146 protein-coding genes and 3 pseudogenes are annotated in these 209231 nt (G+C 73.0%); 88 read left to right on the top strand and 61 right to left on the bottom strand.

Translation table 11 applies throughout. From position 1 onward, the window contains the following. Positions 1–366: 366 nt before the first annotated feature. Positions 367–1002 carry a hypothetical protein gene (locus tag ACIO5E_RS33630; RefSeq protein WP_400675328.1) on the bottom strand — a complete coding sequence of 212 codons (636 nt, stop codon included), beginning with the start codon at positions 1000–1002 and terminating at the stop codon, positions 367–369. 443 nt (positions 1003–1445) lie between these two features. Here ACIO5E_RS33630 and ACIO5E_RS33625 point away from each other — a divergent pair, with 443 nt between their 5' ends. From ACIO5E_RS33625 to ACIO5E_RS33550, 16 genes are all read left to right on the top strand, one after another. Further along, a complete protein-coding gene (locus ACIO5E_RS33625) occupies positions 1446–2738 on the top strand; it encodes a helix-turn-helix domain-containing protein (protein WP_400675326.1) in 1293 nt (430 codons plus the stop codon). A 216-nt stretch (positions 2739–2954) separates the two neighbouring features. Continuing rightward, positions 2955–3398, top strand: coding sequence for a cobalamin B12-binding domain-containing protein (locus tag ACIO5E_RS33620; RefSeq protein WP_400675323.1), 444 nt, complete (start codon positions 2955–2957; stop codon positions 3396–3398). Further along, positions 3395–4684: a methylaspartate mutase gene (locus ACIO5E_RS33615; protein WP_400675321.1), complete on the top strand. Its 1290-nt coding sequence runs from the start codon at positions 3395–3397 to the stop codon at positions 4682–4684. Before ACIO5E_RS33620 ends, ACIO5E_RS33615 begins: the two co-directional genes overlap by 4 nt. Positions 4685–4832: 148 nt before the next feature. Next, on the top strand, positions 4833–5825 hold the full coding sequence (locus tag ACIO5E_RS33610; RefSeq protein ID WP_400675318.1) for an asparagine synthetase A: 993 nt from the start codon (positions 4833–4835) through the stop codon (positions 5823–5825). After that, positions 5822–7093 carry a glutamate synthase-related protein gene (locus tag ACIO5E_RS33605; RefSeq protein WP_400675316.1) on the top strand — a complete coding sequence of 424 codons (1272 nt, stop codon included), beginning with the start codon at positions 5822–5824 and terminating at the stop codon, positions 7091–7093. Before ACIO5E_RS33610 ends, ACIO5E_RS33605 begins: the two co-directional genes overlap by 4 nt. Before the next feature lie 126 nt (positions 7094–7219). Then, entirely contained in the window at positions 7220–11977 is a 4758-nt protein-coding gene (locus ACIO5E_RS33600; protein WP_400675313.1) for an amino acid adenylation domain-containing protein, read from the top strand. 32 nt (positions 11978–12009) lie between these two features. Continuing rightward, positions 12010–16440 carry an amino acid adenylation domain-containing protein gene (locus ACIO5E_RS33595; RefSeq protein WP_400675311.1) on the top strand — a complete coding sequence of 1477 codons (4431 nt, stop codon included), beginning with the start codon at positions 12010–12012 and terminating at the stop codon, positions 16438–16440. Positions 16441–16449: 9 nt separating this feature from the next. Next, positions 16450–18234 (top strand): non-ribosomal peptide synthetase, encoded by a 1785-nt coding sequence (locus tag ACIO5E_RS33590; protein ID WP_400675309.1) that lies wholly within the window; start codon positions 16450–16452, stop codon positions 18232–18234. Then, on the top strand, positions 18231–19016 hold the full coding sequence (locus ACIO5E_RS33585; protein WP_400675307.1) for a thioesterase II family protein: 786 nt from the start codon (positions 18231–18233) through the stop codon (positions 19014–19016). Before ACIO5E_RS33590 ends, ACIO5E_RS33585 begins: the two co-directional genes overlap by 4 nt. Further along, a complete protein-coding gene (locus tag ACIO5E_RS33580; RefSeq protein WP_400675305.1) occupies positions 19010–20194 on the top strand; it encodes a cytochrome P450 in 1185 nt (394 codons plus the stop codon). The genes ACIO5E_RS33585 and ACIO5E_RS33580 overlap by 7 nt, the downstream gene beginning before the upstream one ends. Before the next feature lie 112 nt (positions 20195–20306). Next, positions 20307–20519, top strand: coding sequence for an MbtH family protein (locus ACIO5E_RS33575; RefSeq protein ID WP_280683126.1), 213 nt, complete (start codon positions 20307–20309; stop codon positions 20517–20519). A gap of 8 nt (positions 20520–20527) precedes the next feature. After that, positions 20528–21523, top strand: coding sequence for a TauD/TfdA family dioxygenase (locus tag ACIO5E_RS33570; RefSeq protein WP_400675302.1), 996 nt, complete (start codon positions 20528–20530; stop codon positions 21521–21523). A 50-nt stretch (positions 21524–21573) separates the two neighbouring features. Beyond that, positions 21574–34917, top strand: a complete 13344-nt coding sequence (locus tag ACIO5E_RS33565; protein ID WP_400675300.1) for an amino acid adenylation domain-containing protein — start codon at positions 21574–21576, stop codon at positions 34915–34917. 5 nt (positions 34918–34922) lie between these two features. Beyond that, on the top strand, positions 34923–36245 hold the full coding sequence (locus tag ACIO5E_RS33560; RefSeq protein ID WP_400675297.1) for an MFS transporter: 1323 nt from the start codon (positions 34923–34925) through the stop codon (positions 36243–36245). 44 nt (positions 36246–36289) lie between these two features. After that, the gene (gene ddaH, locus ACIO5E_RS33555) at positions 36290–37102 is read left to right on the top strand and encodes a dimethylargininase (RefSeq protein WP_400675294.1); all 813 of its coding nucleotides are present in this window, start codon (positions 36290–36292) and stop codon (positions 37100–37102) included. Between the two features lie 123 nt (positions 37103–37225). Beyond that, the gene (locus tag ACIO5E_RS33550; protein ID WP_400675291.1) at positions 37226–37447 is read left to right on the top strand and encodes a hypothetical protein; all 222 of its coding nucleotides are present in this window, start codon (positions 37226–37228) and stop codon (positions 37445–37447) included. A gap of 86 nt (positions 37448–37533) precedes the next feature. On the opposite strand, the gene ACIO5E_RS33545 is transcribed toward ACIO5E_RS33550, so the two are convergent. Continuing rightward, entirely contained in the window at positions 37534–40716 is a 3183-nt protein-coding gene (locus tag ACIO5E_RS33545) for an AfsR/SARP family transcriptional regulator (RefSeq protein ID WP_400675289.1), read from the bottom strand. Between the two features lie 258 nt (positions 40717–40974). Between ACIO5E_RS33545 and ACIO5E_RS33540 the strand changes: the two genes are divergently transcribed. From ACIO5E_RS33540 to ACIO5E_RS33530, 3 genes are all read left to right on the top strand, one after another. Then, positions 40975–42048: a hypothetical protein gene (locus ACIO5E_RS33540; RefSeq protein ID WP_400675286.1), complete on the top strand. Its 1074-nt coding sequence runs from the start codon at positions 40975–40977 to the stop codon at positions 42046–42048. Positions 42049–42392: 344 nt separating this feature from the next. Beyond that, positions 42393–43088, top strand: a complete 696-nt coding sequence (locus ACIO5E_RS33535; RefSeq protein ID WP_400675284.1) for an LPXTG cell wall anchor domain-containing protein — start codon at positions 42393–42395, stop codon at positions 43086–43088. A gap of 115 nt (positions 43089–43203) precedes the next feature. Next, positions 43204–43734 (top strand): hypothetical protein, encoded by a 531-nt coding sequence (locus ACIO5E_RS33530; RefSeq protein WP_400675282.1) that lies wholly within the window; start codon positions 43204–43206, stop codon positions 43732–43734. 72 nt (positions 43735–43806) lie between these two features. Here ACIO5E_RS33530 and ACIO5E_RS33525 read toward each other — a convergent pair whose 3' ends face one another. The 3 genes from ACIO5E_RS33525 to eccCa all read right to left on the bottom strand — a co-directional run bounded on the left by ACIO5E_RS33525 (position 43807) and on the right by eccCa (position 51974). Continuing rightward, a complete protein-coding gene (locus ACIO5E_RS33525; protein WP_400675280.1) occupies positions 43807–44685 on the bottom strand; it encodes a chitosanase in 879 nt (292 codons plus the stop codon). Positions 44686–44783: 98 nt separating this feature from the next. Beyond that, positions 44784–47759 carry a hypothetical protein gene (locus ACIO5E_RS33520; RefSeq protein WP_400675277.1) on the bottom strand — a complete coding sequence of 992 codons (2976 nt, stop codon included), beginning with the start codon at positions 47757–47759 and terminating at the stop codon, positions 44784–44786. 198 nt (positions 47760–47957) lie between these two features. Next, positions 47958–51974, bottom strand: a complete 4017-nt coding sequence (eccCa, locus tag ACIO5E_RS33515; protein WP_400675337.1) for a type VII secretion protein EccCa — start codon at positions 51972–51974, stop codon at positions 47958–47960. A gap of 202 nt (positions 51975–52176) precedes the next feature. On the opposite strand from eccCa, the gene eccD reads away from it, so the two are divergent. The 10 genes from eccD to ACIO5E_RS33465 all read left to right on the top strand — a co-directional run bounded on the left by eccD (position 52177) and on the right by ACIO5E_RS33465 (position 76481). Beyond that, positions 52177–53544 carry a type VII secretion integral membrane protein EccD gene (eccD, locus tag ACIO5E_RS33510; protein ID WP_400675275.1) on the top strand — a complete coding sequence of 456 codons (1368 nt, stop codon included), beginning with the start codon at positions 52177–52179 and terminating at the stop codon, positions 53542–53544. 52 nt (positions 53545–53596) lie between these two features. Continuing rightward, the gene (gene eccB / locus ACIO5E_RS33505; protein WP_400675273.1) at positions 53597–55075 is read left to right on the top strand and encodes a type VII secretion protein EccB; all 1479 of its coding nucleotides are present in this window, start codon (positions 53597–53599) and stop codon (positions 55073–55075) included. Positions 55076–55179: 104 nt separating this feature from the next. Further along, on the top strand, positions 55180–55512 hold the full coding sequence (locus ACIO5E_RS33500; RefSeq protein ID WP_400675270.1) for a hypothetical protein: 333 nt from the start codon (positions 55180–55182) through the stop codon (positions 55510–55512). Between the two features lie 84 nt (positions 55513–55596). Continuing rightward, positions 55597–55896: a hypothetical protein gene (locus ACIO5E_RS33495; RefSeq protein WP_400675268.1), complete on the top strand. Its 300-nt coding sequence runs from the start codon at positions 55597–55599 to the stop codon at positions 55894–55896. 16 nt (positions 55897–55912) lie between these two features. Further along, a complete protein-coding gene (locus tag ACIO5E_RS33490; protein WP_400675266.1) occupies positions 55913–56422 on the top strand; it encodes a hypothetical protein in 510 nt (169 codons plus the stop codon). A 126-nt stretch (positions 56423–56548) separates the two neighbouring features. Continuing rightward, positions 56549–58681 (top strand): hypothetical protein, encoded by a 2133-nt coding sequence (locus ACIO5E_RS33485; RefSeq protein ID WP_400675263.1) that lies wholly within the window; start codon positions 56549–56551, stop codon positions 58679–58681. A 53-nt stretch (positions 58682–58734) separates the two neighbouring features. After that, positions 58735–59217 (top strand): YbaB/EbfC family nucleoid-associated protein, encoded by a 483-nt coding sequence (locus tag ACIO5E_RS33480; protein ID WP_400675261.1) that lies wholly within the window; start codon positions 58735–58737, stop codon positions 59215–59217. Further along, positions 59210–59527 carry a hypothetical protein gene (locus tag ACIO5E_RS33475; RefSeq protein ID WP_400675258.1) on the top strand — a complete coding sequence of 106 codons (318 nt, stop codon included), beginning with the start codon at positions 59210–59212 and terminating at the stop codon, positions 59525–59527. The genes ACIO5E_RS33480 and ACIO5E_RS33475 overlap by 8 nt, the downstream gene beginning before the upstream one ends. An 11-nt stretch (positions 59528–59538) precedes the next feature. Then, complete coding sequence (locus ACIO5E_RS33470) at positions 59539–76047, top strand: toxin glutamine deamidase domain-containing protein (RefSeq protein WP_400675255.1); 16509 nt, start codon at positions 59539–59541, stop codon at positions 76045–76047. After that, entirely contained in the window at positions 76044–76481 is a 438-nt protein-coding gene (locus tag ACIO5E_RS33465) for a hypothetical protein (RefSeq protein ID WP_280683085.1), read from the top strand. The genes ACIO5E_RS33470 and ACIO5E_RS33465 overlap by 4 nt, the downstream gene beginning before the upstream one ends. An 87-nt stretch (positions 76482–76568) precedes the next feature. Here ACIO5E_RS33465 and ACIO5E_RS33460 read toward each other — a convergent pair whose 3' ends face one another. Further along, on the bottom strand, positions 76569–78557 hold the full coding sequence (locus tag ACIO5E_RS33460; protein WP_400675251.1) for a hypothetical protein: 1989 nt from the start codon (positions 78555–78557) through the stop codon (positions 76569–76571). A 236-nt stretch (positions 78558–78793) separates the two neighbouring features. Between ACIO5E_RS33460 and ACIO5E_RS33455 the strand changes: the two genes are divergently transcribed. The 5 genes from ACIO5E_RS33455 to ACIO5E_RS33435 all read left to right on the top strand — a co-directional run bounded on the left by ACIO5E_RS33455 (position 78794) and on the right by ACIO5E_RS33435 (position 86669). Beyond that, positions 78794–80512: a hypothetical protein gene (locus ACIO5E_RS33455; protein ID WP_400675249.1), complete on the top strand. Its 1719-nt coding sequence runs from the start codon at positions 78794–78796 to the stop codon at positions 80510–80512. 61 nt (positions 80513–80573) lie between these two features. Continuing rightward, positions 80574–83930, top strand: coding sequence for a right-handed parallel beta-helix repeat-containing protein (locus ACIO5E_RS33450; RefSeq protein ID WP_400675247.1), 3357 nt, complete (start codon positions 80574–80576; stop codon positions 83928–83930). Further along, on the top strand, positions 83927–85171 hold the full coding sequence (locus tag ACIO5E_RS33445; protein ID WP_400675245.1) for a S8 family serine peptidase: 1245 nt from the start codon (positions 83927–83929) through the stop codon (positions 85169–85171). Before ACIO5E_RS33450 ends, ACIO5E_RS33445 begins: the two co-directional genes overlap by 4 nt. A 169-nt stretch (positions 85172–85340) precedes the next feature. Continuing rightward, entirely contained in the window at positions 85341–85796 is a 456-nt protein-coding gene (locus ACIO5E_RS33440) for a hypothetical protein (RefSeq protein ID WP_400675243.1), read from the top strand. A 285-nt stretch (positions 85797–86081) separates the two neighbouring features. After that, a complete protein-coding gene (locus tag ACIO5E_RS33435) occupies positions 86082–86669 on the top strand; it encodes a sigma-70 family RNA polymerase sigma factor (protein WP_400675240.1) in 588 nt (195 codons plus the stop codon). Here ACIO5E_RS33435 and ACIO5E_RS33430 read toward each other — a convergent pair. Then, complete coding sequence (locus ACIO5E_RS33430; protein ID WP_400675237.1) at positions 86609–89539, bottom strand: BTAD domain-containing putative transcriptional regulator; 2931 nt, start codon at positions 89537–89539, stop codon at positions 86609–86611. The two genes, ACIO5E_RS33435 and ACIO5E_RS33430, sit on opposite strands and share 61 nt — an antisense overlap. 369 nt (positions 89540–89908) lie before the next feature. On the opposite strand from ACIO5E_RS33430, the gene ACIO5E_RS33425 reads away from it, so the two are divergent. Together ACIO5E_RS33425 and ACIO5E_RS33420 are read left to right on the top strand one after the other, a co-directional pair. Continuing rightward, positions 89909–92233: a BTAD domain-containing putative transcriptional regulator gene (locus ACIO5E_RS33425; protein WP_400675235.1), complete on the top strand. Its 2325-nt coding sequence runs from the start codon at positions 89909–89911 to the stop codon at positions 92231–92233. A 296-nt stretch (positions 92234–92529) separates the two neighbouring features. After that, a complete protein-coding gene (locus ACIO5E_RS33420) occupies positions 92530–94479 on the top strand; it encodes a hypothetical protein (RefSeq protein ID WP_400675233.1) in 1950 nt (649 codons plus the stop codon). A gap of 280 nt (positions 94480–94759) precedes the next feature. On the opposite strand, the gene ACIO5E_RS33415 is transcribed toward ACIO5E_RS33420, so the two are convergent. Together ACIO5E_RS33415 and ACIO5E_RS33410 are read right to left on the bottom strand one after the other, a co-directional pair. After that, positions 94760–95929, bottom strand: a complete 1170-nt coding sequence (locus tag ACIO5E_RS33415; RefSeq protein WP_400675231.1) for a hypothetical protein — start codon at positions 95927–95929, stop codon at positions 94760–94762. Positions 95930–96000: 71 nt separating this feature from the next. Beyond that, positions 96001–96282, bottom strand: a complete 282-nt coding sequence (locus ACIO5E_RS33410; protein WP_400675228.1) for a hypothetical protein — start codon at positions 96280–96282, stop codon at positions 96001–96003. Between the two features lie 211 nt (positions 96283–96493). Between ACIO5E_RS33410 and ACIO5E_RS33405 the strand changes: the two genes are divergently transcribed. After that, a complete protein-coding gene (locus ACIO5E_RS33405; RefSeq protein WP_400675226.1) occupies positions 96494–97084 on the top strand; it encodes a hypothetical protein in 591 nt (196 codons plus the stop codon). A 13-nt stretch (positions 97085–97097) separates the two neighbouring features. Here the strand turns inward: ACIO5E_RS33405 and ACIO5E_RS33400 are convergent, their stop codons facing one another. Continuing rightward, positions 97098–99860, bottom strand: coding sequence for a BTAD domain-containing putative transcriptional regulator (locus ACIO5E_RS33400; protein WP_400675223.1), 2763 nt, complete (start codon positions 99858–99860; stop codon positions 97098–97100). 164 nt (positions 99861–100024) lie between these two features. Here ACIO5E_RS33400 and ACIO5E_RS33395 point away from each other — a divergent pair, with 164 nt between their 5' ends. Continuing rightward, positions 100025–100387 (top strand): DUF1304 domain-containing protein, encoded by a 363-nt coding sequence (locus tag ACIO5E_RS33395; RefSeq protein WP_400675220.1) that lies wholly within the window; start codon positions 100025–100027, stop codon positions 100385–100387. Further along, on the top strand, positions 100384–100965 hold the full coding sequence (locus tag ACIO5E_RS33390) for a TetR/AcrR family transcriptional regulator (protein ID WP_400675217.1): 582 nt from the start codon (positions 100384–100386) through the stop codon (positions 100963–100965). The genes ACIO5E_RS33395 and ACIO5E_RS33390 overlap by 4 nt, the downstream gene beginning before the upstream one ends. A gap of 45 nt (positions 100966–101010) precedes the next feature. Here the strand turns inward: ACIO5E_RS33390 and ACIO5E_RS33385 are convergent, their stop codons facing one another. After that, the gene (locus tag ACIO5E_RS33385; protein WP_400675215.1) at positions 101011–102258 is read right to left on the bottom strand and encodes an alpha/beta hydrolase family protein; all 1248 of its coding nucleotides are present in this window, start codon (positions 102256–102258) and stop codon (positions 101011–101013) included. Positions 102259–102512: 254 nt separating this feature from the next. Between ACIO5E_RS33385 and ACIO5E_RS33380 the strand changes: the two genes are divergently transcribed. The 6 genes from ACIO5E_RS33380 to ACIO5E_RS33355 all read left to right on the top strand — a co-directional run bounded on the left by ACIO5E_RS33380 (position 102513) and on the right by ACIO5E_RS33355 (position 108638). Then, a complete protein-coding gene (locus tag ACIO5E_RS33380; RefSeq protein WP_400675213.1) occupies positions 102513–102875 on the top strand; it encodes a hypothetical protein in 363 nt (120 codons plus the stop codon). 362 nt (positions 102876–103237) lie between these two features. Beyond that, on the top strand, positions 103238–103987 hold the full coding sequence (locus ACIO5E_RS33375) for a DUF4232 domain-containing protein (RefSeq protein ID WP_400675210.1): 750 nt from the start codon (positions 103238–103240) through the stop codon (positions 103985–103987). 63 nt (positions 103988–104050) lie between these two features. Then, entirely contained in the window at positions 104051–104965 is a 915-nt protein-coding gene (locus ACIO5E_RS33370) for a glutathione synthase (RefSeq protein WP_400675208.1), read from the top strand. Positions 104966–105152: 187 nt separating this feature from the next. Continuing rightward, positions 105153–107336 (top strand): NEW3 domain-containing protein, encoded by a 2184-nt coding sequence (locus ACIO5E_RS33365; RefSeq protein WP_400675206.1) that lies wholly within the window; start codon positions 105153–105155, stop codon positions 107334–107336. A gap of 170 nt (positions 107337–107506) precedes the next feature. Beyond that, positions 107507–108070, top strand: a complete 564-nt coding sequence (locus tag ACIO5E_RS33360) for an acyl-CoA dehydrogenase family protein (protein ID WP_400675204.1) — start codon at positions 107507–107509, stop codon at positions 108068–108070. Between the two features lie 121 nt (positions 108071–108191). Continuing rightward, complete coding sequence (locus ACIO5E_RS33355) at positions 108192–108638, top strand: GNAT family N-acetyltransferase (RefSeq protein WP_400675202.1); 447 nt, start codon at positions 108192–108194, stop codon at positions 108636–108638. Positions 108639–108875: 237 nt separating this feature from the next. Here ACIO5E_RS33355 and ACIO5E_RS33350 read toward each other — a convergent pair whose 3' ends face one another. From ACIO5E_RS33350 to ACIO5E_RS33340, 3 genes are all read right to left on the bottom strand, one after another. Next, complete coding sequence (locus tag ACIO5E_RS33350; protein WP_400675199.1) at positions 108876–109607, bottom strand: SDR family oxidoreductase; 732 nt, start codon at positions 109605–109607, stop codon at positions 108876–108878. Between the two features lie 120 nt (positions 109608–109727). Then, positions 109728–110606, bottom strand: a complete 879-nt coding sequence (locus ACIO5E_RS33345) for an ABC transporter substrate-binding protein (protein WP_400675196.1) — start codon at positions 110604–110606, stop codon at positions 109728–109730. A 50-nt stretch (positions 110607–110656) separates the two neighbouring features. Then, positions 110657–111382 carry an SDR family NAD(P)-dependent oxidoreductase gene (locus ACIO5E_RS33340; RefSeq protein WP_400675193.1) on the bottom strand — a complete coding sequence of 242 codons (726 nt, stop codon included), beginning with the start codon at positions 111380–111382 and terminating at the stop codon, positions 110657–110659. A 548-nt stretch (positions 111383–111930) separates the two neighbouring features. On the opposite strand from ACIO5E_RS33340, the gene ACIO5E_RS33335 reads away from it, so the two are divergent. From ACIO5E_RS33335 to ACIO5E_RS33325, 3 genes are all read left to right on the top strand, one after another. Next, entirely contained in the window at positions 111931–112650 is a 720-nt protein-coding gene (locus ACIO5E_RS33335) for a dienelactone hydrolase family protein (protein WP_400675191.1), read from the top strand. Between the two features lie 348 nt (positions 112651–112998). After that, positions 112999–113451, top strand: a complete 453-nt coding sequence (locus tag ACIO5E_RS33330; RefSeq protein ID WP_400675188.1) for a cupredoxin domain-containing protein — start codon at positions 112999–113001, stop codon at positions 113449–113451. A gap of 149 nt (positions 113452–113600) precedes the next feature. After that, positions 113601–113849 (top strand): hypothetical protein, encoded by a 249-nt coding sequence (locus tag ACIO5E_RS33325; RefSeq protein WP_400675186.1) that lies wholly within the window; start codon positions 113601–113603, stop codon positions 113847–113849. Positions 113850–113948: 99 nt separating this feature from the next. Here the strand turns inward: ACIO5E_RS33325 and ACIO5E_RS33320 are convergent, their stop codons facing one another. The 4 genes from ACIO5E_RS33320 to ACIO5E_RS33305 form a co-directional block, all read right to left on the bottom strand. After that, positions 113949–115214: a cytochrome P450 gene (locus ACIO5E_RS33320; RefSeq protein ID WP_400675183.1), complete on the bottom strand. Its 1266-nt coding sequence runs from the start codon at positions 115212–115214 to the stop codon at positions 113949–113951. Further along, positions 115204–116256 (bottom strand): cytochrome P450, encoded by a 1053-nt coding sequence (locus tag ACIO5E_RS33315; protein WP_400675180.1) that lies wholly within the window; start codon positions 116254–116256, stop codon positions 115204–115206. The genes ACIO5E_RS33320 and ACIO5E_RS33315 overlap by 11 nt, the downstream gene beginning before the upstream one ends. 132 nt (positions 116257–116388) lie before the next feature. After that, positions 116389–116469, bottom strand: coding sequence for a tryptorubin family RiPP precursor (locus tag ACIO5E_RS33310; RefSeq protein ID WP_355252482.1), 81 nt, complete (start codon positions 116467–116469; stop codon positions 116389–116391). Between the two features lie 570 nt (positions 116470–117039). Beyond that, on the bottom strand, positions 117040–117726 hold the full coding sequence (locus ACIO5E_RS33305) for a PAS domain-containing protein (protein WP_400675177.1): 687 nt from the start codon (positions 117724–117726) through the stop codon (positions 117040–117042). A gap of 197 nt (positions 117727–117923) precedes the next feature. Between ACIO5E_RS33305 and ACIO5E_RS33300 the strand changes: the two genes are divergently transcribed. From ACIO5E_RS33300 to ACIO5E_RS33290, 3 genes are all read left to right on the top strand, one after another. Continuing rightward, positions 117924–121073 carry a bifunctional cytochrome P450/NADPH--P450 reductase gene (locus ACIO5E_RS33300; protein ID WP_400675174.1) on the top strand — a complete coding sequence of 1050 codons (3150 nt, stop codon included), beginning with the start codon at positions 117924–117926 and terminating at the stop codon, positions 121071–121073. A 723-nt stretch (positions 121074–121796) separates the two neighbouring features. Beyond that, positions 121797–122465 carry a class I SAM-dependent methyltransferase gene (locus tag ACIO5E_RS33295; RefSeq protein ID WP_400675171.1) on the top strand — a complete coding sequence of 223 codons (669 nt, stop codon included), beginning with the start codon at positions 121797–121799 and terminating at the stop codon, positions 122463–122465. A 248-nt stretch (positions 122466–122713) separates the two neighbouring features. Next, entirely contained in the window at positions 122714–123232 is a 519-nt protein-coding gene (locus tag ACIO5E_RS33290; protein ID WP_400675168.1) for an NUDIX domain-containing protein, read from the top strand. Between the two features lie 71 nt (positions 123233–123303). Here ACIO5E_RS33290 and ACIO5E_RS33285 read toward each other — a convergent pair whose 3' ends face one another. The 11 genes from ACIO5E_RS33285 to ACIO5E_RS33235 all read right to left on the bottom strand — a co-directional run bounded on the left by ACIO5E_RS33285 (position 123304) and on the right by ACIO5E_RS33235 (position 133457). Continuing rightward, positions 123304–123546, bottom strand: a complete 243-nt coding sequence (locus ACIO5E_RS33285; protein ID WP_400675335.1) for a DUF6191 domain-containing protein — start codon at positions 123544–123546, stop codon at positions 123304–123306. Positions 123547–123747: 201 nt separating this feature from the next. Then, a complete protein-coding gene (locus ACIO5E_RS33280; protein ID WP_400675166.1) occupies positions 123748–125031 on the bottom strand; it encodes a DegT/DnrJ/EryC1/StrS family aminotransferase in 1284 nt (427 codons plus the stop codon). A gap of 8 nt (positions 125032–125039) precedes the next feature. Beyond that, on the bottom strand, positions 125040–125708 hold the full coding sequence (locus ACIO5E_RS33275) for an AAA family ATPase (protein WP_400675163.1): 669 nt from the start codon (positions 125706–125708) through the stop codon (positions 125040–125042). Further along, a complete protein-coding gene (locus ACIO5E_RS33270; protein ID WP_400675160.1) occupies positions 125705–126802 on the bottom strand; it encodes a hypothetical protein in 1098 nt (365 codons plus the stop codon). The genes ACIO5E_RS33275 and ACIO5E_RS33270 overlap by 4 nt, the downstream gene beginning before the upstream one ends. Continuing rightward, a complete protein-coding gene (locus tag ACIO5E_RS33265; protein ID WP_400675158.1) occupies positions 126796–128028 on the bottom strand; it encodes a methionine adenosyltransferase in 1233 nt (410 codons plus the stop codon). Before ACIO5E_RS33265 ends, ACIO5E_RS33270 begins: the two co-directional genes overlap by 7 nt. A gap of 159 nt (positions 128029–128187) precedes the next feature. Next, a complete protein-coding gene (locus ACIO5E_RS33260) occupies positions 128188–128970 on the bottom strand; it encodes a hypothetical protein (RefSeq protein WP_400675155.1) in 783 nt (260 codons plus the stop codon). 266 nt (positions 128971–129236) lie between these two features. Next, a complete protein-coding gene (locus ACIO5E_RS33255; RefSeq protein ID WP_400675153.1) occupies positions 129237–130157 on the bottom strand; it encodes a phosphotransferase in 921 nt (306 codons plus the stop codon). Between the two features lie 173 nt (positions 130158–130330). Beyond that, entirely contained in the window at positions 130331–130576 is a 246-nt protein-coding gene (locus tag ACIO5E_RS33250; RefSeq protein ID WP_400675150.1) for a phosphopantetheine-binding protein, read from the bottom strand. Position 130577: 1 nt separating this feature from the next. Further along, a complete protein-coding gene (locus ACIO5E_RS33245; RefSeq protein ID WP_400675149.1) occupies positions 130578–131732 on the bottom strand; it encodes an inositol-3-phosphate synthase in 1155 nt (384 codons plus the stop codon). A 128-nt stretch (positions 131733–131860) separates the two neighbouring features. Further along, positions 131861–132667: a histidinol-phosphatase gene (locus tag ACIO5E_RS33240; protein WP_400675146.1), complete on the bottom strand. Its 807-nt coding sequence runs from the start codon at positions 132665–132667 to the stop codon at positions 131861–131863. Positions 132668–132677: 10 nt separating this feature from the next. After that, on the bottom strand, positions 132678–133457 hold the full coding sequence (locus tag ACIO5E_RS33235) for an SDR family NAD(P)-dependent oxidoreductase (RefSeq protein WP_400675144.1): 780 nt from the start codon (positions 133455–133457) through the stop codon (positions 132678–132680). Here ACIO5E_RS33235 and ACIO5E_RS33230 point away from each other — a divergent pair. The 13 genes from ACIO5E_RS33230 (at position 133341) to ACIO5E_RS33170 (ending at position 150306) form a co-directional block, all read left to right on the top strand. Continuing rightward, on the top strand, positions 133341–134534 hold the full coding sequence (locus ACIO5E_RS33230) for a class I SAM-dependent methyltransferase (RefSeq protein ID WP_400675143.1): 1194 nt from the start codon (positions 133341–133343) through the stop codon (positions 134532–134534). The genes ACIO5E_RS33235 and ACIO5E_RS33230 overlap by 117 nt on opposite strands. A 9-nt stretch (positions 134535–134543) precedes the next feature. Next, positions 134544–135479: an HAD family hydrolase gene (locus ACIO5E_RS33225; RefSeq protein ID WP_400675141.1), complete on the top strand. Its 936-nt coding sequence runs from the start codon at positions 134544–134546 to the stop codon at positions 135477–135479. A 74-nt stretch (positions 135480–135553) separates the two neighbouring features. Then, entirely contained in the window at positions 135554–136075 is a 522-nt protein-coding gene (locus ACIO5E_RS33220) for an NUDIX hydrolase (protein ID WP_400675139.1), read from the top strand. 169 nt (positions 136076–136244) lie between these two features. Continuing rightward, entirely contained in the window at positions 136245–137024 is a 780-nt protein-coding gene (locus tag ACIO5E_RS33215; protein ID WP_400675137.1) for a transketolase, read from the top strand. Continuing rightward, a complete protein-coding gene (locus ACIO5E_RS33210; RefSeq protein ID WP_400675135.1) occupies positions 137021–138709 on the top strand; it encodes a transketolase C-terminal domain-containing protein in 1689 nt (562 codons plus the stop codon). The genes ACIO5E_RS33215 and ACIO5E_RS33210 overlap by 4 nt, the downstream gene beginning before the upstream one ends. Beyond that, the gene (locus ACIO5E_RS33205) at positions 138706–139560 is read left to right on the top strand and encodes a phytanoyl-CoA dioxygenase family protein (protein ID WP_400675133.1); all 855 of its coding nucleotides are present in this window, start codon (positions 138706–138708) and stop codon (positions 139558–139560) included. Before ACIO5E_RS33210 ends, ACIO5E_RS33205 begins: the two co-directional genes overlap by 4 nt. 391 nt (positions 139561–139951) lie before the next feature. Next, on the top strand, positions 139952–141319 hold the full coding sequence (locus tag ACIO5E_RS33200; protein WP_400675131.1) for a condensation domain-containing protein: 1368 nt from the start codon (positions 139952–139954) through the stop codon (positions 141317–141319). Beyond that, complete coding sequence (locus tag ACIO5E_RS33195; protein WP_400675129.1) at positions 141316–143685, top strand: peptidase domain-containing ABC transporter; 2370 nt, start codon at positions 141316–141318, stop codon at positions 143683–143685. The genes ACIO5E_RS33200 and ACIO5E_RS33195 overlap by 4 nt, the downstream gene beginning before the upstream one ends. Then, the gene (locus ACIO5E_RS33190; protein ID WP_400675126.1) at positions 143682–145253 is read left to right on the top strand and encodes a class I adenylate-forming enzyme family protein; all 1572 of its coding nucleotides are present in this window, start codon (positions 143682–143684) and stop codon (positions 145251–145253) included. Before ACIO5E_RS33195 ends, ACIO5E_RS33190 begins: the two co-directional genes overlap by 4 nt. After that, positions 145250–146578, top strand: a complete 1329-nt coding sequence (locus ACIO5E_RS33185) for a type III PLP-dependent enzyme (protein ID WP_400675123.1) — start codon at positions 145250–145252, stop codon at positions 146576–146578. Before ACIO5E_RS33190 ends, ACIO5E_RS33185 begins: the two co-directional genes overlap by 4 nt. Beyond that, positions 146571–147908 (top strand): acyl-CoA dehydrogenase family protein, encoded by a 1338-nt coding sequence (locus tag ACIO5E_RS33180; protein WP_400675121.1) that lies wholly within the window; start codon positions 146571–146573, stop codon positions 147906–147908. Before ACIO5E_RS33185 ends, ACIO5E_RS33180 begins: the two co-directional genes overlap by 8 nt. Beyond that, positions 147905–149230, top strand: a complete 1326-nt coding sequence (locus ACIO5E_RS33175) for a hypothetical protein (protein ID WP_400675119.1) — start codon at positions 147905–147907, stop codon at positions 149228–149230. Before ACIO5E_RS33180 ends, ACIO5E_RS33175 begins: the two co-directional genes overlap by 4 nt. Next, positions 149227–150306, top strand: coding sequence for a nucleotidyltransferase family protein (locus ACIO5E_RS33170; protein ID WP_400675116.1), 1080 nt, complete (start codon positions 149227–149229; stop codon positions 150304–150306). Before ACIO5E_RS33175 ends, ACIO5E_RS33170 begins: the two co-directional genes overlap by 4 nt. Before the next feature lie 238 nt (positions 150307–150544). Here ACIO5E_RS33170 and ACIO5E_RS33165 read toward each other — a convergent pair whose 3' ends face one another. Together ACIO5E_RS33165 and ACIO5E_RS33160 are read right to left on the bottom strand one after the other, a co-directional pair. Further along, the gene (locus tag ACIO5E_RS33165; RefSeq protein ID WP_400675114.1) at positions 150545–151033 is read right to left on the bottom strand and encodes a cytidine deaminase family protein; all 489 of its coding nucleotides are present in this window, start codon (positions 151031–151033) and stop codon (positions 150545–150547) included. A gap of 207 nt (positions 151034–151240) precedes the next feature. Continuing rightward, positions 151241–151969 (bottom strand): class I SAM-dependent methyltransferase, encoded by a 729-nt coding sequence (locus ACIO5E_RS33160; RefSeq protein WP_400675112.1) that lies wholly within the window; start codon positions 151967–151969, stop codon positions 151241–151243. Positions 151970–152470: 501 nt separating this feature from the next. Between ACIO5E_RS33160 and ACIO5E_RS33155 the strand changes: the two genes are divergently transcribed. The 3 genes and pseudogenes from ACIO5E_RS33155 to ACIO5E_RS33145 form a co-directional block, all read left to right on the top strand. Continuing rightward, positions 152471–153670: a YcaO-like family protein gene (locus ACIO5E_RS33155; RefSeq protein WP_400675110.1), complete on the top strand. Its 1200-nt coding sequence runs from the start codon at positions 152471–152473 to the stop codon at positions 153668–153670. A 42-nt stretch (positions 153671–153712) separates the two neighbouring features. After that, entirely contained in the window at positions 153713–155143 is a 1431-nt protein-coding gene (locus ACIO5E_RS33150; RefSeq protein ID WP_400675107.1) for a TfuA-like protein, read from the top strand. Between the two features lie 242 nt (positions 155144–155385). Next, a pseudogene (locus ACIO5E_RS33145) lies at positions 155386–155982 on the top strand (winged helix-turn-helix domain-containing protein); the annotation flags it as partial. A 44-nt stretch (positions 155983–156026) separates the two neighbouring features. Here the strand turns inward: ACIO5E_RS33145 and ACIO5E_RS33140 are convergent. After that, a pseudogene (locus ACIO5E_RS33140) lies at positions 156027–156643 on the bottom strand (transposase). Then, complete coding sequence (locus tag ACIO5E_RS33135; RefSeq protein ID WP_400675104.1) at positions 156640–156939, bottom strand: hypothetical protein; 300 nt, start codon at positions 156937–156939, stop codon at positions 156640–156642. The pseudogene ACIO5E_RS33140 and the gene ACIO5E_RS33135 overlap by 4 nt, the downstream one beginning before the upstream one ends. Positions 156940–157106: 167 nt before the next feature. Between ACIO5E_RS33135 and ACIO5E_RS33130 the strand changes: the two genes are divergently transcribed. From ACIO5E_RS33130 to ACIO5E_RS33120, 3 genes are all read left to right on the top strand, one after another. Beyond that, positions 157107–157421, top strand: a complete 315-nt coding sequence (locus tag ACIO5E_RS33130; protein ID WP_400675102.1) for a hypothetical protein — start codon at positions 157107–157109, stop codon at positions 157419–157421. Between the two features lie 188 nt (positions 157422–157609). After that, entirely contained in the window at positions 157610–157831 is a 222-nt protein-coding gene (locus tag ACIO5E_RS33125) for a response regulator transcription factor (protein WP_400675100.1), read from the top strand. 225 nt (positions 157832–158056) lie between these two features. After that, complete coding sequence (locus tag ACIO5E_RS33120; RefSeq protein ID WP_400675098.1) at positions 158057–159007, top strand: JmjC domain-containing protein; 951 nt, start codon at positions 158057–158059, stop codon at positions 159005–159007. Positions 159008–159519: 512 nt separating this feature from the next. Here the strand turns inward: ACIO5E_RS33120 and ACIO5E_RS33115 are convergent. Then, positions 159520–160218 (bottom strand): SDR family NAD(P)-dependent oxidoreductase, encoded by a 699-nt coding sequence (locus ACIO5E_RS33115; RefSeq protein WP_400675096.1) that lies wholly within the window; start codon positions 160216–160218, stop codon positions 159520–159522. Between the two features lie 105 nt (positions 160219–160323). Between ACIO5E_RS33115 and ACIO5E_RS33110 the strand changes: the two genes are divergently transcribed. After that, positions 160324–161202: a helix-turn-helix transcriptional regulator gene (locus ACIO5E_RS33110; RefSeq protein ID WP_400675093.1), complete on the top strand. Its 879-nt coding sequence runs from the start codon at positions 160324–160326 to the stop codon at positions 161200–161202. Positions 161203–161242: 40 nt separating this feature from the next. Continuing rightward, the gene (locus ACIO5E_RS33105) at positions 161243–161647 is read left to right on the top strand and encodes a winged helix-turn-helix transcriptional regulator (protein ID WP_400675090.1); all 405 of its coding nucleotides are present in this window, start codon (positions 161243–161245) and stop codon (positions 161645–161647) included. An 18-nt stretch (positions 161648–161665) separates the two neighbouring features. Here the strand turns inward: ACIO5E_RS33105 and ACIO5E_RS33100 are convergent, their stop codons facing one another. From ACIO5E_RS33100 to ACIO5E_RS33090, 3 genes and pseudogenes are all read right to left on the bottom strand, one after another. Continuing rightward, on the bottom strand, positions 161666–161944 hold the full coding sequence (locus tag ACIO5E_RS33100; RefSeq protein ID WP_400675087.1) for a hypothetical protein: 279 nt from the start codon (positions 161942–161944) through the stop codon (positions 161666–161668). 204 nt (positions 161945–162148) lie between these two features. Then, positions 162149–162403, bottom strand: a pseudogene (locus ACIO5E_RS33095) (transposase); the annotation flags it as partial. A 367-nt stretch (positions 162404–162770) separates the two neighbouring features. After that, a complete protein-coding gene (locus ACIO5E_RS33090; RefSeq protein WP_400675085.1) occupies positions 162771–163577 on the bottom strand; it encodes an exodeoxyribonuclease III in 807 nt (268 codons plus the stop codon). Between the two features lie 277 nt (positions 163578–163854). Here ACIO5E_RS33090 and ACIO5E_RS33085 point away from each other — a divergent pair, with 277 nt between their 5' ends. Continuing rightward, complete coding sequence (locus ACIO5E_RS33085; protein WP_400675082.1) at positions 163855–164628, top strand: GntR family transcriptional regulator; 774 nt, start codon at positions 163855–163857, stop codon at positions 164626–164628. A gap of 99 nt (positions 164629–164727) precedes the next feature. Here ACIO5E_RS33085 and ACIO5E_RS33080 read toward each other — a convergent pair whose 3' ends face one another. After that, a complete protein-coding gene (locus ACIO5E_RS33080; RefSeq protein ID WP_400675079.1) occupies positions 164728–165906 on the bottom strand; it encodes an ROK family protein in 1179 nt (392 codons plus the stop codon). A gap of 406 nt (positions 165907–166312) precedes the next feature. Then, complete coding sequence (locus tag ACIO5E_RS33075) at positions 166313–167965, bottom strand: hypothetical protein (RefSeq protein WP_400675077.1); 1653 nt, start codon at positions 167963–167965, stop codon at positions 166313–166315. A 417-nt stretch (positions 167966–168382) separates the two neighbouring features. On the opposite strand from ACIO5E_RS33075, the gene paaK reads away from it, so the two are divergent. Next, positions 168383–169639: a phenylacetate--CoA ligase PaaK gene (gene paaK, locus ACIO5E_RS33070; protein WP_400675332.1), complete on the top strand. Its 1257-nt coding sequence runs from the start codon at positions 168383–168385 to the stop codon at positions 169637–169639. A gap of 82 nt (positions 169640–169721) precedes the next feature. Here the strand turns inward: paaK and ACIO5E_RS33065 are convergent, their stop codons facing one another. Both ACIO5E_RS33065 and ACIO5E_RS33060 read right to left on the bottom strand, forming a co-directional pair. Then, the gene (locus ACIO5E_RS33065; RefSeq protein WP_400675074.1) at positions 169722–170555 is read right to left on the bottom strand and encodes a hypothetical protein; all 834 of its coding nucleotides are present in this window, start codon (positions 170553–170555) and stop codon (positions 169722–169724) included. A gap of 1 nt (position 170556) precedes the next feature. Continuing rightward, the gene (locus ACIO5E_RS33060) at positions 170557–171255 is read right to left on the bottom strand and encodes a hypothetical protein (RefSeq protein WP_400675072.1); all 699 of its coding nucleotides are present in this window, start codon (positions 171253–171255) and stop codon (positions 170557–170559) included. A gap of 135 nt (positions 171256–171390) precedes the next feature. On the opposite strand from ACIO5E_RS33060, the gene ACIO5E_RS33055 reads away from it, so the two are divergent. The 6 genes from ACIO5E_RS33055 to ACIO5E_RS33030 all read left to right on the top strand — a co-directional run bounded on the left by ACIO5E_RS33055 (position 171391) and on the right by ACIO5E_RS33030 (position 177179). Beyond that, positions 171391–172068, top strand: a complete 678-nt coding sequence (locus ACIO5E_RS33055) for a response regulator transcription factor (RefSeq protein ID WP_400675069.1) — start codon at positions 171391–171393, stop codon at positions 172066–172068. A 1-nt stretch (position 172069) separates the two neighbouring features. Beyond that, positions 172070–173461 (top strand): sensor histidine kinase, encoded by a 1392-nt coding sequence (locus ACIO5E_RS33050; RefSeq protein WP_400675067.1) that lies wholly within the window; start codon positions 172070–172072, stop codon positions 173459–173461. Between the two features lie 200 nt (positions 173462–173661). Then, on the top strand, positions 173662–174333 hold the full coding sequence (locus ACIO5E_RS33045) for a class I SAM-dependent methyltransferase (RefSeq protein WP_400675065.1): 672 nt from the start codon (positions 173662–173664) through the stop codon (positions 174331–174333). A 105-nt stretch (positions 174334–174438) separates the two neighbouring features. Next, complete coding sequence (locus ACIO5E_RS33040; protein WP_400675062.1) at positions 174439–174876, top strand: GNAT family N-acetyltransferase; 438 nt, start codon at positions 174439–174441, stop codon at positions 174874–174876. Positions 174877–175012: 136 nt separating this feature from the next. After that, entirely contained in the window at positions 175013–176425 is a 1413-nt protein-coding gene (locus ACIO5E_RS33035) for a pyridoxal phosphate-dependent aminotransferase (RefSeq protein WP_400675060.1), read from the top strand. 136 nt (positions 176426–176561) lie between these two features. Further along, on the top strand, positions 176562–177179 hold the full coding sequence (locus tag ACIO5E_RS33030; RefSeq protein WP_400675057.1) for a helix-turn-helix domain-containing protein: 618 nt from the start codon (positions 176562–176564) through the stop codon (positions 177177–177179). A gap of 145 nt (positions 177180–177324) precedes the next feature. On the opposite strand, the gene ACIO5E_RS33025 is transcribed toward ACIO5E_RS33030, so the two are convergent. The 4 genes from ACIO5E_RS33025 to bioB are packed head-to-tail and all read right to left on the bottom strand — an operon-like array spanning position 177325 to position 181140. Then, entirely contained in the window at positions 177325–177771 is a 447-nt protein-coding gene (locus ACIO5E_RS33025) for a hypothetical protein (RefSeq protein ID WP_400675055.1), read from the bottom strand. Between the two features lie 54 nt (positions 177772–177825). After that, entirely contained in the window at positions 177826–178584 is a 759-nt protein-coding gene (bioD, locus tag ACIO5E_RS33020; RefSeq protein WP_400675052.1) for a dethiobiotin synthase, read from the bottom strand. Further along, positions 178581–179885 (bottom strand): adenosylmethionine--8-amino-7-oxononanoate transaminase, encoded by a 1305-nt coding sequence (locus ACIO5E_RS33015; protein WP_400675051.1) that lies wholly within the window; start codon positions 179883–179885, stop codon positions 178581–178583. Before ACIO5E_RS33015 ends, bioD begins: the two co-directional genes overlap by 4 nt. 22 nt (positions 179886–179907) lie before the next feature. Continuing rightward, positions 179908–181140: a biotin synthase BioB gene (gene bioB / locus ACIO5E_RS33010; protein WP_400675049.1), complete on the bottom strand. Its 1233-nt coding sequence runs from the start codon at positions 181138–181140 to the stop codon at positions 179908–179910. Between the two features lie 273 nt (positions 181141–181413). On the opposite strand from bioB, the gene ACIO5E_RS33005 reads away from it, so the two are divergent. Continuing rightward, entirely contained in the window at positions 181414–182268 is an 855-nt protein-coding gene (locus ACIO5E_RS33005; protein WP_400675047.1) for a hypothetical protein, read from the top strand. A gap of 96 nt (positions 182269–182364) precedes the next feature. Here the strand turns inward: ACIO5E_RS33005 and ACIO5E_RS33000 are convergent, their stop codons facing one another. From ACIO5E_RS33000 to ACIO5E_RS32985, 4 genes are all read right to left on the bottom strand, one after another. Then, a complete protein-coding gene (locus ACIO5E_RS33000) occupies positions 182365–184857 on the bottom strand; it encodes a DEAD/DEAH box helicase (protein WP_400675329.1) in 2493 nt (830 codons plus the stop codon). A 68-nt stretch (positions 184858–184925) separates the two neighbouring features. Continuing rightward, positions 184926–185615 carry a hypothetical protein gene (locus ACIO5E_RS32995; protein ID WP_400675044.1) on the bottom strand — a complete coding sequence of 230 codons (690 nt, stop codon included), beginning with the start codon at positions 185613–185615 and terminating at the stop codon, positions 184926–184928. Next, positions 185608–187860 carry a hypothetical protein gene (locus ACIO5E_RS32990; RefSeq protein ID WP_400675041.1) on the bottom strand — a complete coding sequence of 751 codons (2253 nt, stop codon included), beginning with the start codon at positions 187858–187860 and terminating at the stop codon, positions 185608–185610. Before ACIO5E_RS32990 ends, ACIO5E_RS32995 begins: the two co-directional genes overlap by 8 nt. A gap of 31 nt (positions 187861–187891) precedes the next feature. Further along, positions 187892–188350: a hypothetical protein gene (locus ACIO5E_RS32985; protein WP_400675038.1), complete on the bottom strand. Its 459-nt coding sequence runs from the start codon at positions 188348–188350 to the stop codon at positions 187892–187894. Positions 188351–188576: 226 nt separating this feature from the next. Here ACIO5E_RS32985 and ACIO5E_RS32980 point away from each other — a divergent pair, with 226 nt between their 5' ends. Both ACIO5E_RS32980 and ACIO5E_RS32975 read left to right on the top strand, forming a co-directional pair. Then, on the top strand, positions 188577–189776 hold the full coding sequence (locus ACIO5E_RS32980) for an 8-amino-7-oxononanoate synthase (protein WP_400675035.1): 1200 nt from the start codon (positions 188577–188579) through the stop codon (positions 189774–189776). An 84-nt stretch (positions 189777–189860) separates the two neighbouring features. Then, the gene (locus tag ACIO5E_RS32975) at positions 189861–190382 is read left to right on the top strand and encodes a hypothetical protein (protein ID WP_400675033.1); all 522 of its coding nucleotides are present in this window, start codon (positions 189861–189863) and stop codon (positions 190380–190382) included. A gap of 55 nt (positions 190383–190437) precedes the next feature. Here ACIO5E_RS32975 and ACIO5E_RS32970 read toward each other — a convergent pair whose 3' ends face one another. Together ACIO5E_RS32970 and ligD are read right to left on the bottom strand one after the other, a co-directional pair. After that, entirely contained in the window at positions 190438–191088 is a 651-nt protein-coding gene (locus ACIO5E_RS32970) for a GNAT family N-acetyltransferase (protein WP_400675030.1), read from the bottom strand. A gap of 51 nt (positions 191089–191139) precedes the next feature. Further along, positions 191140–192147: a non-homologous end-joining DNA ligase gene (gene ligD, locus ACIO5E_RS32965; RefSeq protein WP_400675027.1), complete on the bottom strand. Its 1008-nt coding sequence runs from the start codon at positions 192145–192147 to the stop codon at positions 191140–191142. Between the two features lie 66 nt (positions 192148–192213). Between ligD and ACIO5E_RS32960 the strand changes: the two genes are divergently transcribed. Next, complete coding sequence (locus ACIO5E_RS32960; protein WP_400675025.1) at positions 192214–193281, top strand: ATP-dependent DNA ligase; 1068 nt, start codon at positions 192214–192216, stop codon at positions 193279–193281. Positions 193282–193344: 63 nt separating this feature from the next. Here ACIO5E_RS32960 and ACIO5E_RS32955 read toward each other — a convergent pair whose 3' ends face one another. Next, positions 193345–194862: a serine hydrolase domain-containing protein gene (locus tag ACIO5E_RS32955; RefSeq protein ID WP_400675022.1), complete on the bottom strand. Its 1518-nt coding sequence runs from the start codon at positions 194860–194862 to the stop codon at positions 193345–193347. A gap of 513 nt (positions 194863–195375) precedes the next feature. Here ACIO5E_RS32955 and tdh point away from each other — a divergent pair. Both tdh and ACIO5E_RS32945 read left to right on the top strand, forming a co-directional pair. Then, a complete protein-coding gene (tdh, locus tag ACIO5E_RS32950; protein ID WP_400675020.1) occupies positions 195376–196404 on the top strand; it encodes an L-threonine 3-dehydrogenase in 1029 nt (342 codons plus the stop codon). Positions 196405–196458: 54 nt separating this feature from the next. Beyond that, on the top strand, positions 196459–197652 hold the full coding sequence (locus ACIO5E_RS32945; protein WP_400675018.1) for a glycine C-acetyltransferase: 1194 nt from the start codon (positions 196459–196461) through the stop codon (positions 197650–197652). A 194-nt stretch (positions 197653–197846) separates the two neighbouring features. Here the strand turns inward: ACIO5E_RS32945 and ACIO5E_RS32940 are convergent, their stop codons facing one another. Both ACIO5E_RS32940 and ACIO5E_RS32935 read right to left on the bottom strand, forming a co-directional pair. Beyond that, complete coding sequence (locus tag ACIO5E_RS32940; protein WP_400675016.1) at positions 197847–199418, bottom strand: TolB family protein; 1572 nt, start codon at positions 199416–199418, stop codon at positions 197847–197849. 182 nt (positions 199419–199600) lie between these two features. After that, positions 199601–201061, bottom strand: coding sequence for a TolB family protein (locus ACIO5E_RS32935; protein ID WP_400675013.1), 1461 nt, complete (start codon positions 201059–201061; stop codon positions 199601–199603). Positions 201062–201270: 209 nt separating this feature from the next. Here ACIO5E_RS32935 and ACIO5E_RS32930 point away from each other — a divergent pair, with 209 nt between their 5' ends. Then, positions 201271–202182, top strand: a complete 912-nt coding sequence (locus tag ACIO5E_RS32930) for a LysR family transcriptional regulator (protein WP_400675010.1) — start codon at positions 201271–201273, stop codon at positions 202180–202182. Between the two features lie 32 nt (positions 202183–202214). Here the strand turns inward: ACIO5E_RS32930 and ACIO5E_RS32925 are convergent, their stop codons facing one another. Beyond that, positions 202215–202382: a hypothetical protein gene (locus ACIO5E_RS32925; RefSeq protein ID WP_400675007.1), complete on the bottom strand. Its 168-nt coding sequence runs from the start codon at positions 202380–202382 to the stop codon at positions 202215–202217. Positions 202383–202470: 88 nt separating this feature from the next. On the opposite strand from ACIO5E_RS32925, the gene ACIO5E_RS32920 reads away from it, so the two are divergent. After that, entirely contained in the window at positions 202471–203277 is an 807-nt protein-coding gene (locus tag ACIO5E_RS32920; protein WP_400675005.1) for a hypothetical protein, read from the top strand. 28 nt (positions 203278–203305) lie between these two features. Here the strand turns inward: ACIO5E_RS32920 and ACIO5E_RS32915 are convergent, their stop codons facing one another. From ACIO5E_RS32915 to ACIO5E_RS32890, 6 genes are all read right to left on the bottom strand, one after another. Further along, a complete protein-coding gene (locus ACIO5E_RS32915) occupies positions 203306–203911 on the bottom strand; it encodes a DNA-binding response regulator (protein WP_400675003.1) in 606 nt (201 codons plus the stop codon). Positions 203912–203996: 85 nt separating this feature from the next. Beyond that, positions 203997–204662 (bottom strand): SDR family oxidoreductase, encoded by a 666-nt coding sequence (locus ACIO5E_RS32910; RefSeq protein WP_400675001.1) that lies wholly within the window; start codon positions 204660–204662, stop codon positions 203997–203999. A 117-nt stretch (positions 204663–204779) separates the two neighbouring features. Further along, positions 204780–205877: a sensor histidine kinase gene (locus tag ACIO5E_RS32905; RefSeq protein ID WP_400674998.1), complete on the bottom strand. Its 1098-nt coding sequence runs from the start codon at positions 205875–205877 to the stop codon at positions 204780–204782. A 279-nt stretch (positions 205878–206156) separates the two neighbouring features. Continuing rightward, positions 206157–208430: a TOMM precursor leader peptide-binding protein gene (locus ACIO5E_RS32900; RefSeq protein WP_400674996.1), complete on the bottom strand. Its 2274-nt coding sequence runs from the start codon at positions 208428–208430 to the stop codon at positions 206157–206159. After that, a complete protein-coding gene (locus tag ACIO5E_RS32895) occupies positions 208427–208609 on the bottom strand; it encodes a hypothetical protein (RefSeq protein WP_400674994.1) in 183 nt (60 codons plus the stop codon). Before ACIO5E_RS32895 ends, ACIO5E_RS32900 begins: the two co-directional genes overlap by 4 nt. 244 nt (positions 208610–208853) lie before the next feature. Continuing rightward, complete coding sequence (locus ACIO5E_RS32890) at positions 208854–209099, bottom strand: DUF6059 family protein (protein WP_400674991.1); 246 nt, start codon at positions 209097–209099, stop codon at positions 208854–208856. Between the last annotated feature and the right edge of the window lie 132 nt (positions 209100–209231).

Here is a 209231-nt window from a genome sequence, read left to right as displayed (position 1 = left end):
GGGCCGGTCCGCCACCGCGACGAGCGCGCCCGCACCCACACCCCCCCCCCCCCCCCCGCCCCCCGCCCCCCCCCCGCCCCCCCCGCCCCCCCCCCCCCCCCCCGGCCCCCCCGCCCCCGGCCCCCCCCCCCCCCCCCCCCCCCCCCCCGGGGGGGGGGGGGGGCCCCCGCGCCCCCCCCCCCCCCCGACGGCGGACGCGAGGTCATCGACGGTGGGGTACCGGGCCTCGGGATTCGGTCGCGTGCCTCACCGTCCGGGCCGGCTGCCTCAGGTGGTCGGACCGGTGCTGCTGCACGGTGTCGATTCTTGCCGCAGGCCGTGGAGCCTGCGGCTGGAGGCGGACTGTCGACGGTTGGTGAGTGCTCGTCAGAGGCCCGGGACCGCGTCCTTCGGGAGCGTGTGCCAGTTGGTGACGATCGGCTTGTCGACCGGGGTCCTGCCGACCGGGACGCTGGCCGGGTTCGGGTCGGCGTTGCCGATGCCGACGATGGCGTCCGTGAACTCGACCGCCTGGTTGTCCTTGGTGGTCTTGGTCATGATGCCCGCGTACGCGGTCCTGGTGCCGCTCAGGGTGATCGGATCGCCGGTGGCGTGTTCGGCGCTGCCGGCCTCGATGCCGCCCGAGCCGAACGCGATGGTGGGGTGGGTTCCGGGGAGCGTGCAGGTGATGCCCGGCTTGGCCTTGGCCGTGATCAGGATGTAGCCGCCGGCCTGGGATTCGGCCTTCGCGCCGAGGACCAGGTCGTTGGCGCCGCAGGTCTGGCCGGACCCGCTCTTGTCGGCGGCGGGGGAGGAGGGCGCGGAGGGGGACTTGGGCGTGGTGGCGGCCTTCGTCGGCGCGGCCCCGGTGGGCGCCGCGGCGGTGGGCGCCGCGCCGGCGGCGGTGGCCGCGGGGCTGGCGGCGGTGGAGCCCGCGTCGCTGTTGTCCGGCCCACAGGCCGTCGCGGTGGCGGCGAGCGCCGCGACGGCGGCGGCGGTGAGGGCGAGGCGGCGCGTGCGCATGAGGCTCTCCTGCTGTCGTCGGCCGGTGCGGTTCACCGGTGTGTGATCACCGTAAGCGTGGGTCGTTCACCGTCTGGTGCGGGAAGTATCCCGATCCTGTCTCAGAACTCAGCGGGCCGTGTACGCCGAGTGGTCGCGCCCGGCGGGCCCGGCCGCGGGCGCCGCTACGAGGTCGCGGTCGCGAAGCCGGGAACCGGCTCCGACCAGGGTCGGACGGGCTGTGAGGCCGGGGTGAAGGTCGTGGGTGGGGCCGGTGATCGACCGTTGATCGGGCATAGACGGCGAGCCTGGAGCATCGGGAACCGGAGGGAACCGGTTCGGAGGCCACAGCCTGACCACCGGGGCTCGTACGGCCGGACCACGGGCCGCGCGGGTGCCCGATGCTGATGCCGCCGCCGGGCCCGACCCCAGTTGGAGTCCGGACCACGAAGGGCAGACGAGGTATGGACGGCGGGCAGTCGATGCAGGCGGTGAGGACGGCGGCGGGCTTCGGCGAGCTGCTGCGGCTACGGCGTGAGCGGATCGGGCTGACCCAGCAGTGCCTGGCCGATCACGCGACCCTGAGCGTGCGGGCGATCCGGGACATGGAGAGTGGCCGGGTGCGCCGGCCCCGCAACGAGACCGTCCGGCTGCTGGCGGACGCCCTGCGGCTGGAGGGTCGCGGCCGGACGGACTTCGAGGAGGCCGCCCGCCGGCACCCGCTCGCGGACGAGCCGGTGGCCGAGCCGGCCGCCCCGCCGGTGGCGCGCGGGGCGATCGTCGGCCGGGAGATGGAGGCCGAGGTGCTGGCCGACGCCTTCGCCGTGCACGGGGACCGGCTGGTCTCGCTGGTGGGACTCGGTGGGGTGGGCAAGACCCGGCTCGCCCTGGAGGTGGCCCGCCGACTGCACCTGAGCGCCCGTTGGTCGGTGCAGTGGGTGGACTGCGGCGGCGCTCCGCACCCCTGGCGCGGCCTGCCGGACGACATCGTCCGGGAGCTCGGCGACCGGACCGCGCTGCTGGTGCTGGACGGTGCCGACGGCGGGGTGGACGCCGGGCAGCTCGACGGGCTGTTCCGCCACTGCCCCGGGCTGCGGGTGCTGATCACCGCCCGGGAGGCCCGGCCGCTGCCCGGGGGCCAGGTCATCCCGCTCGCGCCGCTGCCCGTCCCGGCCCCCGAACTCGACGCCGAACCAGAGGCGTTGGCGCAGGTCGGCGCCGTCCGGCTGCTGCTCTCACACCTGTGCAGGCTGCGCCCCGGCTACACCCTGGAGCGCTCCGAGGCTCCCGCCGTCGCGGAGCTCTGCCGCCATCTGGACGGCCTGCCGGGAGCGTTGGAGCGCGCGGCGGGGTGGGCGCTGGTGCAGTCCACCGCCCAGCTGGTGGCCCGGCTGACGGCCGTCCCGTTCACGCTGGCGGCACCGCCGGTGGTGTTCGGCGCACGTGGTGACGTGCGGGACGAGGTGGAGCCGGCGATCCGGCGACTGACGGAGCGTCAGCGAGCCCTGCTCGACGTGCTCGTCGACGAGCCCGGGGACTGGTCGGGGGAGGACGCGGCGGTCCGCAGCGGCTGGGCGCTGCAGACCTGCCTGGCGACGGTGCACGAACTGCTGTCGCGCGGGCTGATCCGCAGCGTGCCCGCCCGCGACGGCGTGCGCTTCACGGTGCTCAACCTGTGCCGGCGCCTCGTCCGGGAGGAGCGGGGTCTCCGGCTAGCACCGGGTGGGGACGTCCCGCTGCTGGCCGTCGCGGGCTGACCATCGTGCGCCGGCCGGGCGGCAGTTCGCCGGCCGGGCGCCGATCCTGCCGATTCTGCCGCTTCTTGCCGCATGAGCTGCCGCTTGCCGGACCCGATCGTTCCTAACGTTCTCCGCGGGGCCGGGTCTTCGCGGAATACGCGCCGGAATTCCCGGGCCGCCGGCCGGGGCGTCGGCGGAATTCCATCGACGATCTCTACCGATGAGGGTTGAGTTGTGGATCACAGACAGGCCGAACAGGGCGGGCTGGACATCGTCGTGACGACGATGGCCTCGGATTCGCACACCTGGAACCTGGTGTTCCTGCAGTTCCTGCTGGAGGAACTGGGGCACCGGGTGACGAATCTGGGCGCATGCGTCCCGGACGCGCTGCTGCTCTCGGAATGCCGCCGGATCGCGCCGGACCTGATCGTGATCAGCAGTGTCAACGGGCACGGCCACCAGGAGGGCCTGCGAGTGATCCCGGTCCTGCGTGCCTGCCCGGAACTGCGCCGCACGCCGACCGTCATCGGCGGCAAGCTCGGCATCGCCGGAGCCGACGACCCCGACCGCGAGCGGACGCTGCTGGCGGCCGGTTTCGACGCCGTCTTCGAGGACGGCGCCTCGGTGGCCGGGTTCCGTGAGTTCGTCGGCGGGCTGCGTCCCCGGGTCCTGCTGTGACGGGGTTCGGCGCGTTCGTGGCGCAGGCCGCGGAGGCCGGCGCACTGGTGGTCCAGCCCCGGATGGGGATGGCGGGGGCGGACCGGATGCGGGCGGGCCTGCTCGCCACCCGGGGGGCGGCCGCGGTCACCGTCGGCACCATCACCCTGGACAGCTACACCCGCACCGGCGACCTCAGGGCCGCGCGGGACGCACTGGCCGTCGGGGCGGGTCTCAACGGCTACCCGATCGCCACCCACCCGGTCGAGGTCACCCGGGCGGTGCTGCGCGGGGTGGCGGACGCGGGCTTCCCGGTGCAGGTCCGGCACGGGTCGGCCGCGCCGGAGCGGATCTTCGAGGCGCTGCTGGCGGCAGGCCTGGACGCCACCGAGGGCGGACCGGTCTCCTACTGCCTGCCGTACGGCCGCACCCCGCTCCACGAAGCGGTGGACTGCTGGCGGCGCAGCTGCGAACGTCTCGCCTCCATCAGGGAGTTTGGAGCCGAGCCGCACCTGGAGACCTTCGGCGGCTGCATGATGGGCCAGCTCTGCCCGCCCTCGCTGCTGATCGCCATCAGCGTGCTGGAGGCGCTGTTCTTCCGCCAGCACGGGCTGCGCAGCATCTCGCTCAGCTACGCCCAGCAGGCCAACGCCCGCCAGGACGAGGAGGCGTTGGCCGCGCTCGGCCGGATCGCGGGCGAACTGCTCGCGGACGTCGACCGGCACCTCGTGGTGTACGCGTACATGGGCGTGTACCCGCGTTCGCCCGGTGGCGCGCTGCTGCTGCTGGAGGACGCGGCGCGGCTGGCCGTGCGCGGCGGCGCGGCCAGGCTGATCGTCAAGACCACGGCCGAGGCGCACCGCATCCCGACCGTCGCCGAGAACGTCCGGGCGCTGGAGACCGCCGCCGCGGCCGCCTCGGCGGAGCGCGCCCGCCCGCGGCCCGCCGCGCCGCCGGACACCGGGATCGAGGCCGAGGCCAGGGCGCTGATCGGCGCGGTGCTGGACCTGGACGCCGACCTCGGGCGGGCCCTGGTGCGGGCGTTCGCGGCCGGCTACCTGGACGTGCCGTACTGCCTGCACCCCGACAACGCGGGGCGGACGCGCAGCTCGCTGGGGCCGGACGGGCGGCTGCTGTGGTCCGCCGTCGGCTCGATGCCGATCGCCGGGCTCGTCGAGGGCGGCCGCCCGCCGATCCTCGGTTCGGCCGGGCTGCTGGCCGCCCTCTCCCACGTCCAGCGGCGCTACGACGGCCGGGACGTGCGTTCGTCCGCGCCCGCAGCCCGAGGCCTTCCCGCCGTGCGGTGATCCGCCCGGTAGCACCGCCGTTGGCGCACCGCCGTTGATGCACCGCCCGATGACGCACCTCCTGACGACGCACCCGACCGGCGCTCCACGACCGAGATCCACGGACGCTCCACGAGAACAGACACCCCGCGAGAGAAGAGGACCCGCCATGTCAGACTCCACGCCCCTTCCCCCGACCGATCCCGGCCGGCACCTGACCGCGCCGGCCACCCGCAGCGCGCTCCGGATACAGCAGCACCTGCTCACCGCAGCCCGTGAGTTCCTGCGCGGCCTGGGCTTCACCGAGCTGCTGCCGCCGATCATCGGACCGGTCACCGACCCCGGCGCGCGCGGCTCCAAGCAGGTGGACATCGACTTCTACGGCCACCGCTACAAACTGATGACCAGCGCGATCCTGTACAAGCAGGCCTCGCTGCTCGCCTTCGACAGGATCTTCTGCATCGCCCCGAACGTCCGCCTGGAGCCGCTGGAGACCGCCGGGACGAGCCGGCACCTGGCCGAGTTCCACCAGCTGGACGTGGAGGTCGCCGGCGCGAGCCGGGACGACGTGGTCCAGCTGGCCGAGGACCTGGTGGTGCACATGGTCGACAGCGCGGTACGCGAGCTGCCCAAGGAGTTCGCCGAACTCGGCCGGGAACCGCAGGCGTTCGCCGAACTCCTGAAGGGATCCTTCGGCCGCATCCGGCACGCGGAGGCGGTCGCCGAACTGCGGGGCATCGGGCACCCGCAGAGCGCCGAGGCCGAACTCGACTGGGAGGGCGAGGCGTTGCTGTCGGCCAGGCGCGACCGGCCGTTCTTCGTCACCGACTACCCGAAGGGCTCGCGCGGCTTCTACGACCGCGAGCACCCGGACGACCCGGGCCTGCTGCGGAACTTCGACCTGCTCGCGCCCGAGGGCTACGGCGAGTTGTGCAGCGGCAGCCAGCGCACCAACGACTACGCGGAGATCGTCACCCGGATGCGGGAGACCGGCGAGAACCCGCAGAAGTACCGCTGGTACCTGGACCTGGTGCGCGAGGGCGTGCCGGCCAGCGCGGGCTTCGGCATCGGGGTCGAGCGGTTCACCCGGTACGTCGCCGGGCTGGACGCCGTCTGGCAGGCCAGCGCCTTCCCCAAGCTCGCCGGGGTGGTGTCCCCGTGAGCGACCTCAGCGCACCGGGATTCCCGGAGGAGGAGGTCCGGCAGCGGGCCCGCGCCGGGGCGGCCGCCGCGTTCCCGCCCGCCGAGGAGTACGGACACGTGCTGTTCGGCGCCGGTCGACCGGAGGCGGCGGACCGGGCGACGGCGCCGGACGCACTGGACGCGCTGCGGATCGTCCCGCCGCTGTTCCTGCCGCAGCGACTCGCCAAGCTGATCGACCTCGGCCGCGAGCCCACCTACCAGGACGTCGAACTCGTCACCGCCATCGGCGGGTTCGCCTCCGCGCTGCCGGTGTACGTCTCCGCGACCGGATCCACCCGGGCCGCCGGCGGCGACCTCGGGCTGGCCCTGAGCCGGCAGGCCGGTGCGCTCGGGATCCCGATGGTGATCGGCGAGAACGTGGTGCCGGTCAACGGCTACGGCCGGCTCGGCGAAGCGGCCGACCGCACGCTGCTGGGCCGGCTGCGCGCCTACACCGAGGAACTCCCGGACGGGCTCGGCGGCGTGGCCGTGCAGCAGAGCACCGAGGACGCCGACGCCGAGGTCTGGAACCTCGTCCACAGCGATCCGGCCGCCCTGCCGCTGCTCGAATCCGGGCGCCTGGCCTTCGAGCTGAAGGTCGGCCAGGGGGCCAAGCCGGGCCTGGGCGGGATGACCGTGCTGGAGGCCGAGGCCGCCGCAGCGCTCGGCGACCGCTTCGGGCTGGACCCGTTGTTCGGTGACGGGCGGGTGCTGCGCGCCGCGACCCCGGGCACCTTCACCGCGGAGATCCTGCGCCAGCAGATCCGGCTGATGCGCAACAACTACCCGCGGGTGCGGATCTGGGTGAAGCTCTACCCCGGCCGGGACGTGGCCGAGGCCGCCCGGGTGGCGCACGAGGCCGGAGCGGACGCCGTCGTGGTGGACGGCGCGGAGGGCGGCACCGGCTGGGCGCCCGGAGTGTTCCTGCCGCACGTCGGACTGCCGCTCGCGGAGTGCCTGCGCCGACTGGCGGCCGCGCCGCCGCCGTCCCTGCTGGTCTCCGGGCGGATCTGGGAAGGCGCCCGGGCGGTCAAGAGCCTGGCGCTGGGGGCCCGTGCGGTGGGCCTCGGGCGGGCGGCGCTGCTCGCCGTCGCGGAGGACCGGGAATCCGGGCTCCGCCGTTTCGCGGAATGCCTGGAGCTGGAACTCCGGCTGCTGATCAGTGCGCTCGGGAAATACGCCCCCCAGGCCCTGGATCGGGAGGACGTCTGGTCCCCCGAGGGGTTCGGAATCACCGCGGCCCGGTAGTCGTGGCCTGCCCGGAAGGCGGCAACGGGAAACTGCCGATTTCCTTCCGCTCATTCTGCCGATAGGCCTGTCGAATTCTGCCTATCGTCGCTTTTGTCGCCGATTTCTCTCACGATCTGGGGTTGGATGATGTCCTCACGCGGTTTCCCCACTGAATTCACGGCGCCCGCATTCGCGCCGTTCGCCGCCGCCGTCGGCCGCTTCCCGGAGCGACCGGCCGTCCGGACCGGCGGCCGGACCATCGGCTACCGGGAGCTGGACGGTCTGGCCGCCGACCTCGCCGCCCGGCTCGACCCCGGGCGGACGGTCGCCGTCACCGGCCGCGACCGGCTGGACCACGTGGTCGCGCTGCTGGCGGTCCTGCGGGCCGGTGCCACCTACCTGCCGCTGGACCGTGAGGCCCCGGAGGAGCGCAACCGCTGGATCGCCGAGGATGCCGGGGCCTCCCTCGCCCTCGACGGCGAGGAGCTCACCGAGCTCACCCGACTCGGCGGCGGGACGGGCGCGGGCGCCGGCTACGTCATCTACACCTCCGGCACCACCGGCCGGCCGAAGGGCGTGCACGTTCCGCTCACCGCCCTGACCGGGCACCTGGCCGCCGTCGTCGAGACCTTCGGCCTGACCGAGCGGGACGTGGTGCTGCAGTTCGCCCGTCCGACGGTGGACGTGGCCGTGGAGCAGGTGCTCGGCACGCTGTCCGCCGGGGCCTGCCTGGTCCTCCCGGAGCAGCGGATCCTCGCGCCGGCCGCGCTGCTGGACCTGCTGGACGCCGAGGGCGTCACCGTCGCCAACCTGGCCGCAGGCTACTTCCAGGACGTGGTGGCGGTCCTGGGCGGCCGGGTGCCGCGAACCCTGCGGCTGATGATCTCGGGCAGCGACAAGCTGGAGCCCGCCACCGCGGCCGCCTGGCGGGCGGGGACCGGGGTGCCGCTGCTGAACGCGTACGGGCCGACCGAGACCGTGGTCACCGCCACCACCCACCGGCTCGCCGACGATCAGCCGGAGGCCGGCGTGCCGATCGGCACCGCGATCGGCGGGCGGCGGCTCTACGTGCTCGACGAGCGCCTGCGGCCGGTGGCGCCCGGCACGGCCGGCGAACTGTACGTCGGCGGGCCGCTGCTGGCCTCCGGCTACCTCGGCCGTCCCGGTCTCACCGCCGGCCGTTTCGTCGCGGACCCGTTCGCGGCGCTGCTCCCGGAGCCGACGACGGACCCGAAGACGGGCCCGACCGCGGCCCCCCGCGCCGACCGGCCGCAGGCCCCCGGCGCGCGGATGTACCGCACCGGCGACGTGGTGCGCCGGACGACCGAGGACGGACCGCTGGAGTTCCTCGGGCGCGGCGACCACCAGCTGAAGATCCGCGGCTTCCGGGTCGAGCCCGGCGAGATCGAGCAGGTGCTGGCCGGGTACCCCGGCGTCACCGGCTGCGTCGTGGTGGCGCACGAGGGCCGGCTGGCCGCGTACGTGACCGGCGCCGCGCCGCCGTACGCCGAGGCCCGGGCCTGGCTGGCCGAGCGGCTGCCCGAGCACATGGTCCCGGCGACGCTCACCGCGCTGGAGGCCTTCCCGCTGACCGCCGGCGGCAAGGTGGACCGTGGGGCGCTGCCCGAGCCGCAGGCGGCGCCCGGGGGCCGGCCGACGGGCCGGCCGCCGCGCACCCCCGCCGAGCAGCTGATCGCGGCGGTCTGGGCGGACGTGCTCGGGGTGCCCGAGGTCGGAGCCGACGACAACTTCTTCCACCTGGGCGGCGATTCGCTGACCGCCGTGCGGGTGGTGGGCCGGGTCTTCGACGTCTTCGGCATGGTGTCGCCGTACACCATCTTCGACGCGCCGACACTGGCCGAGTTCGCCGCCGCGGTGACCTCCGCGGCCGGTGGCCGGCGCCCGGCACCGGTCCGCTCGGGCGCCGCCGAGGCCCCGCTGTCCAAGTTCCAGCGCGGCCTCTGGTTCCTCGACCAGTGGAACCCGGACGCGCCGACCTACGTGGTGCCCTGGGTGTTCCGCTTCGCCGGGCCGGTCGACCCCGAGCTGCTGCGGCGGGCGCTGACGGGGGTGGTCGAGCGGCACGAGAGCCTGCGGACGACCTTCGAGCTCGCCGAGGACGGTCCGCGCCAGGTCGTCCACCCGGCCGTGGAGCTGCCGTTCACGCTCACCGAGACCACCGCCGACCGGGTGGACGACCTGGTCGCCGAGGCCGCGCTGGAGCCCTTCGACCTGGCGTCCGGGCCCCTGGTGCGGGCGCGGGTCCTCCGGGTCGGCGGGGCGACCACGCTGCTGCTGCTCTTCCACCACATCGTCTGGGACGAGGGCTCGCTGCCCGTGCTGGAGGCCGAACTCCAGGAGCTGTACGCCGCGCTGGCCGAGGGACGCCCCGCCGAGCTGCCCGAACTCGCCGTCCAGTACGGCGACTACGCCACCTGGCAGTACCAGGACGACACCGTCGACAGCCAACTGAACTACTGGCGCGAGCAGTTGCGCGACGCGCCGACCGCCCCGGCGCTGGCGCCGGACCGGCCCCGGCCCGAGGAGCAGGCCTTCCGCGGCGCCTTCCACCGGTTCACGATGCCGGACCCGGTGGCCGAGGCCGTCCGGGCGCTCGCCCGCAGCGAGGACGCCACCCCGTTCATGGTGCTGCTCGCCGGGTTGGCGCTGACCCTGCACCGCCGTTCCGGGCAGCGCGACCTGCTGCTCGGCTCGCCGGTGAACGTGCGCGGCCGGGCCGAACTCGACGGTCTGATCGGCTACTTCGTCAATCTGCTGCCGCTGCGGCTGCAGCTGGCGGAGGGCGCCTCCTTCCGCGAGCTGGTCCAGCACGTGCGCGAGGTGGCGATCGGCGGCTACCGGCACCAGGAGGTCCCCTTCGACGACATCGCGAACGCCGTGCTCGACGAGCGTCCCGAGGACCGCAACCCGCTCTGCCAGGTGCTGCTGGAGCTGCACCCGCTGGACACCCGGCCGTTCACGGTCGGCGGACACGAGGTCACCCGCGCACTGCACTCCAATCCGGTCTCCCGCTTCGACCTGTCCGTCTCGGTGGACGACCGCGGCACCGGCTTCACCGGCCGCTTCGAGTACGACAGCGACCTCTTCGGGCCCGCCACCATGGCCGGCCTGTGCGAGGAGTGGCTGGGTACCCTGGCCGCCGCCCTCGACGTGCCGGTGCACGCCCTGTTCGAGGCGCAGGCCGCCCGCGCCCCGCAGGCCACCGCCCTGATCTCCGGCGAACGGGCCGTCAGGTACGGCGAGTTGAACGCCGCCGCGAACCGGCTCGCGCGCCACCTGGTGGGCCTCGGCATCGGCCGCGGCGACACCGTCGCGGTGCTGGCCGACCGCGGTCCCGAGATGGTCACCGCACTGCTGGCGGCACTCAAGACCGGCGCCGCCTACACCCTGCTCGACCCGGACTTCCCGGCCGAGCGGCTGGCCGGTGCGGTCGCCGACACCGGCGCCACCACGGTGATCACCCACCGGCACGCCACCGTGCCGTTCGCCGTCCGGAGCCAGGTGGACCTGGACGCCTCGGCCGCCGAACTGGCCCGCTACGCGGCGCACGACCTCGGCCTGCCGGTCGACGGCGCCGACCTCGCCTGCGTGATGTTCACCTCCGGTTCCACCGGCCGCCCCAAGGGCGCGGCCGTCCCGCACCGCGCGCTCACCACCACCTACCTCGGCCAGGACTACGCCCGCTTCGGCCCGGACGAGGTCTGGCTGCAGTGCTCGCCGGTCTCCTGGGACGCCTTCGCCCTGGAGCTCTACGGCGCGCTCTGCTTCGGCGGCGCGTGCGTCCTGCAGCCCGGCCAGCGGCCGGACCCGCAGACCATCGCCGAGCTGACCCGCCGCCACGGCGTCACCGAACTCCAGCTCTCCGCGAGCCTGTTCAACTTCCTGCTGGAGGAGCTCCCGGAGACCTTCGACGGCCTCAAGCTGGCCATCACCGCCGGCGAGCGGGCCTCCGTCACCCACGTGGCCAAGGCCCTGGAGAACCACCCGGGCCTGGTGGTCGCCAACGGCTACGGCCCGGTCGAGAGCCTCGGCCTGACCACCTGCCACGAGGTCGGCCCCGCGGACGTCACCGGCAGCTCCGTCCCGATCGGCGTCGCGCTGAACGGCAAGGGCATCCTCGTCCTGGACGAGCGGCTGCGCCCCGTCGAGCCCGGTGTGACCGGCGAGCTGTACGCCTCCGGCGCCGGCCTCGCCTACGGCTACCTCGGCCGGCCCGGGCTGACCGCCGGGCGCTTCGTCGCCTCCCCGTTCGGCGCCCCCGGCGAACGCCTCTACCGCACCGGCGACCTCGGCTACGTCAACGCCGAGGGCCTGCTGGAGGTCACCGGCCGGATCGACGACCAGATCAAGATCCGCGGCTTCCGGGTCGAGCCCGGGGAGATCGAGGACGCGCTCACCCGCCACCCGGCCGTCCAGGAGGCCGCCGTCACCGTCCACGAGCCGGCCCCGGGCGATCACCGCCTCGCCGCCTACGTCACCGTCGGCGCCGACGCACCGGATCCGGACGCGCTGCTCGACCACCTGGCCGGCCTGCTGCCCGAGCACATGGTGCCCGCGACCGTCGACGTCCTGGACGCGCTGCCGCTCAACCACAACGGCAAGGTGGACCGGAAGGCGCTGCCCGCCCCCGCCGGGCGCCGGGCCGCCGCCTCCGAGCCGCTGACCGGGGCCGAACGGCTGGTCGCCGACGCGATGTGCGAGGTGCTCGAACTCGCCGAGGTCGGCCGCGAGGACAACTTCTTCCGGATCGGCGGCAACTCGCTGGCCGCCGTCCGGGTCGCGATGCGGCTGTCCCGGGAGACCGGCACCCGCGTCCCCCCGCAACTGGTGTTCCGGGCCAGGACCGTGAGCGCCATCGCCGAACGACTGGCCGCCCGATGACGGGCCGTACCGCATCCGAAGGGAACGAGGCCGTGAGCCCGTCCGACCACCCGGCGCGCACCGGGCCCGTCTCGGGGCTGCAGCGCGGCCTCTGGTTCCTCGACCGCCTCGATCCGCAGGCCGTCACCTACTGCACCCCCTGGACCGTCGACGTCACCGGCCCGCTCGACCTCCCGCTGCTCCAACGCGCGCTGGACGCCCTGGTGGCCCGGCACGAGGCGCTGCGCACCACCTTCGCGCTGCACCCCGACGGCCCCCACCAGCAGGTGCACCACACCCTCGCCGTGCCGCTCGCGGTGACCGACCTGCGCCCGCTCGACGACCCCGGCCGGGCCGCACGCCTCGAGGAGCTGCTCGCCGCCCGCTGCGCCGAGCCCTTCGACCTGGCCGCCGGCCCGCTGCTGCGCGCCGAGGCCTTCCGGCTCGCGGACGAGCGCACCGCGGTGCTGTTCACCGTCCACCACATCGTCTGGGACGGCTGGTCCGCCGAGGTCTTCGCGCGCGAACTCGCCGAGCTGTACGGCGCGGCGGTGCAGGGCCGCGAGGCCGCGCTGCCGGAGCTGACCGTGCAGTACGCCGACTACGCGCAGGAGGGGCTCGACACCTCGTTCGAGGAGCACCTGACCTACTGGAAGGAGCAGTTGGACGGCGCACCCGCCCTGCTGGAGCTGCCCACCGACCGGCCCCGGCCCACCGAGCGCGGCGCGGCCGGACGGACCGAGGAGTTCGGCCTCGCCCCCGGTACGGCGGCGCGGGTCCGCGCCCTGGCCGAGACGGAGGGCGTCACCCCGTTCACCGTCCAACTGGCCGCCTTCGCCCTGCTGCTGAACCGCTGGACCGGGGCCGACGACCTGGTGATCGGCACCCCGGTCACCACCCGCGACCGCCCCGAACTGGAGCACCTGCTCGGCTACTTCGTCAACCTGCTGCCGCTGCGCCTGCGGCTCGCGCCCGCACTGAGCTTCCGGGACCTGCTGGAGCACGTCCAGGACGTCGCCTTCGAGGCCTACGGCTACCTCGACGTGCCCTTCGACCAGCTGGTCGACCACCTCGGCGCCGCCCGCAGCGCGCAGCATCCGCCGCTGGTCCAGGTGGTGTTCGGTGCCCACGGCGAGGACCGCACCCCACTCGCGCTCGGCCCGGCCACCGCCGAGAGCCGGGTGCGCTCCAACGGCACCAGCAAGTTCGACCTCACCTGGTCCGTCTTCGACGGCGGCGAGCTGCGCGGCGAGGCCGAGTACCGCAGCGAGCTGTTCGACGCCGGGACGGTCCGCCGGCTGGCCGCCGAGTTCGACGCCCTGCTCACCGCGGCCCTGGACGACCCCGACGCCACCGTGCTGCGGCTGACCACCCGCACCGCCGAGGCCGTCCCGGCCACCGACACCCCCGGCCACTGCCTGCACCACCTGTTCGAGCGGGCCGTCGACGCCCACCCCGAGCGGTCCGCCGTCAGCGACCCCGACCGCACCCTGAGCTACGCCGAGCTCGACCGCCGGGCCAACCGCCTCGCGCACGCGCTGCGCGCCCGTGGGGCCGGCCCCGGCCACCGCATCGGCATGCTGCTGGACCGAACGGCCGACGTCCTGGTCACCGTCCTCGGCGTGCTCAAGACCGGCGCCGCGTACGTGCCCGTGGACCTGGCCGCCCCCGCCGACCGGGCCGCGCTCGTCTTCGGCGACACGGACGTCGCCCTCGTCGTCACCGACCGCCCGGACCGGGTGCCCGAAGGCCCCTGGCAGGTCTACGACCTGACCGCCGAGGCCGCCGACCTGGCCGTCCGGCCGGACACCCGCCCGCCGGCCGCCGGCCGCCCCGGCGACGTCGCCTACATCATCTTCACCTCCGGCTCCACCGGCCGCCCCAAGGGCGTCGCCGTCGCCCACGAGCACGTCAGCCGGCTCATGGCGGACGGCGAGGAGCACTTCGGCTTCGGCCCGCAGGAGACCTGGACGCTCTTCCACAGCTACGCCTTCGACTGGACGGTCTGGGAGATGTGGGGCGCCCTGCTGCACGGCGCCCGCCTGGTCGTCGTCCCGTACGTGACCAGCCGCTCGCCGGAGGAGTTCGCCCAGCTGCTGGAGGAGGAGCGGGTCACCTTCCTCTGCCTCACCCCCTCGGCGCTGCGCCAGCTGGAACCCGTCCTGCGCCGAAGCCCGCGCGCCCTGCCCGCACTGAAGTGGATCATGCTCGGCGGGGAGGCGCTGGACCCGGCCGTCGTCCAGCGCTGGTTCGAGCTCGACCCGCCGCCCCCGGCCCGCCTCTGCAACCTGTACGGCATCACCGAGACCACCGTCCACGTCACCACGCACGACCTGGCCGGCGGCGCCGGCTTCGAGCGCAGCCTGATCGGCGCGCCGATGCCGCACCTGAGCGCGCAGGTCCTGGACGACTGGCTGCGGCCCTGCCCGCCCGGCGTGGCCGGCGAGCTGTACATCGGCGGCGGCAGCCTCGCCCACGGCTACTGGGGCCGCCCCGGCCTCACCGCCGGCCGCTTCGTCGCCGACCCGTACGGCCCGCCCGGGGCCCGGCTCTACCGCACCGGCGACGTCGCCCGGCGACTGCCCGGCGGCGGGCTGGAGTACATCGGGCGCGCCGACTTCCAGGTCAAGCTGCGCGGCTTCCGGATCGAGCTCGGCGAGATCGAGAACGCGCTCGCCGCCCACCCGGACGTCGACGCCTGCGTGGTCACCGTGCACGAGGACCGCCTCGCCGCGTACGTCACCGGGCGCGAGCCCGCCGACGTCCGCGCCTTCCTCGGCCGCTCGCTGCCCCCGTACATGGTCCCGGCGAGCTTCACCGTGCTGGAGTCGCTGCCGCTCACCGTCAACGGCAAGGTGGACCGCGCCGCGCTGCCCGCCCCCGGCCAGCGCAGCGCGGCCACCGCGGGCCGCCACGTCGAGCCGCGCACCCCGGAGGAGGAGGCCTTCGCCGCCGTCTGGACGGAGGTCCTCGGAGTGGACGGCATCGGCGTCCACGACGACTTCTTCCACCTCGGCGGCGACTCCATCCGGGCCGTCCAGCTCGCCGGCGCGCTGCACGAGCGCGGCTGGGGGGTGAGCCTGCGGGACGTCTTCAACGCCCCCACCGTCGCCGCCCTGCTGCCGCTGGCGAAGCCCGTCGAGCAGGGCCCGGACGCCCACGAGCCCTTCGCCCTGATCACCCCGGAGGACCGCGCCGACCTGCCGCCCGGGCTCGTCGACGCCTACCCGATGGTGTCCATGCAGCTCTCCATGGTCTTCCACATGGAGATCGCCGGCGGCACCGACAGCTACCACAACGTCAACTCCTACCGGATCTCCGGCGACCTCGACGAACCGGCCTTCCGCCGCTCCGTCGCCGAGGCCATGGAGCGCCACGCGGTGCTGCGCACCGGCCTCGACCTGTCCGGCTACGGCGAACCGCTGCAACTCGTCCACGGCCGGCTGCCCGCACCCGTCGAGTTCGCCGACCTGCGCGGTGAACCGGACCAGGACGCGGCGATCCGCGAGGTGTTCGACACCCACCGGTGGACGCCCTTCGACCTCACCACGCCGCCGCTGTTCCGGATCACCGTGCAGCGCCTCGCCGAGGACGCCTTCCAGCTCACCATCTCCGAGCACCACGCGATCCTCGACGGCTGGAGCTTCACCTCGCTGTTCACCGAGATCCTGGAACGCCACACCGTCCTCGCCGCCGACCCGCTCGGCGCCCCCACCCCGCCGCCGCGCACCGCCTTCCGCGACTTCGTGGCCGTCGAACGGCAGGCCGCCCGGGACGAGCAGTCGCTCGCGTACTGGGGGAGCAGGCTGTCCGGCGTCAGCGGCCAGCTGTTCCCCGGCAGCGAGGACGTGCACGAGGCGCCGCGCACCGTCGAGCGGGTGCTGCCCGAGGCGCCCGAACAGCTGCGGCTGGTCGCCGACGCGCTGGCCGTGCCCGTCAAGTCGGTCGCGCTCGCCGCCCACCTGCACGCCCTCGCCGCCATCACCGGGCGACGGCGCGTCACCACCGGCCTGGCCGTCAACGGCCGGCTGGAACGGCTCGGCGGCACCGAGGTCTACGGGCTGTTCCTCAACACCGTCCCGCTGAGCTGCGAGCCCACCGACGACCTGCTCGCCCTGGCCCGCGAGGTCCACCGGGAGGAGCTCGACATGATGCCGCACCGCCGGGTGCCCTTCGCCCGCCTGGCCCGGCTGATGACCGACACCGCGCTGGACAGCCAGTTCGGCTACCTGCGCTTCCACGCCCTGGGCCGGCTCAGCTCGGCCCGCATCGTGGACGGCCGGATCGGCAGCGAGCCGACCCTGCGCCACGAACCCAACAGCTTCGCCTTCGGCGCCTCGGTGATCCAGGACCCGGTCTCGCAGCGGGTGCTGCTCGCCGTGGACCACCAGCGCTCGCTGGTCACCGACAGCACCGCCGAGCAGTTCATCGACACCTACACGGCCGCCCTGCACGCCATGGCCGCCGCCGTCCGAGAGTCCTGAGGAACCGTCATGACCGATCTGCTGGACCGCCTGCGCGACGCCGTCGCCGCCCACCCCGAGCGCACCGCCGTCCTCGCCGGCGCGGACCGCCTGGACTTCGCCGAACTCGACCGCCGCACCGCCGCCCTGGCCCGTGCCCTGCGCGCCCGCGGTGTCGGCCGCGGCGACCGGGTCGGCGTCCACCTGGCACGCACCGCCGACCTGCCGGTCGCCCTGCTCGCCGTCTGGCGGGCCGGCGCCGCCTACGTCCCGCTCGACCCGGCCTACCCCGCCGAGCGGCTGGCCTTCATGGCCACCGACGCCCGGCTCGCGGCCCTGATCAGCGCCGAGGGTCTGCCGGCGGCCCAGGACGTGCCGGTGCTGCGGCCGGACGCCGCCGAGGACGGGCCCGACCTGCCGCAGGAGGCCGACCCGCTCGACCCGGCCTACGTCATCTACACCTCCGGCTCCACCGGCCGCCCCAAGGGCGTCGAGGTGCCGCGCGGCGCCGTCGCCGCCCTGGTGGCGGCGCTGGAGGCCACCGGTGCCTACCGCGCCGAGCCCGGAGTGGTCGGCTGGAACGCCAGCGTCTCCTTCGACGCCTCCGTCCAGCAGTGGGCCCGGATCTGCCGCGGCGACACCGTTCTGGTGATCGGCGAGAAGCACCGCGCCGACCCGGCCCGGCTGGCCGCCCTGCTGGCCGAGCACGCCGTCACCGACCTCGACCTGACCCCGTCGCACTGGGAGCTGCTGCGCGAGCCGCTCACCGGAGCCCCGGTGCCGCGGCTGTTCATGGGCGGCGAGCCCGTCCCCGAGCGCACCTGGCGGGAACTGGCCGACACCGGCGTCGACGCCCTCAACCTGTACGGGCCCACCGAGTGCACCGTCGACGCCGTCACCGCGCCGATCAGCGGCCCCGGGCCGCACCTGGGCGAACCGCTGCCCGGTGTGCGCCTGCACCTGCTGGACGAGAAGCTCGCCCCGGTCGCCGACGGCGTCGTCGGCGAGCTGTACCTGGCCGGGCCCGGGCTCGCCCACGGCTACCTCGGCCGGCCCGGGCTGACCGCCGGGCGCTTCGTCGCCGACCCGTTCGCGGCCGATGGGCCCCTCCTGCCCGATGGCGGGCAAGGAGGGAGGCTGTACCGCACCGGCGACCAGGCCCGGCGGGGCGAGGGCGGTCGGCTGGAGTACGTCGGCCGGGTGGATCGCCAGGTCAAGCTGCGCGGCTACCGGATCGAGCTCGGCGAGGTCGAGCACGCCCTGGCCGGGCTGGAGGGCGTCCAGGCCGCCGCCGTCACCGTGTACGAGCCCGCCCCCGGCGACCGCAGGCTGGCCGGTTACGTCACCGGCGGCGTCACCGCCGTCGAGCTGACCGAGCGGCTGCGGGCCACCGTGCCCGCGCACCTGGTGCCCTCGGTGATCACCGTGCTGGACGCCATGCCGCTCACCCCGAACGGCAAGGTCGACCTGGCGGGGCTGCCCGTCCCCGGGGCCGCGGCGCCGTCCTCCGGGGCGGCGGCCGCCGAGGGTGCCGGCGGACTGGCGGACCAGGTCGCCGAGGTCTGGGGCACCGTGCTCGGCGTGACCGGCGTCGGGCCCACCGACGACTTCTTCTCGCTCGGCGGCCACTCGCTCGCCGCGCTGCGGGTCGTCCACCTGCTGCGCCGCCGGCTCGGCATCGAGCTCCAGCTGCGCCACCTGCTCGACTCGGCCGACCTGGCCGCCTTCACCGCCACCGTCGAGCGGGCCGCCGAGGCCGGCACCGCCGCCCCCCGGCCCGCCCTGACGGCCCGCGCCCGGGTGAGCGGCGCATGACCACCGCCACGCGGGTGCGACCCCGCGTCGAGGGGGACTGGCTGTTCGTCCCCGCGCCCCAACCGCACCGCCCGTTCCGGCTGTTCTGCTTCCCGCACGCCGGGGGCGACGCCACCGCCTACACCCCGCTCGCCCGCGCCCTCGCCCCGACCGCCGAGGTCTGGGCGCTGCGCCCGCCCGCCCGCGGCGGCCGGCTCGGCCACCCGATGCCCGCGAGCTTCGATCTGCTGGTCGACGCCGTCGTGGACGCCCTCGCCCCGCACCTGACCGGGCGGTTCGGCTTCTACGGGCAGAGCTTCGGCGCCCTGCTCGGTTACGAGGTCGCCCGGGCGCTGCCCGCCGAGCGGCGGCCCGAGCTGATCGTCGCCGCCTCCGCCTCACCGCCCGACGCCTGGGCCGGACCGGACCGCCCCCAGCACACCGCCGACGACCTGCTCCGCCTCGCCGGCATGGGCGAACTCGTCGAGGGCGAAGCCGAGCTGAAGGAACACGCGCTGCACGGCATCCGGACCGACCTGGCCGTGGTGGCCACCTACCGGCCCCGTCCGCACCCGCCGATCGGCTCCGACCTGCACACCGTCGTCGGCGTCGACGACCCGATGCTCGGCTCCGCCCGGCTCGACGGCTGGGCGGCCCACACCCGCGGCGGCTCCGGCCACCACGTCGTCCCCGGCGGCCACCTGCTCGCCACCGTCGACGGGCCCGGCCCGGTCGACCTGCTGACCTCCCTCATCGCGCGGCCCGGTGCCGCCCACCAGCCCACGACGGAGTACTCATGCTGACCACCACCGCGGTCGACCTCACCGACCCGGACCTGTGGGCCCGCCCCGACACCCCCGGCCTGATCGCGCAGCTGCGCCGGGAGGCCGCCGTCCACCGCACCGACACCGTCGACGACGGGCCGGTCTGGTCGGTGCTCTCCTACCGGCACTGCGCGGAGGTGCTGCGCGACCCCGCCCTCTACAGCTCCGAGCAGGGCTCGCTGCTCGGAGCCGGCGAGGGAAAGGTCCCGGTCGGCTCCGGCCGGATGATGGCCCTCACCGACCCGCCCCGGCACCGCGAACTCCGCGCTCCCGCCAACCCGTTCTTCGGCCCCGGCCCGGTCCGCGGAGCCTCCCGCGGCATCGCCGAGCTCGCCTCCTCGATCGTCGACCAGGCCGTCGAGCGGGGCGAGGTGGACCTCGTCGACGCCGTCTCCGCCCTCCCGCTGTCCGTCATGTGCGACCTCCTGGACGTCCCCGAGAGGGACCGCGAGATGGTCGAGCGGGTCTGCGACGTCGCCTTCCTCGGCCGCACCCCCGAGGAGCGCCGGGCCGGCCACCAGCAGCTCATCCCCTACCTGCTGCACCAGGTGATGCTGCGCCGCACCGACCCGCGCGACGACCTCATCAGCAGGATGGCCACCTACCGGGTCGGCGGCAAGCTGCTGCCGGTCGAGGACGTCGTCCTCAACCTGGACAACATCGTGGTCGGCGGCGTCCAGACGGTCCGCCACACCGCCGCCATGGGCCTGTACACCCTCGTCCAACACCCCGAACTGTGGCGGCAGTTGCAGCAGGGCGAGGTCGGCATGGACTCGGCACTGGACGAACTCCTGCGCTGGACCTCGGTCGGACTGCACACCCTGCGCACCGCGAGCCGGGACACCGAACTCGACGGCCGCAGCATCCGGCGCGGTGACCGGGTCGCGGTCTGGGTGTGGTCCGCCAACCGGGATCCGGAGGCCTTCGACCGGCCCGAGGAGATCCGGCTCGACCGCGCGCCCAACAAGCACCTCGCCCTCGGCCTCGGCGCCCACTACTGCATCGGCGCGCCGTTGGCCAAGGCCGAACTCGGGGCCCTGTTCACGGCGGTGCTGGAGCGCGTCGCCGTGATCGAACCGACCGGCCCGGTCACCCACAACCGCTCGATCATCAACTTCGGCCTGGACCACTTCCCGGTCCGCCTCACCCCGCGCTGACCGGGCCCGGCGGCAGGAGGCACGCGAGCCGAAGTGCCGCGTTCCTGCCTCGACTCCTGCCCTTCGGTCCCCCGGCCCGCCCCTACCTTCGAAGCAACCCAAGGAGGACACCATGAGCAACCCGTTCGAGGACGACAACGCCGGCTACCTGGTGCTGGTCAACGACGAGAACCAGCACTCGCTGTGGCCGGTCTGGATCGACGTGCCGGCCGGCTGGACCACCGTCCACGGCGAGGACACCCGCCAGGGCTGCCTCGACTACATCGAGGCCAACTGGACCGACATCAGGCCCGCCAGCCTGACCGCCTCCCTCGCCCGGCAGTGAGCGCCACCATGCCGACCTGGGAACTGAACCCCGGTCGCCCGGCCCTCGCCCACGCGCCGCGCACCGCCGACCTCGGCGAGGCCTGCGAGTGGCTGCGCGAGAACGAGACCGGGCTCACCGAAGCCCTGCACCGGCACGGCACGATCTTCCTGCGCGGACTGCCGGTCGCGAGCACCGAGGACGTCGCGGCCGTGCGCGACGTCCTCCTCCCCGAGCGCACCCCCTACCGGGAGAAGGCCACCCCGCGCAGCGACTACGGCAACGGCGTCTTCTCCTCCACCGACCTGCCGCCGGCCCAGCCGATCCGGATGCACAACGAGAACAGCTACACCCTCACCTTCCCGGGCCGGCTGCTCTTCGCCTGCCTGATCGCCCCCGAGGAGGGCGGGGCGACCCCGACCGCCGACTGCCGCCAGGTGCTCGGCCACCTGCCCGCGCACCTGGTCGAGCGGATGCGGAGCTCCGGCTGGACGCTCACCCGCAACTACTCGGACTACGTCTCCCTCGGCTGGCGCACCGCCTTCGCCACCGAGGACCGGGCCGAGGTCGAGGCCTACTGCCGGGAGAACGGCATCACCTGGGAGTGGCTGCCGGACGGCAACCTGCGCACCGGCCAGTTGCGCCCCGGCACCATCCGCCACCCGGTGACCGACGAGGAGGTCTGGTTCAACCACCTCGCCTTCTGGAACGAGTGGTCGCTCGACCCGGACATCCGCGAGGCGATGACCGACGAGTTCGGCCCGGACGGCTTCCCGTTCAACACCGGATTCGGTGACGGCGAACCACTGGAGCGCGCCGACGTCGACGCCCTCAACGAGGCCTACCACGCGGCGACCGTGCGCGAGCGCTGGCAGGCCGGCGACGTGATGCTGGTCGACAACGTGCTCTGCGCACACGGCCGGGACCCGTACCGCGGCGACCGCAGGATCGCCGTCTCGATGGGGCAGCCCCTCGACGTCCTGGACTGCCGGCCCAGTGTCCGGCCCGCCCTGGCCGACGCCTGACCGCGCAGCCCCGAACACCCCCGTGCCGTGACGTGAGTAGAGGAAGCACCGTGATCCCGGTTTCGTTCGCACAACAGCGTCTCTGGCTGATCGACCAGATCGAGGGGCCGACCGCGCTGTACAACCTGCCGTTCGCCCTCCGCCTGCGCGGCGAGCTCGACACCGCCGCGCTGCGCGCCGCGACGGCGGACGTGGTCGCCCGTCACGAGGCCCTGCGCACGGTGTTCCCGGTGGCCGGGGGAGTCCCGGTGCAGCGGATCCTGTCGGCCGAGGAGGCGCAGCCGCGCTTCCTGGTCGTGGACTGCGCACCGGCCGACCACCCCGGCCACCAGGACGCGGCCGCCGCCGAGACCTTCGACCTGAGCCGCGAACTGCCCATCCGGGTCACGGTGTTCACCCTCTCGCCGACCGAGCACGTGCTGCTCGTCGTCCTGCACCACATCGCCGGCGACGGCTGGTCGCTCGGCCCGCTGCTGCGCGACCTCGCCACCGCCTACCGGGCCCGGCTCACCGGCCGCGCCCCCGACTGGGAGCCGCTGCCCGTCCAGTACGCCGACTACGCGCTCTGGCAGCGCGAACTGCTCGGCGACGAGCACGATCCCGAGAGCCTGCTCGCCCGCCAACTCGCCCACTGGCGCACCGCCCTGGCCGGACTCCCGGAGGAACTGGAGCTGCCGACGGACCGCCCCCGACCGCCCGCCCCCACCGGCGCCGCCGACTCCGTGGACCTCGCCTGGGGCGCCGACCTGCACACCGCCCTGCTCGACCTCGCCCGCACGCACCGCACCACCCTGTTCACCGTCCTGCAGGCCGGCCTGGCCGCCCTGTTCACCCGGCTCGGCGCCGGCACCGACATCCCGCTCGGCACCGGAGTCGCCGGGCGCGCCGACGAGGCCCTGGACGAGCTGGTCGGCTTCTTCGTCAACTCGCTGGTGCTGCGCGCCGACACCTCCGGCGACCCGAGCTTCACCGAACTGCTCGGCCGGGTCCGGGAGGCCCAGCTCGACGCCTTCGCCCACCAGGACATCCCCTTCGAGCGGCTCGTCGAGGAACTCAACCCGCCCCGCACGCTCGGCCGCCACCCGCTGTTCCAGACCCTGCTGGTGCTGCAGAACCACGGGCAGGACGCCGAACTCGACCTGCCCGGGCTGGAGTCCGCCCCCGAACCGATCGGCCTGCGGGTCGCCAAGTTCGACCTCAACATCGGCATCGCCGAACAGCACGGCCCCGACGGTGCCCCCGCCGGGCTCACCGGCTCGATCGAGTACGCCGCCGACCTCTACGACCGCACCACCGTCGCCGCCCTGGCCGAGCGGCTCGGCCGGCTCCTGGCCGGCGCCGCCGCCGACCCGCACGCCCCCATCGGCACCCTCGACGTCCTCGCCCCCGAGGAGCGCACCCGCATCCTCACCGAGTGGAACGCCACCGACGCCCCGCGCCGGACCGGCACCCTGGCCGGGGCCTTCGAGCGCCAGGCCGACCTCACCCCGCACGCCACCGCCCTCGCCCACGACGGCGGCACCCTCTCCTACGCCGAACTCGACCTCCGCGCCAACCGCCTCGCCCACCACCTGATCGCCCTCGGCGTAGGCCCCGAGACCCCCGTCGCGATGCTGATGGAGCGCTCCGTCGAGGTCGTCGTCGCCACCCTGGCGGTCCTCAAGGCCGGCGGCTGCTACGTCCCCATGCACCCCGGCCTGCCGCCCGAGCGGATGACCGGCGTGCTCGCCGACACCGGCGCCCCCGTGCTGCTCACCGACCGCACCGACGCGGGCTTCCCGCACCGCGCCGTGGTCGTCCGCCCCGGCGACGAGGCCGGCGCTCCCACCCACCGCCCCGGCGTGCCCGTCCACCCGGACCAGCTCGCCTACGCGATGTACACCTCCGGCTCCACCGGCCGCCCCAAGGGCGTCGCCGTGCGCCACCGCGACGTCCTCGACCTCGCCGCCGACCGCCGCTGGCAGGACGGCCGGCACCGCCGGGTCCTGCTGCACTCCCCGCACGCCTTCGACGCCGCCACCTACGAGATCTGGACGCCCCTGCTGGCCGGCGGCACCGTCGTGGTCGCCCCGCCCGGCGCCCTCGACGCCACCGCCCTGCACGCCGTCACCACCCGCCACGAGGTCACCGCCGTCTTCCTCACCAAGGCCCTGTTCGACCTCGTCGCCGAGCAGGCCCCGGAGACCTTCGCCGCCCTGCGCGTCGTCTGCACCGGCGGCGAGGCCGCCTCCGCCACCCTGCTGCGGCGTGTCCTGGACGCCTGCCCCGACCTGCTGCTCGCCCACGTCTACGGGCCCACCGAGACCACCACCTTCGCCACCCACCACCCGCTCACCCACGCCGACCTCACGGGCCCCCGGGTGCCGATCGGCGGCCCGCTCGACAACATGCGCAGCCACGTCCTCGACGCCCGGCTGCGCCCCGTCCCGCCCGGCGTCCCGGGCGAGCTGTACATCGCCGGCGCCGGCCTGGCCCGCGGCTACCTCAACCGGCCCGGCCTGACAGCCGAACGGTTCGTCGCCTGCCCGTACGCGCCCGGGGAGCGGATGTACCGCACCGGCGACCTCGTACGGCTGCGCGCCGACGGCGCCGTGGAGTTCCTCGGCCGGATCGACGGGCAGGTCAAGCTGCGCGGCTTCCGGATCGAACTCGGCGAGATCGAGGCGGCGCTCTCCCGCCACCCCGCCGTCCGCCAGGTCATCGTGATCGCCCGCGAGGACCGCCCCGGCGACACCCGGCTGGTCGCCTACTGCACCGCCGAACCCTCGCTCACCCCGGCCGAGTTGCGCACCTTCGCCGGCACCACGCTGCCCGGCTACATGGTCCCCGCCGCCGTCGTCATCCTCGACGCCCTGCCGCTCAACGCCAACGGCAAGGTCGACCGCCGGGCCCTGCCCGCCCCCGACCTCGCCGCGGCCGACACCGGCCGCGCGCCGCGCGACGAGCGCGAACGGGCGCTGTGCGAGCTCTTCGGCGAACTGCTCGGCATCGACGACATCACCGTCGACGACGACTTCTTCGCCCTCGGCGGCCACTCGCTGCTCGCCACCCGCCTCACTGGCCGGGCCCGCACCGACCTCGGCATCGAGCTCACCATCGGCGACCTCTTCCAGGCCCCCACCGTCGCCGGGCTCGTCGACCGGCTCGCCGACCGCGCCGCCGACACCCCCGCCCCGGCCCGTCCGGCCCTGCGGCCCGCGACCCGGCCCGAGCGGGTGCCGCTCTCCTTCGCCCAGCGCCGCCTCTGGTTCCTCTCCCAGGCGGAGGGCCCCGCCGCCACCTACAACGTGACCCTCGCCCTGCGGCTGCGCGGCCCGCTCGACCCCGCCGCCCTGGCGGACGCCCTCGGCGACACCGTCCGGCGGCACGAGGCCCTGCGCACCGTCTTCGCCGAACACGACGGCACCCCCCACCAGCGCGTCCTCGACGGGCCGACGGCCCCGCTGCTCACCACCACCGACCGCCCGGTGGACGAACTCGCCCGCCACACCTTCGACCTGGCCGCCGACCTGCCCGTGCACGCCTACCTGCGGCCCGAGGGCCCGGACGAGCACGTCCTGGTCCTGGTCCTGCACCACATCGCCGGGGACGGCGCCTCGCTGGGCCCGCTCTACCGCGACCTCGCCACCGCCTACCGGGCCCGCCTCGCCGGCCGCGCCCCCGACTGGGAGCCGCTGCCCGTCCAGTACGCCGACCACGCGCTCTGGCAGCACGACCTGCTCGGCGACGAGGACGACCCCGCGAGCCTGGCCGCCCGCCAACTCGCCTACTGGCGCGACGCGCTGGCCGACCTGCCCGACGAGCTGCCACTGCCGCTGGACCGGCCCCGGCCGCCGGTCGCCACCCACCGCGGCGCCGTCGTCCCGGTGGAGCTCGACGCCGAGCTGCACGCCCGCCTCGGCGCGCTCGCCACCGAGCACGGCACGACCCTGTTCATGGTCCTCCAGGCCGCCTACGCCACCCTGCTGCACCGCTTCGGCGCCGGCACCGACCTGCCGATCGGCACCCCGGTGGCCGGCCGCCTCGACGAGGCCGTCACCGACCTGGTCGGCTACTTCGCCAACACCCTCGTGCTGCGCACCGACCTCTCCGGCCGGCCGGGTTTCGCCGAACTGCTGCGCCGCGTCCGGGACACCGACCTCGCGGCCTACGAGCACCAGGACCTGCCGTTCGAGTCGCTGGTCGAGGAGCTGAACCCGGCCCGGTCGCTGGCCCGCCACCCCCTGTTCCAGGTGATGCTGGCCTTCGCCGGCACCCCCGAGGACGGGCCGGACCTGCCCGGCATCACCGTGACCGAGGCGCCGGTCGACTTCGGCACCGCGACCTTCGACCTCACCCTCAGCCTGGTCGAGCGGCTCGCCGCCGGCGGCTCCCCGGCCGGGCTGAGCGGCGGCCTGGAGTACGCGACCGACCTGTTCGACCAGGAGACGGTCCGGCGGCTCGCCGCCGCCCTGGAGCTGATCCTGCGCCAGGCGGTCGAGGACCCCGAGCGCCCGGTCACCGCCCTGGAGGTGCGGGGCGAGGCCGAGCGGGACACCCTCGCCGGATGGAACGACACGGCGCTGCCGGACGCCGACACGCCCTACCTGACGGTGTTCGAGGAGCAGGCCGCGCGCACCCCCGGGGCCGTCGCCCTGGTCTGCGGGCCCGAGTCGCTGACCTTCGCGGAGCTGAACGCCCGGGCCAACCGGCTGGCCCGCGCCCTCCTCGACGAGGGCGCCGGACCGGACACCGTGGTCGCCCTCGCGCTGCCGCGCTCGGTGGAGTCGGTGGTCGCCGCGCTGGCGACGCTGAAGGCCGGCGCGGCCTTCCTGCCGCTGGACCCGGAGTACCCGGCGGAGCGGATCGCCTACATGCTGGCCGACTCCGCCCCGGCGGTCGTGCTCACCGACGACCGCTGGCCGCTCGCCGAGGCGCTGGACGGACGGACCGTGCTGCCCGTCGACGAGGGGCTGTGGGCCTTCCACGACGCCCACGACCTGCCCGGCACCGCCCGTCCGGGGCACGCCGCCTACGTCATCTACACCTCCGGCTCCACCGGCAGGCCCAAGGGCGTCGTGGTCTCCTGCGGCAACTTCGCCAATCTGCTGGCCTTCCACCGTGCCGAGACCGTGGCTGCCACCGAGCGTGCCCGGCCGGGCCGCCGGCTGACGGTCGCGCTCACCGCCTCGCTGTCCTTCGACACCTCCCTGGAGGGCTTCCTCTGGCTCGCGGCCGGGCACGAGCTGCACCTGGTCGGCGACGACGTGCGCCGCGACGCGGCCGCGCTGGTGCGCCACGCCGAGCGCACCGGGATCGACGTCCTCGACCTCACTCCCACCTACGCGGACCAGCTGATCGAGGAGGGACTGCTCACCCGCTGCCCGCCCGCCCTGCTGATGCTCGGCGGCGAGGCCACCGGCCAGGCCCTGTGGACCACCCTGCGGGACGCTCCGGACCTGATCGCGTACAACATCTACGGCCCGACCGAGTGCACCGTCGACGCCCTGTACCACCGCCTCGCCGACAGCGAGCGCCCGCTGATCGGCCACCCCCTCGGCAACCACCGCGCCTACGTGCTGGACGGGCAGCTGAACCCGGTGCCGGTCGGGGTGCCCGGTGAGCTGTACCTGGCGGGGGCGGGTCTGGCCCGGGGGTACCTGAACCGGCCGGGGCTGACCGCGGAGCGGTTCGTGGCCTGCCCGTTCGAGCCCGTTGGGCCCCTCCTTCCCGGTGGCGGGCAAGGAGGGCGGATGTACCGCACGGGTGACCTGGTGCGCCGCCGCCCGGACGGGGACCTGGAGTACCTGGGCCGTACCGACCAGCAGGTCAAGGTCCGCGGCTTCCGGATCGAACTCGGCGAGATCGAGACCGCGCTGACCTCGCAGCCGGGCGTGCTCCAGGCCGCGGTGCTGCCGTACGAGCAGGGCCCGGGCGGGGCGCGGCTGGTCGCCTACCTGGTCGGCCCGGCCGCGTCGGACCCGGCCGGGCTGCGGGCCGCCCTCGCGGCCGAACTGCCCGCCCACATGGTGCCGGCCGCCTTCGTGGGGCTGGCGGCGCTGCCGCTCAACGCCAACGGCAAGCTGGACCGCTCCGCGCTGCCGGCGCCGGACTTCGCGGAGTTCGCGGTGGGCGGCCGGGCGGCGCGGACGGCGCAGGAGGAGATCCTCTGCGGGTTGTTCGCGGAGGTTCTCGGTGTCGATGGGGTGGGTGTCGACGACGACTTCTTCGTGCTGGGTGGTCATTCCCTGCTGGCGACGCGGTTGTTGAGCCGGGTGCGGTCGGTGTTGGGGGTGGAGCTGGGGGTGCGGGACGTGTTCGAGGCGCCGACGGTGGCCGGGCTGGCGGCGCGTTCGGGTGCCGGGGTCGGTCGGCCGGTGTTGGCGGGGGGTGTCGGGCGTCCGGAGCGGGTGCCGTTGTCGTTCGCGCAGCAGCGGTTGTGGCTGATCGACCGGATGGAGGGCCCGAGCGCGCTCTACAACGTGCCGGTCGTGCTGCGGCTGGAGGGTGAGCTGGACGTGGCGGCGTTGGAGGCGGCGCTGGGGGACGTGGTGGTGCGGCACGAGAGCCTGCGCACGCTGGTGGCCGAGGCGGACGGTGAGCCGTACCAGCGGATCCTGCCGCCGGACGAGGCCCGGGTCGCCGTCGAATGCCGGGACTGCCCGGCCGACGCGCTGGCCGGCGCCGTGGACGAGGAGTCCCGCCGTCCCTTCGACCTGGCGGCCGAACCGCCCTTCCGCGCGACCCTGCTGAGGACGGCCGAGGAGAGCCACGTGCTGCTCCTGGTGCTGCACCACATCGTCAGTGACGGCTGGTCGATGGGTCCGTTGTTGCGGGATCTGTCGGTGGCGTACGGGGTGCGGTGTGGTGGTGGGGTGTCGGTGGGGGAGTCGTTGCCGGTGCAGTACGCGGATTACGCGGTGTGGCAGCGGGGGTTGTTGGGGGAGGAGTCGGATGCGGGGAGTGTGATCTCGCGTCAGTTGGAGTACTGGCGGGGGGTGTTGGGTGGTCTTCCGGAGGAGTTGGTGTTGCCGGTGGATCGTCCGCGTGGTGTGGTGGCGTCGCATCGGGGTGACCGGGTGGTGTTGCCGTTGGGTGTGGAGTTGCACCGTGGGTTGGTGGGGTTGTCGCGTGAGCACCGGGTGACGTTGTTCATGACGGTGCAGGCGGCGCTGGCGGCTTTGTTGACCAGGTTGGGTGCGGGTACGGATCTGCCGATCGGTACGGTGGTGGCGGGGCGTTCGGACGAGGCGCTGGACGAGTTGGTGGGGTTCTTCGTCAACACGTTGGTGTTGCGGACGGACACGTCGGGTGATCCGAGTTTCGCCGAACTGCTGGGCCGGGTGCGGGAGTCGGATCTGGGGGCGTTCGGGCACCAGGATGTGCCGTTCGAGCGGCTGGTGGAGGAGTTGAACCCGGCGCGCTCGCTGGCCCGCCACCCCCTGTTCCAGGTGATGCTCGTCCTGCAGAGCAACGAGGGCGCCGAACTGGAACTGCCCGGACTGCGTGTCGAGGCACTGCCGGCCGGGACCGGGGTCGCCAAGTTCGACCTCAACGTGATCATGGAGGAGGTCTTCGGCCCGGACGGCGAGCCCGCCGGGATCGACTGCGCGATCGACTTCGCGACGGACCTGTTCGACCGGGAGACGGTGGAGTCGCTGGCCGTGCGGTTCGGGCGGCTGCTGCGGGCCGTGGTGGAGAGCCCGGAGTTGCCGCTGGGCCGGGTGGAGCTGTTGGCGGAGGAGGAGCGGGCCGCGCTGCTCGGTGACGGGTTCATGCCGCTTCCGTCGCAGGTGCCGCTGGTGCCGGCGGTGTTCGAGGAACAGGCGGCGCGGATGCCGGGTGCGGTGGCTCTGGTGTGCGGTGCGGAGCGCCTGACGTTCGGTGAGGTGAACGTGCGGGCGAATCGGCTGGCGCACCGGCTGATCGCCGCGGGGGTGGGGCCGGAGTCGGTGGTGGCGCTGGCGCTGCCGCGTTCGGTGGAGTCGGTGGTGGGGCTGCTGGCGGTGCTGAAGGCCGGTGGGGTGTACCTGCCGCTGGACGCCGAATATCCGGCCGAGCGCACCGCACACACGCTCGCCGACGCGCAGCCCGTACTCGTCCTCACCGACGACCGCTGGCCGCACCCGGAGCTGCTGACCGGCCTGACCGTGGTCGAGGCCGGCGGCGCGGCCGGGGACGCGGCCGGTCCGGAGTCGAACCCCGCCGCGCGGGCCTCGGCCGGGGACGCGGCGTATGTGATCCACACCTCGGGTTCGACGGGTCGTCCCAAGGGGGTGGTGGTGTCGCACGGGAGCCTGGCCGCGCTGTTGGCGGCGCACCGGGCCGGTGTGATGGCGGGCCGGGAGCGGTCGCGGGTCGCGCTGACGGCGTCGTTGTGCTTCGACGCGTCGTGGGACGGCCTGTTGTGGCTGGTGGCCGGGCATGAGCTGCACCTGGTCGGTGACGAGGTGCGCCGGGACGCGACGGCGTTGGTGCGCCAGGTCGGGGAGCGCGGTATCGGGGTGCTGGAGGTGACGCCGTCCTTCGCCGAACAGCTGCTGGAGGAGGGCCTGCTGGTCGAGGCGGTGCCGGAGTTGGTGCTGCTCGGTGGTGAGGCGGTCGGGCAGGCGCTGTGGTCGCGGTTGCGGGAGGCGCCGGTGACGGAGGCGTACAACCTGTACGGGCCGACGGAGGCGACGGTGGACACGCTCGTCCAGCCGCTGGTGGCCTCGGAGCGGCCGGTGCTGGGCCGTACGGTCGCCGGGACGCGTGCCTACGTGCTGGACGAGCGGTTGAATCCGGTGCCGGTCGGGGTGGCGGGTGAGTTGTACCTGGCGGGGGCCGCGCTGGCCCGGGGCTACCTGAACCGGCCCGCCCTGACCGCGGAGCGGTTCGTGGCCTGCCCGTTCGCGCCCGGCGCGCGGATGTACCGCACCGGCGACCTGGTGCGCCGCTCGCGGGACGGGGACCTGGAGTACCTGGGCCGTACCGACCAGCAGGTCAAGATCCGCGGCTTCCGGATCGAACTCGGCGAGATCGAGCAGGTGCTGGTCCGCCACGACGCCGTGCGCCAGGCGGTCGTCACCACGCGGGAGAGCGACGGCGGCGACCGCCGGCTGGTGGCCTACTGCGCGGTGACCGAGCAGATTCCCGGGATCGCCCTCGACCTGCGGGAGTTCGTCGCCCGGGCACTGCCCGGCTACATGGTGCCGGCCGCCGTCGTCCCGCTCGAGGCCCTGCCGCTCACCGGCAGCGGGAAGGTGGACCATCGGGCCCTGCCGGCGCCGGACTTCGCGGAGTTCGCGGTGGGCGGCCGGGCGGCGCGGACGGCGCAGGAGGAGATCCTCTGCGGGCTGTTCGCCGAGGTCCTGGGGATCGCCCGGGTCGGCATCGACGACGACTTCTTCGTGCTCGGTGGTCATTCCCTGCTGGCGACGCGGTTGTTGAGCCGGGTGCGGTCGGTGTTGGGGGTGGAGCTGGGGGTGCGGGATGTGTTCGAGGCGCCGACGGTGGCCGGGCTGGCGGCGCGTTCGGGTGCCGGGGTCGGTCGGCCGGTGTTGGCGGGGGGTGTCGGGCGTCCGGAGCGGGTGCCGTTGTCGTTCGCGCAGCAGCGGTTGTGGCTGATCGACCGGATGGAGGGCCCGAGCGCGCTCTACAACGTGCCGGTCGTGCTGCGGCTGGAGGGTGAGCTGGACGTGGCGGCGTTGGAGGCGGCGCTGGGGGACGTGGTGGTGCGGCACGAGAGCCTGCGCACGCTGGTGGCCGAGGCGGACGGTGAGCCGTACCAGCGGATCCTGCCGCCGGACGAGGCCCGGATCGCCGTCGAGGTCCTGCCCGTGGGCACCGACCCCGAGAGCTGCGTCGACCGGCCGTTCGACCTGGCTGCCGACCTGCCGATGCGCGCCCAGGTGATCCCGGGCGGGTCCGACGGAGACCTCCTGGTGCTGGTGCTGCACCACATCGCCGGTGACGGCTGGTCGATGGGTCCGTTGTTGCGGGATCTGTCGGTGGCGTACGGGGTGCGGTGTGGTGGTGGGGTGTCGGTGGGGGAGTCGTTGCCGGTGCAGTACGCGGATTACGCGGTGTGGCAGCGGGGGTTGTTGGGGGAGGAGTCGGATACGGGGAGTGTGATCTCGCGTCAGTTGGAGTACTGGCGGGGGGTGTTGGGTGGTCTTCCGGAAGAGTTGGTGTTGCCGGTGGATCGTCCGCGTGGTGTGGTGGCGTCGCATCGGGGTGACCGGGTGGTGTTGCCGTTGGGTGTGGAGTTGCACCGTGGGTTGGTGGGGTTGTCGCGTGAGCACCGGGTGACGTTGTTCATGACGGTGCAGGCGGCGCTGGCGGCTTTGTTGACCCGGTTGGGTGCGGGTACGGATCTGCCGATCGGTACGGTGGTGGCGGGGCGCTCGGACGAGGCGCTGGACGAGTTGGTGGGGTTCTTCGTCAACACGTTGGTGTTGCGGACGGACACGTCGGGTGATCCGAGTTTCGCCGAACTGCTGGGCCGGGTGCGGGAGTCGGATCTGGGGGCGTTCGGGCACCAGGATGTGCCGTTCGAGCGGCTGGTGGAGGAGTTGAACCCGGCGCGCTCGCTGGCCCGCCACCCCCTGTTCCAGGTGATGCTGCTGCTGGAAGGCGACCGGACGGCCTCCGCGCCGCTCACCCTCGGCGCCCTGCCCGCCACCGTGCAGTCGACGGCCGGATCGGTGGCCAAGTTCGATCTGAGCATCGGCATGGGCGAGACCTTCGACGCGGACGGCGAGCCCGCCGGCCTGGAGTGCGCGATCGACTTCGCGACGGACCTGTTCGACCGGGAGACGGTGGAGTCGCTGGCCGTGCGGTTCGGGCGGCTGCTGCGGGCCGTGGTGGAGAGCCCGGAGTTGCCGCTGGGCCGGGTGGAGCTGTTGGCGGAGGAGGAGCGGGCCGCGCTGCTCGGTGACGGGTTCACGCCGCTTCCGTCGCAGGTGCCGCTGGTGCCGGCGGTGTTCGAGGAACAGGCGGCGCGGATGCCGGGTGCGGTGGCTCTGGTGTGCGGTGCGGAGCGCCTGACGTTCGGTGAGGTGAACGTGCGGGCGAATCGGCTGGCGCACCGGCTGATCGCCGCGGGGGTGGGGCCGGAGTCGGTGGTGGCGCTGGCGCTGCCGCGTTCGGTGGAGTCGGTGGTGGGGCTGCTGGCGGTGCTGAAGGCCGGTGGGGTGTACCTGCCGCTGGACGCCGAGTACCCCGCCGACCGCACCGCCGGTGTCCTGGCGGACTCCCGTCCGTCGCTGGTGCTGACCGACCCGAGGTGGCCGCTGCCCGAGGTCCTGGCGGGCCTGCGGACGCTGGACGTCACCGACGACGGCCCCGGCCCCGAGAGCGACCCGGCCCCCCGCGCCACCGGGCAGGACGCGGCGTATGTGATCCACACCTCGGGTTCGACGGGTCGTCCCAAGGGTGTGGTGGTGTCGCACGGGAGCCTGGCCGCGCTGTTGGCGGCCCACCGGGCCGGTGTGATGGCGGGCCGGGAGCGGTCGCGGGTCGCGCTGACGGCGTCGTTGTGCTTCGACGCGTCGTGGGACGGCCTGTTGTGGCTGGTGGCCGGGCATGAGCTGCACCTGGTCGGTGACGAGGTGCGCCGGGACGCGACGGCGTTGGTGCGCCAGGTCGGGGAGCGCGGTATCGGGGTGCTGGAGGTGACGCCGTCCTTCGCCGAACAGCTGCTGGAGGAGGGTCTGCTGGTCGAGGCGGTGCCGGAGTTGGTGCTGCTCGGTGGTGAGGCGGTCGGGCAGGCGCTGTGGTCGCGGTTGCGGGAGGCGCCGGTGACGGAGGCGTACAACCTGTACGGGCCGACGGAGGCGACGGTGGACACGCTCGTCCAGCCGCTGGTGGCCTCGGAGCGGCCGGTGCTGGGCCGTACGGTCGCCGGGACGCGTGCCTACGTGCTGGATGACCGGTTGAATCCGGTGCCGGTCGGGGTGGCGGGTGAGTTGTACCTGGCGGGGGCCGCGCTGGCCCGGGGGTACCTGAACCGGCCCGCCCTGACCGCGGAGCGGTTCGTGGCCTGCCCGTTCGCGCCCGGCGCGCGGATGTACCGCACGGGTGACCTGGTGCGCCGCTCGCGGGACGGCGAACTGGAGTACCTGGGCCGTACCGACCAGCAGGTCAAGATCCGCGGCTTCCGGATCGAACTCGGCGAGATCGAACAGGTCCTGAGGCGGCACCCCCAGGTGTCGGCGGCCGTCGTCCGCCCGGTCGAGGACCGCGCGGCGGGCACCCGTCTGGTCGCCTACGCGGTGACCGACGGCCGGCTGGACCCGGCCGGCCTGCGGGCCTTCGCGGGCGGGCTCCTGCCCGGCTACATGGTGCCGGCCGCGGTCGTTCCGCTCGACGCCCTGCCGCTCACCGGCAGCGGCAAGCTCGACCACCGGGCCCTGCCCGCGCCGGACTTCGCCGAACTCGCCCGGGGCCGCGCACCGCGCACCGAACCGGAGCGGGTCCTCTGCGAGCTGTTCGCCGAGGTCCTGGGGATCGCCGGGGTCGGCATCGACGACGACTTCTTCGTGCTCGGCGGCCACTCCCTGCTCGCGATGAAGCTGCTGGCCCGGATCCGCACCGCCCTCGGCGCCGACCTCGGGATGCGTGCACTGTTCGAGGCGCCGACCGTCGCGGGACTGGCCGACCGGCTCGGTGCCGGGCCGGCCGCCGACGCCCTGGACGTACTGCTGCCGCTGCGCACCGGTGGCGGCCTGGCCCCGCTGTTCTGCGTCCACCCGGCCGCCGGCATCAGCTGGGTCTACTCCGGCCTGCTGCCGCACCTCGGTGCCGAACGCCCGGTCTACGGTCTGCAGGCCCGCGGCCTGCGCGGGGAGGCGCCGGCGAGCGTCGCGGAGATCGCCGAGGACTACGTGCGGCAGATCCGCGCGGTGTGGCCCGCCGGCCCGTACCACCTGCTCGGCTGGTCCTTCGGAGCGGTCGTCGCCCAGGAGATGGCCGTCCGGCTCCAGGCCGAGGGCGCACCGGTCGGTGTGCTCGCCCTGCTCGACGGCGCACCGGTCACCGGTCACGGTCCGGAGGCCGCCGACGGGCCGGGGCAGGACGAACCCGTCGACACCCTGGCCGAGTTGCTGCTGTCACTGGGCTACGACCCGGAGGCCGGGCGCGGCCAGGCCGAGCTGACCGCCGTCCTGGGGGAGGCCGCCGCCGAGCTGCTCGGCGTGTTCGAGCGGCACCGCAAGCTCATGGCCGAGCACGTGCCCGGCCGGTACCGGGGCGACGCCGTCTTCTTCGGCGCGACCCTCGACAAGCCCGCCGACTGGCCCTACGAGCAGTCCTGGCGGCCGTACCTGGACGGCCGGATCGAGCCCCACCGCCTCGCCTGCGCGCACGGCGAGCTGACCCGTCCGGAACCCATCGCACGGATCGCCTCCGTGCTCGCCGAGAAGCTTGGAGAGTGACCGCGATGTCCGTCACCACCCCCGTCACGGCTCCGCCGGAGCCGTCCCGCGGCCGCTGGGGGCTGTGGGCACAGGCCGACTTCCGTCGGCTCTGGATCGGTGAGACCACCAGCGGCCTCGGTACGGCGGTCGGCAACGTGGCGCTGGCCCTGGTGGCCGTCGTCACCCTGGGCGCCAGCCCGCTCGCGGTCGGCCTGCTGACCGCCTCGGCCTGGCTGCCCTGGCTCTTCCTCGGCCTGCCGGCCGGTGCCTGGGTGGACCGCTGGCCCAGGCTGCGGGTGATGCTGGTCTGCGACCTGCTGCTGCTCGTCCTGTTCGTCAGCGTGCCGGTGGCCGGCTGGCTCGGTGTGCTGACCATGGCCCACCTGGTGCTGGTGGCCCTGCTGACCGGCGCGGTGAAGGTGTTCTTCTCCACCGCGTACGGGGCGGTGCTCCCGTCGCTGGTGGCCAAGGACGACGTGCTGGAGGCGAACGTCAAGCTGCGCTCCGGGGAGTCGGCGGTGGAGATCGCCGGTCCCGGCGCGGCCGGCCTGCTGGCACAGGTCTTCGGCGCGACCAGCGGCCTGTTCGCCGACGCGGTGAGCTACCTGGTCTCGGCGGTCTGCGTGGCCCGGATCACCGTGGTCGAGCAGCCTCCGCCGCCGTCGCAGCGGCGGGGCATCCTGAAGGAGATCGGCGAGGGTGTGGGCTTCCTGGCCCGTGACCCGTACCTGCGGACGCTGGCCTGCTTCGGGGCGGTCGGGAACCTCGGGCTGAACGGCATCCAGGCCGTCCAGACGGTGTTCCTGGTCCGCAGCGTCGGCATCGAATCCGGCGAGGTGGGCCTGGTGTTCGCGGTGGTGAGCATCGGCGGGCTGGCCGGCGCGGCGGTGGCCGGGCGGGTGGCCCGGCGGCTGGGCAGCGCCCGCGGGCTGCTGCTGTGCGAGCTGGTGGTCGCGCCCTTCATCTTCCTGCTGCCGATGGCCGGCGACCAGCTGCCGCTCGCGGTCAGCGCCTGCGCGTGGTCGGTGGCCGTCTGCGGCGTCGTGGCCGGGAACGTGTTGGCCGGCAGCTTCTACCAGTCCTACTGCCCGCCCGCGATGATCGGGCGGATCAGGGCCAGCGCCTCGACGGTCAACTACAGCGCGATCCCCCTCGGAGCGCTGCTCGGCGGCTGGCTCGGCGAGGTGCTGGGCCCGCGCACCACGATCTGGATCATGGCGGGCGTGCTGCTGTCCGCGGGCGCCGTGCTCCTGGCGAGCCCGCTGCGCGGAATGCGCGACTTCCCGGCGCGCCCCGCGCACGACGCGCACCGTGCCCACGACGCGCGGCCCGAGCCCGCCGGCTGACCCCGCACGCCCCGCCCCGCACGCCCGAACCCCTGGAGCATCCGATGACCCGCACCGCCCGCCCGCGCCACTACCTGATGTGCCGTCCGACCCACTTCGAGGTCACCTATGCGATCAACCCGTGGATGGACCCCGCCAAGCCGGTGGACACCGGCCTCGCCGTCGCCCAGTGGGAGCGGCTGTACGCCCTCTACGGCGAGCTCGGTCACCGGGTGGAGCTGATCGACCCGCTGCCCGGCCTGCCCGACATGGTCTACGCGGCCAACGGCGCCACGGTGGTGGACGGCAAGGTGCTCGGCGCGCGCTTCCGCAACGCCGAGCGGGCCGCCGAGGGCCCGGCCTACCTGGAGTGGTTCCGCGCCCGGGGCTTCGAGACGCGCGATCCGGAGCACGTCAACGAGGGCGAGGGGGACCTGCTGCTCACCGCGGGATTCGTGCTGGCCGGGCGGGGCTTTCGCAGCGTGACCGAGGGGCACGCGGAGGCCCAGGAGTTCCTCGGCCGCCCGGTGGTCGGCCTGGAGCTGGTCGACCCGCGCTTCTACCACCTGGACACCGCGCTGGCCGTGCTGGACGGCGACGAGATCATGTACCACCCGGAGGCCTTCTCGGCCGGCAGCCGTGCCGTCCTGCGCCGGCTGTTCCCGGACGCACTGCTGGTGGACGGCGCCGACGCGGCGGTGTTCGGCCTCAACGCGGTGAGCGACGGCCTGCACGTGGTGCTGCCGGAGGCGGCCGTCGGCCTGGCCGCGCGGCTGCGCGAGCGCGGCTTCCGACCGATCGGGATGGACCTCAGCGAGCTGCTCAAGGGCGGCGGCAGCGTGAAGTGCTGCACCCTGGAGATCCGCGCGGCGGCCTGAGCGGGCCGGGGTGATCACCGGTGCTCGACCGTAGATCCGCCGTTGAACGCTCCCGGCCAGACTGGTGCCACACCACGACGGAACCCCTTCCCACCAGGGAAGAGAGCCAAGGGAGCACCAGAGATGACGCAGCGTCCGGCCACCGCCCCCACCCGCCTCCGCCTGTTCACGGTCGGCCTCGGGGTGGTCGTCGCCCTGGGCGCCGGCCTCTCCGCCACGGCTGCCGTGGCGGAGCCGGCCGGCACCGGGACGGCGACGGTGGTGAGCGGCGACGCCACGCCGACGCCCACCCCCACCGGCACCGGGCACGGCAGCACCGGCGACTGGAACAGCACCGGCTCCTGAGCACACCGGGCTCCAGCGCGCGCTGGGCTTCAGCGCACACCGGAACCGGCGCAGGATCGATTCTCCAGCAGACCGTCAGCAGCCCGTCAGCGGCCCGGCCCGCAGCCCGTCACCGAAGCGCCCGCCGCCCCCCGGCCACCGCCCCGACGCCCATCCGGGATGGACGGGACGGACACGGCCGAAGTGACTGAACCGACTGAAGTGGCCGAACCCTCCTCCCAGGGCAGCAGTCCCGCCACCTCCCCCGCCTCCGGCAGCCCCAGCCGGACGAAGATCCGGTGCGCCTCCCGCAGCCGGTCCCACGCCTCGGCCTCCCGCCCGAGGTCCGCGAGCGTCCGGCCCAGCACCACCAGCGCCTGTCCCTGGTCCCGCTCGGCGCCCAGCTCCTCGCACAGCACCAGCGCCTGCCCGGCGTGCTCCAGCGCCTCGTCCGTCCGGCCCAGCGAGCGCAGACTGTCCGCCATCCGGTAGCGGGCGTGCGCGGCCCGGGCCGCCAGACCGGCCGCCGAGGCCACCGCCAGGCACTCGCCGAACCAGGTGACCGCCTCCTCGTGCCGCCCCAGCCCGTGCAGCGCCAGCCCCAGCACGTACAGCGTGTACGCCCGGCCCGGATCGTCGTGCCGGGTCCGCAACTCGGCCAGCACCTCGTGACAGATCGGCACGGCCTCGGCGGCCCGCCCGCTGCGCACCCGGGCCAGTGCGGCGTTCACCGTCGTCACCAGCGCACCGGAGCGGTGGCCGAGTTCGCGGGCCAGCAGCAGCGCCTCGTCGTAGTGCTCGACGGCCTCGTCGTAGCGGCTGAGGAACTGGCAGACCAGGCCGAGGTCGTTCAGCGCCTGGCGCAGGATCACCGTGTCGCCGGCCGAGCGGGAGGCGGCCACCGCCAGCCGGGAGGACACCTCCGCCTCCTCCAGCCGGGTGGCGGCCAGGGCGACGTTGCCGCGGAGGAAGTGCGCCCGACCAGCTGCCCGGTGGTCGGCGCGATGGACCGCGGCGGCGGCCAGCGCCTCCGCGGTGGTGGCCAGCTGGCGGCTGGGCGGGGCGAGGACGAACGGCGTGAGCGCGATCAGCAGGTCGATCGCGGCGCGCAGCGGGTCCGGTGCCGCACCGTCGGCCGGGGCCGGCGGCGCGGACGCGGTGTCGTCCGCGACGGTCCAGCCCGCCACCTGCGCGGCCAGCGCGATCGCCCCGGAGCCCTCCGCCTCGGCCCACGCCCGCGCACCGTCCGGGCCGTCCAGGCCGACGCCCGCGCCGCGGGCGGGCCCGAGCGTGCCGGCCGCCGGATCCCCGGGGACGGCGTGCTGGAAAGCCGTGCACGCGGTGGCCAGCAGGTGGTCCAGCATCCGGTCGCGGGCCGCCACGACCGCGCCGGGAGCGTCCGGACGGCGCCGGGCGAACGCGCGCAGCAGGTCGTGGAAGCGGTAGCGGCCGGGGAAGGGCGACTCCATCATCGCCACGTCCACCAGGGCCTCCAGCAGGTCCTCGGCGTCGTACTCGTCCAGGTCCAGCAGGGCGGCCGCGGCGTGCAGCCCGATGTCCGGCCCGTCCACCGAGGCGACCAGCCGGAACGCCCGGGCCTGGGCGGGCGACAACTGGCGGTAGCTCAGTTCGAAGGCGGCCTCCACCTCCAGGTCGCCGATGCGCAGCTCGTCGATCCGCCGGCGCTCGACCGCCAGCCGGCGGCCCAGCGTCTGCACCGTCCAGCTCGGCCGGGCGGCCAGCCTGGCCGCCACGATCCGTACCGCGAGCGGGAGGTGGCCGCAGACCAGCAGCAGCTCCCGGGCGGCCTCCGACTCGGCGGCCAGCCGCTCGGCGCCGATGGTGCGGCCCAGCAGTTCGAGCGCCTCCTCGGGTTCGAACACGCCGAGGTCGGCCTGGACGGTCGCGGGCACGCCGGACAGGCGGGTGCGGCTGGTGGTGAGCACGGCGCAGCCGACCGCGCCCGGCAGCAGGGGTCTGATCTGCGCGCTGTCATGGACGTTGTCGAGCACCAGCAGCAGCCGCCGGCCGTCGACCACCGAGCGGAACAGCGCCGAGCGGGCGTCCAGCCCCTCCGGCACCGCGTCGGCCGGCACGCCGAGCGCCACCAGGAAGCCGCTGAGTACCGCCTCCGGGTCGGCCGGGGTGGCGTCGGCGCCCCGCAGGTCGGCGTAGAGCTGCCCGTCCGGGTAGGCGTCGCGGACCCGGTGGGCGACGTGCAGGGCCAGCGCCGTCTTGCCGACCCCGCCCATGCCGACCACGGTCGCGATCACCAGCGCCTGCTGGCCCGGGGCGTCCAGGGCCCGGCCCAGCCGCTCGACCAGGACGGTACGACCGGTGAAGTCCGCCGCGTCGGGCGGCAACTGGGCCGGCCTGGGGGACGGTGCGGAGGCCCCGGCGGGTGCGGCGGCCCCGGCGGGCGCATCCGCCACCGTCACCGCAGGGCCGGTGGGCGGGTCCTGCGGCTCGATCCGCGGCGCGGCCGGCTCCACCGGCCCGGAGAGGAGCACCGCGGACGGCGTCGGGGCGGCGAGCGACGGGTCGCCCTCCAGGATCCGCTGGTGCAGCAGGTCCAACTCCGGCCCGGGCGCCACCCCCAGTTCGGCCAGGAACAACTGCCGCGCGCTCCGGTAGACCGCCAGCGCGTCCGCCTGTCTCCCGGCCTGGTACAGCGCACGCATCAGCAGCCCGTACGCCCGTTCGTGCAGCGGGTGCTCGGTGGTCAGCGAGGTCAGCTCCGGAATGCACCGGGAGAAGCGCCCCAGCGTCAGGTCCAGGGCGATCCGCTCCTCCAGGAGCGTCAGCCAGAGCTCCTGCAACCGCTGCCGCTGCCGCTGCGCGAACGGACCGGGGATACCGGTCAGCGGCTCGCCCTGCCACAACTCCAGCGCCTGGTTCAGCAGGTCACGGGCCTGCTGCGGCTCTCCGGCGGCCGCCGTGCGCTCGGCCTGCGCCGCCAGTTCCTCCGCCTGCGCCGCGTCCACGGCGTGCTTGGGCAGCACCAGCCGGTAGCCGTCCCCGACCGAGGTCAGCACGTTCGTCGCGTCCGGCTCCTCACTGCGGAGGATCTTGCGCCACCGCCAGGCGTACGTCCGCACCGTCGTCATCGCGGTGCCCGGCGGCTCCTCACCCCACAGGGCGTCGATCAGGTCCGTGGCGCTCGCGCCGTGCCCCGGCCGAAGCAGCAGCACCGCCAGCATCGCCTGCTGCTGGGGACTGCCGACCTTCAGCATCGTCGTGCCGCGCTGCGCCCGCATCAGTCCCAGCACGGAGAACCGGAATTCACCCATTCCTGCACCTGCCCGCTTCATGTGCTCGCCCCCGCCCGCGCACGTGCCCGCCCCCGATCGATGAGCTCCTATCAACCCACGGGCCCGGCGGGATGTCGAGAGACTGTAGAGCCGGTGGTGATCCCGTGTTGATCGTTCGTCACCACAATCACTGGTGTGGCGCCCGCAGTCGGCCCGGCGAGAACCGCCGGACCCCGCCACACCCCGGTCGTCCTGCCGCCGTCCGGGCGACCCCCACAGCCTCGGAGGCGGACGCCGATGAACACCGACCTGCTCTACCGGCTGCTCGACGTCGACCCGGCCGCCGGACCGGTCGAGCTGCTCCACCGTGCCCGCGGCGCCCGCCACCTCCCGTACCTGGTGCTCGCCGCGCTGGCCCGGGACGGCGTCCGGATGGGCGAGCACGCCCGGGCCGAACTGCAGCGCGCCCGCGACCGGGTCGACTGTTACGCCCGGATCGCCCGCGACCTCGTCGACGCCACCGGGGTCCGCCCGATCCGCGACCTCCCGCTGGCCGGCTACTACCCGCCCGACCTGCCCCGGCCGCTGGGCGAGCTCTCCCTCGTCAGCCCCACCGAGGCCACGCTCTGGCAGGCCGTCAACCGGCTGGTCACCGACCACCCGGTGGAGTCGGTCGAGGTCACCCTGCTCGGCGAGCGGCCCCGGCACACCGCCGTCACCCTGCGCTGGCCGGCCGAGGACCCGCTGCTCGACCCGTGGTACCAGGTACGGCTCGCCACCGCCGCGCTCACCGGCGACCTCGCCGCCGTCCCGGTCCGCCCCTACCTGGCCGCCGACGACCACGTCGAATGCCTGATCGCCCTCGCCGAGGAGGGGCTCGGACGCACCTTCCGCGCGGACGACGTGATCGACGTGGCTCGCCTGGCCGGGCAGCCCTTCGAACCCGTCGAGACCGCCGCGGTGGTCGCCGCCTACCGGCTCGCCCCGGAGACCGTCGCCCTCCTCGACCTCGCCGCCGAGCACGTGCCCCTGGGCTCCCTGCGGGGCGTGCGCACCGTCCTGGAGGCCGAGGTCGCCCCCGAACTCCACCGCCGCCGGACCCTCGCCCGCCCGCTCCGGCCCCGCCACGGCACCCTGCTGCGCCGCACCGTCATCCGGCACCAGTGGGACGAGGCCCTCCTGCTCCCGGCCGGAGCCGCCACCCTGCTCCTCACCCCCGTCGCCGACTACCTCCTCACCCCGGACGGCACCCGGCCGACGGAACCCGAACGCACCGCCGCCCTCGCCGCCCTCGCCGCCTGGGACGCAACGCCCCCCGGCACCCCGCACCCCGCCCCCTGCCCCGGCCTGTCGGAGCCGCGCCATCGCTGACCACGCCGCCCTCCGCCCGGGGCCCGCCGCCCACCGGTCGTCGACGACCGGCCGACGCCGCACCGGGCCCGCGCCCCCGCCCGCCGCGAGGAGCTTGTTCGAGGGGATCGCGGTCGGCCGGGACCGCGTGGATGGGGCGAGCTGGGTGGGAGCCGGGGTGGGGTGAACCGGATGTGGCACGCCATCCGTGCAGGGGGCGAGAGCCCGGGTTGTGCTGCCTTCGCTCGCTGCCGCCACGGCCTGCGACGGTGGTCCGGGCTCGCTGCCTCGTGTGCTCCCCTGCCATCCCCGAGGGGAGCGCACGAGGTTCACCGGTCGACGAATTTCCGAGGAGAAGAACACTGATGAGGCACGTACGACGGGCGGCTGCGGTCACCGGGGGCGCGGTCGCCGCCCTCGCGCTGGCCGGCACCGGGACCGCCTTCGCCTGGAATCCGAGCGACGCCTCCCTGGAGGTCGGGTGTCGGGCGGATGCCGGTCACGTCGAGCTCGTCCTCGGGAACAAGTACAAGGCCGCGGGCGACTACACGCTCAGCCTGGTCGGCGGGACCGAGCAGTACCACGGCAGGATCGAGGCGAACGGCACTGCCAAGGTGACCGTCAGCTACTCGGGCAAGGGCGACACCTGGCGCTACACCCTGGCCGACACCCACGTGGACAAGAAGGTGGCGGACGTCCCGCTCTGCCCCTCCGCCACACCGACGCCGACCGGGACCCCGACCGGCACTCCGACGCCCACCGGCACGCCGACCACCACCCCGGCCGTCCCGGTGACCCCGAGGCCGACGCCGACCACGTCGGTCCCGGCCTCGCCGAGCGCCACGCCCTCGGCGACCGTCCCGACCTCGCCCGCAGCTCCGACCTCGCCCGCCGCCAAGCCGGGCGCCACGCCCGGCTCCGGGACGAGCGCGGCGCCGGCCCTGGCGCAGACCGGTGGCGGGGACGACACCCCGCTCGCCCTGGCCGGTGGCGCGGTGCTGGCCGCCGGTGCGGGCCTGGTTCTCGCGGCCCGAAAGGTCGCCGCCAAGCGTCGCGCCTGACCGGCCGTCACATGGAGTGCCCGCGGGCACCGGTACCCGGGGCAGGTCCCGGGGCGCCGGTGTGCGCGGGCTTCGACGGTGGGGATCGCGGCCGGTGCCATCGGAAGGGAGCGAGATGTTCGTCGACGGGTCCTGGCGGATCACGGTGTCCGGCAAGGACGCCGACTTCGACCAGCGGGCGGTGGCGGTCACCCCGTACGGCACTCTGGTGCTGCCCGGCAGGGTGGGGGAGTCGCTCGTGGTCAACGCGGACTCCTGGGAGCTGCGGCTCGAACACCTCTGGCCGGGCCGCGGCTGGCGGCCGGACGTCGAGGTGGTGCCCGGTCCGGTGGTCACCGCGGGCGGCCGGCGGAGCCGGGAGGTCCGTGCCCGGGACTGCCACTGGCCGGGTGTTCCCGGCGACGACCGGCCGCGCAACCTCGTGCTGTGCCTCGACGCTCTGGACGCTCTTGACGCCGAAGTGCCGTCCGTACGGCGGCGGACGGCCGGGGCGATCGACCCGGCCTCGACGCCGCTCGTCCGGACCGGGTCCGATCCCGGGGGCGCCGTGCGGGGGGCGGCGGAGCGGCGGGAGACGCCGGTGGAGCGGACGGCTCCGGGTGGGCCGACGGGCCGGACCGCTCGGCGGGCCACCACCGGCTGGTGAGGTGCGTGGGGACGTGACGACGGAGGGGTGGCTGCCCGCGCAGCCGCCCCTCCGTCGTACCGGCGCGCCCCGTCAGCTGTCGATCTTGAAAGACTCGCCGTAGACCTTCCACGCCAGCGGGGGCTTGAGGTCGAGGTTGCCCGCGCGCAGGAAGACCAACTGCTCGGTGTCCACCCGGTCGGTCTCCTCGTGGGCGGCCTCGGTCTTCATCGCGGCCCGGCGGGCGTCGAGGAAGGCGGCCAGGTAGGTCTTCTCGTCGCCGCCCTGGGCGGGGGTCCTGGCCTTCTTCATGGCGGCGGCGCGGATGCCGCCGAAGCTGACCGGCTCGTTGCCGGGGCCGTGCATCACGATGGCGTCGTAGTAGATGAACTGGCCGAGGGCGTGCAGCCCGTCGGTCTGGGCCTGCATCACGGAGGGGCTGAAGTAGACCCGGTCCCGCTCGTCCACCTGGGCCTGCTGGAACACCGGGTCCTGGGCGGACTTCTTCCAGTCCGCCGTGAAGCTCGGGTCGAGGCCGGCGTGCGACGCGGAGCCGTCGAGCTTGCGCAGCGCCGGCAGGTACTTGCTGAGCGGGTTGCCCGGTTTGAGCTTCTCGTAGTGCTCCAGCAGGTCGAGCATGTCGCCGGTGCCGGAGCAGAATCCGACGATGCCAGCCGTGTAGCCGCGGCCGTCCTTGATGTCCTCGATGTAGGCGAACTGGGCCTTCCAGTCGAGTGAGGAGTTCTCCGCGCTGGAGACCAGCTGCTGGGCGATGTCCTTCAGGTGGGGATCGTTGAGGCCGTCCCCGGTGGCGGTGGTGGCGGTGGTGGCGGTGGCCCCCGGCTTGGGAGGCTGGGTGGTGCGGTGCGGACGGGCGTTGGCGATCGTGCCGGTGATGGCGGTGATCAGCACCGCGGCCATGGCGACGTACAGGGCCTTGGGCCGCGACGGCCGGGCGTGTGCGGACGGCATGCGTTCTCCGGATTCGGTGGGCGGTAGGGGCGGCCGGTGTCCGGAGCACTCCGGACACCCGAGAACCGCCGCCGGTCCGTTCGGCCCTGGGGGCCCGGTCAGACCTCGGCGGGCGGATCAAGGTCGGGGGCGGGGGACGGGTCGGGTGCGGGGGAGGAGGCCGGTTCCGGGAGGACGGCGCCCGGGGTGAGACGGAAGCGTTCCGGGCGGGCGACCGTCCGGCGGTCGACTGACGTCACCTTGTCCCGGCGTTCCAGCCAGGCACGCAGCCGGTCCCGCGCGCTGCGGTCCCGCTCGGCGTCCGGGCCGGCCGTGGACGGGCCGGTGGCCTCGCGCAGCAGCACCCGGGCGGGCCGGGCCCCGCCGTCCCCCGGGACGACGTCGACCACCACGAAGCCGGTACCCGGCGGGAAGGCGACCTGCGGCACCTCCCGGTCGTCCCCGAAGACGGCGGTCCGCCGTCCGGTGGTCGACCAGACGGCGAACTCCACCGGGGCACCGAGCTCGGCCGCGGGCGAGGCCAGGCCCGCGGTCGGCCCCGGTTCGACGAGCGCCAGGCCGACCGGGAAGGCGTCGAGTGCCTCCGGCGCCACGTCGGCACCCAGCAGCACCGGGCCGTGGTGGCTCGGCAGCCGGCGCAGGCCCGAGCCCAGGCAGGTGAGGTAGGGGCGCAGCGGCCCCACGGCACCGCCGCGCGCCTCGGCGAGGAGGGCGGCGCGGTCGGCGGGGACGCCGGAGTCCTCGTGGTGCAGCAGAACGGCCACCAGGTCGGCCTTGAAGTCGTCCCGGCCGGTCGACCGCAGGCCCGGCAACCGGGTGACGGCCGGCTCCACCCGCCCCGCGCAGCGGTGGTAGTGCTCGCCGAGCAGCAGCCGGAAGGCGTCCCTGTCCGCCGCGGCGCTGACCGGTGCCAGTGGCAGGACGTCCTCGGGGGTGAAGTACCGAGCGGCGAGGGCGGGGGGTACCGGCTCGGGTTCGGGCTCGGGTTGGCGGGCTGCCGGAGGCGAGGGTGCCGGCGTGGCGACGGGCTCCGCCGCCCGCGTCCCGGGCTCATCGGGGGTGTCCGCCGCCGTGACCGTCGTGGTCGGCACTGGTTCCTCGGCGGCGAACTCGCCTGCGGGGGCTGCTGGTCGGGACACTTCGCCGTTGACGCCGTTGACGCCGTTGACACCGAGACCGGTGGGCGGCTCGCCGGTGTGTCCGGCCGACGCCTGCGCCACCGGCGCCCCGGTGACGAACCCGGCCCCGCCGGAGGCGGGTTCAGGGGTTCCGCCGCTCGTGGCGGGCCGACGGGCTCCTCCCGGCTCCGGGAGCGGCTCGGCGGCGAACCGCACGGCCGTGCCGCCCGATCCGGGCGCGTCACCGCTGGTGGCCAGACCCACGGGCGCGGTCGGGACGCCGACCGCCGCACCAGCCGGCGCCGGAGCCTCGGTGGTGAACCCGGCCGTCGCACCAGCAGGCGCGGTCGTCTCCGTGGCGAACCCGGGCGGCTGCACCCGCGCCCCCGGCGCGGGAAGGGCGAACCGCTCGGCGACCGGGGCCGGGACGGTCCCCGCCCAGCCACCACCGAGCGCGTAGGAGGCGTGGGCCGCGCCGCCGGGCCCGGCCGGTCCGGCCGGATCCCCGGTGGCGGGCCGGGCCGGCGGGTTGAGCCACAACAGGCCGTGCATCCGGGCGAAGAACCGGGCGCTGCTCTCCGACGCGGAGTCGACCAGTCCGTGCAGCAGCAGCCCGAACCCGCGGGCGCCGGGGGCCGGCAGCTGGTCGAGCAGGGCCCCGAGTTCCTCCCAGACCTGGTGCGGGATCAGTCTGGCCTGCTCGCCGACGACGATCAACGGGCGGGCCGGGTCCGGGCGCAGGAACCGCGGAGCCCAGGCGTACGGCGGCTCCGGTCGGAGCCAGAGCCCGGCTGGTACGGCTTCCAGGCCCCAGAACGGAAAGGCGCGGAAGAGCCCCGGCCCGACCGTCTCCCAGCCGGCGGCGGCCCTGCGCCAGGCGGAGCTGACGGTGTCGTGGCGACCGGACGAGCTGAGGCGGAGCAGGTACGGCTCCCAGGAGGCGACGCCCCGGTGGTCGAGCACGGCGGTGGTGTAGCCGCCGCTGCCCGCGACCGGCAGCCCGACCGCGCTGTGGACGGGGCGTCCCAGCCGCTCGGCCAGGCTGCCGGACAGCAGGGCCAGTGCGCCCGGGTCGGCCCACGGCGCGCTGACCAGGAGCTGGTCGGAGCCGACCGGCAGGGACAGCGCGGCCTCGGTGAACTCCTCCGGGTCCAGCGCGGGTCGGGCGGGTGTGCCGACCAGCAGCGGGGTCGTTCCGGGGGGTGTCGCGAGCTGTTGGAGGAAGGGCATCGGCCCCTCGGGGCGGGCCGTGACGTGGTTGAGCCAGAAGCCGGTGGCCAGCCGGTGGACCGACACCGAGGCGGGCAGCGAGCCCGGCGGGGCGGGGGCGACGGCCCGTTCGGGGGTCGGTCCACCGGTCGGCGCGGGCCACGGGCCGGGAACCGGGCGGGCGGCCCCGGCCTCGACCGGGCCCGTGGCGGCGGCGGTCTCGCGCAGTCGGCGGGCTCGGCCTCCGGGCGGGCAGCTCCACCAGGTCGCGGGCTCGGTGGAGCCGTTCGGGGCGGTGACCTTGAGGGTGCCGTCGGGTTGGACGGCGACCATGCCGTCCGGGGCGACGACCGTGATGCCCGCCCTGTCGGCCACGACTTCGGCCGGGCGGCGGCCACCCGGGCCGACGGCGGCCAGACCGGAGGCGGCCAGGATCAGGCTGGAGGCGCCGCGGGCCCGGGCGATCGTCCCGAGCTCGGCCATCTGCTCGCGCAGCACCGGTGCGGCGTCCGCCGCCGCCGCCACCACGACCAGGGCGTTCGGGACCGGCCGCAGGTTGCCCAGGGCCGCCGACAGCTCGTCGTCGGTCACCTCGGGCGGGGCGATGACGAAGTGCGGCCCGAGCCCGCGCAGGATCGAGCGGCCGCCGCGTCGGGCGGGTGCGGTGGCGGGCGGGGTGCCGCGGCGGCCGAACCAGCGCCGTGGGGCCGGTGCGTTGTCGGTCGCCTCGGAGCCGGCCGCGCTCATCGCGGGCTCCGGACGGCTGCGAACGGCTCCGGCGGCTGTCCGGCGGCTGTCCGGCGAGGCTCCACCTCGGCCATTGGCGTCTGCCTCCCTGGTCGGTCATCAGGGCCCGCTCGGGCGGACCTCGCCCAGCTACACGGGATCGCCGGGCACCCGGTTCATCGGATGCCCGGCCGATCCCGCGGCCCCGCGGCGGGGATCTCAGGCGCTCTCCGCCCCCTCCGGCTCGGGAACCCGTGCGGTCTGCAGTTGGACGGTGCGCCGCCGGGTGACGTGCAGCGCCCGGCCGGGCGGCAGCACGCGGGGCTTGACGTTGCCGAACAGCACGCCCTCGCTCGGCGGGCAGGACAGCAGCACCGCAGGGGTGTTGACCTCCTGGAGGCGGCGCATCAGCGGGTCGCTCAGGGAGCGGCCGGCGCCGTTGGCGCCGCGCGCCACGATCAGGTGCAGGCCGAGCTCGGTGCCCTGGGCGAGGTGGTCGAGCAGCGGGGCGAAGGGATGGCCGGTGATCGGAGCGGTGATCAGGTCGTAGTCGTCGACCACGATGAACAGCTCCGGGCCGGTCCACCAGTCCCGCAGCTTCAGCCGGGCAGGGGTGATGTCCCCGCCGGGCACCCGTCCCTCCATGGCCCGGGCCGCGCCCTGGACGACCTGCTTGAGGACGTCCACCGCGACGGCGTAGCCGAGCCGGTACTCCTCGGGGACGGAGTCGAACAGGCCGCGCCGGAAGTCGATCAGCATGATCCGGGCCTCGGCCGGGGAGTAGCCGGAGGTGATGCCGTTGATCAGCAGGCGCAGCAGGTTGGTCTTCCCGGACTCGCTGTCGCCGATCACCGTGAGGTGCGGGGTCTCCTCGAAGTCGTGCCACAGCGGCGCGATCTGGCGGTCCTCCAGGCCGAGCGGCACCCTCAGCCGTCCTTCGGCGGCGGGTAGCGTGGCCGCCTCCAGCAGCAGCGGGAGCATCCGGACCTGCGGGGCGCGTGGGCCGGTCCAGTGGTCGTTCACGGCCTCCACCAGCCCGGCGACGCCGTCGGCGAGGTCGCTCGTGTCGCCGACGCCGTCCATGCGCGGCAGCGCGGTGAGGAAGTGCAGCTGCTCGTCGGTGAGTCCGCGGCCGGGCACCTTGGGAACGGTGGCGGCGGCCCGCATGTTGATCATGGAGTCCACGCTGTCGCCCAGCCGCAGCTCGAACTTGGTGCCCAGCTGGTCGCGCAGCGCGCTGGTCACCTCGGCCCAGCGGGTCGCGGTGACGATGAGGTGGACGCCGTAGTTGAGGCCCCGGCCGGCGATCAGGCCGAAGACCTGCACCAGCTCGCCGAACTCCTGGCGCAGCGTGTTCCAGCCGTCCACGACCAGGAACACGTCGCCGTGCGGATCGTCGGCCAGCTCCGGGTCGCCCGCCGCCCGGCGACGCCGGAAGGAGGCGGCCGAGTCGATGCCCAGCCGGGCGAAGCTCTGCTCCCGGCGGGCGATGATGCCGTTGATCTCGGCGATGGTGCGGCTGACCCGCTCCGGATCGTGCCGGCCGGTCACCCCGCCGACGTGCGGCAGGTCGCGCAGCGCCGACAGACCGCCGCCGCCGAAGTCCAGGCAGTAGAACTGCGCCTCGCGCGGGGTGTGGGTGAGCGCCAGGCCGGTGATCAGGGTGCGCAGCAGGGTGCTCTTGCCGCTCTGCGGGCCGCCGGCGATGCCGACGTGCCCGCCGGCGCCGGACAGGTCGGCGGTCAGCAGGTCGCGCAGCTGCTGGAACGGCCGGTCGACGACGCCGATCGGTACCGACAGCCCGCCGCGCTGTGGCCACCCGTCCGTGGTCAGGCCGTGCTCGGGGTGGGGGGAGAGCGGCGGCAGCAACTCGTCGAGGGTCGGCGGCACGTCCAGCGGCGGCAGCCAGACCCGGTAGGCCGGCGGGCCCGCGTCGGTCATGCGTTCGGCGGCCAGCTCCAGCAGGGTGTGGGTGGCCTCCTCCTCCAGCACCTCGGGCTCCTCGACCTCCACCACCGGCTGCTGCCGGGGCGCCACGTACTCGGTGCCGTACGGCACGATCTGCCCGGCCACCGCCGCCTGCCGGGCCGCGGTGGGCCGCTGCTGGCGGTACGGCCCGGACACGTAGGCCGCCTTGAACCGGGTCAGGGTGGCGATGTCGCTGCGCAGGATGCCGTTGCCGGGCTGCGTGGGCAGGTGGTAGGCGTCGGGGACGCCGAGCACGCCGCGGCTCTCCATCGCGGAGAAGGTGCGCAGGCCGATCCGGTAGGACAGATGCGACTCCAGGGCGTGCATCCGGCCTTCGTCCAGGCGTTGCGAGGCGAGCAGCAGATGGACGCCGAGGGAGCGGCCGAGCCGGCCGATCATGATGAACAGTTCCATGAAGTCGCGGTGGGCGGCGAGCAGTTCGGAGAACTCGTCGACCACCACGAACAGCGTGGGCAGCGGGTCCAGCTTCACGCCGGAGGCCCGGGCCGCCTCGTAGTCCAGCAGCGAGGTGTAGTTGCCGGCCGAGCGCAGCAGCTCCTGGCGGCGCATCATCTCGCCGTGCAGGGCGTCGCGCATCCGGTCGACCAGGGCGGCCTCGTCGGCCAGGTTGGTGATCACCGCCGAGGTGTGCGGCAGTTGATCCAGGCCCAGGAAGGTCGCGCCGCCCTTGAAGTCGACCAGGACGAAGTTGAGCGTCTCCGAGGAGTGGGTGAGTGCGAGGGCCAGGACGAGGGTGCGCAGCAGCTCGGACTTGCCGGAGCCGGTCGCGCCGATCAGGAGTCCGTGCGGGCCCATGCCGCCCTGCGCGGACTCCTTGATGTCCAGGTCCACCGGAGTGCCGTCCGAGCCCAGGCCCAGCGGCACCCGCAGGCGCTGCTCCTTGGACCGGCCGGACCAGGCCTGGCGGACGTCGTGCCGGTGCAGGTCCTTGATCCCCAGCAGCGAGGTCAGGTCGAAGTCGGTGGCCAGCGGCTCGGCGCCGTCGGTGGAGTCGTCGAGCCGGTAGGGCGCCAGCACGGCGGCGTAGCGTCGGGCCGCCGCCGCGGTGAACGCGTCGGGGCGGCCGAGCGCGGTGATGCTGTCCTTGCGGTCGCGGTCCGAGCCGACCAGCTCCAGCGCGCCGTCCGCGGTGATCCGCAGCCGCAGCCGGTGCTTGGCGTGCTTCCACTCCAGCGCGTCGTGCGCGTCCAGCACGGTCGCGTTGCGGTAGCCGGCGAGCGAGGCCCGGCCGGAGGTGGGCAGGCGCACTCCGTCGACCACGATCAGCGTGTACGGCTCCTCGCGGCCGGGCTGCGCGTCCGGCTCCCAGGGGCCGCGGGCGGCGAACTCGGCGCCGAGCAGCTGCTCCAGCTCCACCATCGAACCGGCCACCAGCCGGACGGGGCCGGCGCCGTCGGTCTCGTTCGGGTGCAGGGCGTGCGGCAGCCACTTCAGCCAGTCCCAGTCGGCACGCCGCTCGGGTGCCGCCACCACGCCGATCCGCAGTTCGTCGGGGGCGTGGAAGAAGGCCAGCTGCGCCACCATCGCCCGGGCCAGTGCGCGGGCGGACTCGGTGGCGTCGGCCGCCTCGGCGCCCGGAGCACCGGTCCCGGCCGCACCGCCGCCGGGAGCGCCCGCGGCCTCCTCGCCCGCGCCGACCCGCAGCAGCACGTGCGCGTAGCCGCGGACGTGTACCGCGATCGGCTGCTCGGGCAGCGTGCCGTAGGCGTGGATGAACCGCCGCAGCGCGTGCGCGCTCAGCGGCTCCAGGTCCTCGACCGGCTTGGTGGCCAGCGGGGCGAGCCGGACGGCCAGCCGCTGCGAGCCCACCGCGATCCGCACGTCGCCGAAGTCGGGGTGGGCCGCCCGGCGCTCCCACAGCCGTGAGGTGCGCACCATCGAGGCCAGCGCGGCGGGCTCCGGGTGCCGCCAGGCCAGCGCCCGCTGCTGCTTGACGGTGTGACGCCGGACCTGGCGGCGGATCTGCGACAGGTAGCGCAGGTAGTCCCGGCGTTCCCCGCGCAGCTGCCGCTTGCGGTCGCTCTCGCCCCGGATCATCTGGGTGAGCAGCATGCCGACGGCGGACAGGCCCATCATGCCGATCGCGACGTACGTCAGCGGGCCGCCCGAGGAGTTCGGGTTGAGGAAGATGAACACCATCGACAGCGAGCTCAGCGCCATCGGCGCCATGGTGAGCATGGTGGACAGCCCGCTCTGCGGCTCGGGCAGACCGGGTGGCTCCTGCAGCTGGATGTCGCCGTCCGGCATCTCCGGCCCGGAGCGCCTGGGTGGACGCTCAACCACGACCTGACTCAACGGGCCTCTCCTCACACACGCGTGGACTTCTCCGCCCCAGGGCACGGAGCGCGGTCCCGGAAGGTTCAGCGAATCGGTGCGGATTCCGGTGAACCGCCGCCGCCGGTGTTTCCGTGCAGCCGGGCGAAGGCCCGCAGACCGGAGGAGGGAACGCATGAGTGGTGGAGCCGTGGCCGGCCTGTGCAGACTGAGGTTCCGTGCGCCCGAGTCGGCGTTCGAGCTGGCCGTGCCGTCCGACGTGGTCCTGGCGGACCTCGTTCCGGCCGTGCTCGGGCACGCGGGCGCCGAGACCGAGGAGGCGGGTGCCGAGCACTCCGGCTGGGTCCTGCAGCGGATCGGCGAGGAGCCGCTCGACGAGGAGCTGACGCTGGAAGCGCTCGGGCTGCGCGACGGCCAGGAGCTCTTCCTGCGCCCGCGCACCGCCGAACTGCCTCCGGTCCACTTCGACGACCTGGTCGACGGGGTGCGCAGCGGCATGCTGGAGCGCCGCGACTCCTGGCGCCCGGCGCTCACCCACCACCTCGCGGTGGCCGTCGCGCTGGTCGCGCTGGCCGGTGGCCTGGCGCTGCTGTTCCTGCCGGGCCCCGCCCAACTGCGCTGCGCGACCGCCGCGGTGATCGCCGTACTGCTGCTGGTCGGCGCCGGCGGTGCCACCCGCACGGTGGGCGACGCCGCCGCGGGCACGGCCCTGGGCGCCGCCGCGATCGGCTACGCCGTCACCGGCGCCACCCTGGTGCCCGGCCTCGCCGGCACGGACCGGCTGCTGTCCGGCGGGTCCGCCGGCGCCGGGGCCGCCGTGCTCGCCCTCGCCGTGGCCGGCGCCTCGGCGCCGTTCTTCCTCGCCGTCCTGTTCACCGGCCTGGTCGCCCTGGGGGCCGGCGTGCTGGCCCTGCAGGACGTGCCGCCGGGGCACTCCGCGGCGATCCTGGCCTGTGCCGCGGTGCTCTCCGGGGCCTTCGCCCCGGGCCTCTCCTTCAAGATCGCGGGGCTCAGGGTGCCCGCGCTGCCGCGCAACGCCGAGGAGCTCCAGGAGGACATCGAGCCGTTCCCGGCCGAGTCCGTCCTCGCCCGCGGCGACGTCGCGGACGGCTACCTGACCGGTTTCCTCGCCAGCATCGGGCTGGTCTGCGTCGCCTGCCTGACCCTGCTGACCGACGCGGACGGCTGGGGCCCGGCCGCGACGGCCGCCGACCTCGCCGTGCTGCTCCTGCTGCACGCCCGCGAGATCGGCAGTCTCCGGCAGCGCCTCGCCGTGCTGCTGCCCGGCCTGTACGGGCTGGTGCTGCTGGCCGGCCGGTTCGGACTGGGGGGCGAGTGGCAGGACCGGCTCGCCCTGCTCGCCGCGCTGCTGGGCGCCGCCGCGGCCATGCTGGTCGTCGCCTGGACGGTGCCCGGCCGCCGGCTGCTGCCCTACTGGGGGCGTGCCGCCGATCTGCTGCACTCCCTGGCCGCCGTCGCCCTGCTGCCGCTCGCCCTGCAGAGCCTCGGCTTCTACCACCTGATGCGGGGCATGGCCGGCTGACGCCCCGCCCACCGCCCCGACCGTCCGAACCACCGATCCCGGAAGAGGTCCCATGCAGTCCAGACGCGACCAGGTGCAGGCCCACCTGTTCGTGATGAGCCGGGTCTCCTCCGGGATGCTGCGCGCCGAGCCGGACGCGCCCGACACCCCCGTCGCCCGGACCACCCGCGGCGCCGTGGTCGGGCTCGCCGTCGGCCTGCTGATCGGTGTCGGCGCCGGGGTCTACGGGCTCGTCAAACCCGGCGGCGCGACCGGCTGGCAGAAACCCGGCACCTTGGTGGTGGTCGAGGAGAGCGGGGCCCGCTACCTGTACGCCGGCGGTCAGCTGCGCCCGGTGCTCAACCAGGCCAGCGCCCGCCTGCTCGCCGGGGACCAGTTCCGGTCGGCGACCGTCAGCGCGGCCTCGCTCGACGGCGTTCCGCGCGGGGCGGTGGTCGGCATCGTCGGCGCCCCCGACGGCCTTCCGGCCGACCGGGACCTCGGCCAGGCCGACTGGTCCGCCTGCGCGGTCCAGGCTGCCCAGACCGCTCAGAGCGGCCAGACCGCGCAGGGCACGCGGGCCCCGGCGCAGCTGTCCCTGGCGATCGGCCTGCGCCGCGGCGCCCGGCCGCTCACCGACGAGCAGGCCGTACTGGTGGCCGGACCCGACGGTTCACCCCAACTCGTCTGGCGGGGACGGAGGTTGCGGGTGGACGCCACCAACGGCGGGCTGCTCGCCCTCGGCTACGGCAGCGCCACGCCGTATCCGGTGACCGCAGGCTTCCTCGACACCCTTCCGGTCGGCCCGGACCTCAGGGCGCCCGAACTGCACGGGCGGGGCGCGGCCGGCCCCGCGCTGGCCGGCCGGCCCACCAAGATCGGCCAGGTGTTCACCGGCCCGGGCGGCGAGAACTACCTGCTCACCGAGGACGGGCTCGTCCCGCTCGGAGAGACGCTGTTCCGGCTCGTCCAGGGCGATCCGCGCATCCAGCAGGAGGCCTACGGCGGTGCGCCCGTCACCCTCGGGCCGGTCGGCCCGGCCGACCTCGCGGCGCACAGCGCCCCCGCCGCCGCCGCGGCCGCCTGGGTGGGCGCCGAACTGCCGAACCGTCCACCCCAGTTGGCGACGGTGGGGCACGGGCAGGTGCCCTGCGCCGACCTGCGCCCCACCGCCGGCCCGGCGGCGGTCACGGTCGGCCTGCTGGACGCCGCCGTGGTGGCCGGACAGCCGCCGGCCGCCCAGCCGGGCGTCACCCCGGCCTGCAACGGGGCCGACCGGATCGTGGTCCGGCCGGGCGGCGGCGCCCTGGCGCGGGCCGTCACCGGATCCGGCGCCGGCTCGACCCTCTACCTGGTCACGGACGCGGGGGTGAAGTACCCGCTGCCCTCACCCGCGACCGCCAGGCAGCTCGGCTACACCAAGGCCGCCCCGGCGGCCGTCCCCACCCGGCTGCTCGGCCTGCTGCCCACCGGGCCGAGCCTCGACCCGGCCGCTCTCACCAGCGGCGGCGTGGTCGAGACGCCCACCGGCACGAACCCCTGCGGGGGCTGAACCCGAGGGTCCGCGCGTCCGTTCACTATGCCGGGCCGCGGACCCCTGACCCACCCGGAGGCGCCGGCGACCGGCCGGCGCCCGCATCAGAGAAGGGATGTCGCATGGCCGGCAACAACATGCTCAATGACCCGTTGGTCGTCCAGCACGTGCTGACGACCGTGGAGTCGCAGGACCAGCACATGCAGGACACCCAGCGCCAGATCCACGCCATCGTGGAGGAGGTCAACGCGCACTTCCAGGCCGCCGCCAGCACCGTCTTCTGCCAGAAGATGGAGGAGTGGCAGCGCAAGTACGACGAGGTCCGCGCGCAGTACGGCAAGTTCCACGAGCTCCTCACCAGCGGTGCGGGCCTGATCCAGGGCGCCGGCCAGGACTCGGTCCAGGTCGTCTCGGGCCTCGGGGTCGGCGACGACATCGTCAAGGGCCTGAGCTGACGCGGGCCGGCGGGCCGGACCGCCGGCGCACCCACCGGCCGGGTCAGGGCCGGGACCACCACCGCCCTTCGAAGGAGAGCAACGATGTCCGACGGCAGGATCGAACTCCACCACCACCAGATCGAGGAAGCCGCCGCGCTGCTGCGCCAGCAGGGTGAACTCATGCACCAGATGATGGAGCAGACGCGCACCTTCCTGACCCAGGGGCTGGGTCACGAGCTGCACGGCACCTACGCCGACGGCGGCCAGGCGTACGCCGATGTGCTGGCCAGCGCCGACACCGTCATGGGCGAGGACATCACCAAGGCCGCCGCGGCCCTCGACGAGGTGCACGGCCTCATCCGCGACTCGGACAACCGGGCCGGTTCCAACTTCCAGAGCTAGGCCCGGGTGAGTCGCGATGACCGACGACGAGAAGGCCGACGAGGCGTGGAAGAAGAAGGAGGAGGAGAAGAAGAAGCAGCAGGAGAAGGACTACCGGGACAAGCAGGACCAGAAGGAGAAGGATGACGCCAACACCTTCAAGGTCACCGATTCCTGGCTGATCGACTTCGCCCACACCAAGCTGACCACGATGCTGCAGGACCTGCAGACCCACCCGACCCGGGTGGCGCTCCAGCAGTTCGTCCTGGGGATCGGCGGCGGAACGGCACCCGGCGACTACTCCCACCTCTTCCCCGGCGCCGGCACGGTGCAGCCCAGCGTCCAGAAGATCAAGGACACGTTCACGAACTACTGCAAGTCCCTGGAGCAGCAGTTCAAGACGCTGGAGGACCAGGTCAAGAAGATGATCGACGACCTGGAACGCGCGCAGCGGGACCTGAAGAACGGAGCGGACGACGCCCTGTCGGCCGCTCAGATGATGTACCTGATCAGCGACGTCCTCGGTACCGGCGGCAGCCTCAAGTAGGCCCCACCGAGTACCCCGCACCCGCCCCGACCGACGGCCCCCGCGCCGTCACCTCCACCCGCGGGGCGGGCCGGACCCCTCCCCGGCCCGCCCTGCGCCCCCGACGACCCAGGAGCTGTGACACCGATGGCCACCACCAACTGGGAATCCTCGCTGCCGGTGTTCTCGAGCTCCGACCGGACGACCTTCACGCAGCGCAGCTCCGTCAGCGGCGACGACAAGGTCAAGTGGATCGCCAGCCACAGGTACGAGACCCTGGCGTACTTCAAGATGCCCAGCCCGGACGGCAAGGGCGAGGGCTACGACTGCTGGTGGTCGTTCAACTACATCAACCCGGACGGACAGCAGTACAGCCACGTGATCGGCTGCACCCTCAACTGGCCGCAGTTCGAGGCCGAGACGACCGATCTGGGGAAGTGGATCCGGCAGGGCTACGACGTGCTCATGCCGCTCGCCCACTCGCCGTACGAGAACGACGTCCTGAGCGTGTGGAGCTTCGACGCCGCCGTCGACATGCTGCACGGCGCCGAGCAGCTGCTGCACACCTGGGCGCCCATGGTCAACCAGTGGGCGGGCGACATCGCGGCGCCGGGTGCCGACTGGACGGGCACCGCGGCGGGCCAGTTCAAGACCATGCTGTCCATGTTCGGTGCCGAGATGGAGGACCTCGCCAAGGACGTCCACGACAGGGACGCCGCCGGCAAGCTCAAGGCGGCCCGGGAGGCGGTCGGGACGGCGGTCCTGGCCATGTGGAACGCCCAGGAGAACTACCGCAACAGCCGGAACGCCTGGCCGGTCAACCCGCTCCACGACGCGCTGCTGGAGGGCATGTCCACGGCGAAGGTCACCGCCAGCCCCACCCTGGTGCCCAACCTCGACGGCGGCGCCACCACCTACGGCGTCCCGGAGTTCGTGGTCACGACGGCCTGGGGCGACCCGCACGGCGACGACTTCTGGAAGAAGGCCGAGCAGCGGGCCAAGGAGATCTGGCTGAAGAACGTCGCCGACATCCTGGACCCGGGCGCCAAGACGGCGCTCGACAGCCTCGACAAGGGGTACGTCCCGGCCATCAAGGCGCTGAACGACCCGGTCAAGACGGTGCAGATGAGGCGGCCGTACACGCCTCCGGCCGACACCCCGCCGGGCGTCAACGGCCCCACGTCGGACGTCAACAAGCAGCTGTCCGACATGAACAAGAACATGAACGACTCGCTCAACAGCCTCAACAAGGGGATGAACGACAACTTCAACACCATGGCCGGCGGCCTCGACAAGAACCTGAAGGACACCCTCGGCGGCGGCCCGGGCAGCCTCGGTGGCGGTTCCTCCGGGGTGGGCGGTGGCGGTTCGGGCTTTCCCGGGCTCGGTGGCGGTGGCGGCTCGGGCGTCCCGGTGCTCGACCAGAACGGCAAGCAGATCTTCGACGCCAACGGCAACCCGGTCAACGTGCCGCCGGGCAGCCACATCGACCCGACCACCCACCAGGTGATCGGCCCGGACGGGCGGCCGGTGCTCGGCCCGGACGGCAAGCCGATCACCGTCCCCGACGGGGCGACCGTCGGCACCGGCCCGGGCGACCACATGAAGGTCCCGCCGGGCTCGCACATCGACGAGAACGGACGGGTGGTCGGCCCGGACGGCAAGCCGGTGCTGGACGGCAACGGCAACCCGGTCGTCGTCGATCCCGGCTCCCGGATCGACTCCGACGGCACCCTGCTGGACCCGGACGGCAAGCCGATCTCCGAGCTCTCCCAGCTGCTGGCCGACCAGCGGCACGCCTTCAACGCCGGGATCGACGGCGGCGGCGGTGACGGCCTGCTCGGCGGCGACGGGTTCCGCTCCGGCACCTACCACCCGAGCGGCTCGCCGTTCGGCGGCTCCTCCGGCGGCTCGGACGGCCTCGGCCTGGGCGGTTTCCCCGGCACCGGGCTGCTGCCCGGCGGCCGCAGCGGCATGAGCTCCAAGGCGATGGCCGTCGGCGGCGACCCGAACACCGCCCAGGCCCGGGCCGCGGCGGAGGCCGCCGACGCCGCCGAGAAGGCCGCCGCGGCCAAGGCGGCGGCCGAGGCCGAGAAGAACGCGCTGACCGGCAAGAACGTCCCCACCACCGGCGGCATGCCGCCGATGATGCCGCCCGGCGCGGGCGCCGGCGCGCCCAACCAGAAGGACAAGGACCGCCAGCGCACCACCTGGCTGGCGGAGGAGGAAGAGGTGTGGGGCACCGAGAGCACCGCGGTCAGCGGCGTCATCGGACGCTGACCCCCGCCCCGCCCCCCGTGAGAGCCGGCCCCGGCCGGAGACAAGGAACGACCATGTCAGCTCCCACCGACCGCTTCGGCCCCGACGACCTGTTCGCCTCGATGAGCGAGGAGATCGGGCAGGCGATGGAGGCCATGCGGGAGCACCAGGCGAAGGCCGAGGCCGTCCAGGCCGAACTCGCCAAGTCCTCCGCGACGGTGACCTCCAAGGACCGGATGGTCACCGCCAAGGTCGGCCCGCAGGGCCAGGTCCTGGCTCTGACCTTCCACACCACCGGCTACCAGGAGATGGCGCCCGCCCAGCTCGGCAAGCTGCTCACCGACCTGCTCAACGAGGCCCGGGCCGCGATGGGCGAGCAGGTGATCCAGGCGATGAAGAGCTTCGAGGGCGTCGGCGACATGCTCCGGCTCTCGCTCAGCGGCGGCAGCAACCTGGACCAACTGCTGGAGCCGCTGCGCGCGATGAAGCCCGGCTACGACGACGACGCCGAGGCGGAGCGCCGCCGGGCCGGCCGACAGGAGGAGTTCCATGAGTGAAAAGATCGACGTCTTCGCGAAGACCCAGGACCTCAAGCGGCGGTTCGCGGAGTTCCCCGAACTGGCGGCCCTGATCGACAAGATCAACCAGGACGTCAAGGGCATCAACGACGCCAACACGAAGGTCGGCGGCGACGACGAGATCGGCAAGCAGTACCACAGCCAGGTGGACCAGGCCACCAAGGACCTGGACGACCTGATCAAGAAGATCAAGGAAACCGTGGACAAGGCGGGCGAGAACGGCATCAACCTGGTCGCCGAGCTCGACTACGCGGAGGACTCCGCCCACGACATCATGAACAGCCTGTAGGAGAACCGACCGTGTCGTACCCGTCCATCGATCCCGGCCAGGGAGGCGCCCAGTTCTTCACCGTGGTCTCGGGCATGCCCTGGCCCGAGATCAAGGAGGGGGACCTGCGGGAGGTCCGGGACGCGTACGAGCGGCTGGCGGAGGAGCTCCCCAGGCTCAAGGAGCTCATCGCCACGGTGGCGGTCAAGGCCCGGCAGGAGTTCGAGGGCGAGGCCGCCAGGTCCTTCAGCATCGCGATGAACGAGTTCATCGGCGTGGGCGGCGGCTCGGACTACGTCGGGTCGGCGGCCGACGTCGCCAAGCAACTCGCGGACTGCGCGGGCGACGTCGCCAACTCGGTCGAGTACACCAAGTGGATGGCGATCGCCCAGCTCGTCCAGCTGATGTTCGAGATCGCCATGGCGACCCTGTGGGCGCCGTTCACCTTCGGGGAGAGCTTCGCCGGCCTGTCGCTGAAGTACTTCTTCACGCGCCAGGCGCTGTTGATGCTGCTGAAGTTCCTGCTCAAGTCGATCCTGATGCACTCCTTCTCGGGCATCGTGACCGCGATGCTGATGGACTCGATCATCCAGGGCATTCAGTTCGCGCACGGCGACCGGCACTCGTACGACATGGACTCCTTCAAGCAGGGCGTCCTGAACGGGTTCGTCGGCGGCGTGCTGGCCGGTCCGATCAACCTGCTCGGCATGGGCCTCGGCAAGCTGATCGGCTCCCTGATCGGCAAGAGCGCCGGATCGGTCCTGTCCGAGGAACTGTCGTCGCTCATGAAGAACGGCGACAAGGAGGCCCTCAAGCACCTCCTGAACACCGTCACGAAGAAGGCGGAGGGCTCGGCGCTCAAGGACCTGGAGAAGGCCGGCGCCACGTCGATCGGCAAGGTCGGTGGCGAGGCTCTGGAGGGGGCCGGCAAGGGCGGCGCCACGTCGATCGGCAAGGTCGGTGGCGAGGCTCTGGAGGGGGCCGGCAAGGGCGGCGCCAGGACGGGCGGCAAGCTGCTCTCCGACGAGGAGTCCAAGGCCTTCGCCAAGTCGCTCGGCCAGCAGATGCAGAGCGTCGAACCGTGGCTGAAGGAGGGCTTCGGCAAGGCCGGCGCCGGCTCGGTCGCCGAGCGCTTCAGCGAGAACCTGGCCGGCACCTTCGAGAAGCACCTCGGATCGGCGCTGGGCGAGGACGCCGCCAAGAAGCTCGGGCAGGAGTACGCCGAGGCCTTCGTCGCCGGGTGGACCAAGCACGGGGCGGGCAACGAGTCGCTGGGCGTCGTGCTGCGCTCCATCCTGGAGCACGGCGGGTCGGAGATCGGCGAGCACGGCATCTCCGCGCTGGCCGAGCACCTGCCCAACCTGGCCGCCCACATGGGCGAGGGCAGCAAGTTCTTCCAGCTCGGCTTCGCGCTCGGCTCCCAGCTGGTGGAGGGCGCGCAGGGCAACCTCTCCGAGGGCTTCTACAACCTCATCTTCGACGACAAGCACCAGTTCACGACCAGCGCGGCCACCTTCGGCTCGGGCCTGGCGATGGGCCTGCTCGGGAAGGCCCTGCACCACGGCTTCGCCATGACGGGCATCGGCCACGCGTGGACCAACCTGATCCAGAGCACCCAGTTCAAGGCGATCGGGGAGGGCCAGGGCGCCTACTTCCCGCTCTACCACCCGATCTCCATCCTGTCCCTGGCGAGCAACCTCGCCGGCCACCCGGCGCCCTTCCCGGTGCCCCGGCTCGGCCCGGGCCACGAGGTGGTGACGGCCGGTCACGTCCTCGGCTACTCGCGCGGGCTGAACGAGGCACCGGACGTCGAGTACGCGGCGCTGTTCGCCAAGGCCTTCGGCCAGGCGGACCTGGAGACGCTGTTCGCCGACTCCGCACCGAAGCCCGTGGTGACCACCTCCACCGGCAGCGGTCCCGCCGCGTCCTCCGGCAAGCCCGACCCGGCCGGCTCCGGCACGGGCTCCGGGAAGCAGGACCCGTCCGCCGGTTCCGGCACCGGAAAGGCCGACCGCCCGACCCCGGTCCGGACCGAGGGCGACGGCGGGGCCAAGTCCGGGCCGGGACGCCCGCCCGTCCGGACGGACACCAGCTGGAGCGGCACCACCCTCGTCGACGACCCGGTGAGCCCCGCCCGGCCGGGCCGGACCGTCGGCGGGGGCACGAGCGGCGGCACCGAGGAGACGAAGCACGCCGTCGCCACCGGTCCGGCCGGCCCGAACCCCAAGCCGCCGACCCCGACCCGCACCTCCGGCGGAACCCCGGACCAGCCCACCGGGCCCCGCCCCGAGCCCGGCCACACCGGCCCCGCCCACCCCGAGCCGCCCCGCCCCACCGGGTTCGACCCCGCCCACACGGACGAGTGGCTGGCGCCCTGGTGGATCAAGGCCGACTTCCCCGAGGGCGCGCTGCCCCACTGGACGGACACCGACCTCACCGCCGCCGCCCACCAGATCCTCCAGCGCCCCGACCGCAGCTACCCCGATCCCGAACGCCCCAGCGGCGCCCTGACCCTGCACGAGGGCGAGGTCAACGGCGTCCGGCTGGTGATCGGCGTCGAGGACGGCCGGGTCTGGCAGATCCGCTACCTCGGTGGCGCCGACACCCCCCGCCCGGACCACGGCACCCCGCCTGCCCACCGGCAGGACGGCCCCACCCAGGACGCCCCCACCCAGCGGACGGAACCCGACCACGGCTCCACCGACCAGCCGCAGCAGCCCTCCCGCCGCCGCGGCCGGGACGAGTACGAGAACGACCACGGCGACACCGGCCAGGACACCCCGTCCGGCCCGACCACCCCGGAACCGGCCGTCAAGCGCCCCCGGCCCGACCAGGGACCGACCTGGGACGGCCGCCCGCCGTTCGACCCGGACGGGAACGCCCCGCGCCCGCTGCGCCCGCTGGACTCCTTCCTGCACGAGTTCTCCGACGGCGACTACGGCACACCCGGCCCGGCGGCCCGGCACGCCCTGGAGCAGGCGCTGGCCGGCCCCGACGGCCCGAAGAAGTTCGCCCACCCGCAGGAGTTCGTCGAGCTGGTCAACCCCAAGGACGGCGACGGCAGCCTGCTCGCCGACGTCAACTGCGTGGCGGCCACCATGGCCTTCCACGCCGGCTTCCACGGGGACCCGCAGGTCGCCCTCACCCTGCCGGAGCGCCACCTCGGCGCGGTCACCGACGCCCAGCACTGGACCGGCTACCCGGCCGAGTACCTCGGCCTGGGCACCACCGGCCTGGACGAGGTCGCCCGCCGGGTCACCGAGGGCGGCCCCGGCTCGGCCGCGATGGTCTTCGCCTGGACCGAGGACGGCAGGGGCCACGCCTGGAACCTGGTGAACGTCCCCGGCGAGGGTCTGGTCTGGGTCGACGCCCAGCAGGGCCTGCACTCCCCGGGCGACCGCCCGCTCCCACAGGACGTCACCCGGGTCTGGGCGATCACGCTCGACCCGGAGAACCGGCCGATCCACGGCGAGGGCGGCTTCAACGCGGCCGCCCTGCACCCGGACGAGAAGTCGGCCCGGCCGATCCCGGCGGAGACCTTCACCGGCACGGACGGCCCCTCGCACCCCGCCCCCCACACCACTTCGCACACCACTGAGCCCGTCACCGAACCGGCCTTCCCGTCGCCCGGCGAGCGCGTCCGGGTGGCCGGGGACGGCCTCTGCCTGCTCAACTCCGTGGCCACCAGCCGCCCGGACGCGGTGCACCAGGTGCTCACCGAGCGCGGCGCGACGCGCTCCGGTCCACGCCGCCCGGCGCCCTCGACGCCCGAGGCGATGAAGCGCGCCGTCCTCGACCACCTGACCGCGCAGGGCCCGGACAAGCTGCCGCCCGAGGTCATCCACAACTACCGCAAGGCCGCCACCCGGGACCTCGCCGACCGCCTCGGCGGGCCGGACCGCACCCAGCTGCTCAAGGGCCTGCTGGACCTCGGCGTCGCCGGCGTCTCCACCCACGAGGTGGTGCCCGCCCGGCTGCTGCGCGACCGTTACGTCACCGTGCTCACCGACGAGTTGACCGCCGCGGGCCTCGACCCCGCGGCGGCCGGGCAGCAGGCCGAACAGAGCGCCGCGTGGAAGTTCAAGAGCCCGGCCGAGCAGACGAAGGCCGAGGACTACCTGCGCGGGCTGGGCAAGGAGCCCGCCGCGGACCCGCACGCGCTGCGCCGGCAGTACATCGACGAGCGGGTCGCCCGGGGCGAGGACCGGCCGACCGTCGAGGCGGAGGTCGGCTGGAACCTCGCCGACGGCGCCACCAGTCCCCGGCAGCAGTTCGAGCACCTGGTCGGCAAGCCCGAGCAGATCGGACTGCACGACCTCACCGACGCCCAGCTCGCCGACCTCCAGATCTGGCACCTCACCGCCTCCGACTTCCCGCTCTCGCCGAAGGAGTTCGCCGGCCTGAGGCACGCGGTGGAGTTCTGGGAGAGCTCCTGGTGGGAGGGGTTCGGCGACACCTTCCCGCCGCTGCTGGCCGACGCCCTCGGCCTGCGGCTGCGCATCCTCGGCCCGGACGGCCACGGCGGCTTCAGCGAGTACGCGCGCTACGGCCGCCCGGACGGCCACCAGGTGACGGTCTACTACAACGGCACCGACCACTACGACGCCAGCCGTCCGCCCGTCCCGGTGCCCCCGGTCAGCACCCCCGCGCCGAAGCACCCGGACGCGCACGACGGCCCGGTGCTGCCGCCTGTGCCGCACAGCGTGCCGACCGTCGGCAGCACGGACCGGCCCGACCCGGTGACGGCGGCCCCGAAGACCGACCCGAAGCCGGTGGCGGACCCGTCGTCCACGCCCACCGTGCCGGTGTCCGAGAGCCGGCCGAAGACCGAGACCGGACCCTCCCCGGCGCCGAAGCACGAGCCGGACCCGGCGCCCGCGATGACGACCGGCACCAAGGGCGAGCCCGCCCCGAAGCCCGAGCCCACCCCGAAGCCCGAGCCCGCCACCGCCCCCAAGGCACCCGAGGGCGCGCCCCGCCGTACGGACGTACCGAGCATCGTCATCACCGAGGCGGAGCACGACCCGCTCGTCCACCCCGCGCCGCCCTCCCCGCCGGTCTCGGTGCTCGCCATGTCCGTCTTCTCGACGGAATCCGGCGGCAGCCAGGGCCACCACGACGACCCCGCCTTCGCACCCAGGAAGCCGCTCGGCCCGGACGAGCTGCGCCTGCCGCCGTCCCGGGTCACCAACCACCGGCGCCTGTCGGCCTCCGACCTCGTGGTCGGTCTGCACGGCGGCGACACGGCCGTCCACCAGCAGATCGTGAAGCTCTTCGAGGCCGGCTTCCCGAAGGACCTGGCCGCCGCGAACACGCTCGCCAAGGACTTCTTCGACCCCGCGACGCTGCGCCCCAAGCTGACCGCGCTCTCCCGCGGCGACGTCTGGGAGGCGCCGTTCGAGACCAACGGCTGGTCGGGCAAGATCTCCGTCCGGGTGGACGTCGACAGCCTGGTGCACCAGGACACCGCCCCGAGCGTCGAGTTCGAGAACGGCTCCGACCGGCACGCCTCGATCGGCCTCCAGAGCGACACCCTGAACCGGTTCAACGCCGGCTTGCAGGCCAAGTTCAAGATCGGCCGGGCTGACATCACCGAGACCCTCGGCTACCAGCACGACTCGCTGAAGGGCGACACCTCGGTGGAGGTCGGCCGCTCCATCGCCCGCGGCAAGACCGTCGAACCCGGCGCCCTGTTCGCGGGCAAGCTCCACCTGGCCGTCGACTTCACCGAACTCACCCACCACGGCAAGCCCGTGATCGCCGAGCCCGGTGACCGGGTGCAGCGGCTGGACATCGGCGCCACCGTCGGCATCCCGGTCCGCGACACCCTGGACGCCCACGGCGCCCCGGTGCCGCTGCCCAAGGACAAGCTGTTCGCCCCGCCCCGGCGCGTGGTCGAGGGCCACCGCCTCGGCGGTTCCGACATCGTGCTCGACGTCTCCACCCACCGGCACGGCCGTCCGGACTCCGACCACCCGATCCAGGAGGTGCTCGACGGCGTCGAGGAGACCGCCGAGGAGGTACTCGGCGGCCTGTGGCCGCAGCTGCGCGAGAAGATGTCCGCCGAGCTCGACCTCTCCCGGCTCCAGCAGGACCTCAAGAGCATGATGTCCGGCGAGCCGACCCGGATCGAGGTGGTCGACGCAACCGGCCTGGTGACCGGATCGGTGGAGATCACCGCCTCCGTCAAGGCGATGTGGCAGAGCGGATCGACCCCGCAGACCGAGTTCAACGTCGGCACCGGCGTCCAGCGCGTCCGCTCGGTCCTGGACAGCACCGGCGACGGACTCCAACTGCCGCTGCCCGGCGTCCTCTCCGGCAGCGGGGCCGACAAGTCGTTCGGCTCCGCCGGCGGCGGCCTCCAGCTCATCAAGGACACGGTGCAGATCTCCGGCAGCAGCCAGGAGGTCCTGCTCACCACGAAGACCAAGGGCGCCGGTGTGGTCTACGACGGCCGCAGCGAGCTGACCCTGACCTTCGAGCGGAAGACCCCGCTCGGGACGACCGTCGACACCGCGAAGACCACCGTCGACTTCCGGGCCCTGATCGAGCAGAGCGAGGCCCGAGGCGTCAAGGACACCGGCGCCGGAGACCCCACCCTCTTCGTCGCGACCGAGTCGCCGCAGCCCCACCGGCCGAAGACCTTCGAGCCCGGGAGCACCGTCCCCAGCCCGCCCGACGACGTCTGGCGGCGCCCGGACGGCACCGGGGGCGGCTTCGGGGACACCAGCACCGTCCGTGACCTGCCCACCGTCAAACCCCTGCACGACGAGCTCGACCGGCTCGGCAAGGAGGTCCTCGGCGGCGCCTGGAAGGACGTCAAGAACGAGGTCCAGCAGCTCTTCAGCCACCCGATGGTCGCCTCCCACCTGACGTCGATGACCCGGCAGACCCCGCTGGAGGCACCCGAGCGGACGGCCGCCAACCTGCTCAAGCACGGCGTCAAGGTCTCCGCCACCGCTCACATCACCGAGCTGGAGTACAAGCGGCCCAACGCCAAGGCCGAGCTCAACCCGGTCGACGAGACCACCTCCTTCAAGTCCGGCCGCCGCCTCCTGTCGGACACCAAGTCCGGCCAGGGCGCCGCCGGTGGCACCGTCCCGCTGCCCGACAAGAACGCGATGGAGACCAGCGGCGGCTACTCCCGCCAGGTCCGCGACCGCGACGGCTGGCGGGACGGCAGCTCCCAGAAGGTCTACGCCAACGGCAAGTACGCCCGCCCGCAGGAGATCTACGACGCCGGGATCGGCGTCGAGGTCAAGCTGACGGTCGACGGCAAGGAGCACACCGTCACCGTCCCGATCCGGGCCGAGGTCAGCCTCGACGCCAAGGAGACCGGCCGCTACACCGTCGGCGCGGACGGGCACGCGCTGTTCACCGGTCCCGGCACCGGCACCCCGGTCACCCACCAGGGGCCCGCCGAGCCGCACGACCCCCCGCGCCGGATCACCGAACGCGGAGCGCTGAGCGCCTCCGACGTCGTGCACAGCTTCGGCAACGGCGACACCGCCGTCATCGACGGTGTCGAGAAGACCCTGCGGAAGCAGTTCGGCTCCGTCCCCGACGACGTCCTGGTGAAGCTCAAGAACCGGTTCGACGCCTTCGCCCTCAAGCCGCAGCTGTCCAAGCTCTCCCGCGGCGGCACGCTCACCGAGCACGTCTCCATCCACGGCTGGGACACCACCGTCACCGTCAAGGCAGGCCTCAACAAGGACTTCAAGCACACGGACACGGTCGAGAAGTTCGAGTTCGAACTGGGCACCCAGACCCGGGTGTCCACGGGCGTCAGCAAGGACCGGCGCGTCCGCGACGTCTTCTCGGCCCCGTTCCGCTTCAAGCTGCCGCACGTCGACCTCGGCCTCAACCTCTCCCGCCGCAGCGACTTCGTGCGCGGCTCCACCGCGGACACCACCGGCGCCACCGTCTCCAAGGGCAAGACGGTCGAACCGGCCGGCCTGTTCAGCGGCACCGCCGACTTCACCGTCCACATCGAGGCGAAGAAGCTCGGCGAGAAGGTCACCGCGCCCGACCTCACCGTGCCGGTCCACACCACCGTCGCCGTCCCGCTGCGCGACGCCCTGCCGCACGGCTCCACCGAGACCGCGCCGCTGAAGAAGCCGCTCGACCCGCCCGCCCGCGTCGAGCGGACCCATCGGCTCGGCTCCTCCGACGTCGTCACCGACGTCTACCCGCTGCGCCCCCGCGGCGGAGGCGGCCCGCACCCGGCGGGTGGGGAGGACCACCGGTCGGTCGGCGAGACCGCCGTGGACGGCATCGACCGCCGCGGCGCCAAGGTGCTCGGCTCGGACTGGGCCGGCATGAAGGAGAAGATCCTCGCCGAACTCGACGTCACCAAGCTCCAGCCGCAGCTGAAGTCGATGATGTCCGGCCACGAGATCGTGGTGAAGCACGGCCGCAGCACCGTCCGGATCACGGCCGGCGTCTCCCGCCTCGAGCACACCGGGGAGACCGCGCAGACCGAGTTCAACACCGGTACCCAGGTGCAGAAGTCCTTCGCCAGTTCCGACGGCGTCACCAGCTACGGCGCCGGGCGCGGCAACACCGTGACCGTCTCCGCCCAGGGCACCAGCAGCCCGCTGCCGGTCGGACCGGCCGTCACCGCCGGTGGGTCCGTCTCCCACTCCTGGGGGCACGACCAGCTCGACGTCCAGGCGCAGCGCACCACCGCGGGCGCCGCCACCAAGACCAAGCTCGCCGGCAGCGTCTACACCGGCGAGGCGACCCTGTACTTCCGGATGGAACGCCGGCCGCTGGTCCAGCTCGGCGGCCCGGACCGGCTGGTCCGGCCGGACTCCTCCACGACCACCCCCGGGACGGCCTTCGAGCACGTCAAGTCGGCCGCCGGGCAGGCCTGGCGGGGAATGCGGCAGCTCGGCAGGGTCGTGCACGGCATCGACACCGCGAAGGTCGGTTTCGAGGCGGCGGTCGAGGCGGGGGAGGGGCGCCCGTCGAAGGGTCCCAAGCCCACGCCGTTCGAGGCACCGGAGCACCGCACCGCGCCCGCCCGGCCGCCGGCGCCCACCGAGCCGCCGGTCGAGACGGTCGTCAAGGCGCCGCCCGCCCGGGTCTGGACCGAGGGCCTGCGGGACATCGACGTCATGCGCTGGCTCGGCGACTCCGGCGGTGTGCAGGACCTGCTGCGGGTGAAGGGCCGCACGTTCTTCGGCAGCCGCACCTGGGACCGGCTGGAGGGCCTCGCGCGCAACACCGCCGACCACACCCAGCTCGCCAGCAACTTCGGCGCGTCCACCCGGGGTGAGCCGCTGAGCACGCCCTCGCCCGGGCGGCGGCTGCTGGTGACGGACGGCGGCGTGCAGGTGAACCTGAAGGTCCTGCAGCTGGAGTACGACCGCACCGACGGCAAGGTCGAACTCAGCCCCTCCAACGCGACCTCGACCAGCTCCACCAAGACCAGGCTCGACTGGTCGCTCTGGGGCGGCCAGATCCAGGGCGGCGTCAAGACGGACGTCGGCGTGGCCGAGGGCACCTTCCAGGCCATCGTCGGCGGGTCGCACCGAACGCGCGAGGGCCTGTCGGTCGGCAACGCGGGCCAGGTCGTCTCGCACGCGAAGTTCAACACGCCGATGGCGCGTTACGACGGCTTCGCGGAGGTCGAGGTCGTCTTCTTCAAGGGCAAGGAGAAGCTGGTCGAGAAGGGCGTCATCCCGATCACGGTCGACATCCCGGAGCGGGAGACGGTCGATGCCAAGGTGATGAGCGACCACTACCTGACCTTCAGCGAGAACAACCCGGACGGTCTCGCGACGCCGAAGCACCCGCAGCCGAAGCCGGACCCCGCGACCGCGCCCGATCCGGCGTCGACGCCCGATCCGGTGACGCCCCCGAAGGCCGAGCCCGCGGCCCCGGAGGCGAAGCCGGCCCCCGTGCCCCCGGAGGCCGCTCCGAAGCCGGACCCGGCCTCCAAACCCGATGGTGCTCCGACGGCGGAGCCTGCTCCCAAGCCGGAGGCGGCACCGACGCCCGAGGCCGCTCCGACGCCCGAGACCAAGCCGGCTACCAAACCGGATTCGACCTCCAAGCCCGAGGCCGCTCCGAAGCCGGACCCGACCTCCCAGCCGACCCTCCCCTCCCCGCGCCCCGGGGACCCGTCGATGGGCAAGGCCGGCGATGACGTCTTCCACTCCCTCGCGAACCCCGGGCCGGCCGTCCCGCTCGACACCGACGGGGCCGGCCACCCGAAGCCGGAGACCGTCGAGCGGACGGAGGCCCCGCCGGTGCCCGACCCGGTCGGGAACCCCGAGCCCGGCCCGCACCCCGACCCGGCACCGCCCGCGCACAGCGGCCCGAGGCTCGCGGACCTCATCCCCGAGTCCTCGTGGTGGCGGCTGTTCATCGACGCCAACGTCCACCAGGACGCGCTCGTCAACTCGCCGTCCGACGCCGCGAACCACCTGGACCGGACGAAGTACCCCGGTTTCCGGCAGAGCATGACCGAGCTGTTCCGTGAGGTGCTGGACGGGACGTCCGGGTCCGGCCGTGACTGGTCGCGGATCGACGTCCACGCCTACGAGGAACTGCACAAGCTCGCCACCCAGCACCTGGTCGAGGGCTCCGGCCGGAACGTCGCCACGGAGTGGTCCGGCACCAAGGGCGACCGCCTGCACACCACCATGCGCGGCACCGGCCGGACCACCGTGGCGTCCGACCTCGCGGACGACCTCGTCAACGGTCGTCAGCTGCTCGGGGACATCACGGCCAAGCCCGGCTCCACGAAGGGGCTCGGGCTGCCGCTGGTGGCCTTCTCCCGTGGGCAGAAGGGCGAGGGCGTGATCTCGATCAGCTACGCCCACGGCGAGGCGCCCGGCCACGTCCAAGCGGTCCTGGACCGCTACTACACCGAGGTCGCCGCGGCCACCGACGACCGTGCGAAGGTGCTCGCGATCGCCAAGGTGACCCGGGCCCTGCAGATCATCCAGCCGTTCTCCGACGCCAACAGCCGCGTGAACGTCAGCGTGCTGATGCAGAAGTTCCTGCTGGAGCAGGGTTTCAGGCCCTCCGTGCTGACCAACTCCTTCGAGCTCTTCCTCGGCGGCTACACCACGCACGAGATCGCCGACCACCTGGTCGAGGGCATGGACCGCTTCGACCAGTACGTCGCCGGTTCGCTCGGCGACCAGTTCAACACGGCCGCCGGCCCCGCCGACCACACCCTGATCACTCAGATCGGCGATGCGATCGGCCTGCACGCCGGCACCGGACCGGGCGACGCGGCGGTCCACCACCACCAGGTGCTCGACCTGGTCCGGCTCGGGCGTTCGCTCTACGGCACCGGTGTGCCCTCCCTCGACGCGTCCGGCGTGGAACACCTCAGGACGGCCCGGGACCTGTCGGACCTGGCCCACGCGATGTTCCCGGGCCATCCGACGGAGACGGCCGTGGCGAGCTACGCGGACCACCTGTACGAGCCCGGCGAGGACGGCGTGAGCGGGGAGCACCTGCGTGGCACCGCCGACGCGATCGAGCGGACGACCGCGGCGGGCCTGCCGCTCACCGAGGCCAACATCCGTGCCCACCTGCCCGGCATCGAGGCCGAGGGGCTGACCGACGCGGACCGGAAGCTGTGGCACGGGCTCGCCGACGAGCCGCAGACCGCCCCGGCCCCCACCGCCCCTGCCGCGGTGAAGCTCTCCTGGGACTCGGTGCACTACGAGTCCCCGCAGGACGGGCTGGACCCGACCCCGTTCGACGTCCGCGAGCTGTCCGGTGACGGCCCGCTGGACCCGGCGGGGCTGGAGGAGGCGCTGATGCCCCGGCTGATGTCGAAGGACCTGGGGTCGTTCCGGATCGTGCTGCGGGTGGAGGACGGGCTGCTGACGGATCCGAACGCGGCGGCGCGGCGGGTGGCGGACACCTTCATGGCGCCGGTCGACCTGCTGCTGGCCGAGCCGGACGGCGGGGTGCGCCTGATCCGCTTCAACCACGAGGGCTTCCCCTACGAGCACACGACCCTCCAGGTCGACCACCCGGCCGGCGGCGCCACGCCCGGGCAGCACCCGCAGCCGGAGCACCCGGTCGCGGAGCCGCCGTCGAACCCGCAGCTCGAGCACGTGCAGCTCGAGCACGTGCAGCCCGAGCACCCGCAGCCCGAACACCCGGGCACCGCCGAGCACGCTCCGCGTCCCGAGCGGGTGCACGAGATCGTGGACGCCCTCGTCCACGCCCACGAGGGCTCGGACGTGCGCTGGCTCGCCGACCCCGACAGCCCGGCCGCCCAGCTGCACGAGACCGGCACGGCCGTCGCCCGCTTCCCCAAGGACCCGCGGTTCTTCTCCGTCGCCTTCCACTCGGAGCACGCCGACGGCGCCCCGACCTGGCACGGCGAGCGGGTCGGCCCGGAGGAGCTGGCGAGCGTCCTGGCGGAGCTGCGGGCCCGGGGGATCTGGGCGGAGGGCAAGCCGCTGCAGTTCCCCGCCTGCGAGTTCGGCACGGGCAAGGCCTCCTCGTACGCGAGTGAGGTGCTGACCGCCCTGCGGGGCAAGGTGAGCGGCCCGCTGGAGGCGTACGTCCCGGAGGGCAAGCTCTGGTTCGTGCCGAAGCCCACCGGGGCCTTCACCGTCGAGTCGGACGGCCCGGGCCACCTCGTCGTGGCCAAGACCGTCGGCTTCGACTCCAACGGCCTGCCGGTCGTGGTGCCGGGCGGCCAGTGGCTGAAGGTCTCGATACCGGAGAACGCCGCCGAGCACGCGGGCCGGCCCGAGCACGCGGCCCGGCCGGAAGACCTGGAGCACGCGGAGCACCCGCAGCACCCGGCCGAGCCGCAGGTCGAGGAGCTCGGCCCGCACCTGCCACCGGACCTCGCCGTGCCGGCCCCGCACACCGGTCTCCCGGAGGGCCTCCACTGGTCGGACTCCCCGACGGTCGCGCACGAGATGCCGGGTGCGACCCCCTTCGGGAAGCGCGTGGTCTACGACGCGCCCGAATACGCCACGGCGACCCGGGACTTCGAGACCAAGCTCGGGGCGTACTGCCACAACCTGCCGGAGGCGGAGGACGCCGCGCGCCGGACGGTGGTCAAGCTGCTGAACGTGCTCCGGCAGGCCTTCCCCGAGGCGCCGGCGGCGGAGCGGATGCAGACGATCTTCAAGGACGACCCCACGTCCGCGGGCCAGATCGGCACCCAGCTCACCCCGCAGCAGATCGGCGAGTTCCTCAAGCCCGGTGCCAAGACGGGCAACACCCGCGAGCTGATGACGGCGTTCTTCAACGGGGCCTACTTCAACGACTCCGAGTTCAGCCTCAAGAAGCTGCTCAACACCATCATCGAGAAGCAGGACTGGACCCGGGCCGAGCAGCTCGGTCTGAACGTGGCGGCGCTGAAGGAGCACCACGCGTTCCTGGAGGGCCCGGTCCGCAAGGGCCTGTACGAGAGCCTGAGCAAGGTCAGCCCCAAGCACGCGACCATGTTCGAGCACGACGTGTTCGGCACCGGCAACGTGCTGGCCCAGTCGGAGACCTGGTTCTCCGACGGCAAGAGCTACCTGGCCAGCCTGACCGCCCGCCGCCCGCGGCCGGCGAACGAGGTGCCGGGGCCCTCGGCCTTGCAACTGGACGTCACCGGCGTCAAGTTGAGCGAGCGCGAGGTGGCCTTCCTCAAGGTCAACCCGCTGGCCTGGGACGTGGTCGGGCTCCGTCTGGAGGAGGTGCTGTGGGAGAACGTCCCGCTGAAGGCGGACGGTTCGTACGACCTCGACGCGCTCAAGGCACAGCCCGGCGTCCACGACGTGATCGTCGAGCGGGGGGCCCACGGCGCCCAGGTCCTGTACAAGCTGGTCGAGCATCGCGCCGACGTCGATCTCGGCCCCGGTGAGATCGGCCCCGACACGCCGCTCAGCTGGCGCACCGGGGAGTCCGTCCACAAGCTCAGCCCGGACTCCCCCTGGTACAAGGAGGCCAACGGCGGGATGGGCATGCGGCTGGTCGCCGGCATCTCGGCCACCTCGGCCAAGCTGATGACGGCGTTCAAGCTGCTCGACGTCGCCGGGGTCGACCCCGATCACATGGTCAAGGCGCTGTTCGGCTGGATGCTGCCCACCAGCGACCACTCGGTCTACGAGATCCTCAAGGGGGTCGAGCTGACCGGCGTGACGAAGCCGCTGGGCGAGGACACGCTGAAGTCCGCCGAGAACATGTACCGCAACCTGCCGGGCATCTCGCTCGACCAGGTGCGCGGGAACGCGGGCACGGACCACATGCTGCCGCACGAGCAGGTCTACGTCTCGAAGATCACGCAGCAGGACGGCGGCTTCGGGGAACCGGGCGGCCCGCACCGGAACGTGGTCGAGAAGCGGTTCGAGATCTTCGAGGAGATGGCCGCGGGCAAGCCCGACGACGACATCAACGCGCCCGAAGAGGTGGTCGAGGGCGTCAGGAACTGGCTGAACACCAACCACATGACGCCTCAGGAGGTCCTGAGCAAGCTCACCAAGGCCCACTTCTACGCCCTGGCGGCCTACACCGGACCGGTCTTCCCGCTGATCAACGTGATGATGAGGTTCGGCGACTCGCTCGACCGGGCCATGCTGGTCCAGATCAAGCACCTGCTCTGGGGTTCGGGCCCGACACCCCTCTCGCTGGCCTCCCACCCCGCCATCAAGGACCTGCTCCGGCAGCATTCCGCCATCGAGTCCGTGGAGAACGCGAACCGCAAGAAGATCATGGAGCTCGTGAGGACGGACGTCCTGCCGGGGCTCAAGGCGGAGCTGCGCGAACACGCGCGGATGCTGGAGTCGGCGCTGGACCAGCTGCCGCCGGCCGAGGGCAAGGTCTACCGTGGCGCCGCCGCCATCTCGTTCAAGGGCTTCACGGGGCTGTCCCCGGCCTACGGCGGCTCGCAGGTCAGGCACGGTGACTTCACCAGCACCAGCCGCCGGGAGTCCGTCGCGATCAGGTTCCGGGACACCCGCAGGAACGTCTTCGGCACCGAGCCGCTGCTGGTCACCATGGAGCTGACCGGTGGCGGGGCGGCCAAGGACATCTCCGCTTTTTCGGTGGAGATGCAGGAGCACGAGGTGCTGGGCAAGCCGGGGAGCACCTACACGGTGCAGGAGCGGCGGAAGGCGGGCGGCAAGCTCTTCATCAACGTGACGGAGGTCAACTCGCGCTCCTCCTTCCCCACGTTGGGTACGCCGGGAACGCCGGGTTCGGCGACCGTCCGCCAGGCCAAGGAGGAACTGCAGTCCCACCTGGCCGGGATGTCCGGCGTCCGAGGGGTCAAGGAGCACGGGGACCTCTGGGCCCTGGGCAAGGAGATCGGCGTCACGAACGCGGACGGTCTCGGCGGCTGGTCCGCGGCGCACGCCTTCCCCAACGCCAAGACCAAGGAGTCCATGGGGCTGAAGACCTGGTACATCGGCAATCTCGCGGCGGAGCTCCACGGCGGCCCGAACCACGTCGACATCGACCGGCTGCGGAGCGTGCGCCGGATGACGGACGTGGTGCGGGAAGGGCTCAAGCTGTCCCACGAGAACCCCGTGACCAAGGAGGAAGTGGACACCTACCTGAAGCGTCTGAACAAGGTCGAGGACGCCTCGCTGCCGGTCGTGCCGCTGGACCGCCACCGGCTGCTGAAGGTCGTCAACTCGCTCAAGAAGCAGGGGGCGCACGTCTCCTCGTCCGAGGTCGAGAAGAACTGGACGACCCTCCAGGCACCCGGCACCCCCCGAACTCCCCGCACCCCGGGGACCCCGGGCGGCGGCCACCTGACGCCGGCCACGCCGAACACCCCGAACACGCCCAACACCCCGCAGACGCCGACCGGTCACCAGGCCGCCCAGCCCGGCGGACACAACCCGCCCGGGGACCCGCGGCGGCAGCCCGTCACGGTCATCGGCGCGGCACCGAACCTGGAGACGCACGTCCAGAAGCAGGCGGCGATGCAGAGGTTCCCGCTCGACGACCGCTTCTTCACCGTGGCGATGCACACCGACTCCGGATACCCGGTCCACGTGAACCAGCTCATCTCGCCCGACCAGGTGGCGACGGGGCTGCACCAGGCGTTCACGGACAAGACCTGGGACGGCGAGAAGCCGCTGCAGTTCGTGGCCTGCAACCTGGGTTCCGGGATCGAGACGAGCTACGTGGCGCAGGTGATGACCAAGCTGTGGGCGCTCGATCCCACGATCACGGGCTCGGCCTACGCCGGCGACGGGCCGGTCTGGTTCGTCCCGAAGGTCGACGAGAACGGCGTGCCGGACCTCGGCAGGCGCGGGGACCTGGTGGTGGCGCACCGGGTGGGCATGACGAAGACCGGTCGGCCCGGCATCTCCGCCGGCGGGAACTGGTACCGCTTCGACCGCCCGACCGACGGTACGCTCGTCCCGGTCGTCGAGAAGCTCGGTGCCCACCTCCCGCCCGGTGGCGACTCGCAGCCCCGGCCCGAGAACTACCTCCGCGTCGACCACGACGACCAGTACGACGCGCCGATCAGGGGCGCCGTTCCGTTCGACACCGACCAGCCGGACGCGCTGGCCGAGCAGATTTTCCAGGAGCTGATCAAGTGACCGCGGAGTTCACCCTTGCCGCCGTCTTCGACCTGGTCGACCCGTTGACCGGGCCGGACTTCCACGAGGACCACCCCGTGATCGAGGACGGCGACGAGCGGGAGGCGCTGGTCGAGTACCTGGCCTCGGCCACCACCGTGCTGATGACCCCGAGCCTGATGGACGACGTCCTGGACCCGGAGCGGCCGGGCGGTGTGCCGATGAACTACCGCTGCGACGGCCGGTGGATCTGGACCGACACCGTGACCTACTACCTCGACCGGTACGGCCTGGCCCCGGAGCCGGGTCTGCTCGCGCACCTGCGCGAGCGGACGGCGGCGGGCGCTGCGCCCGAGCCGCCGGCCCCGGACGTGCAGGAGCGGGCCGTGGCGTTCCTGCTGGCCCCGCCGGCGGCGGGTCAGGAGACGGTCTGGGAGGTCGAGGAAGGCCTCTGAGGCCACTGCGGCCACGTCGGCGGACGGCCCCCGGCCGGTGGGTGGGAGCTCCACCGGCCGGGGGCCGTCGTCGTGCCCGGGTGGGCGTCAGCCCGCGTGCCGGCCACGGCGGCGCTCGCGGGCCAGCCCGAGGGCCAGACCGCCGACGACCATCGTGCCGCCGGCCACCGTCAGCGCGGTGGAAAGGTCGCCGGCCCCGGTCGAGGCCAGGCTGGTACCGGGCGGCTCCGTCCCGGTGGCCGCGACGGCGGCCGCGCTGCTGTGGGTCGCGGACGGCGTGGTCGTGGCCGTGGCCGAGCTGGTGCCCGGGGCGGTGGTGGGCGCGGTCGTGGGCGCCGGGGCGCTCGCGGTCGGCCTGGCCGTCGGGCTGCCGGCCGGGGCCGTCGCCGGGGTCGTGGCCGGCGCGGTGGTCGGGGTGGTCGTGGTCGGGGTGGTCGTCGGCCTGGGGGCCGGGGCGGCGCCGCCGCGCTCGGCGAGCTGCTGGGCGTACAGGCTCTCGGGCTGCACCGGGGTGCCGGTCGAGACCTGCACGCCGCTCTGCTTGCCCTCGACGGGCTTGCCGACGGTGCCGAAGGCCCAGTTGTGCGCGGTGGGCGGATTCTCCACGCCGTAGTAGCCGACGTTGGCGTTCCACATGACCTGGTTGGCGCCGGCCCAGCCCTGCCCGGAGCCGGCGTTCGAGCGGTTGGTCAGCGCGAGGTCGTCGTTGGGGCCCCGCGAGTGGAGCATGGTGATGTCGTCGTACAGGGTGCCGGTGGCCCACCGCTGGTGCGGGCCGGCGTCCAGCCGGAAGCCGCCGACGTTGTCCGACGTGCAGTGCGAGAAGACGTTCGGCCCGGGCACCCGCGGCCCGGTCAGCCAGGCGTGCACGTTGCTGCCGGACACCTTGCAGTTGACGACCAGGCTCTGCTGACCGTCGATGCTGTACGCGCCGGGCTGGGCGAACGGCGCACGCTGCGGGACGGCCTTCTCCATGCCGGTGGCGGAGGTGTCGGTGATGGTGACCCGGGAGGCGGTGCTGCCGATCGAGCCGACGCCCGCGCCGAACCGGTCGGCGGCGATGTCGCGTGCCCAGGCGTCCTGGACGGCGGCGAAGTCCACGAAGCGGCTGGCGAAGTAACCGTGCTCCTCGTACCCGGCGGCCGAGGTGAAGGCCGAGCCGTCGGCGCTGAAGCCCTCGACGCCGACCTGGCTGATCCGGCCCGGGAAGTCGTACGCCCACACCTTGGCGTGGGTGTACTCCTTCTCCAGGGCGTTGGTCAGCGGGATGTCCAGGGTGACCTTGTTGCCGTCGATCGCCGTGACGGTGCGCTGGAACTGCAGGCCGTCGTTGGGGGTCCAGGGCTTCGAGGCCGTGCCGCTGTCGCGGTCGGGGATGTGGTCCATGCCGAGGGCCTTGATCCAGGCGTCCTCCTGGGGCCGCTGGACGACGATGTTCTGGCCGACCTTCAGCCCGGCGGCGGAGTCGAGGGTCAGCGTGGTCGCGCCCACCGGGACGTAGGCGTCGGTGACGGCGTGCTCGGCACCGCTCTTCTGCGGCGCGCCCTCGCCGGCGATCTCGACCAGCGGGCGGGGCTCGCCCGACGCCACCAGCTTGGTGCCGTCGGCGCCGCTGCCCGCGCCCCGCAGCACCACCCCGGAGGCCTTGATCCGCAGCGGCTTGCCGAGCCGGTACGTGCCGGCGGTCAGCAGCACGGCCCCGCGCAGGCCGTCCGACCCCTGCGGCAGGGCGGCGACCTTGTCGAGCGCCTGCTGGACGCGGTCGCTGTCATCGCCGTTCGCGGCCGGGTCCAGGGTGACGGCGACCTTGGCGGTCGGCAGCGGCTGGGCGCCGTTGCGGTAGCCGGCGTAGCTGAAGTCGGGGATCCGGTTGCCCTGGGCGTCCTGGCCGTACACCAGGCGCCCGTTGGCGAACTTCAGCCAGTCCGTCGCGTCGGGGGCGGTCTTGCCGGGGTTCGACTGCGGGTCGGCGGCGAGGGCCGTCGGCGCTGCCCAGACGGCGCCGAGTCCGGCCAGTGCCGACACGGCGACGGCGGCTCGCAGGGCGCTGCGCCGACCGGCGCGGGGGTGGGACATGGACTCTCCTCGGTCGGGACCTGAAAAGGCTCGACAGTCAGTACGCCCCGATCCGCTCCGGTGGTTCATCGTCGACGGTGAACCACGGCGCGGTGGCCGGTGCGCACCCGGCCGAGGATTTCGGCCGGAACGGTGAACCCTGCACCGGTGCCCGTCCGTACAGGGTGCGGGCGGATCCGGCGGTATGCCGTCGGGCGCCCCGTGGAAGCGGACGATCAAGGGACCCAGGAGCTGTGGTGGGCACGGGCCAGAACGTGAACGGCGGCGAATCGACCGGGTACCAGCTGCCGGCGGTCGCCTGGTTGATGGAGGAGGGGGACGAGGCCGGCGCGGTGGAGCCAGCCGTCGGTCCCGAGCCGGGCCCGGTGGCGCCCGCGCCGCGTACCCGGTTCCCGTCCGCTCCGGTCGGCGCCGTGGCGGAGCCCGTCGCCGCCGAGGCCGTCGCCGCCGAGGCCGCGAGGGCTCAGCGGGCGAAGCCCGGGCCCGTCGCGTCCGGGCCCGCCGCGGCCGGAGGGACGGCCGGGTTCGGCGTGACCGGGCTCGGTCCGGCGCCGGCCGCTGCGCCCGGCAACCCGGCGCCGGCCGGCACCGGTGCCGTGCAGCCGATCGCCGCGCAGCCCGGTGCGGTACCGCCCGGTGCCGGGTCGTCCTCCGAGCCCGGCACCCCTGAGGCCGAGCCCGCGGCCGGTCGGACCGGTGCCCTCGGGGCCGCCCGGCTGAACGCGCTGCGGCAGGCCTTCGTCCGGGCTCCCGGCCGCGCGGCGCGCACCCTCGCCTCGGTCACGCCCATCGGTGCCGCCGCCCCCGGTCCCGCGGCCGGCGGTTCCGACGCGGACGGGCCCGGTCCCGCCGAGCCCACCGCGGAGGAGCGGAGCGGCCGGCTGCGCCGGCTGCCCCGCCCGGCGGTCGCGGCCGCCGCCGTGGGCGTGGTGCTGATGGGCCTGCCGCTGGTCCTCGGCCGGGGCGAGGGCGGGGCCGACCCGGTCGAGGCGACCGGCGCCACCGGGATGAGCCGCGCCGACGCGCCGGTTCCGGAGCCCGCGGTGTCCGGCACGCCCGCCGAAACCCCCGCCGGGACGCCGTCGGCCGATGCCGCCCCGACCGCCGCCCCCACCGGGACTCCGACCGACCCGGCCGCCACCGGGACCCCGACCGACCCGGCTGCGGCGCCCGGCACGCCCGGCCAGCAGCCCGCCGCCCCCGCCCCGGTCGGCGGGGCGCCGCTCAGCCAGCCCGTCGGCCCGGCGCCCGCCGTCCCCGCCGGGGCGGGGACGGCAGCCCGCGCCTCCGCCGGCCGCGCGCCGCAGGCCCCGGCCCAGCCCGCCGCCCCCGCCGCCGCAGCCCAGCCCGCCGCCCCCGCTGCCGCGGCCCAGCCCGCCGCCCCCGCCCCGGCCCAGCCGCCGGCTCCTCCCCAGCCACCGGCTCCTCAGCCGCCCGCGGTGGTCCCGCCGCCGGCCCAGCCCTCCTACGCCGGGTACGCCGGACCGGGCTGTGACTCGGCCGGCACCGGCTACTCCGAGAAGGGCCGGTCCTCCGGTTCGAAGGACTGGGTCACCCGCTCCGACGGCGGCGGGGGCTGCGGCGGCCGGTTCACCTCGGTGCCGATGTCCGGGGACCGGAACAAGGACGACGAGAACTCGGTGGTGTGGACCTTCACCACCGGCCAGGTCTCCTCGGGCAGCTGCCGGCTGTCCGTCTACATCCCGAACAACGGCGACCTCAAGGCGGTCGGCGGCGCCCCCGCCTACTACACCGTGCAGAACGACGGCGGCGGCACCCTCGGCTCGTTCTCGATCAACCAGCCGCAGAACCTCGGGCAGTGGGTGAGCGCCGGCACCTACCCGGTGAGCGGCAGCCGGATCGCGGTCGTGCTCCACACCCGCGGCATCGACTGGGGCGGCACCGCCGGTGCCCACCTGGCCGCCTCGACCGTGAAGGCCGACTGCACCGGATGACCCGCCCCCGCGGCGGACCGGGACCGAGTGACACGCAAGCAGAGCGAAGGGAACACGAGCCATGTCGCGCCACGTGCTGACGGTGTGCCAGGAAGAGAAGGCCGGCGGCACCTACCGCACCATCGGCGAGGCCCTGGAGGCGGCCCGCAGCGGGGCGGTGATCTCCGTCCGCCCCGGGCGGTACGAGGAGAACCTGGTGATCACCAAGATGGTGACCATCGCCGCCGAGGACGCCCGTGGCACCGTACAGATCACCCCGCGGCGCGGCTGCGTGGTCCAGGTGATCGCCGAGGCCGTCCAGCTCACCGGCCTGGTCCTGCACGGACAGGACGACGAACTGCCCGCCGTGGACGTCCCCCGGGGGCAGGCCGCCCTGCAGGACTGCGAGGTGGTCGGCAACTCCTGGACGGCCGTGCTGACCCGGCAGCAGGGGGCGCTGGCGATGCGCGGCTGCCGCGTCGTCAACTCCGCGGGCGCGGGCATCGTGGAGACGTCCACCGGGGCCAGCGTCATCGAGGACTGCGTCATCGAGCACCTCGGCACCTCCGCGCTGGTGATCGGCGAGAGCGCCAACCCCGTCGTCCGCAACTGCGTCATGCGCGACGCCCGGGGCAACGGGGTGTGCGCCAACGGCGAGGCCCGGGGCACCATCGAGGGCTGTGAGATCTCCAGCACCGACAAGCCCGCGATCGCCCTGGAGGAACACAGCACCACCCGGGTGCTGCGCACCACCGTCCGCGACGCGCCCGTCGGGGTCTACGTCAGCTCCGCCTCCCGGGTGCTGCTGGAGGACTGCACGTTCACCGCCACCGCCGGCCACGGCATCGTGCTGGGCGGCGGCACCGACCCGCTGCTGCGCCGCTGCCGTACCGTGCGCACCCGCGGCCACGGCATCCACGTCATCGCACGCTCACGCGGCACCTTCGAGGAGTGCGAGGTCAGCGGCGCGGAGACGGTCGGCGTGCACGTGGCCGACTTCGCCGGTCCGGTCATGACCAGGCTGGTCGTACGCGACTGCGGCGACACCGGGGTCGAGCTCACCGGGGAGACCACCGCCGAGCTGGACCGGCTGGAGGTCCGCGACGTCGGCGGCGCCGGGGTGCGGATCAGCGAGGGCGCCAACCCGTTGCTGCGCCGGGCCACCGTCACCGACGCGCGGGGCAACGGCGTGGAGGCCGTCCGGGACGGCCGCGGGCGGCTGGAGAGCTCCGAGGTCCTGGCCGCGGGCCTGGCCGGCGTTCTGATCGCGGACGGCGCCAACACCTTCGTCGGAGGCACCACCGTGCGGGACGCCCGGGGCCCGGGCGTCCACGTCGGTCAGAGCGGGGTGGCCGTGCTGCGGGACTGCGAGGTGGTCGACTCGGCCTCCGACGGCCTGGCCGTCGACGACGGCGGCGACCTGACCTGCACCGGCGTGCGGACACGCGGCAACCGCCGGCACGGGGCCCGGATCGGGGTCGGCGCACGCGCCGCCCTGACCCGGCTGGAGGCGCTGGACAACACCGGTGACGGGATCCGCGTCGACTCGTCCGAGGCGGTCCGGGTCACCGGGTGCACCGTCACCGGAAACCAGGGCTCCGGCCTGCGCCAGACCGTCCCCAGTACCCGGCTCTCGGTGGAGAACCTGCAGAGCCGGGAGAACCGCAACCCCGACGCGCACGGCTCGGCGAGCGCCGACGCCGCACCCCGGGCGGCGGGGGCCGTCGCACCGCAGCCGGGCGAGGGCGCCGACCCCGCCGACCCCGCCGCGCCGGTCGAGTCCGCGGCGCAGGGGCCGCTGGAGGTGCTGGAATCGCTGGTCGGCCTCGCCGCCGTCAAGGAGCAGGTCGCCACCCTGGTCAACCTCAACAAGCTGGCCCGGCGCCGCGAACTGGCCGGCATGCCCGCCCTGCCGATGAGCCGGCACCTGATCTTCGCCGGGCCCCCCGGCACCGGCAAGACCACCGTCGCCCGGCTCTACGGCAGCATCCTGGCCGAGCTGGGTGTGCTGCGCAGCGGCCACCTGACCGAGGTCGCCCGGGCCGACCTGGTCGCCTCGATCATCGGCGGCACCGCCATCAAGACCACCGAGGTGTTCCAGTCGGCGCTCGGCGGGGTGCTCTTCATCGACGAGGCCTACACGCTGTCCGCCGGCGCCGGGGGCAACGGCCCGGACTTCGGCCGGGAGGCGATCGACACCCTGGTCAAGCTGATGGAGGACCACCGCGACGACATCGTGGTGATCGTGGCCGGCTACTCCGGCGAGATGACCGACTTCCTGGCCAGCAACCCCGGCCTGGCCTCGCGGTTCAGCCGGACGGTGGAGTTCGCCAACTACGAGGTGGACGAGCTGGTCACCATCGTCGAGCGGGCTGCCGTCGGCCACGGCTACGAGCTCGCCGACGGCACCCGGGAGGCGCTGACCGCGCTGTTCGACCGGATGCCCAAGGGTGCCGACTTCGGCAACGGCCGCTCCGCCCGCAAGGTCTTCGAGGAGATGGTGGACCGTCAGGCCACCAGACTGGCCCGGCTGCCGGAGATCACCGACGCCGACCTCGCGGTGCTGGTCGCCGAGGACACCGGGCAGGAGGCCGCCGGGCCGCGGCAGGCCACGGACAGCACCGCCATCCTGGAGGAACTGAGCGCGATGGTCGGCCTGCCGGCCGCCAAGGAACAGGTCGAGGACCTGGTCAACCTGATCCGTCAGGTGCGCCGCCGCGAGGAGGCCGGGCTGCCGACCGCCGCCATCAGCCACCACCTGGTCTTCGCCGGTCCGCCCGGTACCGGCAAGACCACCGTCGCCCGGCTGTACGGGCGGCTGCTGGCCGAGCTGGGCGTGCTGCCCGGCGGGCAGCTGGTCGAGACCGCCCGGGCCGACCTGGTCGGCCGCTACGTCGGCCACACCGCGCAGCTCACCAAGGAGGCCTTCGACCGGGCCCGGGGCGGGGTGCTCTTCATCGACGAGGCCTACACCCTCACGCCGCGCGGCGGGGCCGGCAACGACTTCGGCCAGGAGGCCGTCGACACCCTGATGAAGCTGATGGAGGACCACCGCGACGAGGTCGTGGTGATCGTGGCCGGCTACGAGGACGAGATGCGCGGCTTCCTCGCCTCCAACCCGGGCCTGGCCTCGCGCTTCTCCCGGCAGATCGAGTTCGGGCACTACACGGACGAGGAACTGGTCACCATCGTCGGCCTGCACGCCGAGAAGGCCGGCTACGTCCTGACCCCGGAGACCGTCGAGGCGCTCGGCGGGGCCTTCGCCGCGATGCCCCGCGACCGCACCTTCGGCAACGGCCGCACCGCCCGGCAGACCCTGGAGGGCATGATCACCCGTCAGGCGGGCCGCCTGAGCCGACTCGACGTCTCCGACCTGGCCGAGCTCAGCCTGCTGCTGCCGCAGGACATCACCCCGCAGCGGTCGGGCAGCCCGGTATGACCGGGGGGCGTTGGGTGGGCGTCGCGCTCGCCGGCGCGCTGCTGGCTCCGGCGGTCCCGGCGGCCGTCGCTGCTCCGGTGGCCCCGGCGGTCCCGGCCGCCCCGGCCGCCGCAGCGGTGCCGTCGGCGCCGGCCTCCTCGGCCACTGCGGAGCCCCCGCCGTCGCTCGCGCAGACCCGGCAGGACGTGCAGCAGAACGGCTGCCTGAAGCCTTCCGAGCGCCCGGCCGACACGGCGGGTTGGGCCCAGGCCGCGCTGCGCCCCGAGGACGCCTGGCCGCTGAGCCGGGGCGCCGGCGTCTCGGTCGCGGTGGTCGGCTCCGGGGTGGACGCGGCGCTGCCAGCCCTGGCGGGGCGGCTGCAGCTCGGGCCGCGGGTCTACGGCACGGGCGACGCGGGCCGGGACTGCGTCGGGTACGGCACCTTCACGGCCGCCCTGGTGGCCGGCCGCCGCACCGGCGACGGCGGCCCCGCCGGCCTCGCCCCCGAGGCCCGCGTCCTGGCGGTCGCGGTCACCGACGACGCCGGGGCCACCACCCCCGACCTGCTGGGCAGCGGGATCCGCGCGGCCGTCGACAAGGGCGCCCGGGTGATCGCGGTCGTGGTGCCCGTCCCCGGGCCGAGCGACGCCCTCAGCGACGCGGTGAAGTACGCGGCGGCGCACGGCGCGCTGATCCTCGCCCCGGCGGCCCCGGACGGCCGCAGCAGCAGCGCGCCGGTGTTCCCCGCCTCCTATCCGGGAGTGCTCGCGGTGGCCTCCACCGGGCCGAACGGCCCGGCCGGAGCCGGCCCCGAAGGGCGGGTGGACCTGGCCGCCCCCGGCGAGGGTGTGACCGGTGCCGGGCCCGGCGGCGGCCTGTTCACGGCCTCCGGACCGGGCTGCGCGACGGCCTACGCGGCCGGTGCGGCGGCCCTGGTGCTCGCGCTGCGGCCCGAGCTGACACCGGAGCAGCTGACCCGCCGCCTGGAGACGACCGCCTACCACCCCGGCACCCGGCTGCCGGACGCCACGGTGGGGTTCGGCGTCCTCGACCCGGTCGCCGCCGTCACCGCCTCCTGGCCCGCCGCGGCCCCGGCGGCGGCCCCCGGCGCCCCGGTCCGGGTCGACCCGGGGCCGGACCGCTCGAAGGCCTGGCGGGCCCTCGCGGTGGCGGGCGGCAGCGCCGGCGTGATCCTGCTGGTGGGCTTCGGCGGCCTGACCGCACGGCTCGGCCGCCGCCGGGCGGGACGCGCCGCCGACTGACGGCCCGACGCGGGGAGGGACGGGCGCACCGCGCCGTACCGCCGACCGATGCACCGACGCCACGGTGAACACAACCCACCACGTTTTCCGTTCAACTACATAACGGTGCCGAGGCACGACAGGCGAGCGGCCCGCGTCCAGGGCCGGGCAGATGGGTGAGGTGGACTCGATGGCGACCACGGCGGTGGACCGCGACGGCGACAGACCGGCGGTCCTGACGGACGCTCGGGACGGAAGCGGGCCGGGAGACGAGGCGACGGCGCGTCGGCTGATCGCCGACTGGCTGACCGGTGACGCCGAACCGCCGGCCACCCCGTCCACCGGCCCGGAGAGGCCCGCCAAGGCGCTCCCGGCCGGTTGGAGCGTGCCCCCGGCCGCCGCCCGGGAGGTCGTCACCACGGCCCGGAGAATGGCCCTCCAGGGGCTGGCAGGGCGTGCCTGGCCGGCGCCCGGCCCCGACCGGCTGCGGCTGGCCCGAGTCCTGGTGGTCGACGAGCACCCCTCGGCCCCGAGCTGGACCGAGCGCGAACGCGCCGACCTGGCCGCATGGATCGCCCTCCTCGTGCGGCGCTTCGGAGAGGACGGCGTCCAGCGGCTCACCGCCGCGCTCGTGGCCCGGCACTGAGGGGCAGGGCCTCAGCCTGTCCGGCACGGCTCCGAGCGGCCCGCCGGTGGCACCGCGCCGGTCTGTCCGGCGGGTGCTCCGGGGCCGTCCGGCGGGGCGCCCCCGCGGACTCCACCGGGCCCCAACGCGCTCCAACGGCGGCCAAAGCGGAGGCCGACCGGACCGTTGGGCGGACATTGGCGGCGGCTGGGACGGTCTTTCCGTCAGGGCGAGGCACCGGGGCTCACCACGAAGACCCCCGCGGCTGCCCGCCGATGCCGTTGTACCAGAGCGAAGGACAGAGCCGTGGCCGAGGAAGCCGCCGCTTCACCCGATGGCGCCCAGCAGCGCGCCGAACACTCCGCCCGGGGCCGCGCGACCCTGGACCAGGACACCCTGGCGGAGCTGTACCGCGTGCACGGTCCGGGCCTGCTGCGCGCCATGCTCCGGGTCACCAGCGGTGACCGGGGCAAGGCCGAGGACATCCTGCAGGAGACCTTCCTGCGGGCCTGGCAGAACCCGGCCGCCATCGAGCGCGGCATCGAGGAGAGTCGCCCCTGGCTGTTCACGGTGGCCCGCCGGATAGCCATCGACCACTTCCGGACCGCCTCCTCCCGGGCCCGGGAGGTCGCCGACGACGCGCACGAGTACTACGCCGGGACCCACGACCCCTACGACGAGGTGCTCACCGCCCGCGACCTGGCGACGGCCATGGCGGAACTCCAGCCGCACCACCGCGACGTGCTGGTGGAACTGCACCTGAAGGGCCGCTCGACGGCGGAGGTCGCGTCGACGCTCGGCGTACCGGTGGGGACGGTGAAGTCCCGCAACTTCTATGCGGTGCGGGCGCTGCGCCCGATCCTGGCGGCCCGGGGGATACCGGTCGCGGTCTGAGCGCCCTGCGTGCTCCGAGCGCTCTGAGTGCTCTGAGCCGAGAGCTCCCCGTCGATCGTGGCGATCCGTGCTCCGAGCTCGGCGACGCTGCCGGTGTCGCCGAGCTCCCCGTAGAGCCGGAGCGCCGTGCGCAGCCGCGCCGAGGCCGCGGCCGGCCGGTCGGTGCCCAGCAGGAAGTCGGCGTAGCGCTGCTGGACGGCCGCTTCGAGGTGGCGCGCCGCGCTGGCCCGGCAGCGTGCCACCGTCTCCTCCCAGGTGCGCTCCGACTCCTCGCCTCGGCCGAGGAGTTGCAGTGCGTGGGCCTCGTCGGCCAGGGCGAGGAGGTGGAAGGTGGCGTGGGGGTGCGGGGCCAGCAGCCGGCGGGCCTCGCGGGCATGGCGCAGTGCCGTCGGCCCGTCGCCGCTCAGGTTCGCCAGGGTCGCCGCGTTGCTCAGCACCGTCGCGCCGGCCTGGTGCAGGCCGAGCTCGTCCAGCCGGCGCACGGTCGCGTCGGAGAGCCGTCGGGCCTCGGCCAGGTCGCCGTGGTCGGCGAGCGCCACCGCCAGCACGGCCATGGTGTAGATCTGTGCGGGGCCGTCGTGGTCGCGCGTGCGGTCGTCGGCCCGGCGGGCGAGGACCAGCGCCTCCGCCGGGCGCCGCTTGCCGCTGAGCGCCCGCGCGGTGGCGGCCTCCATCAGGGCCGCCGCCACCGGGTCCCCGGTCCGGGTGGCCGCGGAGAGGCCGTGCCGCAGGCAGTCGAGCCGGTCGGTGAGCCGCCCGGCCCCGAAGTAGAGGCAGTTGGCCAGGAAGGCCAGCTGCCAGGACCGGTCGTCCTCGCCGGCCTCGGTGCCGGCAGCCACCAGGGCACGGACGGCGGGCTCCTCGGCGCGGAACCACTCCAGCGCGGAGCGCACGTCCGGCAGGTCGGGCAGCACGGGCGGCGGGAACTCCACCGGCCGCTCGAACTCGCTGAGGTGCGGCTGGAGCAGGCAGGCGCCCGCCATGGCGGCGGCGAGGTAGTAGTCGAGCAGCCGGACCAGCGCCTGGTGCCGCCGCGCGGGCGGATCGGCGTCGAGCAACTCCCGGCCGTAGAGCCGGATCAGGTCGTGGCGGCCGTAGCGGCCCGGGGTCGTCTCGGTGAGCAGGTGGTGGGCCGTCAGCGTACCGAGTGCCCGCCGGGCCTCGCCCGGTGGTGCTTCGAGCAGCGCGGCCGCGGTCGGCACGTCGACCTCCGGCCCGGGGGGCACCGCCAGCAGGGCGACCAGCCGTACCGCGGTCGACGGCAGGCGGCGCAGCGTCAGGTTGAGCGCCGAGCGCACGCTCACGCCACCGTGGGCGTCGAGGGCGGGCAGCCGGGTGCGCTCGTCCTCGACCTCGGCGACCAGGTGGCCGACGGTCCAGGCCGGTTGGGCGGCGAGCCGGGCCGCGGCGATCCGCAGGGCGAGCGGGAGGTGGTCGCACAGCTCGGCCAGCCGGCGGGCGGCGGCCGGTTCGGCGGCGAGCCGTTCCCCGCCGAGGATCTGGGCGAGCAGGCCGAGCGCGTCGGCCTCGGGCAGCGCCTCCAGCCGGAGCAGCGCCGCCCCCTCGGAGACGACCAGGTCCTCCAGCGTGTTGCGACTGGTGACCACGGTCGCGCTGCGCGGCCCGGCGGGCAGCAACTCGGTGACGTCGGCGGCGCTGCGCACGTTGTCGAGCAGCACCAGCAGCTCGCGCTCGGCGGTGAGCGCCCGGTAGAGCGCGCCGAGGCGGGCGCGGTCCTCGGGGATCTCGGCCTCGGCGAGCCCGAGCGCCCGCAGGAAGTGTCCCAGCACCTCCGCCGGGTCGCTGGGCCGGGCCGGGTCGAAGCCCCGTAGGTCGTGGTGGAGGTGGCCGTCCCGGAAGCCGCCGGCGGCGGTGTGGGCCCAGCGCACCACGGTCGCGGTCTTGCCGGCGCCGGCCGCGCCCACCACCACGGCCAGCGCGTGGTCGGGGCGGTCGGCGCCGCAGGCGTGGTCGAGCCAGTCCAACTCGGCGGCCCGGCCGACGAAGCCGGGCGTGCGGCGGGGCAGGGAGCCGGTGGCGGGCCGGGCCGCGCCGACGGCCGGGTGGGGGAGGACCGACGGCCGAGCCCGCGCGTCGACGGGTTCCGGCCGGCCCGGGGCGCCACCGGGGTCGGCCGGGGCGCGATCGTCGGCGAGCACCGCCGCCAGGGCGGCCTGCAGCGCCGGGCCCGGTCGCAGGCCGAGCTCGGCGGCGAGCCCGCTGCGCGCGCGGTGGTAGAGCCGCAGGGCCTCGGCCGGGCGCCCGGCCTGGTGCAGGCAGCGCACCAGCAGGGCGGCGGTCGGCTCCTGGAGCCATTCGGTGTGCAGGTGCCGTTCGAGCACCGGGAGGGCCGTGCCCCCCTGACCGATGTGCAGCAGCCGTTCGGTCCAGTCGTGTACGGCCTGCTCGTGGGCGCGGTCCAGCCGGTCCGTCAGGGCGCGTCGCTGCTCGGTGTCGGGCAGGTCGGCGAGCGGGGCGCCCTCCCAGAGGCGGAGGGCTTCGCCGAACAGGGCGGCGGCCGTCCCGCTGTCCGGCTCCTCGCCGGCGCGGGCGGTGAGCGCGCCGAAGCGGTGGACGTCGACCGACTCGGCGTCGCCGTTGAGGAGGTAGCCCGAGGAGCGGGTCTCCAGGGTGAGGGCGGTCCCGTTCAGGTGCTTGCGCAGCGCGGCGACGTGACCCTGGAGTACGGCCTTGGCCTGGGCCGGCGGCGCCTCGTCCCACAGCAGGTCGTAGAAGCGGTCGACCCGCACGCAGCGGCCGAACTCCAGGGCCAGCAGGGCCAGTACACCCCGGCGTTTGGCCCCCGGCACCGGAATGCTCCGGCCATCGGCGGCCCTGAGCTCGGTCGGCCCGAGCAGCCGGATGCGCATGTGCTCCCCAGGGGTTCGGCTCCGGCGAAGGTACCGGTCGATCTTAATCATTCCTTACAGTCGGCGAGTCTACGCGCGTCACTTCGAGGTGACCGCCCGCCTTCGGGATGGCGGAGGTGCCGTGTCCATGATGACCGGATGGTGAACTCCGTACGAAGCTTGAGTGTCGAAAATCGGCGGCTGGTGCTTCCAATCCGCAAGTGACGACGGCCAGTTGGGTTTCCTTACCAATCCCGGCGGGGGCTTGGACGAAGATCGAAAACCTCCATATCCTCAGCCCGTCCCGTCCTCAGACAAGCAGGAGAGAGTGTGCGCGTCCGGCTGCTGGGCCGAGTCGAAGTCCGCTGTGACCAAGGGCGCCCCGTCGTCGTGGCCGGAGCCCGTCGCCGGGCGGTGCTCGCCCTGCTCGCAAGCGAGTTGAACCGTCCCGTCCCGGTCGGGCGACTGCTCGACACGGTCTGGGACGGGGCCCCGCCCCCGACCGCACGGGCGGCCCTCCAGGGCCACGTCTCCGCCGTCCGGCGCGGACTGGGCGACGGCCTGACCCTGCTGACCCGGCCCGAGGGCTACGTCCTGGTCGGAGAGCCGGACCTGGTCGACGCCAAGCGCTTCGAACGGCTGACGGCCGCCGCCGAGGAGGCCGCCGACACCGAGCACGCCGTCGCCCTGCTGCGCGAGGCCCTCGACCTGTGGGACGGACCGGCCCTGACGGACTGCGGCTCACGGACCCTCATCGAGACCACGGGCCGGAGCCTGGACACCGCGCGGAGCCTGGCCGCCGAACACCTCGCCGAGCGACTGCTGGCGGTGGGACGCGGCGCCGAGGCCATCGGCGACCTGCAGACGGCCGTCACCGCGGACCCGCTGCGGGAGTCCGCGGCGGCCCTGCTGACCCGCGGCCTCCACCAGGCCGGGCGGACCGCCGACGCCAGGCTCGCCCATGAGCGGGCCCTGGCGCGGCTCGCCGCCCACGGCCGGACCCCGGGTCGGCTGCTGTGCGAGGCCGGCGAAGCCCTGAACCCCGCCGAGGCGAGCGCCGTGACCGCTCCGGCCGGCCGCGGCGCGCTGCCGCGGATGGGCGTGGACCTGGTCGGCCGCGCGGCCGAACTGCGACTGCTGGACGACGCGACGCTGCGCGCCGAGGGCCGGCCGGTGCTGGTCACCGGGGTCGCCGGGGCCGGCAAGAGCAGCCTGGTCCTGCACTGGGCGCACGCCCACGCCGACCGCTTCCCCGACGGCCGGATCCACCTGAACCTGCGGGGCTTCGGCGAGGAGGAACCGCTCACTCCCGCGGAGGCACTCGCCGCGGTGCTCGGATGGCTCGGCGTCCCGGCCGGTGAGGTACCCGCCGACCTCGCCCGGGCCGTCGAACTCTTCCGCGCCCGCACCGAAGGCCGTCGGCTGCTGCTCGTCCTGGACGGTGCGCGCAGCGCCGAGCAGGTCGAACCGCTGCTGCCCGCCTCGCCCGAGCCGGTGGTCGTCGTCACCAGCCGCTCCCGACTGACCGACCTGGTGGTGCGCGAGGCCGCCATCCCGCTGCCCGTCGCCGGCCTGCCGGAAGCGGAGGCCGTCGAACTCCTCGCCCGGGTGGCGGGACCGGGGCGGACAGCGGCCGAGCCGGGTGCGGCCCGGCGGCTGGTGGAGCTGTGCGACCGGTTGCCGCTGGCCCTCCGGGTGACCGGCGCCCGACTCGCCTCCAGGCCCGCCTGGTCGCTGAGCGACCTCGCGGAGGAGATGTCCGATCAGCGCACCGGCCTCGCCGCGCTCGCCACCGGCGGCGCACTCGGCATGGCGACGGCGCTCGGCCGGAGCGTCCGGGTGCTGCCCGAGGAGGCGCGACGCCTGTTCGCCCTGTCCGGGTTGCACCCCGGCGAGACCCTCGACAGCGGGGACGCCGCGGCACTGACGGGCGCCTCGCCGGCCCGGGCCCGCGAACTGCTCGCGGAGCTGGACGCGGCGCACCTCGTGCTGGAGGCCCTGCCCGGGCTGTTCCAGGTCGACCGCCTGGCCCGCCTCTACGCCGTGGAGCTGGCCGCCGAACTGCCGTGCCCGGAACGGGTGGCCGCCACCCGGCGGCTGCTCGACCACGCGGTGCGGGCGGCGGGCGCCGCGCTGGAGAGCGTGACGGGTCCCGTCCCGGCGCACGGCGCCTCCGCCCGTGCGCTGGAGACCGCCGCGCAGGCACTGGAGCTGGCCCGCCGACTCGTCGGCGAGCTGGTCCGTCAGGTGCCCGAGCCGACCGTCCCCGAGCGGGCCGCGGACTCCGGGCGGGCCCGGCTGGTGGACCGGCTGAGCCGGACGCTCGAGGGCGTCCGCGGCGAGACCTCGGGCGAGAGCCCGGGCGACGGTACGGAGGTTTCCGACCGTGCCGTGCCGGAGCGCGGGGTGGGGGAGCGGCCTGCTCCCGAACACGTGCTCCCGGCGGATGCGGCGATCGACGGCGTCGCGCCGGACCCCCTGGACCGGCTGCTGGACGAACTGGTGCGCGGCGCACCCGTGGAGCTGCCGCCGGGGCGGTCGGACGGAACCCGCCGCAGGGTCGCCGCGGACGCCCGCGCCGCTCCGCCGCCGGCTGTTCCGCCGCCCGCCGCTCCGCCGCCGGCTGTTCCGCCGCCCGCCGCTCCGCCGCCCGTCGCTCCGTCGCCCGCCGGGCCCGGCGGGCTGTCCGGGCTGCGGCCGGCAGCGACCGGATGACCGGGCCGGGGCCGGTCGGGCACCCGGCAGTTGACGGCCGGCCAGGCGGGTCGCGTCGGCGGTGAACCGGGCACGGGTGTCGTTCCGTGTTCCTCGCCGAGGACCCCCTCCGTGCGGCGGTGACCCCGAGGGCCGTGAGCCCGTCGCCGTACGCGGTGGCACCTCGAACCGGCTCCCGTTCCCGCGGCCCCGGCGGGACCGGGGCCGGTGCCCGGAGTCCGCCCGCACCCGGGCGACCGGGCGCCGCGGCGGCGGGGGCGACCCCGTCCACTTCCCAGCCCAGGAGATCCTCTGCCATGTCCAAACACCGGCTCAGCCGCCGTCGGCGGATCGCCGCCGCCGCCACCGCGCTCGCGGCCGGCGGCGTCCTGATCGTCGCGCAGAACGACGCGCCGGCCGCCGCCACCGATCCGGTCGGCCTCAACGCCGTCTACGAGTACCTGGGTTGGGGCGAGTCGGGTGCCGCCCAGGACCCGGTCGAGGTGATGAAGGCGACCGGCATCCGGCAGTTCACCCTGGCCTTCCTGCTCGCCGGCCAGGGCTGCGAGCCGGCCTGGGACGGCGAGCGCGCGCTGACCGGCAGCGACGAGGAGGCGAAGATCAAGGCGATCCGCGCCGCCGGCGGCGACGTGGTGGCCTCCTTCGGCGGCTGGGACGGCGCCAAGCTCGGGGAGAAGTGCACCGACGCGACCCAACTCGCCGCCGCCTACCAGAAGGTGATCGACGCCTACCAGCTGAAGGCGATCGACATCGACATCGAGAGCACCGAGCTGACCGGCGCCGAATCCCGCCAGCGGGTGGTCGACGCGCTCAAGACGGTCAAGGCGAAGAATCCCGGCCTGCGGGTCTACGTCACCTTCAGCACCGAGGAGAACGGCCCCGACGCCGACGGCACCGACCTCATCGCCAAGGCGGCCAAGGCGGGCCTGGAGGTGGACGGCTGGGTCGTCATGCCGTTCGACTTCGACCGCCACAGCGGCTCCATGGTGGACGCCACCGAGTCCGCCCTCTCCGGGCTCCAGCAGGCCCTCGTCAAGGCCTACGGCTACGACCAGGACACCGCCTGGCGCCACGCCGGCCTGTCCTCCATCAACGGGCACAGCGACTCCCCGGACGAAGTGGTCTCCCCGGCCGACTTCCAGGCCATGCGGGACTTCGCCGTCGCCCACCACCTCGCCCGCTTCACCTTCTGGGCCGTCAACCGGGACCGCTCCTGCGCCGGGACGTTCTCCAAGGACACCGCGTCGAAGTGCGGCGGGATCCAGCAGAGCCCGTACGAGTTCACCAAGATCGTGGCCGGCTACCACGTCGACTCCAAGCCGTCGGACGGCGCCGCGCACTGCCCCGGCCCGGTCGGCAGCCCGTCGCCGGAGGTCACCGCCACCCGGACCGGCCCGACCACCAAGCCCACGGCCGACGCCGAGGACACCGCCTCGCCGTCGGCCACCCCGCGGCACGACGCCGGGACGCGCACGCCGATCTCGGGCACGCCCGCCTCCCCGCAGGCCAGCGCCTCGCAGAGCCGGCGCCTGGCGGCGACGGAGGCCAAGCGCGTGAAGGGCACGCCGCAGGCGGACGACTCCGATGACTCCGGCGACTCCGGCGACGACACTCCGGACCCGAAGGTCACCACCGCCCAGCCCGCCGACCCCTCCGAGAGCCCGGCGCCGGCCAAGCCCAAGAAGACTCCCAAGCCCACGACCCCGCCGGCCTCGCCGACGGCGACCACGACCGGCGCGCCCGCCACCGGCACCCAGGCCCCCACCGCGGACTGTTCCCCGACGGCCGACCCGGTGGTCACCCCGACCACCGCCCCGTCCACCCCGGCCGCGACCCCGAGTACCACGGCCATCTCGGCGCCGACCGGTCAGCCCAGCAGTCAGCCGACCGGCCAGCCGACCACGACGCGCCCCACCGAGCAGCCCACCCCGACCCGCACCCCGGCCCCGGCGCCCACCACGCAGGCCCCGGCCCCGGTGGTCACCCCCACCACGACGCCCACGGCGGCCGCGTCCGCCACCCCGGCGCCGACGGCGAGCCCCACCGCGACACCGACCGCCCCCGTGGCCGCCGCCGCGCCCGCGACCACGCCGCCCGGCGAGGCCCACGGCCAGCCCCTCGCCTCCACCGGGGGCGGCGGCGCCACCAGCGTGGTCGTCGCCGGAGCCGGCGCGCTGCTGCTGATCGGCGGCGCCTTCGGGATGGTCGGCACCCGCCGCCGTCGCAGTACGGAGGAGACGCAGTAACGCCTGGCCCTGGTCAGGGCACCAGGAACGCGGCCCCGTCCTGCGCGTCGCAGGGCGGGGCCGCGGCGTACGTCGGTGTGCGGCGAGGACCGATGACAGGGCCCCTCGGGCATGACGCGAAGGATCCCGGGGCTCCGGCCCCGAACCTCCCGGCCGGGGCCCGGGCCTCGTTCGTCCCTGCGGGCCGAGCCGGCGGGCTCGGCCCCGTCCGAGCAGGGAGAAGGGCCCCGGCCGGCCCGTGGGGAGAGGTGACGGGCCGGCCGGGGCGGGGGAGGGATGGTCAGGGCTTGCAGGTGAGGCGGATGGGGGCGGCCGCGATGTGGGCGTGGGTGGGCTGGCCGGAGCCGGTCCAGTCCTGGCCGCGGTTGTGGAGGCGGACGACCAGCGAGCCGCCCGCCGGGCGGAAGGTGCCGGCGTCGACCCAGCCGCCGCGGTGGCCCACCTGGTCGACGGTGAACGGGCCCAGGTCGGCGCCGGATGCTCCGGCCACCGTGTAGTACGCGGGTGCGCCGCCGACCTGCTGGATCGAGCCGGAGGACGGCACGTACACCGAGACGTCGCAACTCGCCGAGCCCGCGCCGACGTCGAAGGTCCACAGGGCGTAGGTGCTGTTGTCGTCCTTGTTCTTGTCGCCGGACATCGGCACCGCCTCGTAGCGCCCGTCGCAGGAGTCGCCGGTGAGGCCGCCGCTGTTGACGGTCACCCAGCCGTCCGTGCCCTGGCGGAACGCCCCGACCTCCTGGAAGTGGCCGCCCGGGCCCGAACAACCGAACCCGGCCACCGCCTGGAAGGCGGGCTGCGCGGCCGGCGGAACGGGCGCCGGCGGCGCTGGCTGCGCCGGTGCGGCGGGCGGTGCGACGGGCGGCGGGGCCGGTACGGCGGGCGGCGCGGTCGGAGGCGGCGGCGGGGCCGGTGCGGCCGGTGCGGCGGCGGTGGAACGGGCGGCCGTGGGCGTGGTCGTGACGTGCTCGGCCGAAGGGGAGGGCGTCAGCGACCCGGTGGCCGCAACCGTGGCGCTGGAGGACTCCGACGGCGTGGGGCTCGCCGGGGACGGCTGGTCGGTGGGCGAGTCCGCGGCCGAGGGGCGGTGCCGGCCGTGCGTACCCAGTGGCGAACGGCCGTCGGGTGCCGCCGCGGCGGCTGGGCCACCGGAGGGGGCGTCCTGCCGCAGGAACGGCGCGAGCAGCAGGAGGACCGCGCCACAGCCCATCGCCGCCACCATGGTGATGCGCCGGGCGTCCCAGGGCCTGCGGCGGCCCTGCCCGAGCCGGCGGAGGGCCGGGAGTCGGATGCGGCCGCGCGGGAACGCCGGCCGGGCGGCGACCCGTCGGGAGGCCGCGCCGCTGGCGGCCGCGCCGAGTACGGCGGCGCGCCGGCGGGCCTGCCGCAGGGCGGCCCGCAGCCGCTCGGCGGCGCTCGGACCCGAGGGCACGACCGGTTCGGCGCTCATCCAGGGCAGTTGGAGGCCCGGTCCCGGGAGGGAAGGCGGGGGAGTGTCGGGCGAGCCGCCCTGCTGCCCGGTCACCGGAGGCCCTGCCCGTCAGCCAGGAGCGCGAGGTCGGCCGGGGCACCGGCCCCGGGCAGGAGCAGCCGGACCCCGCTGCGCGAGGTGTCCGACGGCCGCAGGTCGGGGTCGTACGCCACCGCCGGCCGCGCCGGCTCCGCCTGGTGTGCCTGGTGCGCCCGCACCGGGTCGCGCGTGGGCGGTGGGACGCGCACCGCGAGGGCCCCTGCCGTGACGAGGCCGAGGGTCGCCGCGGCGCAGCGCAGGGTGGTCCGCCGCCGTGTCGCCGTGCTGGTCACGATCGTCTCTCCCAGGAGCTGATGCCGGTTCGGGCCGGACGCGGACGGCCGCAACGGTGTGTGCGGGCCGGGATTCGCCCCGTTGTACGGATGCCGTGCGTCACGGGTTCAGAACGGATCGGGGCAGGTCGAACCCCGGAGCGTGCGCCGTCCGTGCTACTGGCTGAGGCCGGTCGGCAGCCGGCACGAGGACGGACGCGGGAGGACAGCGATGGCCTGGTACCAGGGGCCGAGCCGGATCACGGTGACGGCGGTGGATGGGCAGTATCCGCAGCGGGCGGTGGTGACCGTCCGGGGCGCCGCTCCGGTGGAGATCCCCGGCGAGGTCGGCGCCGTCCACCTCGTCGACGCGCAGAGCTGGCGGCTCGAACTGGAGCACCACCTCCAGGGTGAGTGGTGCCCCAACATCCGCGCCGTCCAGGGCCGGTGGCAGGAGATCAGGGGCGTGTCGACGCAGGTCGTGCACAGCCGCAACCGCGACCGGGCCGGCGACCGCCAGGGCCGCAACCTGGAGCTGCGGATCGAGCGGGTCGCGCCGGACGGTGACGAGCCCTCGGCCTCGACCGCCGCCCCCACCGCGCGTCGGACCACCGCCGCGCACCGGACGCCGGCGATGTCGGCCGGCCCGGCCGCGCCGCGTACCACGGCCGGACCGGCGAGCGGTGCCACGGCCCCGGGCGTGCGGACGAGCACCTCGGGCTCCGAGTCCGACTTCCTGCGGCCCGCCGCCCCGGGCGGCCGGGTCACCGGCACGGGAGGCGCGAGCCGGGCGACCACCTCGACCACCTCCTGGAGCCGCTAGGGCCGGACGGAACCTAGGGGAAACAGCGCGCCAGCCGGGTCTGCACCCGCTCTACCTGGCGGGTCACCCGGCCCTGCTCGGCGGCCAGCTCCAGGGCCCGCTCCCAGTGCCGGCGTGCCTCGGCCCGGAGCCCCCGGTCGTACATCACCTGCCCGATGAAGTCGGCGAAGTCGAACTCCGCGTGGGCCTGGTTGCCCTGCGCCCGGCCGAGTTCCAGCACCCGGTGGATCTGCGCCACGGCCTCGTCCGACCGCCCCAGCGCACGCAGGACCTGGGCGTGGGTCTTGGTCGAGATCACCAGGTACGGATCCGACTCGCGCCCGGCCAGCAGGGCCAGCGACTCCTCGATCGGATCCAGCGCCTCTGCGGCCCGGTCCACCCTGAACAGGGCGTGCGCCAGGTTGTTGAGCGCCTGGGACAGCAGCCGGGGGTCGCCGTGGGCCCGAGCGTGGGCCACCGTCTCGGTGATTCCCTCCAGGGCCCTCCCGGGCTCGCTGTAGTCGTCCGCGAAGCTCGTCCGCATGCTGAGGTAGCGGTGTCTCAGGACCGGGAGGCTCTCCGGGTCGGCGACGGCGACGGCGCGCTCGGACTGTTCCAGGGCCTCCGACCGTCGGCCCAGCCAGCCCAGCGACAGGCTGTGGTTGGAGTACAGGTGCGGCCAGTTCGAGGCGGTGCCGGCGGCCTCGGCGGCGGTGAGCGCCTGCCGCGCCGCCTCCTCCCAGGCGTGGAACAGGCCGGCGTCGAGGTAGAGGTAGCCGGCGTTCTCGACCATTCGGCAGCCGTGTTCGTGGGCTCCCCACCGGTGGGCCAGCGAGATCAGGGCGCGGACGGTCGGTTCCTCGGTCCGGAACCAGGCCAGCGCGTCCGCCGAGGTCCCGAACCCGGGCGCGCCACCGGTCGGCCGGTGGGCGGCCCGGTGGTGGCGGGCGTCCGGCCGGGCGAGCACGAGCCCGGCGGCGGTCGCGGCGAGGTAGTGGTCGACGAGCCTGGTCAGGGCCGCCGCCCGGGTGGCGGCCGGGAGTTCCTCGGCGGCGTGCCGGGCGTGGAGCCGGATCAGGTCATGGCGTTCGAAGCGGCCCGGTGCGCTCTCCTCGATCAGGTGCGCCAGGTGCAGCAGCTCCAGCGAGGCGGCGGCCGCCCGTCGGTCGGTCCCGGCCAGCGAGGCCGCCGCGGCGGTGTCGACCTGTTGGCCCGGGTGGACGCCGAGTAACCGGAACAGCTCGACGGCCGGCTCCGGCAGCGTGCGGACCGTCAGTTCCAGGGCCGCCGCGACGCTCAGTGCGCCCTGGGTGGCCAGCGCGGCCAGTCGGGAGCGCTCGTCGGACAGCTCGCCGGCCAGGGTGGCGACCCGCCAGTGCGGCCGGGTCGCCAGTCGCGAGCCGGCGATCCGCAGCGCGAGCGGCAGCCCCTCGCACAGCTCGACCACCCGCTCCGCCGCCTCCCGTTCGGCCTCCAGGCGCGGTCGGCCGGTGACCCCGGCCAGCACACCGAAGGCCTCCTGCGCGTCGAGCGACTCCAGGGACAGCGCCCGCGCACCCCCGACCTCCAGCAACCCGGTGAGCCGGTGTCGGCTGGTCACCACGACGACGCAGCCCGGCTCGGTCGGCAGCAGCGGGAGCACCTGTTCGGTGTCCCGCGCGTTCTCCAGCACGAGCAGCACCCGGCGGCCGGCCAACAGCGTCCGGTACGCCTCGGTCAGTTCCTCCCGGTGGGCCGGAATGGCGGCGTCCTCGGTGCCGAGCGCCCGCAGCAGCTCGGCGAGCGCCTGCTCCGGACTCAGCGGCTCGGTCTCGTCGAAGCCCCGGAGGTTGACGCCGATCCGTCCGTCCGGGAACGCGGCGGCGTTCCGGTGCGCCCAGCGCAGCACGAGCGCCGTCTTGCCGACCCCGGCCGGGCCGGTCACCAGGAGCAGCCGCCGGTCGCCGCCGGCAGCGGTGCCCGGGCTGCCCCGCGTGCCGCTCTGCTCGCCCAGCCAGGCGAGTTCGACCTCCCGTCCGACGAATCGGCCGGGCTCGCGCGGCAGCCGGGCCGGGGCGGCCGGGGGCCGGGCCGCGGCGTCGGACCGGATCCGGTCGAGCGCCTCCCGGAGGCCGGTGCCGGGGTCGATCCCGGTCTCCTCGGCCAGCCGCCGGCGGGTCGCCTCGAACAGGGCGACGGCCTCGGCGGGCCGGCCCTCCTGGTGCAGGCAGAGCATGGCGAGCCGGATCAGCGACTCGCGCAGCGAATGCTCGGCCACCGCCTCGGTGAGGGCGGCGGTCAGCGTCTCGCCCTGCCCGGTGCGCAGCAGCCGTTCGGCGAGCTGCTCCAGGGCCTCGACCCGCAGGGTCTCCAGTCGGGCCGCGGCGCCGTCGCGCAGCGCGGTGGACCCGCAGCCGTCGAGTGCGGGTCCCCGCCGGAGCGCGACGGCCTCGCGCAGCAGCGGTACGGCCGTCTCGTCGACGGGTTCGGCGCGGGCGCGGTCGAGCAGACGGCTCAGCCGGTGGGCGTCGATCAGGTCCGGATCGGCGCGCAGCACGTAGCCCGGGGCGCGGGTCTCCAGGAGCAGGTCGTCGTCGAGCAGGGTGCGCAGCTTGGCGATGTGGCCCTGCAACGCGGCGCGCGCGGTGGGCGGTGGGGCGTGGTCCCAGGCCAGGTCGAGCAGCCGCTCGACCGGGACGACGCGGTTGGCGTCCAGGGCGAGCGCCGTCAGAACGGCGCGGCGCCGGGCGCCTCCGATGTGGACGGTGGTGCCCCCGGGGGTCCGCAGCTCCAACGGTCCCAGCAGCAGAATCCGCACGGTGCTCCTGTGGTCTGATCCGTTCTCGGCCCCCGGGCGTGCACCTTACCGGGCCGGCGGACGGCGCCATGGGCCGGTCCGGGGACGGGCCGGGGGCCGACTGGACTTCATGGACACCTGTCTGGATATCATGGACACCTGTCCATTAAATCTGGGAGCCGATGATGCGCGTGACCGCCGATGTCCTGGTCGCCCTGGTGGCCGCCCTGCACGGGTACTTCCTGGTGCTGGAGATGTTCCTGTGGGAACGGCGGCCGGGGCGGGAGCTCTCCGGCTTCGACGCCGCCCTCGCCCGCACCACCGCACCGCTCGCCGCCAACCAGGGCCTCTACAACGGCTTCCTCGCCGCCGGACTCGTCTGGGGCCTGGTCGCCGGCGGCTCGACCGGCCACCAGGCGCAGCTCTTCTTCCTGGTCTGCGTGGTCGTGGCCGGCCTGTACGGCGGCGCGACCGCGAACCGCCGCATCCTGGTGGCCCAGGCGCTGCCCGGGGCGCTCGCGCTCGGCGCCGTCCTGCTCGCCGGATGAGCGCCGCCCGGGAGCCCGGGGCTGCCCAGGACCCGAGGGCCGAACGCACCCGGGCCGCGCTGCGCCGGGCGCTGCTGGACGAGTGCGCCGAGCGCCCGTTGGCGGAGGTCAACGTGGCCGCGCTGGTGCGCCGGGCCGGGGTCGGCCGGGCCACCTTCTACGTGCACTACGCCGACCTGGAGGCGCTCGCGGTGGACGCCTGCGCCGACGTCGTCCGCGCGGCCGTGGACGCCCTGCACGCCTGGCGCGGCGTGCCCGACCCGGCCGTCCCGCCGCCCGCGCTCGCCGGGTTCTTCGCCGAACTGGCCCCGCGCGCCCCGCTCTACCGTGCCCTGCTGGCCCCGGGCGGCGGCGGCCCGCTGGGCCTGGTGCTCACCCGCGACCTGCGCGAGCGCAGCCGTACCGAGCGGGCACTCGCGGGGGCCCCGGAACCGGATCTGGTGGCCGCCGCCGTGGCCGGCGCCTTCACCGGCGTGCTCGGGGACTGGCTGCACGGCCGGATCGAGGCGGGCCCGGAGCGGATCGCCCACCAGGTCTGGCGGCTGCTGATCTCCCTTCACCGCACGCCGCAGCTCTGAGCGCCGGGTGGGCGGCCGCACCCCCGTGGCGGCCGCCCGGCGGGCTCACGGCAGGAACGCGACCTCGGGGAACCGGGGTGACGGCCCGTCGAGGAGGTTCCCGCGGCGGTGGCGCAGGTGGAGGTCGAAGAAGGCCGCCGGGTAGGCCTGCTGGATGAGCACGCCGCGGGCCGGGTCGAGGGTGCCGACCATCTGCTGGACCTGCTGGTCGCTGATCCCGAGCAGCTTCGCCGCCTGCGGGATCAGCGTCATGTTGTCTCCGTACGAGGAGTGGACGGCGCCGTCGGCCTGGATGTTGCGCCGCCAGCCCCGCAGGTGGGTCCAGAACTCGGCGGCCGCCGGGTCCTGGGCCCGGGTGAAGTCGGCGGTCATCATCAGGAACGGCCGGTCCAGGTCGGCGGTGATGGCCGGCCGGCACTGCATCGGGCCGTCGAGACTCAGTCCGGCGCGGACCCGGGGGTCGGCGATCATGGCGAGAGCGGTGGCGGTGCCGCCCTTCGACCAGCCGAACACGCCGATGTCGAGCGGGTCCAGGGCGCCGAGCAGGCCGTCGGGGAGGGCCTGGCCGTCGACGTCGGGGTTGCGGCCGGCAGCGAGGTCCCGGACGCGGTCGAGTGCGAAGAGCAGGTCGGCGGCGTAGTCGTGCGGGGAGAGGATGTGGTCGCGGTCCACGTCGGCCCGGGTGACGACGCGGCCGTCGGGGAACTGGGTGACGCCGTCGTAGGTGTGGTCGACGGTGACCACGACGTAGCCGCGGCTGGCGAGTTCCTGGACGACGATCGTGTGGTCGCCCCGGTGGCTGCCCGCACCGTGCGAGTAGACGACGACGGGCAGGCGGTGGCCGAAGCGGTGGACGGGCGCGCCCAGGTGGCCCGAGGTGAGCGGGGCGAGGGAGAGCGGGAGCGGGAAGCCGGCGTCGTCCAGGAAGGCGCGCAGGGCGCCGTCGGCCATCCAGGGGGCGAGCGGGCGGTCATCGGCGTTCCGGGCGGGGTACCAGACGCTCGCCATCAGCTCGCGGTAGTGGCCGGCGCCGGCGATCGGGTCCGGGCGGGAGGTGTCGCGCAGGTGCAGGGCGACGGTGCCGACCGGGTGCGGCCCGGTGGGTTCGGGCAGGGTGAGCCGCCCGGGCGTGGGAGCGGTGCCTCCGTCCCCGGCGGAGGGTGCGGTCGGTGCCGCCGCCCGGGCGGCGGTGGCCAGACCGAGCGGGGCGGCGACGCCCAATGCCAGTGCGGAGCCCAGCATGTGACGGCGGCTCAGTCCGGTGGACGGAGTGGTGAACGTGGTGGTGTCCATGTCTGGAACGGTGTCACGCGCCGTCAGTCGGACACATCGGCCCACCGATTGATCTCCCGGTCGCGCGCATTGGCCCAGGGGTTTACATCCCCGGGATGATGCCGTCGCCGCGCCAGACGGCGGCGTCGGGATCGAATGCGGGCACGACGCGCCGGAGTTCACTCGCACGAGTGATTGTTACTCTGCGCACATTGTCTGACACTCAAAGTATTCGGGGAGTTCGTGGGAGCTCTCCCGGGGCGAGGGGAGTCGTCATGACTGCAGTCGAATCTTCCAGCACCGAGGTGCCGCGGATCGCGAGCAGCTCGCAGGCCGCCGAACGGGACCAGGGCCTCGCGGCGATCGGCGGCAACGTCGGCGCCGTGTGGCGGGGTTGGTGGACGTGGACCCCGGGGAACGGGACGTTCAACCTGCAGATCGCCTGGAACGTCATCGGGATCGACTCGACGGTCGTCATCACGGCCTCCGAGATCGACGGCAACGGGAACCGGTTCGTCGGCGCGGCGCCCTTCCAGGTGTCGAGCATCGCCCCCGGCAACGGCGTGGTGACGTTCAAGATCAACATCGGCTGGGGCAGCCCGCTGCCGATGCGCACCGACGTCCTGGTCTTCAACTGAGCACCGCTCTCCGGTCGCACCGGCCGGGGACCGCGCCGGTCCGGTGACGATCGGCAGGGCCCGCCCCGTGGCGGCTCCGGGTTCGCCCGAGCCGCCACGGGGCGCCCGTCTTCCCCGCGGGAACCCTTCCGCCGGAGGGCCCGGTCGAGCGCAACCGCCCGTCCGGGACAGCCCGTGGAGCGCGGGCGGGGTGGCGAGCCCGGAGCGCGCCGTGTCAACCCCGCAGCACCTGACCGAATGTCACAGTCCGATCCTCATGTTGTCCTGACGATTGTGACGCCACGCATGCCACCAAAAGCCGCCGGTCGACCGTCCTCTGGTGTGTCCACGCAGTCAGCACACACCGCCACCGAGGAGCCACCATGTCCGTCCGCCGTCGTCGCCCGCTGCTCGTCTCCGCCGTTCTCGTCGCCGGGGCGGGGCTCGCATTGACCGCCTGCGGGCCCGACAACGCCGACTCGGCCGGCGGCACGGCGGCCTCCTCGCCCGCCACGGTGGCCGCCGCGCCGTCGCAGGCGGGCAGCCCGACCGCCGGGGCTCCCGCAGCGGGCGCACCGGCCACCGGAGCGGCATCGCCCACCGCTCCGCACGCGGCGCGCACGCCGTCCGGCGCGAGCTCGTCGAGCAGCACCCGACCCGACGGCGGGAGTGCCGCCTCCGCCGCCCACCCGTGCGACATCGGCAACCTCTCGATCCACGTGACGGCACGCGCCGGGGCACCCAGCCAGCGGGTGATCGAGGTGCGCAACACCGGTGCGACCGCCTGCAGTCTGAGCTCCACCCCGGGCGTCGACCTGGGCAACTCCACCGCCCGCGACCAGAGCAACAACATCAAGCCGATACTCGCCAGCGGCACCCTGCGGTTCCCCGTCCCGGCGGGCCAGAGCGCCTACGCCGTGATCGACCTCGACCCGAGCGGCGCCACCACCGGCACCGCCCCCGGCATCAACGAGCTCAACGTGCTGGTCGACGACGAGGGCACCAACATGCCCCTCGCGAACACCCGGAACTTCCCGCTCAACGGCGACGCGCGGGTCCTGAACCCCCAGATGGGCATCTACCGGGCCAGCGTGGCGGAAGCGGTCGCCTCCATGACGGCCGCCGGCAAGTAGCCCCCGCCGGCCGGAGGGAATCCGACGGCCCACCCGCCTCACCGCGCCGCCGGCGGCCTTCCGGTGATCATCGTCTGCGGCATCGCGAGCGAGTCGCCGATCGCCCGGGTCACCGCCGAACTCGACGGCCTCGCACTGCCCTACACCGTCCTCCACCAACGACGCTTCGCGGACCTGCCGTTCGAGATCGAGGTCAGCGGCACCGGGATCCGGGGCCGACTGGGCGTGAACGGCCGATCCGTCGACTGCGCCGAGGTGACCGGCACCTACTCCCGGCTGATGGACCGGCGCCGCCTGCCCGAACCGCGCGACGCGGGCGGGGACGTCGAGCGGCACTGCCGGTCCTGGCACACGGCCCTGAGCAGGTGGATCGACCTCGCCCCGGGGTGCGTGATGAACCGGGCGGAGGCGATGGCGTCGAACCTGTCCAAGCCCTACCAGGCGCAGCTCATCCGGGAGGCCGGATTCCGGGTGCCGGAGACCCTGGTCACCAACGACCCCGAGCTCGTCCACGCGTTCCGGGCGCGCCACGGCGAACTGGTCTACAAGTCGATCAGCTGCCTGCGCTCCATCGTCCAGCCCCTCGACGCCGCCGCGATCGACCGGCTGCCCCTCATCCGCGCCTGCCCGGTGCAGTTCCAGCGGTACGTCCAGGGCGCCGACATCCGGGTGCACACCGTCCCCGGCGAGGTGTTCGCCACCCGGATCGAGACCGACCGCGTCGACTACCGCTACGCCCACCGCGACGGCGGCCGGGCCGACCTCTCCCCGTGCCAGCTGCCCGACGACCTGGCCGAGCGCTGCCTGCTCCTGGCCGAACGGCTCGGGCTGGCCCTCGCCGGCATCGACCTGTTGCTGGCCGACGACGGCGAGGTCTACTGCTTCGAGGTCAACCCCAGCCCGGCCTTCAGCTGCTTCGAGTTCTGCACGGGCCAGCCGATCGCCCGCGCCATCGCCCTCTCCCTCGCCCGTCGCTGAGCCCGTCGCTGAGCCCGAGCCGCGTCACCGCGCGGCGCTCGGCTGCGTGTTTGCCCGTCCAAGGATGTTCAGTTCTGCTTATTTTGACTGATCTCTTGTCAGATGTGAGCAGCAGAGCGTAGAAACGCTCTCGGCTGTCCGGATCGGCCGCTCCATCCGAGGCTCAACCGACACTATGAGGTTGCCCATGGCTCCCCCCATCGCCCGGCGACTGCGTGCTGCCCTCGCGGGCACCTGCGCGCTCGCCACCGCGTCCGCAGGACTGTTACTGACGGCCCCCACCGCCGCCGCCGCCCCTGCCCCGGCCGTCGCTTCCGGCGCGGCGGCCCAGTACCCGAACTACGCCCCGACGCCGCCCATGGGCTGGAACGACTGGTCCTACTACCAGTGCGGCATCGACGAGAAGGTGATCCTCGACAACGCCCGCGCGCTGGTCAGCAGCGGTCTGGCCGCCAAGGGCTACGACACCGTCACCACCGACGACTGCTGGATGGCCCACAGCCGCGACGCCTCCGGCAAACTGGTCTCCGACCCCGTCAAGTTCCCGCACGGCATGGACTACGTCGGCGCCCAGATCCACGCGCTCGGGCTGAAGTTCGGGATCTACGAGGACGCCGGCACCACCACCTGCGGCGGCTACCCCGGCTCCCTGAACCACTGGCAGCAGGACGCCGACCTCTTCGCCGCCTGGGGCGTGGACTACGTGAAGCTCGACGGCTGCAACGTGCCCGACATCGCGGGACAGACCAGCGAGCGGACCTACCACGACGCCTACGCGGCGATGAGCCGGGCGATGCTGAACACCGGCCGCCCGATGGTCTACTCGGTGTCCGCCCCGGCCTACTTCGAGGGCGAGGCCGACTGGCGCACCGTCATCGGCTGGTCGGCGCAGGTCGGCAACCTGTGGCGCGAGGGCGCGGACACCGCGCTCGGCCAGGAGAGCGGCGCGGCGAAGTGGAACGCGATCACCTACAACTACGGCTACAACGTCGGCCTGGCCGACCTGCAGAGCCCCGGGCGCTGGAACGACCCCGACTTCCTGCTCGCCGGTGACGCGGGCCTGACCCGTGACGAGATCCAGAGCCAGATGTCGCTGTGGTCGGTGATGGCGGCGCCGCTGATCTCCAGCACCGACCTGAGCCACCTGTCCGCCGACGCGCTGGCGGTGCTCGGCAACGCGGACGTGATCGCCGTGGACCAGGATGCGCTGGGCGTCCAGGGTCGCATCGTCCAGCAGGGCAGCGGCTACGACGTCCTGTCCCGGCCGCTGGCCAACGGCGACCGGGCCGTGGCGCTGTTCAACTCCTCCGACTCCGCGCAGACGATCACCACCACGGCCGCCGCCGCGGGCCTGGCCCACGCCTCCTCGTACCGGCTCCAGGACCTGGTGACCAAGAACGTCACCCAGAGCACCGGCACCATCGCCGCCGACGTCCCGCCGCACGCCACGGTGCTGTACCGGGTCCGCGCCGGAGGCGCCGACAAGGTGCAGCCCGCCACCGCGATCACCTGGAAGGACGTCAGCACTCCCGCTGCGCCCGGCACCTACCAGGTCAGCCTCACCGACCTCGGTTCCACCGGCCTGTCCGACACCCGGCTGTCCGTGACGGCGCCCCAGGGCTGGAGGGTCTCTCCCGCGAGCGCGGACCTGAAGCGGGTGCGTCCCGGCGCCAGCGCCTCGGCCACCGTCACCATGACCGCGCCCAAGGCCGCGCCCGGCACCACCGTCTCCACGATCACGGCCACCGCCACCTACCGCGCGGGCGCGGCCGGCGCGGGATCGGTCAGCGGCCCGCTGACGCTCACCACCACCGTCCCCTACCCCGGCCTCGCGGCGGCCTTCAACAACGTCGGCGTGACGAAGGAGAGCGACCCCGCCCCGGGCGACTTCGACTCCACCGGTGACAGCTACTCCGCCGACGCGCTGGCCAAGGTCGGGGTGAGCCCCGGATCCACCGTCACCGCCAACGGCCTGAGCTTCACCTGGCCCGCCTCGGCGCCCGGCACCCCCGACAACGTGAGCGCCTCGGGTCAGGCGGTCACCCTCACCGGCCAGGGCAGCGCACTGGCCTTCCTCGGCGCGGAGACCGGCGCGACCTCCGGGCCCGTCACCGTGACCTACACCGACGGAACCACCTCCACGGGCACCCTGGGCTTCCCCAACTGGTGCTGCACCCCCGACGACGCGTACGGCGCGCAGACCGCGATCACCACCGACCACCGCAACACCCCGGCCGGACCGGCCAACTACGGCATCAGCTACAAGGTGTTCTCCAACACCGTCCCGCTGACCCCGGGCAAGAGCGTGCAGAGCGTCACGCTGCCCAACGCACCGGCGATCCACCTCTTCGCGCTCTCCGTCAAGCCCTGACACCTCGCCAGGGGCCGGCCCGGCCGAACCGGCCGGGCCGGCCGCGCTCGTCGGCTCTCCAGCGAGCCGGTCAGCCGGTCAGGGCTGGAGCTTGGCGGCCGCACGGGCGATGACGTCGGCGGCCTCGTCCGCGTCGGCGCGCCAGTGGGGCTGGTAGGTGCCGGCCGGGCATGCTCGGCGTCTCGCTCACCGAAATCACCCTCACCGATTACGAGTTCGACCCCGAGGAGGACGTTCTCGGCGGCTGGGGCCACGACCTGACCGGCTCGCTGCTCGGCCACGACGTGACCGGCTACACCGCACGGGCCGTGGGCTCGGCCGACGCCGTCGTCGACCACGCGCTCCGCTTCGTCTGCGAGGGCCTGGACCACCGGTCGCCGGAGGTCCGGGCAGCCATCCGGGTGCGGGTGGGCGAGCCGGCGACCACGGTGGCCGTGATGCGGACGGTCTGGCGCGCGCTGCTCGATCCGGAGCCCTGTGACGCCGGGGCCCACCCGGGGATGAGCTCCGAGGCGGCCAAGGTGTTCTGCACCACCGCCCTCCGGGACGTGGTGCGGCAGGCGGCGTCCCTGTGCGGCGGCGCGGGGTACGCCGGCGCCGACGGACCCCTGGGACGGCACTACCGCGACGCCCTGGCGCTGCTGATCGTCGGAGCGCCCAACGACGTCCTGCTGTCGCGGATCGGCGAACGCGAGCTGGGCCCGTCGGCCGGCGCGGGACCGCTCCCCGGGTGAGCGCTCCGGTCCTTCGGGAGAGCGCCGCGGCCGTCTCGGCCGACCTCCCCCTGATCGGGTCCGGCGGTCCGGGGCGGGGGCCGGTCATCGGGCCCGCCGGTTCGGCTGGCATGCTCTCGGCATGATCTTCCGTACTGCGACGCGGCAGGACCTGCCCGCGCTCATCGCGCTCCTCTCCGACGAGGACGCCGTGGTCGATCCCCGGACCGTCGAGGTCGATGAGGCATATGAGCGAGCCTTCGAGGCCGTGGACGGTGACGCGCGCAACGAGATGGTGGTCCTGGACGAGGGGGACGGTACGGTTCTCGGCTGTCTCCAGCTCACCTACATCCCTGGCCTGGGGCGTCATGGCCAGGAGCGTGCGCTGATCGAGGCCGTGCGAGTACGCGCCGACCAGCGCGGGGCCGGCCTGGGTCGCGAGCTGCTGACCTGGGCCATCGACCGGGCACGCGCCCGCGGCTGCACACTGGTGCAGCTCACCAGCAACAAGCGGCGCACCCAGGCCCACCGTTTCTACGGCTCGCTCGGCTTCACCGCGAGCCACGACGGATTCAAACTGCCGCTGTGACCGCGTGACGCAACAGCGGCCGCACACGACTCTGCCGGCGAGGTCGGTCGGGTTGAGCGTGGGAGGGCCCCCGGTGCGTGGAGGTGTTGATCAGCCGGGTAGCTGGGGTTGGCGGGGTTGCCGGTTCACCTGTTCGGCCGTTGCCTGGTCGGCGTAGTTCTGAAGGCGTCCCGGCGGTGTCGGTCCTGGTCCGTCCGGTCCGCCCCCGGCTTGGCGGCTGCGGTGGAGGGGGCTGGTTCAGGAGAGCCAGTCGGTGTAGTGGGTGGGGGCGATGCGGGCATCGGCCGGGGCGGTGAGGACCTCGCCGCGGGCGGCGGCGAACATGCCGGCGGTGTCATCGGTGACGACCCGTCGCCCGTCGCCCTTGGCGGTCAGGGTGAGCCGGCCGAGTTCGTCGAGGGGGTAGACGTCGGGACCCGCGATGTTGACGACGCCGTTCAGAGGGCTGCCTGCGGCGACTTCGGCGACCGCGCCGGACACATCCGCGGCGGCGATCGGCTGGATCGGCGTGCGCGGCAGGCGGATGGTGTCGCCGTCGGCGGTCATGGACAGGGTCGCGTCCATGAACTCCATGAACTGCGTGGCACGGACGATGGAGTACGGGATCGGTCCGGCCTCGAGGATCTCCTCCTGAAGCACCTTCGCCCGGTAGTAGTCCAGATCGGGCACCTGGTCCACGCCGACGATCGAGAGGATGACGAAGTGCCCGACCCCGCCCTTCCGGCTCGCGGCGAGCAGGTTGTCCATCGAGGTCCGGAAGAAGGCGGGCGAGGCGTCGTCGAAGGTCGGGGAGTTCGTCAGGTTGACGACGACGTCGGCGCCCGCCACGGCCGCCTCCAGCCCCCGGCCCGTGATGATGTCCACGCCCGTGGACAGGGAGTGCGGTACGGCCTGGTGCCCGGCAGCGTTCAGGTTCTTCACGACCCGTGACCCGATCAGCCCGGTTCCGCCGATGACTGCGAACTTCATGGCATGCACCTTCTTTCGACGACTGGTGTCCGACATGTGCCTTGTAGTGCGGACCCTCTTGTACTGCTAACCCTCGACGAACGTGACCGTCTCGGCGAGCGGTGCCCGGCCCGTACGGCCCTAGGGTGTGGCGGTCGCGGTGCGGTAGAACTCGGCTGCGGTGACGGTGGCGGGGACGCCGAGTTCGGTGGCGACCGCGCCGATCGCGGCGGCGCCGACGGCGAGGTCGGCCTGGCCGTCGGTGGTGAAGTACGGTGCGATGAACGTCTCGTAGTGGGCTCGGGCCTCGTCCGCCGTGTGTCGGCCGAGGAACGTCCGGACGTGCCGCACCGCGGTGTCGGGGTCGTGGTGGATCACCTGCAGGGCACGCCGGTGGGCCCGTACGACGGCCTGGACCGCGGGGTCGTCCGGGGGGATGCGGCTGGGGTCGACGGCCACGCCCACGGTGGGAATGCGGAAGTGCTCGCCGACCCAGGCCAGCACCTGCCAGCCGTGCTCGGCGGCCACCGCCTCCGGTGCCATGGTGCTGCCGACCAGGGCGGCGTCGATGTCGCCGTCGTGCAGCCGACGCAGGTCCATGCCGTAGTCGCCGGGCGTGCGGACGACGGTGCGGAGGTCGCGGTCCGGGTCGAGGCCGGCCCGGCGCAGCACGATCCGGGCGAAGCACCCGGGTGCGGTGTGGGGGGCGTGTACCGCCAGCCGTCGGCCGGCCAGGTCGGCCAGGGAGGTCGGACCGGGGCGGGCGAGGAACCAGAACAGCGGGCGGTGGGTGTTGACGGTGAGTGCGACCCAGGGGAGGCCGCCGGCCAGTCGGGACAGCAGTGCCCGGCCGAGCCCGATGGTGGCGCCGTGGCGCAGCCGTTCCTCGTCCCAGGAGCAGCCGTCGTGCAGCGCGACGTGGACGCCCTCGTCCGCGTAGTAGCCCTGCTGGTCGGCGATGTAGGCGACCAGTTCCTCGTGCAGGCCCCGTCCGACGTAGGCGAGATCGACCGTGTACATGAACGTCTTCCTTGATCGTGTCACTGCGGTGCGCGCGGGACGGCGGGGCGTCAGTCCATGGACATGCCGCCGTTGACCGCGGCCGTGGTGCCGGTCATGAAGGCGTTGTCCTCGCCGGCGTAGAAGGCCACCGCCTGGGCGACGTCTCCCGGGCGTGCCAGGCGACCCAAGGGGGTGGCGGCCACCTGTTGCTGCTTGTGCTCCTCGTCGAACACCTTCGCCATGCGGGTGTCCTCCACCGGGCCGGGCTCGACGACGTTGACCGTGATGCCCTGCGGGCCCAGTTCCTGGGCGAGGTACCGGGCGAACTGCGCCAGTGCGGCCTTGGCCGTGCCCAGTGCGATCATGCCCTTCCGGGGCCGGCGGCTGAGGCCGGTACCGAGATAGACGATGCGACCCCAGCCTTGTTCGGTCATGGCGGGCAGGACGGTTCTGGTGACCACGAACGCCGCACGCATCTCGTCGTCGAGCTTGCCGCCCAGTTCCTCCCACGTGATGTCCTGGAACGGCTTGATCACATACGGGGTCAGCGCGTTGTGCACGAGCACGTCGATGCCGCCCCACGCCGCCTGGACCTGCTCGACCATGCCCTCGACCGCCACCGCCTCGCGCACGTCGGCCCGCACGGCCATGGCCCGGCCGCCTGCGGCCTCGATGCCGGCCACGACCTCCCCGGCCGCCGTGTCGCTACGGAGGTAGTTGACCACCACGCGCATCCCCCGCGCGGCCAGAAGGTGCGCGGTGGCCGCACCGATTCCGCTGCTGGCCCCTGTCACCAATGCCACCCTGCCGGTTGCCCCGCTCACGGGCCCACCTCCTGCTCACTGTCGCGGGCCGTCGGCATGACCGCCCGAAGTCGTTCACCGTCGCGCCGCGGGCGATCCCACCCGGCAGCCCAGGCGGCGCCGACCGCGGTGCCCGCCGGTGCCCGTCCCGGAACGGCCCGTCGAGCAACCGGTGGACCACCGCGTCCACCCGCTGCTCCTCGTACCGGCGCAGCATCGCACCGCCTGGCCCCGTTGCGAGCCGAGCCGCGCCGATCCGCCCGGGCCCACTGCCTGCCGCGATCGGGAACCGCCGTCACCGGCGCGTGCTCTGCGTGGTGTTCCGGCTCCCGGATCCGGGGCGTCCGGCCACGGAGCCCGCGCAGGAATCCGTTTGGCGGACCAGGGCGACCGCTGCTACCTTTCCGGAGGCCGTGCGAGAGAACGAGGAGGTGGTACCCGTGAACGCAGTATCGACATGGGTGCTCCCCTCCGGGGTCACGGTCGGGCGATAGGTCGTCCGGGAGCGCCGTTCCAGAGCCCTCCCGAAAGGCACGACCATGCAGTTCACTTCTGAGCGACGCCTCGATGACGGCGTTCTCGAACGCGAATTCACCCTCGGCGAGATCCCGGGCACCCTCTGGACGCCTGGATCCGCACCGGCTCCGCTGATCCTGATGGCCCACAACAACGGCCTGCCCAAGGGGGAACCCCGGCTGGTTGCCCGGGCCCGGCACTGCGCGGCGAACGGCTACGCGGTGGCCGCCATCGACGCCGCCGGGTGCGGTGACCGGCCCCGTTCCGCCGCCGCCGAGCAGGCCCGCGCGGACCTCCGCCGGGCGATGCAGGCCGGCGAGCCGGTCGACGAGATCTTCGAGTCCTTCGTCGGCCCGCTGGTCGAAGAGGCGGTCCCGGACTGGCGGACCACCCTGGACGCCCTCCTTTCGCTGCCCGAGATCGGCGGCCCGGTCGGGTACTCGGGGTGGACCGCCGTCGGCATTCGGCTGGCTGCGGTCGAGCCGCGCATCGCGGCCGCCGGCTTCTTCGCCGGGGGCTACGTGCCCCGTGCCCAGCGCGAGGAGGCCCGGCAGGTCACCATTCCGCTGCTGTTCCTGCTGCAGTGGGACGACGAAGGGAACCCCCGACAGCGAGCGCTGGACCTGTTCGACGCCTTCGGCAGCAAGGAGAAGACGCTGCACGCCAACATGGGCGGGCACGTCGGCACCCCGTGGTTCGAGCTGGAGGACGGGGGCCGCTTCTACGACCGGCACCTGAAGTGAGGCCGGGCCGTCAGGCCGTCAACAGACGGTAGATGATGCCGGCCGGGATGCTGCCCGTCGAGGACAGGTCCCGGCCCTCCTCGGCCCTTCACACCGCGGGCCCCTGCCACTCGGCAGGGGCCCGCCCTGCCCGGAGCCATGAACTCGTGCCAGCGCCGGTTCTCGTGAACGAAGCCACTTGGCACGGTCCATCAGCCGCTGCGCCTCGCGGACACGTACCGGGGGCGGGGGCCGGGCGTCCTGGCGCAACGGTCCTGAGCAGTCAACCTGCTGAGATGCTCGTCCGGCGGCACGGGGGATACGCTGAAAGAGGACCTGCGTAAAGCCAACACACGTCGGGTGGGCATCATGACTGAGATATCACGCAGGAATACCAAGAGCAACGACCATGCGAGCCGTCGGGTCGCGAGGCTCCTGGTGGCCGCTACGGTCGCGGCGGGACTCGGCGCGCTCGGCGCCGGGGGCTCGGTGGCCGCACAATCGCACGGCGTCGCCGCGTCCGCGGTGTCGCAGACGGTCCTGACGGCCGTGCCCAAGGCCCCGGCCGCCGGAGCGCAGCAAGTGACCATAGCGAACTACGCGTTCTCGCCGAGCACACTCACGGTCAGCACGGGCACCACTGTCACCTGGACCAACAGCGACACGGACTCGCACACGGTGACCAGCAGCGGTTCCGGACCGCTCGCCTCCGGGGTGCTGAACCAGGGCGCCTCGTACAGCTACACCTTCACCATGCCCGGGACATACGCGTACATCTGCTCGATCCACCCCTTCATGCAGGGCACGGTCGTGGTGCAGTAGATCGTGGCGAGGGGGCCGGCTGAGGGGAATGCCGCGCGCCGAGGCCCCGACGGTGCTGCGCTGGAGAGTTCGTGGCTGGGCCATGGGCGCCGGTTCGCGATTGCGGGACCCGTCCGGAGTCAACTCCGGAGCCCCGCACGGGAATCGGCTTGCAGATCAGGTTTCGTCCGGCGCACGGGGACGAGGGCAAGGTTTCGCATCTGGTGCAGGCGGAGTCGGCGACGCGGCACGCGCTGTCGAGGGAGTGGGAGATCGTCGGGTCCTTCGAGGACCTGGACGTTTCGGCGGAGATCACGCCGTGGAAGCGTCCGGATCTGGGCCCGTGGCTCACCGACCGCCAGAGCGAGTGGGACGCGATGCCCCTCCCCCCCAGAGCCGCATCCAAAGGGATTGCGTGAGGGTCTTGGCGCCCCCACCGGACCACTGGCTCTGTGTGTGTGGGGGCGCACGGTACCGCCGGAGCGCCCGCGCGCTCCGGCGGTACCCGCCCGCCGTCGTCAGTGCAGCAGCACCCGCAGGCTGAGCAGTCCCCGGTGCCTTGGGTTCTCCTGCCACTGCGCGGCCGCGGCCGGTTCGGCCAGGCGCAGGGCCGGGAAGCGGCGCAGCAGTTCGCTGAACGCGACCTCGGCCTGTAGCCGGCCCAGCTGTGCGCCGAGGCAATGGTGGATGCCGTGGCCGAACGCGAGGTGTCGGGTGGCGTCCGGGCGGGTGATGTCGAAGCGGTCGGGGTCGGCGAAGACGGCCGGGTCGCGGTTGGCGGCGAGCAGCGCGATCTGGACGAACTCGCCGGTCGGGATCGTGGTGCCCGCGATGGTCACCGGCTCGGTCGTGCGGCGTAGCGAGGCGACGCTGAACGGGCTCTCGTAGCGCAGGACTTCCTCGATCGCGCCGGGAAGTAGCTCCGGATTCGCACGCAGCGCCGCGAGTTGCTCGGTGTGGCCGAGCAGCGCGTGGATGCCGTTCGCGATCAGGTTGACGGTGCTCTGGTGGCCGGCGATCGCGAGCAGGAACGCCATCGAGGTGATCTCGGCCTCGGTCAGCCGGTCGCCGTCCGCCTGGGCGGCGAGCAGTTCGGAGATCAGGTCGTCGCCCGGGTGGGTGCGCTTGTGGTCGACCAGGGCGCGCAGGTAGTCCGCCATGCCTTCGGCAGTCTCCACCGAGACCTCGCCGTCCGCCTCGCCGTCGTCCTCCGGGCCGGCGTCGACCGCGTTGCCCCGGACTTGGAGGTTCTCCCGTTCGGCCTGCGGCGCGCCGAACAGCTCGAAGACCACCGCGAGTGGCAGCGGCAGCGCGAACTCGCTGATCAGCTCGGCCGAGTCGAGCCCGTCCAGCCGGTCCAGCAGTGCGCCGACGTGGCGCTCGACCATCGGTCGTAGGGTCGCCACCTGCCGCCCGGTGTAAGCCTGTTGGACTAGCTTGCGAAGTCGGGTGTGCTCCGGGGGGTCGGAGTTGAGCATATGCGTCATCAGGTCGCGGCCCGGGCCGCCCTCGGAGTTCCCGACGTGTTGGGCGAACGCCTCGGTGACGGCCTTCTTGCTCAGCCGGGGGTCGGCGAGGGCGGCCCGGCACTCGGCGTGGCCGGTGACGACCCAGCCTTCGAGTCCGGCCGCGCCGCCGAACCGGACCTTGCGGGCGCCGCCCGCGGTGCGCCAGCGGCGGTACGCGGCGTGCGGGTCGGCGTAGAACCGGCCGTCGGCGAACTCCGAGTCGGTAGCGCTGTGTTCGGTATCCCCGTGTTCGGTGTGCAGGTGATCAGCGTGCATCGCGTGCCTTCAGGACACGGATCTCGCTGACGCCGAGCAGACCGAGCAGTGGCACCTTGGCGGTCCGCTGCTCGGGGTCGACGACCAGGCCGGCTGCCCGGATCTGGTCCAGCAGCAGTTCGGCGAGCGGCATCACCATGTGCCGGCCCCAGCAGCGTTCGGAGGAGTGCCCGAACGGCAGGTAACCGGGAGTGCTGTCCGGGTCGAGGTGGTCCCAGCGCTCCGGGCGGAACTCGTCCGGGTCCTCCCACAGTGCCGGGTCGCGATGTGAGAGCAGCGGCAGGACGAGGATGTCGTCGCCCGCGCCGATCCGCGGATCGAGCGCGGGGTACTCGGGCGATGCGCGGCGCAGGATGTTCCACGACGGCGGCAGCAGGCGCAGTGACTCGAAGATGATGTTCCGGTTCGGCGTGCTGTCGTCGAACGGCGAGCCGAGCCAGAGCGCGTTCGCGACCAGGGTGGAGATGGTGAAGCAGACGGGTGCGGCGGCTCGGCGGTACATGCCCAGCGCGTACCGTCGGTCCTGGTAGTTGGCCGCCTTCGCGGTGAGCTTGCCGAGTTCGGTGAGGTCGTCGCCGGGCTTGGGCCTACCGGGCAGTGCGGCGCCGGCCGAGATCACCAACCAGGTGAGCAGTGGCGTCAGTTCGAGGTTGCGGCTCATCAGGATCCGCAGCCGGCGCGGGTCCCGGCCGAGGATGAGGTCGCGCAGGAAGAGGTGTCCGGTGAGCGGCCACGGACCGGACAGGTCGATGTTCTGCGGCAGCGGGGCCTTCAGCGCCTCGCGCACGTCGCTGCCGATCGTCCGTGTCACCGAGGACGCCTCGGTGCGGGTGATCGAACGTCCGTGCAGCGGTTTGAATGTGGGCCGTTCGATCTCGGTGGCGCGCCGGGCGGCGAGGATCCGGTCGGTGAGCTCGGGCCCGGCGACCCCGATCGTGTCGGGTTCGAGCCGGACGGCGTCCTTGCCTAGATGGTCCCTGAGCAGGGCCTCAAGTCGGGGGGAGAGCACGGTGTTTCGCGAACGGGCGGGGGAGAGTGCCATGTGATGTCTCCGAGACTTTGCCGGGGCCGGTCTCCGCCCCCGCCCCGGGCCCGATCTCTCGGCGGAGGCCGTGAGGGGGCAGGGGCGGGGGCGGATCAGCTGTTCAGGTACCGGAGGTACCGATCAGCCGGCTTAGTACCAGACGTACCAAGCGCTGGCCTTCAGGCTCTTCTTGGCGAAGGACGCGTCACGGATGGCGAACAGGATCTTCATCTTTGGGTCTCCCTTTCGTTACCAGGTGGCTGAGTGAACGTAAGGCCACTCTGCAGTTGCCCTACACACGTATCCACGTAGCCGGGTCCCCATCAGGTTCACCTCTGGGGGCGGCTCTTGTCGAGGGGCTTGGGGACATGGGGGGTTTGCTGGCGTATTTCCTGATTCTTCTCCTGCGGCGGTGTGACCGCTGGGCCGGCGGGCAGCCGCCGTACGGGTACCGGATCGTGGACCGGCCCGGTGGTGGCCGCACCCTGGAGCCGGACCCGGTGACTTCCGAGGCCGTCCGGCTACATGGGCCAGCTCCTGGGACCGACGCTGCCGCGGACGTCCTCGCAAGCCGGGCTTCGAACGCAGGCCTCGCGCCCCCCAATAGCTGGCCGGTCTACGAGCTGGCCGGTCTACGGCCGCGAGACCGACGGCCTGCCAGCGGCTCCCTGGACGTGGGACGACATCGTCCCCCAAGGCGAGGGGTAGCCTCCCGCGACACGTGCGGGCGAGTCGAGGCGCCACTGCTGCCGGTGGAGCGGAACCTCAGCCGTGTGCGGCCCGGGTTCCTTGGGTCCGCGGTCATCCTGATGGTAGGTCGGCCGAACTCGGGCTGGGTGGCCAGACGTCCGGGGCGAGCACACCTGTGATGTACGCGCGGGCCACCAGGGCGGTGCGGTTGGGGACGTGCCAGCGGCGGGTCAGGCTGGTCAGGTGGTAGTTGACGCCGGCGGCGGTCAGGCCGACCTCCCCGGCGATCTGGGCCGTGGTGGCACCCCGGGCCGCCGCGGCGAGGATGCGTGCTTCGATCGGGCTGACCCGCTCGGGTGGACGGGCGGTCGGCGCGGCGGTCGATCGTTCCAGGACGCGCAGCCAGAGCAGCAGTTTCGGTCCCTCGTCCGGCAGGTCGCTGACCGGCTCGATGGTCAGCTCGCCCTGGCGTTCGGCGCCGTCGGCGGCGGTCCACAGCACCTCGATCGGGTACTGGGAGCGGCGGTGCAGCCGGACGGCCTCCACCACCGGGCGCAGTGGCCTGTTGCCCTGCGGCCGGAGCAGATCCAGGATCTTGCGTCCGCTCAATTGCCCGGGCAGTACGCCCAGTTCGGTGCCCATTGCCCGATTGACGACCATGATGTGTCCGGCCGCCTCGCACACCGCGATCGGCAGCGGCAGGTGGTCGAACAACTGCAGGAACCGGTTGCGCCAGAGGATCGCGAGCTCGCGCGGGTCGTCCGGGAGCGCCGCCCTGGGTGTCAGATCGTGATCCACAACGCACTCCGCTCCGTGGCGCATGCCACATCTGACGTCGTGAAGGCAAGATCGCAGCCGCTGCCGATACTAGACAATCCTATAGTTCGGCGGGTCGGAGAGCCGCCCTGGGAGGCCCAGAGTGGAGAGCGGCCGCAGACGGATCCACCCGTCCGTGCGGCACCGGCGATTCACTACTGCGGAAGGCAACCCGCGTCATGACCGAGACACTGCTACCCCCGCATGCCGTCAGCACCGACGGCCCAATCCCCGTGGTGGACCTCTCCGAGGCCGGCCCGGCCGCCATGTCGACGCTGCGCGCCATGGAGCTGGCCCGGCAGTACGGGCCGGCCTTCGTCCTGCGCGTGCACGGGATCGACGTCCTGATGGTCAGCAGCCTGGACCTGGTCACCGAGCTGGCGGATGAGGAGCGGTTCGCCAAGGCGGTGGGGCTGGGCCAGCAGAACGTTCGGGAGTTCACCGGGGACGGCCTGTTCACCGCCTACAACCACGAGCCCAACTGGCGCAAGGCCCACGACATCCTGATGCCGGCCTTCGCCCTCGGCTCGATGCGCACCTACCACCCGGTGATGCTGCGGGTCGCCCGCCGCCTGATCGAGTCCTGGGACCGCCAGGCAGCCGCCGGTGAGGCCGTGGACGTGTCCGGCGACATGACCCGAATGACCCTGGACACCATCGGACTGGCCGGGTTCGGCTTCGACTTCGGCTCCTTCGAGCGCGCCGAGCCGCACCCGTTCGTCGAGGCCATGGTGCGCTGCCTGGAATGGGCGATGACCCGGATGGTCCGGATCCCCGGCGTCGACTACTCCGAGCGGGACGAGGCGTTCCGGGCCGACGCCGACTATCTCGCCTCGGTGGTCGACGAGGTGATCGCCGCCCGGACCAAGGGGGAGGGGCGGGGCCGGGCCGAGGACCTGCTTGGTCTGATGCTCGAAGCCACACACCCGGTGGACGACACCACGCTGGACGCGGAGAACATCCGCAAGCAGGTGATCACCTTCCTGATCGCCGGCCATGAGACCACCTCCGGCATGCTCGCCTTCGCCCTGTACCACCTGGCCAAGCACCCGGCCGCGCTCCGGCTGCTCCAGCAGGAGGTGGACGGGCTGTGGGGCGACCAGGCCGATCCGGAGCCGTCGTACGAGGACATCGGCCGCCTGCGCTACACCCGCCAGGTGCTCCTCGAGTCGCTGCGCCTGTGGCCGACCGCTCCGGGGTTCAACCGGGGGGCCCACGAGGACACCCTGCTCGGCGGCCGGATCCCGCTGCGCGCCGGACAGCCCGTGATGGTGGTGACCCCGATGCTGCACCGCGACCCGGTCTGGGGCGACAACCCGGAACTGTTCGACCCCGCCCGGTTCGACCCGGAGGTCGAAGCGGCCCGCTCCCTGCATGCCTTCAAGCCCTTCGGCACCGGCGAACGCGCCTGCATCGGACGGCAGTTCGCCCTGCACGAGGCCACCATGCTGCTCGCCATGCTGGCCCACCGCTACCGGCTCATCGACCACACCGACTACCAGCTCAGCATCAAGCAGACCCTCACCATCAAGCCCGACGACTTCACCCTCACCCTGGCCCGACGCACGCCCGTGGTACGCCCTCTCACAAGCGCCCAGGCCGGACCGACCGACGGCGCGCTGCCCGCCCGGGTCCGCCAGGGCACCGGACTGCTGCTCCTGCACGGCTCCAACTACGGCACCTGCCGAGAGTTCACCCGGCAACTCGCCGACGCGGCCACCGAACTCGGCTGCGACACCGCCGTCGCCCCGCTCGACGCGCACACGGGCACGCTGCCCACCGACCGGACCGTGGTGGTCACCGCGGCCTCGTACAATGGCCAGCCCACCGACGACGCGGCGGACTTCGTCCGGTGGCTGGAGACCGCGGGCGAGGGCGCCACGGACGGGGTGAGCTACGCGGTGCTCGGCGTCGGCGACCGCAACTGGGCCGCCACCTACCAGCGCATCCCCACCCTGATCGACGAGCGGTTGGCCGCCCTCGGCGGCACCCGGCTGCTGGAGCGGGCCGAGGCGGACGCCTCCGGCGACCTGGCGGGCACGGTGAAGGCGTTCACCGCCGCGCTGCGCACCGTCCTGCTGGAGCGCCACGGCGAGCCGGGCAGCACCGCCGCCGTACCCGAGGCCGAAGGGTACCGGGTCACCGAGATCACCGGCGGCCCGCTGGACGCGCTGGCGGCCCGGCACGGCATGACCGCGATGACCGTCAGCTCGGTCGACAGCCTGACCGACCCGGCCTACCCGAGGGTCAAGCGCCTGGTCCGGCTGGCGCTGCCGGACGGCCAGACCTACCGCACCGCCGACCACCTCACCGTGCTCCCCGCCAACGACCCCGTTCTGGTCGCACGCGCCGCCCGGGTGCTGGGCGTCGACCCGGGCACCGTGCTCAACATCGTCGCGCCCCGCAGTACCGGCCTGGCCGTCGACCGGCCGCTCACCGTACGGGAGTTGCTCACCCACCACGTCGAGCTGCAGGACCGCCCGACCGCCGACCAGCTGGCCGCCCTGGCCGAGTTCAACCCCTGTCCGCCCGAGCGGGCCGCGCTGCGGGCCGTCCCCGCCGACGATCCCCGGACACTGCTCGACCTCATCGAGGACCACCCCGCCCTGCGCGAGACGCTGACCTGGCCCGTGCTTCTGGAACTGCTGCCCCCGATCCGGCCGCGCCACTACTCGGTGTCATCCTCACCGGCCACCGACCCGCGCCGGATCGACCTGATGGTCTCGCTGCTCGAGGCTCCCGCCCGCTCGGGCCGGGGCACGTACCGGGGTACCGGCTCCGGCCACCTCGGGCGGATCCGGCCCGGCGACACCGTCTTCGCCCGGATCCAGCCGTGCCGCGAGGCGTCCCGGATCGACCACCGCACCCCGGTGATCATGATTGCCGCCGGCACCGGTCTGGCCCCGTTCCGGGGCGCCATCGCGGACCGCCGCGCACTGCTCGCCTCCGGCGCGGAACTGGCCCCCGCCCTGTGCTACTTCGGCTGCGACCGCCCGGACGCCGACTACCTGCACGCGGACGAGCTGCGCGCCGCCGAGCTGACGGGGGCGGTCTCGATGCGCCCGGTGTTCAGCGAGGTCCCGGTGAACGGGCTGCGCTTCGTGCAGCACCGGATCGCGGCCGAGGGCGCGGAGCTGTGGCAGCTGCTGCAGGCCGGGGCCGAGGTGTACGTCTGCGGGGACGGCGCACGGATGGCACCCGGCGTGCGCGGTGCCTTCCAGGCACTCTACCTGGACCACACGCCTGCCACGGACGAGGCTGCCGCTGGGAAGTGGCTTCAAGAACTGGTCCGGCAGGGCAAGTACGTCGAGGACGTTTACGCCGGCTGACGGCCGATGCTCAGGGGTTCGAGGACAGAGCCCCGGGTCCCTGAAACCGGGTGCCCTGGCCGGGTCGGCCAGGGCACCCGCATGCATGGTCGGGCCAAGCCCTTATCGCCGGCGAACTGCCCGACGAGTAGGTACGGGTCGGTCGCAAGGCGACACTGGGGCACCAGCTCCGCAGGTTCAGAGGGCGGCTCCGCTCCATAGATGCCTGCTGATCACGGTTTGGGCCAGCCGCTCGGGACAAGCTCGGCCCAACATGCTGACTTGATAGGGCAGTACCAGGAGCTGAGGGGTGGGATGGCTTCGCGGATGAGCGTGACTGTTTGTGTCGGGGTGAGTCGGCCGTGGTCGGAGCCGAAGTCCGGGTCGCGGATGAAGATCCAGGACCGGTACTGCCAGGGCTTGAGCGCGTGTCCAGATGCAGGCCCGTCTCGCGGGCGATGTGCGCATTGGGGCGCCCGCGGGCTGTGTGCAGCACGATCGCGGCCCGCTGCCGGACCTGGTACGCGGTCTTGTGGCCGTAGGCCGCCTTCTTCAACCGCTCACGTTCAGCGTTGGTCAGGACGATCGGACGGGCGAGGGCAACAGGCATGGCAAGCAGGCCGATCGGGAGAAGTGGATCACCGGGACCGCAGTCTGCCGTGCCCGTGCCGGGACTCGTCGGGCAGGATGACCGTCATACCCACGCCCCCGGATGCCACAAGGCCACCGTCCTATTGTTGACTGATGCGCGCACACCATATTGACCGCCCAGCCGATCTCGACGTCGTCCGTGAGTCCTATGACCAGGTGGCCGACAACTACGCCCACATGGTGGTGACGACGGGCATGGGTGACATCCGTCGCCATCCCTGGCTCAAGGCGTCGATCGACGCCTTCGCCGACAGCGTGGGCGAGCTCGGGCCCGTCCTCGACGTCGGTTGCGGCCCCGGCACGGTGACCGGTTACCTCGCCGAACGCGGGCTCGACGTATCCGGGGTGGACCTCTCTCCCCGCATGATCGAGAACGCGCGCCGTCTTCATCCGCAATGCCGCTTCAGCGTCGCCTCCGCCACCGAGCTCGACCTCGGTGAAGCCTCCCTCGGCGGCGTGCTCGGGTGGTGGTCACTGTTCAACCTCCCCCGCGATGTCCTTCCACAGGTCCTCGCCCATTTCGCGCACGCCCTGAAGCCGGGCGGGCACTTCATCGCCGCCACACACGTCGGTGACGAGGATGTGGTGCGCACCGAGGCCTACGGAGGAGTGCCCGTTCGTTGGACCACGCACAAGTGGCGGCCGGAACAGCTCGTGGACCTGACCGAGCAGGCCGGACTACACCCGGTCGCCGAACTCCGGCTCCCTGCGGATGAGCAGACCGGGCCGGGCGTGGTCGTCATGGCCAAGCGCCCCGTCTGAGGACCCCAGGCCCCCGAGGCGGCACGCCCTGGACTGCGTCTGCTCCCTCTACCTCGCAGCCCCCGACATCTGACTAGCTCCACCCGACGCCGCCTCCGGAGTCAACCCCCGAAGGACTTCCGGAGGCGACCACTAAGGACTGGGGTACCCAGTGCCCGCACGCCGTGGCGGGTTTCCCGGGTGTGCTCTGGTTCGGGTGGGTGAAGATGGTGGCGAGCCGTAGGGGTCCAGCGAGGATGGGAGCGCGCGTGAGTGAGAAGGCGAAGGCTGTTGCGGCCGGGCACGCGGAGGTACGGCCGGGGCACGTGCGGGCGGTGTGGCCGATGGCGGCGGGTGCGCTGATCCGGGACAGGCTGGGGCGGGTGTTGCTGGTGAAGCCGACCTACCACGCGGACCGGTGGCTGATGGCCGGTGGCGGGATGGACCGGGACGGGCTGAGCCCGAGGCAGACGCTGGCCCGGGAGGTGCGGGAGGAGCTGGGGCTTGACCTTCCGGTGGGTCGGCTGCTGGTGGTCGATTGGATCCCCGAGGAGGGACGGATTTTCGAGGAGACGATCTACGTCTTCGACTGCGGGGTGCTGGACGAGGATGCGCAGGCTGCGGTGCGGCTGCCTGCGGACGAGTTGGCCGGGTTCGGGTTCTTCGAGGTGGATGAGGCCTGCAATCGGCTGGCGGGGCACGACGCCCGTCGGCTGCGGGAGGCGTACGCGGTGCTGGAGCGCGGGACGGGCCCGGAGTACCTGGAGTCAGGGCGCGTCCCGCGCTGAGCGGTGCCTGTCCCAGGGTCTGTTTCAGAAGTGAATCTTGCAGTGAGGGGATCGCGCATGTTGCGGCGCGGCTACCTCTGCTGTTGAACGACTGCGGTGCCGCCGTCCAAGTCGATACCCATGCGAGGCGGGGCGCCGGCGTAGTCGTCGTCCCGCATGACCAGTTGAGTCCGCCGCTGCTCGATTTGCACGCGCTTGTTGGCATTGAAGAAGGCGTGCAACTCCTCGGTCGCGGTGGCGCCAAGGCCGTGCCCGCTGCTCCGCGTTCGAGTGGTCAGGCGGCGGCATAACCATCCCGGACGGCCGGATCGCACCACGAGATGCCGGATTGAGGCCAGTGTGGTGGGGCATGGACATGCCTGGCGATCCGCGAAATCGCTGGGATATCACCGTTGCCGCCAGGTCGGACCGGCGCCCACCAGTGACACGGCCCAGCCGACCATGGGCCGTGAGTGCGTCGGGCTACGTCATGACCCCGCTGCTTCAGTGCTGTTCAGATCTTCCGGACCGGGTGCTCAGCGCGACTCGTATGCCCGGAGCACATGAGCCTGCGAGGCCACCTTGGCCAGCCCCTCGGCCCAGAGTCGCACGTGGCTGCGGATGTCGGTCGAGTACACCGGCAGACGCAGGGCGCGCTCCACGTAGCGCAGCGAGCCGGGGAACTCCTCCGCTCGGTAGTGCCGGTAGCCGCTGTCCGCACCGACGTGCGGCGCGAAGGTCTCGGAATGCCAGCTGGGGTCAGTGAAAACGGGCTGGCAGTGCAGTGGCGCCGAGCGCGGCCTCGACAGCGGCACCCCCTCCGCGACCGCCGCGCGCACGAACAATTCGGCGGGCAGACCGTCCAGTTCTTCCGGAACGTACAGCGGTTGGTAGCTGTAGTGGCCGAGCTCGTCCATGTAGGGCTCGCGGACCGGCGGACGGAGACCAGGGATGTCGGTCAGCAGCCTGTCCAGGAGGTCGTGGTTCGCCTTGCGGTCGCGCAGTGTCTCGGGGAGTGCCCGCAGGGAGCCTCGGGCCAGGGCCGCGCCGACCGGATGCATACGCAGATTGTGGCCGAACCCTGTGCTCGCGAATCGGGCGTACTCGTCACTCGTCACGGCTTGTTCGGCGCGATCCAGGAAGTGCCCCAGCATCACGGCCCGTTCGTACACGCGCTGGTCGCCGGTGAGCAGAATGCCACCCGTTCCGGCGCTGACCGTCTTCTTCGCCTGCAGGCTGAACGCGGCTGCGTCACCGAAGGAGCCCACGTGCGCCCCGGCGCAGACCGCACCATGCGCCTGCGAGCAGTCCTCGACGACAGCGAGTCCGTGCCGCCGAGCGAACTCCGTCACCGCCGGCATGTCGGCGGGCACGCCGTTGAGATGGGTGACGACGACGGCCCTGGTCCGGGTGGTGAGTTGGCGTTCCAGGTCGGCCGGATCGAGGTTCCCCGTCCACTCGTCGACGTCGACGAGAACGGGCACGGCGTTCACGGCGAACAATGGCATCACGGTGGCGAGGAAGGTGTAGGTGGGTGCGAGTACCTCGTCGCCAGGTGCGAGGCCGATCCCGAAGAACGCCGAGTACAGCGCTGACGTACCGGAATTGACGGCGAGCGCGTGCGGTGCTCCGACCAGCTGTCGGAAGTCGTTTTCCAGCTCGCGCACCTGACCCTCGTCGCCGACATAGGCGCCTTCGCCCCGGCGGAGCATCGCCGTGACGAGGGCCAGGTCCTCCTCCGCGGGCGGCCTCGGCTGCGGGTGCGGCAGTCTGCTTGTCGTGGGGGTGCCGCCGAGCAGCGCCAATGTGGTGGTGGGCAAGGGCGGCATCACGGTCTCCTAGCGGGTGGGAGGGGGCCGGTCCCGTCCGGAGCCGGCGGTTCGGAAGGAGGGGATGCCAGGGTCTCCCCGGCCGCCCCAGGTGCTGCGGGACGGACCGGGTGCGTGCCGAGCAACTCGGTGAGCGCGGCTTCCGCCGAGTGAGTGCGGACCGTGCGCGCCCCGCGGGCGGCGAGGCGGGCCAGCAGCGACTGGTTGACGGCGGTGACGTCCCGGTGGCTGCGCACGGTCCACACCAGCAGCCCCAGGGCACTGCCGAGGGTCTCCCGGTTGCCGTTCCACAGACCCGAGCGGGTGACCAGACGGCGCAGCGTACGGCGTGCCACTCGCCGCAGGGCCACACCGAGTGGGACGTCCAGCCAGATGACGGTGTCGGCACGCGAGGCCAGCGCCGGGTGCGCATCGTGGTACTGCCCGTCGACTATCCACGTCTCTCCCGCTGCCAGTTCGGTCGCCGCGGCGCGGAACCGGTCGCTGTCGGCGCGGGTCCACCCGTGGTGCCAGAAGTACGCGTCCAGCTCGTGGTGGGGGCAGGCGAGCCGCTCGGCGAGCCGCCGGCCCAGGGTGGTCTTGCCCGCACCGGGCGGCCCGAGCAGCCAGATTCGTTGCGGCACCGGCATCGGGCCGGGGAGGTCCAGGCCCTCCGGGTCGGGGGTCACGCCGCGGTCCCCGTGTCCCCGTGCGGCCGGCCGGTCGGCGGGGACTCCAGCAGGCGCAGCAGTATGTGCTCGCTCTCCTCCACGGTCAGGTCCTCGGTGACGTCGAAGAGGTGCCCTCCGCCGCCGTACTCCACCACCGGGTTGTCGGCGAGCGCCGACAACCCGTGCTCGTCCGCCCCGGCGGCCAGCAGTCTCCTGCCCAACGCCGTGTCCGCGAGGGGCATCGGCGACCAGTCGTCGGTGAAGTACCTCTGGACGGTGAACATCGCTTCGACCGGTCCGGGGGACAGGTGGACACCGTTGAGCCGCGTGCAGACCCTCCATTCGCTGAAGGTGGAACGGTCCTGGTAGAGCATGTGCTTGACCGAGCCGGGCTGCGCCTCGGCCGGGTCGGTCGCGCCGATCACTTCGCGTCGCACCAGTCCGGTGGGCCGGTGCGTCGTGCAGGTCAGGAAGGCGACCGCACCGCCGGGCTGCTGAAAGTGGGCCAACTGGAGGGGGTGGAAGGCGTTGAGCACCACGAGCCTTTCCCCGTCGAGCAGGAGTTCCGTCGCGTAGACCCCGGCCGCGGCCTTGGCCACCGGCAGATTGCGGGCGAACGCGTCCAGGGCCGTCGCCGTCAGGTCGGGGCGCCGCGCGAGCAGTTGATGGCCGCCGAGAATTCGGGCGTGTACGGCATCCGGGGACGAGATGTCCTGCGCGTACCGCTCGGCGAGCCGGTGCCGGGCGTTGGGCGGCAGGGCGTCGAGCCCGTGGGTGGAGACGCGGTTGAGTACGGCGTAGTGGTGCTCCACCACGCGCCGTGCGGTGAGTTCGGCCGCACCGACCACCCGGACGGCGCCCAGCCGCAGCCTGCCGGTTGTCAGCCGGTCCAGCACCCGGCCCAACAGTCCGCCGTCGCCGTCCGAGGCGTCTGCGAACGCTTCCGAGAGCAGTTCCGGTTTCAGCATCAGCAGGAACTGGCCGCCGTCGTCCGGGTCCGGTGGAGTGTAGCGGCGGACCCAGGCAGAACCCGCGGCGGCTGCGCGGTCCGTGGTGATCGCGTCGACCGCCGCGAGAAGGTCGGCGACGAGCGAACGGTGCGCTGTTACCACATCGTCACCCCGGTGACGATGATCTCGCGGGTCAGCTCGTCGGTGCTGCCCAGCGTGTCGTCCACGGTCTTGCGGACAAGGTCCTCCTCGGCCGGGTCCTGCGACAGTCCGTGCACCCGGACCACCACCTCGTCGGGCCGGTTCAGCGGGGCTTCCTTGGAGGTGAAGATGTGCGTCTCGACCGGCTTGCCGAGCAGATCGTGCAGCCGGACTGCGAGCTGCCTCGCCAGGACGCCGTACAGCTTGCCGGTGTGGTCGAGCGGGTTCTTGCCGGCCGGTGCCTCGATGCTCATCGAGCGCATCGGTGTGATCAGCCCTGTCACCCGGTTGCCCCGGCCGACCGCGCCGACGTCGCCGGTGTCCGCGACCGAACCCAGTGCGGTGAGGTAGGGCAGGCCGTTGCGGTCCGTGGGGTTGACCATGAGCGTCGGCGCGACGCCCACGCTCTCGGTGAGCAGGGTGAGAATCTCGGCCCGGCAGGCCTCCTTGCGCTCCAGGTAGTGGGCGAAGGACGTGATCCGGCTTGCCAGGAACGGCATGTTCACAACGAAGTTGAACGACCCGCCGCTGCGGCTGCCGAACACCTTGACGTCCCAGCCTGTGTCCGCGTTGCGGCTCTTGAAATCGGCCCCGTTGATGAATCGCTCCACGTCCAGCACCGCCTGTTCCAAGCGGCTGAAGGGCGCGTACGCGTGCAGGAGGTTGGTGTCGTTGGACACCAGGCCGGGGTCTCCGATGGCGATCAGGTCGTCCGCGGACTCCGGGCGGTAGCGGGAGTTGCGGCGCCCCGCACCCTGGTGGTCCACGATCCGGCATTCGATGACGAGGTGGCGGTCGGCGTCGAAGCCGGTGCTCACCGCGTCGAGGACCTCGGCGGCTGCCTGACGCAGGATCTGTTCCAGGGGGATGGGCCGGTCACCGCACTGGTAGGCGCCCTTGCCGGCGAAGAGCACGGTGTAAGGGTTGGTCAGCTCGCCCCGGCCGTATTCCAGGTGGGCTTCTCCGCCGAAGATCATCACCTTGTCGAACCAGTGGTGCGCCACCCGGCCGAAGTGCTCGAGGCAGTACTGGGAGTAGAGCTGGGAGGCGCGCTCCGCGATGGCGTCGCACATCGTGTCGGGGTGCCCGACGCCCTTGCGCTCCACCAGTTCGTAGGGCAGTTCCTCGATCTGTTGGGCGTGGTCGGCGTAGACCGAGACGCTGTGCGGAGTGGTGGCTGCGGACATGGCTGCTCCTCATTCGGGCGGGCCGGACGGCCTTGTTCGGGATCGGGGGACGGATCGCTGACGGAGTGCTCTCAGCCGCGGCGTTCTGCACGCGGTGCGTGGAGAAGGGGCTCGCGGACTGGACGAGGGCTGTGTCACGGGTCGGGGACGGAGCGGCCCTCAGCTCCAGATGCTTCTCAGGTGCCGGGCTCCGGTGGGCAGGTCGGCGAAGGACTGGACCAGCTCGAATCCCGGAACGTCGGCGGCGATGGCCCGCCATGCCTCCTCCGCGTCAGCGAGCGGAGGGCGCGGGAAGTGAGGCAGCAGGAAATCGGCCTGCTTGACCACCTGGACGGGCCGCTCCTGCCGCAGGCGCTCCGCCGTCCGGGCGGGTGTCAGCTCTCGCAGTGCGGTGTCACCTGCCTCGGGGGTGAACCGTGGGAACACCAGCCCGGTGAGCGCTGCCGACGGGCGTACAGCGGACGATCCCAGCAGACTCGCCAGCTCGGAGGGCAGCAGCATGACCGGGTGCGCTTCCCCGGCCTGCTCCTGCGGGCCTGCCGTGCGGGCCGGATGGGCGGACCACGAGGGCAGCTGGACCCCCAGAGCGGTGAAGGTGTCGGACCTCACGGAGACCGACCTCGGCCAGCCGTGCCCGGTCCATCCGGCCCCGGAACGGGAGACACTGAGGTCGTCATTGCCGACGAAGGCGGCACCGGCGAGCATCGCCGCCATGACGGTGGAGGTCTTCCCCGCGCGCTTGGGCCCGATCACGGCGATGCCTCGGCCGGCGTCGCCGACGCCCGGTGGACTCGCCACCATCGCGGCGTGCAGGAAGAGCTCCCCGGGCCGCATCGCCCGCTGCAGGCGCAGCAGGATTCTCACGTACCGAGCGGCGAGGTGTGCGGCGAACTCGGGGGCGGACGAGGGGTCGAGGACCAGGCGGCGCCTGTCGTGGTCCACTCCGAGTGTGGCCGTGGGCTCTGTCGGGGTGGCGATCGTCACGCGTTCGAGCCCGGCTGTGTCGGCTCGTCCGTCCGTTGTGTGGTGGATCGACCATGTGTCTCCCGGCTGGTCCGGTATGCCCGATGAGGTGACGAACGGTGCCAGTCGGGTCGCCGTGTCGCTGACGAGGCGCGCGGATCCCGTCAGGTCCACCCTCGCGCCGGGGACGGAAAGGCGGACCGCCGTCCGCTCGTGGCCGTCCCGGCACGGGCTGCGAACGGCGGTCATGGCCCGCTCGCCCTTGCCAGGCGCGGGACCACCGGTGCGAGCAGACGGCGGGCGCGGCGGGCGCCGCCGACCGTCCAGTGGACGTACCAGTCGAGGTGCTGGGGGGCGGTGTGCGCCATGCGGCGGAGTCGTTCGGGGGTGGGCACGAAGTACAGCTCCAGGAGAGGGGTGAGCACCGCGGCCTCACGGTCCTCCAGCGGCTGCCCGCCGACGATGTCCGCCACCACGGTGGCGGCGCGATCCGCGTCGATGTCCAGGCTTCCGCGCGTCACACGGCCGAGGAACAGTGCCGCCTTGGCCAGGTCGTACGCACGGGGTCGCAGCTGGACGCCGTCCCAGTCCAGGAGCGCGCACAGTGCGCCCGCCTCGTCGAAGAGCAGATTGGAGCCGGCGATCTCACCGTGGGTGAGAACGGTGGGCAGGGTGTCGTACCCGGCACCGTCCAGCTCGGCGAGAGCCCGTCGGTGGACGGCGCGCCAGGTGGACAGGGCGTCCGCCCGCTCCGGCGACGTGAGCACGTCCGCGAGCACACGGTCGAGGTCGTCCCAGTGCTTTTCCTCGGCGGTGAGCCAGAACGTGGTCTCGTCACCCGGACACGTCGGTGCGTCTTCGAAAGCCGTCACCGGCAGCCGGTGCAGCGTGCCCAGCGCCCGTGTGGTCTGCTCCATGTGGCCGGGCAGGTCCGCGGCGAACGGCCGTCCCTCCAGGTAGGGGCGCAGCTGCCACTGCCGGCCGTGACGGTGCATCATCCGGGCGCCGTCGTGGGTCGGCACCGGCAGCGGGACGGGGAGTCCGGCCCCGGCGGCCAGTTCACCGGCTGCCACCTGGAAGTCGAGCCATGCGGCTGTGGCGGGCTGGCCCAGCGCCTTGAGGACGAAGACACCCTGGTCGGTGTGCATGCGCCAAAGGTCGTTCATGCTTTCGCGCCACAGCCGCTCGGAGTGAGAGGCACGAAGGCCCCAACCGGCGAGGAGGGCCAACGGGCCGGGATCGCCGGAGGCGCAGGGCTGCCAGCCGGTCCCGCCCGCCGGCCGGGCCGCGTCGGACACCGGGGCGGAGACGGGCGGATGCCCGGCCGAGACCTCGGCAGTCACGCCGAGACCTTCGCCTGGACGAGGTCGGTGACGACCGCCAGGGAGGCAAAGTTCTCGAACGACAGCTCGTCGTCCTCGAAGGCTATGGCGAAGGCGTCCTCCAGGTTGAGGGTGAATTCCACGCTGAGGAGCGAATCGAGCCCGTGATCGACGAGCGGTTCGTCGTCGCCGAACGTGACAGCGGTGCCCAGCAGCCGCTCCAGCTCGGTGCGGATGATGTCCTGCACGATCTTCCGGTCCATGTCAGGCAGTCCTCACGAGAGAGTGGTTGTCGAACGAAGCGGTGAAGGGCAGTGGCTCTCGGACGTCGCCGGACTCCGTCCCCACGGCGCTGACGAACGCGCGGAAGCCTGCGAGCGCCTGCGGCTCCGACATGCCCTCGCGGGGGCTCTTGAAGAGGAAGGCGCAGACCGGGTCCACCACACCGGCGAGACCCCTGTCGGCCGCGGCCTTCGCCACGCGGACGGCGCTGGCGACCACGGCCGCCGCGTTCGGGCTGTCCTCGACCTCCAGCCGCACCTCCATGGCGACGGGCGCGCCGATGATGTTCTCGGCCTCGATGCGCAGGAAGCACACCTTGCGGTCGCCGAGGTGCTTCACATAGCCATTGGGTCCGGCGGCCACGTCGGTCGCGTCGATCCCCGCGTTGGTGAGGGCGCGGCGCTTCGAGACCTGCTTGCTGGCCGACCGCGTGGGGTCCGAGAGGTTGAGGAAGTCCGTGTTGCCGCCAACGTTGAGTTGATAGGTGTCCTTGACCGTGAGTCCGCGGCCGATGAGCAGGTCGAGCAGCGCGGTGTGCAGGGTGGTCGCCCCGAAGTGGCTGCGCAGGTCGTCGCCGAGCACGGGGGTCCCGTTGGCCTCGAAGAGGGCGGCGAGGTCGGCATCATTGGTGACCGCTTCCGGCGTGGCGTTGACGAACGCCGTACCGGCCGCGGCGCACGCCCGCGCATAGGCCTGCACCGCGTCGGTGGCCCCCGTCGGCAGGAAGCACACCAGCACGTCGGTGGCCGTCCTGCGCAGCTCGGCGGTCACGTCCTCGACCGTGGCCGCCTGCGCGGCAGGCGCGACCTCGATCACGTCCGCCAGCCGTCCGGCGATGCCGTCCAGTGCCGGACCCGGAAGGACCAGCACGCCGGTGTCGGCCACCTGGACGTGCTGGACGGCCACGGTGGGCCGCTGGCGCAGGGCGTCGGCGAGGTCCCGTCCGATCTTGTTCGCGTCCGCCTCGAAGGCCGCCACGAACGTCAGGTCGGACAGGTGGTAGCCCCCGATCCGGTCGTACATCACGCCCGGCTGCCCCTCGTCGGAGGAGTGGGAGGACGCGGCCACCGCCTGGACGAAGCTCGACGCGCACGAGCCGACGCCGGCGAGCGCGACCCTGACGTTGCGTTTGGTCATCAGACACCTCACGATGAGTGCGAAAGCAGAGTTCTTTGGATTTCCGCCGGTGTTCCCTGGCGGTTACGGGGTTTTCCGCCCGGGTGCTGCCGGTCCGCCCGTCGTGCCCGTGGTCGTTCCGGGCCCGCTCACAGGGGGACCGGGTGGGGTTCCCGGCGCTCGACGACGTACCACTCTCGATAGCCGAGTTCCCGCAGGTGGCGGCGGACCTCGTGGAACTGCTCCCCGACGCGTTCGGGATCGTGGGCGTCAGAACCGAAGGTCAGCGGTATGTCGTGCTCCCGCAGCCGCCTGAGCAGACGGTCACTGGGATACCAGCCGCCGCACCGCTTGGTGCTTCCCGAGGTGTTGACCTCCACCACGACACCGGATTCGGCGATGGCCTCGACCATGCGATCCTCGGCTGACGTCGCCACGTCGTCCAGCCGCGGGTAATTGCCCCGCAGGGCGTCGATGTGGCCGAGGATGTCGAACATCCCCGACCGGGCGGAGGCCGCGACGAGGTCGCAGTACCGCTCCTTCTCCGCGAGCAAGAATTCCTCGGTTGCCCCGGCCCATCGGTCCTGGTGGAAGATGTCCGTTTCCCCCACGACGTGCACCGAGCCGATGACGTGGTCCAACTGGAGGTCCGCGTATGTCTCTGCGTAGATGCGCGCGTGTTGCGGGAAGAAATCCGATTCCACCCCGATGAGCAGCCGGATGCGGCCGCGGTACTCCTCGCGCAGCCGGGCTGCTTCCGCCAGGTACGCTCCGAACTCCGACCTGGCCATGGCCACCCATGGCTTGTGGTGGTCCGCGTCCTCCGCGAAGAAGGGCGAGTGGTCGGAGAACCCCAGTGTGTCCAGGCCGGCCGCCAGCGCCGCCTCCACGTAGTCCCGCAGTTCCCCGCGGGCGTGGCCGCAACGACGGTGATGGGTGTGCAGGTCGAAGATCAACGCGCTCACCTCACATCGCCGTGTAGCCGGCGTCGACCATCAGGTTCTCGCCGGTGATGTAACTGGCCTCGTCCGAGAGCAGGAAGGCGACAGCGGACGCGATCTCCTCGGGGTCCGCTGTGCGACCCAGCATGTGCCGGCCACCGATCTCAGGGTCCGCGTCCGCCTGAGCGCGATCCATCCCGAGTTGCTCGCGGTGAAAGCGTTCGTTGTTCTTGTTCCAGACCGTGCCGGGATTGACCGCGTTGACGCGGATGCCGTCGGACGCCAGATCCATCGCCATGCAGCGGGTCATGTTGGCCACCGCCGCCTTGGTCGCGTTGTACGTCAGGTATCCAGGCTGCGCGATGTGCCCGGATATCGAGGCGATGTTGACCACGGACCCCGCGCCACGCGCTCGCATGTGCGGTGCGGCGTGCTTCACGCACAGCGCCTGGCCCATGATGTTGACGTCCATGATCCGGCGCCACTCCTCGACCGTGGCCTCCAGGCCGCGCATGATGAACACCGCGGCACAGTTCACCAGCTGGTCGACGCCGCCGAAATGCTGGACAGCCTTTTCGATCATGCCCCGGACGGACTCCTCGTCGGACACGTCGGTGGGGACAAAGAGAGCGGCAGGTCGGCCCGCTGACTCGTCGACCTCCTGAACGGCCGACTTTCCGAATTCCGCATGGGAGTCGGCGATCACCACCTTCCCGCCCTCTTGAACGACCCTGTCGACCACCGCACGCCCAATTCCCTGCGCGCCGCCGGTCACAATGACGGTCTTTCCCGCAAGTCCTCGCATTCTTCACTCCCAAGTACCTTGTCCGAGCGGCGTGATGAACAGCCCCGGTCTCCGGGCACGTCCGGCCAGGCGGTTACCGGACAACACCCTGCTTCTTATGGCGTGCAGCCTGTCACGGGGGTGCTGGGTATAAAAGTAACGAAATCTCGTGACGCCCTGCGGCGCGTACCGCTCCGCATCGCCCACTACAATCGACCGCACCGCAATTCATCCGCAAGCCGTCCGCTGCGATGTCCTCACCCTGTCACTCAAGGTCGAAGACCACGGGCCCTTCCTCAGAAGTTACACAGACCGTCAAAGCCTTTTCAGCCAATAATGCGAGGGACTTCCATGGAAACACCCCGGCTGATTCCCACCCCGTCCACTGCATCATCGAAGCCCGACGTCCGGCCGAACGAGGCGAGCCAGACAGCCCGCGACCGCCTGGTGTACCGGGACATCTGGGCTCAGGAGGGAATCCGTCCGCCCTCCGACACGGCGCGCGCGCTGATCGACGCGCTGACTCCCTCGGCTCACGGACGGCGGCCCCACCTGGCGGACCTGGGATGCGGCGCAGGCCGACACGCCCTACACGCCGCGCGCCAGAGCCTGCGCGTGACCGCGGTCGACCACAGCACCCACGCCGTCGCCGCGCTCCGGGGCGCGATCGACGAGGAGCAGCTCGACTGCGAGGTCATACAGGGGGACGCGTTCGCCTGGCTGCGCGAGCTGCCGCCGGCCACGCTCGACGCCGTCATCTGCTTCGACTCGGTCCACCACAGCAGCGCCGACCCCGAGCGCATCGCGGAGACGCTCGCTCAGCTCGGCAGCCGGACTCGAGTGGGTGGCTCGGTGTTGGTCACTCTCCTGTGCGACATCACGTACTCCACCGGCGAACGCCCACCGGGCCGGCTACTCGTCGGCGTCGAGGACGGCGTCGCCTTGCTGGACAGGGCGCTGGGTGGCCACCGGCTGCTCACCGACCGGCGCAAGCCGGTACGGGTGGCCCGGACCACCAGCATCTCGCCGTCGACCGGACGACCGGTGCCGGCCAGCTACGGTGCGACGCGCGTCCTGCGCTGGTACCGGATCGTCTGAGCCGCTCGCATGGTCGTCGCCGCAGCCGAGTCACCACCCGCCGTGCGCTTCGCGGCATTCGATCTCGACGGCACGCTGCTCGACGCGCGCGGCCGGTTACGGCCACGGCTGTCCGACCGCCTCGCCGAACTCACCGCGAGCGGCCTTGCACCGCTGGTGGTCAGCGGCCGGGCGGTCCGCTCCTTCCGCGAGCTCGCGCTGGCCGGACTTCCGTCGTCCTTGCTTGAGGACGAGGTGCTGCTGGGCGACGGCGCCGTGGTGTTCCGGCGGTCGACAGGTCGGGTCACGGCACTGCGGTGGTTGCCGGCGGGCACGGTGCGCGCCCTTCTCTCCACCGGCGCGCGTGACCTCGTGGCCGAGGTCGGCGGCGAACTCGTCGCCTCGTCCCGGCGCGCGGCCCTGCTGTACACGCGCATGTACGCGCTGGCCCGTTCCGTCGTCATGGTGGACGTCGAGCCGTCCCACGCACCCGGGCAGGTGACGGCGATCACGGTGTTCGACGCACCTGAGGACCTCGCCCGCCCGCTCGCGGAGCAGCACGACACCGACCGCATCGGCCCGTTCGCCGCCTTGCAGGTCCGTCCTCGCGGGACCTGCAAGGCGACCGGACTCGCGGCCCATCTCGCGGGCCGGCCGGGGCACCCCGGTCTGGACGCGGTGGCTGCCTTCGGTGATGCGTTCAACGACGCCTGCCTGCTGGCCTCGTGCCGGCTGGGGGTGGCGGTGGAGGGGGCGGACGAGACCTCCGCCCGCAGTGCTCACGTCTGCCTCGACGAACCCCTCGCGGACTTCCTGTCCGACTTCGACCCCGACCGTGCGGCCTGTTTGTCAGGGGCCGTCGTCTCCGGTCGATTCGCCGCCACGCCGTGTTCGGGGGCTCACCGCAGACCGACGTCGGAGAGCGCTCACCCCCCGGATCAGGACCCGTGGCCCGGACGTTCCTGAGGACGGCGCCCCACGTTCCTGGGCATGTCCCGCGGGACGTGATCGTCAGGACTCCGAAGGAAAGGAACTCGAAAGTGCACGAGAGAACGGCACATGACGCACATGCCGAACCAGAGGAGGCAGAGCTCGTCCTACGGCCCACGGTGCGGGTGCTGCTGCTCGACGAAGCTGACCGCCTGCTGCTCTTCTCCAGCCAGGACGAGAGCGACGGGCACACGTTCTGGTACCCGGCCGGCGGGGGTGTGGAGGACGGTGAGACCTACGAGCAGGCCGGAGAACGCGAGGTCGCGGAGGAGACCGGGCTGACCGGACTCGTCCCGAGGACGGAGGTGTGGCGGCGCCGCAAGATCGGGTCCATGGGGGGCGTCACCTACCTCTTCCACGAACGCTACTACCTGGCCCGCGTCCCCTCCTTCGACATCAGCACCGACGGCTTCACCGAGAACGAGCGCGCCTCCATCGTCGGGCACCGCTGGTGGTCGCTGGACGAACTCGGCTCGACGGCGGACCGGTTGGTCCCCGACGGCCTGTACCCGAGGCTCGTCGAGCTGCTCACCGACGGTGTCCCCGCCGAGCCGATCGACCTGATCCCATGACCTGTCCCCGAATCCCGCCACCCAACCGCGGCGAGAGGACACCTCGCCGGTCCATGGCGCCTCGCGTGGTGTTCGGACAGGGCACCAGGCCGTCCCGACGGGCGGTGCCGGCCGGGGGTTCACGTCCCACCCGCATCGGACCCGAACCGCGCAGAAAGGAAGCAGTGGTGTGACCACTCCACAGGACATCCGGCGCTCGATGATCAAGATGATCGCGCAGGCCGAAAGTGCCCACATCGGCGGGAACCTCTCGGCGGTGGAGATCGTGCACACCCTCTACACGAGGGTGCTGAACGTCGACCCCGAACGGCCCGACTGGGACGGCCGGGACCGGTTCGTCTGTAAGGGCACCGCGTCCGCCCTTCTCTACACGGTCCTGGCCGACCGCGGGTTCTTCCCCTCCGAGCGCCTGGCGGCCTACAAGACCGACGGGGGTCTGTTCCCGGTCACCGAACGCTCGGAGCTGCTGCCGGGCGTCGAGGCTTCCACCACGTCCATGGGACGCAGCCTCTCTCTGGGCATAGGAATGGCGCTGGCGGCGCAGTCGGTGGACCTCCCCTACCAGGTGTACGTCCTGGCTGGTGACGGTGAGTGCCAGGAGGGCCAGGTATGGGAGGCAGCGACGCTGGCCCCCGCACTGGGACTGGACAATCTCACACTGATCGTCGATCACAACGGCTTCCAGGCGTTCTCGTCGTCCGAGGCGCTGATGCCGCGGTCCGGCACTTCCGGGCGTTTCGCCGCCTTCGGCTGGGACGCCGACGATGTCGACGGACACGACTGCGACGCGCTTGCGGACGTCCTGCTGCGGCCCAAGACCGGCCCCCGCTGCGTAGTCGCCCACACGGTCAAGGGAAGGGGACTGACCTTCATGGAGAACGACGTGTCCTGGCACGGCCGAAGGATCACCAGGCGCGAACTCGCGCAGGCTCTGCGGGAGCTGCGGTGACCGCCCCTGTGATGCCCGCCGCGGAGTCGTCGAAGCCGACCCGCCCGGCGGCCGGGGCCCCGGAGGACGAAGGCGTCAGCAAGCTGTTCGGGCGTTTCATCACCGACCGGGCCGCCGTGGACAAGGACCTCTACTACATCACCGCGGACAGCATGTCCGAGACGGATCCCTTCCCGAAGCGGTATCCGGACCGCTTCGTCAACGTGGGGATGGCCGAGCAGAACGCCGTGTCCATCGGCTCGGGACTGGCCCAGTCCGGCAAGAACGTCTATCTGTCGAACATCAGCACCTTCCTGCTGTACAGGCCCTTCGATCAGATCCGGCTCGACGCGGCCCATGCGAACACGCGGTTGCGGCTGATAGGCACGAGTGCCGGCTACAGCCGCGCGATGTACGGCAACGCCCACATCTCCGTCGAGGACATCGCGATCCTCCGCGCCCTGCCCAACATGACCGTGGTCGCGCCCGGCGACCGCACCGAACTCCTCGACCTGCTGGCCGAGATCGATGAGCTGCCGGGACCCGCGTACGTCCGCCTCCCGATCGAGAGTGCGGTGCTGCCTGTCCTCCACCCGGAGGGGACCCGGATCAGGCTCGGCCGGTCCGCGGTACTGCGCGACGGCGAACTCGGCACGCTGATCGCCACCGGTCACGCGCTGGAGCAGGCGGTCGCCTGGGTGGACGACTGGCGCCGGCATGGCTTCGCCGTACGGCTCGTCAGCATGCCGTCCATCAAACCGCTGGACACGGAGATGGTGACGGAACTCGTCGCGGAGGGGCGGCCCATCGTCACCTTCGAGGAGCATTCGATCATCGGGGGGCTGGGCAGCGCGGTCGCCGAGGCGGTCGCGGAGGCGGAGGGCGGCGTGCCCTTTCGCCGGGTCGGGCTTCCGGACCGATACCCCGGCAGGCCCGGGAGCGCGGAATACCTCAAGCAGGTCCTCGGGGTACCCGGCTCCGACCAGGTACTGGCCTGGTTCCTGGACGCACAGGGTGTTCGGCGGCCGAGCCGCGCGAAGACCGGCGCTCTGTTCCGCAGCGAGGAGGCCCACGCTCGGCCCCGCGCCGGGGCAGAGGAGGTGTCGTTCTGGCGCGACCTCGTCCGCCGGCACGGCCCCGACGTCCTCCACCTGGTTGCCGGAAACAGGCGGATCAGCATTCCCTCGGCGAGGGACGGGGACGACGTCACCGGGGTCAACGTCGTCCCCGCCCCCCCGCCGAGTGCGGCAGAGCGGCGGGAGCCCGGACCTCCCCTGAACCTGCGCGAAGCCGACATGTGCGACTTCGCCCTGGGACGGCGGTTCGGCCTCGTCCTGCTGCCGGGCGGCTCGGTCGGCCACCTCCTGACCGACAGCGACATCGCGGCCTGCTTCGCACGGGTCCGCGAGCACCTCACCGCCGACGGCGTCTTCGCCTTCGACATGGTGAACCCTGCGGGCGTCCCGCCGCATGAGGTCCCGGCCGGTCAGGTACCGGTGGACGGGACGGACCACCGCCGGGAGTGTGCCGAACGTGCCGGGCAGGTGACCGAGCACTGCCGGACGCTCGACCCGGAGCAGGTCGAGCGGCTCCTGGCGGACGCCGGGTTCACCGTCGTCCGGCGGTACGGAGGTTTCGAAGGCGAGCCGTGGAGCACGGGCGCCCCCCATCTGGTCCTGGTCTGCAGCAGAGAGGAGCACCGATGACCGACGCACAAGTGGAGGCCTTTCGGACGGATGGCTATGTCCGTATCCCCGGCCTGTTCTCCCCCGCCGAGGTGGCGCCGGCCCTGGCCGCTCTCGAGGAGCTCAGGGAGACCGTCCTCGCCAGTCCCGAGAGCCATGCCGTCCGGTACAGCTCGCGCCCGCCGGGCCCCATCGACGTGTGGGGCGTCAGCAACATCATGAATCCCGAGCTGTACGACGACCGGCTCGCCGAGACTCTCGCCCATCCGGGCCTGCTGGGCTTTGTGCAGGAGGTACTGGGCCCCCGCCTGCGGTTCTGGACCGCGCACGCGCTCTGGTCACCCAAGGCGGTGGACTACGAGCTGAATTGGCACAAGGACAACGACGAGCACGAGTACTACGAGGCGACGGGCCGCCCCACCCACGTACAGTTCAACGTCTGCCTCACCGCGGACGACGCCTTCCGCGTGGTGCCCGGTTCACACCGCAGACCGCTCACCGACGCCGAGCGCGACGAGATCGACCGTCTGGGCAGCGGGAAACTGCCGGGAGAGGTGCTGGTGGCGTGTGAGGCGGGCGACGTCCTCTTCTTCAACCACCACGCGGTGCACCGAGGTTCCTGCGAGAACGGCGGCCCCCGCCGGACTCTCCACATGAACCTTCAGGCCGCGGACGAACCGATGGGCGGCCAGACCTCATGGAAATTCATGCGCGATCCCGGCTATCTCGAAACGGTCCATCCGACGCTGCGGGAAATGATGCTCCGCACTATCGAGTGGGACGATGCACACCCCATCTCCCGGGCCGAAGCAAAGCGCCGACTGAGGTCCAAGCGGGATATTCTGGCCCGTGACGCGAAGGGCGTGCGATAAACATCGTACCCGATGCGCATGTCACGAACTCGCGTGACTGGCATGGGCGGGAGCAGCGTTGATAGTTTCTTCCTGTGCCCCTGAGTGATCGTCACTCGAATTGTGACGTGGATGCTGTTCCGGTGAACTCCGAAACATCACCCCTCTCCGGGGATTCCGCCATAAGAAAGGAGTAGGCACATGGAGAATGTTTCCTTCGAGACCGTCGAGATCGACGCCCTCACGGACGACGAGCTCGACGAGATCGTCGGCGGCACAGCGCCCGTCACCCCCGCCGGGTGCATCTGAGCTCGCTGAACGCACCAGTTGAGTGAGCACGGTGGCCGGGGAGGGCGCTGCGCGCCCCTCCCCGGCCACTTCGCGCCCGGAGCACGCACGGAAAGGCAGCCCAGTGACCCAGCAGCGAACCGACGGCATGTCGGAGCTCTCCTACGCGCAGGAGCACGAGTACGGGCGACAGCGGGAGAAGCAGCAACCCATGAAGGTCGTCCAGCTCTCCGAGGGGATAGAGGGCCCGCTGGACGTGCCGGCCCTGCACCGCGCTCTGTCCGCGTTGGTGAGGCTGCACGAGGCTCTGCGACTGCGGGTGGGTCCGGCATCCGACGGACGGCCCATGCAGTGGCTCGCCGACCCGCCTCCACCCGGCGACCTGCTCGCCGCCCACAGGATCAAGGCCCGTTCACCGGAGCAGTTCGGGACGTACGTGGCCGGGGTCCGCGCCCGCGCCCTCTCGGAGCCCTTCGACCTGGCGCACCGGCCTCCCTTCCGTTTCCGCCTCTTCCGATACTCCGAGCAGTTGCACGCGTTCACCGCCGATCTGCCGGCGCTGACCGCCGACCGCGCCAGCCGGTCCCTCCTCCGTGGCCGGCTGTGGGATGCCTACGGCGCCGCGCTGGCCGGCCAGGACTGCATGAGCGACGCCGAAGGCGAGGGGCTGCTCGCCGCGATCAGGCGGGCGCGCGAGAAGCATGACAAGCGCTCCGCCACAGTCGAGCACCGGTACTGGGCACGGAAATTCGCGACCATGGCCGCCCTGTCAGACGGCTCCCCGGAAAACTCCGGAGGCAGTACCGGAACCTCGCTTGACGGCCCGACACCGCCCGCGATCACGCGCTTCTCCTTCATTCCCGGCCCGACCGTCGCCCTCCTGCGCCGAACCTGCCGGGACGCCGGAGTGACATTCTTTCAGTTTGCGCTCGCCCATTTCGCCCGAACTTTTTTCCTTCGTACGACGCGGGCCGGTCTCGCGATGACACTTCCCCTGGACACGCGAAGCGCCGGGGAACGGGACATCGTAGGCAAATTCTCACGGGGTCTTCCAATTCTCGTCGAACGCTCTGAGGAATTCACGACGCTTCTCCGCCGGATCGGCTCCGATCTGATGCAGACGATGCGTCATCAGCACGTCTCGTACGCCGACCTGCGCCGTGCACAGAACCTGTCGGGCCGGGCGCACAGCGATGGTGCCCGCGAGGCCATAGTCCGCTACACCCTGCACGAAGAGCGTTTCGTGGACACCGGTCCCGGTGGCCTGCGCGTCACGCACGACGCTTTCGCCCCCAAGGTCAGCTACACCTGCGACGGCATCAGTTTCATCATCAACGAGTACGGCCAGGGCGTGACCCTCGTCCTCTGCTTCGATCCCCGTGAGTTCTCTGTTGCGGAGGCGGATCGCTTCACGGCGGACCTGAACACGGCCCTCAGCGCCGCCCCCCGCTCGGAATCGCCGTGGGCCATCTTCCCAGGAGACCCGTCGTGACCACGTCCCCACCCTCCCCACCCCGGTCGACGTCACCCCAGACCGGGGACGACACACCCGCGAAGGACATTCCGCCACCGACCTCAGCGTCCCGTCCCGCCTCGCTGCGCTTCCGCCGTCAGGCGGTGAAGGCCCGCAGCGGATCTCGGGAGTACGGCCAGGCACTGCAGACCGGCCGGTTGCTGAGCCGTCCGCTCGCGGTGCGGCGGCTCGTCGGGAGGTGGCTGCCCTCGCGCGACCGACGCCGCGTGCCGGTGCGGCTCCAGGCGCAGACCAGCGACTGTGGTGCGGCCAGCCTGTCCATGGTGCTGGCCCTGCACGGCGTCGACGTGCCGATCCGGGACCTGCGCGACGCCACCGCCACCGGCCGGGACGGCGTCTCCGCCCGCCGACTTCTCGACGCCGCCCGCGGGTACGGGTTCGAGGGGCGGGGCGTGCGGGTGCCGTTGCAGCGTCTGCACGACCTGCCCACCGGCGCCATCCTGTTCTGGAACTTCGACCATTTCGTGGTGCTGGAGCGAGTCAGCGGACCCTGGGTCCATCTCGTCGACCCGCAGCACGGCCGGCGGCGGCTGTCACTGGATCAGGTCGGGGACTCGTTCACCGGTGTGGCGCTGGTCCTGACCCCTCCGCTGCGGAATCCCAGCGAGGGACGTGCGCCGAGGCGCCCGGCCGGAACCGACCGGCCTTGGCGCTATCTGTGGCTGTTCCTTCCCAGGACGCGCCGCTGGGTCCCCTTCGTGGTGTGCTCGCTGTTGCTGCTCGGCTTCAATCTCGCCACCCCGCTGGCCACGAACTACGTGGTGGAGAGCGTGGCGCCGGGACACGCCGTCGGTGGCCTCGAGTTCCTGGCCATCGGGCTGGCCTGCCTCGTCGGCCTCAACTTCGTCCTGCAGTTCGTCCGCTCCGTCGCCTTCCTCGCCATCCAGACACTGGTCGACGAGACGGTGACGCTGGGCATCCTGCACCGGCTGTTCGCGCTGCCGTACGGGTTCTTCACCAGCCGCAGTCCCGGTGACCTCCAGCAGCGGGTGCGGACCAGTTCGACGATCCGGCAGACGCTCTCCGTCACCGCCTTCGCCAGTGTCTTCGACGGGCTGCTGATCCTCGTCTACATGGCCTTGCTGCTGATCGCCGATCCGCTGCTCGCCACCTTCGTCATGGCGTTGGCGCTCCTCCAGGTCGCGCTCGTGGCCCTTTTCTGGCGCCGCCAGGGGTACGCGGGCTCCGACGCCCTGGAGGCACAGGCACGGGCGGACGGCGAACTGACCGAACTCCTGGAGGGCATGGGGACCCTGAAGTCGGCCGGGCTGGAGGCCGTGGCCGGCCGGCGATGGAGCCAGACCCTCGCCGAGGAGCTGAACACCCGGCTGCGCAGCCGGCGTCTGGCGACCTTGGCGTCGAGCCTCAGCGTCGCACTACAGGTCGGTGCTCCGCTGCTCATCCTGGTGGCCGGTTCGGTTCGCATCTCGCAGGGCGGGATCTCCGAAGGCAGGGTGCTGGGCTTCAGCGTGCTGGCCATGGGCCTCCTGGTGCCGCTCGCCAATCTGGCCCAGGTCTGCCTGCAGACGTCGGCACTGGGCGCATCCCTCTCCCGGCTGAGCGACATCCTGGAGTCCCCGGTGGAATGCGTGCCCGGGGCGGCAGGACCCCGGGTCGCGGGCGACCTCACGGTGGAGAACGTCTCCTTCGCCTACCAGGGCGGCCCTCCGGTGCTCGCCGACGTCTCGTTCGACGTGCCGCGCGGGAGCTTCACCACACTCCTCGGGGCGTCGGGCTCGGGCAAGTCGACCTGCGGGCTGCTGCTGGCCGGTCTGTACGCCCCCACCGCCGGGCGGGTGCTCGCCGGCGGTCAGGATCTCGCCTCGGTCGACACCACGGAGTACCGCCGTGCCATCGCCTTCGTCACCCAGGACGCGCGGCTGTTCGGTGCCAGTATCCGGGACAACATCGCCTGGGGCGGCACCGACGTCTCGGACGCCGATGTGGAGGCGGCGGCCCGGGTGGCGGGAATCCACGAGGACGTCGCGGCCATGCCCATGGGCTACCAGACCCTCCTCGCCTCGGGCGGCGGCGGGCTCTCGGGCGGCCAGCGGCAGCGGGTGGTGCTGGCCCGGGCGCTGGTACGCGGACCGCGGCTGCTCATCCTCGACGAGGCCACCAGCGCGCTCGACCCGGTGGTCGAACGGGAGGTGTTCCGGCGCCTGACCGCGCTGGACTGCACCCTCGTGGTGATCGCCCACCGGCTCACCGCGGTGGAAGACGCCGACCAGGTGATCGTGCTGGAGAAGGGCCGCGTCGTACAGCGCGGCCGGCACAGTGATCTGGTGGCAGCCGAGGGCCCGTACCGGGAGCTGGCCTCGTGAGCGCCCCGGCCGGGGAGTCGGGGACCCGGAGGGAAGCTGACCGTGTCACCGGGCGTGGGGTCGAGCCCGCCCGAGCGGCGGCGTACGACGTCGCCGACGAGCGCGTGCCGGACGTGGTGGCGCTGCTCGACAGGGCGGCCGGACGTTTCGGTGACCGTCGCGCCGTCACCGACCACGCGGGCAGCTGGACTTGGCACGAACTGGACCGTGCGAGCCGCCGCGTCGCCGGTGCTCTGCTCGCCCTGGGGGTCGCCCCGGGCGACCGGGTGCTGGCGGTGCTGCCACCCGGCCGGGAGTTCGTGGCAGTGCTCTTCGGCGCGCTACGGGCCGGCGCCGCCGTCGTACCGGCGAACGGTTCCGCCTCACCGTTCGAACTCGACTGGGTGCTGACCGATGCCGAGCCTTCCGTGCTCGTGTCGGACCGTGCCGAACTCACCGCCCCCGCAGAGCGTGTGGGAGCAAGGATCGTCACGCCTGCGGCGCTGCTGGACTGGCGGGCCGCCGGGTCGTCCGCCGTCTCCGCCGAGAGCACGGCCCTGCTGCTGTACACCTCGGGCTCCACCGGTCGCCCGAAGGGCATCGTCTGCCCGCACCGCGCCGTTGCTTTCGCCGCCGGGGCGATCTCCCGGCGTCTGGCCTACCGCTCGGACGACGTGGTGTGGACCCGGCTCCCGTTCTCCTTCGACTACGGCCTCTACCAGATCTTCCTGTGCGCCCTCGCAGGGGCGGAACTGGTGCTGCCGCAGGGCACCGCGTCCTCCCGGGAACTGGTGGCGCTGCGTGCGGCCCGGGCCACCGTCGTGCCGGTCGTCCCCACGTTCGCCGCCATGCTGGCGCGGCTCGCGGCCCGTGATCCGCGCCCCCTGTCCGTCCGCCTCTTCACCAATACCGGCGCCGCGCTGGTCGGTCAGGATGTCGGACGGTTACGCGGCGCCTTTCCCGACGCGGCGGTGGTCTGCATGTACGGCATGAGCGAGTGCAAGCGGATCACTGTCGCGGACCCCGACGAGGACCTCGCCCACCCCGCCACCGTGGGCCGGGCCCTGCCCGGCACCCGCCTCTGGGTGGTGGACCCGCACGGAACACCGGTGCCACCCGGCGAGACAGGGGAGATCGTAGCGGCGGGGCCCCATGTCATGGCCGGCTACTGGAGGGCCGGGGACCAGACTGCGAGGCGCTTTCGCCCGGCGCCGGACGGTGACGGCCCGGCCGTCTTCACGGGTGATCACGGCTGCCTCGATGCCGACGGACGACTGTACTTCGCCGGTCGCGCGGACGACCTGTTCAAACGGCGCGGCTGGCGCATGGGCACTCAGGAACTGGAGTTGGCGATGCTCGACATACCCGGCGTGCGGGCCGCGGCGGCGGTCCCGCCCGCCCCGGATGGCACCCTGACCGTCTGGGCGGTCACCGATCTTCCACCGGAGCGGGTGCTGCGCGGCCTCACCGAGCGCCTCGGCGCCGCCCGCACCCCCGACCGGTGCGTCGTCGTAGCCGACCTGCCGCGCACCGCACACGGCAAGATCGACCGGGCCGCACTTCCCGCGCCGGAAGAGGCCCGGCGATGAGCCGCGACACGGCCGTCCTCGCCGATGGCGCGCTCCGGCCCCTGGATCACGCCTGGCTCCGCGCCCTCGCGGAGCGTTTCGGCACCCCCGCATACGTCTACGACCTGGCCGCCCTGCGGGAGGCCGCCACCGGTCTGCGCGCCGACCTGCCCGCCGGGGCCGAGCTGCTGTACTCGGTGAAGGCCAATCCGCATCCACGGGTAGTCCGTGAACTCGCCGCGTGCGGCTTGCGCACCGAGATCAGCTCGCTGGGCGAACTGGCGGCGGTGCGCGCCGCTGGTGCCCGGCTCGGTGTCGCCCTCTACACCGGGCCGGGGAAGACGCCCGGTGAACTGCGGGACGCGCTCACCGCGGGCGTCAGGAACTTCTCCGTCGAGTCGCTCGCCGACCGCGACCGGCTGGCCCGGGCCTGCCGGGACACCGGGACCGAGGCAGAGTACCTGGTACGGCTCAACGGGCCGCGCGGCAGCGGCGGCGGGTCGTTGCGGATGACCGGCCGGCCGACGGCCTTCGGCACCGACTGGCGTGCCCAGGACGACCTGGCCGCGCTGTTCGCCCCGGCAGGCCCCGCCCGGTCGATCGGCACCCACACCTTCTCCGCCACCAACGTCGAAGCCCCGGAAGCGCTGGCCGCCGAGCTCCGACAGTCGCTGGCCACGTCGGCCGAGGTGACTCGGAGCGTCGGCTTCGTGCCCGAACTGCTCGACCTCGGCGGGGGTTTCCCCGCACCGATGGCACAGCCCGGGCCGCTCCAGCGCTTTCCCGGCCTCGCGGGGACGCTCGCGGCTGCTCTCGACACGCACTTCCCCACCCGTGGCAGGAACGCCGGGCCGAGCCTGGCCTTCGAGACGGGCCGTCATGTCACCGCGGCCGCCGGCACGCTGCTCACCACCGTCGTCGACGTCAAGAGATCCGGGGACCGGACCTTTGTGGTCCTGGACGCGGGCGTCAACGTCCTCGGCGGGATGTCCGGACTGGGCCGTCTCATGGCTCCCCGGACGGTTCCCGTGCCCGTCCTGCCTGCTGCGGGAGCCGAGTCGGCCGCGCCCGGTGTGTCCGGTCCGGACGCGGCGAGCACCGTGCGGGCGAGCCTCGTCGGGCCGCTCTGCACCCCCCTGGACGTGCTCAACCCGGCCGTCGAGCTCACCGATCCGCAGCCCGGCCAGCTGCTTGCCGTGCCCAACACCGGGGCCTACGGACTCACCGCGAGCCTGGTCGGCTTCCTCAGCCGGCCGACTGCCGTCGAGATCACAGTGGACGGGCCGACACTCGTGGCGGCCCGGCAACTCAAGATCCAGACAACGGAAGTTGAGGGCAATGACTGAGACAGGGCTGCGCGGAGCGCAGCGTCCACCGACTCCTCGTGGGCACCGTCCCCAACCGGCTGCGCAGAGCACGGCAGCGGCCGAATCGCCGGTCCCGGCACCGTCCGCGGCGGGGGCGGGCGGGGTCGCCTCCGCCGAGCACGGACAGCCGTCCCGTCCTGCGGAGCGCGACACGCTCGCCCGGCTCGTCGAGGTCCTCGCCGAGCACGCCGACCGGGCCGACCGGGCCGCGGCGTTCCCCGAGGAGAGCGTGGACGCGTTGCGGCGCGCGGGCTATCTCGGCTATCTGGTCCCCTCCGAACACGGTGGAATGGGCCGCGACCTGGCGGGGATGGTGGAGAGCGCCCAGGCCCTCGCCGGTGGCTGCCTGTCGACCGCCATGATCTGGGCGATGCACTGCCAGCAGGTCGACGTGCTGGTGCGGCACGCCGACGCTCGCCTGCGAGACCGGCTCCTGCCGCGCATCGCCCGCGGGGAGCTGTACCTCGCCTCCGTCACCACCGGGCCGGTCACGGGCGGGCATCTGCTGACCGCCGCCGAGCCGCTGCGCCGCGTGCCGCGCGCCGCCTCGGAGGCTGGTGGCGACCTGTGGCTGGACCGGACCGCCCCCGTCGTCACCGGGGGCGGCCAGGCCGAGGGCTTCCTCATCACCATGTGCGCGGCGGAGGACGCCGGCCGGCACTCCGTGTCCCTTGTTTACGCCGACCGGTCGGCCCTGACCGTCGAGCCCACCGGCGCGTGGAACACCCTGGGGATGCGCGGCACCGACAGCGGCAGTCTGCGGCTGCGCGGCGCCGTGTCGGCCGACCAGGTCGTCGGTGGTCCCGGGGGATTCCGCCGGGTGGCGACCGACAGCATGATCCCGCTCGCCCACCTCGGCTGGAGCGCGTGTTGGCTGGGCGCCGCACGCGGTGCGCTGCGCAGCCTGCTGGGGTGGCTGCGCGGGAGTTCGGCGCACGACACATCGTCCCCACTGGTCCAGGAGCGCATCGCCCGCGCGCGGCTCGAACTGGAGCTGGTCAGCGCCTATCTGGAACGGATGCGCGAACGAGTCGACGAGGTGCGCGCATCCGGCGGCAGCCTCGACACCCCGGCCCTGCAGATACAGCTCAACACCCTCAAACTCGCCGCTTCCGAATTGGCGTTCAGCGCGGTCGATCGCATGGTCCAGCTGGCCGGACTCCCGGCGGGCTACAGCACCGACTCCCCGCTGCGCCTGGAACGCGCCTTCCGCGACCTGCGATCAGCGGCCCTCAACTACGCCAACGACCGTCTGCTGACGGCGAATGGTTCGCTGGCGCTGCTCGACCGGAAGGTGGTGCTGCTGTGAGCGGGCCGATCGCGGTACCGGACCGCTTCCCCCGGACGCCCGCGCCCGCTCGGGGTACCGCACCGCCCCTCACCTTGTCGTGGTTCGACCTGCGGCTGGAGGTGATCACCGACCTCGACGGCGTGCGTGCCGAGATCGCGGCACAGCACGAGGTACTGGACGCCGCCCGGCGGCCATCCGTCGACCACCGGCTGACGCTCGTGATTGACCCCGGCCTCGTGGAGCGCGTTCGCTCGCGCGGCGCCGGTCGGCCGTCCGCCCCCATGGAGTCGTTCGCCGGATGGTGGTACGAGACCTGGCCGGCCGAGGGCGGCGGACGCGTGCTGGCTTCCGGGGACGGCCAGGAGTGGGACCACGTCCTGCTCACCGAGGACTTCCGCTCCTGGACCGTGGCCGGTGCCACGATGGAGGGAGCCGCTGTCGCCGTCGGCCGGCTGCTGCGCGAGCTGATCCGTGAGGACCTGGTACAGCGGGGAGCGCTGATGTTCCACGCCGGGGCCGCTGTCCTGCCCGACGGTCGGGCCGTGATGCTGCCCGGTGGCGCGGGAGCGGGCAAGACCTCGTCGGCCGTGCGGTTGGCCGAGGCGGGCGGCCACGCCGTCGCCACCGACCGTCTGCTCCTGCTGCCGCCCAGCAGCGCGGGAAGTCCAGGCGGCTGGTGGATGATCGGCCTGCCGTCCACCACCCGACTCGGAGCCGGGGCGGTGGCGGCGTTAGGGCTGGCCCACCGGCTCGCGGACCAAGTCGCCTCCGGGCGGTCCAGGCCCGACTGGCTGGTGTCGCTGGCGCGGACCGGCCAGCTGCCCGACACCTCCCAGAGCATCGCCAAGCTGTCACTCAGCAACAGGGACGTGCGTACCCTGATGGGCGGCGGCTTCATGAGCGCCGCCCCGCTCGACGGGATCGTCGTACTGCGGACGGAGGACGCCGCTCGGCCAGTGGCGACACACCCCGTCGAGCCGGTCGCCGCGGTCGGGGCTCACCTGCTCGTACCCGACCCCGCGTACCCGACGCACTGGCTCTCCGCCCGGCCCTTCCGGGAGGACCCGGCCACCGCGCACCGCGCACTGGATCGGCTCGTCGCTGACGTGCCTGTGGGAGAGCTGAGCTGGAACCCGGCGCGGCACTGCGACCTCTCGACGGCTGCGCTGCTCGGCGCGGTCCTGGATTGCGTGCGCCCGGGCTTCGGCGGCGGTACCGCATCCGCCGCTGCCACGCTGCCGCCCGTCCTCACGTTCATGGCCGACGGCGCCCCTCAGACCGTCCACCAGTCGCCCGCGGGGCGTCCGCCGGGCACCACGTCCTCCTGGAGGAACGAGTGACCACTTCGTCGACACATGCACCGACCCCCGAATCCGGCTGGACGCCGCGGCTCTCCGGACCGGACGGCGACGTGCGGGCTGTACTGCTGGCGGTGGCCGAGCACCAGGGACTCGACCATGCGCCGGATGACATCGGAAACCTGCTGCGTCGCCAGGAGTTCGACCACGGGCGACTGATCGAGCGCGCCCTCCGGCACAAGCTCGGCGCGGCGCTCGCCGACTACGTGCACCGGCACGGACTGCGCCGCTCGTTTCCCGTCCAGCTGCGGGTCCCGCTGCTGTCCTTCCTGCAGACCGCCCGGCACCGGGCGACCGTGCTGACGGCGGAGGCCGCGCGCGTGTCGGAGGTGGTCGCCGAGGCCGGGATCGCTGCCGCCTGGACCAAGGGGGTCGTCGCGCAGGAGCGGCTCTATGATGGACGCGGGGTGCGTCAGTTCAACGACATGGACCTGATGATCCGACCGGAGGACCGGGACCGGCTGAGCGCCACGCTGCTCGACGCCGGGTTCACCGCGGAGCAGGTCTGGGACTCGGTCTCCGGCCGTCTGCTCCCTCGGTCCCGAACCGAGTTGCGTATCTACAAGCTGTCACCGGACCACTTGCCGCACTTTCACCGCATCGGGCCGGACCCGGTCGTACCGGTGTTCGTCCTGGACGTCGCCAACAGCCTCACCTGGCACGGCGCCGACTGGCAGGTACCGATGGACGCGGTGCTGGCCGGACGCCGGAGCCTGACGGTCGGCGGCGTTTCACTGCCCGCGCTGTCCGCCGCGCACTCCTTCCTGTTCGTCTGTCTGCACCTGTTCCGCGAGGGGTGGGTCGACCGGTTCGCCCGACTCAAGGGCGCCAACCTGTCCCAGGTGGCCGAGGTGCTCCGGGAGTGGCGCCGGCTCGACGCCGACGAACGCGCGTCCGTTGTCGAGCTGGTCGCGGCACACCGCCTCGCCCGCCCGGTGGCCTGGGCATGTGGACACACAGACCGGATTTTCGGCACCTCGCTCACCGAGGAGCTGGGTGTCCGGGGGGACGCCGACGCGGAGTGGCTCGGCGAGGCCACGGACAGTCTCCTGCCCTGACGCGCCCTTCGGCACCGGATCGGCTGCCGCTGCGGACGGTCGAACGGTTGGCCGGGCGGACGCGAACCAGGTTTGTCCGAACAGAACAGCGATGGGGACACGAGGCAGGCGGTGCTCCACTTCGTGTCCCCACCGCCGAGGGTGAAGTCCGGGCCCGGCCCCGTCGCCGGCGCGTGCCGTGCGGGAGTGCACAGGTCCGGTACCGCACGCAGGTGACCCGCGCCCTCACGGTGGTTGTTCAGCGACAGACACGGGCGGTGGGGGAAAGCGGCTCGGACCGAGCCTGCCGATTCTTGCGGAGCCGGTTCAAGACCTGTGCACGGTTGGCGTGTACGGCGAGCGGCATGAGGTCCTCGATCCGGACGCTCCTGACGCCGTCGGGGCTGGGGAGGAGAACGCGAATGCCGGGGTGGTAGTCAAAAAGCACCTGGCGGTCACGGCCACAGGGGCCGACGGGCCCTCGGCCGGAATCACCGACCGCGACGATCGTGGAAAGCTCTCTGGCGCCGGAAGCCCGTGCATGGCCGAGTGCGACGAGTTCCGCGCAGGGGCCACCGGTGAAGTGGTAGACGTTGATTCCACCGTACATTTTCCCGTCGACGCCCCGCACGGCGGCGCCCATGGTGTGGGCGCCGATGTCGCCGTCGGAGTTCGCGTCGACAATCTCTCGGGCGAACTCGATGAGCTCGAAGTCGTCGGGGGTCAGTTCTCGGCTGGGAACAATCATGCGGATGATGATAATCAGAGCGGGTTCTGAGCCGCCATCACGAATTTCCCTGACACGTACGTGCGGCACGACCGTCCGGGCGTACCGCGTATCGGGAGTGAGAATGCGTGACTTGTGGCATGCCCGGGCAGCCTGATATCTCTCCGCGCCGGAACGACCGTCCTTCAGAGCCGATCCCGATGGTGGTGATGCCGAAGGCGTTCGGTCTCAGACCGCGGTGAAGGTGAACTCGAACATGTCGTTCAGTCCCGACCTGAGGTATTCGGCGGATTTCGAGTAGTAGTTCACGTGCCAGTCCAGCCGCCGTTCGCTGACCAGGGAAAGTGCCTCTGCCCGGTTCTCGTTGAGGTTCCGGACGAACAGCTCGAGCGTGCGCGCGTAGTCGTCCGCCAGAGAGCTTGACGCGCGCACCTTAAATCCTGCGTCCTGGGCCCTCCGGACGATCTCCTCCTTGGGTATCACACGGAACATCCGGCGCTCCGCCGTCACCGTCAGCATGACCATGACGCCCCCCACCGGGAGCAGGGTGCGGCAGTGAGGAAGGAAGCCCTGCTTGTCCTCGAAATTCTCGAAGGCGTTGACGCAGACGATGCGGTCGACGGGCTCGGAGAACTCCTCCCACCTGGTGAGACGGAAATCGATGTGTGGTCCGCCGGCGGATTCCGCGTCCCTTTCGCGCGCGTACGCGAGCTGCCCCGGGTCCAGGGTGATGCCGACACAGCGCGCCCCGTACCGCTGGGTCGCGGCGCGGGCGGTCGCACCCCAGCCACAGCCGACGTCGAGCACCCTCATGGCCGGCTCGATCCGGCAGTGGGACAGGATCGTGTCGGTCTTGGCGCGCTGGGCCTGCTCCAACGACATGTCGCCGCTCGTGAAGTAGCCGGAACTGTGGTTCAGTTCAGGATCGAGGTGGAGCTTGGCATAGCTGGTCTCCATGGTTCCATTTCCTCTCGGTGGCCTGAGCGGTCGACCGCCACCGACCCACCGGGCAGGGTGCCGGAGCTGTCCCGCCGCCGGTCCGGTCGTTAGTCAATTCACGTAGGAGTGGTGGCTTCTGACACTCGGGGCATGCCATCGGCACCCTTTCGGCCCGTTCTCGCGAACAATGGCGGGAATTTCGCGGGGATGCCATGAGCCAACCGGCATGCGTCGCTCCGATCCTGTCATAAGCTTCGCTCTTTCGCGGTATCCCGCAGCGGTGCCGACCATCACGAGTATTCGGTACTTATGGCCCACGTCACCTCCTGGAAAGATACTCGCCGCAGGAATGGTGGTGTTGCCCTTCACCGATGACCTCGACCGACCGGGGGCGAGCCGCCGTGCTCGGGACGTCACTCGTGCGAGGACCCCGTTCCGCCCGCGAGCCGAAGGCCCGAACGTCGCCCGGCTCCGGCTGCCCGCACCGTCGAACCCACCCTTGACGAAGGAATCAGCGTGATGGAACTTTCGCTGGACACGATCAAGTCAGCGGCCACGACGAAAGGGCACCGGGACGGGACGGACCGCCTGGTGCCGCCGAGGGAGACCTTCGAGCGGGTGCGCCCCCATTTCCCCGAGATCGGTCTGACCCGGGTCGCCAATGTGACGGGGCTGGATGTGCTCGGCATACCCGTCGTGCTGTCGGTCCGCCCCAACTCGCGTTCGCTCGCCGTCCACCAGGGCAAGGGCCTGACGCTCGAGGCGGCGCGGGCGTCCTCCGTGATGGAGAGCCTGGAGAGGTGGCACGCGGAGAACATGACCCTGCCCTTGCGTCTGGGGACGCCTCGGGAGATGGCGGACACGGGGCAGGTGCTGGAGCTGGACCGGCACGAACTCTTCCAGACCCACGATCTCCGTGACCGGAGGTTCCTGTGGGTCGAGGGACGCGAACTCATCGGCGGCGGCGCCATCTGGGTCCCCCATGGCCTCGTCACCATGGACTTCCGCTCCGACGGGTTCGACCTGCTCGGCCACGGCACCGTTCCGCCGTGGGGCAACTCCAACGGGCTGGCGTCCGGCAACCACCTCATGGAGGCCCTGGCCCACGCCCTGTGCGAACTGGTCGAGCGTGACGCCTTCATCAGGGATTCGAGGCGGGCCGCCCCCACGCGGAACAGCATCGACCTCACCACGGTGGACGACCCCGCCTGCCGGCAGGTGCTCGACATCTTCCTCTCCGCCGGTCTGGAGGTCTCGGTCCGGGACCTGACGCCCGACCTCTGCATCCCCACGTTCGAGTGCAATATCGGCGAGGACCCGAAGACCTCGCACAGTCCGCTGCCGATCAACGCCGGCTGGGGGACGCATCTGCGCCGCGAGATTGCGCTCCTGCGAGCCTTCACGGAGGCGGCCCAGACCCGGCTCACCTTCATCTCCGGTGCCCGCGACGACCTGCCGCGGAACGTGTACGACTCGCACCGCAACAAACTGCGGCTCACCGCGAAGTGGAACGAGACACGCAGGAGCGACGGCACGCGCGGCTTCCACGAGACACCGAGCCACGCGCACGAGACCTTCGAGGAGGACGTCCTCAGGATCGTGGACGCGCTGCGCGACCGGGGGGAGTCGCAGATCGTCGTGGTCGACCTGACCAAGGCCCACATCGGAATCCCGGTGCTGAAGGTGCTCGTTCCGGGCCTGCTGGCCCCGGCCGAGTGAGCCCACCCGGGCAAGCACCGTGAATGACCAAGGAGCGAGACAATGACAGCGTTCGTCTTCGTGGGACCGACCCTGGCCGAGAGTGACCGGCCGCGGGACTGGGACGTGGTGTACCTGCCGCCGGTCGAACAGGGGCACATCCACGCCCTGGCGCAGGAGAAGCCGACGGCGATCGGCATCGTCGACGGCAGGTTCCACGACGTGCCCGCGGTCTGGCACAAGGAGATCCTCTGGGCGCTGCGAGCCGGCATACCCGTCTACGGAAGCGCCAGCATGGGAGCGCTCCGCGCCGCCGAACTCGCCCCGTTCGGCATGCGCGGGATCGGCAAGGTCTTCGAGCAGTACCGGGACGGGACCCTCGAGGACGACGACGAGGTCACCGTCGCCCACGCCGGACGGGAGGACGGCCACGTGCAACTCTCCGATGCGATGGTGAACATACGCGCCACCCTCCACGGCGCGCGGGCACAGGGCCTCATCGGTGAGAGCACCTGCCAACGTCTCCTGGACCTTGCCAAGAAGACGTACTACCCCCAGCGCAGTCTGCGGCTGGACCTCGCGAAAGGCCGCGCGGCCGGGCTGCCGGAGCACGAGATCGACGCCCTGCGGGCCTTCGTCGCGGAGCATTCGGTCGACCAGAAGAAGTGTGACGCCCTCGCCATGCTCGATGTGATGAGGAGCGAGCACGGCGCGCTCCCGAAGCCAGCGGCGGACTTCCCCCTCCAACACAACGCCTTCGTCGACCGGTCGCACAGCAACGGGCTGATCCACGACGGGGACGGTGACTTCCTGCAGATCACCGCGATACTAAACGAGGTCAGACTGCGCCCCCGCCGTTATCTCCGCCTGCGCCGGAGCGCTCTCGGTGCCGTCGTGCCGCACCTGGGCGCACCGCCGGCCGACGCGCGGGCCAGGACCGCGGCCGCTCTGGCGCTGTTCCGCGCGACCCACCACCTGACGGCGGACGCGGAGTGGCGGAGCTGGCTCGCCGAGCACGCGTACACACAGAACAGCTTCGCCTCCCTCATCGAGGACGAGGTCCTCGGCCGGAGCTACCGCCCGTACGGCGGCGCCCTGAACATGCCGTTGCTCCGCGCACTGCGGTCGGACCCCGCCTACCCGCGGACCCTGCGGCGCACCAGGGCGAAGAAACGCTTCCTTGAGGCACATGGACTCGCGGACCCGTCCAGCAGCGGGCCCTCGACCGACAAGGAAGTGCTCCGCTGGTACTTCACGGGGATCGGCAGGCCGTTCCCCGGTGACATCCACCGGTACGCGACCAGCCTCGATTTCTTGGACGGGTACGAGTTCCTCAAGACCGTGAGGGAGGAGTTCCATTTCGAGGCCGGCAGCTCATCGGCGCTGTCCGCGACCCCGGAGGCGGCGGCATACGAGGCGACCGGAACCGACGAGGACGACCTGGGGCACCGGATCTCGGACGCTGTCTGGGAGGCCGAGTGGTCGGCTCGCTGACATGTGTCCCAACGCAAACATTCACCGGGGCATTGTCAACTTGAGCTGGTGGCCTTGGGGTTCGGATGATCGCCAGGTTCGTTGATCACGGGGAGGGGCAAGTTGTCGGTTAGGTGGCTGGTTGAGGGCGCGTCGGGGTGTGGCGGGTGCGGTTTCCGCTTGTGACTCACTACTGAACTTGAAAGGCTGAAGCCGGGGCGTTCGCCTTACGGCGAGGGGCCGGGTCCGGTAGCTCTCATGGTGTGAGATACGCGCAGGGCGGCGGCTTGACCGACGCCGAGAGGGCTGCTCGGGAGCGGGTTCGGCTGCAGGCCGTGGCCCGGTTCGAGGCTGGGGAGAAGAATCGGGAGATCGCTACCGCATTGCGGGTCTCGGAGCGGTCGGTGGAGCGCTGGCGCCGGCAGTGGCGGGAGCGCGGTGAGGTCGGGGTCGTCTCGAAGGGCTCGCCGGGTCGGCAGAGGCTGAGTGCCGCGCAAGTCGATCGGCTTGAGCGGGAGTTGGAGCGTGGGCCGCTGGCGCACGGGTGGGAGGACCAGCGGTGGACGCTGGCCAGGATCAAGACCCTCATCGGGCGCATGTTCCACGTGAGCTACACCGTGGAGGGCACGTGGGCGCTGCTCAAGCGCCACGGCTGGTCATGGCAGCAGCCGATACGGCGAGCGATTGAACGTGATGAGGGGGCCGTCGAGCTGTGGAAGGAGGAGGTTGTGGCCCGCGGTAAAAGCGCCGCGGCGGCTCGTGGAGCATGGCTGGTCCTCGAAGACGAAGCCGCGCAGACGCTGAGACCGCCGCGTGTCAGAACCTGGGGCCGCGTGGGCCGAACCCCGGTGGTTCACGTCCGCGGCAGGGGATCCGGGCGGGTCTCCATAGCCGGGATGGCCTGCTACAAGAAGGGCGAACCCGTGGTGGGCATGCTCGTGGTGCCGGTGATCTGGTTCCAGGTCTCGAAGCGGTGGTGCATCTCGGTGCGGTACTCAGCGGCGGTGAGCAGATGGCGGCGAGGTCGGAAGTGCAGTGAGATGTGGCTGAACGCGGCGAGGAACCTCTGGGCTGACCGGGCCGTGCGGAAGCCCTTCATGGCGCGCTGGCGGGTTGTTTGGTGCGAGGTCTCCGCCCCGTTGTTCAGGCCCTTGTGGGAGCGGTGTTCCACCGAGCCCATCAGGTGCCGGCGAGCCGGCCGCAGGAGCGGCACGTGCCGGTGACCAGCACCCTGGGTACCCGGCCCTGCTTCTTCATGAGCTTGGCCATGAACCGTTTTGCGGCCTTCGCGTCCCGCGGCGTACCGAACCGGTCGCACCACTGCCTGACGGCTTCATGGGAGACGGTGATCCCGCGGGCCAGGAGCAGTTCCCCGACCTCGCGGTAGCTGAGTGGGGACCGGTGGTACAGCCACACAGCGTGGGAGATGATCTCCGCCGGGAAACGGAACCCCTTGTACGACACCACCGCCCCGGCTCCCACGGCCAACCCCTCCCCGTGGTCAACAAACCTGGCGATCATCCCAGCCCCAAGGCCACCAGCTCAAGTTGACAATGCCCGTTCGCCTCCTCCGTGGCTACGACCCCCTCACTGCCGTACTGGACGGGCGAGGACATGTTCTCACCGCCCCGCAGGCACATGCCCTGGGTGAGGTGGTCCCAGCAGACGGGCACCCCCTGGCAGTTGGGCGCGGCGCTGCTGGGCGTCACGGAGACGAGGTTGAGCGCGAGCGCGCTGGCCGCCACGGCGGTGGCGGCCAGCGCCCGCAGGGAGCGCTTCGTACGAGCGCTGCTGGTTGCGATTGCGGTGTTCTCCATGACTCCAGACTCCCCAGCCCCGGTTGACATGCGGTCAACAACGCGGGCCCGCTTCGCCCCTCAACGCAACGTATATCGTTTGTCTACCACCATCGGCCATGCTCATCTCCCTCAGAGTGCGCCCGGTACATGGCCGGGCGCCCACACGTGGAAGGCAACACGGGGACATGAAGGCGACGAAGACGATGCGGCACACGGCCATGGCAGTGATGGCGGGTGCGCTGACGCTGGCCGGGACGATGGCGCAGGCGGGAACCGCGCAGGCCGACGACGCCAGCTCCGGCGACGGCCTGCCCAGGATCAGCATGAACGAGGGAGGGCCGTTCTACCCGGGCAAGCACCTGGACACCGGCTACACCACGCTGATCTTCCAGGCCGACGGCAACCTCGTCGACTACAAGACCGTCGGGCTACTGGACCGTGAAGGCCGGACCGCGAGCCGCGTCGCCCGCGTCCGCACCGGGAGTGCACGGGCGCGATGAGCCGGGCGGCTCCAGGCGCTGACCGTCGCACATGTCGGTGCGCACGGCCGCCAGTGGATCATGCGTCGCGAGTGGTCCGGACCCGTCCGCGACGCCCGTATGAAGAAAAACCTTCAGGGGTAAAATCCCCCTCACCCTGGATGCTTTAACAGGAAATCGCACTGTCCCCGAAGAATCAGGGAGTCACCGTGGGATCGAACCACTCGACACGACCTCCACTCACTCTTCGCGAAAAGGAGGTTCTTTCTCTCCTCGCCGAAGGACTTACCTACGGCAGTATCGCCAGAAAACTGGGGATCAGTCCGCACACCGTCGACACGCACCTGCGTCGCCTGCGCAGGAAGACCGGGGCGGCCAACCGCACGCAACTCGCCATCCTGGGCCACTTGTGGGGATACGTGGATATGTAAAGCGCCAGCTGACGGCTCACCTCGTGCGGTCGGCGTTCCGCAGGAAAACATGGACTGTCGTTTCCTGTGGGTGCCGAGTTGACACGTTGTGGTTGGCAGGGCCGCCGCCATCGGCAGAACATTTTCAGTGCGGCGAGCATCGAAGACGGAGCCCACAGACCCGTGCCTGGCATGATCTCACCTCAGAAAATCGGACACGCGCTTTCTCGCGAAGAAGGAATTCCTGTGAATGCAACCGAGATGCATCGCTGGGTGGGCGACGTCGAAGAATTTGATTCCATCTACTGGCGACGAGAGCCGGCGGTTTTCGAAACGGCGCCGCCCCCGCCCATGAGCCTTGATGACATTGATGCCGCTTTGGCGGGAGGAACGCTCAGATCTCCCCACGTCGAGATGGTCCGAGCAGGCAAGGATATCGCGCTCAACGAATACACTGAAGCGCGTGAGGTGCGTTCGCAACCGACCGCCGGCTTCGCTGACAGTAGAGCGATACTCGCCCTCCTGGAGACGGGAGCGACGCTCCTCCTGCGGAACACCGAGCAATGGCATCGGCCCACAGCCGAATTGGTGGCTCGGCTCGCGGACGAGGTGGGCCGACGCGTGGAGGCCTTCTTTTTCGTCACGCCACCGGGAGGCCAAGGGCTTCCCGTGCATCGGGACGACGCGGACGTGCTCCTCCTGCAAGTGGCAGGCAGCAAGCGCTGGACCGTCCGAAGCGGTCCGTCTGATCACCACTGGCAGGCCGGGGAGGTTTCGGGAGACCCCGGTCCCGTTCTGCTGAACACCACGGTGTCCAAGGGACAGGTGCTCTACATTCCACGTGGGTTCGCCCATTCCGCCGTGGGCGACCAGGGCTTGTCAGCTCATCTCTCTCTGACCGTCCGAGAAATAGGCGGAGCCCACCTGACGCGTGCCATGCCACGACTGCTCCTCGAAGGGATACGGCTGCCGGCGCGTCCCCTTGAGGAGTCCGGACTTCTGGAATCCGCAACCACGCTGCTCGAGGCCGCGCGCAAACGGTTGGCCGACTTGGAGCCGTCCGACCTGGTTCGGTACGCGCGTGCGATACAGCGTGATCAGAGGCTCAACAACAGGGACCCCGCGTCCGTGGCCGAGTTTGCCGACCGGCTGACCGCCTCCGCCAACTTGAAGGCACAGGTCAAAGGGCTGGCGTGACGGTCTCCCGAGGTTCTCACGCTGGTCGGAGGCGGCAGTCTCCGGAGTAGATCGTCTGTCAACGGTTGACTTCAAGATTCGTCAGGACGAGCAGGGCGCGCAGGAGGTGGGTGGCGCGGGTGGTCTCCGTGCTCACTCGCAAGTCCAGTGCGTCGCGCAGTAGTTCCGGTCAGGAACCCGAGCTGCCGCAGCATCGTCATCCTTCCGCCATCCCGACGGCGGCATCTGCCTCGGCGACGCTCTCCCAGCCCTTCTGCTTGAGTACAAACGCGGCGACGAGGGCGGCGACCACCAAGAAGGCGGCGGAGATGTGGAACGCCGTCTGGACCGCGCGGTCACCGGGCCCGACGGCGGCTACCGTCTCGACGTGCCGGGCCCCGGCTCGTACGTCCTGATCACCTCGGCCGGAGGTTCCGCCGACGCCAGTAGCGGCAGCGGTTCTCCTGTCCGGGACCGGTCTCGATGTTCTGCCCGTTCTGTTCTTCAGGGCCGGTGACCCGGCACCGCCGGTCTCAGGACCAGGCGATCTCGCCATGGCGGTCGATGAAGCGTCCGGTGCCGGCACCGGGCCCCTCGGTGGCGAGGGCGACGATCGCGTCCGTGCCCTCGGTGACGGTCTGGGAGCCGCTGTGACCGTTTATGTCGGTCGCGGTGTAGCCGGGGTCGGCGGCGTTGACGCGAATGCCCTTGAGCCCTTTGGCGTACTGCGTGGTCAACATCGTCAGCGCCGCCTTCGAGGAGGCGTACAGCGGCACGACGACGTGCGACTCGGACCGGCCGGGGTCGTGGGTGAAGGCGAGGGAGCCCATGCCGCTGCTGACGTTGATGATCACGGGGTCGTCCGAACGGCGCAGCAGCGGCAGGAACGCGGTGGTGGTGCGGACCACGCCGATGACGTTGACGTCGAGGACGGCGCGGGCCTCGGCGGCGGTGAGGTCGCCGGGATCACCGAAGGGACCCTGGACCCCCGCGTTGTTGATCAGGACATCGATCCTGCCCTCGTGCTCGGCGACGTCCGCGGCGGCGGCGGCCACGGACGCGTCGTCGGTCACGTCGATGGGGACGAAGCGTGCGCCCAGCGCGGCGGCTGCCTCCTCACCCCGCTCACGGTCGCGGGCTCCCAGGAGAACGGTGTGACCGCACGCGATGAGGCGGCGGGCGGTCTCGCGGCCGATGCCCTTGTTGGCTCCGGTGATGAAAGTGATCGTCATGCCTTCGATGGTTGCCTTGACGAGGGAGCCGGACCAGGGACGCTTCGACGGTGGGAAGACCAGTACCACCCTCGCGCCCCCGCATGTGATCGGGGACGCGGGAGGATGGAGAGCATGACGACGACACCCCCCGGAGCTGGACTGGGCGCGATGATCCGCACGTGGCGGAACCGGCTGCCCCCGTCAGCCGCTGGGCTGCCGGTCGTCCGCAAGCGCCGGGCTGTCGGGCTGCGGCGCGAGGAACTGGCCGACCTGGCCGGAGTGTCGGTCGACTACGTCGTGCGCCTGGAGCAGGGGCGGGCCACGACACCCTCGGCGTCGGTGGTGGCGTCCCTGGCGCGCGCTCTCCAACTGTCCACCGCCGAGCGGGACCACCTCTACCGGCTGGCCCAGATCGTGCCGCCGGCGGACGGCACGATCTGCGACCATCTCCCGCCCGGTATGCAACGGGTACTCGTCCGCCTCGGAGACGTACCGGTGGCCGTGTTCGCGGCGGACTGGCAACTGGTGTGGTGGAACCACGGGTGGGCCGCCCTGCTGGGAGACCCCTTGGCCTCGCCGCCGCGGATGCGCAACTTCGCCCGCGACAGGTTCCCGGTGGACGTCGATCACACCCCCCTCGCGCTGTGGCCGGTCACCGAGACGGACCCCGACACCGCCGACGCCGCCCTCGTCTCCGATCTGCGCCGCGCCACCGGCCGCTTCCCCCGGGACAGTCGCCTGGCCGCGCTGGTCCGCGACCTGAACGCAGGCAACGAGAGGTTCGCCGAGCTGTGGGCGACGGGAGAGGTGACCGCGAACCGCGAGGTCCGCAAGACGGTCGACCACCCGTCGGTGGGCCCGGTCACGGTGGACTGCGATGTCCTGACCGACGGCGACACCGAGCTCAAGATCGTCATCATGACCGCCGCGCCGGGCAGCGAGGACGAGACCAAACTCCAGCTCACCACCGTCGTCGGCCCACCGGCCGGCACGCGCAACTGATCCGCCCCGCCCATCGGCCGACCGACGGCCCACGGTTTTCGTGACGCACCAAACCGTTGGACACGCACCGACGGGTGATCAGGACGGCCCGCTGGCGGACTGCCCGGACAGCGCCCTCCTTCCGCCTGGCCACGAACCGCGGTGCCCTGTTGACATCACCCTCGCCGCGCTGGGTGGTCGGTGGACGCCGCTGGTAGTCCGCGAGTTCCTACGCCGCGGTCAGACCACGTACTCCGAACTGTCCGCCGCCCTGCCCGCTCTCTCGGACAGGCAGACCCAGTTGACCAGTGCGGGCGTCATCGAGCGTCACCGCACCCCGGGCTGGCCTCCGCGCGTCCGCTACATTCTGACCAGCCAGGGCCGGGCGCTGGAACCGGTGGCGCGCAGCATGTGGGAGCGAGGCACAGCGCGACGGGACGCCCTTGACCAAACGCCAGACCCGTAGAACACGGCCTGAACCTCGTCAGCTCCCCGGTTCTTGCTCGCTGCGGCTGGACGGTCTTCTACGATCCGGTGCATGGATCCTGAGCTGCTGGAACGGATCACCGCGCGGCGCGCGGAACTGGACGAACTCGAAGAACAGCTGGCCAAGCAGTTGGCGGAGGTACGGGCCGAGCGGAACGAACTCGCCGTCGCCGAACGCGTCCTTGAACGGGTGAGCGAACAGCTCGCCAACGAACGGGCATCGGTCACGCCGGCGCCCGGGCAGGTGGGCGGACGAGCGGTGATGCTGATCCCGCACCGCACGTCAGGCGTGGAGGAGAGCACACTCCCGCCGGACTACCAGCGCATTCTCGCCGCTGTGCGGCAGGCCGCCGGACCGGTCATGGCCCGGCAGGTCGGTGACGCGCTGGGAATCGACGTCAGTGTGCGGGCCAAGCTGGAACCGCTGCGCGGGAGACTGGTCAGACTCGTCGATCGCGGCTGGCTGCGGAAACTACCCGACCGAGGCGGCCTTGAGGATCTCGCAGGACCGGCGGAGCTCGGCGTTCTCCTTGCGCAGAGCGGCCAGTTCCTCCTTCTCGGCTGTGGTCAGCCGGTCGTCGCGCTCGCCGCGGTCGGCCTCGTCCTGGCGGATCCAGTTGCGCAGGGCCTCGTGGTGCACGCCCAGGTCCCGGGCCATCTGCCGGATCACCGGCTTCGGGTCGGCGGCCCGGTACGCAACAACGGCTCGCTGCCGCAACTCGGGCGGATACTTCATCGGTGCAGCCATGGCAGAGGCTCCCTTCTCACGACCCATCAGGTCATGTCCGGCAACCTTCCGCACCTCGGGGGAACCTCAGCGGAGGGGAGCAACCCCCGCGAGCGCGGGGGTTGCTCCGCCCGGATCGGGCAGACCACCATGAGGACCGGGTCGGCCCCCGCGAGCTTGGGGTTGCAGAGAGTTGCCCAGGTTGGTGCCGTGTTGGTGCCCAAGCCCTTCGGCGCGGTTACGGAACGAATCGACTTGTCAAACCGGCCGGGCGAGATCGCAGGCCTCGTTCACTGGTGCGGGTGGGCCTGGGCTGAGAGGTGCCGTGACCCCCGGGGCTGATTCTGAGAGTCGCTCAACTGTAGCTGTCTGTAAATCAGTTATCGCCGAAATCGAACTCGGCGGTGACGGGCGCGTGGTCGCTCCACCGCTCGGCGTGGGAAGCGGCGCGTTCGACGTAGGCCTTGACGCAGGTGTCCGCGAGTTTCTGACTGGCCATCAGATAGTCGATGCGCCAGCCGGAGTCGTTATCGAAGGCGCGGCCGCGGTAGGACCACCAGGAGTAGGGGCCGGTGCGGTCGGGGTGGAGGCTGCGGACGACGTCGACGTAGCCGGCCTCGTCGCAGACGCGGGAGAGCCAGGCGCGTTCCTCGGGGAGGAAGCCGGCGGACTTCTGGTTGGCCTTCCAGTTCTTGAGGTCTTCGGGGCGGTGGGCGATGTTCCAGTCGCCGCAGACGACGACCTCGCGGCCGTCGGCGGCGGCGCGGGTGCGCAGGGCAGTGAGGTGGACGAGGAATTCCGCCATGAAGCGTTCCTTCTCGTCCTGGCGCTCGGTGCCGACCTCGCCGGAGGGGAGGTAGAGGCTGGCGACGGTCAGCCCCGGCAGGTCGATTTCGACATACCTGCCCGAATTGTCGAACTCCTCCGACTCGAATCCGACGGCGGTCCGCTGCGGCTCCTGGCGGGACAGTACGGCGACGCCGGCCCGGCCCTTGTCGACGGAGGGGGCCCAGACCGCGTGCCAGCCGTCGAGGTCGCGCAGTTCGACGGGCAGTTGCCCGGGCTCGGAGCGCACCTCCTGCAGGCAGATCACGTCCGCCTCGGTGGCGGCCAGCCACTCGATGAAGCCCTTCTTGGCCGCCGCCCGGATTCCGTTCACGTTCACACTCGTCACCACGATCACCCGGGCAGCCTACCGAGTGCGGCGGCCTGGTCCGAAGCGTGACGCGCACCGCCCGCCGGATGACGTGAACGTGGCATGAATGTGTGCGACGGTCGCACCAAGCCGCGCCATTGGTCTTGACCATCTCCGGACGAAGCACCTAGGGTCGCTTACTGCAAAGACCTTTAATAAAGAAGGACGGATAAAAGCCCGCTCTCCCACCTGCCGCATCAGCGGACAGCGGGCCCGGGATCCGCCCTCCTTACCGCAGGGCGGAGACGACAGGGTGGAGGACAAGGTGGGGACGACAGGACAGCTCTCGGCGGTGCCGGAGCCGAAGTACTGGCACCTGCGCACGGTGCTGCTCCGGGCGATCGACTCGGAGTTCTCCATCGGTCAGGTCCTGCCCAACGAGCGCGAGCTCTCCGCCCGCTTCGGTGTCGCCCGCGCGACCCTGCGGCAGGCCCTCGACCAGCTGGAGCTGGAGGGGCGCCTGGTGCGTCGGCGGGGGATCGGCACCCTGATCGCGGCCCCGCGGGTCGGCGTCCCGGTCAACCGGCAGGAGGAGGGCTGGCCCGGCGCCGTCCGCAGCCAGGCCTGGCGGACGATCGACTGCACCACCGCCCCCGCGTCGGCCCAGCTGGCCAAGAGCCTCGGCATCGCCGAGGGCGCCACCGTGCACACCGTCCGCCGGGTCCGCCTGGTGGAGGGTCGGGCGATGGCCACCGAGTCGTTGCACGTCCCGGCTGCGGCGCTGCCGCACCTGCTCGGTTTCCGGGCCGAGAGCGACCGGGCCCGCTCGGTGCTGCGCCAGCTGGAGCGGCTGGAGGTGGACGGCGAGTCCCGCGCGGTCGAGCTGGGTGTCGCCGAGGCCGACGAGGCCGCCCTGCTGGAGCGCCCGCCCGGTTCGCCGGTGCTGGTGATGACCACCCAGTACGCCGCGGCCGGGCGCCTGGTGGCGGTCGCCGTCTCCACCTACCGGGCCGACACCTGCAAGCTGACCTTCGGCGAGACCGGCCTGGTCGAGGTCACCCCGGTCGGCGCTGCGGCCGAGGTCCGCAGCGCCTCCTGAACCATCTTTCCGACACCCTCAGGCCGAGGCCCGGACGCCCAAGTGGCGTCCGGGCCTCGGTCGTTGTGTGGTGGGTGGGGAGGGGCCCGCCCGGCCCCGTCAGGCCCGACCGTTGCCGGTGGTCGGCGGGTCGACGGCGAACAGCTGGTCCTCGACCTGGTCGAGGGCGACGCGCAGCGCGCCCATCGCGACGACCTCGGATCCGAGCGCGGCGAGGGCCACCTCGGGGGCGCGGAGGGTGAACTGGGCCAGGCGTTCGCGCAGCGGTTCCAGGACGCCGTCGAGGCCGGCCGCCCAGCCGCCGATCACGACGAGTTGCGGGTCGATGGCGAGGACGAGGGCGGCGACACCCTGGACGAGGCGGGTGAGGAAGCGGTCCATGGCGACCTTCGCGACCTCGTCGCCCTCCCGCGCGAGCCGTAGCACGCGGGCGACGGCGGCCTCGTCGAGCGGGTTGAGCGGCTTGCCGGTGGTGGAGAGGAGGCGTTCGGGGGTGACCTCCTGGCCGAGCAGGTGGAGGGCGCCGATCTCGCCGGCCGCGCCTCCGAAGCCGCGGTGGAGCCTGCCGTCGATGAGGGAGCCGGCGCCGGGGCTGAGGCCGGCCATGACGAAGACGACGTCGCCGGCGCCGACGGCCGCTCCCTGCCAGTGTTCGGCGATGGCGGCGAGGTTGGCGTCGTTCTCGATCAGGACGGGGCAGCGGAAGGACCGGCGCAGCCGGGCGCCGAGGTCGAGGCCGGTCCAGCCGGGCATCGCGGTGCCGAGCCGGACGGTGCCGTCGCGGTCGACGATGCCGGGGGTGCCGATGCCGACGGCCCACAGGTTGTCGCGGGAGATACCGGCCTTGCGCAGCACCTCGGCGACGGCGGTGCGGACGGCGGCGAGCCGGTCCTCGGCGTCCAGGGTCTCGTCGACCGGCTTGAAGTGACTGCCCACCACCTCGCCGGTGAGGTCGGCGAGGATGACCCGGATGTCGTGCACGCCGATCTCGATGCCGAGGATGTGCCCGGCCTCGGCGCGGAAGCGGAACCAGCGGGCCGGTCGGCCGCGGCGGCCGGTACCGGGCGGGCCGTCCTCCTTGGGCTGGTCGACCTCGGCGACCAGCCCGGTCTCGACCAGGCCCTCGATGACGCCCTCGACGGTCGGGCGGGAGAGCCCGGTCTCGCCGACGAGCTGAGTGAGGGTCACGGAGTGGCCGGTCCGCAGCGCCCGAAGCGTGACCGCCGCGTTGATCCGCCGCAACAGCGAGGAGTCTCCTCCGGTGAGCCGATCCGCCAATGCGATGCCCTTCGCCGTTCGCGCGACTGCCCTGGCGCGCGGTGTCGAGTGCGCGGTGCCCACCGAGTGGCCCGCGGGGGTGTGCCACCCGGAACGCGGCACGGCGGCGCGGGGCCGCCTGCGCCAGGGCCGGAGGACATGCGGAGCCTACCCGGGCGTGGGCCCGGTGGGCGAGAATCCTTGCAGCTCATCCAGGCTTCGGTATCGAAATGGTACGGATCGGGTGGCGGTGTGTGATCCGGGCTTCACCGCCCGGCCACGGAAGGCCCACGACCGCGCCGCCGGGACCGCACCGACCAGCGGGAACGGGCGGAGAGCGCCGAGCCGAGGCTGAGCCGGGAGCCGGGAGCCGGCCGACAGGGCGCTGAGCGCGGGGAGGCGGGCACGGCCCGATCGTAGCGGCGGCTCAGGGTATCCGGGCCGCGAACAGGCGTTGCCCGAGCAGTCCCATCGGGTGCCCGTCCTCGGGCAGCGCGAGGACGGTCGGACAGCCGGCGGCGGTGAGCGCGGCCCGCCAGTGCTCGGCGGCGAAGGCCGTGGCTGCCGGGGAGATCGGGGACGCCGGGGACGTCGCGGATATCGGGGACGCCGAGGGCGAAGGGGAAACGGGGGAGGCCCGGAAGGCGGCAGCGACGGAGGCGAGGGCCGGGAGCACGTCGGCCTCGGCCTCGGCCTCGCCCGTGATCAGCAGGTCGAGCTGTTCGCCGGTGGGCGCGAGCAGCAGCAGGTGCCCGCCGGGCGCGAGCTGGTCGACCAATTCCTGGACGGCGCGGTCCGGACGGCCGGTCGCGGTGGCGACGACGATGTCGTAGCGGCCGCCGTCGGGCAGTTGGTGGTGGTCGGCGTGCTGCCGGGGTCGGACGGCGAGGGCGCGGGTGATCGCGGAGTCGGCGCCGTCGTGGCCGAGTTCGAGGACGCGCAGCGGTACCGGCCCGTCGTGGGTCTCGGCGAGGCCGCGGACCAGCGCGCCGAGGGCGGCGCCGAGGTAGCCGCGGGCGGCCGTCCAGCGGATCGGGGTGGCGGCCGGCCGGGGCGCATCCTCGCCGGTGATCAGCCGGGGCAGCCGCAGCGCGCCACGCCGGACCCGGTCCAGGGCGGCGAGCGGGCCGAGCCCGTCCGTCCAGGCCTCGACGGCGGGTCGCCAGGCCTCCCGGACCTCGGCCGCGGTGAGTTCGGTCCGCCCGTGGTGGACGCCCTCGTGCCGGGTGATCAGGCCGTGCCGGGTGAGCGCGTCGAGCCAGCGGCCGACCCGGGGCCGCTGGGCGGGGGTGACGAGGGCGGCGGCGAGGACCTCGGCCTCGGTGTGCCCGCGCCCGGGGTCGGTGAGGACGCCGCTCTGCTGGAGGGTCAGCAGCAGCGAGGCCAGCACGGCCTGGTCGAGGTGGGCGCCGAAGGCCTGGACCTGTTCGGCGGTGACGCCGATGGTGTGCTTCCAGGCGGTGGCCGAGGCGGCGTCGACGGCGGCGCGCAGCCGGTGGTCGGCGGCCTCGGCGTGGGTGTGCGGGGCGCGGACGTGGGCGAGGACGGCGCCGAGCGCGTCGACGGCGGCGTACACGTCCTCCTGCTGGGGTTCGGGGCCGACGTGCAGGACGAGCCGCAGGGCGCCGAGGTCGTGGGTGGCCAGGCCGGGGCGGCGGCTGAGGCGCCAGAGCAGGGCGGAGGGCAGGCTGAGGTGGGTGGTGGCGTCGGCGGCGAGGGCGGCGAGCTGCTGGTCGGGATCCTGCTGGGGGTCGCCACAGTGGACGGTGCCACCGGCGAGCAGGGTGGCGAGGGCGAGTTCGACGGCGAGGTCGGTGGCGGGGTGGAGCACGGTGTGCCGGATGGGCGGCGGGCCGAGGACGCCCGCCCAGTGCTGCAGCCGTTGTTCGGCGGTGCGGGCGGCGGAGGGCGGCAGCGCGGCGTGGGCCGCGACGCGTTCGGCGAGGATCCGGGGCAGGCCGCCCGGTGGGGAGACGCCGAGCAGCAGGCCGATGCCGCTGATCGCGCGCCCGTCGGCGACGACGGCGGGTCGGTCGCCGAGTTCGCGCAGCGCGCTGACCAGGGCGGGAGTCGTGGGCACGGTGATCACTCCGGGGTGCGGGGGAGAAACCGCACCACTGAACCATGCGGCCGGGCCGGCGGATGCCGTGCACGGGTCAAAATTCCGTAATGATTTTCATATCGGCCAGCCAAGGTGGCCGTCCGATCTCCGCCTGAAACGGATGGAACTTCGCATTCCGGATCCGCTGCACAACCCTTGACAGGTGGTTCGGGCACTGGGTTACTTGGCCGTGGGCCAGCCCTGACCGAACGATCGGTCGGCGTCCCGTATCGGCCGACCTGCGAAGGAGCGACGATGACCGGCAGCGCACCCGCCCCGCGCCGACACCTCGGGGAATCCGGTCGGTATCCGGGGGAGCCCGGGCGACGGCTCGGGGAGTCCGGTCGGCGCCTCGGGGAGCCGATCCCGTCCGCTCTGCTGGACGCCGGCGAGCGGATGGGCGTCGACGAACTGCGCGCCCATCAGCTCACCCGGCTCCGGGCCACCCTGCGGCACGCGTACGACAACGTCGAGCTGTACCGCCGCAGGTTCGACGCGGCCGGCGTCCGCCCCGAGGACTGCCGCACCCTCGCCGACCTCGCCCGCTTCCCCTTCACCACCAAGGCCGACCTGCGCGAGGACTACCCGTTCGGCATGTTCGCCGTCCCGATGGAGCGGGTCCGCCGGATCCACGCCTCCAGCGGCACCACCGGGCGCCCGACCGTCGTCGGCTACACCGAGAACGACCTGTCGATGTGGGCCGACGTGGTCGCCCGGTCGATCCGCGCGGCCGGCGGCAGGCCCGGGCACAAGGTGCACATCGCCTACGGCTACGGGCTGTTCACCGGCGGGCTGGGCGCGCACTACGGCGCCGAGCGGGCCGGCTGCACCGTCATCCCGGCCTCCGGCGGCATGACGGCCCGGCAGGTGCAGATCATCCAGGACTTCCGGCCCGAGATCATCATGGTCACCCCCTCCTACCTGCTCACCCTGCTGGACGAGTTCGAGCGGCAGGGCGTCGATCCGCGCAGCACCTCGCTGCGCATCGGGATCTTCGGCGCCGAGCCGTGGACGGAGGAGATGCGGTGCGAGATCGAGGACCGGCTCGACCTGCACGCCGTCGACATCTACGGCCTGTCCGAGGTGGTCGGCCCCGGCGTCGCGCAGGAGTGCGTGGAGACCAAGGACGGGCTGCACATCTGGGAGGACCACTTCTACCCGGAGGTCGTGGACCCGTTCACCGACGAGGTGCTGCCCGAGGGCGAGAGCGGCGAGCTGGTCTTCACCTCGCTCACCAAGGAGGCGCTGCCGGTGATCCGCTACCGCACCCGCGACCTCAGCCGGTTGCTGCCCGGCACCGCGCGGCCGGCCTTCCGGCGGATGGAGAAGGTCACCGGGCGCAGCGACGACATGATCATCCTGCGCGGGGTGAACGTCTTCCCGACCCAGATCGAGGAGATCCTGCTGCGCACTCCGGGCGTCGCGCCGCACTTCCAGCTACGGCTCACCCGGCAGGGGCGGCTGGACCACATGACCGTCCGGGTCGAGGCGCGCCCGGATGCTCCGGCCGAGCGGCGGGGGGCGGCGCGGGCGGAGATCGTCCGGGCGGTGAAGGACGGCGTGGGGGTGACGGTCGCTGTCGAGGTGGTCGAGCCGTACGCGCTGGAGCGGTCGGTCGGGAAGATCCGGCGGGTGGTCGACGAGCGGGGGTAGGGGTGAGGCCTGGAGGCCGGAGGCGCACGGCTGTCCGGGGGGTGATGCCGTACGCCTCCGACGTCTACAGCAATGTAGACGCTTAGGCGGTGGAACGTCCACTCGCCGTCCGTCGGCGGTGTGCCCGGGTCGACAGGACGAGGGCGGCCGCCATCAGCACCGCCAGGGCCAGGCTCACCGGGCCGGTGCCGAGTGCGAGGCCGCCCCGGTCGGTGCCCACGCCCAGCCAGTCCGCGAACGAGGCGCCCAGCGGGCGGGTCAGCACGTACGCCCACCAGAACCCGGCCACCGGGCCGACCCACCGGGCCCGCGCCGCCACCGCCGGGACGGTGATCAGCACGGCGAAACCCAGACCGGCCAGCAGGTACCCGGCGTGCAGCGTGGCCGCCGTCAGATCGCCCAGCGCGGTGCCCAGCGCGAAGGTCAGCAGCACCGCCGCCCAGTAGAACAGCTCCCGGCGCAGCCCGGTCACCCGGTCGATCGCCAGCGAGCCCTCCACCCGGTGCCAGAGCAGGAACAGCGCGGCCAGCGCCACCGCCAGCCCACCCGCAGACACCGCGTACGGCACGCCCAGCGCGACGTGCGCCACATCGGCGACCATCGTGCCGAACACGCTGACCAGCACCACCACCGCCCAGTACATGCCGGGCACGCAGCGGCGCAGCCGCAGCTGGACGAGCAGCGCCACGGCGAGCAGCAGTCCGGCCGCCGCGACCGCCGGCACCGGGCCCACGGTGTGCGCCAGGAAGTCCGACAGGGTCTCGCCCATGCCGGTGGTCAGCACCTTCACCAGCCAGAACCAGGCGTCCACGGCCGGGACCTTGCTCGCCCCGGGCGTTCCGGCCCCGGCCGCTCCAGCCTCGACCGGGGTGCCGGGGCGGGCCGAGGCCCGGGGCATCGTCGTGTGCCGGGCCATGTCAGCGCCCGGACCCGTCGACGACGGTGTTCCCGGTCAGCTCGCCGCTCGTGCCGTCGACGGTCACCAGGTGGCGCACGCCGTCCGGGCCCACGACCACCACGGCCCAGGCGGCGGCGCCGCCCTGCTGGGTGACGCGGCGCAGCGACTCGGCCCGCCCGCCGGGGACGGCGCCCTGGGCCTTCTCCAACGCGGCCGAGGCGGCGAGGGAGGGGAGCGGGGCCGGGGCGAGGCGGGCGTCGGCCCCGGCCTGGCCGCCGTTCTTCCCCTGCTCGCCGTCCCGCCCCTGCCCGCCGCCGTGGTGGCGGCCGTCCTTGGCGCGCCCCTCGCCCGGGGCGTTCCCGCCGTGCTCGCCGGATTCGCCGCGCCGGCTGTTCCCGCCGTGCTCGCCGTGCTCGTCGGACGAGCCGCCCTCGGCCCGGCTCATCGCGCGGTGGCCCTCGCGCCCGTGCTCCTCGTGGGCGACCGCCAGTGTCAGCCCGCCCGCGCCGATCAGCGCGACGGCGGCCACCCCGGCGGCGATCCGGCGCTCCCGGCCGGCCGCCCAGCCGCGCAGCCGCGCCGCCCGGGGCCGCTTCGGCGCCCGCTGCGGATCCTGCGCGGTGTCGTGCGGGCCGTCCGGTCCGTGCAGGCCGGCCGGTCCGTCCGATCCGTTCGGGCCCTCCGGGAGCGGAGGGGTGGACGACGTGGCGTCGGTCATCGGGCGTTCTCCTTGCCTCGGCTGCTCACCGCGCCCGGAACCCCCGGGGCGCGCCCGGCGATCATGGCGGACCGTTCCTGAACCTCCGCTTAAGCTGCCGACGGACTACCAGGCATCACCTGGCACCCTGAACGGATGCACCTACTCGTCGTCGAGGACGAACACCGGATGGCCACCGCGCTGCGCCGCGGCCTGGAGGCCGACGGCCACACCGTCGACACCGCCCACAACGGGCCCGAAGGCCTCGCCCTCGCCGACCGGCACCCCTACGACGTGATCGTCCTCGACATCATGCTGCCCGGCCTCAACGGCTACCGGGTCTGCGCCCGGCTGCGCGCCAACGGCTGCCGGGCCGGAATCCTGATGCTCACCGCCAAGGACGGCGAATGGGACGAGGCGGAGGCCCTGGACACCGGCGCCGACGACTACCTGTCCAAGCCCTTCTCCTTCGTCGTCCTGCTCGCGAGGCTGCGCGCCCTGCACCGCCGGATCGACCAGCAGCGCCCGCGCCTGCACACTCTCGGCGACCTGGTCCTCGACGCCAACGCCCGCACCTGCGCCCGGGCCGGCAGCCCCACCCACCTGACCGCCCGCGAGTTCGCGATCCTGGAGTACCTGGCCGCGCGCGCCGGGACGGTGGTCTCCAAGCGCGAGATCCTCGACCACGTCTGGGACGCCGACCACGACCCCGACCCCAGCATCGTCGAGGTCCACATCCACGCACTGCGGCGCAAGATCGACGCCCCGTTCGGCCGCGCCGCCCTGCAGACCATGCGCGGCGCCGGCTACCGGCTCGCCCCCGACGGCGGCTGAGATGCGCCCGCGCCTTCCCCGACTCCCCGGCCCGCTCGGGCGGTTCGTCCCCCGGTCGGTGCGCGCCCGGGCCACCGCCGCCGCCGGTACGGTGCTCGCCGCCGCCCTCGCCCTGGCCGGCGCCGGGCTGCTCGCCGCCCTGCACGCCGACCTGGTCGCCTCCGCCGCCTCCGCCACCAGGCAGCAGGCCGACTCGGTCGCCCAACTCGCCGTCCAGGGGCGGCTCACGCCCGTCCTGCACGCCGGCCACGGCACCGACTTCCTGCAGGCCGTCGACGCCCACGGCACCGTCCTCGCCGCCAGCCCCAACCTGACCGGCCGGCCCGCCCTCACCGCCGCCCACCGCACCGGCTCGCACACCACCGACGACGTCGACCCGCTGTACGACCACCACCGCCAGCGACTCACCGCCGTCACGGCCGACACCCCGAGCGGGCCGGTCACCGTCTACGCGGGCGCCTCGCTGCGCGCCGCCGACGAGGCGCTCGACATCACCCAGGCCGCGCTCGCCGTCGCCTGCCCGCTGCTGCTGCTCACCGGGGTGGTCGTCACCTGGCGGGTGACCGGGCACGCGCTGCGGCCGGTGGAGGCCATCCGCGCCGAGGTGGACGCGATCACCGGGCAGGATCTGCACCGTCGTGTCCCCGAACCCGGCACCGCCGACGAGATCGCCCGCCTCGCCGCCACCATGAACGCGATGCTCGACCGGCTGGAGGCCTCCGGGCGGCGCCAGCGGCAGTTCATCGCCGACGCCTCGCACGAACTGCGCAGCCCGCTCGCGGTGTTGCGCACCCAGCTGGAGGTCGCCGACACCCACCCCGACCCGGCCGTCCGGGCCGAACTGGTGCACGGCGCGCTCCAGGACACCGACCGGCTGCAGAGCCTCGCCACCGACCTGCTGCTGCTCGCCCGCCTCGACGCGGGCGGCGGCGAGGACCGGCCCCGGCAGCGGGTGGACCTCACCGGGCTGGTCGCCGCCACCGTGCTCGGCCGCCCCGCCGGCCCGCACCGGCGCACCACGGACCTCGCCCCCGCGGTGGCCGTCGACGGCATCCCGCTCTGGCTCGGCCGACTGCTCACCAACCTGCTCGACAACGCCGACCGGCACGCGGCGGGCACCGTCCACGTCCGGCTCGCCGCCGACCGTGCCCGGGGCCTGGCCGTCCTGGACGTCGAGGACGACGGCCCCGGCATCCCGCCCGCCGACCGCGAGCGCGTCTTCGAACGCTTCACCCGCCTCGACGACGCCCGCAGCCGGGACGAGGGCGGCAGCGGCCTGGGCCTGCCGATCGCCCGCGACATCGCCCGCCACCACGGCGGCACACTGGCCGTCACCCCGACGCCGTCCGGGGCCCGGCTCACGGCGACCGTCCCCCTGGCGACCGACGGCTGACGGCGCCGGAGACCCGTTCGGCGTCGCCGGGACGACGGTCGCGTGGCCGGTGGCAGGCCCGGGCCCGGGCCTGCCCAGGCTCCGCAAGCTCCTGGCGGAAGCAGCGGCGGTGGCTGCGGCGGTGGCTGTGGTGGCGGGCGCGAGCGCCCCCGCCGGCTCGGGGAACGCCCGTCCCGGCGGTGAGGCCCTATGCTGCGGGGATGCCGAGTGAGCTGCGCACTCTTCAGCCGGAGACCGACCTCGCCTTCGTCCGGCGCGAGACCGAGCTGAAGCCCGTCCCGTTCGTCCCCGAGGTCGGCCTGCACATGGCCGAGGACGCGATCACCCTCTGGGAGACCACCGAGCGGGTGCGCGGGGAGGTCGGGCTGCCGCCGCCGTTCTGGGCGTTCGCCTGGGCCGGCGGGGTGGCCGTCGCCCGCTACGTGCTGGACCACCCCGAGCTGGTCGCCGGGCGGACGGTGCTGGACGTCGCCGCCGGGTCCGGGGTGGTCGGCGTCGCGGCCGCGCTGAGCGGTGCGGCGGCCGTCCGCGCGGCCGAGATCGATGCCTACGCGGTGGCCGCCATCGACCTCAACGCCGAGGCCAACGGCGTCCGGGTGGAGGCCGCCCTGGTGGACCTGGTGGACGGCGACGGCGCCCCGGCCGACGTGGTGCTCGCGGGCGACGTGTTCTACGAACGGGCGATGGCCGCCCGCTTCCTGCCCTTCCTGGAACGGGCCGCCGCGCGCGGCGCCACCGTCATCGTCGGCGATCCCGGCCGGGCCTACCTGCCCCGGGAGCGGTTCACCGCGGTGGCCGCCTACCGGGTGCCGGTCGTCGCCGACCTGGAGGACACCGCGGTCAAGCCCACCACGGTGTGGCGCCTGGGCTGACGGCCCGTCCACCCGCGGTGTGGGCCTGCCGGCGGCGTCCGCCCGCGTCCGTCCGCGTCGCGGAATTCCCGGCGGCGGGGCGAAAGCGCCTGCTAGACAGGCCGCATGACCGACACGATCACCCTGCGCGCCGCCACCCCCGACGAGATCCCCGCCCTGCTCGCCCTCTGGGCCCGGGCGGCGAAGGGCGCCAGCATCACGGACGACGAGGCGGGCGTGGCCGCGCTGCTCGCCCGGGACCCGGAGTGCCTGATCGTCGCCACCCCGGTGGGCGACCCGGCGACGGTCGTCGGCACGGTGATCGCCGGCTGGGACGGCTGGCGCTGCCACCTCTACCGCCTCGCCGTCGACCCCGACCACCGCCGCCAGGGCATCGGCGCCGCCCTGCTGGCCGCCGCGGAGGAGCGCTTCGCCGCGCTCGGCGGCCGCCGAGCCGACGCCATGGTGCTGGACGACAACGCCCTCGGCCACCGCACCTGGCAGGCCGCCGGCTACCACCCCGAACCGCGGTGGAGCCGCTGGGTCAAGCCGCTGCCCGCCTGAGTCCACTCCCGTCCGGACGGCCGCCGAGCGCTGGCGGCCGTCTCCGGTGCATGGTCCGCTGGTGTCGATGCGTGTCCGAACGACCGTGTTCCGGCACGCCGTCCACCCCCATCGTGCCACCGGAGAAGGACCCGTCATGACCGACGACACCCGCACCCTCGCCTCGCCCGAGGCGGCCGCCGAACTCCTCGGCCGCCTGCCCGACCTGGAGCAGGCCCTCGCCTACTACCACCAGGAGGTCGCGTCCCCCGAGGCGGTCAACCTGTCCGTCGCCGAGAACGTCCTGCTGTACCACCACTCGATGAAGAAGAAGGTCTTCGACAACATCCGCCTGCTCCCCGAGCGGTACATCCAGTACATCGCCTCGGCCGGCACCCCGGAGCTGCGCGGGCAGGTCGCGGCCCTGCTCACCCTGGCGCTGGGCGCCAAGGTCGAGGCGGACCACGTGTTCGGTGTGGCCGGGGTCTCCTCCGCACTGGAGTGCATCGCCTTCGCGCTCAAGGGCCCCGACCCGGTCGGACCGCGGCTCAAGGACGGCGACGAGGTGCTGCTCCCGGCGCCGTACTGGCAGGGCTTCAACTGGTCCTTCGAGGAACGGCCCAAGCTGAAGTGCGTCCCGGTGCAGCTGCCGACCACGGGCGCGGACCGCTATCGGCTCACCCTGGCCCTGATCAAGGACACGTACGAGGCCCGGAAGGCCGCCGGTCGTGCGCCGCGCCTGCTGGTCCTCACCAATCCGCACAATCCGCTCGGCGTCAACTACTCGCGGGCCCTGCTGGACGAGATCTACACCTGGGCACTCACCAAGACGGACATGCACATCATCTCGGACGAGATCTACTGTCACTCCCAACTCGACAGCAGCACGACGAACTTCACCAGTGCGGTGGCCCTGGAGGCGTACCGGACGCACGCCGACCGGATCCACGTCGTCTGGGGCTTCGCCAAGGACTTCGGCCTGTCCGGCTTCCGCACCGGCTTCGTGCTCTCCAAGAACGCCGCCGTGCGCCGCACCATGCTCGGCGGCACGGACGAGGCCGAGACCACCCACCCGCTGCCCTGGTTCAGCCCCTTCGACTCGCTGAAGACCTTCGTCATCCAGTACCTGCTGAGCGCCCCCGCCGACGGCCCGAGCGGCGAGCTGTACACCACCTACGCGATGCGGGAGTACCGCGCGCTGCTCAAGACGAGCTTCGGCAAGGTCAAGGCGGCCCTGGACACCGCCAAGATCGACTACGTCCACCAACCCGGCGACAACGCCGCCCAGTTCTTCTGGGTCGACCTCACCAAGTACCTCGGCAAGCGCCGCCCGGGCCACGCCGAGGCGGACGAGAGCGTGCTGGCGCTGCCCACGGGCGGTCTCGACACGGACGAGGACTGGCTGTTCAAGTACCTCGCGGCCGAGCCCACCGAGGTCACGCTGCTGCCCGGCGGCGTCATGCACAACCCCGCGCCGGGCTTCTTCCGCCTCTGCTACACCGCCCGGCAGCCCGAGGACGTCGTCGACGCGGTCAAGCGGGTGGCCACGGCGCTGGCGCAGTTGAAGTAGCCGGACCCGTGGGTGGGGAGGGCCGGTTCGGGTCGGACCGGCCCGGGGTATCGACCTGCTTCGCTACGCTGACCTGTCTGCTTGGCATGCGTACCGTACGGTTTATCGAACACTGTCCGGAGAGAAGGGGAAGAGCGTGAGCGTCTCCGAGGGATCCGTCCGGGGCGTCCTCGCCGCCAACCTCAAGCGCGTCCGGGCCCAGCGCGGGCTGTCGCTCTCCGAACTGTCCCGGCGGGCCGGGGTCGGCAAGGCGACGCTCTCCCAGCTGGAGTCCGGCGGCGGCAACCCGACCCTGGAGACGGTCTTCGGACTCTCCCGGATCCTCGGCGTGCCGATCTCCGACCTGGTCGACGGGCGGCCCTCCAGCGAGCTGACCGTGGTCCGCGCCGCCGACGTCGAGGCGTTCAGCGGCGAGGGCGTGGACCTGCGCCCGCTGCGCCGGATCGAGTCCGGCGACTCGGTGTTCGAGGTCTACGACCAGCAGGTGCGCGCCGGCGGCACCCAGGACTCCGGTGGCCACGTCGGCACCGAGCACACCATCGTCCAGGCGGGCCGGCTGGGCGTGCGGGTGAACGGGTGCGAGACGGAGCTGGGCCCGGGGGACTACGTCGGCTTCGACGCCTCGCTGCCGCACGCGTACACCGCGCTGGGCGGCGAGCCGGTGCGCTCGGTGCTGCTCCTGCACCAGCGGGCGGAGCAGCCGCTGCACCTCGCGCAGCGGCGGCAGGTGGCCGCGCCGCGGCCCGGCCACTGACGTGCGGGCTGACCGTTCGGTCTGCCGAACTCCGGTGGTGGATAAGCCCCCTGGCCTCACTCCCCGGGGGCGGGGGCGGGGGCGGGGGCGGGGGCGGGAGTGGGCTTCGGTGTTCCCGAGGCCCACTCCGCGGCATCCCAACGCCTCAGGGGTTGTTCAGGGCGTAGGTGCGGAAGGTCGCCAGCAGGGGCAGGACCTCGGTCTGGCTCGGGTCCTCGGTCACGGCGCGCATGGCGTCGATGACCGCGTGGGCGATGGCCTTGGTCACCGCCAGGTCGTCCGGGGGCGCCAGGGTGCCCCAGGTCTTCAGGGCCTGAGTGAGCAGGGCGGTCATCCGGGCGCCGATGTTGGAGCTCACCGCGTCGGAGAGTTCGGCGATCTCCTCGTCGCTCATGCTCGACCGCAGCCCGAAGGCCAGGGCCATCAGGGTGTCCATCGCGTGCTCACCGTACGCGGCGACCAGCGCCGGGAGCGAGCGCTCGTCCGCACCGCCCGTGGCGAGGGCGGACAGCGCCTCGTCGTCGTCTTTCCACGCAGCCTCCAGGGTGGCCAGGGCCCGAAGAGACTCGTCTACCGTCATCCCGTCTGTCATGGGAGGAACGGTATTGAGCCCGTACCGTCCCGGCCCACGGTTCGGGCGCCGAGATCACACCTTCGAGCGAAGCCGGGCCTGTTCCGGGCGGTGGGCGTGCGCGAAGTGCTCCGCGTCCCAGGTGCCGCCCAGCTCGGGGGCCAGCGAGGCGAGGGCGAGGGCGGCGAAGTCCGCGGCGGTGCCGGCGCGTTCCGGCAGGGCGCCGAGCAGCGGGGCGCCGGCCGAGCGCGGCAGGTCGGCGAGGTTGCACCGCTCGGCGAGCCCGGGGGCGGTGGGCCAGGAGCCGACGAGCACGCCCGCCAGCGGCAGCCGGCGCGCCGCCAGGGCCTCCGCCGAGAGCGCGACGATGTTGAGCGTGCCCAGCCCGGCCGAGGCGACGAGCAGCACCTCGGCCGGCAGCCCGGCGTCGCGGACCGCCCGGGCCTGGTCGGCCAGGGTGCGGCCCTCGTCGTCGTAGCGGACGAGCAGCCCGCCCGCGCCCTCGACCAGGACCAGGTCGTGTGCGGCGGCGAGTTCGGCGACGGCGGTGGCCACCTCGGCGGGGGAGAGGAACGGCAGTCCGGCCCGCCGGGCGGCGGTGTCGGGCGCCAGCGGCTCCGGGTACCGGACCAGCTCACGTACCGTCAGTTCGCCAGCCAGGCGCGCGACTTCGGCGGCGTCGCCGGGCTCGTCGGGGGCGACGCCGGTCTGGCCGGGCTTGAGCACCGCGACCCGCAGGCCGCCCTGCAGCGCCGCCGAGGCGACGGCCGCCGTGGCGACCGTCTTGCCGACCTCGGTGTTGGTGCCCGTCACGAACAGGATCCGCGCGCTCATGCCGCCACCGCCGCGGCGGTCACGGCGGCGGCGATGCGTGCCACGTCCTCGTCCTCCGTCACATAGGGGGGCATGGTGTAGATCAGGTCCCGGAAGGGGCGCAGCCAGACGCCGGCGCGCGCGGCCGCCTCCGTGGCCGCCGGGACGTCCACCGGGTGGTCGAGCTGGACGACGCCGATCGCGCCCCGCACCCGGACGTCCCGGACCCCGGGGACGTCCACGGCGGCCGCGAGCCCGTCGGTCAGCCCCGCCTCGATGCGCTTGACCTCGACCGCCCAGTCCTGCCCGAGCAGCAGGTCCAGCGAGGCGTTGGCGACCGCGCAGGCCAGCGGGTTGCCCATGAAGGTCGGCCCGTGCGCGAGTACCGGCATCTCGCCGCGGCTGATGCCGTCGGCGATCTCGGCGCTGCACAGCGTGGCGGCGAGCGTCAGGTAGCCACCGGTGAGCGCCTTGCCCAGGCACATCACGTCCGGCGAGACGTCCGCGTGATCGGCGGCGAACAGTGCGCCGCTGCGGCCGAAGCCGGTGGCGATCTCGTCGAAGACGAGCAACACCCCGTACCGGTCGCAGAGTTCGCGCAGCATCCGCAGGTAGGCGGGGGAGTGGAACTGCATACCGCCCGCGCCCTGGACCACCGGTTCGACGATGACGGCGGCCAGTTCGTCCGCGTGCCGGGCCATCAACTCCTCGAACTCGGCCGCGTACCGGGGGTCGAGCGGGGCATCGAACCCGGCCGGCGGCTGCGGCGCGAACAGCTGCCCGGGCAGCACCCCGCCCCACAGGTGGTGCATGCCGCCGTCCGGGTCGCAGACGGACATCGGGTGGAAGGTGTCGCCGTGGTAGCCGCCGCGCCAGGTCAGCAGCCGGCGCTTGTGCGGGCGGCCGACGGACTGCCAGTACTGCAGGCACATCTTCATCGCGACCTCGACGGCCACCGAGCCCGAGTCGGCGAGGAAGACGTGCCGCAGCGGCTCGGGCGTGATGTCCACCAGCGTCGCCGCCAGCCGGACGGCGGGCTCGTGGGTGAGCCCGCCGAACATCACGTGGCTCATCCGCCCCAGCTGCTCGCGGACGGCCTCGTCCAGCACCGGGTGCCGGTAGCCGTGGATGGCCGCCCACCAGGACGACATCCCGTCGACGAGTTCGCGCCGCCCGCCCGCGACGGGCTCGGCGAGGCGCAGCCGGACCCCGGAGGCGGACTCGACCACGTACGGGGTGACGGTGCCGGGCATCGGCCCGTACGGGTGCCAGACGTGGGCGCGGTCGAGGGCGAGCAGCGTGTCCGCGGACAGCTGGGGCATGATGCGTCAGTCTCCAGAACTATCAGGCATTGGGCGCGAGTTCGGTGCCGGCGCCGCGCAGCCGGACCTTGACGAGGTCGCTGCGCAGCTCCCCGTCCGAGGCGTCGGTGTCCTCCGCGGCCGACGCAGGGGTGTCCTCCGAGGCTGAGGCCGAGGCCGGGGCGTGCGCGTGCCCGCCGCACGGGCCGCAGCCGCCGCCGCTGCCGCAGGCCGAGGCCGCGGTGCCGCAGGAGGAGGCCGCCGCGACGTCCGCGCGGTGGCGGGGCAGGGTGGCCTCGCCGGCGCCCTCGACCTCGAAACCGGCGTCCTTGATCATGTCGAGGTCGGCCTGCCCGGCCTGGCCCTCGCTGGTCAGGTAGTCGCCGAGGAAGATCGAGTTGGCGAGGTGCAGGCCGAGCGGCTGCATCGAGCGCAGGTGCACCTCGCGGCCGCCGGCGATCCGCACCTCGGTGTCCGGGTTGACGAAGCGGACCATCGCCAGGATGCGCAGGCAGCGCTGCGGGGTGAGGTTCCACTCCTTGGCGAGCGGGGTGCCCTCGAACGGGATCAGGAAGTTGACCGGGACGGAGTCCGAGCCCAGCTCGCGCAGCGCGAACACCACGTCGACCAGGTCCTCGTCGCTCTCGCCCATGCCGGCGATCAGGCCGGAGCAGGCGGACAGGCCCGCGCCGTGCGCCTTCTGCACGGTGTCCACCCGGTCCGCGTAGGTGTGGGTGGTGGCGATGTCGCCGTAGGTGTTCTCGGAGGTGTTGAGGTTGTGGTTGTAGGCGTCGGCGCCGGCCGCCTTCAGCCGCTCCGCCTGGTTGCCGGACAGGAGGCCGAGGCAGACGCAGATCTCGACCGCGGGGTCGGCGTCCTTGATGGCGTCGATGGTGTCGGTGACCCGGTCGATGTCACGGTCCGTCGGGCCGCGGCCGCTGGCGACCAGGCACACGCGCTTGGCGCCGCCGGCCACCCCGGCGCGGGCCGCCTCGGCGGCCTGGTCGGGCTTGAGCCAGGTGTACTTGAGGATCTCGGCCTTGGAGCCCAGCCGCTGCGAGCAGTAGGTGCAGTCCTCCGGGCAGAGCCCGCTCTTGAGGTTCACCAGGTAGTTGAGCTTGACGCGCCGGCCGAACCACTTGCGGCGCACCTTGCCGGCCGCGGCGACGACGTCGAGCAACTCGTCGTCGGTGGTGGCGAGGACGGCCAGCGCCTCCTCGCGGGTCGGGACGTCGCCGCGCAGGCCCTTGGCGGTGAGGGTATCGAGCAGATCCATGGGGCCGATCCTGCCTGCTGGCGCTCGAATGGCGCCAGAGGAAACCCGCCAGAAGATCCGCGGAAGGATGTGCCACTTGCCACAGTGTCGAAGCTCACGGCGTCGGTGCTGGTCACGGGCTTGACGCCGGCGCGCACCGGTGGTTACTGGCCGGTAGGCGGAGGTCGCCGGCGGGGGGGTGGACGATCGGTGTCGGTACGCACGTGTGGTGGTGATCGACAACCGGCCCACCCCGTGATCTGGGCCACCCGACGGTTGCTTAGAATCTGCGCCATGACCACGCAGCGGGAGCGCACCCCGACTCCGGGAGAGGGCCAGGACGGCCAGGCAGGGCAGCGGACCGGCGGGGCCGCCGTCGGCACGGGCGCGGAGCTGAGCGGCAGTCGGGGCGGCGGCCGGGGCAGGCGCCTGACGGCCCGCCGGGTGGTGGGCTGGTTCGTCGTGGTGGGTGTGATGACCGCCGGCGGATGGATCATCACCCGCCCGATGCCCGGTGACTACATACCCGGGCTCGGCCCGTCCAGCAAGGACGCGGCCAGGACGCCGCCGGTGGTCGGCACCCCGCCGCCGCACACCGACTCCGAGGGCCTCAATGCCGACAGCCTCTTCCCCACCCAGCGGCCGGTCGAGGCCGCCGGGTACAAGGCCCGGCGTGGCGGCATCCGGCAGGGCGAGAACTGCGCCGAGGTCCTGCAGGACCGCACCCAGGAGCTGTTCCGGGACAGCGGCTGCCATGCCTACCTGATCGTCAGCTTCTCCGGCGTCGACCGCCCGGTGCTCAGCAGCGTCACCCTGCTGCGCTTCGCCGACCAGGCCTCTGCTGCCAAGGCCGCCGACGCCCTGCGGGCCAAGCCCGGTGCCGTCGCCTTCATCCTCGCCGACGCCTCCACCGCGCCCGCGCCGTCCGCCTCCGCCAAGCCGGCCAGTGAGCCGCGGGTCGAGGCGGTCGGGCACTACGTGACCGTCACCAGCTCGCGGACCGACGCCCAACCCGGCCCCGCCGCCACCCCGGGCGCCACCACCACCGTTCCGGCGCCCACCGCCTCCGGGGCCGGCGGGGAGCCGAACCTCGACGACGCCACCCGCGCCCTCTCCTACGTGGCCGGTCAGCCCTTTGTATGGATGTGACAAACGATCAGAGGGCGCAACCGGCGGTTTGACGGCTGCGCGGAAACGACCAGGGTCCCGGCAAGTTCCGGACCCCTCGGCATGTCTGACGGAGGGTCAGCCGCCGAGCCGGTCCACCGCCGTCACCCGCAGCACCGCCCGGCCCTCCTCGTCCGAGCCGTACAGGTCGACCTCGGCGCTGATGCCCCAGTCGTGGTCGCCCTCCGGGTCGTCGAAGATCTGCCGGACCTTCCAGGCGGAGTCCTCCTCCTCGATGATCAGCATCTTGGGGCCGCGCGCGTTCGGGCCGGTGCCCAGGTCGTCGTACTCGTCCCAGTAGCCGTCCATGGCGTCCGCCCAGCGGTCCGCGTCCCAGCCGTACTCGCCGTCCAGCTCGCCGAGTTCGGCCCAGTGCTCCAGCGCGCACAGCTCGACCCGGCGGAACATCTCGTTGCGCACCAGCACCCGGAACGCCCGCGCGTTCGCTGTCACCGGCGCCGGCTTGTCGTCCAGCGTCACCTCGGGGGCCTGCGGGTCCGTCGGGTTGGCCAGCTGCTCCCACTCGTCCAGCAGGCTGGAGTCGACCTGGCGGACCAGCTCGCCGAGCCAGGCGATGACGTCCTTCAGGTCGTCGGTCTTCACGTCCTCGGGGACGGTCTGCTCCAGCGCCTTGTACGCGCTCGCCAGGTAGCGCAGCACGATGCCCTCGGTGCGCGCCAGCTCGTAGAAGCCGACGTAGTCCGAGAAGGTCATCGCCCGCTCGTACAGGTCGCGGACCACCGACTTCGGCCTCAGCTCGTGGTCGCCGATCCACGGGTGCGCCCGGCGGTACACCTCGTACGCGTGGGTGAGCAGCTCCTCCAGCGGCTTCGGGTAGGTGATCTCCTGGAGCCGCTCCATCCGCTCCTCGTACTCGATCCCGTCGCGCTTCATCTCGCCGACGGCCTCGCCGCGCGCCTTGTTCTGCTGCGCGGCGAGGATCTGGCGCGGGTCGTCGAGGGTCGCCTCGACCACCGAGATCACGTCCATCGCGTACGAGGGCGAGGTCGGGTCGAGGAGCTCGAAGGAGGCCAGGGCGAAGGTGGAGAGCGGCTGGTTGAGCGCGAAGTTCTCCTGGAGGTCGAGCGTCAGGCGCACGATCCGGCCCTCGGCGTCCGGCTCCGGCAGCCGCTCGACCACGCCGCCCTGCAGCAGGGAGCGGTAGATCGCGATCGCGGTGCGGATGTGCCGGCGCTGCGCCGCGCGGTCCTCGTGGTTGTCGGTGAGGAGCTTGCGCATCGCCTCGAAGGCGTTGCCGGGGCGGCCGATCACCGACAGCAGCATCGCGTGGCTCACCTTGAACCGGGAGACCAGCGGCTCCGGGTCGGCGCCGATCAGCTTGTCGAAGGTCTCCTCGGTCCAGCCGACGAAGCCCTCCGGCGCCTTCTTGCGCACCACCTTGCGCTTCTTCTTCGGGTCGTCCCCGGCCTTGGCGATCGCCTTGTCGTTCTCGATCACGTGCTCGGGCGCCTGCGCTACCACCTGTCCGACGGTGTCGAACCCGGCCCGGCCGGCCCGCCCGGCGATCTGGTGGAACTCCCGCGCGCGCAGGATCCGCACCCGGTTGCCGTCGTACTTGGACAGCGCCGTGAACAGCACCGTACGGATCGGCACGTTCACCCCGACGCCCAGCGTGTCCGTCCCGCAGATCACCTTCAACAGGCCTGCCTGGGCCAGGCGTTCGACCAGCCGGCGGTACTTCGGCAGCATGCCCGCGTGGTGCACGCCGATGCCGTGGCGCACGAAACGGGACAGGTTGCGGCCGAACTTGGTGGTGAAGCGGAAACCGCCGATCAGGTCGGCGATGGCGTCCTTCTCCGCCTTCGAGCACATGTTGATGCTCATCAGCGACTGCGCCCGGTCCACCGCCTCCTTCTGCGTGAAGTGCACCACGTAGACCGGCGCCTGGCCGGTCTGCAGCAGCTCCTCCAGGGTGTCGTGCATCGTGGTGCGGCGGTACTCGTAGAACAGCGGCACCGGGCGGGTCGTGTTGCGCACCACCGTCGTCGGCCGGCCGGTCCGGCGGGTCAGGTCCTCCTCGAAGCGGCGCACGTCGCCGAGCGTCGCCGACATCAGCAGGAACTGCGCCTGCGGCAGCTCCAGCAGCGGGATCTGCCAGGCCCAGCCGCGGTCCGGCTCCGCGTAGAAGTGGAACTCGTCCATGACCACCTGGCCGATGTCCGCCCGGGCACCGTCGCGCAGCGCGATCTGCGCCAGCACCTCGGCCGTGCAGCAGATGATCGGCGCGGTCGGGTTCACGCTCGCGTCGCCGGTCATCATGCCGACCTGCTCGGTGCCGAACATCTTGACCAGGTCGAAGAACTTCTCCGACACCAGCGCCTTGATCGGCGCCGTGTAGAAGGTCCGCTTCCCCTCCGCCAGCGCCGCGAAGTGCGCCCCCGCCGCCACCAGGCTCTTTCCCGAGCCGGTCGGCGTCGCCAGGATCACGTTGTTCCCCGACACCAGCTCGATCAGCGCCTCCTCCTGCGCCGGGTACAGCGTGATCCCCCGCTCCTCCGCCCACGCGGCGAACGTCTCGTACAGCGCATCGGGTGTGGCGGGCTTCGGCATCAGATCAAGGAGGGTCACCCGGCTATCTTGCCTGCTCGCCGCCACCCCGGGCAAAGCCCGGGTCATGGTCACTGCGCGGGAGCGGCCGGCTGGGAGGCGACCAAGGCGGCGCTGCGGCAGCCCTCGGCCCTGATGGCCGCGGCCGCGGTTCGCCAGGCGAGCCCGACATGGGCCTCGCGTACCGAGGCGCTGTGGCTGTCGCCCGACACCGGACCGCCGCTCACCAGGATCTCCCGGAACGGCGAGTCCGCCGCGTCCGCGGCGTCGCACCGGTAGACGAGATCGACGTTGGCGTCGCGGGTGATCCATCCCGTGACACCCGCGCCGAGCTCGATCGGCCTTGGGTCGAGCGGGGTTCCCGGTTTGCCGAGCCCGAGGACGTGGTTGTAGACGGTATCGCTGGGATGCAGCACGGTGACACTCAGCAGGGGTTTGTGCTTGGCGCCGTTCCAGTAGATCCGGCAGTCCGGATAGGGCATCCTGCCCGAGAGGTCCCCGGAGGAGTCCACGGTGGCCGTGCCGTCGTCGTCGGCGAGCGGCTTGAGATCGGCCTTGGTCACGACCGACCAGCAGGCGGACTCCGGAAGGTTGACCGACTGCCACGGCTTCCACACCCAGGCCCCGACCCCGGCGGCCGCGACGACGGGCAGCCCGATGATCGCAAGCCACCGCCGCCGCCGTGTGCGGGCCCTCGCGACCTCGTGCAGGGCGGTTTCGAAGGTGCCGGCCGGGGCCGAGGCGGTGCGCTCGTCAGACATGGGTTGCTTCCTTGAAGTTGCTGACGCCGCTGTTGTAGCCGTCCTTGACCTTGCCGGCGGCATTCGGGGCCAGGTCGTCGATGTACCTGGGGTCCAGTCCGGCGGCGGTGGCGGCGTCGCGAACGGCAGCCTCGGCGGTGTCGATGGTGGCCTGCTGAGCCTTGTTCGCCGCGGCGAGGGCCTCGTCACTGGCGGCGTTGTGGGTGTCGACCTTGTAGCTCTCCGCGACGTGCTCGATGATCTTGTTCACGGTGAAGTCCGCGGCCCCGCCGACACCTGGGACGGCACCCGCCGCCTTGCCGCCGGTGAGGTCCCAGACCTTGCCCGCCCAGCCGGCCTTCTGGTCGACGGCGGCGTTGTACGCCGCGTCGCTGGCCGCGTGCTTGGTGTAGACCTCGTCCACCATGGCTGTCGTGATGATCCCGCTGACCTCACCACCGGGCCTGGCGACGTTCTGGACGGCGGCCGTGAGGTCGCCGTGGTCGCCACGGTGCGCGATCACGTCGTTGATCTGGGCCGTGGTGTAGGCCTGCTGGGCGTTGGCAATGGCCCCGTAGGCGTCCGGATTGCGACCGAGGACGGCGAGCAGACGCTCGGTCGAGTTCTTGTCGAGCCCGGTCGGCGCCCCCGCCGTGGGTAGCCGGGTGGAGGTGCCGTCGAGGCTGTGCTGGACATCGGCCATGTAGGCGGCGGTCATGTTGCCGAGGCTGCCGTTGAGGTTTCCGAAGAGTGCCTTGTCTCCGTAGAGCAGGTCCGGGCCCTCCGTGCTGCCGAACAGCTGGACGGCCTGCTTCATGACGCTGCTCATGTCCCGCGTGTGCTGCGGCAATGGGGCGTTGACGTCGTCGTACGCCCGCCCGGTGGTGGCGGCCTCCAGGGCGTGGCCGAGGGCGGTGACGTCGAAGGGGTCGGCGGTGCCGGGGTTGGGCCGGGGCGGGTACTGCTGGTCGAGCAGGAGGGAGCGGGAACCGCTGTCGGTGAGCATGGTGAGGTACGTGTTCTCGCCGCCGGTGCGCTTGACCGTGCCGTCCGGGTTGTAGGTGGTCGGCGCGTCGTGGAAGAACCTGGTGGCCGCCTCCGGGCTGTGGCCGAGGGCCTCCAGGACGGCGGACATCGGGTTGATGCCCCGCACGTTGCCGTCCTTGTCGGGCACACCGATGAACTTGAGGTCGGTGAACGGGTAGGCGGCCTTGCCTGCCGCGTCCCAGCGCATCGGGTTCTCCTGGGTGAGCTGGGTGACGTGCTCGGCGATCGGGTTGAGGAAGTGCGGGTCGTACTTCCCGTTCCGCAGGACGTTGGCGAGGATCTGGTAGCCGTACGGGCTGTGGGCGGGATCGGCGCCCGCCGGGACGGGGATCTGCTGGGCGCCGCCGGCGCGCAGCCTGGTCTCCCAGTCGTCGGAGACGTGCGGTTGCTGCTTGCTGTCGGTCGCGGTGGCCAGGGTGAGGCCCAGGCCCTGCTGGATGCCCTTGATCGCGGCGGAGCGGGCCGTGCTGTTGGCGGAGTCGGCGCTCTGCGCCATCGCGCCGTACTTCGCCAGGAACGTCTGCGGGTCCTGGTTGCCGTAGAAGGACGCGGCGAAGCGCGGGTCGCTGCTGTGGTGGTCCAGCAGGGTCCGGAGGTGGGCGAGCTGGGCGTCGGTGGCCTTGTCGCCGAGGCCGAGGATGAAGGTGGCCTCCTTGGCCTCCTCCTCCGGGAGGCCACCGACCGGGGCGGCGTTGAACACCGTGCCGTCGCTGCCGGTGTCGTTGCCCAGGGCGTTGGCGGCGGCGAGGTCGGCCTCGGTGGCCCGGTCGAGGGCGGCGCCGATGGCCTTGGCGGCCGCGTCGGCCTTGGCCTGCCAGCTCCTGGTGTATTCGGGATCGTGTTTGTCGGCGTCGGTCGTGGGCGGCGGCCAGTGCACCGCGCCCTCGCCGTCGACCGTGAGGCCGTCGGTGGTGGCGTGCTGGACGGCCGTGTCCAGGTCCTTCTTCGCGGCCGTGAGCTCGGTGTGGGCGTCGCGGAGGGTCTTGGAGATGGCCGACGCCTCCTCGAAGGCGGCGTGGATCTGGTCGCGGGCCCAGGTGAGCTTGGCGGTGGCGAGGCCGGCGGCGTCGCCGTGCCAGCCGGACTGCTGGACGGTGCCGATGACCTCGTTCTGCATGCGCCGGGTGAGGTCCCAGGTGCGGACCAGGTTCTCGAAGTCACCGGCGGCCGAGTTGAGGCCGCCGAGGTCGACCTGCCTGAGTTGGCCGAACGTCACCATGATCTCTGTTGCTTCCCCACTCGTGCCGCGGTCAGCCCTGCACGCCCTGTGTGCCCTGTTGCGTGAAGCCGGCGTGGATGTCGGCCTCGGTCTTCGTGTAGCCCTGGGCGGTGGCCTGGAGGTTGGTGCCGATGTCGCCGACGGTGCTCTGCAGACCGTCGGCCTGGTTTGTCCACGTGCCCCAGAAGGCCGTGAGCGCTCCGCCGACGGCCCAGCCCTTGAGTGCGCCCGCCGCGGCGTTGACGTGCTCCCCGGGCCTGCCGCACTCGGTCCTGACGGCGTCGCGGAGGGCGAAGGCGTTCTGTGCGGCCTGCTGGATCACCCCCGGGTTCGCCGTGACGGTCTGGCCGCCTCCGGGGGCACCGAGCGAGACCGGGGCGGCGTTGGCGCCGGCCAGGTCGGGGAACTGCTTCTTCGCCTCTTCGGTCGGATTCCCGTTGCCGTCGAAAAGCCACGGATTCATTCGGCGCTCGAATTCGAGGTCCACCATGGTCACTACCCCCCCAGGTAAAGATCGTTCGGAAGCCTATCGGGAGCCGGCGTTCTGACCGAGTCCTGTTTGCGGAAATGTTACGGCCGCTGAGAATGCGAGGGGTTCAGGCATCTTGGATATGTAAGTCAGGTGAAATGCAGGTGAACTCGAACAAGGACTGGCCGTCGACGTTGTGCCGAGGGGCACATTGATCGGGGCTGCGGGGCGTGCCAGAGTGCCGGGCATGGTCCAACCGCTTGCGTCCGGAACGCACACCACCGATCTCGCCCCGGCGGCCGTCTTCGACTGGCTCGACGAGGCCGCCGCGCTGCGGGCCGACGCGGGCCTGACGCGGAGGTTGCGCAGTCGGCAGGCGGGGGATCCGGTGCTCGACCTGGCCGGGAACGACTATCTGGGGCTGACCAGGCATCCGGTGGTGACCGGTGCGGCGGCGGAGGCGGCGGTGCGGTGGGGCGGGGGTTCGACCGGGTCGCGGCTGGTGACCGGGACGACCGCGCTGCACACCGAGCTGGAGGAGGAGCTCGCCGCGTTCTGCGGGGTGGAGGCGGCGCTGGTGTTCTCCTCCGGGTACACCGCCAACCTGGCCGCGCTGACCGCGCTCACCGATCCGGACACGCTGATCGTGTCGGACGCCTACAACCACGCCTCGCTGATCGACGGTTGCCGACTCGCCCGCGCGGACGTCCACCGGGCCCCGCACAGCGACCCGCAGGCCGTACGGGAGGTGCTGGGGCGGCGGGAGCGGCCGCGGGCGCTGGTGGTCACCGACTCGGTGTTCTCGGTGGACGGCGACGCCGCCCCGCTGCCCGCCCTCTCCGCCGCCGCCCGGGCGCACGGCGCCGCGCTGCTGGTCGACGACGCGCACGGGCTGGGCGTCCTCGGGCCCGGCGGCGCCGGGGCCCTCGCGGCGGCCGGGCTCGCCGGGCAGCCCGACACCGTCGCCACCGTCACGCTCTCCAAGTCGCTCGGCTCGCAGGGCGGCGCCGTGCTCGGGCCGCGCCGGGTGATCCGCCACCTCACCGAGACCGCCCGCACCTTCATCTTCGACACCGGCCTCGCCCCGGCCGCCGTCGGCGCGGCCCTCGCCGCGCTGCGCCTGCTGCGCGCCGAGCCGCACCGCGCCGACCGCACCCGCGAGGTGGCCCGCAGCCTCGCGGCCCGGCTCACCGCCGCCGGGCTGCAGGCCTGCGAGCCGGACGCGGCCGTGGTGTCCGTGCGCGCCCCCGGCCCGGAGGCCGCCGTCGGCTGGGCCGCCGACTGCCTCCGGGCCGGGCTCGCCGTCGGCTGCTTCCGCCCGCCGTCCGTCCCGGACGGGGTGTCCCGGCTGCGGCTGACCGCCCGCGGGGACCTGACGGGCGATCAGATCGCGGAGGCGGTCCGGATCATCGCCGAACTGGCCCCGGCGGGCGCCCTGGCCCGCTGAAGCCGCTGATCGGTCTCCGGTCCGCCGCGGCCGCCCGTGCAACCACCCGGCCGCCGAGGGCGTCACACCAGCGGGGGTGGGTCGATGGGGGTGGCGGTGCGGCGGTGGGGGCCGGTCGTGGCCGGGGTGCTGCTGGTGTGGCTGGCCGGGTGGCTGGCGGGCGGGCCGGTACGGCAGTTCGGGCAGGCGGCGGGGCTGGTGGGGGTGCCCGGGACGTTCCGGGCGGAGCGGTGTCTGATCTCCCAGTACGAGGACGGCCCGCCCCCCTCGGACTGCCGGGGCGTGTTCCACCCGGACAACGGCGGCCCGGCGGACGAGCACGCCCGGATCTGGGCGGGCGCGCCGGTGGGGGAGGACGTCCGGGCGGTGTGTGAGGGGGACGAGTGTCACCTGGTGTCGGACGCCGAGGTGGCCCGGACGCTGACGCTGCTGGCGCTGACCCTGGTGCCGGGGGTGGTGGGGGTGCTGCTGATCGGCGCCGGCCTGCGGGAGTGGCGGGCCGGTCAGGCGCTGATGATGTCCGCCGCGATCGGGGGCGTCCTGCTGGCCACCCTGGTGGCGCTCGGCGGCGTCGTCTGGTTCGTGTTCGCCATGACGGGCCTGTGAGCCCGGCCGGTTCGCAGGGCAGCTCCGTCCCGCGTCGCGCCGCCGGGCGGGTGGGTCACGGGCGGCCGAGGACGAGCAGTGTCTCCGCGCCGACCGGCTTGTAGCCGGCGGCCTGGAAGGCGCGGACGCTGGTGGCGTTGCCGGGCGCCTGCTGGGCCCAGATCACCTCGCCCTCGGGCAGCAGGTGCCGGGCGGCGGTGGCCAGGGCCCGGCCGAGGCCGCGGCCGCGGGCCTGCGGGTCGACCTCGATCGCGCACTCCCAGCGGCCGGCCACGCCCCGGCCGAGCACCAGGACGCCGCCGTCGGCGGTGAACACCCGGACGTCCTCGCGGTAGCGCAGCGCCCGGACGACCCGGGGGTGCTCCCGGTCGTCGACCCGGGTCAGCGGCAGCGGCGGCTCGCCGGGCAGCCGGCGGGCGACGGTCAGCAGGTCGATGTTGTTGACGACGCGTCCGGTGCGCTCGGCGAAGGCGGTGAGGAAGGGCGGGCACAGCGGCGCGGCGAGCGGGTCGCTGGGGACGGCGGCGAGCGTCCGGTGCACCCAGTCCGGGTCCTCGTCGGTGAAGACGACCGCGTGGGCGGAGAAGGACAGCACCCCGGCCTCGCGCGGCGACGGCTGCGGTACGACCGTCACCGAGCCGTCCGAGGGCGGGAACACCCCGCCCGCCGCATCCGCCAGGATCTCCGCCAGCCCCCGCGTGCCCATCCGAACCCCTCCGTCGTCGGTCCTCGGTCGAAGGGTGCCAGCTTAGACCGATCACTTCTTCCGGGCCCGGCTCGGCTGCACCCTGGTCGGCTCGCCGGCGGCCTTGGGGTGGTCGGGCGGGTATGGGAGTTCGCCGAGGCCCTCGTCGTGCAGCTGCTTGTCGTACAGCTCCAGCAGGGCGTCGAGCCGGAACGCCTGCCCGTCCATCTCGGCGTTCAGGTCGCCGAGTTCGGCGAAGCGGGCGGGGACGGTGCGCAGGTCGAAGTCCTCCGGGGAGGCGTCGTCGAGCTCCTCCCAGCGCAGCGGGGTGGAGGCGGTGGCGCGCGGGCGGGCACGCAGCGAGTAGGCGGAGGCGATGGTGCGGTCGCGCGCCATCTGGTTGTAGTCGACGAAGATCCGCTCGCCGCGCTCCTCCTTCCACCAGGCGGTGGTGACCTGGCCTGGCATCCGCTGCTCCAGCACCCGGCCGAGGGCGATCACCGCGTGCCGGCCGTCGGTGAAGGTCCACTCGGGCACCAGCGGGACGTACACGTGCAGGCCGCGCCCGCCGGAGGACTTGGGCCAGCCGCGCAGCCCGTACTCGGCCAGCAGGGCGCGCAGTTCGTGGGCGGCGCGGACGGCGTCGTGGAAGTCGGTGCCGGGCTGCGGGTCGAGGTCGATGCGCAGCTCGTCGACGTGCTCGGTGTCGGTGCGGCGGACCGGCCAGGGGTGGAAGGTGAGGCACCCGAGGTTGGCGGCCCACAGCACGGCGGCCGGCTCGGTGGGGCAGATCTCGTCGGCGGAGCGGCCGCTGGGGAAGCTGATCCGGGCGGTGGGCAGCCAGTCCGGCAGGCCCTTGGGGGCGCGCTTCTGGTAGAAGAACTCGCCGTCCACGCCGTCCGGGAAGCGCTGCAGCGTGGTCGGCCGGTCGCGCAGTCCGCGCAGCACGCCGTCGGCGACGGCCAGGTAGTACTGCGCGACGTCCAGCTTGGTGAAGCCGCGCTCGGGGTAGTACACCTTGTCCGGGTTCGACAGCCGGACGCTGCGCCCGGCGACATCCAGTTCCACGGCTGAGCCCATGGCTCTCACGCTAAGGGCGCCGCGCCCGGCGCGCGCCCCGAGGAGCTTGGCGCGAGGATCGGAGCCATGGACCTGCCCGTGATGCCGCCGGTGGCCCCGATGCTCGCCAAGTCGGTGGCCAAGATCCCGCCGGGGATGCAGTACGAGGCCAAGTGGGACGGCTTCCGCACGATCGTGTTCCGTGACGGCGATGAGGTGGAACTCGGCAGCCGCACCGGCAAGCCGCTGACCAGGTACTTCCCCGAACTGGTCGCGGCGCTGAAACGGGAGCTGCCGCCGCGCTGCGTGCTGGACGGCGAGGTGGTGATCGCCCGGGACGGCCGGCTGCGGTTCGAGGAGCTGCTGGAGCGGATCCACCCGGCGGCGAGCCGGGTGCGGCTGCTGGCGGAGCGGACGCCCGCCTCGTTCATCGCCTTCGACCTGCTCGCCCTCGGTGACGTCGCGCTGCTGGACGAGCCGTTGTCGATTCGCCGCCCCGCCCTGGAGGCGGCGCTGGAAGGGGCCCGCGACCCGGTGTTCACCGCCCCCGCCTCCACCGACCGCGACCTGGCGCAGACCTGGTTCGCCGAGTACGAGGGCGCCGGGCTGGACGGGGTGGTGGCCAAGCCGCTGGAGCAGCCGTACCGGCCGGGGGAGCGGACCATGTTCAAGATCAAGCACGAGCGCACCGCCGACTGCGTGGTGGCCGGCTACCGCGAACACAAGAGCGGCCCGGTGGTCGGCTCGCTGCTGCTCGGCATCAACGACACCGAGGGCCGGCTCCAGCACGTCGGCGTGTGCGCCGCGTTCTCGATGGCCCGCCGCCGCGAACTGGCCGAGGAGCTGGCCCCGTTGCGGATGACCGACCTCTCCCGCCACCCCTGGGGCGGTTGGGCGGACGAGGCCGCGCACGCCGAGGGGCGGCTGCCGGGCGCGGTCAGCCGGTGGACCGGCGGCAAGGACCTCTCCTGGGTCGCGCTGCGGCCCGAGCGGGTGGTCGAGGTCGCCTACGACCACATGGAGGGCACCCGCTTCCGGCACACCGCGCAGTTCCGCCGCTGGCGGCCGGACCGTACGCCGGAGAGCTGTACCTACGCGCAGCTTGAGGAGCCGGTCTCCTACGATCTGGCGCGCGTGCTGGGCGGGGGCGGTTGACGGAACCGCGCGTGACGAAACGCCTGGAGCCCGGCCCGGCGCACCGGGTCGGGCTCCAGACGGTCAAGCGGGCACGGAGGCGGGCGAGTTGGACGCGGTGCCGGAGACGGTCGGCGAGGTGGTCGGGGCGGCGGACTGCGAGGCCGACGGCGACGACGGCGAGACCGATGCCGAGGGCGATGTCGATGCCGACGGCGAACCGGTGGCCATCGGCGGGATGGAGTAGACGTTGTTCGGCGAGACGATCTGCGTGATCGCCTGCGCGAAGAGCGAGGAGGGCTCCGAACCCTGGTACGACACGTCGGTGTTGAGCAGCACCACCAGCGTCGCCTGCGACTGCGGCAGGTACACCGTCACGGTCTCGTACCCGGGCAGCGAGCCGTTGTGCCCGATCCAGCCGTTGTTGTCGAACAACCCGAAGCCGTACCCGACGCCGGATTCGCCGGTCGGCAGGGTCTTCAGCCGCTCGGCCTGGGTGGCCGGGTTCAGCAGCGTGCCGGTGGCCAGGGACTTCGCCCAGCTCTGCAGGTCGGCGAGGTTGGAGACGACCGCCCCGGCCGTCCAGGCCCAGGACGGGTTCCAGTCGGTGGCGTCCGCGGTCGCGCCGGTGGGCGTCTGGTCGGTGTAGCCGCGGGCGTGCGGGTCGGGGAAGGTCGCGTCGACCGGGAGGACGGTCCCGTTCAGGGTGGCGGGGGTGAACACCTGCTGCTTGAGGAACTGGGCCGCGGGCTGGCCGCCGACCTTCTCGATGAGCTTGCCGAGCAGGATGTAGTTGCTGTTGCTGTACTCGAACCTGCTGCCCGGCGGGAAGTTCGCCGGGTGCTTGTACCCGTAGGCGAGCAGCTGGTCCGGCGTGAACACCCGGTTCGGGTCGGTGATCAGCGCGTTCACGAAGTCCGGGTCGGAGCTGTACGGGAACAGGCCGCTGCGCATCTCGCCGAGCTGGCGGACGGTGATGCCGTCGCCGCCGGGCACGCCGTCCACGTACTTGGATATCGGGTCGTCCAGCCCCACCTTGCCCTGATCGACCAGCCGCAGCACGGCGGTCGCCGTGAAGGTCTTGGTCTCGCTGCCGATCCGCATGTTCATGTCGGCGGACATCGGGGTGCCGGCGACCTTGTCGGCCTGACCGAAGGCCCGCTGGTAGCTGCCGTCGGGGGTGGTCAGCCCAACGATCACGCCGGGCACGGAGGCCTGGCTCATCACCTGCTCGATCGCGGTGTCCAGCCGGTTGATGACGTCGGAGGTCAGCGGCAGCACCACGCCGGCCGAACCGCTCGCGGAACCGCTCGCCGCACCGCTCGCGGAGCCGGAGTGGGCACCGGAGGCGGACGCCGAGGCGGACGCGGAGCCCGCACCGAGACCCGGCGCGGCCGGGCTGATCGCGACCGGTTCGGCGGTGACCGCCGGGTCGCCGACCTGCCGGGCCGACTGCGGATCGCCGGAGCAGGCCGCCGCCGCGAGCAGGCCGGTCAGGGCCAGGGCGGCGGCGGTCGCCCGCCGGGCGGAGCGGGAGACGGCGGAGCGGGGCAGAACGGCGGAGCGGGACGCGGCCGGACGCGGCCGTCGGGTCTTGGTCATAGGTCGAGGCGCCTCTCTGGGGCGGGCGGCCCCGGAGCGGCGCTCCACGGGGCCGCGGGGGGAGCGCCGCCACCGTAAGCACCGCCGGTGCGCGCCCGCGCGCCGGTCACCACGGGGCTGACCCGAACGGACCCACCGGTCAGCCGAGTGCCGCAACCCGACTGGCGCCCGCCGCCTCCCGTGCGGGTCGAGGAACGCCCCTCGCGGAGTCGAGCGAGCCTCCCGCGCTGTCAAGGACCGCCGCCCGTCCGGAGGTTGGTGTCGCCGAAGGCGTCCCGCGCTCGGCCGAACGGGTGAGCACCGGCACGCCGCACCCGCCCTCGGCTTCAGCTCGGGCACGATCGTTTAGCCCAGCTGTGGCCGCCCTTAAGAATTCCTCGATGGACCGCACCCGCCCCCACCAGGCAGATTTCTGCGTGCCCGGAACGCGTCCGCCAGGAAACGGCCACACCGGGGTCACTCGGCCTGCCCACCCCCGAAGGCCGCCCCACTCGCACGTCAGGAGCCGACGCCGTGAAGGCACTCGTCAAGCAGAAGGCCGAGCCCGGGCTCTGGCTGGTGGACGTCCCGAAGCCCGAGATCGGCCCCGGCGAGGTGCTGATCAAGGTGCTGCGCACCGGCATCTGCGGCACCGACCTGCACATCCGCAACTGGGACGGCTGGGCCCAGCAGACCATCACCACCCCGCTGGTGCTCGGCCACGAGTTCGTCGGCGAGGTCGCCGAGACCGGTGCCGGCGTCGTGGACATCGCGGTCGGCGACCTGGTCAGCGGCGAGGGCCACCTGGTCTGCGGCAAGTGCCGCAACTGCCAGGCCGGCCGCCGCCACCTGTGCCGCAACACGGTCGGCCTCGGCGTCGGCCGGAACGGCGCCTTCGCCGAGTACGTGGCCCTGCCCGCGTCCAACGTCTGGGTGCACCGGGTGCCGGTCGACCTGGACGTGGCCGCGATCTTCGACCCGTTCGGCAACGCCGTGCACACCGCGCTGTCCTTCCCGCTGGTCGGCGAGGACGTGCTGATCACCGGCGCCGGCCCGATCGGCATCATGGCCGCCGCCGTCGCCAAGCACGCCGGCGCCCGCAGCGTGATGATCACCGACGTCTCCCCGTACCGCCTCGACCTGGCCCGCGAGGTCGGCGTCACGCTGGCGCTGAACGTCTCCGAGCACACCATCGCGGAGGGCCAGCGCAAGCTCGGCCTGCGCGAGGGCTTCGACGTCGGCCTGGAGATGTCCGGCCGCCCCGAGGCGCTGCAGTCGATGATCGCCAACATGACCCACGGCGGGAAGATCGCGATGCTCGGCCTGCCCACCGAGCAGTTCCCGGTCGACTGGGCCTCGATCGTCACCTCGATGATCACCATCAAGGGCATCTACGGCCGCGAGATGTTCGAGACCTGGTACGCGATGTCCGTGCTGCTGGAGGGCGGCCTGGACCTCAGCCCGGTGATCACCGGGCGGTACGCCGCCACCGACTTCGAGGCCGCCTTCGAAGACGCCGCCAGCGGCCGCTGCGGCAAGATCATCCTCGACTGGTCCGCCTGAGCCCCTCGCCGATCGACGACGATCCGACCAGACGATCCGATTTAGGAGTCCGCAGTGTTCGACAACGTGCGCGCCGACATCGCCACCACCCTCGACGAGATCCGCGAGGCAGGCCTCTTCAAGCCCGAGCGGATCATCGGCACCCCGCAGAGCGCCGAGGTCACCGTCACCGGCGGCGGCCGCCCCGGCGAGGTGCTGAACTTCTGCGCCAACAACTACCTCGGCCTGGCCGACCACCCCGAGGTGCTCGCCGCAGCCAAGGACGCGCTGGACCGCTGGGGCTACGGCATGGCCTCGGTGCGCTTCATCTGCGGCACCCAGGACGTCCACAAGGAGCTGGAGGGCCGCCTCTCGGCCTTCCTGGGCCAGGAGGACACCATCCTGTACTCCTCCTGCTTCGACGCCAACGGCGGCGTCTTCGAGACCCTGCTCGACGACCGCGACGCCGTCATCTCCGACGCGCTCAACCACGCGAGCATCATCGACGGCATCCGGCTCAGCAAGGCCCGCCGCCACCGCTACGCCAACCGCGACCTGGCCGACCTGGAGCAGCAGCTCAAGGAGACCCAGGACGCCCGCCGCCGCCTGATCGTCACCGACGGCGTGTTCTCGATGGACGGCTACGTCGCCCCGCTGCGCGAGATCTGCGACCTGGCCGACCGCTACGACGCCATGGTCATGGTCGACGACTCGCACGCCGTCGGCTTCGTCGGCGCCGGCGGCCGCGGCACCCCCGAACTGCACGGCGTGATGGACCGCGTGGACATCATCACCGGCACCCTCGGCAAGGCGCTCGGCGGCGCCTCCGGCGGCTACGTCGCCGCCCGCCGGGAGATCGTCGCCCTGCTGCGCCAGCGCTCCCGCCCGTACCTGTTCTCCAACTCGCTCGCCCCGGTGATCGCGGCGGCCTCGCTGAAGGTGCTCGACCTGGTCGAGAGCTCCAACGAGCTGCGCGAGCGGCTGGCGGCCAACACGGCGCTGTTCCGCACCAAGATGACCGAGGCCGGCTTCGAGATCCTGCCGGGCGACCACCCGATCGCCCCGGTGATGATCGGCGACGCGGCCAAGGCCGGGCGGCTCGCCGAACTGCTGCTGGAGCGCGGCGTGTACGTGATCGGGTTCTCCTACCCGGTGGTCCCGCACGGCCAGGCCCGGATCCGGGTGCAGCTGTCGGCCGCGCACTCCACCGAGGACGTCGAGCGCGCCGTGGCGGCCTTCGTCGACGCGCGCGCCGAGCTGGGGGAGTAGCCCGGCGGTCCCACGAGCCGCCCGCGGGCCGGTCCGCTCGGAACCGGACCGGCCTGCGGGCTCACCACCGTCGTGCAGTGGGGGCGAATCGATTCGCCCCACCGCACGGCCCACCGACCACCTGCCCCACCCTCCCGCTTCGGGGGCGGGACGCCGGCCCCGGCCGACGTCCCGCCCCCGTCAGCGGTTCGCGGTCAGTCGTCGTCCTGGCCGTGGCCCTGGTCGTCGTCCTGCTGGCCGTGGTCCTGGCCCCGGTCGTCGTCGCCGTGGTGCCCGGTGGTGCGGGCGAAGACCTGGTAGCCGGTGTTCTCCGGGCCGCCGGTACCGGCGACCAGGTTGCCGCTGGTCGAGCCGAACACCACCGTACGGCCGCGGGCGTCCACGACCGGGTCGAGCGAGGAGCCGTTGCCGAGCGAGCCGTCCGGCGCGGTGGCGATCCGCTCGGTACGACCGGTGCGCAGGTCCTGGCGGTAGACGTCCCAGCCCGGGTGCTGCGGGCCCGCCACCAGGTTGTCGGCGGCGGAGGCGAAGTAGACCCAGCGGTTGTCGGCGGTGATCCGGCCGTGGTCGGAGGAGCCGACCGAGGCGGTGCCGGGCAGGCCGCCGCTGATCTTCGTCACGGTGCCCTTCCCGAGGTCCCGGACGTACAGCACGGTGTGGTACCGGTGGCCGCTGGTCGACCCGCCGGGCTCGGGCAGGGCGTAGATCGCGTGCCGCCCGTCGGGGCTGATCGTCGCGTCGAAGCTCGCGTAGCCGAGCTTGCCGTCGAGGTCGAGGCTCGCGGCGGAGATCCGGCCGGACGCCACATCGTACGTGTAGTAGGCGCCGGTCGTCGGCCGGGCCAGGTTCGGCTGCGCCAGGCCCGCCCGGGCGCTGCGGGGCGCGGCCGGGGCGATGCCCGGGGCCAGCTCCACGTCGGCGGGGGAGGCGGCCTCGGCGGCCGGGGCGGCGAGGGCGGGGGTCTGCTCGGCGGGCAGCAGGTTGCCGGCGAAGGAGGTGAAGCCGATGGTGCGGCCGTCCGCGCTGATCGTCGGGTTGAGGGACATGCCGTCGCCGGGCTTGCCGTCCACGCCGAGGGTCACCAGACGGGTCTTCCCGGTCCGGCGGTCGGTGACGTAGACGTTGTAGTCCCAGGTGTAGGGCCGGGCCAGCGAGGGGTCGTCGCCCTGGAGACCCGGGACGAGGTCCTTCCGGCTGGAGACGAAGGCCACGTAGCGGCCGTTCGCGCTGACCGACGGCGCGTACGAGGCGTGGAACCGGTCGGTGTCGGTGCCGGCGAGTCCGCCGCTGATCAGCTCGGTGCGGCCGGTCCTCCGGTCGCGGAGGTACACCTCGTCGCGCCCCTGGACCTGCATGCCGGGCACCACGTTCGCGGCGTCGCTGTCGAAGGCGACGTAGCGGCCGTCGGCGTTGATCGCGACGTAGTCCGTGAAGCCGTCCAGCGCGCTGCCGTCGGCGGACAGGTTGATCCGCTCGGTGCGGCCGGTCCTCAGGTCGCGGACGTAGGCGTCGCGTCCGCTCTTCGCGGGCTGCGCCACCAGGTTCGTGGCCCACGAGGTGAACAGGGCGTAGCGGCCGTCGGCGCTGATCGCCTTGCTCCACGCCTGGTTGTCCGGCGCGGCGCCGTTCAGCCCGACGCTGACCTGGACGGTGCCGCGCGGCGCCGGGTCGGCCTGGGCGGGGGCGGCGGTCGAGGCGAGTACGGCGGCGGCCACGAGGACGCTGCCGCCTCCGGCCAGCCACCGGTTGCGGGTGGTGCGTGCCATGAAGTCTGTCCTTCCCCCCTGTGATCGCCCGACCGGGTTCCCTCCCGGCGACGGGCTTCAGGAGAGCCAATCGTCGGGCGGAACGGTGGTCAACGGTCGTGGGTGATCCCGGCGGAAAATACGTCAACAAACGTATCCGGCAAGGGGGTCGGGCCGCTCGGTGAGTGGCCCGACCCCGGGGTTCAGAGCGCGCGGCGCAGGAACACGTCCGTGGCGTCGTTGGTGTCGCCCGGCACGAGCGTGCCGTCGTCGGCGGTGAAGAGCACCGTGATGCCGAGGGCGTCGACCGAGGGACGGTAGGAGCCGCCGGTGCTCTGCGAGCCGTCCCGGGCGACGCTCACCCGCTCGGTGCGCCCGGTCCGCAGGTCGCGGCGGAAGACGTCGGTCTGCTGGTTGGTGTCGCCGGGCACCAGGTTGTCGGCGTCGGAGTCGAAGTACACCCAGCGGTCGTCGAGCGTCATGACGCCGCTGGACGAGGACTTGGTCGTCGTGGTGCCCGGCGGTGTGGCGCTGACCCTGGTGACGGTGCCGGTGGACAACTCGCGGGCGTACACGTCCATGCGGATGTGGCGGGGGCCGTCCCCGCCGCCGAAGACCGGGAGGCCGTACAGGGCGTAGCGGCCGTCGGGGCTGATCCGGCCGTCGAGGGCGGTGCCCCGGAGCTGGCCGGTCTCGTCGAGGCTGGCGCCGGCGATCCGGCCGGTGTGCGCGTTCCACACGTAGTACGGGTAGAAGCGGGGGCCGGTCAGTTCGGGCTGAGGGCCGGACTTCGACCGGGACGCCGCCGCCACCTCGGCGGCGTCGGCCGCGTCGGTCAGATCGGCCGGGGTGCCCGCGGCGTCGGCCGCCGCGGCGGTGGAGGGCGCGTCCGGCTGGTCGGCCGGGAGCAGGTTGCCGGCCCGCGAGGTGAAGCCGACGGTGCTGCCGTCCGCGCTGATCGTCGGCTGGAACGAGTTCTGGTTGGCGGGCGTGCCGTCGGCGCCGGTGGTGACCAGCCGGGTGGTGCGGGTCCAGCGGTCGGTGACGAAGATGTTGAACTTGCCGCGTCGTCCACCGGGTGCGAGGTCGGTGCGGTCGGAGGAGTAGGCCACGTAGCGGCCGTCCCAGCTCAGGGTGGGGGAGTAGGCGTTGCGGATCGTCTCGTCGTCGGTCGAGCCGCCGCCGGCGGTGATCAGCTCGGTGTGGCCGGTCCAGCGGTCGCGGACGAAGATGTCGCTCGGGTGGTTCGGCTGCCCCGGCACCACGTTGGTCGCGGTGGTGCTGAACGCCACGTAGCGGCCGTCGCCGCTGATCGCCGCGTCGGAGGTCGCCGCGTTCAGCTGGGAGCCGTCGTCGGCGACGCTGACCCGCTCGGTGCGCCTGGTCCAGAGGTCCCGGACGAAGAGGTCGTCCACGCCGTTGGTGTCGCCGGACACCAGGTTGCCCGCCGACGAGGAGAACAGGGCCGAGCGGCCGTCCAGGCTCAGGCCGATCGCGTAGGAGAAGCCGTCGGGCTGGGCTCCCTTCAGCCCCTCGCTCACCCGGGCGGTCTCGCCGATCAGCGGCTTCGCCTCGGCGGCCGGCATGGTGGCACCGGCCACGGCGGCCGCGACCAGGACGCAGCCGGTACGGGCCAGCCAGCGGCGGGATCGTGCGGTGATCATGGACATCCTCCCCAGACGACGGCGCCGGACCGTCGACTCCCCCGCGGCCCGGCTCGGGAAGAGCCAAGCGGCGCCGGGCCCGATGGTCAACGGGGCGAAGCGATCTCGTCCGGAAATACGCCAGGGGTGGTACCGGCCCGGGGAGCCCCTGTCCGAGGGCGTCACCCGGCCCGGCGGGGACCACCCCGGCACGCTGGCAGAATTGGCCTGTGATCGACGCACGACGGCTGCGGACCCTGCGGGCCGTGGCGGACCACCGCACCGTGACCGCCGCGGCGGCCGCCCTCTACCTGACCCCTTCCGCCGTCTCCCAGCAGCTGGCCGCCCTGGAGCAGGAGACCGGCCACCACCTGCTCGCCCGCGAGGGCCGGGGCGTGCGCCTGACCGCCGCGGGGGAGATCCTGCTCGGCCACGCCGACGCCGTGCTCGCCCAGCTGGAGCGCGCCGAGGCCGACCTCGCCGCCTACAGCGGAGGCGTCTCCGGCGAGGTCACCGTCGCCTCCTTCGCCACCGGCATCGCGCTCGTCCTCGCCCCGGCGATCGGGCTGCTGGCCGAGCAGGCGCCCGGAGTCCGGCTCAAGGTGCTGGACGCGGAGGGCGACGCCAGCCTGCCGATGGTCCTGGACGGCCGGGCCGACCTCGCGGTGGCCGTCGAGTACCGGGGCGCCCCGCGCGCCGACGACGCCCGGCTCACCCGCGTCCCGCTGTACGCCGAACCGTTCGAGGCCGTGCTGCCGCTCGGCCACCCACTGGCCGCCGAGGCCGGGCCGCTCGCCGTCGCCGCGCTGGCCGACGAGCGGTGGATCGGCCCCTACCCGGGCAACCCGTGCCACGACGTGGTGCTGCTGGCCTGCGAGCACGCCGGCTTCCAGCCGCGCCTCGTGCACTCCTCGGACGACTTCCGGGCCGTCGTCGCCCTCGCCTCGGCGGGCGCCGGCGTCGCCCTCGTGCCGCGGTCGGCGCTGCGCGGCGTCGACCTCGGCCGGATAGCCGTCCGGCCGGTCGACAGCGAACTCGCCACCCGGCGCGTCTTCGCCGCCGTCCGGGCCGGCGCGGGCGGGCACCCGTTGATCCGTCCGGTGCTGGACGCCCTCGCCCGGGCGGCCGCGGCAGGGGCCTGAGGTCGCGCGGGCGAGGGCGGACCGGCCCGAGGTCAGTCGGGTCGGGGCGTCGCCAGCGTCCCGTTGACGACCACCCGGAACATCCAGGACAGCCGCTCCTCCGGCGCCCCGGACACCAGGTCCTCGCCCAGCGCGGCGATCCTCGGGTACGAGGCGCCGGGAGCCGGGAGTTCCGTCTGCCGGGGGTGTGAGAACTTCACGTTCCGGACATGGCGGGATCACTGGCGCGCCGCGAGACGAGACGGGCAGACTCGGGGCCGGAGGACCAGCTGACGGGAGGCCGTGGACGTGGGATCACCGGTTGCGCCGGGCGGGGGGCGGCCGTATCGCGAGCTGCGCTCGCTTCGGGAGGACACGCTGCTGACCCTGCGGCCGGACGGCCCGGTGGTGCTGCAGGGCCCCTGGGGGACCAGGCGGCTGGAGGTCTCGGCGGAGGCCGTGCGGGAGGCGCTGCGGCGGATGTCGTACGGGCCGGTGTCGCTGACCAACGTGGTGCCGGACTACCCGGACTGGGACGCCGTACGGGGTGCCGGGCCGAGTGAGGACGCGCTAAGGCTGCGGGCCGTGCTGGCCGGCCTCACGCACTGCGTGGTGGCCTCGCTGGCCACCGACGGCGGGTCGCTGCTCCTCTCCGTCGTCCCGCTGACCCGCACCGGGCACCGGGAGCCGCGGCCCGGCCGGCCGGGCGAGCGCTACCGGCTCTCCCGGTACGTCTGGGCCCGCTCCGACCGGGACGGCCTGCGGCTGGAGTCCCCGGTGTCGGGCAGCCGGCTGGAGCTGCACGGCGAGGCGGTGGCGCTGCTGGGCGCGCTGCCGGTGCCGCCCGGCCCCGGGCTGACGGTGGGGCAGCTGGCCGAGCGGCTGGCGGGGCGGCCGCCGCGGGCCACCGTCCGGGCCGTCCTGGCCTACCTGGTCGCGGCGGGTGTGGTGGTGCGCTCCCGGCCGCATCCGGTGAGCGGGCGGCCCGAGTTCGCCGAGGACGCCGACCCGGTGTACCGGTCGGCCGCCGTCCGGGGCGCGGGGTTGTACCGGGCGAGCCGGGCGGTCGAGCAGTCCGGCGAACTGCTGCGCGGCTGGACCCGGCTGGCCGGCTGAGGGCGGGCGGTCGCGGGGCCGGCGGTGGTCAGATCCAGCCGGCGTCGCGGGCGATCCGGACCGCGTCGACCCGGTTGCGCGCGTTGAGCTTCACGGACACCGCGGTCAGGTAGTTGCGCACGGTGCCGACGGCCAGGTAGAGCGAGCGGGCGATGGCGGTGATGTCCTCGCCGTCGGCCGCGAGGCGCAGGACCTCGATCTCGCGCGAGCTGAGCGGGTTGTCGCCGGCGCACAGGGTGGAGAGGGCGAGGTCCGGGTCGATCACCTGCTCGCCGCGGGCGACCGCGCGGATGGCCGCGGCCAGCTTCTCCGGCTCGGTGTCCTTCAGCAGGAAGCCGGCCGCGTTGGCGTTCAGGGCGCGGCGCAGGTTGCCGGGGCGGCCGAGGCTGGTGAGGATCAGCGAACGGCAGCCCGGGACCGTGCGGGACAGGAGCTCACAGGCCTCGATGCCGTCGCGGCCGGGCAGGTCGATGTCGAGCACGGCGACGTCCGGGTTGAGTCGTTCGGCGGTGGGCACGATCTCGTCCCCCGACGAGAGTTCGGCCACCACGTCGAGGTCCGGCTCCATCTCCAGCAGGGCCACCAGGGCCCGACGCAGGATCACCATGTCCTCGGCTATCAGAATTCTGACCATCCGTCACTCCCCCGTCCAGCTGGCGCCCCTCGCCAATTGGCTGTGAGCAGGGTACGTCAGTCCGAGGGGGTTCGGGGCGGCATGATCAGGAGGCGTTTCCGGTCAGGTTGATCACCTGCCCGGTGATCTCGGCCGCCTCGGGCGAGGCGAGGAGGGCGACCATGGCGGCCAGCCCCGTGGTTTCCGGGCCGTACGCGACCGCGTTCACCGTGATCCGCCGGTCGGCGAGTTCGGCGGAGGCGACCCGGGTGACCTGCTCGACGAAGGCCATCGACGCCGAGAAGAGCGAACTGCCGGGCAGGGCGCGCGAGGCGAGGTCGGAGGAGAGGTTGATGATCCGCCCGCCGGCGGGGAGCCGGGCGGCCGCGGCCTGCATCACCAGGTAGGGGGCGCGGGCGTCCAGGCCGAGGACGTGGTCGATGTCCTCCAGCGGGGTCCGTTCCAGCGGCCGCCAGTGGGTGACGGCGGCGCTGTTGACCACGATGTCGAGGCCGCCGAACGCGGTGGCCGCGGCCTCGACCAGGAGGACGGCGCCGTCGGGTGCGGTGAGGTCGGCCCGGATCGCGGTGGCGCGGCCGCCGGCCTCCTCCAGTGCGGCGGCCAGCCGTTCGGCCCGTTCGGCGCCGTCGTGGTGGCCGAGGGCGACGGCCGCGCCCTCCGCGCCGAGCCGCCGCGCGATGTCCGCGCCCACCGCACCCGCGCCGCCGGTGATCAGCGCCGACCGACCAGCCAGGCGTCCTGCTGTGTTCAAGGTTCGTCCTCCCGAACCACAGGATGGCGAACGCCGCTCGGAGCCGGGTGGAGTCCGGGTGGAACGGCGTCGCCGGCCCGCCCCCGTGGCGTGGCGCCGGACGGCGCGGGGATCCGTTCAGGCCGCGGGCGCCGGCAGCGGGATCTCGGCGGTGAGCTCGAACCAGCCGTCGGGCCGCACCCCGGAGCGCAGCGTTCCGCCGAGGGCCTCGACCCGGGTGGTGAGGTTGCCGATGCCGGTGCCGCCACGCTCCTTGGTCAGCGGTACGGGCCGCTGGCCGACCCCGTTGTTGGTGATGGAGACCTTGGCCAGGCCCGGCCCGGACCCGGCCTCGATCGCGCAGGCGGCGGCCCGGCTGTGCCGCAGCATGTTGGTCAGGCCCTCGCGGAGCACGGTCGCGAGCACCGTGTCGACGGGGTCGGGCACGCCCTGGTAGTCGAGTCGGAAGGTGCTCTGGATGCCGATCGAGGAGAGCATCGGCCGGGCCGCGTTGGCCTCCTGGACCAGCGACATGTTCCGGTAGCCCCGGCTGACCGCGCGGACGTCGGCGAGCGCCTGCCGGGCGGTCTGCAGGATCTCGGTCAACTCCTCCTCGGCGCGCTCGGGTTGGCGGTAGACCAGCCGCCGGGTCAGCTCGCTCTTCAGGGTGATCGCGGACAGGCTGTAGCCGAGCAGGTCGTGCAGGTCCCGGGCGAAGCGCAGCCGCTCCTCGGCGACGGCCAGGCCGGCCAGTTCGGCCCGGGACCGGTGCACCTCGGCCACCAGTTCGGAGAGCCGGCTCAACCCGTACACCACCAGGGAGGTGATGACGCAGGCGACCAGCCCGTACACGAGGTCCACCGCCCCGAAGCCGAACGCGTGCTCCAGCGTGCCGATGCTGACCACCACCGCGACCGGCACCAGCTTGTCCGCGGGGTGTGGCAGTAGCAGCAGTGCCGAGGCGCCGAGGAAGCCCGGCATGCCCAGCCAGGCCTGACGGTGCACCAGGAACGGGAGGTACACCATCAGGGCCTGCAGCGGCAGGGTGACCCGCCAGTGGCGGGACAGCCAGGGCAGGTAGTTGGGCAGCGAGTGGGCGAACTGCAGGACGCAGTGCGCCCCGAGCAGGGCCAGCGTGGCCAGGAACAGCAGGGTGTCGGGGTGTTCGCGGTACACGTTGATCACCGCCACCAGCTGGAACCCGCAGATGACCACGGCGGTGATCACTGCGGCCATGCGTGGGGCGAGCTCGATCGCTGGTATCGGTCCCCCCGGACGTCGGCCCCCGGCGGCGTCACTGGCCCCCAACTGTGTCTCCTCGTTCGATGCGGATGCTTCCCGGCAGCATGGCACGCGGAGGTGAGAAGAACGGTCATGATCCGAACGGGTGTCCGGACTTTGGTACAGGCTTTGATACCGGATGACCGGAGGAGGCCGGAGGTGTACGGACCGCAGGGGCGTGGCACCGGTTACCGCGGGCGCCGGACCCCTCGGGGACGTGCCGATGGCCGGCGTTCAGACGAACAGCGGCACCGGATTGAGCTCTCCGTACGGCGTGGGCGCGGCGAGCCGGCCGAGCCGCACCGGGGCGTCGAACAGCCGACCCGGGGCGAACCGGGCGAAGTGCGGGCGCAGCCCGGGCACCACCACGCGGACCACCGGCAGCCCGATGTCCGGCCGGGTCTGGTCCAGCACCAGCAGCTCCAGCCCGTGCCCGCGGAGCAGCTCGACCGCGCCGTCGACCTCGGCCTTCAGGTCCCCCTTGGGCCGGTACGGGTGGTCGGCGGGGGTGCGGGCCGCGACCACCGGATCCGGGAGCAGGTACGGGTGTTCCTCGGCGCGGGCGCCCTGCCACCAGGCGAGCGGCACCGGGTCGGTGCAGGAGTAGCCGCCGCCGTCCGGCCGGGCGTCCACCACGCTGGGCAGCATCTGGTTGACCTCGGTGAAGGCGCGGCGCAGCGCGATCCGCGGGTCGAGGTGGGCGCCGAAGCCGAGCACGATGTCCTCGGCCGGCTTGTCGGTGCGGCGGGAGAGCGCGGCGAAGACCGGGATGCCGAGGTCGGAGGTGAGGTCCAGCGCCCACAGGCTGCGGTCCAGGCGGGTGTGGACGGCGGCGCACTCGGTCAGCCACGGGTCGTCGAAGGACTCGGCGCGCACGCCCGGTTGACGGGTGCGGTTGTACCACCAGAGGGCGACCGCGTCCCGTTCGACGAGTTCCAGGAAGCCCTGGAGGACGGCGTCCTCCAGGCTGCCGCCGGCCGCGGTGCCGTTGGAGTTGGCGTGGCAGAAGCGGTGGCCGCGGGCCTGCGGGGCGCCGTAGTACAGCAGCGCGGTGGGCAGCAGCCGGCGGCGCTGCCCGGTGAGGGACCACAGCGGCGTCCAGTCGACCTCGGCCCGTTCGTCGAAGGGGTCGCCGACGTGGTGGAACGGGCTGTTGGCGGCGTTCCAGGCGGCCCGGTCGGGGTACTGGAGGGGGTCGTAGAGCTGGACGGCGTCCGGGTGGACGGCCTCCTCGGCGAGCGCGCGGTAGCTGCCGCGGATGGTGGGTTCGTCGCCCTGGTGGTGCCCGCTGTGCCGCTCCAGCGCCTCGCACAGCGCGCTGACCCTGGCGTGCAGCGGAGTGATCCCCTTGCCCGAACTGGTGCTGCGCAGGCCGGCCCGGACCTGGGCCAGGGTGCCGGTGGCGGCGACCGGGTTGTGCCCGGCGTGGAAGCAGTTGAGGAACTCGGGGCCGCGGGTGTCGCGGCGGATCTCCTGGACCAGGCCGGTGAGCGGGTCGACCAGGTGCCCGTACCGGTCGAGCACCTCCTGCGGGCCGAGGTGGCGATGGCCGCCGGCGTCGGTGTGCGTGGCCGGGCGGCCGCGCAGCCGGACCGGGGCGAGTACCCGCCCGGCGGTCAGGCCCGGGTCGCCGCAGGCCGGGCACTGCGGGCGGCGGGCCACCGGGTGGTGGCCGCCGTCCAGGCCGAGGGTGTCCAGCGACCAGAGGGCGTCCTGGCCCGGGTAGCGGTGGCCGGCCAGCCACTTGGCGGCCTCCAGCGCGGTCAGCTGGAGTGCGGCCGCGCGGCTGGCCGGGAGCGAGGCCTCCGGGGCGACGACCGGGCCGTACTGCCCGAGCACCCGGCCGACGTGGGCGTCGGCCTGCCGGTTGCGGCCCAACCGCTCGGCGAGGCAGTGCCAGCAGGCGCCCTCGCCGGGACGCAGCACCGGGCCGATCAGCGGGGTGGTGCCGCCCGGCTTGGCCAGGAGCCAGGGCCGGCCGGCCGCGCGCTGGGCGGCGTCGACCTCGGCCAGGTCGGGGCTGAGGTAGTCGGCGGTGAGGACGACGGTGAGGTCGGCGTCGGCGTCGACGAGGGTGAGACCGGCGGTGGCCAGCGTCCGGGCGGTCTCGCCCGGGTCGGTGCCGTCGAGGACGACGGCCCGGACGGTGCCGGTGGCGCCGGCGCGCTGGGCGCGGGGCACGTCCAGCCCGGCGAGCTCCCAGTACGCCTCGGCGGCGCGGGAGGCGGCCGGGCCGGTGCGGTGGTGCAGCAGCCCGGCCGTGCCCAGCCGCTCGATCATCCGGCGGACGGCGGGGGCGGGCAGCGTCGCGGCGGTCTCCCGGAGGATCGCGGGGAGGTCCCGGGTGCCGTCCAGCAGCGGGGCCAGGACGGTGATCGGGGCGCCGTGCAGGGCGGTGACGCCGCGTTCGGAGACGAGGTACACCGCCTCGCCGGGAGCGACCTCCACGCGCAGGTGCGACTTGAAGGCGATCCGCGGCGAGGCGGTCCGGTCGGCTGCGGTCGTCACGCGGGTTGGCCGACGAGCCGGGCGGTGACGACGTCCTCGGTGTCCGGGGTGTAGCAGACGCAGAAGTAGCACGTGTCGGCCACCGGGAGCTCGCGGCCGCCGGCAAGTTCCTCGATGACGAGCTCTTCGAAGGCGAGGTCCTCGAAGGTGAACTCCCGGGCCGGGCTGATCACGGACATACCGGTTCTCCTCGGTGCGCATCGGACGACCCGTCAGGACTGCCGGGCCGGTGGTGCGTTGCGGGGTGGAACCCCCGGGCAAGGAGTCTGCTGTGTGACGGGCCCGTATCCCAGTGCCACCGTCACCTCGGCCCTGTGAACCTTTCATGATTCACCACGCGGTGCCGTCGCCGGGCTTTCCGCGAGCCGGAACCGGTCCGGAACCGAGTCAGTCCTGAGCCGGCGTCGAGCCGGCGCCGGGTCGTCACCAGGCGTCGTTGAGCTGGGCCCAGAGCCGTTCCTCCTCGCGGCTGAGCCGGATCGCGCCGCGGCGGTCCGGATGCCCGGGCGGCGGGGCCTGCCGGGGCGAGGGCGGGGTGGCGGCGGCCGCTCCGGCGGCGTCCTGGCCGGGCAGCCAGTCCGGCGGGGTCACCGGGGCGTAGTACAGGCCGAGCCAGCCCAGTGCGACGAGGGCCCGGTCGCAGGCCCGGCGTAGCAGGTACGGGAACATCCGTCGGTCCTTCCGTGGGTGAAGACACGCTTCAGAGCGGCGGGTTGCCGTGCTTGCGGCTGGGCAGGTCGGCGTGCTTGGTGCGGAGCATGGCCAGGGCGGAGGCGATCACCTGGCGGGTTTCGGCGGGGT

The sequence above is a fragment of the Kitasatospora sp. NPDC087314 genome, from assembly GCF_044744365.1.
Classification (GTDB): Bacteria; Actinomycetota; Actinomycetes; order Streptomycetales; family Streptomycetaceae; genus Kitasatospora.
The sequence above is the reverse complement of the archived record's forward strand: the minus strand, read 5'-3'. Positions and strand labels throughout refer to the sequence as shown.

Coding starts and splice junctions, on each gene's coding strand:
- ACIO5E_RS33630 (WP_400675328.1), bottom strand. CDS start 1,002: ATGCGCACGCGCCGCCTCGCCCTCACCGCCGCCGCCGTCGCGGCGCTC.
- ACIO5E_RS33625 (WP_400675326.1), top strand. CDS start 1,446: ATGGACGGCGGGCAGTCGATGCAGGCGGTGAGGACGGCGGCGGGCTTC.
- ACIO5E_RS33610 (WP_400675318.1), top strand. CDS start 4,833: ATGTCAGACTCCACGCCCCTTCCCCCGACCGATCCCGGCCGGCACCTG.
- ACIO5E_RS33600 (WP_400675313.1), top strand. CDS start 7,220: ATGATGTCCTCACGCGGTTTCCCCACTGAATTCACGGCGCCCGCATTC.
- ACIO5E_RS33590 (WP_400675309.1), top strand. CDS start 16,450: ATGACCGATCTGCTGGACCGCCTGCGCGACGCCGTCGCCGCCCACCCC.
- ACIO5E_RS33585 (WP_400675307.1), top strand. CDS start 18,231: ATGACCACCGCCACGCGGGTGCGACCCCGCGTCGAGGGGGACTGGCTG.
- ACIO5E_RS33580 (WP_400675305.1), top strand. CDS start 19,010: ATGCTGACCACCACCGCGGTCGACCTCACCGACCCGGACCTGTGGGCC.
- ACIO5E_RS33575 (WP_280683126.1), top strand. CDS start 20,307: ATGAGCAACCCGTTCGAGGACGACAACGCCGGCTACCTGGTGCTGGTC.
- ACIO5E_RS33570 (WP_400675302.1), top strand. CDS start 20,528: ATGCCGACCTGGGAACTGAACCCCGGTCGCCCGGCCCTCGCCCACGCG.
- ACIO5E_RS33560 (WP_400675297.1), top strand. CDS start 34,923: ATGTCCGTCACCACCCCCGTCACGGCTCCGCCGGAGCCGTCCCGCGGC.
- ddaH (WP_400675294.1), top strand. CDS start 36,290: ATGACCCGCACCGCCCGCCCGCGCCACTACCTGATGTGCCGTCCGACC.
- ACIO5E_RS33550 (WP_400675291.1), top strand. CDS start 37,226: ATGACGCAGCGTCCGGCCACCGCCCCCACCCGCCTCCGCCTGTTCACG.
- ACIO5E_RS33545 (WP_400675289.1), bottom strand. CDS start 40,716: ATGGGTGAATTCCGGTTCTCCGTGCTGGGACTGATGCGGGCGCAGCGC.
- ACIO5E_RS33540 (WP_400675286.1), top strand. CDS start 40,975: ATGAACACCGACCTGCTCTACCGGCTGCTCGACGTCGACCCGGCCGCC.
- ACIO5E_RS33535 (WP_400675284.1), top strand. CDS start 42,393: ATGAGGCACGTACGACGGGCGGCTGCGGTCACCGGGGGCGCGGTCGCC.
- ACIO5E_RS33530 (WP_400675282.1), top strand. CDS start 43,204: ATGTTCGTCGACGGGTCCTGGCGGATCACGGTGTCCGGCAAGGACGCC.
- ACIO5E_RS33525 (WP_400675280.1), bottom strand. CDS start 44,685: ATGCCGTCCGCACACGCCCGGCCGTCGCGGCCCAAGGCCCTGTACGTC.
- ACIO5E_RS33520 (WP_400675277.1), bottom strand. CDS start 47,759: ATGAGCGCGGCCGGCTCCGAGGCGACCGACAACGCACCGGCCCCACGG.
- eccCa (WP_400675337.1), bottom strand. CDS start 51,974: ATGCCGGACGGCGACATCCAGCTGCAGGAGCCACCCGGTCTGCCCGAG.
- eccD (WP_400675275.1), top strand. CDS start 52,177: ATGAGTGGTGGAGCCGTGGCCGGCCTGTGCAGACTGAGGTTCCGTGCG.
- eccB (WP_400675273.1), top strand. CDS start 53,597: ATGCAGTCCAGACGCGACCAGGTGCAGGCCCACCTGTTCGTGATGAGC.
- ACIO5E_RS33500 (WP_400675270.1), top strand. CDS start 55,180: ATGGCCGGCAACAACATGCTCAATGACCCGTTGGTCGTCCAGCACGTG.
- ACIO5E_RS33495 (WP_400675268.1), top strand. CDS start 55,597: ATGTCCGACGGCAGGATCGAACTCCACCACCACCAGATCGAGGAAGCC.
- ACIO5E_RS33490 (WP_400675266.1), top strand. CDS start 55,913: ATGACCGACGACGAGAAGGCCGACGAGGCGTGGAAGAAGAAGGAGGAG.
- ACIO5E_RS33485 (WP_400675263.1), top strand. CDS start 56,549: ATGGCCACCACCAACTGGGAATCCTCGCTGCCGGTGTTCTCGAGCTCC.
- ACIO5E_RS33480 (WP_400675261.1), top strand. CDS start 58,735: ATGTCAGCTCCCACCGACCGCTTCGGCCCCGACGACCTGTTCGCCTCG.
- ACIO5E_RS33475 (WP_400675258.1), top strand. CDS start 59,210: ATGAGTGAAAAGATCGACGTCTTCGCGAAGACCCAGGACCTCAAGCGG.
- ACIO5E_RS33460 (WP_400675251.1), bottom strand. CDS start 78,557: ATGTCCCACCCCCGCGCCGGTCGGCGCAGCGCCCTGCGAGCCGCCGTC.
- ACIO5E_RS33450 (WP_400675247.1), top strand. CDS start 80,574: ATGTCGCGCCACGTGCTGACGGTGTGCCAGGAAGAGAAGGCCGGCGGC.
- ACIO5E_RS33445 (WP_400675245.1), top strand. CDS start 83,927: ATGACCGGGGGGCGTTGGGTGGGCGTCGCGCTCGCCGGCGCGCTGCTG.
- ACIO5E_RS33440 (WP_400675243.1), top strand. CDS start 85,341: ATGGCGACCACGGCGGTGGACCGCGACGGCGACAGACCGGCGGTCCTG.
- ACIO5E_RS33430 (WP_400675237.1), bottom strand. CDS start 89,539: ATGCGCATCCGGCTGCTCGGGCCGACCGAGCTCAGGGCCGCCGATGGC.
- ACIO5E_RS33420 (WP_400675233.1), top strand. CDS start 92,530: ATGTCCAAACACCGGCTCAGCCGCCGTCGGCGGATCGCCGCCGCCGCC.
- ACIO5E_RS33415 (WP_400675231.1), bottom strand. CDS start 95,929: ATGAGCGCCGAACCGGTCGTGCCCTCGGGTCCGAGCGCCGCCGAGCGG.
- ACIO5E_RS33405 (WP_400675226.1), top strand. CDS start 96,494: ATGGCCTGGTACCAGGGGCCGAGCCGGATCACGGTGACGGCGGTGGAT.
- ACIO5E_RS33395 (WP_400675220.1), top strand. CDS start 100,025: ATGCGCGTGACCGCCGATGTCCTGGTCGCCCTGGTGGCCGCCCTGCAC.
- ACIO5E_RS33390 (WP_400675217.1), top strand. CDS start 100,384: ATGAGCGCCGCCCGGGAGCCCGGGGCTGCCCAGGACCCGAGGGCCGAA.
- ACIO5E_RS33385 (WP_400675215.1), bottom strand. CDS start 102,258: ATGGACACCACCACGTTCACCACTCCGTCCACCGGACTGAGCCGCCGT.
- ACIO5E_RS33380 (WP_400675213.1), top strand. CDS start 102,513: ATGACTGCAGTCGAATCTTCCAGCACCGAGGTGCCGCGGATCGCGAGC.
- ACIO5E_RS33375 (WP_400675210.1), top strand. CDS start 103,238: ATGTCCGTCCGCCGTCGTCGCCCGCTGCTCGTCTCCGCCGTTCTCGTC.
- ACIO5E_RS33365 (WP_400675206.1), top strand. CDS start 105,153: ATGGCTCCCCCCATCGCCCGGCGACTGCGTGCTGCCCTCGCGGGCACC.
- ACIO5E_RS33360 (WP_400675204.1), top strand. CDS start 107,507: ATGCTCGGCGTCTCGCTCACCGAAATCACCCTCACCGATTACGAGTTC.
- ACIO5E_RS33355 (WP_400675202.1), top strand. CDS start 108,192: ATGATCTTCCGTACTGCGACGCGGCAGGACCTGCCCGCGCTCATCGCG.
- ACIO5E_RS33350 (WP_400675199.1), bottom strand. CDS start 109,607: ATGAAGTTCGCAGTCATCGGCGGAACCGGGCTGATCGGGTCACGGGTC.
- ACIO5E_RS33345 (WP_400675196.1), bottom strand. CDS start 110,606: ATGTACACGGTCGATCTCGCCTACGTCGGACGGGGCCTGCACGAGGAA.
- ACIO5E_RS33335 (WP_400675191.1), top strand. CDS start 111,931: ATGCAGTTCACTTCTGAGCGACGCCTCGATGACGGCGTTCTCGAACGC.
- ACIO5E_RS33330 (WP_400675188.1), top strand. CDS start 112,999: ATGACTGAGATATCACGCAGGAATACCAAGAGCAACGACCATGCGAGC.
- ACIO5E_RS33320 (WP_400675183.1), bottom strand. CDS start 115,214: ATGCACGCTGATCACCTGCACACCGAACACGGGGATACCGAACACAGC.
- ACIO5E_RS33315 (WP_400675180.1), bottom strand. CDS start 116,256: ATGGCACTCTCCCCCGCCCGTTCGCGAAACACCGTGCTCTCCCCCCGA.
- ACIO5E_RS33310 (WP_355252482.1), bottom strand. CDS start 116,469: ATGAAGATCCTGTTCGCCATCCGTGACGCGTCCTTCGCCAAGAAGAGC.
- ACIO5E_RS33300 (WP_400675174.1), top strand. CDS start 117,924: ATGACCGAGACACTGCTACCCCCGCATGCCGTCAGCACCGACGGCCCA.
- ACIO5E_RS33295 (WP_400675171.1), top strand. CDS start 121,797: ATGCGCGCACACCATATTGACCGCCCAGCCGATCTCGACGTCGTCCGT.
- ACIO5E_RS33265 (WP_400675158.1), bottom strand. CDS start 128,028: ATGTCCGCAGCCACCACTCCGCACAGCGTCTCGGTCTACGCCGACCAC.
- ACIO5E_RS33255 (WP_400675153.1), bottom strand. CDS start 130,157: ATGAACGACCTTTGGCGCATGCACACCGACCAGGGTGTCTTCGTCCTC.
- ACIO5E_RS33250 (WP_400675150.1), bottom strand. CDS start 130,576: ATGGACCGGAAGATCGTGCAGGACATCATCCGCACCGAGCTGGAGCGG.
- ACIO5E_RS33245 (WP_400675149.1), bottom strand. CDS start 131,732: ATGACCAAACGCAACGTCAGGGTCGCGCTCGCCGGCGTCGGCTCGTGC.
- ACIO5E_RS33230 (WP_400675143.1), top strand. CDS start 133,341: ATGGGAGTCGGCGATCACCACCTTCCCGCCCTCTTGAACGACCCTGTC.
- ACIO5E_RS33235 (WP_400675144.1), bottom strand. CDS start 133,457: ATGCGAGGACTTGCGGGAAAGACCGTCATTGTGACCGGCGGCGCGCAG.
- ACIO5E_RS33225 (WP_400675141.1), top strand. CDS start 134,544: ATGGTCGTCGCCGCAGCCGAGTCACCACCCGCCGTGCGCTTCGCGGCA.
- ACIO5E_RS33205 (WP_400675133.1), top strand. CDS start 138,706: ATGACCGACGCACAAGTGGAGGCCTTTCGGACGGATGGCTATGTCCGT.
- ACIO5E_RS33185 (WP_400675123.1), top strand. CDS start 145,250: ATGAGCCGCGACACGGCCGTCCTCGCCGATGGCGCGCTCCGGCCCCTG.
- ACIO5E_RS33180 (WP_400675121.1), top strand. CDS start 146,571: ATGACTGAGACAGGGCTGCGCGGAGCGCAGCGTCCACCGACTCCTCGT.
- ACIO5E_RS33165 (WP_400675114.1), bottom strand. CDS start 151,033: ATGATTGTTCCCAGCCGAGAACTGACCCCCGACGACTTCGAGCTCATC.
- ACIO5E_RS33160 (WP_400675112.1), bottom strand. CDS start 151,969: ATGGAGACCAGCTATGCCAAGCTCCACCTCGATCCTGAACTGAACCAC.
- ACIO5E_RS33155 (WP_400675110.1), top strand. CDS start 152,471: ATGGAACTTTCGCTGGACACGATCAAGTCAGCGGCCACGACGAAAGGG.
- ACIO5E_RS33150 (WP_400675107.1), top strand. CDS start 153,713: ATGACAGCGTTCGTCTTCGTGGGACCGACCCTGGCCGAGAGTGACCGG.
- ACIO5E_RS33135 (WP_400675104.1), bottom strand. CDS start 156,939: ATGGAGAACACCGCAATCGCAACCAGCAGCGCTCGTACGAAGCGCTCC.
- ACIO5E_RS33130 (WP_400675102.1), top strand. CDS start 157,107: ATGAAGGCGACGAAGACGATGCGGCACACGGCCATGGCAGTGATGGCG.
- ACIO5E_RS33115 (WP_400675096.1), bottom strand. CDS start 160,218: ATGACGATCACTTTCATCACCGGAGCCAACAAGGGCATCGGCCGCGAG.
- ACIO5E_RS33110 (WP_400675093.1), top strand. CDS start 160,324: ATGGAGAGCATGACGACGACACCCCCCGGAGCTGGACTGGGCGCGATG.
- paaK (WP_400675332.1), top strand. CDS start 168,383: ATGGGCGTCGACGAACTGCGCGCCCATCAGCTCACCCGGCTCCGGGCC.
- ACIO5E_RS33065 (WP_400675074.1), bottom strand. CDS start 170,555: ATGGCCCGGCACACGACGATGCCCCGGGCCTCGGCCCGCCCCGGCACC.
- ACIO5E_RS33060 (WP_400675072.1), bottom strand. CDS start 171,255: ATGACCGACGCCACGTCGTCCACCCCTCCGCTCCCGGAGGGCCCGAAC.
- ACIO5E_RS33055 (WP_400675069.1), top strand. CDS start 171,391: ATGCACCTACTCGTCGTCGAGGACGAACACCGGATGGCCACCGCGCTG.
- ACIO5E_RS33050 (WP_400675067.1), top strand. CDS start 172,070: ATGCGCCCGCGCCTTCCCCGACTCCCCGGCCCGCTCGGGCGGTTCGTC.
- ACIO5E_RS33045 (WP_400675065.1), top strand. CDS start 173,662: ATGCCGAGTGAGCTGCGCACTCTTCAGCCGGAGACCGACCTCGCCTTC.
- ACIO5E_RS33040 (WP_400675062.1), top strand. CDS start 174,439: ATGACCGACACGATCACCCTGCGCGCCGCCACCCCCGACGAGATCCCC.
- ACIO5E_RS33035 (WP_400675060.1), top strand. CDS start 175,013: ATGACCGACGACACCCGCACCCTCGCCTCGCCCGAGGCGGCCGCCGAA.
- ACIO5E_RS33025 (WP_400675055.1), bottom strand. CDS start 177,771: ATGACAGACGGGATGACGGTAGACGAGTCTCTTCGGGCCCTGGCCACC.
- bioD (WP_400675052.1), bottom strand. CDS start 178,584: ATGAGCGCGCGGATCCTGTTCGTGACGGGCACCAACACCGAGGTCGGC.
- ACIO5E_RS33015 (WP_400675051.1), bottom strand. CDS start 179,885: ATGCCCCAGCTGTCCGCGGACACGCTGCTCGCCCTCGACCGCGCCCAC.
- bioB (WP_400675049.1), bottom strand. CDS start 181,140: ATGGATCTGCTCGATACCCTCACCGCCAAGGGCCTGCGCGGCGACGTC.
- ACIO5E_RS33005 (WP_400675047.1), top strand. CDS start 181,414: ATGACCACGCAGCGGGAGCGCACCCCGACTCCGGGAGAGGGCCAGGAC.
- ACIO5E_RS33000 (WP_400675329.1), bottom strand. CDS start 184,857: ATGCCGAAGCCCGCCACACCCGATGCGCTGTACGAGACGTTCGCCGCG.
- ACIO5E_RS32995 (WP_400675044.1), bottom strand. CDS start 185,615: ATGTCTGACGAGCGCACCGCCTCGGCCCCGGCCGGCACCTTCGAAACC.
- ACIO5E_RS32990 (WP_400675041.1), bottom strand. CDS start 187,860: ATGGTGACGTTCGGCCAACTCAGGCAGGTCGACCTCGGCGGCCTCAAC.
- ACIO5E_RS32985 (WP_400675038.1), bottom strand. CDS start 188,350: ATGGTGGACCTCGAATTCGAGCGCCGAATGAATCCGTGGCTTTTCGAC.
- ACIO5E_RS32980 (WP_400675035.1), top strand. CDS start 188,577: ATGGTCCAACCGCTTGCGTCCGGAACGCACACCACCGATCTCGCCCCG.
- ACIO5E_RS32975 (WP_400675033.1), top strand. CDS start 189,861: ATGGGGGTGGCGGTGCGGCGGTGGGGGCCGGTCGTGGCCGGGGTGCTG.
- ACIO5E_RS32970 (WP_400675030.1), bottom strand. CDS start 191,088: ATGGGCACGCGGGGGCTGGCGGAGATCCTGGCGGATGCGGCGGGCGGG.
- ligD (WP_400675027.1), bottom strand. CDS start 192,147: ATGGGCTCAGCCGTGGAACTGGATGTCGCCGGGCGCAGCGTCCGGCTG.
- ACIO5E_RS32960 (WP_400675025.1), top strand. CDS start 192,214: ATGGACCTGCCCGTGATGCCGCCGGTGGCCCCGATGCTCGCCAAGTCG.
- ACIO5E_RS32955 (WP_400675022.1), bottom strand. CDS start 194,862: ATGACCAAGACCCGACGGCCGCGTCCGGCCGCGTCCCGCTCCGCCGTT.
- ACIO5E_RS32940 (WP_400675016.1), bottom strand. CDS start 199,418: ATGGCACGCACCACCCGCAACCGGTGGCTGGCCGGAGGCGGCAGCGTC.
- ACIO5E_RS32935 (WP_400675013.1), bottom strand. CDS start 201,061: ATGATCACCGCACGATCCCGCCGCTGGCTGGCCCGTACCGGCTGCGTC.
- ACIO5E_RS32915 (WP_400675003.1), bottom strand. CDS start 203,911: ATGGTCAGAATTCTGATAGCCGAGGACATGGTGATCCTGCGTCGGGCC.
- ACIO5E_RS32905 (WP_400674998.1), bottom strand. CDS start 205,877: ATGGCCGCAGTGATCACCGCCGTGGTCATCTGCGGGTTCCAGCTGGTG.
- ACIO5E_RS32895 (WP_400674994.1), bottom strand. CDS start 208,609: ATGTCCGTGATCAGCCCGGCCCGGGAGTTCACCTTCGAGGACCTCGCC.
- ACIO5E_RS32890 (WP_400674991.1), bottom strand. CDS start 209,099: ATGTTCCCGTACCTGCTACGCCGGGCCTGCGACCGGGCCCTCGTCGCA.